Below are 230,686 nucleotides of genomic sequence, written 5' to 3'. Positions count from 1 at the left end.
TTCGTGCTGGTGGAGGGCACCCGGCGCATCCTGCCGGAGCTCACCGAGGAGCTGTCCGGCTACGGCCTCCAGCAGCTGCGCGAGCGTGACATCGACGTGCGCCTGTCCACCTTCCTGAACTCCTGCGTGGACGGGCACGTGGTCCTGTCCGACGGCAGCGAGTTCGACGCCGACACCATCGTGTGGACCGCCGGGGTCAAGGCCGCGCCGGTGCTGGCCGACTCCGACCTGCCGATTGATGCTCGCGGCCGCGTCACCGCCCGGCCCACGCTGCAGGTGGCTCGTGACGGCGTCGTCGTGGACGGCGCCTGGGCCGCCGGAGACTGCGCCGCCGTACCGGACCTGACCAGTGCCGACCCGGAGGCCACCTGCGCCCCCACCGCGCAGCACGCCGTTCGGCAGGCGAAGGTACTGGCCGGCAACCTGGTTGCGGCGCTGACGGCGGAGTCCGGCGAGAGCCCGCAGCTGTCCTCCTACCGGCACGAGAACCTCGGCACGGTCGCCTCCCTGGGAATCGGCAAGGGAGTGGCCCGCATTATGGGCCACAACCTGCGCGGATTCATGGCGTGGACCGCGCATCGCGGCTATCACGTCTACGCCATGCCGACCCTGAACCGGAAGGTGCGCATCATGATGGACTGGTTCGCCGCCGTCGTCTTCCGCCGCGACCTGGCCAGCTTCGGCTCGGTGGCCGCACCGGGAGCGGCATTCGCCGCCGCCGCGGAGCACGATGCCCGCCTCGCCCAGCGACGTCGCTGAGCCGTCCGCCGCACCGGAATGGGCGGCCGGGTGCCCGCCGTGCGCCCCAGGTCCACAGCCCGGACGTCGATCCGGGTGCCCGACGGGCCTACACTGCCCGCGATGACTACGACCGCCACGCCTACCAGCATCGCATCCCCGAACGAGCGGACACGGGGCGCGGGCCTGCCCCGCACCTACCACGTGCGCACCCTTGGCTGCCAGATGAACGTCCACGACTCCGAGCACATGGCCGGCCTGCTGGAGCAGGCAGGCTACCGCCGCGCCGAGGACGTTCCCGAGGTCGCGGCGCGCGCCACGGCCGCCGGCGACGGCGGTGCGGATGTCGTCATCATCAACACCTGCTCCGTGCGGGAGAACGCCGCTACGCGCCTGTTCGGCAACCTCGGCCAGCTCGCCGCCGTCAAGCGGGAGCGCCCGGGCATGCAGATCGCCGTGGCCGGCTGCCTGGCCCAGCAGATGGGGGAGGGGATCGTCGAGCGGGCCCCGTGGGTCGACGTCGTCTTCGGCACCCACAACATCGACGTGCTGCCCGCACTGCTGGACCGCTCCCGCCACAACCGGGAAGCTGCCGTGGAGATCGAGGAGTCCCTGAAGGTCTTCCCCTCCACGCTGCCCACTCGGCGCGAGTCCCCCTACGCCGCCTGGGTGTCCATCGCGGTGGGCTGCAACAACACCTGTACCTTCTGCATCGTGCCCTCCCTGCGCGGCAAGCAGCGCGACCGGCGCCCCGGTGACATCCTGGCCGAGATCCAGGCCGTGGCTGCCCAGGGTGCCATTGAGGTCACCCTGCTCGGGCAGAACGTCAACTCCTACGGTGTCGGCTTCGGCGAGCGCGGCGCCTTCGCCGGCCTGCTGCGCGCCGCCGGGAGGGTGGAGGGTATCGAGCGGGTGCGCTTCACCAGCCCCCACCCGGCGGCCTTCACCGACGACGTCATTGACGCCATGGCCGAGACGCCCGCAGTCATGCCCAGCCTGCACATGCCGCTGCAGTCCGGGGCGGACCGGGTCCTGCGGGCCATGCGGCGCTCCTACCGCACCAAGCGGTTCTTGAGCATTCTCGAGCGCGTGCGCGACCGGATGCCGCAGGCCGCGATCACCACCGACCTGATCGTCGGCTTCCCCGGGGAGACCGAGGCGGACTTCCAGGCCACCCTTGACGTAGTCGAGCAGGCCCGCTTCGCCTCCGCCTTCACCTTCGAGTTCTCCCCGCGCCCGGGCACCCCGGCTGCGGGCATGCCCGACCAGGTGCCCGCGGAGGTGGTCAAGGAGCGCTACGCCCGGCTGGATGAGCTCGTCCGCCGTATCACCCAGGAGGAGAACGAGCGCCAGGAGGGACGCGTCGTCGAGATCCTCGTGGCCGAGGGCGAGGGGCGCCGCGACCAGGCCACGGCGCGCATCTCCGGGCGCGCCGATGACAACCGCCTGGTGCATGCCGCCCTGCCCGTGGGACTGGCGGCGGATGACTACGCCGCCGGGGCTCCGCGGCCCGGGGACATGCTCACCGTACGCGTTACGCACGGCGCCCCCCACAACCTCATTGCCGACTCTGCCCGCTGCGGTGCCGGAGCTGGCGGGACGCTTGCGGATGGTGCGGGGCTAAGCGCCGGGGACCGCATCTGGCTGGACGACGGCCCCGCCCTGTTCGAGGTGCGGCGCACCCGGGCCGGGGACGCCTGGGAGCGGCGGCGCCGCGAGGCCCGCGCGGAGCTCGAGCCGGACGCGGCGCCCGTGGCCATCGGCATGCCGACGATCCGTCCCGGGGCGCACGGGACGCGCTAGGCCGCCTGCGCCGCTTCACGACCAGGAATGGTGATGCCTTGAGAGCGCGCACCGTGCGCGGCTTGAGTTGATGGGCGGGCCTGCGGGAGTTGACGCGCTCGCGGTGTACTGACACACTGAGTGTATTGATACACCGAGTAGGAGGTCGAGATGTCGGCATTCGTCATATGGGTGCTCGTCGCCGCCGTCGTATTCCAGCTGCCCGCCGCGAGCGCGCTCCGGGACGGCCCCGGCTCTGGCCGGGATCAACGCACCGAGGACTACCTAGCCGGACAGGGGCTCGCGCTGCCGCCCGACCTTCGGCAGCAGGTGCTCTCGCGCCTGCGTCTGCGGTCGCGTGCCGCCATCGCCTGGGGCTGGGGCGGCTGGGCGGCGGGCGTCGCGATGGCCGTGGCGGCGCAGGCGGTCGGTGCCGCCCACGTCGTGCCGCTGATCACGCTCCTGGCGACTGCGCTTGGACATGCGACCGGCGCGATCGTCGGCCTTATGCGGGAGGTGGCCGATCCCCTCCCCACCGCACCCCGGGTGGCGCGCGCCCGGGCCACGACCTGGAGGGAGTACTGCGATCGCTGGGACCGTCGTGCGGCGCTCCTGTCGGTCCTGGCCACCGCCATCGCCTGCATCGCCGCCCTGGGGGTGTGGGCGCTGACCCCGCTGCGCCCGGACGGCGGGTGGCTGGTGCCCGCGGCAGTCATCGCCGCAGGGGTGTGCGTGGGCGTGGCGGAGATCCTCTGCCTGCGGCTCGCAGTGGTCCTGGCCGATCGTCCCCAGCGAGCCCACAGCGACCTCGAGCTAGCCTGGGATGATGCACTGCGCTCGGGCGCCGTCAGGGGAGTGCTTGACGTGGTCGTCGGCACCGGTCTCCTGGCGACCCTGGTTGTCCTCGGGACCTCCGCCACCTGGCTGATCGCCCCGGAGGTGCGCGCCCGGGGGATGGAGCTGACCGCGCTCCTGGGGCTTGCCGCCCTGCTCGTGGGGCTCGTGTGCTGGGCGGTGATCCTCGTGCCGTGGCGGCGTGGGCGGCGAGTGCGCAACCCCTCCCTGGGGCTGTGGCGCGACCATGACCTCTCGGCGTCGGCGCAGGGGGGCCGGGCGTGCTGACCGTCGACGCCTCCGATCAGACGCCCCCCTTCGAGCAGATCCGGGACCAGTTGAGGGCGCAGATCGTTGCGGGGGACCTCGACGTCGGGGCGAGACTGCCCTCGGTACGTCGGCTCGCGGCGGACCTCGGGGTCGCTCCGGGGACCGTCGCCCGAGCCTACCGAGAGCTCGAGCAGGCCGGCCTGGTCCGCACCAACCGGCGCACCGGCACGATCGTCGCACCGCTCGCGCCCGCGGGCGGGCGCAGCGCCGCTGAGCTGGCGGCCTACTGCGTCACCGGTATGCGTGGACTCGGGCTCACTGACGAGCAGATCGTGGCAGCTGTGCAGGACTGCCTGCTGCACGATCCTCGGCCATCGGCGGACCTGGGGACGTAACTTCGACCGACGTCTCCTTCGCGGGCCACGCCTCGACCGGCACCTCCAAGGCCTCGGCCGTCTTCAACGACACCGTCGACGCCATTGCCGCGCAGGCCGCCGACGCCGCCACCGCTGCCTGACTGCTTGGGTGGGTGGGGAAGGACGGTGCTCAGCTCATCGTCAGCAAAGGCGCGTGGGAAACACTCGACTCGCCGGTTAGGCTGGAGGCATGCCGCAGCCCGGACCCGCAAGCGCCGCCGACGCTCCCGCCACCCCGGCGCCCGTCGACGTGGATCGCGTCATGGACTGCGTGCGCCGCCTGGGCCTGCGCTTCTTCCTCGACGACGAGGGCGATATCGGCATCCCCTGGCGTTACGTCACCGTTCACGCCATCTTCCAGGGCGACCGCGCCCTGCAGCTGCGCGGTGTTTGGCACCGCATTGCCGACACCGAGCACTTGGCCGAGTTGCGCCGGTTGGTGGAGGACTGGAACGCCACCCGCATCGGCCCCAAGGCCTACCTGACCATTGCCGACGGCGGAGTGGTGCGCCTGCACGGCGAGGTCACCTACCCGCTTGCCGCCGGCATGACCGATGCGCAGCTGGAGGACTTCATCTTCACCGGCTGCCGGCTGATCGTCGCCCTCATGCGGGAGGCGGAGAACGTGTTCCCCGACCCGATTCGCGGAAGGCTGGAACCGTGAGCCGCCGTCCGGGCCGGCGGTGGACGGACTTCATCGCCCGGCTGTTCGCCAAGTCCTGGGACCAGCGCGTCCCGGCCGGGCAAGACAGCTCAGCCGACGGCCGGCACGGCTCGCGGCAAGCCGGTCGTAGGCTGCGGCGGCCGCGGCCGGTGGAGCTGTCCGATTTCGACATCGACTATCCCGAGCGATCCATGACCGCCTCAACTGCGGCGGACTCGGGTGCACGGGACACCGCCCGCCGCGCCGCAACGGCCCGCCCCGACGGCGAGACAACGGCCCCACTGACGCTGGAGCGGATTGAGGCCATGCTGACCGGTCCCATGGGCTACGGGGTGCGCCGCCACCGCGAGGAGGAGCACGTCTGCCTGCTGGGCACCTGGGACGGCTTCCCCTTTGTCATCGAGATCCCCGAGGGGCACGCGGACTGGCTGCTCGTCTCCGGCGACTGGGACAAGCCGGCCGCGGTGGGGGATCGTGACGAGTTGGCCGCATCCGTCAACGACTGGAACCGTGACAAGTACTTCCCGACCGTAGCCCTGGTGGACACCCCGGCCGGCCCACTGGTGCGTGCCACTTACCTGGTGGGGATGCAGCCGGGCATCACCGATGCACAGCTGCGCCTGCACCTGGATACCGCCCTGTCGGCCTGTACCCAGGCGCTCAGCCAGGTCCGACCCCTGCTGCCCGACCTGTGAGCGCGCAGCATCGGGTCCCGGACCCCAGCCTCCGGGAAGACCTGCCGCGGGCGCAGACGGAGCCACTCGGGCCGCCCGCCGACGACCTCCCCCACCCGCCGGTACAAGTGGCCGTAGTGGGGCCCACCGCCACCGGCAAGTCCGCGCTCGCCCTGGACCTGGCCGACGCGCTGGGCGGCCGTGCCGAGATGGTCAACGCGGATGCCTTCCAGCTCTACCGCGGCATGGACATCGGCACCGCCAAACTGACCGCCGCCGAGCGGCGCGGCTACCCCCACCACCAGCTCGACGTGCTGGATGTGCGGCAAGAGGCCAACGTCGCCTCCTACCAGACCCACGCCCGCGCCGACCTGCGGTCCATCACCGCCCGTGGCAACCGGCCCGTCATCGTGGGCGGCTCCGGCCTGTACGTGCGTGCCGTAACCGACGCCCTCGACTTCCCCGGCACCGACCCCGACGTGCGGGCCGCCCTGGAGGACCGCGCCCGCCGTGAGGGTGCCGCAGCGCTGTGGCAGGAACTGCAGCGGGTAGACCCGGTCGCGGCCGAGCGCATCGAGCCTGCGAACACTCGCCGCATTGTGCGGGCACTGGAGGTGGTGCGGCTCACCGGTCGGCCCTTCTCCGCCTCCCTGCCCCGCTACGCGGACCTGGTCCCCACCGTCCACCTGGCGCTGCGCTGGGACCGTGCCGTCCTGGACGCCCGCATTGACGCCCGCGCGGAGGCCATGTTCGCCTCCGGGCTGCTGGAGGAGACCGAATCGCTGCTGGCGGCCGGACTGCGGGAGGGGCCTACCGCCCCGCGTGCCATCGGCTATGCCCAGGCCATCGCCGTCCTCGAGGGACGTATGTCCATGTCGGAGGCTGTTTCCGCCACCGCCGCCGCCACCCGCAAGCTCGCCTCCCGGCAGATCAAGTGGTTCCGCCGCGATCCGCGCGTCCACTGGCTGGACGTCACCGCCGCCGCTGGCACCTGGGCCCCCGGGGAGCGCGAGCGCGTGGTCGCCCAGGCGGCACGGCTCGTGCGAGCGGCCGATCAGGATGGCCCGGCCGGACGGCGACAGTCCCGGCAAAGCGATTAGGCGGTTCAGGCGATTTGGGCAATATGGTGTGCCCATGACCATTGCCCCCGGCCTGTCGGGCCGTGCGCTCATCAAGGGCTACGCGACCGGCAACGACCTGCTCCTGCTCGTCGACCCCGAGTGTGAGGTCGCCGTCTCCGCCCCCGACGTGGCCGCCGTCTGCGACCGGCACACCGGTCTGGGGGCCGACGGACTGGTGCGGGTGGTGCGCACCGCGGCCCTGCCCGGCACCGAGGCCTTCCGCGCCGCCGTCCCCGAGGCGGAATGGTTCCTGGATTACTACTCGGCCGCCGGCACCCCGGCCGCCGGCACTGCGGCGGCCTACGGCGACGCCTGCCGCCTGCTGGCGGCCGTCCTGGACGCCGAGGGGCTGATGCCCCTGGCCGACGGCGACTCGGTCACTGTCGGCACCCGCGGCGGCGCCCGCACCATCACCCGCCTCGGCCCGCTGTGGGCCGTGGATACCGGACCCGCCCGCCTGGCCGCCGTGAACGACCCGGCTGCAGACCCGGCAGCCGAGGGCTGGGACACTGCGGTGCGCATCCCCGGCCTGGAGGGGGAGCGGGCGGCGCTCAGCCTGGACCTGTCCGGTCGGCATGCCGTCGTCGCCCTGTCCGAGGAGGCTGAGCTGGACGCCGTTGACCAGTGCGCAGTGGATGCCGGCGAGGCAGTCGCCTACACGCCTGCACCGAACGTGGTCCCGACCCTGGAGCTGGTGGTGCCACTGGGGGAGGACGTCGACCCGGACACCGGTAGGCGTGTGGGCCTGGCCCGAGTGCGGGTGCTGGCCGCGGGAACAGGCACGCCCCACAACAGCGCTGAGGGCTGCGGCGCGGCAGCGGTCGCCCTGCGCGAGTGGACCGGGGACGGGGCACCCGCGGACTACCTGCTGACCCTGACTACCGGCCAGGTCGGTGTGCACGTGGGCGCCGAGCCCCTGGTGGAGGAGACGGCGCTGGTGCTGACCGGGCCGGTGGAACTGGTCGGGCGGACGACCCTTGCCTGAGTGCCCGCCCGCCTTTGCCGACAGGATTGGTGTCAACACACCGGCCCTATGACTATAGCCGTAACCGCCCGCTCCCCGTAGGCTGGGACGGTGTCCGCAGCTGGCGGACGCACCCGAAAACGGGAGGGAATCCAGGTGGCACGCAGCGCTGAGAGCGTCGACCTTCTCAAGTGCTCCTTCTGCGGCAAGAGTCAGAAGCAGGTCAAGAAGCTCATCGCCGGACCCGGCGTCTACATCTGCGACGAGTGCATTGAGCTGTGCAACGAGATCATCGACGAGGAACTGGGCGCATCCGGCTCCGGCGTCCCCCTCGAACTGCCCAAGCCGCAGGAGATCTTCGACTTCCTGAACCAGTACGTCATTGGCCAGGAGGAAGCCAAACGCGCCATGAGCGTGGCCGTGTACAACCACTACAAGCGCGTGCAGATGCGCGAGCGCGCCGTCGCCGAGGGCGATGACCTGGAACTGGGCAAGTCCAACATCCTGCTGCTGGGGCCCACCGGCACCGGCAAGACCCACCTGGCCCGTACCCTCGCCCGGCTGCTCGACGTCCCCTTCGCCATCGTCGACGCCACCGCCCTGACCGAGGCCGGCTACGTGGGCGAGGACGTGGAGAACATCCTGCTCAAGCTCATCCAGGCCGCCGACGGCGACGTCAAGCGCGCTGAGAAGGGCATCATCTACATCGACGAGATCGACAAGATCGGCCGCAAGGCTGAGAACCCGTCGATCACCCGTGACGTGTCCGGGGAGGGCGTGCAGCAGGCCCTGCTGAAGATCATCGAGGGCACCACCGCCTCCGTGCCGCCGGGGGGCGGCCGCAAGCACCCCCATCAGGAGTTCCTGGAGATCGACACCACGAACATCCTGTTCATCGCCGCCGGCGCCTTCTCCGGCATCGAGGAGATCGTCCGCCAGCGCCGCCGTCGTGAGGCCGGGGCGCAGGTCGTCGGCTTCGGCGCCACCCTCGCCAAGGATCAGGGCGAGGACGTGTTCGCCACCCCGGTGCGCCCGGAGGACCTGCACAAATTCGGCCTGATCCCAGAGTTCATCGGCCGGCTGCCGGTCATCGCCACGGTGCATGACCTGGGCGTGCCGGAGCTGGTGCGGGTGATGACCGAGCCGAAGAACGCCCTGGTCTCCCAGTACAAGTACCTGTTCAGCCTGGACGGGGTGGAACTGGAGCTGACCGACGAGGCCATCCGGGCAATCGCCACCCTCGCCCTGGAGCGCAAGACCGGCGCTCGCGGGCTGACCAGCATTGTGGAGGAGGTGCTCGGGCAGGCCATGTTCGAGGTCCCCTCCATGCCGGAGGTGGGGCGCGTCGTCGTCGACGCCGACGCCGTGCGCGGCACGGGCGCCCCCCGCTACGAGCGCGGCAGCGGCACCCTGTCGGCCACCTCCAAGGGCAGGACCCGCACCGCATGAGCGATCCCGCGCCCCAGGTCCCGCCGCAGCTGGCCGCCTACCGCGCCACCATCGACAACCTCGACGCCGCCCTCATCCACCTGCTCGCCGAGCGCTTCCGCTGCACCCGGCAGGTGGGCCGGCTCAAGGCGGACCTGCACCTGCCGCCCTCGGACCCGGCCCGCGAGGAGCAGCAGGTGGCCCGGCTGCGGGCGCTCGCGGAGGAGGCGGGCCTGGATCCGGTGTTCGCGGAGAAGTTCTTCACCTTCATCGTGGCCGAGGTCATCCGCCACCACGAGGCCATCCGCGACGAGTTGTCCGAATAGTCCTCGAGGGTGATGCCGCCCTTTGGCGGCTCACTCCGCGCCGGGTGCGAAGGCCGTCAGCTCCCCGCTGTTCGGGTCGTAGGCGACTATCAGTTCTGAGCCGAACAGATAGAACTGGTCCGCACCGAAGTCGTACCCGTCCAGGCTGATCAGCTTCCCGTCCGCGATGGTCCACATGCCACGTAGCGATACCGTCGACGCCGCCTGCATGGGGGAGGAGTCGGTGAGCATGACCAGTGAGTCGTCATCCGAGATCAGCAGGTACGGCGTGTAGTCGAAGCTGCAGCCCCAGTCCTCCTGCGTGGTGTCAAGCTCGGTCCCGTCTACGAGGAAGGCCACCGTGCAGGTCTCGGCGTCCTCATCGGTCCTGACCTGGGCGCGCGCCCAGCTGAGGTCACCGTCCCTCGCGAGCTTCGTGATCTGCTCGGCGGTGGCGTTCGGGGCGTCGAACAGGCGCGCGGCCCCCAGCGGGTTCTCATCAGCGGCGGCCTCGAAGCTGTCCCTCTCCTTTCCGGTTGGAGAAAGCAGCGTGTAGCGCCCAGTGTCGTGGTCAACCTTGACCCAGCCGTCGGCAAGAGCACCTAGGCCGTACGTGTCACCGAGGTCGAAGTCGATGACATCGCCGGTGGCGAGGTCCACCGCCTTGCTGGGGGAGACGCTCACGTAGGCGACCTGGTCGTCCTGATAGACGCGGGACGGGTCCGGGTATGCTGCGGGCTGGTCGGCGAAGATGTTTTCGGGCTCGTCTATTTGCTGTTCCCACAGGGCGGTGCTCGGGTCGTCGGCGGCCCAACTGGCGCAGGTGCCGTCGTATGTGCACAGCAAGGCGTAGTCGTCCAGAAACTCCGGGGCGTGACGGGAGTCCCACGGGGCGGTGTAGGCGCCGCCGTCGGACGTCTTCAGCAGGGTGCCGCCGACGACGAGGTAGTCGCCCCAATACTCGAAGCGAAACTCATCGGTGTCTACTTCCACCTCAACGTTCCACTGCTCCTGCGGGGCGCCGTCGGCGGTGTCGTAGGCGGCAACGCTCCACACCCCCGGCGAATCGGTGGGGGAGGCGACGGCGAGTTGGCTGCCGCTGCCCCGAACGTAGGAGCCCGTCTCCAAGTCCAGGGACCAGGTCTGGTGCGAGCCCTCCGCCCAATCGGCGGAAACGGCGGACGGGGCGGTGCCATCCGAATTACGGGAACGCAGCAGCGCACCGATGCCGACGCCGGCGGCCACCAGGACGATGACGCCCAGGACCGCCCCGATGATCAGCGGCATACGGTTCTTCTTGGCCGGCGGCCCTGCGGGCGCGGGCGGTTCCGGAGAGTAGCCGACCGCTCCCTGGCTCTGGGGCGTGGGCTGAGGCGCGGCGTAGGGATCGGTGCTGGACTCGGACTGGTGCGGGGGAGGGACGGGACTCACGGGGCGAAGCTTACAGCCGGCCCGTCGCATGTCGGTGGTGAGCGGGATCAGGGCGCATATGCAGGGGAGCCCGTCGCCAACCACCGGCACCTGGTTGATGAGAGGGGGCCGGCCCAGCCGGTCTTCCAGGATGGCGGGCGAGCCGTTCTTCCCGCCTGCTGTCACAATGAGCTCCTTCTTGTGGCCGGTGATGTGCAACAGTCCCTCGGAGTCGATCACGCCCAGGTCCCCGGAGCGGAAGCAGCGCTCCGGCGGCTGCCCGGGCCAGGCGGGCTCGTCGTCGGCGAAGGCGGCAGCGGTCCGTCTCCGGTGTTACTCGGTGGCGTGCCCACCCCGCGGCACCCGGTGTCAGGCCCACCTCCGGCATCGGGCACCGGGTCCAGCCCCGACGGTTCGCGTGTGCCTGCCGAACCGTCGCAAGAAGTGCCCAACCGTTGGTGCCGGCTGACGTCAAATCACGACCTTGGGGTACGTTCCACGACCACCCCGGGGTCGTGGAACGTACCCCAAGGTCGTAAACCGTCAATCGGCGCCCCGCCCGAACCCTGCCGACGGCAACCGGCTACACATATCCCAAGCGGGAGGGGCTGCAAGACGGCGCCCGGCCGTCGTCTCGACCGGTCTTGGTGCGTGAGCACCGGTCCCGGTGAGGCGGGGGCCGTTACACCCGCGTGTACAGCTCGTCGATCTCCTTGGCGAAGCGCTTGGTGGCCTCGGCGCGGCGCATCTTCAGCGAGGGGGTGAGCAGGCCGTTGGCCTCGGTGAAGTCGCCCGGCAGCACCGTGAAGGTGCGGATGGACTCCGCCCGGGAGACCGCCTCGTTGGCGCGGGCCACCGCCCGCTCCAGGGCGGCGCGCACGCGCGGGTCCCGGGCGGCGTCGATCGGGTCCATGTCCGGCAGGCCGTGGCTGGACAGCCACAGCGGCAGCATCTCCGCGTCCAGCGTGACCAGGGCCCCGATGCACGGCCGGTTCTCGCCGACCACGAGCACCTGGCTGACCAGCGGGTGTCCGCGCAGCCGGTCCTCCAGCACGGCGGGAGCCACGTTCTTGCCGCCCGCGGTGACGATCAGCTCCTTCTTGCGGCCGGTGATGTGCAGGAAGCCGTCGGCGTCCAGGGAGCCGATGTCGCCGCTGCGCAGCCACCTGGTGCCGGCCGCCTCCGGGGCGCTCGCGGCCGCTGAGCCCGGCTCCGCGGCGGCGTCGGGCAGCGTCACGAAGGCCTCCGCCGTCGCCTCGGGGTTGTTGTGATAGCCGCGGAATACGCCGATGCCGCTGATCAGCACCTCGCCGTCGTCGTCCAGGCGGACGGCGGTGCCCGGAAGCGGCAGGCCCACCGAGCCGATGCGGACGGCGTCGGGCAGATTGACCGTGCAGGGCGCGGAGGTCTCCGTGAGCCCGTACCCCTCCAGCACCGTCACCCCGGCGCCGCGGTAGAAGTGGCCCAGCCGCTCACCCAGGGGACCGCCGCCGGAGATGACATGGGTGACATGGCCACCCAGCAGACTGCGCAGGGTGGAGAACACCAGCCGGTCGAAGGCGGCTCGCTGGGCGCGCAGGCCGCGGCTCGGCCCGGCCGGGGTGTCCAGGGCCCGCGAGTAGGCGATGGCCGTCTTCGCGGCCAGGCGGAACACCTTCTGCTTGGCGCCGGTGGCCCGGGCATCGGCCGCGTTGTAGATCTTCTCGAACACGCGCGGCACCGCCGGCACGAAGGTGGGGCGGAAGGAGGCCAGGTCGGTGACCAGGTTCTTCACGTTGGGGGCGTGTCCCAGCACGCCGGCCGAGGAGCACACCACCGCCATCTGCACGAACCGGCCCAGCACGTGCGCCAGCGGCAGGAACAGCAGCGTGCGCGTCCCGGGCGCCTCCAGCACCTCTGGGACGTGGGCACAGGCGTTGACGCACAGATGGACGAGGTTGCCGTGGGTGAGCTCGGCGCCCTTGGGGCGGCCCGTGGTGCCGGACGTGTAGACGATGGTGGCCAGGTCCGTGCTGGTCATGCGGGCGGTGCGGGCGTCCAGTTCGGCGGGCCGTACCTCTTTGCCGACGGTGATGAGCTCGGTGACCGCCTCCCGGGCCAGACTCAGCACCCGCAGGTCGGCCAGGACCGGATCCTCAGCGGCGAGTGCGCTCAGCATGGTCTCCATGGGCTGGTCCTCGACAACCACCAGCCGCACGGCCGCGTCGGTGAGGATCCAGCGGGCCTGCTCCGCGGAGGAGGTCTCGTAGATGGGGACGACGACGAGGCCGGCCTCCCAGGCGGCGAAGTCCAGCAGCGTCCACTCGTAGCAGGTGTGGGCCATGATGCCGAGCGCGTCCCCCGGCTGCAGGCCGACGGCGATCAGGCCGGCCGCGACCTCGCGCACCTGGTCGCGGAAGGCCTGTGCGGACATGTCGCGCCAGCGGCCGCCCACGGAGGACTTGCGGGCGATCAGCGGACCGCGGGGGTTGGTGCGCACCCGCTCGGCCAGCGCCCACGGCGCCGTCATGGCGGCGTGCAGCGGCACCAGCAGCGGGGTGGAGCACTCCTTCGGGGCGGTGACGTCGGCGGGCGCGCCCGCCGCGGCGTATGCGGTTTCCTCACTCATTCCTGCGGCCCCTTCTTCGTGGTGGAGTAGATCTCGGCGATGACCTCCGCGTAGGTCTCCATCACCAGGTTGCGCTTGACCTTCAGGGAGGGGGTCAGCAGGCCGTTGGCCTCGGTGAAGTCGGAGGTGAGTACCCGGTAGGTGCGGATCGACTCGGCGCGGGAGACCGCCCGGTTGGTGCGTGCCACCGCCCGGTCGAGGGCGGCCAGCACCTGCGGGTGGGTGGAGGCCGCGATGACGTCCATCTCGGGCAGGTTGTGGTTGACCAGCCACTGCGGCAGCATCTCCTTGTCCAGGGTGACCAGGGCGGAGATGAAGGGCTCGCCGTCGCCGATCACCAGCACCTGGCTGACCAGCGGGTGCCCGCGCAGCCGGTCCTCCAGGATGTTGGGGGAGACGTTCTTGCCGCCGGCGGTGACGATCAGCTCCTTCTTGCGACCGGTGATCCGCACCCAGCCGTCGGCGTCGATCGAGCCGATGTCCCCGGTGCGGAACCAGCCGTCGTCGGTGAAGGCCGCGGCGGTCGCCTCGGGGTTGTTGTGGTAGCGGGAGAACACGCCCAGGCCGGTGACCTCGAGCTCGCCGTCCTCCCCGACGCGCACCCGGTTGCCGCACACGGGCGGGCCCACGGTGCCGATCTTGTTGTGGATGTCCAGGTTGACGGCGGTGGGGCCGATCGTCTCGGTGAGCCCGTATCCCTCCAGGATGATCAGGCCGATGCCCCGGTAGAAGTGGCCCAGCCGCTCGCCGAGCGGGCCGCCGCCGGAGATGGCGTAGCGGGCGTTGGGACCCAGCAGGGAGCGGATGGTGCGGTAGACGAGTCGGTCGGCCACCGCATGGGCCGCCCGCAGCTGTCGGGACGGGCCCGCGTCGGTGTCCAGGGCGCGGGAGTAGGCGATCGCCACCTTCGCCGCCCAGCGGAAGGTCCGCAGCTTGGCACCGGAGCCGGCCTTGGCGTCGGCGGCGTTGTAGATCTTCTCCATCACGCGCGGCACCGCCAGCACGTAGGAGGGGGCGAAGCCCTTAAGATCGGGCAGCAGCGTCTTGACGTCGGGGGTGTGGCCGAGCACGCCGTTGCCGGCGATGGCCAGCAGCTGCAGGAACCGGGCATAGGCGTGGGCCAGCGGCAGGAACAGCAGCAGCCGCGTGTCGGGGGAGTTGAGCAGCTCCGGGATCCACCGCACACCGTTCCAGCCCAGGCCGGCGGCCTGCCGGTGGGTGATCTCCACGCCCTTGGGGCGGCCGGTGGTGCCGGAGGTGTAGATGATCGAGTAGACGTCGTCACAGGTCAGGGCCTCCGAGCGGGCGTCCACCTGCTCCAGCGGCACGCCCTGCCCGGCCCCAATGATCGTGGCGATGGCGTCATGGTCCAGGGACAGCACCTTCACGGCCGCACCGGGGCGGACGGCGGCGTATGCGGCGGCGGCGCCACGCACCAGCTCCGCCAGCACCGCGCTCTCGGTAACCACCAGGCGGACGTCGGCGTCGGCAAGGATCCACTCCACCTGCTCGGCGGAGTCCGTCTCATAGATGGGCACCGAGACCAGGCCGGCGCGGGCGATGGCCATGTCCAGCAGCGTCCACTCATACGAGGTGCGGGCCATGATGGCCACCGACTGCCCGGCCTGAAGCCCCATGCCGATCAGCCCGGAGGCGACCCTGGCGACATCCTCGCCGAAGGCGTGCGCCGTGACCTTCACCCACGAGTTGCCCAGCTGCGCCTTGCGCTCGATCAGGGTGGCGTAGGGGGTACGCGCAATCCGGTCCGCCAGCAGCCACGGCACGGTCCAGGTCGGCTCCGGCTCCTTGATCAGGGGGCTGACGGCGATGCCGTCAACGGCGGCGGGGCTGCCCGCCTCGGAGGCGACGCCGGTGGACATGGGGGCTGAGGAATGTGGGGCCACTGCGTTATTCTTTCAGGTAGGGGGCCGGTTGTGCGCGGATCGGAGCGACGAAACCGGCAAGGGGCGTTGGAGGATTTCTCCAACCGGCATGTGGGGCCGTGATTGCTCACGGCATGGAGGCGTCCTCGGCCGAGTCAAGACCGTACGCCGGCCGGCCCGCCGTAGATGGCATCGACGTCGGCCGCGAAGCGCTGCAAGGCCACGCTGCGACGCACCTTCAACGACGGGGTGAGCAGACCGTTGGCCTCCGTGAAGTCGACCGTCAGCACCCGGATCTCGCGGATGGACTCGGCGCGAGACACGTGCCGGTTGGCGCGCTGCACCGCCCGGTTCAGGGCCGCCAGCACCTGCGGGTGGGCGGCGGCCTCGGCCACGGGCATCGGCTCCAGGCCGTGCATACGCAGCCATGACGGCAGCATCTCGGCGTCGAGTGTGATCAGCGCGGACACGAACGGGCGCTGCTCGCCGACCACCACCACCTGGCTGATCAGCGGGTGGCCGCGCAGCGCGTCCTCCAGCGGCGCCGGGGAGACGTTCTTGCCGCCGGCGGTGACGATGACGTCCTTGGCACGACCGGTTATGGTCACGTAGCCGTCCCGGTCCAGCGAGCCCAGATCCCCGGTGCGGAACCAGCCGTCCTCGGTGAATGCGGCCGCCGTCGCAGCCGGGTCGCGGTGGTAGCCCTGGAAGACGGACGGTCCCCTGAGCAGGATCTCCCCGTCGGCGGAGATGCGTACCGCCATCGGCGGCAGCGGCGGGCCGACGGTGCCGATCTTGGACAGCCGCGGCGTGTTGACCGCGATCGGGCCGACCGTCTCGGTCAGCCCGTACCCCTCCAGGACGGGGATGCCCAGGCCCCGGTAGAAGTGGGCCAGGCGCGGGGACAGCGGCGCGCCGCCGGAGATGATCCAGTCGGCATTGTCACCCACCAGGGCGCGGATGCGCCGGTACACCAGCCGGTCGGCGGCGGCCCGCTGCGCGCGCAGGCGGTGGGAGGGCCCGGCCGGGGTGTCCAGCGCCCGGGAGTAGTCGACGGCGACCTTCGCCGCCCAGCGGAAGATCCGCCGGGCGCCGCCGTTGCCGGCGCGGGCATCGGCCGAGTTGTATATCTTCTCCAGCACCCGGGGCACCACCAGCAGGTAGGAGGGGCGGAAGGAGGCCAGGTCCGACAGCAGATTCTTGGTGTCGGGCACGTGCCCCATGATGCCCTCCCCGGAGATCTGGAAGACCTCCAGGAAGCGGGCGAAGACGTGCGCCAGCGGCAGGAACAGCAGCAGCCGCGAGTCGCGGCCCATGCCGATCTCCGGCATCCACAGGTGCGCGTTGGAGCACAGGTCGGTGAAGTTCCCGTGAGACAGGACCGTTCCCTTGGGGGAGCCGGTGGTGCCCGAGGTGTACACGATGGTGGCGATGGACGCGGTCGTCAGGGAGTCGGCGCGTGCCTCCACCTGCTCGCGCGGCACGTCTCGGCCGGCCTCGCTGATCGTGTGCAGCGCGCCGGTGTCCAGGGACAGCACCTCCATGCCGGTCTGTTCCAGCGAGGCCGCGGCGGCGCGCACCAGCTCCGCGGTGGTGATCGACTCGGTGACCGCCAGGCGGGCCTCGGCATCGGCGAGCACGTAGGCGATCTGCTCGGCCGAGCTGGTCTCGTAGATGGGTACGGGCACCAGCGCCGCCGTCCAGCAGGCGAAGTCCAGCAGCGTCCACTCGTACCGGGTGCGCGACATGATGGCCACCCGCGCGCCCGGCTGCAGCCCCATGCCGATCAGGCCGGCGGCGATGGAACGGACGTCGTCGTAGAACTCCTGCGCGGTGATGGTATGCCAGGCCTCGCCGATCTCCTGCTTGCGGGCGAGCAGCGGCCGCGCGGCGGAGCGTCGCACCCGCGCCTGCAACAGCGAGGGGATGGTGGTGTGCTCATCGATGCGGATGAGGGTGGGGGCCTGCCATTCAAGGGCGCCCACCGGCCGCTCATCGGCCGAGGCGGCCTCCGGGCAGTTGGTTGCGGGCGGTGCCGCCTCGGGATGGGACGCCGCGGAGTCCGCGGAGTTGGAGGTCATGGTGCTCCTCTTCCTGGGTCGGCGCTGCGCGACGGTGCGGGACTCGTGCGCCCCGGCCCTGGTGATGCCGTGCTCACCATACCGCGTGACCGCTGGGACGGTCCGCATTGCCGCAGCTCAGGGCCGGTTCGCCCGGCCTTCGGGGGCGGCGGGAGCGGGCCCGTGCACGTCGGCCCGCCGGGCAGAGGGCCGCGGCCGTGCCCGGCGGGCCAGGGGCGCGTCAACCGCGCTTGGCGGGCTTGGCCGGGGGCTCGCCGAGCTCGACGGCGGTCACCTGCACCGCCGGGGCGTCGGCGGCGTCCGCGGCGGGGGCGAGCGTGAGCTCCCCGGTGACCTTGGCGGCCTCGGTCAGGTCGGCGCGCACCAGCTCAATGGCGGGCTGGGCCTGCTCGGACACCGCCAGCGTCACCGCCAGGATCGGCGTCTTCTGGCTGGTCTTGGCCTCGGACTTCACCTTGCGCAGGGCCGCCAGGGCGGCGCCGGCGCGGGCGACCAGCTCGGCGTCGGCGCCACCGGCCGCCTCGCGCAGCGGGGCGGCGGCGGGCCAGGCGGCCCGGTGCACGGAGCCGGTGCGGTACCAGCTCCACACCTCCTCGGTGGCGAAGGGCAGGAATGGGGCGAACAGGCGCACGAAGGTGTCCACGGCGATCGCCAGCGTGGTGCGGGCGCTGCGCACCGCGGCCGGGTCGTGGGAGGCGTCGAAGTCGTTGGCGCGATCCTTGACCAGTTCGATGTAGTCGTCGCAGAAGGTCCAGAACAGCGACTCGGTCGCCTCCAGGGCGCGGGAGTGCTCGAAGCCCTCGAAGGCAGTGGTGGCCTGATCGACCACGTCCGCCAGGGCCGCCAGCACGGCCCGGTCGATGGGCTCGGTGACCGCCGCCGCGTCCAGGTTCGGGGCGGGGGCGGCCGCCCTCGTGGCCGCGTCGGCGTCCCACGCGATCCCCATGGACAGGGCGAACTTGGAGGCGTTGAGCAGCTTGATGGCCAGGCGGCGGCCGATCTTGATCTGTGTCTCCTCGAAGGCGGCGTCCAGGCCCAGGCGGGCCGAGGCCGCCCAGTAGCGCACGGCGTCGGAGCCGTACTTCTCCAGCAGCCCCATGGGGGTGACCACATTGCCCTTGGACTTGGACATCTTCTTGTGGTCGGAGTCCAGGATCCAGCCCGACAGCCCCGCGTTGGCCCACGGCAGGGCGCCGAACTCCAGGTTCGCGCGCACCACGGAGGTGAACAGCCAGGTGCGGATGATGTCCTGGCCCTGGGGGCGCAGGTCCATGGGGTAGACGCGGTCGAACAGGTCCGCATCGGTCAGCCAGCCGGAGGCCAGCTGCGGCGACAGGGAGGAGGTGGCCCAGGTGTCCATGATGTCCAGCTCGCCGACGAACCCGCCGGGCTGGCCGCGCTGGGCCTCGGTGTAGCCGGCCGGCACGTCGGTGGAGGGGTCCACCGGCAGGGCGGACTCAGCGGGGGTGATGACGGCGTCGTAGTCGACCTCGCCGTCCGCGCCCACGCGGTACCACAGCGGGAAGGGAACGCCGAAGAAGCGCTGGCGGGAGATCAGCCAGTCATTGTTCAGGCCGCCCACCCAGTTCTCGTAGCGCACCCGCATGAAGTCCGGGTAGAAGTTCAACTCCCGGCCGCGTTCGAGCAGCTCGGCCGCCAGGTCCTTCCCGGAGGCCGGGTTGGTCCACGCCTTGCCGCCGTTGCGGATGTACCACTGGCGCGAGGTGACGATCTCCAGCGGCTTGTCGCCCTTCTCGAAGAAGTTCGTTTGGCGCACGGTCTTGGTGGGCTCGCCGCGCATCTCGCCGGAGGCGGACAGCGCCTCCACCATCACCTGACGGGCGGAGTAGGTGGTCTTGCCGGCCATCTCGGCGTAGGCCCTACGACCGGACTCGGTGGTGATCCACTGCGGTGTCTCGGTCTCGATGCGCCCGTCCTTGCGCAGGATCGCCCGCAGCGGCAGGTTCAGGTCACGCCACCAGTCGATGTCGGTGGTGTCGCCGAAGGTACAGCACATGGCGATGCCGGCGCCCTTGTCCATCTCCGCCGCCGGGTGCGGCAGCACCGGTACCTCAACGCCGAAGACGGGGGAGGCCACGGTGGTGCCGAACAGGGGCTGGTAGCGCACGTCGTCGGGGTGGGCGACCAGGGCCACGCAGGCTGCCAGCAGCTCCGGGCGGGTGGTCTCGATGCACACGTCATTGGTGCCGTCCGGGCCGGTCTCTATGGGGGCGCCGGCCGCGGCGGCGGTGGCGGCGGCCTCGGGGTCGACGACGTGGAAGGCCAGGCGATGGTAGAAGCCCGGGTACTCGCGGGACTCAATCTCCGCCTGGGCGACCGCGGTGCCGAAGGTGACGTCCCACAGGCCCGGCGCCTGGGCCTGGTAGGCCTCGCCGCGCGCCAGGTTGCGCAGGAACGCGGTCTGGGCGACCTTGCGGGCCCGCCTGCCGATGGTCTGATAGTTCTGCTTCCAGTCCACGCTCAGTCCCAGGTGACGCCACAGGGCCTCGAACTGCGCCTCATCCAGAGCGGTCAGGCGCTCGCACAGCTCCACGAAGTTGCGGCGCGAGATCGGCACCTGGTCGCGGGCCTTGATGGACTTGCCCTCACCGCCGGTGTGCGGGGGGACGAAGTCGGGGTCGTAGGGCAGCGAGGGGTCGCAGCGCACTCCGAAGTAGTTCTGCACCCGGCGCTCGGTGGGCAGGCCGTTGTCGTCCCAGCCCATGGGGTAGAAGACGGCCTTGCCGCGCATGCGGTGGAAGCGCGCCAGCGTGTCGGTGTGCGTGTAGGAGAACACGTGCCCCACGTGCAGGGAGCCGGACACGGTCGGTGGCGGGGTGTCGATGGAGAAGACCTCATGGCGCTCGGCGCTGCGGTCGAAGGCGTAAATGCCCTGCCGCTCCCAGCGCTCCTTCCAGGTCTCCTCCAGGCCGTCGGTGCTTACCCTTTCGGGCACGCGGGGGGAGTGGAGCTCGGAGGGCAGGAAGCGGCCCTGGGCCGGGGTGGCGGGCAAGGGCGCTGCGGATGCGGCGGCGGACTCAGACATGGCCCCGATTCTGTCACGGCCGGGCGGGCCTTCCCCCGTCGGCGCCGTTACCGCGCATGTGAGGTGGACAACCGCTGACGCGGCTGAATTGCGGGCGGGACTCGGCACTGACTCAACACCGACTCAGCACGGCGACGAAGTGGACCGGGGGCGATTCTGGGGCTCGGTGCGGTGGCAGCATGTGCGCCGCGGCCCGGGCCTGAGGGGATCGGGCCGCGGCCCCGGGGCGGTCGGACGAGCCCGACGGTGCCGGGGTGTGAGCACAGAGCCGAATTGCAGGGGAGCGGAGTCATGAGCGAGCCGGGACAGGACCGCCGCGCGGTTCACCGCGCGTCAGTTCAGACGACCGGCGCTCCCTCCACCTTCAACGTGCTGTGGGCGGGCGGTGAGCTCGCCTCGCGGCGTGACCGCGACATCGTCATGCAGGCGGCGTCCATGCTCCGCCGCCTCGGTACGGACGTGCGCATCCGGATGACGACCGTCCCGCCGAGCGACACGGACCACTGGGCACACACGGTGCTGGTCGTCGACGACGGCAGCCGCGCTCCAGCGGGACTGCTGGCCGAACTCAACGCCGCGGCCCGCGTAGGACCGCACGTAATGCTGTGCCTGACGGGAGCCCAAACGCCGAGTGAGGAGGCGCTTTCGGCGTCACGGGTGGAGTTGGTGGCTCTGAACTGTCCGGACGGAGCCCTGTTGGCCTCCGCGTGGCTGCGGCTGGCGGAGCGGGTCGGGGACGCCGGCGATGGTCAGGACGGTCAGGTCCGCGAGGCTTCCCCGGCTCACTCCTGAGACTGACCGGGCGGCGGCGGGGCGTCGTTGCGCACCCGGGATCCCGTGCCGGTGCGGACGTTCGCGGAACGGTGCGTTCGGGATGTGGCGAGCATGAAGGCCACGATGATGCCGATAATGACCCCGCCCACGACCCCGGCGGCCGCGTAGCGGACCAGGGAGGGCGCCTGGGTGACGGATCCGTCCTGCGCCGGGCTGAGCAGCGTCAGGCTGACCGGATAGTCCTCGCCGGCCAGTGACCCCAGGTCGTTGGAGGCGTGGGTGACCACGGCGTCGGCCACCGCGATCGCCACCTCCCGGGAGGGGGCCGACACCTGGATCTCAATGGCCGGGGAGCCGGTAACCCGGGTCGCCGAGATCCAGGAGGCCACTGCGGTCGGCGTCTGGGTGAGGCCGAGCTCGTCGATCACCTTCTGTGCCACGGCAGGGGAGGTGATGATCGGCAGAAAGCCGTCGGTGGCGGAGTCGGCCACGGTGGAGGCGTAGGAGTAGCCGCTGATGCCTTCCTCGGGGTCGACCTTCACCTGCACGTAGGCCATGGAGGTGGCGGTGTAGGTGGGGTCGGCGGTGGCCGCGAGTACGCCCCCGGCCACGCCGCCGACCACGCCCAGGGCGATGATCCAGACCAGGCCTCGGCGTACGAGGGTCAGGAGTTCCTGCATTGCTTTCAGATCCTTTGCGTAGGTCGATTAGTCGGCTGGGGTCGGGTGTCAGGCGGCGGAGACCGTGCCGCGCGTAGCGGACCGCCGCAGCGCGGTGGCGAGCGCGGTGCACACCTGCGCCACATCCGCATCGCTCAGTGCCAGGTGCAGGGGCAGCGTCAGCTCCGTGGAGTAGAAGGCGTGGGCGCCCGGGAAGTCGGCGATGTCAAAGCCCAGATCGCGGTAGGCGGTCAGCAGCGGCAGCGGCTTGTAGTGGACATTGGCGGACACCCCGGCCTCGTACAGGTCCTGGATGACCCGGTTGCGCTCGGCAACGTCGGCCACCGGCAGCGTGGCGATAGCCAAATGGGCGGCTGAGACCACGCCGTCGCCGCCGTGGTCCAGCAGCGTCACACCGGTGCCCGCCAGGCCCTCGGCGTATTGCGCGAGCAGCTCGCGGCGCCGCTCCAGGGTGCGGGCGTAGCGGTCCAACTGAGACAGGCCGAGCGCGGCCAGCGTGTCCGGGAGGTTGCACTTGTAGGCGGGGGCGATCACGTCGTACTCCCAGGAGGCGCCCCTGGACTTGGCCAGGGCGTCCTTGGTCTGCCCGTGCAGCGAATAGGTGCGCACCCAGCGTTCGAGCGCCTCCTGATCCGTGGGCAGGTCGGAGCGCCAGGTCAGCGCCCCGCCCTCCGCGGTCGTCAGGTTCTTGACGGCGTGGAAGGAGAAGGCGGTCAGGTCGGCGAGCGACCCGGTGGGGTACGAGTCCAGGCGCGCCCCCAGCGAGTGCGCCGAGTCGGAGATGATCACCGGTCGGCCCAGGGCGGCGCCCAGCCCGGCGTCGATCCGCCCCCGTCCGGCCAGCAGGGTGGCGAGCGGGCGGGAGTCGAAGGGGATGCCGGCCAGGTCGACCGTGATCACCGCGCGCGTGCGGCCGGTGACCGCGGCGGCGATGCGCTCCACGCTGGGGAACGGAGAACCTGGCTCGGAGTCGACCATGACGATCTTGGCACCCACGTGATCGATCACGGAGGCCGACGCCGTGTAGGTGTAGGCGGGCACTACCACCTCATCGCCCGGACCGGTGCCTGCGGCGCGCAGCGCCAGCTCCAGGGCGGCGGTGGCGGAGCTGAGCGCCACCGCGCCGGTGGTGCCGCTCACCTCGGCGATCCGCTCCTCGAAGCGGCGGCCCACGGGGCCGGAGGTGATCCAGCCGGAGCGCAGCACCTCCACCACCGCGTTGATGTCGTCCTCGGTCAGGGTCGGCGGGGAGAAGGGGATCATCGCAGTGCCTCCGCAGAGTCGGGGACCGGGAGACTGAGCCTCACGGCGGCGTCGTCGGGCGGGGTCTGTGCCTTTCCCTCCAGGGGGTCCTCACCCACCGCCCAGGCGTGCAGCTCCTCGACCGCCTGCAGCGCCTCCTCCTGCACGCGCACGTGGCTGACGAGCGGGTGGAAGGGGCGTTCGCCGTGCTCGGAGTGACCGACAAGGTCCTCGGAGAGCTTCTCGCCCGGGCGCAGTCCCGTGAACTCGATCGGGATGTCCTTGCCGGACTGGGCGACCAGCCGACGGGCGACGTCGACGATCTTGACCGGCTCACCCATGTCCAGCACCATCGTGTCCCCGGGACGCCCGAAGGAGCCCGCCTGGAGCACCAGCTGGCAGGCCTCCGGGATGGTCATGAAGAAGCGCTCCACATCCGGGTGAGTGACGGTGATCGGCCCGCCCTCCTCGATCTGGCGCTTGAAGGTCCACAGCATGGAGCCGCGCGAGCCCAGCACGTTGCCGAAGCGCACCGACACGAAGCGGCGGCCGCACTCCAGCGCCGTCGCCGTGGTCATGCGCTCGGCGAGCAGCTTGGTGCGGCCCAGCACGGAGGTGGGGTCGGCCGCCTTGTCGGTGGAGATGTTGACCAGTGTCTGCACGTCGTAGCGCAGCGCCAGGTCGATCACGTTGCGTGAGCCCAGCACATTGGTCTTCCAACCCTCCTCCGGGTACATCTCCAGCATCGGCAGGTGCTTGAGGGCGGCGGCGTGGAAGACCACCTCGGGACGGTGCTCGGCGAAGACCGCCTCGAGGGCGTCCCGGTCGCGGATGTCGCACAGGACCATGTCGCGGGTGTCGAGCAGGCCCTTGCCGTAGATGTCCAGCTGCACGGAGTGCAGGGCCGACTCGTCCCGGTCCAGCATCACCAGTTCCTTGGGGCCGAAGCCGTGAATCTGGCGGGCGAGCTCGGATCCGATGGAGCCGCCGGCTCCGGTGACCAGCACGGTGCGGCCCGACAGGTAGCCGGCGATCTGGGAGACGTCGGTGTGAATCTCGCGGCGGCCGAGCACTTCGGCCAGGTCGATCTCCCGGATGTCGGAGATCTGTAGGGCGCGGTTGGTCAGCTGGCGCACCGGCACGATCGTCATTACGCGAATGCCGTGCTCGGCGCAGCCGGTGGTCACCTGCTTGAGGCGCTCGGCGGGGAAGTCGGCGACGGCGATCACCACGGTGGCGGCGGACAGCTCGGTGCAAACGTCGATGAGGTCGTCCACGGTTCCGCTGACGGGTACGCCGAGGATTCGCAGGTTGCGCTTGGCCGGGTCGTCGTCCACCAGTCCCACCGGGGTGAAGGGGGAGGCGGCGTCGAACTTGGTCAGGTGGATGATCTGCTCACCCACGCGGCCCGCTCCGACGACGACGATCGGCGCCTGATCGCGGGCGACGCGCTGGTAGTACTGGGAGGCCTGGTAGGTGGTCACCAGGCGGGCGGCGAAGCGCACCGTCAGTGCCGCCAGCAGCGCCAGGGCGAAGGTGGCCGACAGCGTGAGCGTGCGCAGGGGAGTGCCGGTGGCGGCGGCCCAGCCGGCGGCCACCACCAGCATGACCAGGGCGGATACGCCGAACTGGGCGGCGACGGCGGTGGCCTCCTCGAAGGAACCGGCAGGATAACGACGTCGGTAGGTCAGCAGCCAAAGATACCCCAGGCACAGGCTGACAATTCCGGCGACGGCGGCGCAGGCCAGCAGGGTGAGCGCCGCCGGCGAGGTGAAGGCGTCGCCGTGCAGGCGGCAGGCCACGAAGGCGGCGAGCAGCCAGAAAAGGGTGTCGACGACGGGCATGAACAGCGGTTGACGTTCAGGGGATGAAGTATTCGGTCGCATGATTGGTCACATACCTCTCGGCGGGAGACCGACCCAGGGCTCAGGGCGGCACCCTCGTGACTACGGCAACGTCGAACCTGCGGAGACAAGGTGATTCCGGCACGGCCTCGACGTCAGGGAAGCGGAACGAGGGCCAATAACATTTAAGACTTAAATGCGGCGGGGGTCAAACGCCAATCGTTTGACGGACGCGGTGCGCGCAGGCCAGCATGGGGTAGGTCATCGCAGACTGGCGCCCTGAACCCGTCTGCGCCCTGCAGCGATGACACGTGAGGAGAATCTCTGTGTCCACCGCCTCTCCGACTGGCCGCAGCCTGACCCGGGGCCTGCCCTGGGTGCTGGTCGGCAACGTCCTGTACATGCTCTCGGCGGCACTGCTCACGCTGGTGCTGCCGCGAATCATCTCCGTGGCCGACTACGGGCTGTGGCAGCTCTACCAGCTGTACGTCATGTACTTCGGCTACGTGACCTTCGGCTACACCGACGGCGTCTACCTGCGCCTGGGAGGTAGACGCTGGGCGGACATGCCCGGCTCGCGTCTGTCGGCCGGCCTGATTCGGCTGTTCCTGCTGGATCTGGCGGCCTGTGTAGGCCTGGTGGCGTGGGTGTGGGCGGCTGCCCCACCGCAGCAGCGGGCGCTGATCCTGGTGTTGGCGGGAGCGGGCGCCCTGTTCTACGTGCCGCGCACGCTGGTCACGGTGATCCTGCAGATAGCCGGCCGGGCGCGGGCCTTCGCCCTGGGCACGGTGGTGGAGCGGCTGGTGACCTTCATCGGCGTCGGTGGCGCTCTGCTGGTGGGCGTGCGCGAAGTGATCGTGTTCATCGTCTTCGACGCCCTGGGCAAGGCTCTGGGGCTGGTCATCGCGGTGCTGATCGCCCGCGGCGTGTTCCTGACCCGGCCCGACCTGAGCTGGCAGGCCACCCGGGAGTTCTTCGTCGACTGCGGCGCGGGCATGTTCGTGCTGGTGTCTAACCTTGCGGCCGCGCTGATCACCTTCGTGGTGCGCTGGGCGGTGGAGGACCACTGGGGTATCGAGATGTTCGCGCAGGTATCCCTGGCGTTTCAGTTCACCACCATGTTCATGGTGCTGGTCAACTCGGTGTCGATCTCCGTTTATCCGCAGCTGAGCAACCTCGACCGGGCCCACTACGCCGATGCCTACGCGGCCCTGCGCTCGCGGTTCGTCACGCCGCTGGTGCTCATGCTCGGTCTGTACTTCCCGCTGGCCTGGGTGCTGCGGGCGTGGCTGCCCAACTACGCGCAGGCGATCTTCTTCCTGGCCCTGCTGTTCCCCTTGAGCGTGTACGAGACCAAGAGCCGAGGGCTGTCGGTGGTGTTCCTGAAGGTCATGCGCCGGGAGCGGCTGATGGCGCTGATCAACGTGGCCTGCTTGGGCCTGGCGGTGGTGGGCACTTGGTGGACGGTCTACTCGTGGGGCTCGGTCACGGCGGCCGTGTTCCTGATCGCGGTGGTCTCGGCGGCCCGCTCGATCGCCTCGGAGGCGTTGATCAACCGTCTGATCAGGGTGCCGATTCTCATCGACACGCTCACCGAGCTGCTGGTGTGTGCCGTGTTCCTGGCGGCGGTGGCGGCGGGCGGGCCACCGGTGGCGCTGGTGGCGGTCTACGCCACCCTGGGTCTGTACGGGTATGCCCATCGCGATGCCCTTCCGGGGATCGCGCGCCGTCGTCGGGGTCGGCACGTCGCCGAGTAAATGGTCATTGCTTCTGGCGGTGCGGTCCGACGGACGGGGCGTGACCTAGCAGGGCGGGGCCCGGCACAGCTGGTGGGGCGTGGCCCATGAGACAGGGATGAGCGATCGGGGCCGGCGTCCTTGCGGACGGCCTCCTCTGTGCCGAGTTCGGTAGTAGTTACGTGCCGAGATCGGTAGTAGTTACGTGCCCAGATCGGTTGATGTGGTGCCCGGCCCCTGTTGGACGGGCGGCGGGCGCCGGTGGGGCCGGGGGTGTGCGTGCCCGGGGCCGTCATGAACACGAGTTCACGCCACCAACACGACTTCCTGACGACCTGCACGGGCATAACCCATGCACACCTCCAAAACTCGTGTCTTCGAGCAGAACCCGTGTCTCCGAGGCGAACCAGTGCACCCGGTCCGCCGCGGGAGGGGCCCAGCCAGGGGCCAGGCGGATACCGGGTCCGACAGGGGCTGACGATTCATCACTTACGACGACGCCTCGTACCTTCCGGCGGACGCTTCCCGCCTTGACCCGACGGTTGTGCCGCCAGGTGCCGAACCGTCGGTGGAAGTGCCGAAGCATCGATGCCAACCGCCGAAGCGTCGAGGGAAGTGACGAACCGTCACCGAAGCCCACAAGCCGTCAAGCACACCAAGCGACGTGACCTGGGCACGACGGCGCAGGCTGCCAAAACCGATGACAAACGCCGGCATCCTGCCCCACGGCGTGCAGTGAAACGTTGCTATTGCAACGATATGCGGATGGTCTCATAGAATGGCCGAAGTGGGGCGCCGCCTGGCCGACGGCGACTCGGCAGCCGCCATATCTACCGATTTGGGCACGTAACTTCAACCGATTTGGGCACGTAACTTCAACCGATTTGGGCACGTAACTTCAACCGATCTCGGCGGTTGGTGATGCCGGCTTCGCGCAGGAGCGCGGCGGCCAGGGACAGCACCGTCACGGCCACCAGGGTCACCACCACGGAGGGTGTCAGCCAGGTGCTCAGGAAACCGGTTGCGCTGCCGCGCGGCGCCCACAACAGGGTCGGGACGATCATCAGGCGCAGGCCGTTGCGCAGCGGCTGCCCCTTGACCAGGGTGCAGGCCCAGATGCAGACGGCTCCGTAGACCATCCCGCCCACCAGGACGCCCGCGTAGCCGTAGTCGTAGAACAGCTCAGCGATGAAGGAGCTGCCGGTGCCGCGCCCGCTGAGGTACTGGGGCCCCAGCAGCGTGTAGGCGAAGGCGTGGGTGAAGGAGCCTCCGTGCAGGGCGTGCTCCACGGTGTTGCCGTGGAAGACCTGGTAGCCCAGTAGGCGCGCGGGGAGTCCGGAGTGCAGGAATTCGCCCGTGTACCAGTCCTTGGGGATGAAATCGGCGTAGGTGTAGGCGTTGCGCACGACTGTCGAGCTCACGCCCTGGCCGTACAGCAGCTGCAGGATCGGGTTGCGGCCGGCGGTGTCGGAGGCGACCGCGCCCACACCGCGTGCCGACTCCACGGCCGCCAGGGCGATGGCGACCAGCGGTACCGAGACGATGCCGATGAACCTACCCGCCCTGCCGATACGCCAAGTGCCTGGCGGGTCCTGGCGGGAGCGCACAATCCAGTAGGCGAGGACAATGACCAGGCCGCCCACGAAGGTGCCGCGCTGCCCGGTCAGCAGGCTGAGGAGCAGGTAGGCGGACCAGCCGGTGATGGCGGCCGTGACCTGACGCCTGGGAGGGAACAGCCCCAGGTGGATCGTCAGCATCAGCGGCAGCATGATCTCAATGCGGCGCAGCCCGTACATGGAGCCAGAGGCATCCTCCAGGTCGGAGAACTCCGTGTAGTAGGACAGATAGCCGTTGGCCAGCACGTAGCGGGCCCGCAGCGCCACCGAGACCAGGGACAGGGCGAGCGTCACCCAGAACAGGCAGCGCACGATCGACGGATCGGCCAGGACGGTGGCACCCCGCCGGGCGCCACCGCGATCACCGACGACGCCGCTTCGACCGCCCTGGCCGCCGGTGTCCTCGCCCGCGTAGCCGCCGTCGCCAACTACGAGCCATCGCCTCCATGCGCGCCAGGTCTCCATGCCGATGGCGCCCAGCACAATGCCGAGCAGGCTCGCCACCAGGCAGAGTTGCAGGTGCTCGGTCTGCCCCGGAGGCGCCTGGCTGGACTCATAGTGGAAGAAGTCGACCGTGATCTCGCGCCCCAGCAGGAGCAGGAAGAAGGACACCAGGAAGGCCGCCAGGATGGTGCGACTGGCCATGCGGGCGGCGGCGAACAGCAGCGCGTTCAGCCACAGCAACAGGATCAGGGCCCAGCCGGTCGAGGCCTGGGTGACCAGGGCCAGGGCCAGCAGAGCGAGGTTGCACAGGACGCTGACGACCACGATGCCGGGACGCCGACGGGAGGGATAGCCGGGGGCGGATCGACGACGGCGGCGGCGGCCGCTCGTCGTGGTGCCGCTGACTGTGGTCCTGTCCGCCGTGGCACCGTCTGCCGTGGTGCCGCTGTCCGCTCCGGTAGCGCTCATGCCCGCCCCTCTTCAACACCGAGCCGGTTTGCGCCGCCTTCCAACAAGCCCGCCAGCTCGGCGGCGAAGCCCGTGTACAGGGCGCGCGCATCGCAGCGCTCCTCCCAGGTGCGCCGGGCGCCGGTGCGCAGCGCGGCGTAGGCGCCGTCGTCCAGGGCCGCGATCTCCTCAATGGCGGCGCGCACCTGCTCCGGCGTCGGGTCGGCGGGCAGCAGGATCCCGTTCACACCGGTGTGCACCAACTCGCCGGTGCCGCCCACGTCGGTGGCCACCACCGGGATACCGGTCGACAGCGCCTCCATGATGGAAACCGGCACGCCCTCGGAACTGGAGACGTTGACCAGCAGGTGGCGGGGGGAGTGCACGTACTCCTCGACCAGGTCGGCGTTGCGCACAAAGCCCCGCCAGGTGAGCGTCACGTTGTCACCCAGTTGTCGCGCCGCCCGCGCCTCCAGCTGCTCGCGCAGCTCTCCCTCTCCGAAGTGGTCCCAGCGGATCGGCAGGCAGGTGCCGGCGAGCGCGTCGACGAGCAGGTCCAGCCGCTTGACGGGCACGATCGTCGAGCAGGACACGATTCGCAACCCCTCCCGGCGCGGCGGCACCGCGGCGGGGACGCCGTGGTCGGTGGTGCCCAGGCGGGAGACCGTGGCCTTGGTCGCCGCCTGCGGCTGCCCGGTCAGCAGGTAGCGCAGCCCGTGCTCGGCCACCAGGTAGATACGGTCCAGATCGGCCACGGTCTGCGCCCGCAGCGGCAGGTAGCCGCGCGGCGAGTGCTCCTCGTACAGGTCGGCACGGTGGGCGCGGGCGACGGAGACGGCGCGGCGGAAGCGGCGGCGCAGCCGGGCGGCCATGTAGGGCTGGTAGGCGAAGCGGTAGGAGTAGAAGACCACCTTGTCGTCGGGACCCGCCCCGGCCGCCTCCAGGATGCGTCCGACCTGAGCGGCCTCGTGGCGGGCGCGGCTGAGGAACACGAACAGGGTCACCAGTCGAGAGGGACTCAGCCGACGCCGTCGGGCGAGGTCGGCCAGCTCCCGGTACAGGTTGGCGTCGCCCAGCACCCGGAACGAGCCCAGCAGGTAGAACAGGCGCGAGCGGAAGGGGATCGGGTGGGCGCTCATGCCCTCCGGCAGCGGCCGCACGCTGGCGCGCTGGTCCTCCCGCACGGACAGCGACATGATGTCCACCCGGTCGAATCCCGTGAGGTACTCCAGCTCGGTGGCCAGGAATGGTTCCCAGTTTCCGTAGGGGAAGGCGTTGGCCAGGATGACAAGTCGTCTCATCACGCCTCCTGCAGGTTGAAGGACACCTGGGCGGCCAGGGCCGCGGCTCGCTGCCGGCACTGCGACAGGTCCTGGCCGCGCACCACCAACTGGCCCAGGCAGTCGTTGGAGGAGGTGAAGCCGTCGAGCCGGTCGCCCGGACCGCGGAACAGGGTCAGGTCCACCGCCCACTCGGGCAGGTCGGCGGGCACGGCCACGTCGACGACGGTGCCGTGGGCGTCGGGATCGGTGAGCATCATGGCCAGGGCCGCGCCAGGCCAGGGCTCGCGCCGCACCCAGGCGCCGGGCACGTCCAGGTCCAGGGCCTCCCGGGCCACCAGCTCGTAGTAGTCCAGGCCGTGTACGGCGCTCATCAGCTCCGGCAGGCCGTTGGCGCCCGCCCGGCCGGTCAGCTCGATCACGTAGACCTGCCCGTCGCAGGCCATCAGGTCGATGTTGACGGCGCAGTTGTCCAGGCCGAGCGCGACCACCGCCGCGTTGGTGACTTCGCGGGCCTGCGACGCCAGGAGGCCATCCGGTAGCGGCACGTGGTGGCCGATCGGGATCGGCGCATCGGCGGCCAGGTCGTCGCCGTGGACGGTCACGTGGAGGATCTCGCCGTCGTGGACGAGCGCCTGCGCGCCGAACTCGGTGCCGTTCAGGAAGCGCTCGACGATCACGGTGCCGTGGCGGCTCAGGGACTGTGCCCGGTCGAAGGCGGCCCGGGCCTGAGCCGGTGAGGTCACCTTGAACACGCCGGCCGAGCCCTGCAGGTCGGCGGCCTTGACCATGGCCGGCAGGCCGACGGCCTCCAGGGCGGCGTCGAGCTCCTCCGGGGATGAGACCTCCCGGAACGGGGCGGTGGGCACGCCGTGCTCGACCAGACGCCGCTTCATGGCCAGCTTGTCCATACAAAGGCGGGCGGCCGCGCGGGTCAGGCCGCGCAGGCCCAGCTCGTCCACCACCGCGCCCAGCGCCTCCAGGCCGGTGTCCAGGCAGCTGGTGGCGACGGCGTCGACGCCGGCCAGGCGGGCCTCCCGGGCCACCGCGTCGGGGTCGAGCAGGTCCACGTCGATGGCCTCGTCGGCCTCCTTCAGGCCCGGCGGCGGCCCGGCGGTCAGACTGGCGACGACGGCGGTTGCGCCCAGGCGCTTGATGGCGCGGATCAGCCCGAGCTGACCGCGCCCGGCGCCGATGACCAGGACGCGACGTCCTCGGGCGGGCAGGCTCCCCTCCGCCGGCGCCGGCTCGGCCGCGGCGGATGACGGCGCCCGGCCGACCTCAATGCGGATCAGGCTGCGGGCCCGCTCACAGGCGGCGACGGCGGCGGCGCGGTCGGGCCCGGAGGCGACCACCACACCGAGGCGGTCCGTGCTGGAATGCAGCGGAGTGATCGCCTCACCGGGCTCGGCGAGCGTGATGACGGCGTCGACGCCGGGCACGGCGCGGGCCGCCTCCTCCCCGTGGAAGGCGCGCAGCACGCCCTCGGGCGCGGTCAGGAAGCGGATGGCGGCGGCCCGTCCTGAGTGGGGCGGCACCTCGATCTGCTCCCCGCAGGCCTGCCGCAGCACCAGGCCGATGAAGTCGATACCGGTGGAGCCGGGCACCACGTGGGAGGAGACGAAGTCACCGGCCATGCGGGAGCCGAACTCGATGAGCACGGGGCCGTTCTCGGTGAGCATCATCTCCACGTGGGCGGGACCGAAGTGCATGTCCACGGCGGCCAGGCACTGGGCCACCAGGGCGTGCGCGGCGGCCAGCGTTTCCTCGTCCAGGTCGGCGGGTTGGGTGTGTCCGGTCTCGATGAAGTGGGGGCTGCCAGTGGTGTCCTTGTCCGTGGTGGCGATGACGTGATAGACGCCGTCCACACACAGCACCTCGCAGCTGATCTCGCGGCCCACCAGCAGTTCCTCCACGATGACGGTCGGTTCGTGGGAGGGCTCCAGGGCGTATTTCAGTGCCCGGGGCAGGTCCGCCTCGGTGTCGACCTGCACCACGCCGCGGGAGCCGGAGGAGTCCAGCGGCTTGACGATGCAGGGCAGCCCCACCTGGGCCACGGCCGCGCGCAGCTCGTCCAGGTCGGTGGCCAGGGCGAAGCGCGGGTGGGGCACGCCGGCGCGGGCGACGGCCTGCAGCATGAGGGCCTTGTCGGTACAGGCGGCGGCCGTCTCGGGCGAGACGGCGGGCAGGCCGTGCGCCTGGGCGACGGCGGCGATGGCCCGCACCGGCCGGTCCGTGCCCACCGAGGTGACCCCGGCCAGCTCACGGTCGCGGGTCAGGGCCAGCAGCCCCTCGACGTCGGTGGTGGAGACGGCGGCGAACTCGTCGGCCAGGGCGGCCCCGGGCACGTCCGGGTTGGCGTCCACCACGAGCGTGCGCATGCCCAGGCGGCGGGCCGCTTGGATCATCGGCACCTGGAGGGGGGAGCCGCCCAGGATCAGTACCGGGGGGCGGGACTCGCCGGGGGCGGACTGCTGATGGTACTGGGAGGCCGTGTCAGTGTGCGCGGCGGGGGCGGAGGGGGTCTCAGGGCAGGGCATGGATTCGAGTCTCCTGTTGGTGGCTGGTTGCAGGGCTTGGCGGCTTGTCCGCCGAGGCGCGGGGTCCGCGCGGGACTACGCGGGGGAGGGCTGCTCGGCGCTCCCCTTGGCGTCGGAGTAGACGGACTTGCCCGTGAGCACGGTCTGGATGGTCTTGAGCACGATGCGCACGTCCAGGCCGAGGGAGAGGTGATCGACGTAGTAGCAGTCGGCGGCGTAGCGCTCGGGCAGGGTGGTGGAGTTGCGGTAGAAGGCCTGGTTGTATCCGGTGATGCCCGGCCTGACGGTCAGGCGGCGCCGCTCGTCGGCCCCCATGCGGTCCAGCGGCTTGGTGGCCAGGTTGGGGCGTGGCCCGATCAGGCTCATGGTGCCGTTCAGGACGTTGAGGAACTGGGGGATCTCGTCGATCGAGGTGGCGCGCAGCACTCGACCCACGCGGGTGACGCGGGCGTCGCCGCGGGAGGCCACAGAGGAGGAGTCGGCGTTGCGGATGTCCGGGGCGCCCACCGACATGGAGCGGAACTTGAAGATCCGGAAGGGACGGCCCTGGCGGCCCCAGCGCTCCTGCCGGTAGAAGACGGGGCCGCCGTCGTCGAGCTTGATGGCGGCGCCGACGCCGACGGTAAGCACGCCCAGGAGCGGCATGACGGCGAGGGCGGCGCTCACGTCCAGGGCGCGCTTGCCGTAGCGGGCGTAAAAGGTCTGCGGATGCTTCCAGGTGCTCAGGGTCGCCTGGTTTGCCATGGTGTTCCCCTTTCAATGGCTTCACCGGGGGCAGTGATCAGGAATGGTCAGGTGTCAGGAGGTAGACGGACAGGAACAGGATGGTCAGGAACAGGTACAGCAGAAGGTAACGGTCAGGAACAGGTGCGTTGCAAGCCTAGCCGCTCCGCGGGGGTGCGCGCACGGCGCATGACTGAGAGATTAAGCGCCCAGCGCCTGGTCGCGGGCAATGGTCGCCGCCACGCCGTCGACGACGGCGGCGGAGAATCCGGCCCGTTCCAGCGCCACCAGCCCGGCCACCGTGGTGCCTCCGGGGGAGGAGACGGCGTCGATCAGGTCGGCGGGGGTGCGGCCGCGGCCGGCGGCGTCGGCCCGGGCGGTTTGCGCCGCCTCGGCCTGCACGGTCAGCGCCGAGCCGAGCACTGCCTGGGTGACGATCTGGACCGCCTGCGCCTTGGGGATTCCGGCGGCCACGCCGCCGCGGGCCAGTGCCTCGATGAACTGGAACACGAAGGCGGGGGAGGAGCCCGCCAGCGCGGTGAACGCGGAGAAGTCCCGCTCGGCCAGCACCAGGGTGCGGCCCACGGTTCCCATCAGGGAACGAGCCGCCTCCAGATCCGCCTGCGTGGCCGCGGCGCCCGCAGCCAGGGCGGTCATGGACTGGCCCACGGAGGCCGCCATATTCGGCATGGCCCGCACCACGCGGGCACCCGGCGGCAGCATTCCGGCCAGGCGCTCGGTGGTCAGCCCGGCCGCGAGCGAGAGCACCAGTGGACGGCGGGCGAGCAGGGCGTCTGCGAGCGGGGCGAGCGCCGTCGGCACCACGTGCGGCTTGACGGCGAGCACCACCACGTCGCTGGCCGCCACGAGCTCGGTGGCCGCGGCCACGTGCCGCGCCCCGGTGGCCTGTGCCAGGCGGGCGGCCGAGTCGTGGGCGCTGGTCAGCAGCACATCGGTGGGGCTCGTCCCCGCCGCGATGGTCCCGCGCACGATCGCGCCCGCCATGTTGCCCGCACCGATGAAGCCGTAGACCGTCATGCCCCCAGGGTAGATGCCTGCCCGGGCCGCTGTTCGCGGGGACAATGGAAGCATGATTCAAGTCACTGTCACCCCGTCCGCAACCTCCCCGCGTCGTGCCCTGGTCACCGGGGCCTCCACCGGCATCGGCGCGGCCACCGCCCGCCTGCTGCGCGCCCACGGCTGGGAGGTGGTCGCCACCGCCCGGCGCAGTGACCGCCTGATCGCGCTGAGTGAGGAGACCGGCTGCACCTGGGTTGCCGCCGACCTGCAGCAGCCCGCCGATGTTGACCGACTTGCTGCGCAGGTCAAGGCCGGGGGCCCGCTCGACGCCATCGTCAACAACGCCGGCGGCGCGCTGGGCGCGGACCCGGTGGCCGAGGGCAGCGTCGAGGAGTGGGCCACCATGTACGAGCGCAACGTCCTGGCGGCGCTGCGCGTCACCCAGGCGTTCCTGCCGGAAATGCGCGAGCGGGGCGGTGACCTGGTGTTCCTGACCTCCACCGCCGCGCACGACACCTACCCCGGGGGAGGGGGCTACGTGGCCGCCAAGCACGCCGAGCGGATCATCGCCAACACCCTGCGACTGGAGCTGGTGGGGGAGCCCGTGCGCGTCATTGAGATCGCCCCGGGAATGGTGGCCACCGCCGAGTTCTCCCTGAACCGGTACCACGGGGATCGGGAGCGGGCGGCCGCGGTCTACGCGGGCGTAGCCGAGCCACTGGTGGCTGAGGACATTGCCGAGTGCATCGTGTGGGCGCTGGAGCGGCCCGCGCACGTCAACATCGACTCGCTCATCGTGCGTCCCCGGGCGCAGGCCTCCAACACGGTGGTTGCCCGCGACTGAGGCAGCGGCCAATACACAGCCGCGCCACAGCGCCGGTACGTGGGTGATCCAGCCGCGGTGCGTAGCTTCGGCTACGCCTCGACACTACGAGGTCTCCTACGCGCCGAAAGGACTCAGATGACCGAGCCCAGGTCCAATAGCTTCGACGTCACCGCCAGCATCCCCGCCCCTGACGCCTCCACACGGCACCCGACGTCGGGAACCGGAACCGATGCGGGTTCGACCGACGCCGTCGCCCCCGCCCGGACCAAGCGGCAGCGTCCCTGGTACCGGCGCACCTGGGTCGCCGGCGTCGCCGGCGTCGCTGTCATAGCGGCAGCGTTCGGCGCCGGCTGGGGTGCTAACGAGCTGCTGTCGCCCGAGCAGACTCCGGCGGGTATTGAGCGCGGCGACTTCGACCCGCGCCAGGGCGGGCCGGGCGGCGGCCAAATGCCGGGTAACGGGCAGATGCCGGGCGGCCAGATGCCCGATGGTGAGACGGGTCAGGGCGGCGCCGGGCGCACCACGCCCAACGACGACGCCACCGGTGGCTCCGGAGATGGCGGCACCTCCGAGGGCGGCGACAGCGCCGGCGTGCTGCAGAACGAGGACACCTCGGCCTGAGAGGCCGCCTCGCACACGCCTTCCCGCCGAGGCCACGTGTTTTGGAGGTTTGCACGGGTTAAGCGCCCGCAAACCTCCAAAACACGTGTGTGCGGGGCGAACGCGTAGATGTGTGCCACGCCCAACCGCGGCGGGGTTGTCAGGAGCTCACCGGTGGTGTGTACTTGTGTATACAAGTTGCCGCGTGGGTGCGGCAGCGTGACCGACCCGGAGCACCCCCATGACTTTCCACGACGCCGTCGTCTACCAGATTTATCCGAAGTCCTTCCGGGACACTACCGGCGACGGCGTCGGTGACCTGCGCGGCATCCTCGAGAAGGTCCCCTATATCGCCTCGCTGGGCGTGGACTACGTCTGGCTCAACCCCTTCTACCCCTCGCCGGGCAAGGACAACGGCTACGACGTCGCCGACTACTGCGCGGTCGACCCCGCGATGGGCACGATGGAGGATTTCGACGAGCTGGTCGCCGCCCTGGCCGAGCACGGCATCAGCCCCATGCTGGACATGGTGCTCAACCACGTGTCCACCGAGCACGAGTGGTTCCAGCGGGCGCTGGCCGGTGAGCAGCGCTACCGGGACTACTTCTACCTCCGGCCCGCCCGCGGTGACGGACCGACGGGGGAGCCGATCCTGCCCACCAACTGGGTCTCCAAGTTCGGCGGTCCCGCCTGGGCGCCGTTCGGACCCGTGGACGACTCCGGCCGCCCGCTGGGCGGGGAGTACTACCTGCACCTGTTCGACCCCGGCCAGGCCGACCTGGACTGGCACAACCCCGAGGTGCGTGCCCGTGCCGCAGAGGTCATCAACTTCTGGCGCTCCCACGGCGTGAAGGCCTTCCGCTTCGACGTCATCAACCTGATCGGCAAGACCGAGCCCCTGGCGGACGCCCCCGCGGGCACCGACGACCGCCTCGTCTACACCGATGGTCCGCTGGTGCACGACTACCTGCACGAGCTGTGCCTGGCCAGCTTCGGGCGCGACGCCGACTCCGTCACCGTGGGGGAGATGTCCTCCACCTCGATTGCCGCCTGCGTCGACTACACCAGCCCCGCGCGGCGCGAGCTGTCCATGGTGTTCAACTTCCACCACCTCAAGGTCGACTACGCCGACGGCCAGAAATGGACCCTGGCCGATCCTGACATCCCCGCACTCAAGCGCATCCTCAACGACTGGGCCCTGGGACTCCAGGCCGGCGGCGGCTGGAACGCCCTGTTCTGGAACAACCACGATCAGCCCCGCGCCATCAACCGCTTCGGCGACCCGGACCGCTTCCGCTACGAGTCCGCCACCATGCTCGCCACCGCCATTCACCTGCTGCGCGGCACCCCCTACATCTACATGGGGGAGGAGATCGGCATGACCGATCCGGACTACACCCGAATCGAGGAGTACGTGGACATCGAGGCCCGCAACGCCTACGCGGAACTGAAGGCCGCCGGGCGCAGCGAGGCGGAGGCCTTCGCCGTCGTCCACGCCAAGGCGCGTGACAACGCCCGCACCCCCATGCAGTGGGACGCCACCGCGGGCGCCGGCTTCACCGCCGGCACCCCGTGGCTGCGCCCCACCAACGCTGCTTCGATCAACGTTGCCGCGGAGGAGGCGGGCGGGCGCATCCTGCCCTACTACCGGCGCCTGGTGGCACTGCGCAAGACGGAGCCGGTGATCGCCGACGGCGACTACGCCCCCTGGATGCTGGACAACCCCGACGTGTTCGCCTACATCCGCACGCTGCCCGCCTCCGGTGCCGACACCGCAGCCGATGCTGTCGGCCCGACTGATGACGAGGCCGGCGCCACCCGCCTGCTCGTCCTGACCAGCTTCCGTGGTCACCAGACCACGGTCGAGATTCCCGCCGAGTTCCTCGCCGGAGAAGTACTCATCGGGAACTACCCCACCCGGCCGCTCAGCCCCGTCATGGCTCTGTCCCCGTACGAGGCACTGGCCGTCATCGTTCGCACCGACACTCGGCTCTGAGAGGAGCTCTCTGCATGACCCCGGCATCCGTCCCGGAACAGGCGCTGGTAGCGCCCGTGTCCGGCAAGATAATCCCGCTCGCCGACGTCCCCGACCCGGTCTTCTCCTCCGGTGCGCTCGGGGAGGGCTTCGGCGTGGTTCCCTCCGCAGGTGACGTCGTCGCCCCGGCGGCGGGTACCGTCACCATGGTGGCCGAGACCGGCCACGCCGTCGGCATCGCCACCGCCGATGGGTTGGAGATCCTCCTGCACCTGGGCGTGGACACCGTCGAGCTGGAGGGTCGCCCCTTCCGCCTGACCGCCGCCGTCGGACAGACGGTACAGGCCGGCCAGCGCCTGGGCGCCATGGACCTGGCGGCGATCACCGCCGCCGGCAAGGACACAACCACCATCGTGGCCGTCACCAACTCCGCCCAGGCCTTGGCCGAGCTCCGGCTGACCCCGGGGGAGGCGCAGGCCGGTGCGGGAGTTGCCGCCGCCGTGCTCAAGGCGGCCTCCGGCGACTCCGCGGTCGCCGACGCCTCCGCGCCCGCCCCGGACGACGGCCTCACCGGATTCGACGCCACCGCCCGCGACATCATCGCCGGGGTGGGCGGGGCCGCCAATATCCGCTCCGTCATCCACTGCATCACCCGGGTGCGCTTCTACTTGAAGGACGAGGCCCAGGCCGACGACGCCGCGGTCACCGGCACCGAGGGCGTCATCGACGTCGCCCGGGCCGGCGGGCAGTACCAGGTGGTCATCGGCGCCACCGTCGACGACGTCTACGAGGCCATCATCAAGCAGCTGCCCCACCTGGCCGAGGGCGGCGGGGACGCGGAGCAGGCGGGCCCCGCTGCGCCGCGGCCGACCACCGCCATCGGCTGGGTCAAGTACGGCTTCTCCTCACTGATCGGCGTGATCACCGGCTCCATGATCCCCGTGATCGGCGTGCTGGCCGCCTCCGGGATTCTGAAGGGGATCCTGGCACTGCTCACCCAGTTCAACGTCGTGGACACCGGCACCTCCACCTACACCTTCATCGACGCGATGGCCTCGTCGATGTTCTACTTCCTGCCCATCATCATCGGCTTCACCTCCGCTCGCAGGCTGGGCGCGGACCCGATCATCGTGGCCATCATCGGCGGGGTACTCACCTTCCCGTCCGTGGTCTCCATGGCGGATTCCTCGGCCGAGGACTACCACGTGATCGCCCGGATCGGGCGGACGGTATTCAACTCCGACTTCTTCAGGATCCCCGTCTCCCTGCCGGAGGGTAACGCCTACGCCTACTCGATCTTCCCCATCATCGTGGCGGCGTGGCTGGCCAGCAAGCTCGAGCCATGGCTCAAGAAGTGGATTCCGGCGGTGGTGCGCTCCATCTTCGCCCCACTGCTGGAGATCTTCATCGTCTCCACCCTGGTGCTGGTGGTGTTCGGCCCGATCGTCATGACCATCTCCGGCGCCATCGCCCAGGGCGTCAGCTGGGTGCTGAGCCTGTCCTACCCGGTGGCCGGACTCCTGATCGGCGGCTTCTACCAGTGCCTGGTCATCTTCGGCCTGCACTGGGCCGTCATCCCGATCATCTCCCAGCAGATCGCCGATCCCGGATACTCTCCGCTCAACGCCATCGTCTCCGCCTCCATGATCGCCCAGGGCGGTGGTGCCCTCGCGCTGTGGGTCAAGGCCAAGAGCCCGCGCATCAAGCAGCTGGCCGGACCGGCCACGATCTCGGCCCTGTGTGGGGTGACCGAGCCCGCCATGTATGGCCTGAACCTCAAGTACGGCCGCGTGTTCATCACCGCCTCCATCGGCGGCGCCGTGGGCGGCCTGCTCACCGGCCTGTTCGACGTCAACATGTGGGGCTTCACCGGTGCCTTCGTCGGCTTCCCGTCATTCGTCAACCCCGAGGGCATCGACGGGTCCTTCACCGGATTCTGGATCGCCTCGGTGGTGACCCTGGCGGTGTCCTTCCTGGCCACCTACTTCTTCGGATTCAAGGAGTCCGACTTCGAGACCGAGCGCACGGTGGAGAAGGTACGCCTGGGCAACCGCGAGCCGGTCGCCCGCTAGGGGCCTGCCGTCGGTGATCCGGGGGCGGGCGGGACTGTTCGAGTCCCGCCCGCCCCTGCCTCGCACTCAGCCGCGGGCGGGCAGGCGCTGCGCCGTCGCCACGAATCCGAAGGTGGCCGGCACGTGGTGGGAACGGGTGTACTCGAACGGCACCCCGGAGTCGTCGAAGCCGAGCGACTCCACTACGCCGACGCAGTCCAGGCCGTCGAGGTCCAGGTAGCGGCGGTCCAGTTCGTCGGCCGGCTCAATGGTGACCATGCGCGAGGCGGTGGCGATGTGCACTCCCAGGTCATGCTCCAGAAAGGCGTAGATGGATGACTCCGCCGCCGCGGGCGGAATCTCTGGGACCACCGAGCGCAGGAAGCGGTTGTGATCGATGATGGCGGCCCTGCCGTCCAACAGCCGCAGCCGCCGCAGGTACAGCACCTCGGTGCCCGCGCTCAATCCGTAGGCCAGTGCGGCCTGCTCGGAGATGGTTTCGACGGTGGAGGAGAGCACCACGGTGCGCACGGTGGTGCCGATGCGCTCGCCGGCCTCCGCCAACGACTCAATGCCGGACAGGAAGAACCGCGAGGTTGAGCGCGGGCGGTAGATGACTTGAATCCCCTTGCCCTGAATGGCCTGCACATAACCCTGGGAGCCCAGGTACTGCAATGCCTTGCGCACCGTGGGACGGGTGGTGCCGAACTCGGCGCTCAACTGGTTCTCGCTGGGCAGGAAGGCGCGGAAGGGGAAGCGGCCGGCCTCGATTCCACCGCGCAGGAACTCATAGATCTCCTGATACTTCGGCACGCTCCGGCCATCGTGCCGGGGAGCATGAGTTGAGGCGGCCAAGGTGTGGTGTCCTCCGGTTGGGGCGATGCGCCTGGGGCGGCCAGGCACACCTAGCGTATCGGTGCCCGCCTTGAGCGCACGGCAGGCCGCCCACGACGCGGGTCCGCCGCCGAGGACGCGCTCCAGTCGCCGAGGACCCCTCCAGGCGAGCGTCGCCGCGGGTTGCCCGCCGTCCTGACCGGCTACCCCGCGTGCTCGACGATCCCGCCTGTCGTCAGCACCCCCTGAGGCTTGTCCCGAGTACCCGAGACGGCTGCGTTCACACCCCGCACAATCCGCTGTACGACCAGCGACCAACCGGAAGAGCTTCAAGACTAGTGTTGATGCGTACTCGTGCACATGGGGCGGACTCGGGCCCGGCGCGGCGGGGCCTGGGCCTGGGTAGCGGGAGGGCCGCCTCCCGGCCCCGAATGTGGCGAGTACGACGCCGTCCGGGCCTCGCAGACGATGGAGACGCGCCCCCGCCGCGGTTACACTCACCGCCACAGGCGCCGACCCGGCCATCACCGGCGAGCCTCCGGAAGAACCGGGCCTCTGCCCACGGCGGGCCCCCAGTAGAACCGGACGGGACAGCCCGTCACAGCTGCGAATCAAGCGGCCCGACCCGGCTACGCCGGAACGGGCAAGCGAGGTGGTACCGCGGTGCGGTCCCCGCCATGCCGGAGTGCCGGCGGGCGGGGCGGCGTCGTCCTCGTAAGGCCCCGGGCCGGGCCAGTCGTCCGGCCCACCGACAACGAGTAAGACGCGAGGCAAGACCACATGGCCGAAGAGCCCACCGCCGCCCAGCACACGGGTGCCGCCTTCTACCCCCTGCACCGCCCCGGCCAGAAGGTCGAGCCGTCCCCCGCATTCCCCGCCATCGAGGGGGACGTCCTGGCCTACTGGAAGCAGGACGGCACCTTCCAGGCGTCCGTCGACGCCCGCCCCGCCCTGGACGACAACGGTCACTCCAACGAGTTCGTCTTCTACGACGGCCCGCCCTTCGCCAACGGCCTGCCCCACTACGGTCACCTGCTGACCGGCTACGTCAAGGACGCGGTCGGCCGCTACCAGACCCAGCGGGGCCATCGCGTCGAGCGGCGCTTCGGCTGGGACACCCACGGCCTGCCCGCCGAGCTGGAGGCGCAGCGCGAGCTCGGCATCGATGACGTCACCGAGATCACCCGCCCCGGCGGACTGGGCATCGAGAAGTTCAACGAGGCCTGCCGCACCTCGGTGCTGCGCTACACCAAGGAGTGGGAGGATTACGTCACCCGCCAGGCGCGCTGGGTCGACTTCGACCATGACTACAAGACCCTCGACCCCTCCTACATGGAGTCGGTCATCTGGGCCTTCAAGACCCTGTACGACAAGGGCCTGGCCTACCAGGGCCACCGGGTGCTGCCCTACTGCTGGCACGACCGCACGCCGCTGAGCAACCACGAGCTCAAGATGGACGATGAGATCTACCAGGACCGGCAGGACAACACGGTCACCGTGGGGTTGCGCCTGGAGCAGCGGCTGGATGCCACCCGCCCCGACGCCGCCCCCGAGCTGGCCCTGATCTGGACCACCACGCCCTGGACCCTGCCGTCCAACTCCGCCGTCGCCGTCGGCCCGGACATCGACTACGTGACCGTGCACGTGGATGCCGAGCTCGACTCCCCGGTAGCCGGCCAGGACGTGCTGCTCGCCCGCGATCTGCTGGGCGCCTACGCCCGGGAGCTGGGGGAGGACCCGCAGGTGCTGGCCACCTACAAGGGAACCGACCTGGTCGGGGTCCGCTACACGCCCATCTACGACTTCTTCGACGACGACGCCCACCGCGCCGAGGGCGCCGCTCCCGGGGCGGCCGCCTGGCAGATTATCGCCGCCGACTACGTCACCACCACCGACGGCACCGGCCTGGTGCACCTGGCGCCCGCCTTCGGTGAGGACGACATGTACACCTGCCAGGCCTACGGCGTCGGCACGGTGATCCCCGTCGACGACGGCGGCGTGTTCACCGCCGAGGTGCCCGACTACGCCGGCATGCAGATCTTCGACGCGAACAAGCCGATCGTCACCGACCTGCGCGACGGCAGCGGACCGCTGGCCCGCCGCGAGCCGGCCGTGCGCGCGGTGCTGGTGCGCCAGGCCTCCTACGTGCACTCCTACCCGCACTGCTGGCGCTGCCGCAAGCCGCTGATGTACAAGGCCGTCTCCAGCTGGTTCGTCAAGGTCACCGCCATCCGCGACCGCATGGTGGAGCTCAACCAGGAGATCACCTGGGTGCCCGGCCACATCAAGGACGGCATCTTCGGCAACTGGCTGGCCGGCGCCCGCGACTGGTCCATCTCCCGCAACCGCTTCTGGGGCGCCCCCATCCCCGTGTGGGTGAGCGACGACCCGGCCCACCCGCGCACCGACGTGTACGGCTCCGTCGCGGACCTGGAGCGCGACTTCGGGGTGGAGGTCAAGGATCTGCACCGTCCCTTCATCGACACGCTGGTGCGCCCCAACCCCGACGACCCCACCGGCAAGTCCATGATGCGGCGCATCCCCGACGTGCTGGACTGCTGGTTCGAGTCCGGCTCCATGCCCTTCGCCCAGGTGCACTACCCGTTCGAGAACGTGGACTGGTTCGAGTCCCACAACCCCGGCGACTTCATCGTGGAGTACATCGGGCAGACCCGCGGCTGGTTCTACACCCTGCACGTGCTGGCCACGGCCCTGTTCGACCGGCCCGCCTTCACCACCTGTGTCTCCCACGGCATCCTGCTGGGCGACGACGGGCAGAAGATGAGCAAGTCCCTGCGCAACTACCCCGACGTCCAGCGGGTCTTCAACCGCGACGGCGCCGACGCCATGCGCTGGTTCCTGCTGTCCTCCCCGGTGGTGCGCGGCGGCAACCTGGCCGTCACCGACCGGGCCATCCGGGACACGGTGCGCCAGGTGATGCTGCCGCTGTGGAACGCCTGGTACTTCTTCAGCCTGTACGCCGCCCACGCGGGCGAGGACGGTGCCTGCTACCTCACCGACGGCGTGGACCCGGCCGATGCCGCGCTGTTCGGCCCCAAGGGGTCGCTGCACGTAATGGACCGCTACATCCTGGCGCGGGCCAAGGACCTGGCCGACACCGTCGGCGCCCAGCTGGACGCCTACGACGTCACCGGCGCCACCCACACCGTGCGCGAGTTCATCGACGTGCTCACCAACTGGTACCTGCGCACCTCGCGTGCGCGTTTCATGGACGGCTCCGCCGCGGTCTCCCACCCCGCCTTCGACACGCTCGCCACCGTGCTGCGCGTGCTGATGCAGGTGATGGCTCCGATGGCCCCCCTGCTGGCGGAGGAGATCTACCGCGGCCTGACCGGGCAGCGCTCCGTGCACCTCACCGACTGGCCGGTCCTGCCCGCGCACGTGGCCGACGGCGCCCTGGTGGCCGCCATGGACGAGGCGCGGGACGCCGTCTCCGCCGCGCTGAGCCTGCGCAAGGCGGACAAGCTGCGCGTGCGCCAGCCGCTGCGCACCCTCACCATCGCCACCGCCGACCCGGCCGGGCTGGCACCCTTCACGGCGCTGATCGCCGAGGAGGTCAACGTCAAGCAGGTGCGGGTGGTGGACGCCGCCGACGCCGGCTACGAGCTGACCGAGGAGCTGGCGCTGAACCCGCGCGCCTTCTCCCCGCAGGTCCGCAAGCTCACCTCCAAGCTGTTCGCCGCCGTCAAGGCGGGGGAGTGGGAGGTCACTGCGGACGGCGACGTCCGCTTCGACACGGTCCTGCTCGACGGCGCCCCGGTGGTGCTGGAGGCGGAGGACTCCGCCTTCACCCTGTCCACCCGCATCGAGGTAAGCGACGACGCCCTGTCGGCGACCGTGCTGCCTTCGGGTGCCTTCGTGGTGCTGGACACGGCGCTCGACGACGACCTGGAGGCCGAGGGCTGGGCCCGCGACCTGGTCCGCCTGATCATGGACGAGCGCAAGGCCACCGGGCTGAGCATCGGTGAGCCCGCCCGTGCGACGCTGACGGTTCCGGCGGACAAGCAGGCCTGGACCGGCGCCCACCTCGACCTGATCAGGCGCGAGGTCAGCTGTGTGGAGGTGCAGGTCATCAGCGCCGACGTGGACGCTCCCAGCGCCAAGGTGGCGCGGGCCTGATCCCGGGCCTGGCTGGCCATCGCAAGAGGAACCTGCATCGGCCCGGTGGCCGGTCGCCAAGCACGACCGGCCACCGCGACGGATCCTCTACCAGCGCCCGCGGTACGGCCGCCACTTAACTGGACCTCGCGGTGGCCGCCGCTCGCCTGACACACCACCAACCTCGACGCCATCTCCGGGGTGCCTAATCTCTGGCGCCACACCGGAGGACGCACGGCATCCGACGCCGCCATGCACGGACACCCCTCCAGCTGGCAAGGACAGTCTGGCGGATACAGGTGCCTTAGGTCCGTATCCGGCCTCGTTTTCGCTCTCCCCATGACAGCAGAGCGTCGTAGCGGCGCACAGGCTCAGCCGGGCGGTGGCCGAGCATCGCTGGGATGTCAACAGGCGACCATGACTCCTAGGGTCATCGAACTCAATAGAGCCAAGTGTTCCGACAACGCTCCGAAACGCCTCGTAGCCGGGACTCCGGAAGTAGAGTATCCCGGCAGGAGGGAGCGTCAGACGCTCGTTTCGTGCTCTAAAGGACGTACAAAAGAAACACCTGTAGCCGATGTCGATCTGAAGACGACAGTCCCAATATGGCAACGTTGCGCGGTGTGACTGGTAGTACGCAGCGCAAGAGCGGTAGCATTCGATCGCTAGCACGCGACATCCCCGCTAGCCTCGCCCTGAGCAGATGAGGAGGCCTCGCAAGCCCTGATGCGACCTTAATTGAGTCCACCAACAATCAAGCCCACCAGCAAGTTGACCGCTTCAGGCAGCCGACCAGTTGCTGTTCTCTGGCATGCCAGGTCTCTCACGAGGGGTGGCGGGGCTCTCGACGCGGTAGGCCCCGCTTGTAAATGGTTGATTGCCCGGTGGTGTATGCAATTCTGAACCCGCAGGCGGGTTGTCGGAAATTGAGTGCGACGCCGACAACCGGATTGCTTAAACACTAACTGCAGCCTACGTGCTAAAGCATGCGCGTCCCGTTCGGCGGGAAGTCCATGTTTGGGAGATACATGTCGAACCTACGTGCTGATCCGGCCAAGCGGATCATGGCGGTGATGCCTCCTTGGAAGGATCTGCCTGAGGAGATGCGGACCCACGCCGTGCGTCCGTACTACGACCGGCTGGTTGAACGGCAGCGCGAGCTGCGGCTCAAAAGACTGCTGGACATTGCGGGAGCGGCCGTGATGTTGGCTGCGTTCGGATGGCTGTTCGCCTTTCTTCCAATCATCATAAAGATCGAGTCTCCGGGGCCCGTATTCTTTCGGCAGAAGCGAGTGACGCAGTTCGGCCGCGAATTCGAGATACACAAATTCCGCACTATGAAGGCGGCTCCGCATCAGTCAGGCCTGCAGGTGACCTTGCACAACGATGCACGAGTCACCAGAGTAGGTGCCTTCCTGCGTCGGTACAGGATCGATGAGGTTAGTCAGCTGATTGACATTTTACAAGGGAACATGAGCTTCGTGGGAACTCGTCCTGAGGTTCCGGAATATGTCCGTAAGTACACTCCAGAGATGCTGGCGACGCTGTTGCTGCCTGCGGGCGTCACTTCAACCGCAAGTATTGAGTTCAAGGATGAGGCGCAACTGCTGACATCTATTACAGACGCCGAGCGGGCATACACGGAGTACATCCTTCCTAGAAAAATGGCTTTCAACTTGGATGATATTCGGAAGTTCAGTATCGCTCGGGACCTCAGGATCATGCTGTTGACCATTCGTGCGGTCTTGACTGACAGGTAAGTGGGAGAACAGGGGAACATGAACTTAGAACCCGGCCTCGTATCCGTGATCATGCCCGCATACAACAGCGAGGCGTTTATCGAGCAGGCGGTGCGATCCGTGCAGGCGCAGACTTATACCGCTTGGGAATTGATTATCGTGGACGACTGCTCGACGGACGGCACCGCAGAATTGGCGCACGAGCTCTCCCGCGAGGACTCGCGCATACGGTGCCTCAGGCTTTCATGCAACTCGGGCGCCGCTGTTGCGCGCAATTGTGCCATGAATGACGCTCGAGGCCAATACATGGCCTTTCTCGACTCCGACGACCTGTGGCACCCCGATAAGCTCGAGAAGCAGTTACAGTTCATGACAGCGGAGTCTTTATCCTTCACATGCACCGCCTACCAGCAGGTTACCGGACCAGGGATGCGCAAGGGCAGGGTAATACGTAGTCCGAAGCGGATCTCCTATCGCCGTCTGCTTCTGGACTGCCCGGTGGGGAACTCCACAGTAATGTACGACGTGTCACGGATGGGCAAGTTCGAAGTGCCCGATATCAGGAAGCGTAACGACGACGCGCTATGGCTGCGTATGCTGCGGACGGAGCCGTTCATATGGAGTATTCCCGACGTGCTTGCGTACTACCGCGTTCGGTCAGGATCGGTATCGAGCAACAAGCTCAGTCTTGTGAAGTATCACTGGACCCTGTATCGTCGAATAGAGCGCCTGGGTGTGGTGACGTCAGTATATCATCTGATAGCATGGGGAGTGATCAAGGTGTTTCGACTCAAATAGAGGGTGGAGGAGGACCTGCGCCTGACGGTGACGATGCGATACGATTGTGCTAAGGAGTGTGGAAATAATGCTGCCTAACGAGGCAGATGGTTCTCACGAGGCGCCCGCAAATGCCCTGCGGGTGTTACACATTCACTCTTCGCTGACGGTCCGCTCAGGTGTGATGGGCGTGTTGATGAATTACTTCCGGCACATCGATCGCACGAGAGTAGTGTTCGATTTCTACACTTACTATCACCCGTCAGACAGAACCTATCAGGCAGAGATCGAGTCTCTTGGGGGCAGGTGTCTTGAAGGACCAGACAGCAAGAACATCTTCACAATACGAAGGCACTTGGCTACGGTTTTAAAGGAACATGAGGGCGAGTATCGCGTGGTCCATATTCATGATCCTATGCTGGCCCGGTTCTTGTGGCCTGTGATTCACCGCAATGGGAATGCCAGCGTGATAGTTCACTCGCACTCTACGGGATACTCGGGCAGTCGAATCAGGGCGTTCCGTAATTGGTTGGCGTGCAGGAACATATCGCGGTACTCGGATGCACGTATGGCATGCTCGAACGATGCCGGAGTCCATCTGTTCGGTGACGATGGCTTTACCGTCATGCGAAACGCGATTGAGGTCGAGCGGTTCGCCTTCGATGAGGGCACCAGGAAATCAGTGCGGGCCGAGTTCGGTCTTGAAGGAGCGTGCGTGATCGGTCATGTGGGCAGGTTCAGCGAGGAAAAGAACCACACGCTTCTGCTGTCGGTCTTCAAGGAATTCGTCCAGCGTGAGCCCACTAGCCGTCTGCTGTTGGTTGGAGATGGGCAGCTGAGAGAGCGCTACGAGGCCATTGCCAGTGAGCAGGGCATTGGTGATCGGGTCATCTTCCTGGGACACAGTGGTCGGGTCTCGGAGCTGTACCAGGCGATGGACGTGTTTGTTCTCCCGTCGAGGTTCGAAGGACTCGGGCTGGTCGGGGTTGAAGCGCAGTGCGCCGGTGTCCCCGTGGTGTGCTCGGACAGGGTGCCTAGGGAGATTGAGACGTTGAACTGTTCGTTCGTCGCGCTTGACTCACCTCCGGATGTGTGGGCGAGGAAGATCGATTCGGTACGTCTCCAGACCGATCGGGGCAGAGAGCTCGGTGCTGAAGCGACACGTCTTAGCGGCTATGACGTAAGTGACGCGGTCGACGAGATTATGCGATGCTATGAGGAACTCGCACTGACGGGGGGACGGTGATGTGGCTTCATTTCGCCCTGTTCGCATGCCTGTTGCTCGCGGCCGGATTGTCCCTTGGAACGCAAACCGACGGCGTCGATAAGGGGACGTTGTCGCTTCTCGTCGCGACCGGCGCCTTTATAGCGATGAGCTCGATGCGGGCCGTGACGGTGGGTAGCGATACCCCTGAGTATCGGAGGGTGTTCGTCTCGATCGCCGGTGCTGATTCATTGAGCGAGGCGTACTCCGTCAGCCGCTTCGAGCACGGATACGTGCTCTTGAACTACATGATCAGCAGAGCCACGGACGACTTCAATGTGTTCCTGCTCGCCTTGTCAGTCCTGTCCTTTGGATCGATCGCAGTATTCATTCATCGGTATGCGTATTCGAACTCGGTTGCCGTACTGCTCGCATTCGGCATGTCGATCTATTACGACGTGATGCTCGCGCTGAGGCAGGGGCTCGCGGTTGCGCTGTTCTTGTTTTCCTTCCCTGCGCTGCTGGACCGCAGGCCGGTTCGCTACGTGCTGCTGATACTGCTGGCAACACAGTTCCACAGCTCCGCGCTGATCCTGCTGCCCGTCTATTTCATAACCTCGATCAATGCTCATACCTTTGCTGGCTGGCTCAAGGCGGGTGCTGTGGTTCTATTTGCGGCGGTTACGTTGGGCGTAGTGCTGACGCGTGTGTCCTACGTACTCACGTACTATGGGCATTACCTCAGTTCAGCGTACGCGGAAGGAGGAATCCGTTCGGCCACGGTCCTGGGCATTTGCGTGAGGATCGTTGTGGCTGTGATTGCCGCGGGTTGCGGCTGGACTGCAGCCGTTGCCGATGATGCCTCTGGGAGGATGCGGGTCCTGCTCGCGTTCGTGCTGCTGGATATCGGCGTAATGACAGTCTCGCTCGGGTTCAACATGCTGGACCGGATCGAGATGTACCTCACCCTCCCGTTCGTGGTTGGAGTCGCGAACGTGATGTCTCGGGGCGATACTCCGCGTCGGATTGGTGCGGAGGTGCTGACGGTCCCCTTGTGCTTTGTGCATAAAACGGTCTCCTTAGCCCTCCGCCCGGAGTGGTTCCACCTGTTTCCCTATGTCAGTTTTCTGCAGGAAAGGCGATGACCGTGGATCCGGTGTACCGTTGCTATTCAGTCGCGCGTTGGTTCTCCGAACGCCACATGCGCTTGTTCGCGTACGTCGTGAGGGCGTTGATGCGAGTCGTATTCGCGTGTGACGTGCCCTATGGTGCTCGAGTTGGGAGGGGGACCAAGTTTCCTCACCACGCGCTTGCAGTGGTGATACACCCGGACGCTGTCGTGGGCGAGAACTGCACGGTATCGCATCAGGTAACCATTGGTGGAAGAAGCGGTCTGAAGGAGGTTCCCATGATAGGGGACAGGGTACTTATTGGATGCGGGGCGACGCTACTGGGACCCATTGTTGTCGGGGATGATGCGGTGATCGGGGCGGGCGCTGTGGTTCTGGCTGATGTTCCGGCTGGTGCGACGGCTGTTGGTGTGCCAGCGCGTATCGTGGTTGGTGAGGGGAATGGTCCGAAGTTGTGAGTGTGCCATAGCGATGACCTGGTGGCACGTCAATTGGTACTATGCGTGATGGTGAGGGTATAACGTGGTATCAGGCGATAGAGGAAGGCTTCGAGAACTCATCGGCAATACGGTCTTGTTCGCGTTCGGGACGCTCGGCGTGAAGCTAGTCTCTTTTGTCCTGATGCCTCTGTACACCACGGTGATGACCGTGGAGGAGTACGGAGTCGCGGAACTCGCCAACAACAGTACCGAGGTATTACTGCCGGTGATGTCCCTGGGAGCTGTCGAGGCGCTATATAGGTTTTCGATCGATGAGGAGGTTCAGAAGCGCAGTCTTTTCACGAACTCTGTCATCCTGCTCGCAGGCGGCGCCGTTTGTGTCGGTGTAATGTGCGCGGTCGCCCGCGTTGCGTTGGGCTATACGTTTGCGCTGCCGGTCTTCGTGCTCTTCGCCTCCGTTTGCTCTTACAAGGCAACGGCACAGTTCGCGAGAGGATGTGGACATGTTAAGCGGTATGTCCTGTACGGGATGACGAATGCCATTGCCCTGCTCGCTACAACCTACTGGTTGGTGGTACACGCTGGTGGAGGCGTATCGGGTTACTTGTGGTCGTATTCGATAGCGCACTTTGCAGCTTCTGCGATCGCGTTCGTGGCGTCTCGGGAGTTTCGTTTCCTTTCATGGTCTAGTGTTGACCTCACGTTGTTGAAGAGGATGCTCGGCTACAGTCTGCCGCTGGTTCCGAACTTGATTGCCTGGTGGGTTGTCAGCATATCGGGACGATACATCGTGCTTTGGTGCTGCGGTGCGGGCGATGCGGGGATCTTCACCGCGGCGAGCAAGCTGCCGGCGGTCATCAATCTGGGTACCTCGGTGTTCCAATTGGCCTGGCAGTACTCCGCGTCGAAGGCGATAGGTTCTCCAGGCAGTGGAGTATTCTTCGTGCGCGTGCTGCGCGGTTACGCATGGGCGGTGCTGCTGCTCTCCGGCGCCGTAATCGCGCTGAGTCGGCAGATATCGAGCCTGTTGTTGCGTTCGGACTTCGGTGTTGCGTGGCGATACGTCCCACTGCTGATGCTCGCCGCCGCTTTCGGTGCGTTGTCGATCTTCTTCGAGAGCTTCTACCAGGCGCTTATGGACAATCGAATGCTGATGGTGTCGACATTGGTTGGTGCAGTAGTTAACGTCATCGTCGGTATGCTCCTTTCGATGGCTGCTGGACTTTGGGGCGCCGTGTTCGGCATGCTATCGGCGTACGTCGTCATGTTCGGCATCCGGGCCTACGACATCAGGAGAAGAATGTCGCTGCCCATGACAGGTCTGAGGATCTATCGTCAGCTGGCATTGGTTGGAGTGATCGCCGGTGTTTCATCATTCGAGGCATCGCCGCTATCAGTTAGTGTGACCGGTGCATCCGTGCTGTTGTTGCTGCTCTCGGACCTCGGTATTGTGAGTGCGTTGAGGAACGAGGCGCGCGTGTGGATCAACACCCGGGTCGGGAGAGGGGTGGCTTAGTTTCGTTTTAGCTGATGTGTGGCAGGGTGTGGTCGTGGCGGGCCGACTGATCCGGTCAACTTTTGTTGGTCCCGCCGTGGTATCTCGTATTAAAGGTATGGTTCTAGTCAGGAGGGTTTGGCGTGGAAGTCAGGCACGCGCTAAAGAAGTTTGTTCCGCATTGGGCGTTGTCTCGGGGGTTGCGCGTGTTGCATGGACGCAACTGTCGACTTAAGCCAGAGGAGTATCGCGCGGCACTCGTCCAGTGGTGCTGGTTGATTCGTCGGCCGTGCGACCTTGATAATCCCCGCACGCTGGCGGACAAAATTCATTGGCTCAAGCTGTATGATTCTACTCCGCTCAAGGGGAGACTTGCTGACAAGTTCTTGGTTCGGGAATGGGTCTCCCAGCGTATCGGCGCGGAGTACCTGGTACCGTTGCTAGGCGTCTGGGATGATCCGGATGATATCGACTTCGACGTCCTACCGGACTCATTCGTGCTTAAGGCGACGCACGGCTCTGGTTGGAACATTGTTGTCCACGACAAGAGCGAACTCGATGTGGCGCGTACGCGGCGGACTCTCGCGGACTGGCTGACGTGGAGACATGCCATGCGGGGAGGGTTTGAGCTGCATTATGAGTTCTGCGAGCCTCGTATCGTGTGCGAGGCCCTGCTCGAAGACGGCTCGGGTGGTTTGCGTGACTATAAGTTCATGACGTTTGACGGTGTTGTCCAGTTTATTTTCGTTGTCGATGGTAGGCACTCAAACATAGTGCGGGGAACCTATCTCCCTGGGTGGGTCAGGGCGCCGTTCGAGTATCGCGGGGCGGCGGGACTCGCCGGTGAGATGGACCCGCCTGTGCGGCTGGACGAGATGACCCGGCTTGCGGAGGAACTTGGTAAGGGGTTTGCGTGCGCAAGGGTGGACTTTTACGAGGTTGACGGACGCGTGTTTTTCGGAGAGATCACGTTCACCGACGCGAACGGCACCTCATATTTCGAGCCCGACGTTTATGATGCGCGGTTCGGTGATAAGTTGGTGCTCCCGGAGAAGAAGGCATTCAAGGGAGTCATGCTGTGATCGCTGTAGATTGGTGCGCCTGTCACGGCGAGTTCGAGATCGTATTCCGTTGGTGGTGCGTTGGGCGCCGCGCGTGCACGGCAAGGGCAAGAATCGAGCGATGCGAGGTGGTTGGTCGATGACTCTGAATGGACTGTTGATTCTCACTCGGCAGCGTATTGGCGGCTTAGTGCTGGTTACTGTGTTTTGCGTGATGGCGGCGCTTTCCGTCGTTGCGGCGCTTCCTGTGACCTACACGGCCCGAGCCGTCGGATACATGCGCGTGTCCGTCCCGGACGATGTTGAGCAGACGACTGACTCGTATTATATGGCGACTCAGCTGGCCTCGCGTAAGATCGATGCGGTTATCTCGGTGTTCACTTCTGATATTGTTGGCCAACGGGTTGTTGATTCCCTCGGCTTGGATGAGACTGCGTCGCAAATCGCTGGATCGTTGACCGCAACGCATGCCGAGAACACGGCAACGGTTGTGGTCACGGCGACAGCTTCCTCACCTGCCATGGCGCGGCGGGTCGCCGATGAGGCAATTCTGCAGTCGGCGCAGGAGGTGCGCGAGTTAGATGGTGAGCGTTACCCCGCTGAACTAGTGCTGATGTCCTCATCGGAGTTGTCAGGAGCGAGCCGGTCTCCCTCGGGCATCAGGATTGTCGGCCTCGGCGCCGTTGGCGGTGTGGTGCTGGGCTATATCTGGATCATTCTCCGGGAAGTGACGGACAAGACGTTGCGAGGGGTCGATGATGTGCGCGCTGTTGGTGATGCGGTTGCCCTGGGAGTAGTTCCGTATTCGAAGTCGATCGGCCGGTCGGGCCAGGTACGGGCGGCGATCCCCGCTGTCGAGGAGGCGATGCGGCGTCTGCGGACGAATGTGATTCAAGGGATTGGCAGCAGCGGCAGCCTCATCGTGACGTCACCGGGGGCGGCCGAGGGGCGCACCACGGTGGCGGCGCGCTTGGCCCGGGTCTTGGCGCTAGCGGGTGAGCGCGTGGTGCTGATAGAGGGGGACTTGCGTGCGCCGGAGCTCTCCGAGGCATACGGGCTCGATCCGGATGCGCGGGGGCTTTCGCAGTTGCTCGCCGGGGACGCGTCGTTGGAGGAGGTGATGACGGCGACGTCGATTACCGGTCTCGATTTCATTCCTGCAGGACGGGTAGTACCAAATCCGTCCGAGTTGGTCGCGTCGTCGAGGCTGGCCGCACTCATCAGCGATTTGGAAACTGACCGGATCGTAATCGTCGATTCTCCTCCGGTGCTGCCGTTTGCGGATGCGGTGGTGATGGCGGAACGTGTTGGTGGCGTACTGCTGGTGGCTCGTGCGGGGCGTACCACGGTTGACGATCTGCAAGAGGCGATGCTTGCCGTCGAGCAGGGCGGAGGCACGGTTGCAGGAGTGATTCTTAACCGGACGTCCTCCCGATGGAGACGGCGGCCGTTCGGAGCGGTGCTGAGCGACATGCGCGGCGACGATTAGTACTGCGGGAACAACGTAAGTGCTTGGGCTTCTACGCCAGTTCTAGGAGGTGTCCGGTCCCCTCATGAATGCTGTGAGGGGGAGGAGAGCGAACGTCTTGATTTGTTCCGGTGAGGGCGATCCTGACCGGATGAGACGTGTGCTACGCCCGGTCTCGACGGGCGCTTGAGTATTGGCGCCCACGTGGCCGCCGCCCTCCGGCACGCTCGCACCTCCATCGGCGCAGACGCAACAGCAGTGCATGAGTCCCCGGCTGACCGGTCATATGCGCTAGAGGTCTCTGTAATCGAGTGGGCTCGACAGCTCCCAGTTTCCGGGACCCTGACCCTGCCCTCCATCTCAGCCACGACCTGCCGAGACCACACCGTCACGCCCCTAAACCGGAAGCGCCGGTAAAGTGGCCAGTAGTCAAGACACGGAGGATCCATGACTGAACGGCTGCCACGCCGGCCAATCGGCTTCCTCGTCGTCGGCGGGCCCACGGTCGTCGTCGACGTCGCCGGGTTGCGCTTCGTCGTCGACCCCACCTTCGACCCGCCCACCGACTACGGCGCCCTGCGCAAGACCCGCGGGCCGGCCGTGCCCGCCGACGCGCTAGCGGACGTGGATGTCGTCCTGGTCAGCCACGCCGACCACGCCGACAACCTCGACGTCACCGGACGCGCCTTCGCCCTGGCCGCCCCGCGACTGCTGACCAACCCCGGCTCCGCCCGGCAGCTCGGCCAGCCCGCGGAGGGCCTGGCCCCGTGGCAGTCCGCGGTTGTCGGCGACGGCGTCACCGTCACCGCCGTGCCCGCGCAGCACGGGCCCGCCGACGGTGAGGTCGATGCCGCCGGATACGTCAACTGCGAGGTCACCGGCTTCGTCATCCAGGCGCCCGACACCACCATCTACCTGACCGGGGACAACGCCTCCCTGGAACTGATCGCTCAGGTCAAGGAGCGCTTCGGTGGCATCGACCACGCCGTGCTGAACGGTGGCCGGGCGACCGTGCCCGCCAAGTTCGCGGGTCGGCCACTGAGCCTGTCCGCCGAGCGGGCCAGTGCGGCCGCCCAGGTGCTCGGCGCGCCGCACGTCGTCGTCGCCCACCAGACCGGCTGGGAGCACTTCACCGACGGCCCCGGTGCCACCCTGCGGGCCTTCCGCGACGCCGGCATCCTGGACCGCCTGGACCGCACCCCCGAGGGGGAGTGGAGCGGCGGCCGAGCGTCTTGACGGCGGTCCGCCCCGCTTGTCGGCCCGCGATGGCAGGATTGCCCCATGACCTCATCAACGCTCCCCGTCGGCGACGCGACCGCCGCGCCGCTTCCGCTCGACGAGATGCCTCCGGTCACCGCCTGGCTGTCGGACATGGACGGCGTGCTGGTCAGGGAGAACCGCGCCCTGCCCGGCGCCCAGCAGTTCCTGGACGCCCTCGAGCGCAAGGGCATGCCGTTCCTGGTGCTGACCAACAACTCGATCTTCACCAACCGGGACCTGTCCGCCCGGCTGGCCCGCTCGGGGCTCACCGTCCCCGAGGAGCGGATCTGGACCTCCGCCAACGCCACGGCGGCGTTCCTGACTCAGCAGTCTCCCGCCTCCACCGCCTATGTGATCGGTGAGGCCGGCCTGACCACGGCGCTGCACGGTGCCGGCTATGTCATGACCGACCAGGACCCCGAGTACGTGATCCTGGGGGAGACGCGCACCTACGACTTCAACGCGATCACCCGCGCCATCCGCCTGATCGAGGGCGGGGCGAAGTTCATCGCCACCAATCCCGACGTCAACGGTCCTTCCGATGAGGGCACGTTGCCGGCCACCGGTGCCGTCGCGGCCATGATTCAGGCGGCCACGGGGCGTTCCCCCTATTTCGTCGGCAAGCCCAACCCGGTGATGATCCGGGCGGGTCTGAACAAGATCGGCGCCCACTCCGAGGCCGCCGCCATGGTCGGGGACCGCATGGACACCGACATCCAGGCGGGCGTCGAGGCCGGCCTGCGCACGCACCTGGTGCTGTCCGGCTCCACCTCCCTGGAGCAGGTCGAGGCCTTCCCCTTCCGGCCCTTCGGCATTCACGAGGGCATCGGGGAGCTCATCGAGCTGGTCGAGGCCGAGCGCTGACCGGCCCTCCGACCAACGCCGAGATCGGTAGAAGTTACGTGCCGAGATCGGTAGATATGGTCCCGGCCCCGGCCCCGGCCCCGGCCCCGGCCCCGGCCCGCCGGCCCCGGGAGCAATCATCTAGGCTTGCCCGGGTTCGCCCTCGAGCAGGAAGCAGGGACACACGTACATGAGCAGCAAGCAGCAGCATGACCGGGACGCTCACACCGGCGAGCAGCCGCAGATCCACCCCGGAGCCGCCTTCGGTATTCCCGCCGGCGCCAGCGGCGAGGAGGTCGTCGACGCCGTCTACGGTCCCGGCGGTACGCACTCCGGCATAGACCCCGAGCTGCTGCCCTACCTTGAGGCCTCCGACTCGCCCGACGGGAAGTCACTGGCCGAGGTCGCTGAGGCGGACGCCTCCGCAGCGCGCAACCGTGAGCAGGCCGAGGCGGAGGACCTGGCCGCCCTGCGTGAACTGGTCGCCGCCAACATGGTGCCCGGCGGCGACCTCGAGCGCCTGGACGCCCTCCTGGCCGAGGTCGATGCCGAAGAGTCCGACGACTGGGAAGAGTGGGAGCCGGTGCTGCCCGACGCAGCTGCCGACACCGACACCGACGCCGTCGGCTCAGACGCAGAACGTCACCGCGCCGACCTGACCGCCGCCGCCCACGCCGTCGAGGTGTCCGCGCGCATGCGGCAGGTTGAGGCGGAGATACTCTCCCGCGCCCCCGAGCACCAGGTGCAGCCCTCACTGGAGCGGGTCGCGGCCGTGCTGGACATCCTGGGCAACCCCGAAGGCAACTACCGGATCGTGCACGTGGCCGGCACCAACGGCAAGACCTCCACCGCCCGCATGACCGAGCGGCTGCTGGCTGCCACCGGCATGCGCACCGGACGCTTCACCAGCCCGCACCTGGCCACCATCCGCGAGCGCATCGCCCTCGACGGAGAGCCCATCAGCGAGGAGGGCTTTATCGCAGCCTGGGAGGACGTGGCCCCCTACATCGAGATGGTGGACGCCCGCTCTCAGGCCGACGGCGGCCCCCGGCTGAGCTTCTTCGAGGTGCTGACCGTCATGGCCCTGGCCGCCTTCGCCGACTACCCGGTCGACGTGGCGGTGATCGAGGTCGGCATGGGCGGCACCTGGGACTCCACCAATGTGGTGCCCGGCGATGTCGAGGTCATCACCCCGATCGGGCTCGACCACGCCGCCTGGCTCGGCACCACCCTGGCGGAGGTCGCCGCCAACAAGGCCGGTATCGTCAAGGACGGGGCCACGCTGATCACCGCCCTGCAGCCGGAGCCGGCGCAGTCAGTCATCGCTGAGGCGGCCCAGGCTCACCAGGTCCTGTGGCGTCGTGAGCTCGATCCGGAGGAGGATCCGGACGCCCCGGGGGCTGGTGAGCTGCGCGTGCTCGACCGCACCATGGCCGTCGGCGGACAGATGGTCACCTTCGCCACCGCCGCAGCCGTGTACGAGGACGTGTTCGTGCCCCTCCACGGCGGCTACCAGGCGCACAACGCCCTGCTGGCCCTGGCCGCCGCGGAGGCCGTCTTCGGCGGCAGGCCGCTGCCGGCCAAGATCGTGGAGGACGGCTTCGCCTCGGCGACCAGCCCCGGCCGCCTGGAGGTGCTGCGCTCCAGCCCGACGGTCATCGTCGATGCCGGCCACAACCCCCACGGCGTGGACGCCCTCACCGATGCCGTGGAGGAGGCCTTCGGCTTCCAGCACCTGGTTGCCGTGGTCGGCCTCATGAAGGACAAGGACGCCGGGGGCATTCTGTCCGTTCTGGAGCCGGCCTGCGACGCCGTCGTCTGCGTACCCGTCGAGTCTCCGCGCGCCATGGATGCCGACGATCTTGGTGCAGTGGCGCGTGAGGTATTCGGAGCCGAGCGGGTGGTGGTGGCCCCCACCCTGATGTCCGGGGTGGAGCAGGCGGTGAACCTGTCGGAGGGCTTCGACGCCCCGCTGACGGCCTCCGGCGTGCTGATCGTCGGGTCCGTGGTGCTCGCCGCTGAGGCACGCGCCCTTTTCGGCAGGCCCTGAGGCCCCAGACCGGCACCAGCAACCTGCCGAGATCGGTAGAACTTACGTGCCCAGATCGGTAGAACTTGCGTGCCCAGATCGGTCAATACGGTTCCGGCGAGGTTGGCCGGGCTGTCGTCTACACTCGGTTGGGCCGCAGCGGTGAACGCCGGCTGTCGCCCCTATGGAATCCGGCCCGACGGAAGGAACGTCATGACCGACGCCCCCGAACGCATCCTCGTCCTGCTCAAGCCCGACGCCGTCGAGCGGCATCTGGTCGGTGAGATCCTGCGGCGGATCGAGGCCAAGGGGTACGACATTGTTGCCTTGAAGCTGGTGCTTCCCACCGTAGAGGTGCTGGACGCTCATTACGCCGAGCACGTGGACAAGCCCTTCTATCCCGGGGTCGTGGAGTACATGACCCGCGGCCCCGTTGTCGCCGCCGTCGTGGAGGGACAGCGCGTCGTCGAGGGGGTGCGCTCGCTCATGGGCGCTACCGATCCGACGGCGGCCGCACCCGGTACCATCCGTGGTGACCTTGGTCGCGATTGGGGCACCAAGGCCATTCAGAACCTGGTGCATGGTTCGGACTCGCCCATCTCAGCCGAGCGGGAGATTGCCATCTGGTTCCCTGAGCTGGCCAACTGAACTGAGCTGTTAACGCAGCAGCCGAGCATGTGGGGGTCGACGCCGTGCTGGCGTTGACCCCCACATGCATCTGGACCGATTTCAGCACGTAAGTTCTACCGAACTCGGCACGTTACTTCTACCGAACTCGGCACGTTACTTCTACCGAACTCGGCGAAGGGAGCGGGGGAGGAAGAGGGAGGGGCGGGCGAACGCCGGCGGTCAGGCGGTGCGGCGGGCGAGGACCTCCTTGAGGGGCACCCGGGCGCCGGTGCGGGTCACGGCCCGCGTGTACACGGTCGCCGCCAGCCACACGAACACCGGGATGAACGCCAGCGCGATCCCAAGGGCCACCAGCTGCTCGCCCCAGGAGGAGACGCCCAGCACGAGCCGGACCGGCATCAGGAAGGGTGCGAAGGGCGGCAGGTAGGCCAGCACCCGGTAGACCAGTGCGGAGGGATCCTGCATGGCCATCACGAATGACAGTATGTAGGGGATCATCAGCGTCATGGTCAGCGGCATGACCACAGTGGACACATCCTCCTGGCGGCTGACCAGCGAACCCGCGGCGGCAAAGCCGACCGCGTAGATCGCATAACCCACGACCATCCATACGAGCATGGCGATCAACACGGTGTCGATGTCGACGGTGCCCTCGGGCAGCACGCCACTCAGCTTCGCCGTCATTCCGGCGGCGACGCCGATCACGCCGTAGGAGACCAGGATGGCGGTGCCGGTGCCCAGGACCTTGCCTGCAAGGAGCGAGGTGGGGCGCACACAGGCCAGCAGGATCTCCACGATGCGGCTGGACTTCTCCTCCACCACGCCCATGGCGATGGTCTGCCCGCCCCCCATGACCACTATGAACAGCAGGATGTCGATAATCATCAGCACGGTATAGCGAGCGCCGAAGTTCTCATCGTCGCGGTCGGGCGGGTCGAGGGCCTCCACCTGGGGCACGGCAGCGGTCAGCGAGGTCGCCACCTGGGTGGGGTCGCCGCCCAGGGCGGTGATCTGCTCGGACAGCGCCACCTGCTGGAGCACGTTGGTTACGGAAGCCACCACTGCCTGGTCGGCCTTGTCCAGCTCGGTGACCTTGAGCGCGGGGGAGGGCGCGGTCAGGTCCAGGACTATGTCGACCGTTGCCTCCTCAGCAAGGTCGCCGCTGATTCCCAGGACGGCCTCCGCCTCGGTGTCGGATACGTCGGTGACTTCGATGGGCAGGCCGTTGGAGCCGGCGACCTGCTCCAGCGCGGGCGTGAGCGCGGAGACTGCGCTCGCCTGGGAGGCGGACACGCCCAGCCGGTAGGGCTGGTCCTCACCGCCGGTGAGCCGGGCGACCACAAGGACCCCGCCGACGGCCAGCACCAGCATGATGAGCGTGGAGATCACCGCCGAGCGCTTGAACAACTGCGTGCGCAGCTCGCGGCCGGCGACCAGGCGGATTTCCTCCCAACGGGAGGTGTTGTAACTGGCGGACATGACTCAGGCCTCCTGTGCGGTTGCGGGGGCGGGGGATGCTGCGGGATCGGCGAGTGCGTCGCGGAAGATCTCGGTCAGCGGGCGGGTCACGGGGCCGAGCTCGCGCAGGCGGCCCAGGCGCTGAGCCGCCTCCAACAGCCGCTGCTCATCTGCCCCTCCGGCCACAACGGTCACCCGTGCGCCTGCCGGGGCGGGCTCGGCGGTGGCCCCCAGGCCGGGTACACCCGCGAGCATGGCGGTGGCGGCCCCGACGGCGGCCTCGGGCTCGCCCACCACGTCGACGACGGCGCGCCAGCGCGGCTCGGCACCCGCCTGCAACTCGGCGACGGTGCCGTCGGCCACCAGTCGGCCCTCTCGGATGATGACCACCCGGTCGCACAGCCGCTGCACGACGTCGAGCTGGTGTGAGGAGAACAGCGTGGGTACCCCGGCCGCAGCCCGCTCGCGCAGCACCTGGCTCATCACATCCACCGCCACCGGGTCCAGGCCGGAGAAGGGCTCGTCCAGGATCAGCAGGTCGGGGTCGGACACCAGGGCGGCGGCCAGCTGGACGCGCTGCTGGTTGCCCAGGGAGAGCTTCTGCACCTCATCGTCGCGCCGGGAGGCGATGTCCAGCCGCTCGGTCCACTGCTCACTCGCCTGCCGGGCGGCAGCGGCCGTCGCCCCGTGCAGGCGGGCCAGGTAGGTCAGCTGCTCGGCGACCTTCATCTTCGGGTACAGGCCGCGCTCCTCGGGCATGTAGCCGATGCGACGGCGGGATGCGGCGTCCACCGGGGTGCCGTCCCAGGTGACCGTGCCGGCGTCGGCGGTCAGCACTCCCATGACGATGCGCATGGTGGTGGACTTCCCGGCGCCGTTGGCGCCCACGAAGCCCACAATCTCGCCGTCGCCCAGGCGCAGGGACAGATCGTCGAGAGCCCGCAGGCTCCCGAAGCATTTGGACAGGTTGGCAATATCGAGCAAGAGGGCTCCAATCGGGATCGGGTGCGGTCAGTCCGCCTGCCGTGGAAAGCTTGCTTGACTGTAGGAGGTGGTGTCAAGCGCGCATCCGGCGCGCCGCGGTGCGCGGTCGCGCACCCGCCGTATGCCGGGCCGGCCGTCCGCCACGGCGGCGGCCGACGTAGCTTTCCGCCCGCTTCCCGCTATCGTTGACGCGTGCACCTCAAGACGTTGACGATGAAGGGATTCAAGTCCTTCGCCTCGTCAACCACCCTGCGCCTGGAGCCGGGCATCACCGCCGTGGTCGGTCCCAACGGCTCGGGTAAGTCCAACGTGGTGGATGCCCTGACCTGGGTGATGGGGGAGCAGGGGGCCAAGAACCTGCGCGGCGGCTCCATGGCCGACGTCATCTTCGCCGGCGCCGGCTCCCGCCCGGCGCTGGGCCGCGCCGAGGTCTCCCTGACGATCGACAACGCCGACGGCGCCCTCCCGATCGACTACACCGAGGTCACCATCACCCGCACCCTGTTCCGCGGCGGTGGCAGTGAGTACCAGATCAACGGCACCACCTGCCGGCTGCTGGACGTGCAGGAGCTGCTGTCCGACACGGGCATGGGGCGGCAGATGCACGTGGTGGTCGGGCAGGGGCAGCTCGACGCCGTACTCACGGCCACCCCGGAGGAGCGGCGCGGCTTCATCGAGGAGGCCGCCGGCGTCCTCAAGCACCGGCGCCGCAAGGAGCGGGCGCTGCGCAAACTCGACTCCATGGCGGCCGACCTGACCCGGCTCACCGACCTCACCGCCGAGTTGCACCGCCAGCTCGGCCCGCTGGCCCGGCAGGCCGCAGTCGCCCGCCGCGCCCACGCCATCCAGGCGGAGGTTCGCGACGCCACCGCCCGGCTGCTGGCCGACGACGTCGTGCAGGTGCAGTCGCTGCTCGAGGCCGGCCACGAGGACGAGGCCCGCCTGGCCCGGCGCCGGGCCGAGCTGGAGGAGTCCGAGCGCGTGGCGCGGGCCGGGCTGGAGGAGCTGACCGCCGTCGAGACCACCTCCGCGCAGCGGCTGGCCCGCGCCACCGCCACCTGGGAGGAGCTGACCACCGCGGCCCAGTCCCTGGCCGCCCTGGCGGAGGTGGCCGCCGAACGCGTCCGCGGCCTGGCGGATGCCCCCAGGCCGGCCGCCGGAACCGACCCCGAGGAGCTGGAGCGCCGCGCGCAGGAGGCCGCCGCCGAGGAGACCGAGCTGGCTGCCGCCGTCGAGGCGGCCCGTACCGACCTGGTGGACGCCACCCGGGGCCGGGTCGACGCCGAGGCCGCCGCAGCCGCCGCCGAGCAGGAGCTCGCGGCCCTGCAGACCCGCCGTGCCGAGCACCGCGAGCTGCTGGCCCGGGCCGGCGGCCGCCTGGCCTCGGCCCGCTCCCGCCACGAGGCGGCCAGGGCCGCGGTCGACCAGGCGCGCGCCGGCCTGGAGGCCGCACAGGCGCGCGCCGCCGAAGCGGCCCAGGCGCTGACCGAGGCCGCGGCCGTTTCCGCCGATGCCGCTGCAGACACCGGTACGTCCGAGGCCGTGAACGGCGAACAGAGGCGGGCCGCAGCCGCGCACGATGCCGCTACGGCTCGGCTCAACGCGGCCCGCGATGCGGTGTCCGTCGCCAACGACACCCGCCGCGAGGCCGCCGCGGAGCTGGCCACCTGGACCGCCCGCCGCGATGCCCTCGCCCTGTCCCTGACCGCTCAGGACATCACCGCCGAACTCGCCGACGCGGGCCTGCCCGGCATTCTCGGCCCGCTCGCCGGGGCGGTCACGGTGGCCCCGGGCTGGGAGAACGCCCTGGCGGCGCTGCTCGGCGAACTCGCGGGAGCCGCCGTGGTCGTAGACACCGACGCCGCCATCGCCGCGCTCACCCGCGCCCGCAGCCAGGACGGCGGTGGGCTGCGGCTAGTCATTCAAGGCGCCGACGACGGCGTCGCCGGGTCGGCTGCGGATGAGTCGGCCACTCCTGCGGCCGGGTCGGGGCCCTCCGCCTCGACGGACGCGGCGGCAGCGGGCGGCGAGCCTGCCGTCGGGCTCATCGCCGCCGACTCCCCGGCACTGGCCCGAACGCTGAATGGGCTGCTGGCCGACGCCTGGGTGGTGTCCGACCTGGCGGCGGCCCGAGCGCTGCGCGCGGCCGTACCCGACGCCGTCATCGCCACCCGCGACGGCGACGTGCTCGCCCCCACCTGGGCCACCGGCGCCGGCGAGGGCGCCTCCTCCGTGCTCGCCCTGGCGGCCGCCCATGAGGAGGCCGCCACCCGCGCCACCGCCGCCGCCGCCGCGGAGCAGACTGCTGACTCCGCCCTTGACGCCGCCCGCGAGGCCGAGGCCACCGCTCGCGCCGCGGTCGCCGAGGCACTGGAGAGACTCCGCGCCGCCGACGCCGAGGCCGCCCGCGTGGCGGAGAACCTCGCGCGCCTGAACTCCGCGGCGCGCGCCGCCGAGGAGGAGACCGGCAGGGCCCGCCGCGTCCTGGAGCGCGCCGAGGCGGAGGCCGCCCAGCGCGCCGCCGAGCTCGCCACCGCCCAGGCCGCCCTGGCCGAGGTGGAGAACCGTCCGCTGACTGTCAGCGTCACCAGGGGGAGCGGGGCCGGTGCCGCACCGGCTGCCGATGCCGGCCCCGCTGCGGAAGCCATCTCGGAAACCGACATCGACGCCGCCATTGACGTCGCCCGCGCTGCGCGTGAGACCGCCGCCGGGGCCGCCACCGCGGCCCGGGCCAACGAGACGGAGGCGCGCCTGGCCCTGCGCACCGCCGAGGAGCGGGAGCGCAGCGGCCGCGGCCGGGCCGACTCCCTGCGCGCCGCCGCTCGTCGCGAACGGCAGCAGCGCGCCGCCGCCGAGCGTGCCGAGCAGGTGCGCTCCGCCCGGATGCAGACGGCCGCACACGTGCGCGACCAGGCGCGCACCGCCGCCGACGCCGCCCGCACCTGGGTCGAGCAGGCCCAGGCCGAGCGCGCCCGCATCGAGGCCGAGCGCGCCGACGCCGCCGCCGCGGCCACCGACATCCGCAAACAGCTGGACTCCCTAGCAGGTGAGCTCGCCGCCCTGTCCGACGCCGCGCACCGCGAGGAGGTCGCCCGCGCCGAGCAGAACATGCGCCTGGAGAACCTGGCCGAGCGCGCCATGAACGAGCTCGGGCTTGAACTCGATCCGCTGGTTGAGGAGTTCGGCCCCCACATGCTGGTGCCGGATGTCGGGGCGCAGGGCGCCGGGAGCACTGAGAACACCGACTCCGAGACCGTGGAGCCCCCTGCCCCGGCTGACTCGGCCACCACCGGCGCCGGGGGAGGGACCGCGCCGGCCCCGGCGCGCCCGAGCGGCAGGCCCTACGTGCGCGCCGAGCAGGAGCAGCGCCTGAAGCGAGCCAACCGGGACCTGGCGCGGCTGGGCAAGGTCAATCCGCTGGCCCTGGAGGAACACGCGGCCCTGGAGGAGCGTCACCGCTTCCTGGCCGAGCAGCTGGCGGACCTCAAGCAGTCCCGGGCGGATCTGCTGCGCATCGTCGAGGACGTGGATCAGCGAGTGCAGGAGGTGTTCACCCAGGCCTTCGCGGACACCGCCCGGGAGTTCGCCGTCGTCTTCGACCGGCTCTTCCCCGGCGGCGAGGGCCGTCTGGTGCTCACCGACCCCGACGACATGCTCACCACCGGCATCGACATCGAGGCCCGGCCCGCGGGCAAGAAGGTCAAGCGCCTGTCCCTGCTGTCCGGCGGGGAGCGCTCGCTGGCAGCGGTGGCGCTGCTGGTGGCGATCTTCCGGGCCCGGCCCTCGCCCTTCTACGTCATGGACGAGGTGGAGGCGGCCCTGGATGACACCAACCTGGGGCGGCTGCTGGACATCTTCACCGAGCTGCGCGCCTCCAGCCAGCTGATCATCGTCACTCATCAGAAGCGCACCATGGAGATCGCCGACGCCCTGTACGGCATCACCATGCGCGACGGCGTCACCCAGGCGGTTTCCCAGCGGCTCTCATCGACCGCCCAGTAGGACGGGACAGCATGTTGGTCGGCAGTTGGCATGTGCGACTGCTAGCAACTGTGACCAACACGGCGCTGTCTGGTGGGCGACACAGCCCGCCCACCTGGGTGGCACGGTGACGAACGGAAGGCACAATAATGCCCATGGGTTACATGATCCTCCCCCTCGCCGTCGTCCTCGTCGCTGCTCTCATCGTGCTCGGCCTGGTCGTCGCCGAGCGCTACCCGGTGGCCACCTGGCGCGACCGGCTGCGCGAGCTGGCCGGGGTGGCCCGGGAGAAGGAGGAGCACGTCACCGTGGTGCCCCAGGAGGCCCGGCTGGAGGACCTGATGACTCGGGACGACTCGGCGGTGTACGTCGGCACCGAGTCCTTCTCCGGACTGGTGGACGTGGTCGAGAAGGCCATGGACACCGCCGAGTCGAAGGCGGCCGAGGTGCGTCGCAGCAAGGCCGCCGCGCAGGCCCGCCGCGCTCAGGCGGCCGCGGCGCAGCACTGACTCCCGCGGTGCTTGTCCAACCCGAATCCCGCAGCGGGGAGAGCGGTTGCGCTTAGCGCCGTGGCGAAGCTCCCGGGGCACGGGCGCCGACGATCGGGCATGATGGGGTCATGGATCCCTTGCTGATCGTCCTCATAGTCGTCGTCGTACTCGCCGTCGCCGGCGGCATCTGGTTCTACGCGGGACGCAACCGCGGTGGCGAGCTGCCGCCGGAGGTCAGCGCCCACAAGCCCATCAGCGCCGACGACGTCCTGCTCGCCCCGCCGCAGGAACCGGTCACCGAGCCGGAGTCCGCGCCCGGCGGACCGGCACCGGACGCAGCCGCGCCGACGACGGCTGAGCCGACCGCGCCCGCCACCCTGGAGCGCCCCGAGTCCATCCCCGGCCGCATGCAGCGCCTGCGCTCGCGCCTGGCCGGCGCCGGCGGCTTCGGCCGGGCCATCCTGTCCGTCCTGTCCCGCGGCGACCTCACCGAGGCCGACTGGGAGGAGATCGAGGACACGCTGCTGACCTCCGACCTCGGCATCGAGGTCACCACCTCGCTGATGGACGAGCTGCGCACCCAGGCCAAGGTCCTGGACACCTCCGATCCGGCCGCCATCAGGGCCGTGCTGCGCGCGGAGCTGCTGCAGCTGGTCGACCCGTCCATGGACCGCTCCCTGAACCTGGCCAAGCCCACCCCCGCCGCGGGCTGGAATGCCGCCGACGGCGAGCCGGCCGCCGCCGTCCTCATGGTCGGTGTCAACGGCACCGGCAAGACCACCACCTGCGGCAAGCTGGCCCGCGTGCTCGTCGCCGACGGCAAGACCGCCGTCATGGGGGCCGCCGACACCTTCCGCGCCGCCGCCGCCGACCAGCTGACCACCTGGGGCCAGCGGGTTGGCGTCGAGGTCATCCGCTCCGAGCGGGAGGGGGCCGACCCCGCCTCGGTCGCCTATGACGCTACCCGTGAGGCCGCCCGCGGGGGCGTGGACGTGGTCGTCGTCGACACCGCCGGCCGCCTGCAGAACAAGGCCGGGCTCATGGACGAGCTGGGCAAGATCAAGCGCGTCATGGAGAAGGTCGCCCCGGTCGGCGAGGTGCTGCTGGTGCTGGACGCCACCACCGGGCAGAACGGCATGCGTCAGGCACAGGTCTTCTCCGAGGCCGTCGGCATCACCGGCATCGTGCTGACCAAGCTGGACGGGACCGCCAAGGGCGGCATCGTCGTCACCGTGCAGAAGGAGCTGGGCGTGCCCGTCAAGCTCGTCGGGCTCGGCGAGGGCGCTGACGACCTGGCGCCCTTTGACCCCGAGGGCTTCGTAGACGCCCTGCTCGGCTGACTCCTGCTCGAGGTCCCATTTGAGTCCTCACTGTGCGTGAGGGCCCGCACGTCCCCCGGGGTGGGACGGTGCAGGCCCTCACCGCTATCCTGGGTCGTGCGGTGTGCTGCTCCGGGCTCCGGCGGGGCACACCGGTCAGCCCCTAAACCACCTGCGCCTCAGCGCCAAGGAAGGACCCCGCGTGTTCGGCAACCTCTCCGACCGGCTCACCGCCTCGTTCAAGTCGCTGCGCGGCAAGGGCCGCCTGAGCGAAGCGGACGTCGACGCCACCGTCTCCGAGATCCGCCGTGCCCTGCTGGAGGCCGATGTCGCCCTGCCGGTCGTGCGCTCCTTCACCGCCGCCGTGCGGGAGAAGGCCAAGGACGCCGCTCGCTCGCAGGCCCTGAACCCGGCTCAGCAGGTGGTCCGCATTGTCAACGACGAGCTCATCGAGGTGCTGGGCGGTCAGTCCCGAGAGCTCAACTGGGCCGACCGCGGCCCCACCGTCATCATGCTGGCCGGCCTGCAGGGCGCCGGCAAGACCACGCTGGCGGGCAAGCTCGGCCGCTGGCTCAAGCAGGAGCGCAAGCGCACCCTCCTGGTCGCCTCCGACCTACAGCGTCCCAATGCCGTCACCCAGCTGAGCGTGGTTGCCGAGCGCGCCGGGGTGGACGTGTGGGCGCCCGAGCCGGGCAACGGCGTGGGCGACCCGGTGGCGGTGGCCCGCAGCGGCGTCGAGCAGGCCCGCGCCAACGGCTACGACGTCGTCGTCATCGACACTGCCGGCCGTCTGGGCGTGGACGCCGAGATGATGGACCAGGCCATCCGCATCCGCGACGCCGTCGGCCCCCACGAGATCCTGTTCGTCCTGGACGCCATGGTCGGTCAGGACGCCGTCAACACCTCCGTCGCCTTCCGCGACGGCGTCGGCTTCACCGGAGTGGTGCTGTCCAAGCTCGACGGCGACGCCCGCGGCGGTGCCGCGCTTTCGGTGCGCGGCGTGACCGGCGCCCCCGTGCTGTTCTCCTCCACGGGTGAGGGGCTGGACGACTTCGAGCGCTTCCACGCCGACCGCATGGCCTCCCGCATCCTGGACATGGGTGACCTGCTGACCCTGATCGAGCAGGCCGAGCGGGCCTTCGACGAGAAGGAGGCCGAGGACGCCGCCGCCAAGCTCGCCTCCGGCACCTTCACCCTCGACGACTTCCTGTCCCAGCTGCGCCAGATCCGCAAGATGGGGTCGATGAAGAAGCTGCTGGGCATGATGCCCGGAATGGGGCAGATGCGCGAGGCCCTGGAGAACTTCGATGAGCGCGAGGTCGACCGCATCGAGGCGATCGTCTGCTCCATGACTCCGGCGGAGCGCCGGGACCTGTCCATCCTCAACGGCTCGCGACGCTCCCGCATCGCCAAGGGCTCGGGCACCACCGTGCAGGCCGTCAACGAGCTGGTGAATCGGTTCGAGGCCGCCAAGAAGATGATGGAGGCGATGGCGGCCGGTGGTCCGGGAGCCCTGGGCGGACCCGGCGGCATGCCCGGCATGGGCTCGCTGCCCTCGACGGGCAAGCGCGCCAAGGCCCGCCAGGCGCCCAAGGGCAAGAAGCGCAAGGGCGGCAAGAAGGGCCGCTCCGGCAACCCGGCCAAGGCCGCCCGGCAGGCGCGCGAGGCCGCCGCCGCCCGTGCGCAGAAGGCCGCGGGCGCGGTAGAGGCTCCCGCCCCCGCCCCGGCCGGCTCCGCCTTCGGGCTGGGGCAGCCCGCCGCCCCCACCCCGGCTGGCGCGAGCTACGGCATCATGCCGAACCAGGAGGCGGCCACCGCAGCGCAGCCGCAGGCCACCGGCGACGAGGTCGCCGACGCCATGGCCGCCCTGCCGGAAGACCTGCGCCGCCACCTGGGTCTGGGCTGAGGAGCATGAGGCCGGGGCAGGACTCGTATAGCCTATGGGCATGGTCGGCCACACTTTTCGGCTGCGTCGTCTTCGGTTGAAGAACTATCGCAGCATTCGTTCCTGCGATCTGGAACTCGGGAAGCTCGCCATCCTTGTGGGACCGAACGGCTCCGGAAAGTCGAATGTGCTCGACTCGCTGCGGTTCGTCCGGCAGGCGCTCGGTGAGAACCTCGACAACGCGCTCAGAGATCGCGGCGGAGTCGCGGAGGTGAGGAGGCGCTCCACCGGGCATCCCACGCATTTCACGATCGCGGTTGACTTCCTCGGGTCCGCGGGAAATGTGGCGGGTACCTACGAGTTTCAAGTGGGGGCGGTCTCCGGTGGCGGCTTCCGCGTGGCTAAGGAGGCCTGCGCGGTCAGGTCGACGGACTTCGGCAGCGAGGAGCACCACTACGAGATCCGCGACGGAGAGGTGGTTTCCACTTCGGAGGACCGCCTTCCGCGGCTCTCGACGGACAGGCTGGCACTGGTCTCGCTGTCCGGCATCGAAGCCTTTCGGCCTGTATATGACGGATTGTCAGCCATGGAGGTGTTTAGCCCCTCGCCAGATGCCATGCGTAGGCCCGTCGCGCCGGATCCGGGGGACCTGCTGCGCCGCGACGGCTCAAACATCGCCTCGGTAATTGAGCGGCTGGACCGCACCAATCCAGAGGTGAAGCGTCGGATCGAGGACTACTTGCGCTCAATCGTCCCGGGTGTCGAATCGGTGCGGCGGCTCGCGGTTGCGCGCTGGGAGACCCTGGTGTTTCAGCAGAAAGTACGGGGCGCTTCGAATCCCTGGTCCTTCCAGGCAACATCAATGAGCGACGGCACGTTGCGCGCCCTGGGCGTGCTGGTGGCCCTGTTCGCGGGAACCGACGCAACGTTGTCAACAGTGGGTGTGGAGGAACCGGAGACCGCGTTGCACCCGGCTGCCGCCGGCATACTCCTCGATGCGATTCGGGACGCCTCCGATAGGAGACAGGTGCTGCTTACTACCCACAGTCCGGACCTCCTCGATTCGGTATCGATTCGTCCCGATGAGCTGCTCGCGGTTCGATCTGTCGAGGGCACCACCGAAGTAAGCCGGCCCGATGAGGCCTCGCGCCTGGCCCTTAAGGAATCCTTGTTTACTGCGGGCGAGCTCCTGCGCGCCGATCAGCTCCACCCAGAGACGCAGGAGGCGGTTGCTTCATGAGTACATGCGTCGGATCTGTAGTTGAGGGACACGGCGAAGTCAAGGCACTCCCGGTACTCATACGACGTATCGCAGAGGAACGTGGATACTACGACGTGAAGGTCCTCTCGCCGCACCGGCTTCCACGCGCCGATATGACCGGCACCAAGGTCGCTGCAGCTGTCCAAATGCAACGGCTCAGAGCAGGTGAGGACGGCGTCGTCATCGTCCTGTACGACGCCGACGACGATGATCCCGAGCAGTCACAGCGCCTGACTTCGAAAGCTCTGGGAGACACTCAGGCGGTGGTCGCTCTGGCGGTGAAGGAGTATGAGGCATGGTTCCTTGCCGCCATCGAATCGCTGCGTTCTCATGCGTCCATCCGCGATGACGCAGGCTTCGACGGCGATCCCGAGCGACCCCGCAATGCCAAGCTGCGGCTGGAAGAACTCATGACGGAGTCCTACAAGGAGACCCTCCACCAGGCGCGCTTCACAGGGGTGATGAGCTTGGAGGCCGCCCGAACGCGCAGCCCGTCATTCGCAGCATTCGAACGGGCTTTGCTGACAGCACTGGAAGACAAGCGCTGAGATATCACCGTTCTGCGCGGATGCTGCGTTTGGACTGCTCTCGCCCCGTTGGGTCGTCCTTGACGGTGGCTTCGGCGGCGTCCACTCTTTGCACGTCGGCCATCCGTAGCCACCGCCTGCGGTAACCTCACACCCGCCCCGCATCCCCGACGGACGGAAACACCGTGTCCGCTGCACTCACCGACGCCCTGTCCAGCTTCGAGGGCTTCGTCTCCGGCAACATCCTGGTCTGGATCCTGCTGGGTACGGGCCTGTACCTGACCGTGCGCACCCGCGCCGTCCAGCTGCGGCTGTTCGTGCGCTCCCTCCGGCTGGTCGCCCACTCCCGCCACCAGCGCGGCTCCCTGTCCAGCTTTCAGGCCTTCGTGATCGGCCTGGGCGGGCGCGTGGGCACCGGCAACATCGCCGGCGTGGCCCTAGCCGTCACCATCGGAGGCCCCGGTGCCCTGCTGTGGATGTGGGTGGTGGCGATCCTCGGCATGGCCACCAGCTTCGCCGAGTCGACCCTCGCCCAGGTGTTCAAGGTCCGCAACGCCGACGGCATCTTCCGGGGCGGCCCGGCCTACTACATGCAGCGCGGCATCGGCCGCGGTGCCCTGGGGCGGGGCATGGGCGTGGTCTTCGCGGTCATGCTCGTGTTCTCCTACGGGCTGATCTTCCCGATGGTGCAGTCCAACACCATTGCCCAGACTTTGTCCGAGGCACACGGCGTGAGCACCCAGGTCACGGCGATCGTGCTCATGGTGCTGACCGCCCCGATCCTCCTGGCCGGCATGCGGATGGTGGCGAAGGTGACCGAGTGGCTGGTGCCGCTGATGGCCCTGGCCTACCTGGTGGTGGTGCTCGTGGTCATCATCGTGTCCATCGACCGGGTTCCCGGCGTCTTCGCCGACATCTTCGCCGGCGCCCTCAACCTGCGCTCCGGCCTGGCCGGCACCGGCGGTGGCATCTTCGTCACCTTCCTCAACGGCACCAAGCGCGGCCTGTTCTCCAACGAGGCCGGCCAGGGCTCCTCCCCGAACGGGGCCGCCACCGCGGACGTCGCCCACCCCGTCACCCAGGGGCTCATTCAGGCGCTGGGCGTGTGCGTGGACACCCTGCTGATCTGTACCGCGACGGGGCTGACCATTCTGCTGTCGTCGCCGGCCGTCTACACCCCCGGGGTCGAGCCGCAGTGGGCCAAGACCACCCTGGTGCAGCACGCGCTGGCCGACGCCGTGCCCGGCAACTGGGTCATCTGGTTCATGAGCTTCGTGGTGCTCACCTTCGCCTACTCCTCGGTGCTGGGGTACTCCACCTTCGCTGAGATCAACGTCAGCTACCTCGGCGGCGGCCGCCGGGCCGGCACCGCCCTGCGGCTGGCCATGACCGTGGCCACGGGGCTCGGCGCGCTCGCCGCCCTGGAGCTGGCCTGGGCGATGGCCGACGTGGCCCTGGCCCTGATGACGATCCTGAACCTGATAGCCGTGCTGTGGCTTTCCGGCTGGGTGCTGGCCACGCTCAAGGACTACGACGCCCAGCGGCGCTCCGGCGTCGCCGAGCCGGTGTTCGTCGCTCCCGGCAACCCTTGGCTTCCCGGGGAGCTCGACGGCGACGTGTGGACCGCGGACCGGGCCGCCCTGCGCCAGGAGAGCCTGCACGAGGAGATCTGAACCCGGGCGCGGAGTCGGACGCCGTCGTCGAGCCCCTCCGGCCGGGGGAGCGGCGCCTGTCGACGCGGCCTGTGGGCGATATCGCACGGAATCCGAGCGGCGCGGGCGCCGCTCGGCTGGCATGCGGCGGTGTCGCTCTGGCAGAATGCACGGCTGTACTCGACCGTTCCCGGTCCCTCTCCCGGTGCGATCGCGTCTCGGCCTTAACCGGCCCCCGTTGCTGTAACCCCACCGGGAACCGGCATGGGCCAAACCATCGAGAACCAGGAGTTTCAACCAAGTGGCAGTCAAGATTCGCCTCAAGCGCCTCGGCAAGAAGTTCGCCCCCTTCTACCGGGTGGTCGTCGTCGATTCCCGTAAGAAGCGCGATGGCCGTGTCATCGAGGAGATCGGCGTTTACGACCCGATGCAGGAGCCCTCGCTCATCCGCATCGACTCCGAGCGGGCCCAGTACTGGCTCGGCGTAGGCGCGCAGCCCTCCGATGCTGTTTTCAACCTGCTCAAGATCACCGGCGACTACCACACCTTCAAGGGCCTCAAGGGCGTCAAGCCCCGCCTGAAGGTCAAGGACGCCGAGGCCGAGACCGCCGCCAAGCAGGCCGCGGTCAAGGCCGTCGCGGACGACGCCGAGAAGCGCAAGGCCGCTGCGGCCGTCGCTCAGGCCGAGGCCCAGGCGGCCGCTGCGGCCGAGGAGTCTGCCGAGGCCCCCGCCGAGGAGGCCTGACGTGCTCGCCGACGCACTTGAGCACCTCGTGCGCGGCATCGTCGACAACCCCGACGACGTCACCGTCACCTCCCGGACGCTGCGCCGCGGAGACCTGCTCGAGGTCCGGGTCAACCCCGACGACCTCGGCCGCGTGATCGGCCGTTCCGGCCGCACCGCCCGCGCCCTGCGCACGGTCGTCGGCGCCCTGGCGGACTCGCCGGTGCGCGTGGACGTCGTTGACACCGACCGTCGCTGAGGTAGGCAGTCCCGATAACGTGTGAGCGCCGTCGCCCGATCTCCCAAGTGGATCGGGCGACGGTGTTTTTCTGCTCCCCTGCTATCGGTTCGAAGCCGGAATGCCGCAGCCGAGGCAGAAGACCCGCACCACTCGGCACGCACGGCGCTCTCCGTCCGTGCCGCGCACGGTAGGTTTGGGCACGTGCTGCTCACCGTCGCCGTAATCGGTCCCGCCCACGCGCTCAAGGGCGAGGTCCGCCTGGAAATCCGCACCGACGACCCCGAGGGCCGACTCGCCCCCGGCAGCGTGCTTCCCGTCGAACCCGCCATCGGGCCCGCAGCGGCGGGACACCTGACCGTCTCCCGGCTGCGCTTCGACGGCTCCCGTTGGTTCGCCGCCTTTGCCGAAGCCCCGGACCGCACCGCCGCCGAGGCCCTGCGCGGCGTCAAGCTGCTGGTGGAGGCCGACGCCGAGGAGCCCGAGGACGACGCCTGGTACGCCCACGAACTGGCCGGAATGGCGGCCGTGCGCATTCTGGACGACGGTACCCGCCAGGTACTGGGGGAGGTGACCGGCATCGAGCCCGGGGTGGCCCAGGACCGCCTGCTGGTGCGCACCCCGGACGGGCAGGAGATCGCCGTGCCCTTCGTGGAGGAGCTGGTCCCCGAGGTCGACCCCGAGACCGGCACTGTCATCATCGATCCGCCCGGCGGCCTGTTCCCCGGCGTGGGCGAAGTAGAGGAGGACCGGTGAGCCGTCCCACCGCGCCCTCACCGGTGCCGCGGGCCGCCGAGCCTCTGCGGCTGGACGTGGTGACGATCTTCCCCGACTACCTGCGCGTGCTGGACCTGTCCCTGATCGGCCGCGCCGCCACGGACGGTCTGCTCGACCTGCATGTTCACGACCTGCGCGACTGGACCCACGACCGCCACCGCACCGTGGATGACACTCCCATCGGCGGCGGTGCCGGCATGGTCATGAAGCCCGACGTGTGGGGTGCCGCTCTCGACGACGTCCTGTCCAGCGCTCTGCCCACCGGGCCTATGGACGCCGCCGCGGGCGCAGATGCCGCGTCCCCAGCCGCGGAGCCGATCGCCGCGAGGCCGAATGAGCCCCGTCGCGTGCTGGTGATCCCCACGCCGTCCGGGGACCTGTTCACCCAGCGCACCGCCGAGGACCTGGCCGGTGCCGATCAGCTCGTCTTCGCCTGCGGACGCTACGAGGGCATCGATGCCCGGGTGGCCGAGCACTACGCCGCGCGCGGCGTGGAGGTGCACGAGGCGTCCATCGGCGACTACGTGCTCAACGGCGGCGAGGCCGCCGCCCTGGTGATGATCGAGGCGATCGCCCGCCTGCGTCCCGGCGTGCTGGGCAACCCCGAGTCCATTGTGGAGGAGTCCCACACCGGCGTCGGCCTGCTGGAGTACCCGGTCTACACCCGCCCCGTGGCCTGGCGCGGACGCGACCTCGCCGCCACGCAGCCGGTGCTCCTGTCCGGCGACCACGCCCGCATCGCCCGCCACCGACGCGACCAGGCCATCGCCCGCACCGCCGAGCGCCGCCCCGACCTGATCGCCCGTGCGGACCCCGCCCTCCTGGACGTCGGCGACCGCGTCGCCCTGACCCGCAACGGCTGGGTGGCGCCTGCCGGGAACGACCGTCCGGTGCCGCTCGTGATTCGCCCGGCGCTTCAGGCCGACCTGGACGCGCTCGCCGAGCTGGCGGCGCGCACCTTCCCCGACGCCTGCCCGAGCTTCCTCACCGCCGAGCAGATCGCCTCCCACATCGCGGTCAACCTGTCCCCGGAGCGCCTGGCCACCTGGCTCGCCGACCCGCGCGTGGTCCTCACCGTCGCCGAGCTGCCGGACGGCCTGCCCGCGCCCTCCGGGAGTACCGGCGCTACGGCGCTGCCGGCCGGTGCCCTGGTCGGCTACAGCGCCGTGATCGCAGAGCTGCCCGACGCCGACGGCGCCCTTCCGGCCGGGCTCGATCCGCGCCCGCGCGCGGTCTCCGTTCCGCCCGCTGCCGGCGGGAGCGGACTGGCCGCGGAGCTGTCCAAGGTTTACGTCGACGCCCGCCTGCGCGCATCCGGCATCGCCTCCACCCTGCTCGCCGAGGCCATCTGCGACGCCGGTACCATGGGCGTCACCGCCTTGTGGCTGGGCACTCACGCCGATAACCGGCGTGCCCAGAAGGCGTACCGGCGGGCCGGCTTCCGCAAGGTCGGCACCCGTGTGTACGAGGTCGGCGGGAATCGGTGCCGCGACGTCGTCATGGCCGTGGACCCGCAGGCGACGCGGCAGGCGTGAAATCCAGCACGTAGCGCCGTTGTCCCGCCTGGCCACCGGGAGCCTGTGGCAGACTGGACCGGCCTCGGACCGCGAGTCGCCTCTGCCACTGGGGAGGCGGCCAGGAGCAGGATCCGCAGGCACCAGAACGCGGCATCTGCTGCCGACCGGCACCCCGGTCGGGCGGATCCGCCTGTTAAACGCCCGCTGACCAGTGGCACGGACGTGGAGAGATATCAATGACCAACCTGATCGACGAGATCAACGCCGCCTCCCTGCGCGACGACATCCCGAACTTCCGGCCCGGCGACACCCTCCGGGTGCACGTGAAGGTCGTTGAGGGTGCTCGCACCCGCGTCCAGGTCTTCCAGGGCGTAGTGATCGCCCGCAAGGGCAGCGGCGTGTCGGAGACCTTCACGATCCGCAAGGTCTCCTTCGGCGTCGGCGTGGAGCGCACCTTCCCGGTGCACACGCCCACCATTGAGAAGATCGAGGTCGTCACGCGCGGTGACGTGCGTCGCGCCAAGCTGTACTACCTGCGCAACCTGCACGGCAAGGCTGCGAAGATCAAGGAGTACCGCGCCAACTGACGGCCGGGCTTACTCCAAGCCCTGGTGCCCGGGGCCCACGGGTCCCGGGCACCACCGCATCCGCCCAACCCCGATCCTGAAACCTTCCAGCCACTATTCGAGAGGGAAACGGTGACCGCACCGCAGGAAGACGCCGACGACCTGCCTGAAGTCGGCACCCCTGCTTCGGCAGCTTTCGAGGAAGACGGCCAGACTGCGGACAGTGGCGAGTCAATGGACGCCGCCGACACCAGCGATCTGCCACCCTCCTTCAAGCCGGTGCGCCGCCCCACGCCCCTGGCCGCCCCCGAGCGGGCCGACGCCGAGGCCGCCAAGAGTACGCCGCGCCGCCGCGGCTCCAACCTGCTGATCGTGCTGGCGGTGCTGGTGGTCGTCGCCCTGGTCAAGACCTTCGTCGTCCAGACCTTCGGCATCCCCTCCGGCTCCATGGAGGACACCCTGCGGGAGGGCGACCGGGTGGCCGTGACCATGTACGACACTGACGACGTCGACCGTGGCGACGTCGTGGTCTTCACCGACCCGGACAACTGGCTCACCGTCACCGAGCCCACCGGCCTTAAGGGCTTCGTTCAGGACACCCTGATCTTCCTGCACCTGCTGCCCGAGGACTCCGGACACCATCTGATCAAACGGGTGATCGGCGTGGGCGGGGACCACATCGTCGCCGACGGCAAGGGGTCGCTGACCATCAACGGCGTCGAGGTCGACGAGCCCTACCTGAAGTCCGGGCGCTCCGCCTCCGACGTCGCCTTCGACGTCACCGTCCCCGCCGGCTACCTGTGGGTGATGGGGGACAACCGCTCCAACTCCGCCGACTCCCGGTTCCACCAGGACGACGCCAATGGCGGATTCGTCCCCCTGGACAATGTGGTCGGAGTCGCCAAGGCAATCGTCTTGCCCCCATCGCGCTGGTCCGCCCTTTCCGATGGCGGCGCCTTCGACGCCGTGCCCGACGCCACCGCCGACGCGACTGTCGGCGCCGACCCGTGACTCGCGCCCGCATCCTCCCCGACCGCGAGGTGGAGGAGCACCTGCTGGCCGAATACGCGCTGGTCGGCGGCATGGACGAGGTGGGGCGCGGCTCGCTGGCCGGGCCCGTCAGCGTCGGCCTCGCCGTCGTCTCCCGCACCACGCCCGCCGCCTTCCCGCCGGGGCTGGCAGACTCCAAGCAGCTCACGCCGCGCCGCCGGGAGGCACTCGTGGAGCCCTGCCGCGCCTGGGCGACCGACCACGCCGTCGGTCACGCCAGCCCTGCGGAGATCGACTCCGTCGGCATCATCGGTGCGCTCCGGCTGGCCGGGCAGCGGGCTCTGGCCGAGGTCGCCACTCGCGGCCACCTGCCCGGCGCCATCATCCTGGACGGCACCGTGAACTGGCTGCGGGAGCCGGCTCCACTGACCGCCGGGATGCTGACGGATGAGTATCCCCTGACCAGCGGGGAAGAGGCCGCAGCGGCACTGGCTGCGCCGCCGGTGTACACCCAGGTCAAGGCAGACGCCCACTGCGCCGTGGTCGCCGCCGCATCCGTCCTGGCCAAGGTGGAGCGCGACGCGCTCATGGCCGCCCTGCCCGATCCCGGCTACGACTGGGCGCGCAACAAGGGATATGCCTCGCCCGCCCATGTCGCGGGCCTGGCCCGGCTCGGTGCCGGCGATTTCCACCGCCGCTCCTGGCATCTGCCGGGGCTCGACCGTGCCACCGGGACCGTTGAGACGGTTGTGGCCGACGCGCCCGCAAGACCTGCTGCACGAGGACGCGCCCATTGGGCATGATGGACGAGTGAGTGCTGAAGATCTGGAGTCGTATGAGAACGACTTGGAGCTCGACCTGTACCGCGAGTACCGCGACGTCGTGTCCCTGTTCTCCTATGTCGTCGAGACGGAGCGCCGCTTCTACCTGGCCAACGCCGTGGACGTGCAGGTGCGCACCAACGGCGGGGAGGTGTTCTTCGAACTGACGCTGGAGGATGCGTGGGTGTGGGACATCTACCGCGCCAGTCGCTTCGTCAAGTCCGTGCACGTGGTCACCTTCAAGGACGTAAACGTCGAGGAGCTGACCAAGCCGGAGATGGACATCCCCTCCTGACCTGCGCCGGGGTGGGCCGGGAGGGTCTCACCAGAGTCCACAGGCAGCGTTCGTGCACCCCTAATCCACAGAGATCGAAACGCGCGCTGGCCCCCGTCCCGCCCCGCAGGCACGCTGGTGGCGGAGGTCAAGCCCATGCCAACCGCACCACCCGCCGCACAGCCCGCGCCCCTCGCTAAGGGCGCACCACCCACCGACCCGCGCCGACTGATCGGCCAGCGCGGAGAGGCCATTGCCGCCCGCTACCTGAGCGATCAGGGCTGGCACATTCTGGACCGCAACTGGCGGCCCGGCCCGGGGCTGCGAGGCGAGGTCGACATCGTCGCCCTGGAACTGCAGCCCGCCGGACCCGGAACGCTGGTGATCGTGGAGGTGAAGACCCGCACATCCACCGTCGCCGGTCCGCCCGCGGCCGCCGTCGGCCCCCTCAAGCTCCTGCGCCTGCGCTCGCTGGTCGGCGCCTGTGCTGCTGCCCACCCGGTGCCGCATGCGGGTCTGCGTCTGGACGTGGTCTCTGTTCAGCTGCGTGCGGGTCTCCCGGCCCTGCTGCGTCACCACCGGGGGGTGGGGGACTGATGGGGCTGGCACGCACCCTCGCCGTCACCCTTACCGGGCTAGCGGGGCATCTGGTGGAGGTCGAGGCCCACTCCGCCCACGGGCTGCCCGGCTTCACGCTCGTGGGCCTGCCGGACGCGGCCATACGCGAGTCGCGCGAACGCGTCCGCGCCGCCCTGTCCACCTGTGGAGTCACCTGGGGCGAACACCGCCTCACGGTCAACCTCTCCCCGGCCGACCTGCCCAAGACCGGCACCGGCTTCGACCTGGCCCTGGCGCTTGCGGTGCTGGGAGCTCGCGGTCAGCTGCCGGAGCGCGCCATCGCCCACCTGGCCCGCACCGTCTACATCGGGGAACTCGGCCTGGACGGCTCCGTACACCCGGTGCGCGGGATCCTGCCCGCCGTGCGCGCCGCCGCCGACGCTGGGGTCACTGAGGTGGTCGTCGCCGCCGGCGCCGGACGGGAGGCGGCCCTGGTGCCAGGTGTGGACGTCACCGCCGTCAGCCACATCGGCGAGCTGCTGGAGCGCTACGGCGGAAAGCTGCCCAGCCGCGCCCGTCAGCTCATGCGCCGCGCACGCCAGCAGGCTGCCCATGAGGCCCGCCCGGCAGACGCCCCCACACCGGGCCGTGAACCGGACCTGGCGGACGTGGTCGGGCAGGCGCAGGCCCGCCACGCCCTGGAGGTCGCGGCCGCCGGCGGACACCACCTACTGCTGGTCGGCCCACCCGGTGCCGGCAAGACCATGCTGGCTGAGCGCCTGCCCTCCATCCTGCCGCCCCTGAACCCCGACGACGCCGTCACCGTCACCTCCATCCACTCCCTGGCCGGTACCTTCAACGCTGACACCGGCCTGCTGACTCGCCCGCCCCTGCGCGCACCCCACCACACCGCCACCCGGGCTGCGGTCATCGGCGGCGGCTCCGGCTCGCCCCGCCCCGGCGACGTGTCACTAGCTCACCGCGGCGTGCTGTTCCTGGACGAGGCCCCCGAGTTCCCCGCCGGGGTACTCGACTGCCTGCGCCAGCCCCTGGAGTCCGGGGTGGTGACCATCGACCGGGTGGGCGGGCGTGCCACCTACCCGGCCGCATTCCAGCTGGTGCTGGCCGCCAACCCCTGCCCGTGCGGGCGCGCCACCGGCCGCGGCCTGGACTGTACCTGCACCTCCTTGCAGCGACGCCGCTACTTCTCCCGCCTGTCCGGCCCGCTGCTGGACCGGGTGGACATCCAGGTGGAGGTCGCCGCCGTCACCGCCGGGGACCTGGCCGCGGGAACCGCTGGTGAGTCCAGCGCCGTCGTCGCTGCCCGGGTCGCCGAGGCACGGGCACGAGCCGCCTGCCGCCTGGCCGACACGCCCTGGCGACTCATGGGGGAGGTGCCCGGGGGCTGGCTGCGCTCACCCGCATCCGGGACCGACCCCGAGCTGCTCGCCCCACTGATGACCGCACTGGATCGCGGTGACTTGACCCTGCGGGGCGTCGACCGCGTGCTGCGGCTGGCCTGGACCCTGGCCGACCTCGGCGCCCGCCCCGCACCCACCCCCACCGACATCGGCGCCGCCCTGGCACTGCGCACGAGAGGAGCCCGCCCATGATCACCCCCAGCAGCGCCTCCAGCCCCAGCCCCGGCCCCACCGCTGTCGGCATCCCCGATACCGCCTCCGCCGTCGGCGACGACGCCGAGGCCCTGGCCCGGGCAACCTGGTCCCGGCTGGCTGAGCCCGCCGACGCCCACGCCTGTGCCCTGGTGGGGCGGCTCGGCGCCACCGCCGCCCTGGACTGGCTCGTCCACGAGGCCCTTGACGCCGACGGCGCTCCCCGGCCGGCCCCGCGCCCGCCGTTGCGGCCCCGCGGGGACGCCGCCCGCGCCAGTTCCGACTGGGCCACCGCCGCCGGACGCTGGGCGCCGCGTCTGCAGGGCCTGGACATCCGCCGTGAGCTGGAGGTGCTGGAGCGACTGGGCGGCAGCCTGCTGATCCCCACCGACCCGTGGTGGCCGACTGGATTGAATGACCTGGAACGCCCGCCCCACTGCCTGTGGGTGCGGGGTGACCCCGCCCTGCTCGCAGCCCGGAGCAGTGCCGAGTCCGGCGGCAGTGAGACCGACCTGGCTGCGCCGCGCATGCGTGAGGATCTAGTACCGGCCGGACCCGGTGCCGGCTATGGGCTGGCCCTGGTCGGGGCGCGCGCTTCCACCGACTACGGCGAGCACGTCACCTTCGACTTGGCGAGCGGTCTGGCGGCAAAGGGCGTCGTCGTCATCTCCGGGGGCGCCTTCGGCATTGACGCCGCCGCCCACCGCGGCGCCCTGCGTGCCGGCGCCACCGTGTCGGTGTCCGCCGGGGGAGTGGACCGCCTCTACCCGGCGGGCAACACCGACGTGCTGGAGGAGGTGATCGCCAACGGTGCCCTGGTGGCCGAGGTTCCGCCCGGGTGCCAGCCCGGACGACACCGCTTCCTGACTCGCAACCGGTTGATCGCCGCCATGAGTGAGGCCACCGTGGTCGTCGAGGCCGCCTGGCGCTCCGGGGCCCTGTCGACCGCCCACCATGCCCTGGAGCTGGGCAGGGCGGTGGGGGCAGTGCCCGGTCCGGTCACCTCCATGGCCTCGGTCGGCTGCCACCGGCTGCTGCGCCAGGGTGCCGTCTGCGTCACCGACGCCGATGAGGCCCTGGAGCTGGTCACGCCCCTGGGCGCAACGGATCCCGACGGCGCCAAGGCCGCCGACCCCGCCAACGCCGTCTCCGGGCTGCTGGACGGCCTGGACGGGCCCACGGCCGCAGTCCTGGACGCGCTGCCGGCCCGCGCCGACGCCGGCGTTGAGTCGATCGCGCGGGCAGCGGGGCTGTCCGAGCGGGAGGCCATCGCCGCCCTGGGGGTGCTGGAACTCGCCGGGCGGGTGGAGCGGCGAGGCACTGCCTGGCGGCGTGCCCGCAAGCGCTCATGAACCGGACCGTGCCTGTGGTGCCCCTCGCGCCGGCTGTACTCGATGTGGGGCCATGAGGCATCATGATCGGCAGCCGTGAGGTCTGGTGCTGTTCAGGGGAGAAGGGCATGGAGTCCAGTTCTGTTCTTGATTGGGGCTCGGAGACACGTGTTCTCGAGTTCTCATACAGCGTTATGACGCTCGGGGTTGCTTTGGAAATCGCCGACGGATGGAAGTATCCGCCTCCCTATGACTTTTATGACCTGACGGCAGATCCGGATGACTATGATGAGTTCGTGACTCCTGAAAGATGGCCTGATGCTTTTGTGCAGGTCCGTTCAGGAGGTGAGCTTGTCGGTTTCTTGTCGGCTGAGCCGGTAGTGGGTGAAAGCGCTGTCGAGATCGGCCTGGGGATGCGTCCCGATCTCACCGGCGGCGGTCTGGGGGTGAGCTTCGTGAGGAGCAACTTGGCGTGGGTGGAACGGAATCTCCCTGGTCGCGAGATTCGGCTGAGTGTGGCTTGCTTCAATGAACGTGCTATCGCGGTGTATCGTCGGTGCGGATTCCGGTCGGTGCGCTTGTATAAGCAGGCCACCAACGGGGGTTTCTATGACTTTGTTGAAATGAAGTATGAGCCCTGATGGTGCCGGCTGCGGTCTTTCACTGGGTGGCCGCAGCGCCCGCTAGGGATCGGGCTCCACGGGATGCTCCCCGGCGGCGTGCCCGCGGGAGCCGATGATGTCGATGCCGGAGCACGACGGCGCTCCCGGCTGACGTCTTCGGCCTGGCGTCTGCCCGTCTCAGCGGCCGATGTCGCGGCGGGACAGGGCCACGCAAGCGACCGCGGCCAGGAGAGCGCTCAGCCCCCACAGCAGGGCCAGGCCGCCCCAGTCGAAGCCGTTGCTCAGAGGCCGGTTTCCGAAGGCCCAGTGATATGGGGACAGGTGACGCATCCAGTCCAGATCCGCGGCCATCGTGGTGACCGCGTTGAGCGCGTAGCCGAGCAGGGCCACCCCGGCGCCGGCCCCAAGCGCCCAGGGGCTCCGGCCCGTGAACGCGCCGACTGCGAGCGCCGCCATGCCGGACAGCAGAACCAACCCTGCCCAGGCGGCCGTCGCTGCCAGCACATTGCCGATCGCCAGCCCCAACTCGGCCACGGGGTTCAGCGCCGCCAGCATCACCACGGTGACCAGGCCGAGCACGCAGACTCGCGCCACCAGGGCAGCGGCGCTCTCGGCCGCGTACTGGGAGCGTCCCACCGCATGCGCGAGCGTGAGTTCCAGGCGGCCGCTCTCCTCCATGCCGGCGATGAAGCGGGCGCCCCATGCGGTAGCGGCGATGGCGCCGAGAGCGAAGCCGAGCAGTCCGAAGAACGCGGCCTGCGCATACCCCGCTCCTGAGGCGATCTGGTCGTATCCCATGACGGCGACCAGCTCCTCCGGCAGCGTCTCCACGATCCCCGCCAACTCCGGCGTCTGCAACGACGGGTATATCGGGAGATACAGGGCCAGCACCGCAACGACGGCCAGGCCCCAGCCCAACATCGCGCGGGCGCCGTCGGCCAGGTGCCGGCGCAGGATCGGCACGCCGCTACGGCGCGCGGCGACAGCCTGCGGGGTGGATGCGCTCATGCGGGCTCCTCCTGGGCGTACAGGTTGAGAATGGACTCCTCCAGATCGGGCTCCTCGATCGCCAGTTCTTCGACCGTGAAGCGCGACAGGGCCTTGACCACGCCGTCCGCTCGGCCGCGGAAGGAGCCCTGAACGCGCAACTGCTGCCCGGCCGCCGACTCGGTGTGCAGCTCTTTGAGCAATCCGGGACCCACGAGTGCGGCCCGTGCATCCCGCTCGGTGGTGTCGGCCAGCACCGCGCGCAGTCGGGACGCGGCCGCCGGACGCAGGGTGGAGACCTCGCCCGCGGCGACGATCTCGCCGTGAGCCAGCACGGCGGCGGCGTCCGCCGCGTGCTGGATCTCGCTGAGAATGTGGGAGCTGAGCAGCACCGTCTGCCCGGCGTCGCGCGCCTCGCGCACCAGGCCCAGGAACTCGCGCTGCATGAGCGGGTCCAGGCCGCTGGTGGGCTCGTCGAGGATCAACAGCTCGGGGGAATGCATGAACGCCTGGATCAGCCCGAGCTTCTGCCGATTGCCCTTGGACAGGGTTCGCACCGGACGGCTCAGGTCCAGCTCAAAACGCTCGGCCAGGGTCTCAATCCTGCCGGGGGCTACCGGACCACTGAGCTCGGCCAGGTGGCGCAGCAGGGCGGCGCCGCTGGTGCGCTCGCTGAGGCTGAGCTCGCCCGGCAGGAAGCCGATGCGACGGCGCAGCTCTGGGCGGTCGGTGTTGGGTGAGGCGCCCAGCACGCGGATGGCGCCGCTGGTGGGGCGCATAATGCCCAGCAGCATGCGCAGCACGGTGGTCTTGCCGGCGCCATTGGGGCCGATCAGCCCGTACACGCTGCCGCGCTCGATGGACAGATCGATGCCGCGCACCGCGTGCACCCGTCCGAAGCGCTTGTGCAGTGCAGCGGCGGTGATGACCGCGGTCATGGCATGTCCTTGAAGGTCCGCGGAGTCGTGGGACGAGGGTGATGCCGAACGGCCGGAGGAACTACCGAACAAGTCGCCTTCAGGAACGAGTGTGGCGTCTCGCACATGACGGAAATGCTACACGACTTCGGTGCGAAGACACGTCTTATGGAGGGTTTACACGCGTCTAACCCATGCAAACCGCCAGGACTCGTGCTCGTGGCGCAAACACGTGTTCAGGGCAGCCCGGCGAGCATCATCCCGGGCGCGCCGGCGACCACCAAAGGGCAACGGGCGTGCCGTCTCGGAGGCGCAGTCACTAAGCTGGCCGCGTGCACATGTCAGCCCAGGGCGGGCCGGTCGATTCCGCCCCTGCGGATAGGAGAGATCCGGGAGCGGCGGACACTACCGCATGCGCCACTCGGGCCGAGCTGTTGGACGCCTTCGCCCGCTACCTGGATCTGCAACGGGGGCTGTCCGCCCACACGGTGCGCGCCTACCTCGGTGATCTCGCGGACCTGCTGACCTTCCTCGGTGTCGGGGAGGCGGACGGCGAACCCGTCGGCCCCGCCCTGGACAGCCTGGACCTGTCCGACCTGCGCGCCTGGCTGGCCACCATGTCGGCCGACGGCGCCGCTCGCGCCACCCTGGCCCGCCGCTCCGCCGCCTGCCGCACCTTCTCCACCTGGGCCCACCGCAACGGGATGCTCGCCGCCGACGTCGCCGCCCGGCTGCGCTCGCCCCGCGCCGACGGACGTCTGCCCTCCGTGCTCACCCCCGCCCAGGCCACCGCGTTGCTGGACGCCGCGGCCGACGTCGCCGCCACGGCCGGGGCGGCGACGGACGACGACGCTGCCGCAACGACTCGCGCACTGGCGCTGCGAGACCGGGCGATCCTCGAGGCGCTATACGCCACCGGCGTGCGCGTATCCGAGCTGTGCGCCCTGGACCTCGGCGACGTGGACGCCACGCGCCGCACCATGCGCGTGCTGGGCAAGGGCAACAAGGAACGCACCGTCCCCTACGGGGGCCCCGCCGCCACGGCCCTGGAGGACTGGCTGGCTGTGCGCGGCGCCGTCGCCGCTTCCGACGCCGGGGCCGCCCTGTTCCTGGGTGCGCGCGGGCACCGCATCGGACCGCGGGCCGTGCGCGAGATCGTCCACCGCGCGGCCGCCCGCGCCGACGTGCCGGACCTGGGCCCCCACGGGCTGCGCCACTCCGCGGCCACCCACGTGCTCAGCGGGGGAGCGGACCTGCGCAGCGTGCAGGAGCTGCTGGGGCACTCCTCGCTGGCCACCACCCAGCGCTACACGCATGTCTCCGCCGAGCGCCTGCGCGCCGTCTACGCCCAGGCCTTCCCGCGGGCCTGACGGCTGCTTGACGTCGAGTTCGCCGGTCGCCTGCGGTGGGCCCGGGCGGCACCTGTGGGTTCGGTCAGTTGAGCGGCTTGAGACGGATCACCGCCGGCTCCAGCAGGCGCAGCGGATTGACATAGGTCTTCGGGCCGGTGCGGGCGCCCCAGTGCAGGGCGTCCGCACCGTCGGCGCGGTGACCGGACTGCAGCGTGCCGATCACCTGTCCACGCGCCACCACGTCGCCGGCCTTGACACACGGATCCACCGGCTCGTAGGTGGTGCGGATGCCGTCGGCGTGGTCAATGGACACCACCGGCCGTCCGGCCACCATCCCCGCGAAGGCGACCGTCCCGTCCGCGGCCGCCAACACCTGCGACCCCGCCGCCAGCGCCAGGTCCACGCCGCGGTGCCCCGCGCCCCAGACCACCGCCGGCGGATCGAAGTCGGCCAGCACCGTAGTCGCCATGCCTGTCGGCCAGGCGTAGCGCACCCGCGGGGCCAGCGCCCCGGGCAGCGCCGCTGCCCTCCCGGAGGCAGGCCCGGCCGCAAGCGCTTGCAGCGGGCTCGGGTCACCGCCCCGCCAGGCCGACACCGTTTGCCGTGACGCGATCTGCGCGGACGGGAGCGCCGCGGTCGCCCCCGCGAGCGCGGGAGCCGACGACAGCACGAGGGCGGCACCGGTGGCCAGTGCGGCACCGGCCGCCGTCAGGCGGCGGGCGGGGCGGCGCAGCCCCGGAGGCCGTCGGCGCGGTCTTGCGGGGCTGCGCACTCCCGGGAGGATCCCGCCGGGGGAGCGGTCGGACGGTGCAGGACCAGTGCTGCGCCGGCCCGGACCCGGGGCGGGGTGCCCCTCGGAGGGAGCTGAGTCGGAGGAAACCGCTGCTGCGGTGGTGCCGTCGGCGGTGTGAACTGCTGTGAGGTTGCTCATGGTCGCCAGCGTGCGCCGACTCGCAGGCAGACGCACCTGCGGGCCCGCCTGCCTGGGGATAACTGAGCCAAGTGCCTGTTTCTGGCCGTCCCTGTGGACGCCGGCGCGCCGATAAGCGAGGCGCCCGCTCCGGGGCGGGCCGCGGGGCGCCGGTAGATGCGTCCGCCCCGGGTGCCCGGTGCGGAATCTGCCCGCAAGGTCCGCGTCGGCGCTGTGATAGCCTCGCGCCCGCAGCCCCGCGCGGGTGCGGCGATCTTCGCCGTTCCGGTGCGCGGCTGACTTCGCGTGTCCGCGCCCGCTCCGCCGTAGGCGGGGCGGGAACGTCCTTTCGGGCGCTAGGGCCGAGGTCCCGCATCGCGCAAGCGCAGCGGGTGGCCCAGCGCCGCGGACACCAGGCCCCATGCCCGGTCTCCGGGCAGCCGCGCCCTGCCTACGGGGCCTCCGGTCAAAGGGGAGCAACCACCCATAACCGGGCGTCCCGGCCGACCGGCCGCGGGCGCCCCCTGACTGCGCGTCCGCCGGACGCGCCTGAAAGGACCCTCATGGCGATCGTCACCATGCGCCAGTTGCTTGAGAACGGTGTCCACTTCGGCCACCAGACCCGCCGTTGGAACCCCAAGATGAAGCGGTTCATCCTCACCGAGCGCAACGGCATCTACATCATCGACCTGCAGCAGTCGATCGATGGCATCAACACCGCCTACGACTTCATCAAGGAGACCGTTGCCCGCGGCGGCAACATCCTGTTCGTCGGCACCAAGACCCAGGCGCAGGCCGCCGTGGCCGAGCAGGCCCAGCGCGTCGGCATGCCCTACGTCAACCAGCGCTGGCTGGGCGGCATGCTCACCAACTTCACCACCGTGCGCGGCCGCCTGGACCGCATGAAGGAACTCGAGCAGATCGACTTCGATGACGTGGCCGGCTCCGGCCACACCAAGAAGGAGCTGCTCATGATGCGCCGTGAGAAGGACAAGCTCGTCAAGACCCTCGGCGGCATCCGCGACATGGCCAAGCCGCCGGCCGCCATCTGGGTGGTGGACACCAAGAAGGAGCACCTGGCCATCTCCGAGGCGCAGAAGCTGGGTATCCCCGTCGTCGCCGTTCTGGACACCAACTGCGACCCCGACGAGGTCACTTACGCCGTTCCCGGCAACGACGACGCCATTCGCTCCGTCACCCTGCTGACCCGCATCGTCGCCGACGCCGTCGCCGAGGGGCTGGTCTCTCGCTCCGCCGGCCGCGCCCGCACCGGCGAGGAGGCCGAGGTGCCCGCCGAGGCAGAGCCGCTGCCCGAGTGGGAGGCGCAGCTGCTGGCCGGCGATGAGAACGTCGAGGCCGCTGCCGAGCCGGCCGCCGAGGCCACCCAGAGCGAAGCCCCGGCGGCTCCCTCGGATAGCGAGCCTGCTCCCGTCGAGCAGGCCTGAGCCCGGTAGCCGCCCGTTCACCCCAATCTCAGCAATTCCAGGAGATATCCATGCCCAACTACACCACCGCTGACATCAAGGCGCTGCGCGAGAAGACCGGCGCCGGCATGCTCGACGTCAAGAAGGCGCTCGACGAGGCGAACGGTGACGCCGAGAAGGCCATCGAGATCATCCGCGTCAAGGGCCTCAAGGGCATCGCCAAGCGCGAGGGCCGCTCCGCCTCCGCCGGCCTGATCGCCGCCAAGGTGGTCGACGCCGACGGCGCCCAGGTCGGCGTGCTCGTCGAGATCAACGCCGAGACCGACTTCGTGGCCAAGAACGAGAAGTTCCTCGACTTCGCCGACAAGGTCCTCATCGCCGCCATCGACTCCGGTGCCGAGACCGCCGAGGCCCTGGCCGAGGTCGCCGTCGACGGCACCACCGTCAAGGAGCTCACCGACTCCATGCAGGCCGTCATCGGCGAGAAGATCGTCGTGCGCCGTGTCGGCCGCCTGGCCGCCGACCACGTCGAGCTGTACCTGCACCGCACCAACCCCGACCTGCCCGCGCAGGTGGGTGTGCTGGTCGGCACCGACGCCGCGGCCGCCGAGGTCGCCCACGACGTCGCCATGCACGTGGCCGCCTACTCCCCGCTGTACCTGGACCGCGACTCCGTCCCGGCCGAGACCGTGGACAAGGAGCGCGCCATCGCCGAGGAGACCACGCGCGCCGAGGGCAAGCCCGAGAAGGCCATCCCGAAGATCGTCGAGGGTCGCATGAACGGCTTCTACAAGGAGAACTGCCTGGTGGACCAGGCCTACGCCAAGGACCCCAAGACCACCGTCGGCAAGGTCATCGCGGCCACCGGAGGCAACCTGACCGGCTTCGTCCGCTTCCGCGTCGGCGCCTGAGCTAAAACCGGCACCACTACCCGGGGTCCTTCGCAAGTGCCCGCTTGCGGAGGACCCCGCGGCGTTTCCCGGTGGCGGTGGGTAGTGGCAGGGGGCGGCGGGTGGCCATCGGGGGCACCCGGTCGGGTGCTTCCCCGGAGGCGCCGATTGTTGCAGCGTAGGGCTGTCAGCGGTTCTGCGGCTCCGTTCGTGTGGGGGCTGGTGCGGCTGCGCGCGGTGCTGGGGCGGTCGGTGGGCGGCTTGGCCCGTGGGCGGCACTGCTCCACTGCGCCACCCCACCCGCGCACATGAACAGCCCGTTAGCCGTGGCCTGCCCCTTCTACTACGCCACTTCGGTGTTGGGTACGCCGGTTGGCGGTTGATTGAAGGCCTCCGATGCCTTCAACCGACCCCTAACCGGCGTAGTAGACGGCGAACCGGCGTAGTACACCGCCCCGCGCGCCTCGCCAAGACGTCCAAACCCGCCGACCGACTCGGCGGTCGTCACTGCGGCTGGCACGGACAGGGTAGACGCCCTACTGCGCGCGGGAGAGGAGGAGACAGCACGCCGCCTGGTGGACGAGGCACTCCTGCACGGTGTGCTCGGTATGCCACGGGCATCGATCGGGGAATTCGAGCACATCCTCTCCACGATGCAGAGCCTACGGATGACCCGGAGTAGGCGTCAGCTTGCGGCCTGACGGCGCGGTGTTGCTCTCCCGAACGGGCTCAGGACACCAGCATCTCGACGAGCCGGTTCCAACTGGTGCCGTGCGCCACGAGGTACTCATTCAGGCGGGCGTCGTCCTGCTCCAGCGCGGCCGCCGCCAGATGACGCGCGGAGACGTCGGAGTCGACCGCCAGCGCGACCGCCCGCATCGAGGCCGCCTTGGCGCGGTCGCCGAAGCCGACCGGCCGGGGCAGCAGCCGCCCCAGGCCGCGGCGGGGAACATCGGCGGTCGCCTCCTGCGTCAACTCCTCCCAACTCAGTCGGTGAGGCGTACCGACGAGCGCCTCCACCTCGGGGCTGGTGCGGAGCGCGGCGACGAACACATCCAGGGGCTCTGCGTTGCGTGCGCCGCGCTCACGCGCAACCGCGCGGGCGTCCTTGAGCACCGTCTTGGCGCTCTCATCCATTCCTGCCATGGTTATTCCTCCGTTTCGGCGGGACTGTTGATTGCGTTGACAAGATCTGTGTCGGTCGTCCGGCTCTCGATTCGCACCGTGTAGCGCGAGCCGGACCAGCTCGCAAGGGCGATGTGCAGCAGCGCCCACGAGACCAGTGCGGCGGCCCCGAACTGAGCGGCGAATGCCACATGCCCGGGTGCGAGGGACGATGTGCCCAGCCCGACGGCGAATGTGAGCGGTCCTCCCAGGGCGGAGAGCCCGCCGACGCCGCCGCTCAGTCGGTTCGACACGCCCCGTATGGATAGGAGCGCGGCGGACACGGAGCACGCCGCCGCTATCACGGGCCAGGTGAGCGCGCAACCGAGTGCGATGCCCACCGTCTGCTCTGAGACCCGGGCATGAGTGCCACCGAAGATGGTCAGCAGACAGATCGCCCACGCCTGCGACGCCGGTAGGAGGCAGCTCCACGCGCCCACTTCCAGGGCGCTGCGGCGGGTGCTGCTCGCCGCAGCAAACGGGGGATAACGAGCCTCGGCCAGGGCGCCGTCCAGCGTGCAGGAGGAGGCGGCTAATCCGCCCATGATCAGGAAGGCGAGCGGCCACCACTCCGGCAGCAGCCAACCGACCAGGCGGCCGGCCGCATAGGCCGCCAGCGCCTCGAAGACAAAGGCCCTCCAGGTGTGTCGGCGTTTCGTCTCCCACCATTGGCGGACGGCGAAGGCGGCCGCGCCCTGGACGAAGCCGGGCATGCGCCCGCTTCGCGCACGGGCCGGGCGCATGAGCGCCAATGCCGCGGAGGCGTCCCGGCTCTCGGCCAGGTCCAGGATTGCCGCGAGCTGGTATGCGGGCGCTGCCCATAAGGGGGTCAGCCGGGGCGCCAGGACCATCACCACCGCGTAGGTCACTGCGGTGGCGGCGGCGAGCAGCATGGCCGACAGCCAGTGGCCGGTCAGGAGTATGAAGACGCGGCCCAGCACGTGCAGGGCCCCCACCCCCTGCTCCGGCACGCGGGCGAGCACACTGCATGCCAGTACTGCCGCCGGACTCCACCACGCCAGGGTCAGGAGCGGGCGCGTGCGGGGAAACGCCCACGTAGCGCAGCCGCAGGCCAGGCGGGCGCTGGTCATCCAGGCGCCGAGTGCGGCGAGCACCGCCCACAGGCGCAGGCGCGAATCGAGGCTCGCCCATTGCGCGGGCGCCAGCCCGACGAGTACCGCGCTCAGGTACAGGCCACCGATTGCGGGAGCTGGCAGGCGGGCGAGGACGCCCGCGGTGAGCGATACGCGAATCAGGGAGCCTGAGTCCACGACGCCGATGTCACCGGTGTTGAGGATGACTGGAGCCCGGGTCAGTGAATGACAACCCCAGACCGTGAGGGCTCCGATCAGCAGCACACCAAGCACGTTTTGCAAAACCCCGTCGGGAATCGCCGGCGTGCGCGCTGACGGGGGTGCTGCCAGAATCCAAAGCAATCGGGCACTCACCAGCACCACGCCGACGCAGGCCAGCCGAATCGGCCAGTGGGTGAGCAGCCCTCCCACCTTGTGCCGGAGACTGCGCAAGCGGGCCGCCAGCAGCACTGCGACCAGTCGTGAGGCATGCTGCCGGCTGCCGGGGCGCGCGGCGGTCATGGACTCGTCCCGTCGAACTCGTCCAGCCGGGGCCGAGAACTACTGCGGCTGACGGCGGCGAAGGCGGCCTCGAACGCGGTCTTGGAACCGGAGGCCTCGCCAAGCCGCACGAACTGCACGGGCGTCCCGGAGAACACGAGTCGACCATGGTCCAGGACGATCAGCTCGTCCGCCACCCGTTCGGCGATGTCCAGCCGATGTGTCGATACCAGCACGCAGCGCCCCTGGTCCCGTAGCTGCTCCACCAGCGACATGAGCATCTCCTGGCCCGCGGGATCGAGTCCGTCGAAGGGCTCGTCGAGGACCAGGACCCGCGCACCCTGGCGCACCGCACAGGCGAGCATCAACCGCTTCTTCAAGCCCTTCGACAACTTGCTGGCCAGCACATCCGCGTGCTCATCCAGGCCCAGAGCCTCAAGGAACCTCTCCCCCCGCGCCCGGCTGAACCGGTCGAGGTCGTAAACCGCCTCCACCAGCCGTAGATGCTCGCGCACCGTCAATAGCGGGTAGACCAGTGAGGAGTCGGGAACGTAACCGACGGCGCGATCAGCGAGTGCGCCGTCACTCGGCAGAACGATGCGGGCGCCCCCACGGCTGATGGCCTCGTGCCCTACGAGGATGCGCATCAGCGTGGTCTTGCCGGCTCCATTGGGGCCAAGGAGGCAGGTGACGGCACCGTAGCGGACGTCCACGGTGATGTCTGTGAGGACGGCGGGTCCGTCGTAGCACTTCGTCAGCGCGCGTACCTCGATCGCGTTGGCATGATTGCCTTGGCGAGGCGATCTTTCGGTGAGTCGCCGACGCTCGTGTGGTGCTGACGCTCCGTTGAGACTGAACCCGGGCACGGCCATTCACCCCGTGGATATGCGTTCCGTCGCCCCTCACTCTATCGTTACCTCCGGCGCGCAGCCACCCTGTACGGGTAGGCTGTGCCGAGCGCCCGCACGCGAGCCGCCGAACCGTCCGCACCCCAGCCAGGAGGCAAAACGCATGAGCGAGACCCCGGACCGCGATGATCGTATAGCCCACGGAACGCACCCCCGCCGAGTACTGCTCAAGCTCTCCGGCGAGGTGTTCGGCGGAGGCTCGGTGGGCCTGGACGCCGATGTGGTGGCCGATGCCGCCCAGCAGATCGCCACCGCCATCAAGCAGGGCGTGCAGGTGGCGATCGTCGTGGGCGGCGGAAACTTCTTCCGCGGCGCCGAGCTGTCCGCCCGCGGCATGGACCGCGCCCGCGCCGACTACATGGGCATGCTCGGCACGGTCATGAACGCGCTGGCCCTGCAGGACTTCATCGAGAAGGCCGGGGTGCCCGCCCGGGTCCAGTCCGCCATCACCATGACCCAGGTGGCGGAGCCCTACATCCCGCTGCGCGCCATTAGGCACATGGAGAAGGGTCGCGCCGTCGTCTTCGGCGCCGGCGCCGGCATGCCGTACTTCTCCACCGACACCGTCGCCGCCCAGCGCGCCCTGGAGACCCACTGCGACGAGCTGCTGGTCGGCAAGAACGGGGTCGACGGCGTCTACACCGCCGACCCGCGCCGCGACCCCACCGCCGTCAAGCTCGACCGCCTCACCTACGAGCGTGCCCTCGCCGACGGGCTGCAGGTCGCCGACGCCTCGGCCTTCGCCCTCAGCCGAGACAACGAGCTGACCATGCGCGTGTTCGGCATGGGCGAGCCCGGCAACATCACCCGCGCCCTGCTGGGGGAGGACATCGGCACCCTCGTCACCCGCGACTGACCAGCCGTGCGCCCGCCCCGCGCCGACGCACCCACGCACTCCGCCGACCAACGCCGACCAACGCCGACCAACGCCGACCAACACTGCAAACAACCGAAGGAACCCACCATGATCGACGACGTCATGCTCGAGGCCGAGGACAAGATGGACAAGGCCCTAGACGCCGGCAAGCACGAGCTCGCCTCCATCCGCACCGGCCGCGCCAACCCGTCCATGTTCAACGGGATCATGGTCGACTACTACGGGGCGCCCACGCCCCTGCAGCAGCTGGCCTCCATCACGATCCCCGAGGCCCGCTCCGTCATAGTCAGCCCCTACGACCGCGGCGCCATGAAGGAGATCGTCACCGCGATCCGCGAGTCGGACCTGGGCGTCAACCCCACCGACGACGGCACCGTCATCCGCGTCACCCTGCCCGTGCTGACCGAGGAGCGCCGCCGCGACTACGTCAAGCTCGCCCGCTCCCGCGCCGAGGAGTCCCGCGTCCAGGTGCGCGGCGTGCGCGCCAAGGCCAAGAAGGAGCTGGAGGCCATCAAGCGCGACGGCGAGGCCGGCGAGGACGACGTCAAGCGCGCCGAGAGCGAGCTGGACGCCCTCACCAAGCGTTACGTCGAGCAGATCGACGCCGCCCTGGCCACCAAGGAGTCCGAGCTCCTCGAGGTCTGACCGCACCACACCGACCGCCTCCCGCCGCAAGCCGTGAGCCTGCTGTCCGCTCTGCTCACCCCGCCGCCGACGCGCAATCGCGCCCCCCTGCCCGCTACCGGCAGGGCGGGACGCAACCTGCCCGCCGCCGTCGGGGTCGCGGTCGTCCTGGTCGGGGCGATCCTGGCGTCGCTGGTGTTCAACAAGGCCGCCTTCGTCGGCGTAGTGGTCCTGGTCGTGTGCGGTGCCCTGTGGGAGCTGGCCGGCGCCTTCGCCCGCAAGGGCATCCGCCTGCCGCTGGCCCCGCTGTGGATAGGCACGCTCGGGGTGGCGGTATGCGCCTGGCGGGCGGGTGCGGAGGCCGCCCTGGGCGCCTACATCGCCACCGCCGGCGCCTGCGTGGTGTGGTGCTTCCTGGATCAGGCCGAGGCCGAGTCCGGCACCGTCCTGGAGGAGGCCGGGCATGACGTGCTGCGCACCGAGGCCCACGACGCCGTGCGCCGCTCCCGCTCCGTGAATGCCTCGGCGTCCGTGTTCGCCGCCACCTACCTGCCGTTCCTCGCCGGATTCGCGGTGCTGCTGGTATCCCAGCCTCACGGCGTGGGCAAGGTCCTGACCCTGATCGCCCTGCCGGTGGCAAACGACACCGGCGGCTGGCTCGCCGGCATCAACTTCGGCAAGCACCCGATGGCGCCACGCGTGTCTCCCAAGAAGTCCTGGGAGGGGCTGGCCGGCTCCCTGACGGCCGCCGTAGGTGCCGGCGTGGCCTGCCTGTGGACGCTGAACGGTCCGTTGTGGGCGGGGGCCGTGCTGGGGGCAACGGTCGTCGTCGTCTCCACGCTCGGCGACCTGGGGGAGTCCCTGCTCAAGCGCGACCTGGGACTGAAGGACATGGGCACCCTCCTGCCCGGCCACGGCGGCCTCATGGACCGGCTCGACTCCATCCTGGTGGCCGCGCCGGTGGTTTACGTCTTCAGCCTGCTGGTCGGGTGAGGCGGGTATGACCTTGACGCCGTCTCGCCGTCCGCCGCTGACTGTGACCGCCGCCGTGGCACCGGTGGCGGGGCGCGAGTACGCTTCCCGGGCAGCCGCCCCGGCGTGCGGCCGCAGCGACCGAGAGGATCATTGACCCAGTGAGCAACACGCACGACGCCACCCGCGCACGCGGCAGGCACTCCGGGCCCACCCGCCCGACGGCGCCGCGCCGCCTCGCCGACCGCGGCCGCGTCCAGGTGCTGCCCACGGACCAGCCGCCGGAGGGAGCCACCAGTCCCGATGCCCGGCCCCGCCTGTCCTTCGCCGTCCCGCCCGCGCGCGGCAAGGCCCCCCGGCACCTGGCCGACCTGGATATGGCCGGTCGCAAGCGGGCCCTGCGCGATGCCGGCCTGCCCGCATTCCGCGCCGATCAGCTCTCCCGCCACTACTTCAGCCACTTCACCCGCGACGCCGCCGACATGACGGACCTGCCCGCCGCCCAGCGCGAGCAGTTGTGCGGCGAGCTGCTTCCCGACCTCATCCACGAGGTGCGCGCCCTGCGCGCCGACGGCGGCCGCACCATCAAGCACCTGTGGGCCCTCCATGACGGCGTGCGGGTGGAGTCGGTACTCATGCGCTACCGGGACCGCACCACGCTGTGCGTCTCCTCCCAGGCCGGCTGCGGCATGGCCTGCCCCTTCTGCGCCACCGGCCAGATGGGCTTGACCCGCAACCTGTCCGCCGGCGAGATCGTCGAGCAGATCCGCCACGCCGCCGCCCTGTCCGAGGCGGGCGGCCTGACCGGCGGCCCCGCCCGCCTGTCCAACGTGGTCTTCATGGGCATGGGCGAGCCCATGGTCAACTACAAGAACGTCGTCGCCGCCCTGCACCGGATCATCGACCCGGCCCCGGAGGGCTTCGGCCTGTCCGCCCGCGGGGTCACCGTCTCCACCGTTGGGCTGGTCCCGCTGATCCGCAAGCTCGCCGGCGAGGGCCTGCCGGTCACCCTGGCGGTATCGCTGCACGCCCCCGACGACGAGCTGCGTGACGCCCTGATCCCCGTCAACTCCAAGTGGAAGGTCGGCGAGCTGCTCGACGCCGCCCACGACTACTTCGAGGCCACCGGGCGGCGCGTGTCCATCGAGTACGCCCTGATCAAGGACATGAACGACCACGCTTGGAGGGCCCGGTTGCTCGCCGACGAGCTCAACCGCCGCGGGCACGGCTGGGCGCACGTCAATCCGATCCCACTGAACCCCACCCCCGGCTCCATCTGGACCTGCTCCGAGCCGGGCGTGCAAGACCTCTTCGTCGACACGCTGCGTCGTGCCGGCATTACCACCACGGTGCGAGACACTCGTGGCAGCGACATCGACGGCGCCTGCGGCCAACTGGCCACCGAGGCGCTCAACCAGGAAAGGGCGGCGCACACCCGATGAGCGACATGTTCCCCAAGGTCGGCCTGTTCAAGCAGGGGTACCGCGTCGAGCAGGTGGATGGCTACTTCGAGACCGCCCACGAGATCTACGACGCCGGCGAGCTGGCCGAGATGGACTCCGAGGGGGTGCGCACGGTCGCCTTCGACATCGTCCACGGCGGCTACCGGCCCGACGCCGTCGACGCCGCCCTGGATCGGCTCGAGACCGCCTTCCTGCAGCGCCGCCGCGCCGAGTACGTGGCCGCCAACGGGCGCAAGGCCTGGATGGACCAGGTGGCGCAGCTGGCCACCACGCTGTACCCGCGGCTGCTGCGCCCGGCGGGCGAGCGCTTCGCCCCCGCCGACCGCCAGGGCTACGACAAGGACGCAGTCGACGCCCTCATGGATCGCATCGCCGCCTACTTCGACTCCGACGGCGCCCTGACCTCCACCGAGGTGCGCGCCGCCGTCTTCCCCGCCGCCCGCGGGAAGAAGGCCTACGACGAGGCCAGCGTCGACCGCTTCCTCGCCCGGGCCGTCGAGGTCCTGCTGTCGGTGGAGTGAGGGCACCCATGGCCGCAAGCGGAGGCGCCGCCGAGCGCGCCGTGATCCTGCTCGGCTCCACCGGCTCCATCGGCACCCAGGCCCTCGACGTCATCGACCACCTGACCGACCGCCTCGCCGCCCGCACGGCCGAGGCGGGCGGATCTGCCGGAGCGCCGCGCGTGGTCGGGCTGGCCGCCGGCGGCAGCCGCCTGGAACTGCTCGCCGAGCAGGCCGTCGCCCACGCCGTGCCCCGCCTGGCCGTGTCCGCAGGAGCCGACGCAGTTCCGGCGCTGCGGGCCGCCCTGGCAGAAGCCGCCGCCCGGGCGGGCCGCCCCGATCCCGTAACCCAGATCCTCACCGGCCCGGATGCCGCCGGCGACCTGATCGCCGCAGCCGACGTGGGGGAGGGGGACGTGGTCCTCAACGGCATCACCGGCTCGGTGGGCCTGACCCCCACCCTGGCCGCCCTCGCATCCGGCGCCACCCTCGCCCTGGCCAACAAGGAGTCCCTGGTAGTCGGCGGCGCCCTGGTCAAGCGGGCGCTGCGCCGTCCCGGACAGGTCGTGCCCGTCGACTCCGAGCACTCGGCCATCGCCCAGGCGCTGCGCGCCGGCGTGCACGAGAAGGGAATGACCAGCCCCACCGTCAGCGGCCGCAGCGAGGTGCGGCGCCTGATCCTGACCGCCTCCGGCGGCCCCTTCCGCGGCCGCAGCGGCGCCGACCTGGCCGGCGTCACCGCCGCCCAGGCCCTGAATCACCCCACCTGGGCGATGGGCCCGGTGGTCACCGTCAACTCCTCCACCCTGGTCAACAAGGGCCTGGAGCTGATTGAGGCGCACCTGCTGTTCGACGTCGACCCCGCAGACATCACCGTGGCCGTCCACCCCCAGTCCGTGGTGCACTCCATGGTCGAGTTCATTGACGGCTCCACCATCGCCCAGGCCTCCCCGCCGGACATGCGCCTGCCCATCGCCCTGGGCCTGACCTGGCCGCACCGCCCCGACCTGGACGGCCTGGTTGCCCCGCAGGCCTGGGATGCGCCCACCGCCTGGACCTTCGAGCCACTGGACGGCGGCACCTTCCCGGCCGTGGACCTCGCCCGCGCCGCCGTGGCCGCCTCCGCCACCCACCCGGCCGTGTTCAACGCCGCCAACGAGCAGGCCGTGGCCGCCTTCCTGGACGGGAGCCTGGACTGGCTGGACATCGTCGGCATCGACGCCGCCGTGCTGGAGGCCCACACCGGGCACGCCGACCCGGATCTCGAAGACGTGCTCGCGGCCGACGCCTGGGCGCGCGCCCGCGCCGACGAGCTGATCGCCGCCCGCACCCGCTGACCAGGAGGCCCCTTGAGCCACACCCTCGCCTACGTACTGGGCGTCATCGTCCTCATCATCGGGATCGGCCTGTCGGTCGCCCTGCACGAGCTGGGGCACATGCTGCCCGCCAAGCACTTCGGCGTGAAGGTGCCCGAGTACTTCATCGGCTTCGGCCCGAGACTCTGGTCCACGCGGCGCGGGGAGACCGAGTACGGCATCAAGGCCATCTGGCTGGGCGGCTACGTGCGGCTGCTGGGCATGCTGCCGCCGGCACGTGCCGACCACCCGGACAAGCCCGGTTCGATGATTGCCGAGGCGCGCGCGGAGTCCCTGTCCGAGCTCGGCCCCGGAGAGCAGGATCGTGCCTTCTACCGCCTGAGCACCCCTCGCAAGCTGCTGGTGATGGCCGGCGGCATCCTCACCAACCTGGCCCTGGGCATCATCTGCCTGACCGTCGCCCTGGGCGTGGTCGGCCAGCCCGCCTACACTGCCACCCTGTCCTCGGTGTCCGAGTGCGTCTCGAGCGATATTGACGCCGGCGCCGCCTGCACCGACGCCGATCCCACCTCCCCGGCCGCCGCAGCCGGGCTCCGGGCGGGCGACACGATCACCTCCTGGGACGGGACCCCCACCACCACCTGGGCGGACGTGCAGGCGGCCATCGCCGCCGCCGGAACCGAGCCGGCCGCCGTCGTCGTCGACCGGGACGGGCAGGAACTGAATCTGACAGTCACCGCCGTGGAGGTGCCCCGCACCGTCTACGACGCCGAGGGCAACCCGACTACAGACGACTCCGGCGAGGTGGTGACGCAGCTGCGCCCCTACGTGGGCATCGGCCCCTCCCTGGGTACCGTGCGCACGTCCCCGGGCGATATTCCGCAGGTGGTGGGCAGCGCCGTCGGCCAGACCCTGAAGGCGATCGTGACGCTGCCGGTCGGCCTCTACCACGCCGTCGCCGCCGGGCTGGGCCTGGAGGAGCGCAGCCCCGACGGCCTGGTCAGCCTGGTCGGGGTGGGCCGCATCGCCGGTGAGGTGAGCAGCGCCGGTGCCGGGACGGGCACGGGCCTGCCCCTGTCCGTGCGCCTGTTCTACATGCTGAACCTGCTCGGCTCTCTGAACCTGGCCCTGTTCGCCTTCAACCTGATCCCCCTGCTGCCGCTGGACGGCGGACACGTCGCCGGTGCCTGCTGGGAGGGGATCAGGCGCGTCTGGGCGCGCACGCACCGCCGCCCCGACCCCGGCTACGCCGACACCGCCCGGATGCTGCCGGTCGGGCAGGTGGTCTTCTACCTGCTGATCATCATGGCCGCGATCCTCATCTGGGTGGATATCGTCGCCCCCATCTGAGCCGCCCGGGCCCGCCGCGGTCGCGAGGCGCCCGCCCCTGGGAGCCAAATCGCACCCCTTGTGAGCCGGCCGCTCCGCGGCGGGGCCCGCCCGGTGCCATACTGGGAGGCGTGACAGAAGCGATCGCTCTAGGCATGCCGACCGTGCGCGAGGAGCCCCCGGTGCTGGCCCCGCGCAAACCCACCCGCAAGATCCGTGTTGGCGACGTGGCCGTAGGCGGTGACGCCCCCATCTCCGTGCAGTCGATGACCACCACCAAGACGCACGACATCGGCGCCACCCTGCAGCAGATCGCCGAACTCACCGCCGCCGGCTGCGACATCGTGCGCGTGGCCTGCCCCACGGACAAAGACGCCGCTGCGCTGCCGGTGATCGCCAAGCAGTCGCGCATCCCGGTCATCGCCGACATCCACTTCAACCCCAAGTACGTCTTCGCCGCCATCGAGGCCGGCTGCGGCGCCGTGCGCGTCAACCCCGGCAACATCCGCAAGTTCGACGACAAGGTCGCCGAGATCTGCAAGGCCGCCGCCGACCACGGCACCTCCCTGCGCATCGGCGTCAACGCCGGCTCCCTGGACCCGCGCCTGCTGAAGAAGTACGGCAAGGCCACCCCCGAGGCGCTGGTGGAGTCCGCCGTGTGGGAGGCGAGCCTGTTCGAGGAGTGCGGCTTCCACGACTTCAAGATCTCCGTCAAGCACCACGACGTGGTCACCATGGTGCAGGCCTATCAGCTGCTCAGCGAGCGGGGGGACTGGCCCCTGCACCTGGGCGTGACCGAGGCCGGCCCCGCCTTCCAGGGCACCATCAAGTCCTGTGCCGCCTTCGGCATCCTGCTGGCCCAGGGCATCGGCGACACCATCCGGGTGTCCCTGTCCGCCCCGCCCGTGGAGGAGGTCAAGGTCGGCACCAAGCTGCTGGAGTTCATGGGGCTGCGCGAGCGCAAGCTGGAGATCGTCTCCTGCCCGTCCTGCGGGCGCGCCCAGGTGGACGTGTGGTCACTGGCCGAGTCCGTGGAGGAGGGCCTTAAGGACGTGTCCGCCCCGCTGCGCGTGGCCGTGATGGGCTGCGTGGTCAACGGCCCCGGTGAGGCCCGCGAGGCCGACCTCGGCTGCGCCTCCGGCAACGGCAAGGGCCAGATCTTCGTGCGCGGCAAGGTCGTCAAGACCGTCCCCGAGGACCAGGTGGTCGAGACGCTGCTGGAGTACGCCCAGGACATGGCCGAGCAGATGCGCTCCGAGCTGGGTGAGGAGGCCCTGGCGGGTACCTCCCCGAGCGTGGTCGCCAGCGCCTGACCTCTTTTCGCCTCACCGCGCCCTTACGGACAACCGCCTGCGAGCACGTGAACCTGTTCGGCCGCCGCCCGCCATCGCCGCTTACCCCGCTCGACCCGACCCAGCTGGACGGGCTGCTCGAGCTGTGCTCCATCGACTCGGTCGCAGGCGTCTGCCTGGCGCACCAGGTGCTGCGCTGGCCCAGCTGGGCGCGAGGGGACGTCGTCGCTGACGATCGGTGGCGTCCCGCGGCCGGCGCCTGGGCCACCGGCTCGCTGATGCCCTTCGGACTGGCCGCGCGGCCGGAGCTCGGACACCCAGGTGCCGGAGACCATGTGGCCCATGCGCTCGCGGACCATGCCTACCGGCGCCTGAGCCACCACGGCTCGGTGGCCGGGCCGGCGGCGGACGTCGCGGCCGTATGGGAGCACCTGGCCGCGGCCGGCATGCGCTCGCGCGAGGAGCGCTGGGAGCAGCCCCTGCTGGTGGCGCCGCGGATCGCCGGAGGCACACTGGCCACCGCTGCCTTGAGACGGCGCCCGGGCCTGGCCTGGGCGGCGGCCGGGGTGCACCGGGCGACGCCCGCGGAGGAGGCGCTGGTGCTGCCGGCGAGCGTGGACATGTTCACCGGGGAGCTCGGCTACGACCCGACCACCGCGGGCTCCTCCTACGCCCGACACGTGAACTGGCTGATCACTTCCGGGCGCAGCTACGTGCTGCTCGACGACGGCGCCGGGGCCGCCGCGGGGATGGACGCCGCTGCGGGCGTGTATGGGGGAGCCGCCGTGGCCTTCAAGGCGGACGTGGGCGCGCTGTGGTCGCGGCCGGGCGGGGCGGTGGCACAGCTGACCGGCGTGTGGACCCGCCCGGATCTGCGCGGACGCGGCATCGGCTCGGTGGCGCTGGCCGCCGTGGTGGACGCGGTGCGCCGCGACCACATGGGTGGTGACGGCGTGGTGAGCCTGTACGTGAACTCCTTCAACACCGCCGGCCTGGGCCTATACCGCAGTCTTGGCTTCGAGCGCGTGGGCACCTTCGCCACCGTGCTGCTGTGAGGCCGGCCGAGCGCGGCGCTCACCTGTATACGGAGCTCTTCCGGTTTGTGGGTGTGCTGGTGAGGCGAGCGCAGCCCAGGATCCGCCTTGCCACCGATGCGCGCCGCCCCTATCCCCGGTGTCGTCTGCGGCCCAGATCGTGTGCGGTGCAGGCCAGAACCGCATGGCGGCAGCTGGCCTTGAGGACGTGGGGGAGCCCTTGAGGACGCTGAGCAACCCGTGAGGACGCCGTCGCGGGGTGCGTTCTGGGCGGCTCGCCCGCGTTCTCGACGCCGGACCCGCGTCCTCGACGGGAGCAGGGATGCGTTTCTGCGACTTCCGGAACCAGCTACCACACCCCCAAACCGGAAGAGCTTGTTCTTCGCTCCTCGGCGAGCCGTTTCACCCGGTTGTGTAAGGCGGGCCGCAGGTCGATGGTGGTGCGCATGACATGCATCATGCAGTAATGCGTCGTGGGTGCGGGGTCTGGTGCACCCACGACGGCGGGCGTAGTTGTCACTCGTCGTTCAGTAGCTCGTGTAGTGCACGGGTGTATTCGTTGAAGGCGGCGCGGCCGTCATCCGTGAGTGACACGTAGGTGGCGGGGGTGCGCCCGGAGAAGGTCTTGGACTGCTCCACGTATCCGGCCGCTTCCAGCTTGGACAGATGAGTGGACAAGTTGCCCGCCGTCATTCCCAGCAGCTGACGCAGACGGGGGAAGACCAGTGCGTCGCCCCGGGGGACCGCGGCCAGGGTGGCCATGATCCGTAACCGGGACTGGGCATGAATGACGGGGTCGAGCGGTACTGGGGGGTTATTCATTGATATCAGGCTCCCACACGCGCGCTTTGACGACGGCCGTGCAGCGCCGTGACCGCGCCGGCGACCAGCAGGCCGCCGCCGCCGGCCAGGGCCATGATCGCCCACAGCGCGTGTCCGCCGACAATGGTGGCGGCCATGGTCACTGCTAGCACCCAGCCGCCGGTGACGGCCAACGAGGTCTCCTCCCAGATCGCCGCTCCGGCAAGGAACATCACCCCGACCACCAGGCAGGGCAGGGCATTGGCCATGACTGACCCCAGGTCGGCCGCCTCCGGAGTCCCCAGTTCGTTCAGAAAGGCACCGATACGCCCGGACACCGTGAGTGCCAGGATCATGCCGCCCATCCAGGCCAGTCCGTACAGTGTGCCGATCCAGGAGCTACGCCCGCGCAGACCGCGCGAGCGGCGGGCGATGTAGACACAGGTGAAAACGGCCGCGGCTGCCAGACAGCCCAGAAAGACCAGCAACGACCCGACCGGGAGCAGATGGTCGCGGCCCACCGTGAGACCGCAGACGCCGTAGCCGATCAGCCAGGCAAACCCCCAGGCGAAGTAGAACGGTGCGGAGCGGATCTCGATGAGGCGCCGGTAGGCGGATTGCTGCTCGCCGATGGCGGCGAGCGCTGCGGCCGGCTCGAGCCCGGCCTCGTCATTGATGGTGGAGATGGGCGCGGGGTTCATAACAGCTCCTCGTTGCATTCAAAGTAGTTTGCTGCGCAAACCTTCGGGTCTAATGTATCGCCAACCAGTTTGCATTGCAAACTGGTTGGGTGCCCCCTCGCGGGCGCCCAAGGCTCTCCTCCCTCCGCGGCCATGCAGATGTGGTCCATGTCCTGCGGCGTCACCGCGTAAGATCGCCCCGTGCTTCAGACCATGTCCCAGGCCTTCATCCGAACCCTGCGCGAGGACCCCGCCGACGCCGAGGTCGCCAGCCACAAGCTGCTGGTGCGCGCCGGCTACATCCGCCGCGCCGCCCCCGGCGTCTACACCTGGCTGCCGCTCGGCCTGCGCACCCTGCGCAAGATCGAGGCGATCGTCCGCGAGGAGATGGACACCATCTCCCAGGAGGTGCTCTTCCCCGCACTGCTGCCGGCCGAGCCCTACCGGGCCACCGGCCGCTGGGACGACTACGGGCCCACCCTGTTCAAGCTGACCGACCGCAAGGACGCGGACTACCTGCTGGCACCCACCCACGAGGAGATGTTCACCCTACTGGTGAAGGACCTGTACTCCTCCTACAAGGACCTGCCGGTCTCCATCTACCAGATCCAGACCAAGTACCGCGACGAGGCCCGCCCGCGCGCCGGCGTCATCCGCGGTCGCGAGTTCGTCATGAAGGACTCCTACTCCTTCGACATCGACGACGCCGGGCTGGAGGCCTCCTACCAGGCGCACCGCGCCGTCTACCAGCGCATCTTCCAGCGCCTGGGCCTGGAGTACGTGATCGTCAACGCCATGAGTGGTGCCATGGGCGGCTCCCACTCCGAGGAGTTCCTGCACCCCTCGCCCATCGGTGAGGACACCTTCGTACGCACCGATGGCGGCTACGCGGCCAACGCGGAGGCCGTCACCACGCCCGTTCCCGCCGATGTCGACGCCTCCGGGACCGGCCCGGCCCGGGAGGTGGACACCCCCGACGCGTCCACCATCGAAACCCTGGTGGACTTCGTCAACGCCGCTTACCCGCGCGCCGACGGGCGCGCCTGGACCGCCGCGGACACGCTCAAGAACGTCGTGGTCGCCCTGACCCATCCCTCCGGCGAGCGCGAGCTGCTGGTCGTCGGTATTCCCGGCGATCGCGACGTCGACATGCGGCGCCTGGAGGCCGCCGTCGCCCCCGCCGAGGTGGAGATGGCCACCGACGCCGACTTCGCCGCTCACCCCGAGCTGGTGCGCGGTTACATCGGCCCGGCGGCGATCGGCCCCAACTCGCCGAAGCGCCGCGTGGAGCGGGACACTGACGGCAATGAGGTGCTCACCGGCTCGGTGCGCTACCTGCTCGACCCGCGGGTGGTGCCCGGCACCGCCTGGGTCACCGGCGCCAACGCCCACCAGCGGCACGTGCTCGACCTGGTGGCCGGCCGCGACTTCACCGCCGACGGCACCATCGAAGCCGCCGAGATCCGCGAGGGCGACCCCGCCCCCGACGGCTCGGGCCCCCTGCACCTGGCCCGAGGCATCGAGCTCGGGCACATCTTCGCCCTGGGACGCAAGTACGCGCGCGCCCTGGACCTGACCGTGCTGGACGAGAACGGCAAGTCCCGCGTGGTCACCATGGGCTCCTACGGCATCGGCGTCACCCGCGCCCTGGCCGCCCTGGCCGAGTCCAACCACGACGAGCAGGGACTGGCCTGGCCCATCCAGGTGGCGCCCTACCAGGTGCAGGTGCTGGCCACCGGCAAGGACGACGCCGTCTTCGAGGCTGCCGCCGATCTGGCCGGCGCGCTGGACGAGGCCGGAGTGGAGGTCCTGTACGACGACCGCCGCAAGGTCAGCGCCGGCGTTAAGTTCAAGGACGCCGAGCTGCTCGGCATGCCCTACACCGTGGTGGTCGGCCGCGACCTGGCCAAGGAGGGCACCGTGGAGATCCGCGACCGCCGCAGCGGCGAGCGCACCTCCGTGCCCGCAGAACAGGCCGCCGCCCATGTACGTGACCTGGTGCAGGCGGCACTATCCCGGGATGAAGCGCACGCCTAACGGCGAGCACCAGCCGCGACCGCTGCGGGAATGGAGCCTGGCCGTGCCGCTGCGCGGCTACCAGGCGGACCTGATGCGCGCCGTGGACCCTGCCGACGGCGCGCGTCTGCACCTGGTGGCGCCGCCGGGTTCCGGAAAGACCCTGATCGGTCTCGCCCTTGCGCGCGCCAACGGGCGTCGGGCACTTGTCCTGACCCCCACCACGGTCATTCGCGAGCAGTGGTGCGAACAGGCCCGCACTCACCTGCGTACACCGGATGGGCGGGCGCCGAGCATACGTGACACCTGCGAGAATCCAGCCGACGACGCCGCACCGGCCGGGCTCACGGTGCTCACCTACCAGTCGTTGTCCGTGGTCGACACCTCGGTGCGCTGGCGCGATGCCGCCCGCAAACGCTGGCTCGAAGAGCTCACCGCCTCGGGACAGGCCCCCGGACGCGCCGAAACCTGGCTTGAGGAGCTCTCCCGTACCAACTCCGCCGCCTATCGCTCCGGCATCTCCCGGCGCGCCTCGGCCATGCGTGCCGCACTGGCTTCGCTCGACATCGATCACCTTGCTTCCCTGCTTCGCCCGACGGCGCGCGCCCGACTCGACGCCCTCGTGGACGAGCGCGTCGCCACGATCGTCGTCGACGAGTGTCACCACCTGCGCGCTCACTGGGCGGCGGTCGTCCACTACCTGCTGGCCCGCCTGAAAGCCGTGGGGGCCCGCCCCACCCTGATCGGGCTGACCGCCACACTGCCCTCCGCGGAGGACGGCTCCCGCCGCCGCTACCAGACCCTGCTGGGCGATGTCGACTATGAGATCCCCATCCCCGCCGTCGTCCGCGCCGGCAGCCTCGCGCCGAGCCGCAACCTGGTGCGGTTCACACTGCCCGATGCTTCGGAACGGGCCTTCCTCACCAGCGCAGGGGCGGAGCTGAGCCACCGCGTCGACCAGCTGCTGCTGTCCCCCGACGGCGTACAGTTCCTCGCCGACGCCGTCGCCCCCGCCCCGGGCACCGCCTCCTCGCCCGGGGACGTGCACGAGGACGCACTCGCCGCCCGCATGGTGGCCGGCTTCGACTCCGACCCGCTGAGCGCCACCGCCGCCGCCGCACTACTGACCCAGCGTCTGGGTGCCTACGCCCCCACCGAACTGACGACCGCGCTGGTGCCCCTGCTGCCCACCACTGGGCTGCTGGGCGTCGACGAGGTGCTGGAACTGCTTGGTCGCTACGCCCTGGCCCGGCTCCTGCCCGACCCCGGCCGCCGCTCCCAGTGGCAGGACGTCAAGGAGCTGCTTGCCGGATACGGATACCACCTGACCGACTCCGGGCTGCGCGCCGGGCGCTCGCCGCAGGACGTCGTCTGTGCGGCCTCCCGGGCCAAGGACACCGCGGTCGTCGATATTCTGCGTGCGGAGCACGCCTGTCTGGGGCGGCGCCTGCGCGCCGTCGTGGTCACCGACGCCGCCGAGCACTCCGCCGCCCATCGGGCGCTGGACGTCTTGGCCGGCTCCGCCGCCGCCGGAACCCGTCGGCCCCCCGGCGGTGCTCTGCGCTGCTACGAGACGATCTTGAGCGATGCGGTTGTGCGTGGCCTGCATCCCGTGCTCCTGACCGGCCGGCACCTGCAACTGGCCTCCGGAGACGGCGATCTGCTCGACCACCTGCGTGCCGCCACCGGCCTGGCCCTGCCCGCCGCCGACGACGGCTGGATCGTGCGTGTGCGTGGCCCGGAGGCCGGTGCCGCGCGACTCGTTGGCGCGGTCGGCGAGCTGGTAGTCCAGGGCGCCGTGCGGCTGGTGGTCGGCACGCGGGGTCTGCTGGGGGAGGGGTGGGACTGCCCGTCCGTCAACACCCTGATTGACCTGACCACGGTCACCACGGCTACCTCGGTCCAGCAGCTGCGCGGCCGCACGCTGCGCCTGGACCCCGCCTGGCCGGGCAAGAGCGCCCACAACTGGTCGGTCACCTGCCTGCTGCCGCCACAGACCGGTGCCGGATCCGGCAGCGACCTGGAACGGCTCCGACGGCGGCATGATTACTTGTGGAGCGCGGTCCCGAGCGCCGACGGCACGGTGGAGACCGCATCCATACGCACGGGCTTGAGCGCTGCCCTCACGCCGGAGCAGCGGCACATCCTGGCCACCGTTCACGACGGCGCCGATGCCGAGGCGGTTCGGGCCTTGAATGCCGCAACCCCGTTGGGGCCCCGCGAGCGGGAGGGAAGCGCCTGGCTGGCCCCGCTTTCGGACGACGGCCACGCCTTCCGCCGCAGCCCGGCCCCGCTCGGCGCCGGGCAAGAGGCGCGGGCCGTGCTGCTGACCTGCGCGGCCGGGATGCTGCGCCGGGGCGACCCGGCCCGGTTCTGGTACGGGGCGGCGCGCAGCGTGATGGCCGGACTCCGAGCCGGCGGGCGGCCGCACACGACCCGCCTCGCTGCGCTTGTGCTGGAGGAGACCGAGACCGGCGTGCGCGTCGCCTTCAGTGGCGGCACGGAGAACGAGCGCAGACTGGCCGCTGACACGCTGGTGGCACTCGCCTCGCCGCCGCGGTCAAACCCACGGTTCGTTCTGGAGGTTCCGCGCTGGACCCTGCGTAAGGCCACCGCGCCGGGACGACTACGGCGGCTGCTGGGACGCGCACTGGACGCGGTGGAACGGGCGCGGGGCAGGGAGCGGCTCTACCTGGCGGTGCCGCGCATCTTGGGACGCTCCCGGGAGGTGGTGGCTGCTTTTGTCGAGGCCTGGCAGCGGGAGGTTGGCCCGTGCAGTCTGCACCTGGTGCGGGAAGAGGCTGATCTGGAAGCACTTATCGCGGCCCGGGGCAGGCTGGGGGCGGGCGAGCTGGTCGACGTCGCGTGCGAGCGTGTCTGGATCGACTGACCGCTAGACTAACGCCAGTCGGTTGTGTGGACTTGTTGATCGCAGGTGAAGGGGTGAGTGAACAATATGTTCACCAGTTTCATTACCCGGCTGATAATCCAGGTGTTCGCCTTCTTCTCCCTGGCGCTGTCCGTCGGCGCGCTGGTCGCGCTGGGGTATGAAGCCGATCTCAATCCCGGTGCAGACAATAATGACCTGCTGGTCTCTTGGCAGACCTGGTGGGCGCTGCTCAGCGCCGTACTCGCTATTGGGGCCACCATTGCGGTCTACAGGGCGTACGAGCGCGACCTGTCGGCGGGACGATAGCCCACCTGGCAGGAATCGAGCCGCTCAGGCGGCGTATCCGGGCAGGGGAGCGTCCACATCCGCGCCCCAGGCTCGGGCGCGCAGGGCCGCATCCAGGGCCGCGTCTATCGCCTGCTCGGTGGCGTCACCGCCGCTTGCGACCACGCCGGCCAGTTCGGTCTCCTCCACTCCCAGCCACACCCGCCGCGCCCAGGTGACATCGATGGACGTGGCCGAGTCCGCCGCCTCGGTCGGGGCGGAGTAGGCGGGCAGCCGGGTGTCCTCTCCGCCCAGCGCGACCGAGGCGCTCACGAGCGCCCGGGCGTAGGCCACGTCCGCCTCGGCGCGGGTGCGGGCCGCACCCGTCGAGCGCGCCGCCACCTCCTCCAGCGCATAGCGGGCCGCGTCGTAGGCGGACAGCAGCTCGCCGGGCAGCGCCTCGGTCAGGGCGGACGCATCCCTCCCGGAGACCTCCACCGCGTTCCCGTCCAGCCGCAGCGCCTGAAGCGACCAGGCCACCGCCAGGGAGGCGTACAGACGGGCGGTGTCGGCGTCATCGCAAGCCACGGCCGCCTCGCGCGCCATGGCGGCCCCGTCGGTCAGGGCGGCGGCCAGGTCGGCGGTGTCGGCATCCGCTGCGGCAGAGGGCGCCGGGGAGACCGTCTCATAGGTGGTGGGCACCGGCGTCGCCCACGGGTCCCATACCCCGCCCAGCGCCTCCAGCTGGGTGGCGGCACTGGCGGCAATCGCGTCGGCCAGGGCGGACTGCTCGGCGTCCTGGGAGCGGGCCACCACATCCGCCGTCGAACCGATCAACGTCGCCTGCCGGGCCAGGCCGTCACGCACCGCCTCCTGGGCGGACGCCGTCGGCAGGGAGGCGGGGGAGCCGCCGCCGACCCGCAGGCTGCAGGCGCCGGTGGCCGCCACTGCCGCCGTCAGGGCGAGGACGCCCGCACGGCGCAGCAGTACGCGACGGGTGGGAAGGGCACAGGAGGCAGCCGGGCCGGCGGTGAAAGTGGGTGTCACGTGGTCATCCTCGCACGGACGGGTAGCATGGACCTGATCAATCCGATCCGACTTGAAGCAACTCAAACACCACCGGCCCCCACAGGCCCATTACGGGAGGAACCTCCACATGACCGACGCGTCCGCCCGGAGCCAGGAGTCCAGCCTGCGGCAGCTGCTTGCCCCCGTCGTCGAGGAGGCCGGGCTCTTCCTGGAGGACGTGCGCCTGGCGCGGGCCGGCAAGTACACCACGCTGCGGGTGGTCGTCGATCTTCCCGACGGCCCCGGCGACCTCGACCTGGATGCCCTCGGCGAGGCCACCCGGGCGATCTCCGAGGCCGTCGACGACGCCGACCCGGTGGCCGGCCAGTACACGCTGGAGGTATCCACCCCCGGCGCCGAGCGGGAATTGCGCACACCCCGCCACTTCCGCCGCGCCGTCGGCCACCGCGCGGTGATCACCACCGCCTCAGACGCGCAGGAGCAGACCCTGGAGGGCGAGGTCGCCGGCGCCGACGAGGACACCGTCACCCTCACCGTGGACGACGCGCCCCGCACCATTGCGTTGGCGGACGTGACCGCCGCCCGTATGGTCGTGCGCATGTAGTCGGCCCACCACGCCCCGCCCCGGCGCTCACCCGGCCGGGGACAGATCCCACGGAGCCGACCGCCGAGGGACGAGACGAGACAGAGACAACAGGAATCTAGGAACCATGGACATCAACATGCCGGAGCTGCGAGGTGCAGCCGACGAGCTGGGCATCGACCTGGACAATCTTCTGCCCGCCATCGAGGACGCCATCCTGGGCGCATACAGCAAGGTCCCCGGAGCCATCCGCGGCGCCCACGTGGAGATCGACCGCAGGACCGGGCATATGACCGTGCTCGCCCCGGAGGTCGACGAGAACGACGAGCCCACCGGCGAGTACTTCGACGACACCCCCGAGGACTTCGGCCGCATCGCTCAGGCCACCGCCCGCTCGGTGATCGTGCAGCGCATCCAGGACCGCCGCGACTTCGAGGTCCTGGGCGCCTTCAAGGACAAGGCCGGCGAGCTCATCTCCGGCACCGTCGAGCAGGGCCGTGACCCGCGCCTGGTATACGTGCGCCTGGACGACGAGCACGAGGGCATCATGCCCCCGCACGAGCAGGTGCCCGGCGAGCGCTACAGGCACGGAGACCGCATCCGCGCCTATGTCACCGAGGTGTCCCGCGGTCCCAAGGGCGCGCAGATCATTCTGTCCCGCACCCACCCGGGCCTGGTGCGCAAGCTGTTCGAGCGCGAGGTCCCCGAGATCTCCTCCGGCGACGTCGAGATCGTCTCGGTGGCCCGGGAGGCCGGACACCGCACCAAGGTCGCGGTCAGCGCCCGCGTGCGCGGCGTGAACGCCAAGGGCGCCTGCATCGGCCCCATGGGGCAGCGGGTGCGCGCGGTCATGGCCGAGCTGGGAGGGGAGAAGATCGACATCGTCGACTACTCCGAGGACCCGGCCCGTTTCGTCGCCAACGCCCTGTCCCCGGCCCGCGTCTCCTCCGTCACGGTGCTCGATGCCGCGGAACGCTCCGCCCGCGCCATCGTCCCGGACTTCCAGCTCTCGCTCGCAATCGGCAAGGAGGGGCAGAACGCCCGCCTGGCGGCCCGGCTGACGGGCTGGAAGATCGACATCCACGCCGACACCGAGTCGGGTGAGGTCACGCCGGGTCGTGACTCCCATGCCGACGACGTGACTGGTCCCTCAACGCCCGGCGCCCAGGACTAGCGCCCGACCCCGCTACACTTATTCCCGGCCTGCCTGCGGGCATGCGCCGGGCTGCCGCCCGGCGTCCCGCGGCGGTATTCGACAGCGAGCGGAAGGACGCGGCCAGCCGGTGGTCAACACCCCCCACGTGCCCGAACGCACCTGCATCGGCTGCCGCGGCAAGGCCCCACGGGCGCAGTTGCTGCGCCTGGCCCTGACGGACAGTGGCGAGCTGACCGTCGACGCCCGGGCACTCATGCCGGGGCGCGGCGCATGGATCCACCCGGACCCGGCATGCGTCGATCTCGCCGAGCGCAGGCGCGCCTTCGGGCGCGCCCTGCGCCTGCGCGGGTCACCCGATGTGGCCCCCGTACGCGACTGGGTCGGCCTCCACGGGGCTGACTACAGCCGTACACACCGTCCCCGACCGGGGACGGCGGACCGATAGCAAAGGCGGGTAGGAAGCTGATGGGCACCCGATGAGTACCCGGCGATGAGCTGCCTCTACTAGCGCCCACCCTGTTCGGGGTGGGCAACCGGACAGGAGAAAAGTGGCAAAACCACGCGTTCATGAGCTCGCGAAGGAGCTCGACCCCACTGGCAAGAAGATCACCTCCAAGGTGATTCTGGCCTGGCTCAAGGATCAGGGGGAGTTCGTCAAGGCGGCGTCCTCCACCGTTGAGCCCCCCGTCGCTCGCCGGGTCCGCGAGCACTTCGCCGCCCAGGGCGAGGCCAAGGCCCCCAAGCCGGCGGCGCCCAAGCCCGCGGCCAAGTCCAAGGCGCCCACTCCCGGCGCCGCACCCAAGCCGGCTCCGACCGCACCCAAGCCGGGTGCACGCCCGGCGCCCCCCAAGCCTGCGGCGGCCGCCCCGAAGCCCGCGGGCACGCCCAAGCCCGGCGGCCCCAAGCCGTCTCCGGCTCCGGCCTCTCCGGCTCCGCAGTCCGCCCCGACTGCCGGAGCCGACGAGCAACCCCGGCCGACCGCCCCGACCCCGGGGCCCCGGCCGGCTGCGCCCACGCCCGGCCCGCGGCCCGGCGCACCCCGTCCGGGCAACAACCCGTACGCCACCTCCCAGGGCATGCCCCGTCCCGGCGGCTCCGGCGGTCGCGGGCGCGGCAAGGGTCCCCGTTCGGGCGGCCCGCGTCCGGGCAACAACCCGTACGCCACCTCCCAGGGCATGCCCCGTCCCGGCGGCTCCGGCGGTCGCGGGCGCGGCAAGGGTCCCCGTTCGGGCGGCCCGCGTCCGGGCAACAACCCGTACGCCACCTCCCAGGGCATGCCCCGTCCCGGCGGTAGCGGCGGTCCGCGCCCGCAGGGGTCCCGTCCCGGTCAGGGCGGCCCGCGCCCGGGCCCGCGTTCAGGTGGCCCGCGCCCCAACCCGGGCATGATGCCGGGCCGCTCGTCGGTCGGTCGCCCCGGTGCTCCGGCCCGCGGTGGTCAGGGCGGCCGTGGCGGCCGTCCCGGCTCCGGCGGCAGGGGAGGCTCGGGCGGCGGCGGTCCGCGGGGCGGCTTCGGCGGCCCCCGCGGGGGCCGTGGCGGCCGCGGCTCGACGCAGGGCGCCTTCGGGCGCGGCGGCGGCGCTCCGCGCGGGCGCAAGTCGCGTCGGGCCAAGCGCCAGGAGTTCGAGCAGCAGAGCGCGCCGACCATCGGCGGCGTCGTCGTTCCCCGCGGTGACGGCTCCACCCCGGTGCGTGTGCGCCAGGGCGCCACGCTGACCGACCTGGCCGAGAAGATCAACGCCAACCCGGCGGCACTGGTAACCGTGCTGTTCCACCTCGGTGAGATGGCTACGGCCACCCAGTCCCTGGACGAGGACACCTTCGCCCTGCTGGGCGCCGAACTGGGCTACGACGTCCAGATCGTGTCTCCCGAGGACGAGGACCGCGAGCTGCTGGAGTCCTTCGACATCGACCTCGAGGCCGAGGAGGCCGGCGAGGACGACGCCGAACTGCTGCCGCGCCCGCCGGTGGTCACCGTCATGGGTCACGTCGACCACGGTAAGACCAAGCTGCTGGACGCCATCCGCTCCACCGACGTGGTCGCCGGCGAGGCCGGTGGCATCACCCAGTCCATCGGCGCCTACCAGGTGCGGGTGCACCTGGGTGACGAGACCCGCCCGATCACCTTCATCGACACCCCCGGTCACGAGGCCTTCACGGCCATGCGTGCCCGCGGCGCCGAGGTGACGGACATCGCCATCCTGGTGGTCGCCGCCGACGACGGCGTCATGCCGCAGACCGTTGAGGCGCTCAACCACGCCCAGGCCGCCGGCGTGCCGATCGTGGTGGCCGTCAACAAGATCGACAAGGAGGGCGCCAACCCGGAGAAGATCCGCGGCCAGCTCACCGAGTACGGTCTGGTGCCCGAGGAGTACGGCGGCGACACCATGTTCGTCGACATCTCCGCCAAGCAGCGCACCAATATCGACGGCCTGCTGGAGGCGGTCCTGCTCACCGCCGACGCCGCCCTGGACCTGCGCGCCAACCCGAACACGGACGCCCGCGGTGTCACGGTGGAGGCGAAGCTGGACCGCGGCCGCGGCGCCGTCGCCACCGTCCTGGTGGAGCGCGGCACGCTGCGTGTCGGTGACCCGATCGTCGCCGGCAGCGCCTACGGGCGCGTGCGCGCCATGTTCGACGAGCACGGCAACACGCTGGAGGAGGCCGGCCCGGCCCGGCCCGCCCAGGTGCTCGGCCTGACCAGCGTCCCCAGCGCGGGCGACTCCTTCATCGTCGCCCCCGACGACCGCACCGCCCGGCAGATCGCCGACCGGCGCGAGGCCGCCGGGCGCGCCGCGGAGCTCGCCAAGCGCCGCAAGCGCGTCTCGCTGGAGAACCTCACCGATGTGCTCAAGGAGGGCAAGGTCGACACCCTCAACCTCATCCTCAAGGGCGACAGCTCGGGTGCGGTCGAGGCACTGGAGGACTCGCTGCTCAAGATCGACGTCGGCGACGAGGTCGCCCTGCGGGTCATCCACCGCGGCGTCGGCGCGGTCACGCAGAGCGATGTCGACCTGGCCACCGTGGACTCCGCCGTCATCATCGGCTTCAACGTGCGTCCCGCGGTGCGGGTCGCCGAGCTGGCCGACCGCGAGGGCGTCGACATGAAGTTCTACACGGTCATCTACAACGCCATCGAGGACGTCGAGGCAGCGATGAAGGGCATGCTCAAGCCGATCTACGAGGAGGTCGAGCTGGGCACGGCGGAAATCCGCCAGGTCTTCCGCTCCTCGAAGTTCGGCTCGATCGCCGGTTCGATCGTCCGCTCCGGCGTCATCAAGCGCGGGGCCAAGGCCCGCCTGGTGCGTGACGGCGTCGTGGTGAACGGGGACCTCACGGTGGAGACGCTGCGCCGCGAGAAGGACGACGTCACCGAGGTCCGCGAGGGCTACGAATGCGGTATCAACCTCAGCTTCCGCGACATCGCCGAGGGCGACGTCATCGAGACCTGGGAGATGCGCGAGAAGCCCCGCGAGTGATCGACACCTCCACGGTCGACGGGCCTGGGAGCATGCCGGGCCCAGCGACCATATGAGCGCCGGTGCCGCCGGCTCTTTCGAGAGCGGCGGCACCGGCGTCGTCTTCGCCCGGTCTCGGCATCACAGGTTCCGGTGCGCGCGGGTCACCGGTGCTTGCCGGGGCGTGGGCGGCGGGATAGCTGCCACAGCAGGTCGGTGATGAACACGAGCACCGCCACCCACACCAGCGCCGTCGAGACCCAGCGGGCCGGTGAGATCTCCTCGCGGAACACCGCCCAGGCCAGCAGGAACTGCATGACCGGAGTGATGTACTGGCTCAGCCCCACGATCGACAGCGGCACCCGGCGCGTGCCCGCGGCGAACAGCAGCAGTGGCACCGCAGTAACCGGACCGGCCAGCACCAGCCCCGCGGCCAGCGCCCCGGATGTCGTCGTCCCCTGCAGGGCGCCCTGCCCGCCCGCGTACAGCCAGGCGAAATAGGCCAGCGCCACCGGGGTCATGCAGCCGCTCTCCACCGTCAGGCCGGTGAGCGCGTCCACGCGCGCGCCAACCCGCTTCTTCACCAGCCCATAAAGGCCGAAGGACAGGGCCAGAGACAGGGAAATCCACGGCAGCGAGCCCTGCGCCGCCACCAGCACGGCGATGGCGACCGCCGCGATGCCAACCGCGACTCCCTGTGCCGGCCGCAGCCGCTCACCGAGGAAGAGCGCCGCCAGCACCACCGTGACCAGCGGGTTGATGAAGTACCCCAGGGCCGCATCCGCGGTGCGACCGGAGTTGACCGCGTAGACGTACACCAGCCAGTTCACCGACACCAGCAGGCCGCTGGCCGCGAGGACGCCGAGGATGCGTGGCGTTGTGACAGCGGTCCGGAGAGCCGGCCAGGAGCGGCGCAGGGCGGTGAGCCCCAGGCATGTCGCCAAGGTCCACACCAGGCGGTGCCCGATGATCTCCACGCTGCCGGCCGCCTGCAGCAGGTGGAAGTACAGGGGGAACATGCCCCACAGCAGGTAGCAGCCGAGCACCATCGCCACGCCCGAGGCGTCGCCGGCGGCGGCACCCGCCCCCACCGGGGCAGACGCCGGGGCGGTGGCGGGCGGCGATTCGGGAGCGGGGGAGGCGGCGTTCACGTGCGGCGCTCCTGTTCGGGCGGGGAAGGGGATGCGCACGAGGATAAACCCGGGGCGCGGCAGACCTCGTCGGGGTGCTCCCGCTGCCACCGTCTGGCGATCGGGCGGGTGGTGGGGCACAATATTCCGTCCGCCGGTTGCAGTCGTGGCCATCGACCGCGCGCCGCACTCGCAGCCGTCGCCACCATCGCAGCACTCGATTCTCAAGGAGTCCTCATGGCAGACGCCGCCCGCGTTCGCAAGGTCGCCGACCGCATTCACGAGACCGTCGCCCGCCTCCTGCAGGGCAGGATCAAGGACCCTCGACTCGGCTTCATCACCATCACCGACGTGCGCGTCACCGGCGACCTGCAGCAGGCGACCATCTTCTACACCGTCTACGGCAGCGACGAGGAGCGCGAGGACACCGCCGCCGCACTGCGCTCGGCCACCGGCCTGATCCGCTCCGAGGTCGGACGGGCGCTCGGAATTCGCCTGACCCCGTCGATTGCCTTCCAGCTGGACTCGCTGCCCACCCAGGCGCAGGCATTCGAGGACGCGCTCGCCCAGGCACGCGCCCGCGATGAGCAGATCGCCCGCACCTACGCCGGCGCCACCTATGCCGGCGACGCCGACCCCTACCGTCACGACGACGAAGACGACTACGACGCCGGCGACGAAGATGCGGCTGACTACGAGTCGGCGGATTCCGGGGATGCCACGGACTACGACGCAGTGGACCATGACGACTACGAGCCGGCCGGCACCGGGGCCGACGCGGAAGACGACGCGTGAGATACGCCGACGTCCCCCGCGGCACTGGAACCGCGGCCGACGGGCTGCTGGCGGTGGACAAGCCCGCCGGCGTCACCAGCCACGACGTGGTCGCCATGACCCGTCGCCTGGCCGCCACCCGCAAGGTCGGCCACGCCGGCACGCTGGACCCCCTGGCCACCGGACTGCTGCTGCTCGGCATCGGCCGCGCCACCCGCTTCCTGACCTACCTGGTCGGCGCCGACAAGACCTACCTGGCCACGGCCCGCCTGGGCCAGGCCACGCTCACCGAGGACGCCGAGGGCGAGGTAACCACCTCCCCCGGCTGCACGGCCGCTCCCGATCTGCCCGCCCGCATCGACGCGGCGCTGACCTCTCTGACAGGCGAGATCATGCAGGTGCCGTCGGCGGTCTCCGCCATCAAGGTCAACGGCGTGCGCGCCTATGCGCGCGTGCGCGGCGGCGAGGAGGTCGTCCTCCCGGCCCGCCCGGTCACCATCCACGCCCTCGAGCGCAGAGGCGACCCGCGGCCCGGGGCCGCTGCGGACGGCACGGCCGTGGTAGACGTCGACCTGGAGGTGCACTGCTCCTCGGGCACCTACGTGCGCGCCCTGGCCCGTGACCTCGGCACCGCCCTGGGCTGCGGGGCGCACCTGACTGCACTGCGGCGCACCGGGGTGGGCCCGTTCACGGTCGAAGAGGCCGACGGCATCGACTCCCTGATCGACGCCGTCGCCGCCGGGCAGGCACTGCCCGTGCTGCCCCTGGCGGTGGTGGCCCGCCGCTGCTTCCCCGCCGTCGCCCTGGAGGCGGAGCAGGCGCGAGCCCTGCGCTACGGGCAGGCCCTACCCGCCGAGGTGCTGGATCGGGCGGCGGCACCGGCGCATCCGGTTGTCTCCAAGACCTCCGCCGGGGACGCGCCGGGCGTGGCCGCCGGGTTCGACCCGGAGGGCAGGCTCGTGGCACTGTTGGCCCATAAGGGCGGGCGCACCCGCCCCGTGCTCGTACTGCCTAAGTCGCCCGAGTGACCTCGCAACCCGTCCGGGCGACGCCGTCGCCCGGACCGCCACCCACAGCACAGGAGACACAGTTGAACCAGATCACGAGCGGCCGCGTCCCGCGCGGCCTCGGGGACGCGGACTGAGGCGGGGCTCGCAGTGGAGATCTGGTACGGCGCCGAGCAGGTGCCCGCAGCCCTGAGGGACCCGGACGGGCCGGGGAGCATCGTCACCGTGGGCGTCTTCGACGGTGTGCACCGCGGGCACCAGGCGATCCTCGGCCGCGTCGTAGAGCGGGCCCGGCGGGAGGCCGGAACCGACGGGCGCCGTCCCCGGGCCATCGCCCTGACCTTCGACCCGCATCCGGCGGTGGTGCACCGCCCCGAGACCCGGCTGCCCATGATCACCTCGCTCGCCGACCGGCTGGAGTCCTTGGCGGCCACGGGCCTGGACGCGGTGCTCGTGGTCCACTACACGCTCGCCTTCGCCGAGCAGGGGCCGGAGGAATTCGTGCGCGACTGGCTCGAGGATCTGCTCGGGGCGCGCGCGATCGTGGTCGGCGACGACGTGCGCTTCGGTCGCGGCAACTGCGGCGACGCGAACACGCTGCGACAGATCGGCCAGGTCGACGGCATCGACGTGGAGATCGTCGCCGACGTGGTCGCCCCCTCCGGCCGCCGCTGGTCCTCCACCTGGGTGCGCGAGCTGTTGGAGGCCGGTGACATGCGCGGCGCCGCAGCAGTACTCGGTCACGTCCACCGGCTGCGCGGCACGGTCATTCGCGGGCACCGTCGCGGCCGCGAGTTCGGCTTCCCCACCGCCAACCTTGACGCCGCCACCGCCGGAGTGGTGCCGCCCGACGGCGTCTATGCGGGCTGGTTGGTGCGCTCACCGGAGGCCGGGGTGGTCGGCGGCGTGGCGACGGGCGAGGAGCGTCTGCCGGCCGCCATCTCCATCGGTACCAATCCGACCTTCGACGACGTGCCGGACCGCACCGTCGAGGCGCACGTGCTCGGGCGCGCGGACCTGAACCTGTACGGGGAGGTCGTGGTCATCGAACTGGTCGAGCGGCTGCGTCCCATGCTCGCCTTTGACGGCCTGGAACCGCTGCTGGTGCAGATGCGTCAGGACGTGCGCGACATCGCGGCCGTGCTGGGCGTACCCGAGCCCGAGCCCATACGGCCCGAGGACGTCACCGCGCTCTGACCGCTGCGCCGGGACGTCTGCGGCGGCGCCGACGCTGCGGACGGACGTGATCACTGCCCGGGGTGGGCGGCGAAGAAGTCCCACATGAGCTCGGAGGCGCTGATCTCCTGGGTGGTCGTGCCCAGTGCGCTGATGTCGACGCCGGTGCCCGGCCAGGTGTGGCCGCCGCCGTCGACCGTGTACAGCTCCACGGCGGCCTCGCCTTCGCAGGAGCCATAACGGGTGAGGGACACGTGGTCGGAGACCTTCTCGGTGGCCGCCTCATCGGTGCAGCCGTTCAGATCCGCCCAGGCGCTGACGGCAGCCTCGACGCTGTAGCCCCAGCGGGCATCGTCGTTGCCGGCGAAGGGGTTGACCTGGTCCTCGGTGCCGTGGAAGGTGAGCACGGAGACCGGCCGGTCCGGTGCGCAGGTCGTGGGGTCGAGCACGGTTACGTCGTCCTCGGTAGCACGACCGGCCCGTAGCCCCGCCACCGGCGCGATGGCGGCGATCAGGTCGGGGCGCTCGCAGGCGAGCGCGCTGGCCATGCGGCCGCCGCCCGAGTAGCCGGTCGCGTAGACGCGGTCGGCGTCCACACAGGCCTGCTCGGTCAGGGAGTCGATGACTGCGGCCAGGAAGGCGACGTCGTCTCGGGCGTCATCGTCGGGGTACTCGCCGGCCGTGGTGGGCACGCCGGGCACGTTCCACGCCCAGTTGCCGTCGGGCAGCGGATCATCGGTGTCCAGGGCGATCGCGGCGGTCGGTTCGGCCACGATGAAGCCGTCGGCATCGGCGTCGGCCACGGCGTCGAGCCCGCTGATCTCCGCCTGGGAGGTGCCGTTGGAGTTGGAGCCGTGCAGGTCCAGGACCAGGGGGAGCGGCGTGTTGGGATCGGCGTCGGTGGGCACATGCACCCGAACCGGGTAGGTCTCGCCGGTGAAGGCGACCTCGACGGTCTGCGTGCCGGACAGCGCGCGGGTGCAGGCTTGCACGGCTGACCCGGTGGAGTCGGCGGAGCCCGAAGAGGCGGAGTCGGAGCCGCACCCGGTCACCGTGACGGATGCGATCAGTGCGAGCACAGCGACGATGACGGAGGCGATGACGAGCATGCGGTGGCGTGGGGGAGTGCTTGAGAATGGCTGTTGGGGGGATGACACGGGGACTCCTCAGGGAAAACGACGGTGTTCACAGGGGCCAAGGTGACAAGAGTATAGGCGGCGCGGCGACTGTGCAGGGCGGCGGCGTGTGCCCGATGCCACCGGTCTGCGGGCCAGGCGGGCGGTTCTTGGCTGATATGGTTGCCCAGCCGTCGATCGGCCGCGGACGTGTCATGCCCGGGAGAACCAGCCCCGGCGCTCCGCGCAACGAGAAAGCAGGAGTCATCGTGTCGATTTCCCCCGAACGCAAGCAGGAGCTCATTGCCGAGTACGCCACCCACGAGGGCGACACCGGCTCCCCGGAGGTTCAGGTCGCCATCCTGTCCGAGCGGATCTCCAACCTGACCGAGCACTTCAAGTCCCACGCGCACGACCACCACTCACGCCGCGGCCTGTACCTGCTGATCGGTAAGCGCCGCCGCCTGCTGGACTACCTCGAGCGCGAGGACATCGAGCGCTACCGCAAGCTCATCTCCCGCCTCGGCATCCGCCGCTGAGCGGCCGCGATTCAAAGCCGACACCGGGCCCCGACCTCCACCGTGGAGGTCGGGGCCCGGTGCGTGATGACTGGGGTACTGGGTTTTTCGGACGGGTGGTTGTTGCGTGCGGCAGGCTGCTTTCGAGGGGACGAGCCTGGTGTCCCGTCCGCTTGGCGTATTCACGGGTTATCGGCAGGGCAGGCGGCGGACGGGACCCGGTGCTGACGGTTCGTACCTTTTGGACTCTCTGCCGCCATTTGGACCGCCTACTGCCATTTGGACCGTCCTAGCTTGCGCTCTCAGACGGTCCAAGTGGACACCCGCGGTCCAAATAGAGCAAGGCGGTCCAAGTGGTGCATGCAGAGGCGGATGGCGAGTCGGCACAAGTATCTGGGGGCGCGGCGGGGCAGGCGCACGAAGCCCGGCCGCTGCGCAGCAGCGGTCGACCGACAGGACCTTCCGTCAACGCATCTGCCGCCACCAGGGTCTCACTGCTTCCGGCACTCCCAGAACTCATGAGATCCGATCGTCCTAGAAGCAAGAGCACAACACCGTGGGGTAGACGCACGAACCGTCGCAGGAAGCGCCGAAGCGTCGGGGCGAAGTGCGAGACTCACGCCGACAACCCGCTGCCGCTAGGTGCGCCGACGCCTACTAAGCGGGATCGGCGCACCCCGCAGGGGCTCACAGCAGTGAGCGGTACAGCGCCTCAATGTCCTCGCGGGTGGCCGGACGCGGGTTGCCCGGGGTGCACACGTCGGCGAAGGCGTCCTCGGTCAGCGCGGCGATGCCGGACTCGTCCACGCCCACCTCGCTGATGCGGGTGGGGTTGCCCAGGTCCCGGGTCAGCTGGGCGACCGCCTCGACGGCGGCGGTGCGGGCGTCCTCCAGCGGCATGGTCTGGGCGTCGGCAACCCCGAAGGCCTCGGCGATGTCGCGGTACTTCTCCCCGGTGTACTCGGCGTTGAAGGCCATGATCGGGGCCAGCAGGATGCCGTTTGCCACCCCGTGCGGGGCGTTGTAGCGCCCGCCCAGCGGATGCGCCATGCCGTGCACCAGCCCGAGGCCCACGTTGGAGTAGGCCATGCCGTTGATGTATGCGGCCAGCCCCATCTGCTCCACGGCGTCGGCGTCGCCGTCGGCGGCCTGGCGCAGGTTCTTCGCGATCATCTGGATGGAGCGCAGGCACAGGGCGTCGGACAGCTCCCAGGCGCCGGGGGTGATGTACCCCTCGATGGCGTGGGTGAGGGCGTCCAGGCCGGTGGCGACCTTCAGGCCGCGGGGCATGCCGTCCATGAGGTCGGGGTCGACCACGGCGACCACCGGGATGTCGTGGGGGTCCACGCACACGAACTTGCGCTGGTTTGCTGTGTCGGTGATGACGTAGTTGATGGTGGTCTCCGAGGCGGTGCCCGCCGTGGTGGGCACCCCGATGATGGGTGTGCCCGGGTTCTTCGTGGGGGAGAGGCCCTCCAGGCTGAGTACGTCCTCGAACTCGGGGTTGGTGGCGATCACCGAGATGGCCTTACAGGTGTCCTGCGGGCTGCCGCCGCCCAGGCCGATGAGGATGTCGGCGCCCGAATCCCGGAAGGCGGCCAGGCCGGCCTGCACCTTCTCCACCGGCGGATTGGGGACCACATCGGAGAAGATCTCCCAGGAGATGCCGGCGCCGTCGAGCAGGTCGGTGATGCGGGCGGCGGTGCCGTTGTCGGCCAGGACCGGGTCGGTGACGATGAAGGCCTTGCTCAGGCCGCGGGCGGTGATCTCGGTGGGGATGTTGGCAATGGCGCCGCGTCCGAAGTAGCCGGTCTGGTTGAAGATCATGCGGTAGGTCATTGAGCGCTCCCTTGGTGTAGCTCGCCGGTGTCAGGTCTACGGGCGGGGTCCGCGTGCCGCCGCCCGCGTTTGAAACGATTTCATGAGGTTCTCCTCATGCGGTAGGCCCGAAGGTCCCGAGCCCGTCGGCGCGTCCTATTTCACGTCGGAGGCTCGGTTCGCCGCTCCCGCGCTCCCCGGCGGAACGGTAGGATCTAGCCGTCCGTCTCCGAAGCTAGCGGCAGCGGCAGTGCGTTTCCCGGGCGCCGGCAGGTGACTGCCCGGATGCGTCGGCCCGCAGCCAGCTCCGGGAGGAGCCCACGCCACCGTATGTGGGCGGCGCCGGCAGCGGCGTCGTCGGCCCATTGGAGAGCGCAGGGGGAGCGGACCTGGCGGCCGGGATGGACTCGGCGGCCGGACGGCATGGCCCGTCGGTTTTCGGTGGTGGCCTCCGGAACAGCGTGCGCGCAGCTCCGTGGGCCTCGATCGAAGGCCACGGCCGGCCGAACGATCGACATAGAAAGAGACACGTTACATATGTTCCTTGACGACCCCGAGGTCACGGCCGCCGAGGCCGTGATCGACAACGGTCCCTTCGGTAAGCGCGTGGTTCGCTTCGAGACCGGGCGGCTGGCCAAGCAGGCCGCCGGCAGCGCCATGGCCTACCTGGACGGCGAGACCACCGTCCTGTCTGCCACCACCGTGGGCAAGCACCCCAAGGACCAGTTCGACTTCTTCCCGCTCACCGTTGACGTGGAGGAGCGCCAGTACGCCGCCGGCCGCATTCCCGGCTCCTTCTTCCGCCGCGAGGGCCGCGCCGGCACCTCCGCCATCCTCGCCTGCCGCCTGATTGACCGCCCGCTGCGCCCCTCCTTCGTCAAGGGCCTGCGCAACGAGGTCCAGGTGGTTGAGACCGTGCTGTCCATCCACCCCGACGACGCCTACGACGTCCTGGCCATCAACGCGGCCTCCATGTCCACCCAGATCGCGGGCCTGCCCTTCTCCGGTCCCGTGGCCGGCACCCGTCTGGCGCTCATCGACGGACACTGGGTCGCCTTCCCCCGCTACTCCGAGCTCGAGCGCGCCACCTTCAACATGGTTGTGGCCGGGCGCGTTCTGGCCGACGGCGACGTCGCCATCATGATGGTTGAGGCCGGCGCCACCGAGAACGCCTGGGACCTCATCGCCGCCGGCGCCACCGCCCCCACCGAGGCCGTCGTCGCCGAGGCCCTGGAGGCCGCCAAGCCGCACATCAAGGTGCTGTGCGAGGCGCAGCTGGAGGTCGCCAAGCACGCCTCCAAGCCCACCGCCGACTTCCCCCTCTACCTGGACTACACCGACGAGCAGTACGACGCCGTCGAGAAGGCCGCGCAGGCCCACGACCTGGCCGCCGCCATCGCCACCGAGGGCAAGCAGGCCCGCGACGAGGCCACCGACGCTGTGCGCGACGCGGTGCTGGCCGACCTGGCCGAGGCCTTCCCGGCCGAGGAGGACGCCAAGGCCCTCAAGGCCGCCTTCCGCTCCGTGACCAAGAAGCTCGTGCGCCACCGCACCCTCACCGAGGGCGTGCGCATGGACGGCCGCGGCCTGAAGGACATCCGCACCCTGGCCGCCGAGGTCGAGGTGCTGCCCCGGGTGCACGGCTCGGCCATCTTCGAGCGCGGCGAGACCCAGATCATGGGCGTGACCACGCTGAACATGCTGCGCATGGAGCAGCAGATCGACGACCTTTCGCCGATCAAGCACAAGCGCTACATGCACCAGTACGTCTTCCCGCCCTTCTCCACCGGTGAGACCGGCCGCGTGGGCGCCCCCAAGCGCCGCGAGATCGGCCACGGCGCCCTGGCCGAGCGCGCCCTGGTGCCGGTGCTGCCCAGCCGGGACGACTTCCCCTACGCCATCCGCCAGGTCTCCGAGGCGCTCGGCTCCAACGGGTCGACCTCCATGGGCTCGGTGTGCGCCTCCACGCTGTCGCTGCTCAACGCCGGCGTGCCGCTGCGCGCCCCCGTGGCAGGCATCGCCATGGGCCTGATGCACGAGGAGATCGACGGCGAGACCAAGTGGGCCACGCTCACCGACATCCTCGGCAGCGAGGACGCCTTCGGCGACATGGACTTCAAGGTCGCCGGAACCCGCGACTTCATCACCGCCCTGCAGCTGGACACCAAGCTGGACGGACTGCCCTCCGACGTCCTGGCCGGCGCCCTGGCGCAGGCCCGCGATGCCCGCCTGTTCATCCTGGACGTGCTCGCCCAGGCGATCGATGCCCCCGACGAGATGGCTCCGACCGCTCCGCGCGTGCTGACCGTGCACATCCCCGTGGACAAGATCGGTGAGGTCATCGGCCCCAAGGGCAAGATGATCAACCAGATCCAGGAGGACACCGGCGCCGAGCTGACGGTCGAGGACGACGGCACCATCTACATCGGCGCCTCGGACGGCCCCTCGGCCGAGGCGGCCCGCGAGGCCGTCAACGCCATCGCCAACCCGCAGATGCCGGAGATCGGCGAGCGCTTCGTCGGCACTGTGGTCAAGACCACCACCTTCGGTGCCTTCGTGTCGCTCACCCCGGGCAAGGACGGCCTGCTGCACGTCTCCCAGATCCGCCGACTCGTCGGCGGCAAGCGCGTGGAGAACGTGGAGGATGTGCTGAACGTGGGCGACAAGGTCGAGGTCGAGCTGGCCGAGATCGACCAGCGCGGCAAGCTCAGCCTGCACGCCGTCCTCAACGAGGAGCAGCAGGCTGCCGAGGACGAGGCCAAGGCGCGCCGCGCCGAGCGCGGTGAGGGCGACGGTGAGCGTCGGCCGCGCCGCCGCCGCGAGCGCACCGAGGAGGACAGCGAGCGCCGTGAGCGCCGCCCGCGCCGCCGCCGCATGCGCACCGTGGAGTCCTCCGAGGAGGAGTGAGCCCGCCGGTAGGCCGCAACAGGCCACCGACTCGGTAATCCCATCAGGGCCGGGCCCCGGACGATCATCACGATTGCCCGGGGCCCGGCCCTCTCTCCCGCCGAGATCGGTAGAAGTTACGTGCCGAGTTCGGTAGAAGTAACGTGCCGAGATCGGTCGTAATGGTGACGCGTCGCTCGGCGGTGGGCAGGACATGTCTGAGATCGGCAGGAGGTCGGTCGTCTAGGCTCATGCGGTGACCACTCCCGCGCCCACCGGCCCCGAAACCAGCTTCGCCGAAGTCCTCCTTGAGCGTGCACCCGCCGGCGCTCCCGGCACCGAGCTCCGCCTCGTCGACGACGGCGCCGCCATCCGCCGCTCGATCCTGCCCGGCGGGGTGCGGGTGATCACCGAGCACGTGCCCGCGCTGCGCTCGGCCTCGCTGGGCATGTGGTTCGGCGTAGGCAGCCGCGACGAGCGCGCCGGCCAGGAGGGCTCCACCCACTTCCTGGAGCACCTGCTGTTCAAGGGCACGGCCACCCGCAGCGCCCACGACATCGCCGAGGCCTTCGACATGATCGGCGGCGAGTCCAACGCCGCCACCGCCAAGGAGCACACCTCCTACTACGCCCGCGTGCTCGGCCCCGACGACCTGACCGCCCTGGACGTGCTCGCCGACATGGTCACCTCCTCCCGCCTGGACCCGGGTGAGGTGGAGACCGAGCGCGGCGTGATCGTCTCCGAGCTGGCCGACGCCGCCGACGACCCCGCCGAGATCGCCCAGGAGGCCTTCGCCCGCGCCACCTTCGGCGACGGCACCCCACTGGGCCGCCCCATCGGCGGCACCTACGAGACCGTCTCGGCCGTGCCCCGCGACGCCGTCTGGGAGCACTACCAGCGCACCTACGCCTCCGACACCCTCGTGGTCGCGGCCGCCGGCGCCGTCGACCACGACGAGATCTGCGAGCGGGTCGCCGCGGACCTGGCCGCCGCCGGCTGGGACACCACCGGGGCCGTCGCCCCGCGGCCCCGCCGCTTCGAGACCGAGCCCGTGGCGGAACTGACCGTCCAAGACATCACCGTGGTGCGCGAGGCCGAGCAGTCCCACGTCTACCTCGCCTGCCAGGGCATCCCCGCCCTGGACGAGCGCCGCTGGACCATGAGCGTGCTCACCACGATCCTCGGCGGTGGCATGTCCTCGCGCCTGTTCCAGGAGATCCGTGAGAAGCGCGGCCTGGCCTATTCCACATACGCATTCGACACCCCCTACGCGGGGGCCGGCGCCTTCGGGCTGTACGCCGGCTGCGCCCCCGGCGACGTCGACGAGGTTCTGGCCGTCATGGCCGGCGAGTTCGAGTCGCTTGCCGCCGACGGCGTCACCGCGCGGGAGCTGGAGCGCGCCCGGGGCCAGATCCGCGGCTCCATGGTGCTTGGGGGAGAGGACTCGCTGGCGCGCATGGGGCGGCTGGGTCGCGCCGAGGTCGTCACCGGCCGCCTGCGCTCCATGGAGGAGAACCTGCGCCGCCTGGAGGCGGTGACCGCCGCCGACGTGCGCGCCCTGGCGGCCCAGCTCGCCGCCCAGGACCGCTGCCGCGTCGTGGTCGGGCCGGGTGTCTGAGAGAAGTAGTAGCGGACGGTGCGGTCGTAAACAGCGATCGCGGCGGTGGTGAGGATGCGGTGAAGTGCACGGGCTCAGCCTTGTGGCTGCCGTCCCCGAAGCCACTGCGGCTGGCATACGGCAAAAACGAAGAAGAGGACCGTGCCGATCACCCATGCTCCGGCCATGCCCGTGGGATGAGTGAGGGCAACCGCTATCATGACTCCCAGTGCCACGGCGGAAATCGCCTTCAGGGTCTGCAGGCCGGTGGCGACTGCGAATGCCGTGCTTGTGGCGGAGATTGCGACGGCGATTGTCACCGCTTGTTGCGGGGTATCCCAGTTCAGGTGGACGAGAACCCCGCTCAGGGCGGCGATGGCGACGACAGACAACGACGATATGACGCTCTGCCGAACCTCGCGCACTGGGTTTAAGCATGGGCTGCTTGACGAGCCATAGCCGAGCTGCGACATGGAGGCTTCCTTGAATGTGAAGTGTGATACGTGCACTAATCCGCCGACCGCACGGTAGTCAACGCCCCGACGAGACTTATCGCGGGTGCCCCGAGGCGCGGGGATTGAGGGTGCTTCGTGGTTGAGAGTGTGGTGTCGGAGGTGTGGGTCGGCGAGGCAACACGGTGTGGAGGTGCGGGGGCTGCTGGGCGTGTGCGGCCTAGGGAGATGGCGTTGGGTACGCCTATTCGACCTCTACTACGCCACTTCGACGTCTGTTGAAGGGGCCAGAGCCCTTCAGTAAAGGCCTAGGTGGCGTAGTAGAGCACGAACCGGCGTAGTAGACGACTCGGCTGCGGGCACGAACATGCCGCCGGCCTCGCCTTGCGGCCCAAGCACCCGCGCGAACAGGGTCGGGCCCCGCCCCCGAATGTGTCATTGCTGGCTAGGATGCCTGCATGAGCATCGCCGTTGCCGTCGTCGGCGCCGCAGGGCGCATGGGATCCACCGTCTGCCAGGCCGTCCAGGACGCCGACGGCCTCGAACTCGTCGCCCGCCTCGACGTCGGCGACGAACTCACCCTGGCCACCCTGAACGGCGCCGACGTCGCCGTTGACTTCACCCACCCGGCCGTCACCGAGGACAACGTCCACGCCCTGATCGACGCCGGCGTGGACGTGGTGGTCGGCACCACCGGCTGGACGGATGAGTCCTACGAGCGCGTGCGCGAGCACCTGGAGCGCCCCGAAGCGGCCGGCTGCAGCGTCATCATCGCGCCGAACTTCGCCCTGTCCGCGGTGCTGACCATGAGCTTCGCCGCCAAGGCCGCCCGCTACTTCGAGTCCGCCGAGGTCATCGAACTGCACCACCCGAACAAGGTGGACGCCCCCTCCGGCACCGCCATCGCGACCGCTCGCGGAATTGCCGCCGCCCGGGCCGAGGCGGGACTGGGACCGGTTCCCGACGCCACCGAGACCGACCCCGACGGCGCCCGCGGCGCCGTGGTCGACGGCGTGCACGTGCACGCCGTGCGCCTGCGCGGACTCACCGCCCACGAGGAGGTCGTGCTCGGCAACCCCGGCGAGCAGCTGACCATCCGCACCGACTCCTTCGACCGCGCCAGCTTCATGCCGGGCGTGGTGCTGGCCGTGCGCGAGGTGGGCGCCCGCGAGGGCCTGACCATCGGCCTGGACCAGCTGCTCGACCTCTGACGGCGCCGGCCTGGTTGGTCCGGTCGTCCGACGCGTTACAGCGCCGCCACCCAGCAGTCCTCGATGACGCCCTGTCCGACCGGCAGCCGACGGAACGAGTCGGTGCGCTCCAGGCCGGCGCCGCGCAGGAACCCGGCCAGGGACTCGTCCCCGCGCACCGCCCACACCAGCAGCACGTCGGCCCCCTGGGCGTGCGCATGCTCCGTGGCGGCGGCCAGCAGCCGGGAACCGTGCCCGCGGCGCTGCCACTCCGGGGCTACGCCCAGCGCAGTGATCTCCAGGCCCCGGCTGGCCACGGGGACCGCGCCCGCTCCGGCGTCGACGGTGTGCCCATCGGCCGCGCCCGCCGTCTTCTTCATATTAGCGCCGTCGTCGGGGGAGGGAGCGACGCCGACTAGCCCCACCACTTCTCCGCTCTCCCCGACGGCCACGAGTACGCGGTGCGCCGACGACGGCGGGCTGGACACCGCCTGCTCCCAGCCGGCGGCGATCACCGGCGGTGCCACCATCGCCTCCACTCCCGCAGGCAGCGGCGCATCGTGGGCGGAGGCGTGAGCCGCGCGCAGCGAGGACAGCATGGCGGCGGCATGCACCCGTCCGATCGCCTCCAGGTCCGCGTCCGTGGCCTCGCGCACAAAACCGGCTGTGCTGGGGGCGGATCCACTGTGATTGAGGGGTGTCTCGCGAGGGGAACCCGTGGACTTCGTCATGGGGTTGAGCGTAACGTCTGCCGCGGGACGACTCAGCAGCGTGAACGCGCTATGCAGGAATGTCGTTAACGCCCAGACGCGTACTTCTCAGCAGCCCCCAAGCCACGGAGCGCCATGTCGACACTAGCCGCGTGCGGCGCTGCCGCTGTGATCCTGCTGGGCGCCATGGTGCAGCGCGTGACCGGCATGGGCCTGGCGCTGGTGGCGGCGCCGTTCATCGTGCTGGTTCTGGGGCCGAATCTGGGCGTACAGACCCTCCAGGTCGTCGGGATCACGGTGTGTACCATCAACGCCTGGAGCCTGCGCGGCAACGTCGACTGGCGCCGCGCTGCCGTCCTGATCGCCTGCGCCGCCCTGGGCATCATTCCGGGTACCTGGGTGGCGCGCGTGCTGCCGACGGCGTGGCTGTCGGTGGTGATCGGTGTACTCGTGGCGGCCGCGCTGCTGCTGAGCCGGCTGGTACGGCGCAACCCGGTCTTCGAGGATCCGCACGGCAGGGTGGTGGCCGGAATGGTGTCGGGATTCATGAATGTCACGGCCGGGGTGGGCGGGCCACCGATGGTGATCTACGCGAGCACCAACCGGTGGGCCTACGCGGGCTACCTGGCCACAATCCAGGTGTATTTCCTCGGTATCTCCACGCTGTCGCTGCTGGGGCGGGGGCTGCCGGTACTGCCGTGGCCCGTGTGGGCGCTGCTCGCGGTGTCTGTAATCGTCGGACTCTCCCTCGGGAGACTGATCGCCTCCCGGATTGACGAACGCACCGCAGACCGCGCGATCTTTGCAGTAGCCCTTGTCGGCGCCGTCTCCACCGCGGTCCAGGGAGTCCTCGCGCTGTGACGGCTACGCACCGCCCCGGACGGTCGGCTCACCCTGTGAGCGCCCGCCCCATGCACGCGCGAACAACGTTAGTCTGCTCACTATGAGCACTCTCCCCAGCCGGTCCTTCGGCTCCGTCGGCGTAGCCATGGTCACCCCCTTCACCCCGGAGGGAGAGATCGACGTCGAGGCCGCCCAGCGCCTGGCGGTCTCCCTGGTCGACGACGGCGCCGACATGATCCTGCTGGCCGGCACCACGGGTGAGGCCCCCACCACCCACCTGCCGGAGAAGCAGACCCTCCTGCGCGAGGTGAAGGACGCCCTGGCCGGACGGGCCATGCTGGTGGCCGGCGCCGGCTCCAACGACACCGCCCACGCGGTGCGCATCGGCGTGGGCTCCCAGGAGGCCGGCGCACAGGGACTGCTCATCAACGCCCCCTACTACAACCGCCCCAGCCAAGAGGGCGTCTACCAGCACATCATGGCGGTGGTCGAGGCCACCGACCTGCCGGTCATGATCTACGACATCCCCGGCCGCACCGGCGTGAAGATCACCGACGACACCCTCGCCCGCCTGGCCGAGCACGAGCGGGTGCTGGCGGTCAAGGACGCCACCGGCGACGTCGAGCAGGGCTTCGAGCGCATGGAGGCCACCGGCCTGGAGTACTACTCCGGCGACGACGGGCTGAACTTCGCCTGGCTCACCCACGGCGCCAGCGGCGTCGTCTCCGTGGTCGCCCACGCCGACGCCCACTCCTGGCGGGAGATGATCCGCGAGGTCGACGCCGGCGACCTGCCCGGCGCCCGCGCCGTGGCCCAGCGCATGCGCCCGCTGGTGCGGGCCATCATGGGCGGCGGCCAGGGCGCGGTGATGGCCAAGGAGGCGCTGGCCCTGCAGGGGCGCATCCCCAGCGCCACCGTGCGCCTGCCGCTGGTGCGGGCCACCGATGCGGAGGTCGCCGCCCTGCGCATGGTGCTGGAGGCCTGTGGCCTGCTTTAAGGCCCGGGCCTGCGCACGGCCCAGGCAGGGCGGCCGGTATCCGTCTCGGTACACTGCCGGACATGGAGATCGCCGTGGTGCCCGCAACACGTTTTGAGGACGTTGCGACCCTGATCGGCCCGCGCAAACCGACTTCGAACGTGTGCTTCTGCCTCAGCCACCGGCTCGGTTCGGCGGAGAACAACGCGTTGCGCGGACCCGCCCGTGCCGAGAGGGTCCGTCAGTTGTGCGCCGAGGAGATCGCTCCGGGCGTCATCGCCTACCTCGAAGGCGAACCTATCGGCTGGGCGGCGGTCCACCCGCGCTCGCGCACCAGCTTCGCCCGCAGTCGGCGCATACCTAACCTGGATGAGCTGGCGGTGTGGTCCCTGTGGTGCCTGCGGGTGCGGCCGGGCTATCGCCGGCGGGGGGTAACCCACCACCTCATTGAGGGCGCCGCTGAGTACGCTCGCACCTGCGGCGCCCCCGCGGTGGAGGCCTACCCGGTCGACAACGGTAGCCAGAAGGTAGACCCGACCATGGCCTATGTGGGAACGCGCTCCATGTTCGAACGGGCCGGCTTCCACAAGGCGGGCGAGACCGCCTCCGTGCTCAACGGGTTCCCACGGGTACTCATGCGCAGGGACCTGGGCAGCCGGTGAGGGCCAGCATGGCCGACAGCAGGTCACAGCCCCCTCAGGCGGCGGCGTCGACCCGGCCGACGATCTGCTCGCGCACCACGCGGCGCAGGATCTTGCCGATCTGGGAGCGCGGCATCTCCGCGATGAGCTCCAGGTGCCGCGGCAGCGCGTAGTGGGGAATCGTCCGCTCCGCGTGCGCGCGCACCGCCTCCAGGGTGACCCGGCCCTCCGGCGTGCCCGGCTCCAGCACGATCGCGGCGCACACGAGCTCCCCGCCCGCCCCGCCGGGCAGCCCGACGACGGCGACGTCCGCCACGCCGTCCATGGTCAGAATCGCCGCCTCCACCTGGGAGGGGTAGACGTTGAAACCGCCGGTGAGGATCAGCTCACGCCGCCGGTCGGCCATCCACAGGAAGGAGTCCTCGCGGCGCACCATGTCACCGGTGCGCAGCCAGCCGCCCGGCAGCATCGCCGCCGCCGTCGCCTCCGGGTCGTCCCAGTAGCCGGCGAATACCTGCGGCCCACGCACCAGCAGCTCGCCCGGCTCCCCGTCGGGCACCTCCCGCTCGGGGTCCGGGGCGTCGGGGTCCACCACCCGCACGTCGGTGGAGGCGAAGGGCAGCCCCAGCGCCCCCAGGCGGCGGCTGGGACCCATGGGGGTGCCCGAGACGATCGGGCTGGTCTCGGTCATGCCGTAGCCCTCCACGAAGTAGCCGCCGGTGGCGGCCTCCCACTCCGCGCCCACGGCCGGCGGCATCGGGGCCGCCCCGCACACGCCGTAGCGCAGCGTCTTCAGCGACACGCCCTTCTTCTGGGCGCCCCGCAGGATCCGCTCGAACATCACCGGCACCCCCACGAAGAACGTGAAGGGACGCCGCTGGTGCGCCTCCAGCACCTGACTGACCGAGAACTTAGGCAGCATCACCTGCGTGGCCGCCTTCTGCACCGCGCAGAACACGTTGAAGGTCAGCCCGAAGGCGTGGAAGAAGGGCAGCAGTGCCAGGAAGGTCTCCCCGCCCTCGTGCAGCATCGGCACCCAGGCGATCGCCTGATTCGCATTGGCACGCAGGTTCTTGTGCGTGAGCATCGCCGCCTTGGGCATGCCGGTGGTGCCGCCCGTGTGCAGCAGCACGGCCACATCATCCCCGCCCGGCTGGGGCCAGGACGCCTCCAGCCGCTGCGCGCGGGACACCTCCCGGTCCCAGGAGCGCACCCCCGCAGGCAATGAGTCGGCCCGCATGGAGGCGCGGGTCTGGCGCGCCTTGGCAATAGGCAGGTGCAGGGCGGCGCGTAGCCGGGCGGGCATGGCCGCGGCCAGGTCCACACTGAACACCGTGCGCCCGGCCAGCGGGTCCGCCGCCGCATCCGCGCCGCCGCCGGCCGACGACGCCGGATCCAGCACCAGCTCCACGCCCTTCTCCCAGGCGATCACCACGCGCGCGCCGTGGTGGGCCAACTGGGCGCGGATCTCCTCGGCGGGGGCGAGCGGATTGTGCTCCGCCACGATCGCCCCCAGGCGCAGCGCCCCATAGATGGCCACCACGTGCTGCGGGCAGTTGGGCATGAGCAGGGCCACGCGATCACCGGCCTTGACACCCGCCCGGCGCAGCAGCCCGGCGGCGCGTTCGGAGGCCTCCAGCAACTCGCGGTAGGTCAGGGTCGCCCCCATGAAGTCCAGGGCCACCCGGTCCCCGTAGAACTCGGCGGCCGTGCGCAGCAGCTCACCCAGTGGAGTCTCGGGGACCTCAATGACGGCGGGAATGTTCGGCTGATAGTGCGGACGCCGGTAGCGCGCCGCGTCCTCGGACCCACTCATCGGGTCTCCTCCCTGGTGCCCCTATCGGGTATGCCGGTCTCGCCGCGGCCGACCTCGCCCAGGCGCTCCACCAGGGCGGTGGCGGCGGATTGGGAGGCGGCGGCGGCCGCAGTCGCCGCACTCGCGGCCGCCTCCCGGGCGGCCAGCAGCTCCTCGCGTACCACCCGGCGCAGCACCTTGCCGATCTGGGAGCGCGGCATCTCCGTCAGGATGGCCACCTGCCGGGGCAGCGCATAGTGGGACAGGGTCTTCTCGGCCCAGGCACGCACCTGGTCGAGCGTGACCGTCTGTCCGTCCTTGGGCAGGATGGCGGCGACCACGGACTCGTTGCCTGCCTCCGCCGGCAGCCCGACGACGGCTACCTCCTCCACCTGCGGCATGGAGCGCACCGCCGCCTCCACCTCGCTGGGGTAGATGTTGAAGCCGCCGGAGATGATCAGCTCCTTGCGGCGGTCGGCCATCACGTAGAAGCCGTCCTCCTCCTGGCGGACCAGGTCGCCGGTGCGCAGCCAGCCGCCCGGCAGCATGACGGCGGCCGTCTCCTCCGGGTTCTCCCAGTAGCCGGTGAACACCTGCGGGCCGCGCACCACCAGCTCGCCGATCTGTCCCGGCTCCACCTCAGTGTCCGGATGGTCGGGATCCACCAGGCGCACGTCGGTGGATGGGTAGGGCACGCCCAGCGCGCCGGGGCGCCGTTCGGGGGAGATCGGATTGCCCAGGATGATGGGGGCGGTCTCGGTCATGCCGTAGCCCTCGATAATGACGCCGCCGGTGGCCTCCTCCCAGGCGGTGGCGACGGCCTGGGGGGTGGGGGCCGCCCCGCAGACGGCGATCTTGCAGCTGGACAGGTCCGCCCCGGTGACCCGGGCGCGGGTGACGATGCGGTCGAACATGACCGGCACGCCCGGGAAGAAGGTGGCCGGATGCCGCTTCCATGCGGCCAGCACCATGTCCGCCCCGAACTTGGGCAGCACTACCTGGGTGGCGGCCAGGCCGACGGCGCACAGCAGCGACAGGCTCAGGCCGAAGGCGTGGAAGAACGGCAGGACGGCGTAGAAGGTCTCCTGGCCGGCCTCACAGGTCTGGGAGGCCCACGCCAGGCTCATCTCCGCATTGGCGCGCGCATTGCCGTGGGTCAGCTGGACGGCCTTGGGGGTGCCGGTGGTGCCGCCGGTGTACAGCAGCACGGCGATGTCAGAGACTCCCGGCAGCGGGTGGCCCGAGGGCAGCGGCGCGGTGGTGGCGACCAGAGCGTCCCAGGAGGCCACCCCCGCCGGAACCTTGCCGCGCAGCTCGCTGCGCTGGGAGCGGGCGGCCGCCACCGGCAGCTTCAGCGCCAGGCGGCTGGCCCACGGCAGCCCCCGGGACAGGTCCACCGAGAACACCTGCGCCGCGGCCATGCCGGCCGCATCCAGGGAGCCCACGGCCTGCGCGATCCGCGCCAGCGACTTCTCCCAGGCGATGATCACCCGGCCGTGGTGCATGTTGATCTGCTCACGGATCTGGGCGGCGGGTGCCAGGGGATTGTGCTCGGCGACGATTGCGCCGAGACGCCAGGCGGCATAGGCGATCACCACGTGCTGGGGGCAGTTGGGCAGGATCACGCCGACGACGTCGCCGCGGCCCACACCCAGACGGCGCAGCGCCTCCGCGGCCCGGGCCACCTGGCTGCTCAGCTGCTGGTAGGTGGTGGACTGCCCCATGAAGTCCAGGGCGATCCGCTCCGGGAAGCGCCGGGTGGCGTCGGCGAGCATGCACGGCAGCGGCTCGGTTATGGGGGCGATGACGCTGGGGACTCCCGGAGCGTAGTGGGGGCGCAGGTAGTCGGCGGAGGCTGCGCTCGGGCGGGCATGGCGGCAGGAGTCGCCTGCCTGATCGAAACTGGTCATCGTTCCCCTTCCCCTGATTCCCGCCCGTGCCCGGCGGGCCGACCTGGCCTACGTAACCGTAACCTACGGTTGCGTAGGTGCGCGGGTGCGTTATGAATACGCGTGCTGTGGCATAAGGCTCACTGCCGGCCCCGGCGGGGCGGCACCCTAGTGCCTCAGCCTGCGCGCTGCCCGTGCGTCGGCCGCAGCCCCGCCGGGAGCGGAACGCGCGAGACCACCCGCAGGCGGCGCGTCGGCCGGGTCATGGCCACATACAGGTCACCCGGGCTGACCGCCCCGATCATCGCGGGGTCGACCAGTACCACCACGTCGAACTCCAGCCCCTTGGACAGGTGCGGATTCATGACCGCCAGCCGGCTGCGCAGAATGTCACCGCCCGGTGCCTCCATGGCCGCGCTCAGCGCGGCGTCCTGCGCCAGCAGCGCCGCGGTCGGCTGCGGCTCGGGGGTGATCACCGCGATGCGTCCGGCATTGGTGCCGACCGCGGCGTCCAGCGCAGCCGACTCCTCCGCCACCGCCGCCCGCAGGGCCTGCCCCCAGGCCGCGTCCGCGAGCCGGGCGTTGCTCCCGATTGGGGCGGCTGCAGCGGGGGAGCGGGAGAGGTCGTCCACCGCCAGGCAGGCGGGCAGGTCGCGCACCGAGGTCACCGGATAGGCGACCGGCTGCCCCAGTCCCGCAGCCACCTGCTCGGCGGCGCGCATGATCGTCGTCGGCGTGCGATAGCAGACGGTCAGTGCCTCCTCGCGCAGCGGCGTCGAAGCCTGCTCGACCCGGGCTCCGCGGCCGCCACGGCGGGACTTGCGCGGACGCGTGCCCAAGGCGGAGAGCACGTGCCGCCATGAGCGCGGACGGCTCGGCCCCGAGTACTGGGCCAGGTCGCCGACGATCGTGAAGGAGCGCACCGGGCAGCGGCGGGCCAGGGCCCGCCATGCCATGGCGCCAAGCTCCTGGGCCTCATCGACCACGACGTGCCCGTAGGTCCAGCTGCGGTCCGCTCGGGCCCGCTCCGCCAGCGTCAGCGACGGCCCGGTCTCCTCCACCCGGTCGGCCAGCATCTCGGCACTGACCATGCCTCCGCCCAGCTCCTGCGCCTCGATCGCCTGCGCCGCGTAGGCGACCAGTGACTCACGCCGCCGCGCCTCCAGGCGGGCCCGGCGCGCCTCGGCGTCCTCACTCGGGCCCAACAGCTCGGCCAGCTCATCAATCAGCGGCACGTCCGCCTCAGTCAGCTCGCTGCCTGCCGGCCGGGCCAGCAGCCGACGCTCAGCCGGCCGCAGCTCGGGTGTGAGCCGGGCCAGCAGCTCCGGACGGGACCACAGCCGCTCCAACAGTCCCACCGGCGTCGTCGGCATCCAGCACAGGTTGATCTCTCGACGGGCATCGCGGGCGGTGCGAATATCCTCACGGATCCAGGCGCGGGTGTCTGCGTCAGTGGCGTCCTGATGCGTGGCGGTGGCGAACTGGTCGGTCAGGCGCTCCAACAGCCACAGCACGAAGGTCTCGCGCGCCAGGTTGTGGGGCTTGCCGCTGCGGCGGGCCCGGGCGGCCGCCTCGCGCACATCCGCGGGCAGCAGCTGCAGACGGGTGCCCTGCACCACGATGTCCCGCGGCTCGCCGGGTACTCGCTGCAGATCGCGTACGGCCCGGCGCAGAATGTCCGCCCAGACATGGCGGGACTTCAGCTCCGCCACCTGCGCCGGTTCGGTGCCGCGGGCGTGCACCCCGGGCACCAGGTCGGCCAGCGTCGTCGAGACCACTCCCGTCTCCCCCAGGGAGGGCAGCACCTGCTCCACATAGCGCAGGAAGGTGCGGGACGGTCCCACCAGCAGCACCCCGGAGCGCTCCAGCCGCTCACGCTCGGCGTAAAACAGGTAGGCGACGCGGTGCAGGGCCACCGCCGTCTTGCCAGTGCCGGGGCCGCCCTGCACCACCAGCACACCCTTGCCGTCGCCGGTGACCACCCGGTCCTGCTCGGCCTGAATGGTAGCGACGATGTCGCCCATGCGCCCGTCGCGCGCAGCGGACATGGCCGCAATCAGCGCGCCCTCGCCTTGGAGACCGTCAACGCTCATGCCCGCCGTCCCGGTCTCCTCAGAACTGGCCGCGGTCAGCGCCGCTGACTCCGCCGCATGCACGTCTATCAGCTCGTCCTCCAGCCCGATGACGCGGCGGGCGCGCGTATCGATGTGTCGGCGCCGCACCAGTCCCATCGGCTCGGAGGCGGTGGCCTGGTAGAAGGCGCGGGACAGTGGGGCGCGCCAGTCCAGGACCACCTCGCGGTGGTGGGAGTCGTGCAGGCCGATGCGTCCCACATAGTGGCGTCGCCCCGCGGCGGTCAGGTCGGTGTCGACCGCATTGGAGGCGGCAGCAGTGGCGTCGGTGCCATCAGCCGCCGGCTGTGCCATGTCCATGCGCCCGAAGACCAGCCGGTCCTCGACCCCCTCCAGGGAGGAGATCAGACCCGAGTAGTGAGCCGCGTAGGCATCGCGCTCGCCGCGCGACTGGTGTGTGCCGCTGGCGCCACGGGCCTGGGTGGCTGCCAGCGACCGGCGAGCCTGCGACAGCTGCCGGTCCAGCTCGGTGTAGGCCACATCGATGATCTCCTGCTCCGCAGCAATCTCCCGGTCGCGGGTGGCGAGCGGGGCCGCCTGCTCGGCGGGCGCATCCGCGTGCTGCCGGCGGGGGGACTGGGGGGACTCGGGGGCGTGGTGCTGGCTCACGTGACCTCGCTAGGAGTGCAGCCTTCAACGGCGGCTTGACAAGGGGCGGACAAAGACTGGCGGTAACTGGTGTGTGCGGAGCGGATGGAAGCGTGCAGATGGGCGTCGTGTACGGTGGATATTGGCCGGTGCGGGCCGCCCGCGCGGTGCGGGACCCGGATCGGCGGGATCGTCCATTATCTCCCCGCCGGCTCCCGCAGCCGCATGTGTCCCCGCTCGTTCGCGGGGAGGGAATACGTGCGGGTGAGCCGCGGGATTCGCGCTCCGCCGGGAACAGGCGTACCCGCCGCGGTGTTGCACCAGCCGACGCCCGGTCGCCCCGGTGACGCCGGCATCTTGAATACAAGCGCGAAATGCGCGAGAGGAGGAGCAATGCGACCGCTATACACCGTGGAGCACCCTGCGGGGGAGCCCGTCTCGCCGCGTGTGCTCCTGCATCACTTCGAGGGCGCCATGGACGCCGGCCACGCCGGCTCCCTCGCCGTCGAACAGCTCGTCATGACTCTGCCGCACACCCGCCTGGCCACCTTCGACGTCGACTCCCTGATCGATTACCGCGCGCGCCGGCCGGTCATGACCTTTGATCACAACACCTACAGCGAGGTGTCCATGCCCGAGCTGGTCCTGGACCTGCTGCAGGACGACGAGGGCGAGGACCTGCTGCTCCTGCACGGGGCGGAGCCCGACTACCGCTGGCAGGAGTTCACTGCGGCGGTCACCCATCTGGCGGTGTCCATGGGGGTGAGCCAGGCCGTGGGCATTGGCGGTATTCCCATGGCCATCCCCCACACCCGCCCCACCTACGTGCACGTCCACGGCTCGCAGCCGGACAGGCTCAACCCGCAGGCGGAGGTGTTCGGCCGGGTCGAACTGCCCGGATCCATGGGGGCCTTCCTGGAGCTGCGACTGGGTGAGGCCGGCATCGACTCCCGCGGCCTGTCCGCCTCCATCCCGCACTACATCGCCCGCGACGACTTCCCGCAGGGAGCCGCGGCGCTGCTGCGCGCCGTAGCCGACAACACCGGTCTGGCACTGCCCCTGGGAGACCTGGAGGCGGCCGCCAACATCAACCGGGCCGAGATCGACGCCGAGGCGGCGCAGCAGCCCGAGGTCAGTGCCGTGGTCTCCGCCCTGGAGGCCCAGTACGACGCCATGCTGCAGCAGACCGAGGGGCTGAGCTTCGAGGGGGCGCCGACGCTCGACCTGCCCAGCGCGGACGAGATCGGTGCCCGCCTGGAGGCATTCCTGGAGGCCAACGAGAACACCTCCGGCGACGGCCTGCAGAAGTAGCCCGGCGCCTCAGCACCCGGCGGGCGGCTGCGGCAGCTCCGGGTCGTCCGCCCGCCAGGTGCGCACGGGCAGCGGCAGTCGCCGCACGGCCCGTTCCATCTCGCCGAGCTCTTCCTCGGTCCACGGCTGCACGCGGGCCACGAACACCAGGTTGCCGGGACGCCGCCCGCGCACCACGGCCGCATCCGCCACCACCAGCACCGCGCCGAATACCTCGCGCAGCCGCGCCAGCTCTGCCGCCACCGCCTGCCGCGGCGGTGAGACGGTATTGGCCAGGTAGACCCCGTCCGGGGCCAGGACCCGCCGGCACTCGGTCAGGAACTCGCGCCCGGTGCAGGCGGGCGGGACCAGACCGGAGGCGAATACGTCGCGGACCACTACGTCCCATGAGTCGGCGTGCAGGGTCCTGACCACCCGGGCGGCGTCACCCACACGAATGCGCAGACGCGGTGCGCGCGGCAGCTCGAACCACTCGCGCACCTTGCGTGCCAGGATCGCGTCGATCTCCACCGCCAGCTGCTCCGAGCCCGGTCGGGCGGCGTCCCACGCCCGGGCCAGGGCGCAGCCGGCTCCGCCCAGGTGCACCGCATGGACCGGTGCCGCCGGTCCGCGCAGGGCGGAGACGACGGCGTCCATCTGCTGCAGGTATTCGAAGTCCAGATGGGTGGGATCGTGCAGGTCGATCCAGGACGACTCGGTGCCGTCCAGCAGCAGAAGCACCCCGGTATCGCGAATCTCAAGGTGGGCGGTCGCACAGGAGGTCTCCACCGGACCGGTGGGGAGGGACCGGGAGACGCAGGCGCGTTCGGAGCCGCTGTGCCGGGAGCGCCTACGGGAGGATGATTGACCGCGTGTCACAGGGGCACGTTATCGTGGCGGCGTAAGACGCCGTCGCGCAGCGCCCGGGCCGGACCCGGCCGGGGCTTGCGGGGGAGGGACGCGTATGAGCAGGGCACCGCGGGCGGACGCCGCGCGCCGCTCCTGGGGCGAGGACGACTCCGCCACCCCCATCCTGCACGTGGACATGGACGCCTTCTTCGCCTCGGTCGAGCTGCTGGAGCACCCCGAACTGGCCGGCCGCCCCGTCATCGTCGGCGGCCGCGACGGGCGCGGCGTCGTCTCCGCCGCCTCCTATGAGGCCCGCGCCTTCGGCGTCGCCTCGGCCATGCCCATGAATGAGGCCTTGCGCCGTTGCCCGCAGGCCGTGGTGCTCCCGGTGCGCCACGACCTGTACTCGGCGGTGTCCCGGCGCGTGATGAGCATCCTCGGCGAGGTCACCCCGATGCTCGAACGGGTCAGCGTCGATGAGGCCTTCCTCGACGTCTCCGGCGCCCGCCGCCGCATGGGCTCGCCGGTCGTCATCGGGCGCTGGATCCGCCGCGAGGTGCATGATCGGGTCGGCGTGCCGGCCTCCGTCGGGGTCGCCGCCACCAAGTTCGTGGCCAAGCTCGCCTCCGCACACGCCAAGCCCGACGGTCTGCTGCTCATTCCGGCGGACGCCACTCAGGACTTCCTCAATGTGCTCCCGGTCGGCGCCCTGTGGGGGGTGGGGGACAAGAGCGCCCAGGCACTGGCCCGTTGGGGCATCACCGATGTCCGACAGCTGGCCGCCACCGAGGTGCGTCGTCTGGAGCGCATCCTCGGCACCGCCGCCGCCCGGCAGCTGCACGACCTCTCGCACGGCATCGACCCGCGCCCGGTGGCCCCGCAGCGCGAGGAGAAGTCCGTGGGCACGGAGACCACCTTCTTCGACAACATCACCGACCGCGATCACGCCCGCCGGGTCCTGCTCGACCAGGCCCACCAGTGCGCCGCGCGCCTGCGCGCCGGAGGGATGCGTGGTCGCGTCGTCGTCCTGAAGGCCCGTGGCGCCGACTTCACCACCGTGACCCGCTCCCGCACCATCGCGGCGCCCACCGACCTGGCGCGCGACCTATTCGCCGTTGTCGAAGCGCTATTCGACGCACTGCCCACTCCGGGCGGCGGCTTCCGCCTGCTCGGGGTGCGCGTGGAGGGGCTGTCCCGGGGCGACGACGGCGTCCAGCTGCTGCTCGACGACGATCCGCGCCGCGGCGCTCCCGAGCGCGCGGCCGACGCCGTACGCCGGCGCTGGGGCAGCGGGGCACTGGCTCCCGCCACCCTGCTCTCCCGACCGGATCCCACCGCCCGCCCCGACGGCACCGATCGGCCCCGGGGCTGAGCCGCCGCGCCCCGTGGGGACGTACCGGGGCGACCGCCGGGAAGATCCCGGATCGGCGCATTGTTCTGTCCCATGTAGGGACGTTCCGGTTTTCCTCCTGTGACGACGACCGCCTATCCTGGGTGGTGTTCGGGCGGATCGGCCGAGACGACCCGCCAGGCCGTCCGCGTAGGCCCATAAGCGGAAGGGAGGCGTGCCATGGCATTGTCAGAACGTGAGCAGCAGGTGCTGCGCGACCTCGAGGAGCAGCTCAGCGATGAGGATCCCTCGCTGGCCGAGACCATGCAGCATGCCGAAAAGACGCTGCGCCGGCCCTCGCCGCGCCGTGTCGGCGCCGGAATCGCCCTGCTGCTGGTTGGCCTGACCGTGGTAATCGCCGGGGTGGCCGTTGGCAACGGCATCGTCGTCTCCATCCTCCTGGGCGTGCTCGGATTCGCCCTGGCGGTGTGGGGCGTCACGCTCATGCTCACCCGTGGAGGCGCCGTCAAGGATGAGGCGGCCTCACCCGGGACGAGCCGCTCATCCTTCATGGAGCGGCAGTCCGAGCGCTGGGAGCGGCGCCGCGACGGCCAGCACTAGGGCCGGTTGGGTGTCGGCGGTCGGTCGCGGGCCTGGGAGCGCGACCGCGGACACCGTAGTTGGACCCCTATTCCCCGACTGGACCCATGTAGTCCGCTTGGACCGCCGTAGCCGCCGGTTACGGCGGTCCAAGCGCGCGTGAGCGGTCCAACTGGCCTGAAGAGGCCGACTATGCCCGCCCCTTGGTGCCGGGCGCACGCGGCCCCTCCACTTTCCTCCACGGGCGGTGCTGACTCGGCGCCGCCACAGATCAATGCGCCCTGCCCGCGCCCGCACTGCTCTGGAGTCGCCCGCCGTCGGCGGAGGCCGCCACGCCCGCGGCGCCACCGGGCGCCCCTTCTCCTCCACCTTCCTCCACCCCGGCTGGGGTGCGTGATTGCAGGGAAAAGTCCTGTCTGTCGGCCGCGTCGACGCGATCGTGACCCGGGTTTGCGGCCGCATAGTGGAAGAAAGGGGAGGGAAGTGGAGTAATGTGGGGCACGTCGGATCGTCGAGGGGAAAGGAGTGTGAGGTCCGTTGTTCCTGGGCACCCACGCTCCCCGCCTGGACGAGAAGGGGCGGCTCATCCTCCCGGCGAAGTTCCGTGACGAGCTTGCCGGGGGCGTGATCCTCACCCGTGGCCAGGAGCACTGCATCTACGCCTTCACCTCCGCTGAGTTCGAGCGCATGTACGCCCAGCTCCGCGAGGCTCCCCTGGCGCAGAAGCAGGCGCGCGACTACGTCCGCGTCATGCTCTCCGGCGCCGACTCGCAGATCCCCGACAAGCAGGGCCGCATCACCATCCCCGCTCCACTGCGCGCCTACGCCGGGCTCGGCCGCGACCTGGCGGTCATCGGCGCCGGCGCGCGCGTGGAGATCTGGGATGCGGGGGCGTGGGAGACCTACCTCGCCGCCCAGGAGCAGGTGTTCGCCGACACCGCCGAGGAGATCATCCCCGGGTTCTTCTGACCCGGCGGCACAACTGCACACAGCCATCAGGCACTCGGGCCGGCATCCGCCGAGTCCCGGTGCCCCGGAGGACGACCGGAAACGGGCCCCGTTCCGTGAGGTCTCCGCCCGCCGCAGCGTCCGACGCCTCTTCCCCGGCGCCGGAACCCGCGGGAGGAGTCCTGGCCGAACGGCGCCCCCAGCCCAACAGCACCAAAAGCCCAGTAAGCGCCGAGCCCCACAGCAGGGGCACGGCCGATCCACACCCGCACGGAAGGAGGACACTCGTGAGCAACGCTCCTGCTGCGCAACCGGCAGCCGCCGGTGCGGCCGACCGTCACACGCCCGTCCTCCTGAACCGCTGCCTGGAGCTGCTCGCCCCGGCGCTCGCGGTTCCCGACCCGGTCATGATCGACTGCACACTCGGGATGGGCGGGCACGCCGAGGGCGCCCTGGAGCGCTTCCCCGAGCTCACGCTCATCGGCATCGATCGGGATCCGCAGGCCATCGCTCTGGCCTCCGCCCGGTTGGCCCGTTTCGGCGACCGCTTTCGTGCGGTGCGAGCCACCTATGACGCCGTCGACGCCGTCGCCCGCGAAGCCTCCAGGAGATCCGACCACACCGTGGACGCCATCCTCATGGACCTGGGGGTGTCCTCGCTGCAACTCGACGACGCCGACCGCGGCTTCTCCTACGCCCACCCGGCCCCGCTGGACATGCGCATGGATCAGACCGCCGGACGCACCGCCCAGGACCTGCTGGACACCGCGGACGAGCGCGAGCTGGCATACATCCTGCGCACCTACGGCGAGGAGCGCTTCGCCTCCCGCATCGCCGCGGCCATCGTGCGGCGCCGGAGCGCCGGGAGCCCCGTCACCACCACCGCCGAGCTGGCCGAACTGGTGCGGGAGAACATTCCCGCCGCCGCCCGCCGTCGGGGCGGCAACCCCGCCAAGCGCACCTTCCAGGCGCTGCGCATCGCCGTCAACGGTGAGCTCGACCTGCTCGAGCGAGCGCTGCCGCGGGCGCTGAACTCCCTGCGGGTCGGCGGACGCATCGTCGTCGAGTCCTACCAGAGCCTGGAGGACCGCATCGTCAAACAGGCTCTGGCAGCGGGCGCCTCAGCGGCAGCCCCCGCAGACCTGCCCTTCATCCCGGAGGGCCTGGAGCCCTACCTGGAACTGGTGGGCCACGGCGCGCAGAAGGCGGACGCGGCCGAAGTCGCCGCCAACCCCCGCAGTGCCTCCGTGCGCCTGCGGGCCGCTACCCGCATCCGGCCCGCCCGCCAGGCCCCGGCACCCACCATCCACAGCGCATCAGCCCCAGCAGAAAAGACACGAGGAAGGAACCGCCGATGACCACCGCAGCGAAGGTCCGCCGCAGCGCCACGGCCAGTCCGTCCTGGCGCTCACTGACCGACGGCGCCACTGCCCGGGCTGCCCGCAGGCCCGCGCCGCAGGCGCGTCCCGCAGGGGAGGCCTCCGGCCGGCCCGAGCTGCGCGTAGTGCGCGGCATCATCCCCTCTCCTCGCACCCTGCCCTTCCTGGCCCTGGTCATCGGTGTCCTCGCCTGCGCCCTGGTGTCCTCCATGCTGCTCAACGCCTGGATGGCGGACACGGCCTACAAGATGAAGACCGCGCAGGTCGAGCTCAACGTGCTGAATGACCACATCGAGACCGTGCGCGCCGAGGTTCAGGAGGCTTCCGCCGCAGACACGTTGGCGGCCCGGGCGGCCGAGCTGGGCATGGTCCCGGCGGCGGCTCCCGGAGTCATTGATCTGACGGACTCCACTCTGGCGGGCGGCGCCGCCGCCGAGGCGGACGACGCCCAGTGAACCCGGTCAACCCGAGCCGACGCCGCGTCCTGCAGCTGATGGGGCTGGCGGGATTCGGTGCGCTGGCGGGCAAAACCGCCTGGCTGCAAGTGGTTGACGGTCCGGCACTGGCTGCCAAGGCGCAGGCGGAACGCACCGTGACCTGGGTCAACCGGGCCCCCCGAGGCGACATTCTCGGCCGTGACGGCACGATCCTCGCCTCCTCCGCCGTGTCCTATGACATCGGCGTCAACCAGGTGAAGATCGCCCAGTATGAACGCACCGAGGAACTCACGGACCCCACCACCGGGCAGACCAGCAACGAGGTCGTCGGTCACGGCGCGGCGGCGGCAGCCGAGCAGATGGCTGAGATCCTGGGGGTGGATGCCCAGGAACTCGGCGCCAAGATGGTGGGGGAGTCCACCTACGCCGTCGTCGCCGAGGCGGTCGACCCGGACACCTGGCGCCGTATCAACGCCTTGGCCATCCCCGGCGTGGAACCGGACCAGCGCACCCGGCGCACCTACCCGGCCGGATCCGTCGCCGGCAACGTCCTGGGCTACACCTACGAGGGGGACGGGCGCGCGCTCATCGGCTCGGCCGGACTGGAACTGACTCAGAACGAAGTCCTGACCGGCGTCGACGGGCAGGGCAGCGTGGAGGTCGGCAAGTCAGGCGCCATCATCCCCACCGGCGAGCAGGAGGAGGTCGCGGCCACCGCGGGCACCAGTGTGCGCACCACCATCAACCCCGATCTGCAGGCGATCGCCCAGGAGGCCATTGACGAGGTGGTCGGCGCCCAGGGGGCCGACTGGGGCTGCGTAGTGGTCATGGAGCCGTCAACCGGCAAGCTGCTGGTGCTCGCCGACTCCGGGGCGGTGGACCCCTCCGATCCAGCCGCCACCCCGGAGGAGTCCCGCAACGCCCGCAGCGTTCAGGCCATCTTCGAACCGGGAAGTGTCGGCAAGGTCATAACCTTCGCGGCCGCCCTTGAGGAGGGCACCCTGGATCCGGAAGACACCTGGACGGTCCCGTACACCTGGACGGCCGCGAATGGGCAGAGCTTCCACGACTCCCACTACCACGATACGCAGACCCTCACCTCTGCCGGGGTCCTGGCCGAGTCCTCCAACGTCGGCACCGTCCAGATCGGTGAGCAGCTCGACGACGAGGTCCGCTACAACTACCTCAAGCAGTTCGGCTATGGGCAGACGACCGGCATCGAGATGCCCGCCGAGTCCGCCGGCATGGTCAGCGCCGTGGCCGACTGGGACGATCGCACCCGCTACACCACCATGTTCGGGCAGGGCATTGCCGGCACCGCCCTGCAGGCCGTTCAGGTGCTCGCCACCGTCGCCAACAAGGGCGTGCGCGTGTCCCCGCGGGTGGTGGACGCCTGGATCGACGCCGAAGGCAACGAGACTGCGCAGGAGACCCCCGCCGGGGTACGGGTGCTCAGCGAAGAGACTGCCCAGACGCTCACGGAGATGCTCATCGGCGTCACCCAGGACGGCGGTACCGCCGAGGCGGCCTCAATCGACGGCTACCTGGTGGCCGGAAAGACCGGTACCACCGAGATCCTCACCGAGGACGGCACGGTCGCCTCCTTCGTAGGCTTCACTCCTGCACGCGACCCGGCCATCGCCGTCGCCGTCATCGTCTACCGTCCGGAGGGCACCTACGGCGGCACGGTGTCCGCACCGGTGTTCCGCAAGGTCGCGCTGGCCGCCATGCACACCCTGGGCATTGCCCCGGACCCCAGCGTCATCGCCGCGCAGGCCGCGGCCGAGGCGGATGCCGCCGTCGAGGCGGCGCAGAACGAAAGCGCAGGTGAGGAAGGATGAGTACCCTCTTCCTGGCATGCGCCGCTCCGCGTTTGGCGGCCGTAACCGTCCTGTCACGATAGATTGGGGTTCTATGAGCAACCACGCCTACGAGTCGGCCGCCCGGCTGCGCCCGCAACGGTGCGCACCCACACCCTTGAGCGATCTCGCGCGGGCCTTCTCGCTGACCCCTGCCCGGCGCGAGGACGGAGGCACCGACTCGGTGGAGGCGCTGGAGGTGAGCGGCGTCAGCGTCGACTCCGGCGACGTGGCGTCCGGCGAGCTGTTCACCGCCCTTCCGGGTTTCAAGACCCACGGTGCCGCATACGCGGCCGAGGCCGTCGCCGCGGGAGCCGTGGCCGTGCTGACCGACCCCGCCGGCGCGGAACGGGTGCACGCCGACTGCCCCGGCACCCCCGTGCTCACCCACCCCGATCCACGCGCCGTTGCGGGGCCGCTGGCTGCGGCCGTCTACCACCGCCCGGCCGAGCACCTGCTCACCACCGCCGTTACCGGCACCAACGGCAAGACCACCACCTCCTACTTCCTTGACGCGATCCTGACCGCGCACCGGGGCGCCTGCATGATCGCGGGCACCGTCGAACTGCGCGTGGGCGACATCTCGGTCGAGTCCCCCCGCACCACCGTCGAGGCCCCGGTGCTGCAGCGCATGCTCGCCCTGGCTGCGGAGGAGGGTGTGGGCGCCGCCAGCCTGGAGGCCTCCAGCCACGCCATCGTGCTGCACCGCCTGGACGGGCTGGTGGTGGACGTCGCCGGCTTCACCAACCTCCAGCGCGACCACCTGGACTTCCACCAGACCATGCAGGAGTACCTGGACGCCAAGGCGCAGCTGTTCACCCCCGAGCACGCCCGCCGCGCCGTCATCTGCGTAGACGACGAGTGGGGCGCCCAGCTGGCCGAGCGCATCGCTGCCTCCGGGCAGATCCCGGTCGACCGGGTGCGGGCCTACACCGAGCACGCCGCCGGCCCGGACGGCACCGACTGGTGGGTCAGCGACGCCGCCGTATCCATGACCGACTCCGCCACCACCTTCACCCTGCACGGTCCCGCGGGCGAGACCATCGCCGCGGCCTGCCCGCTGCCCGGGCTCGTCAACGTCCAGAACGCCGCCCTCGCCCTGGTGATGGCCATTCGCGCCGGCGTGCCCGCCCAGACGGCGGTGGCCGCGCTGGCCACCGCCCACAACATCCCCGGCCGCATGCAGCGCATCAGCCAGCGCGACGGCGTGCGCGGAACCTGCATAGTCGACTTCGCCCATACCCCCGACGCCATGGAGCTGACCCTCAAGGCCGTGCGCCAGATCACCCCCGGGCGGCTCATCGTGGTCTTCGGCTCCGACGGCGACCGCGACCGCGGCAAACGGCCCCTGCTCGGCGAGGTCTGTGCCCGCCTGGCCGATGTACTCGTAGTCACCGATGAGAACCCCCGCAGCGAGGACCCGCAGTCGATCCGCGACGCCATCCTGCAGGGCGTGCGCGCCGCGCGTCCCGACCTGCGCGACGTGGAGGAGATCACCACCTGGCGGGGGGACGCGGTGCGCCGCGGCGTGGAGCTGTGCGGCCCGCAGGACACGGTCATCGTCACTGGCAAGGGGCACGAGCCCTTCCTGGAGATCGCCGATGAGTTCATCCGCTACAACGACGCCCCGGTCATGCGTGAGGCGGTCCTCGCCAAGTGGGGGGAGCCCGCATGATCGACCGCTGCCTGACTGAGATCGCCGCCTTCGCGTCCGGCACGCTGCTGCCGACCGACGCCGTCCCCGCACCGGGGCCGGAGATCGTGTCCACGGTGGTGACGGACTCCCGCCGGGTGGGTCCCGGGGCCCTGTTCGTCGCCCTGGCCGGCGAGCGCACCGACGGGCACGCCCACGTCGGCACGGCGGCAACCGCCGGGGCCATCGCCGCCCTGGTCAGCGATGTCGCCGCTGCGCGCGCCTCGCTCAGCGACGCCGGAGCCGTGCTGCCGCTGATCGAGGTGCCCGACACCGTGGCTGCGCTCGGGGCACTGGCTCGCCAGCACCTGGCAGACCTGCGCCGCCGGGCCGCTCGACACGGCGGGGCGCTGACCGTGGTGGCCGTCACCGGCTCGGTGGGCAAGACCACTACCAAGGACCTGACCCGCCAGCTGCTGGCGGCCCAGGCCCCGACCGTTGCGCCGATCGCCTCCTTCAACAACGAGATCGGCCTCCCCCTGACGGTGCTGGAGACCGACGCCGATACCCGCTTCCTCGTGCTGGAGATGGGCGCCTCCGCCCCCGGGCACATCGCCTACCTGACCGATATCGCCCCGCTGGACGCGGCCGCCGTGCTCATGGTCGGCCATGCCCACATGGAGGGCTTCGGCTCGGTGGACGGGGTCGCCCGGGCCAAGAGCGAGATCGTCCGCGGCCTGGTGCCCTCCGGGACCGCCGTGCTCAACCTTGACGACCCCCGCACCGCGGCCATGGCGGAGCTGGCCCCGAGGACGCTGACCTTCTCGGCCTCCGGAGCGCCGGAAGCGGACATCCGGGCCGACACCGTGGAACTCGACGCCGCCGCCCACGCCGTCTTCGACCTGCACCTGCCCGGCCTGGAGGCGCCCCGCAGGCTGCGGCTGGCCGTGCCGGGTGCGCACAACGTCGCCAACGCGCTCGCCGCCGCGGGCATGGCGCTCGCCGCCGGTGCCGCACCCGAACGCATCGCCGAGCACCTCGCCCACGTCCACCTGGAGAGCCCCCACCGGATGGATGTCACCCTCCTGGGCCGGGACCTGCTGCTGATCGACGACGCCTACAACGCCAACATCGACTCCATGACCGCCGCCTTCGACTCCCTGCACTCGCTCGCCGGCAGCCGGCGCCGGGTCGCCATCATCTCCGAGATGCTGGAACTGGGGGCCTCCTCCGCGGCGGACCACGCTCGCACCGGCGAACTCGCCGCCCAGAGCGGTGTTGCGCTGCTGGTGACCGTTGGCGCCGGCGCCGCCCCCGCCGCGGCGGCCGCCCGCGCCGCCGGCGTCGACACCCTGGAGCTGCCCGACGCCGACGCGGCCCTGACGGCTCTGGACGCACCGGACGGCCCACTGCACGACGGCGACGTCGTCCTGGTCAAGGGATCAAACGGGTCGGGCGCCTGGCGCCTGGCCGACCACCTCCGGGACAGCCTCAAGGAGATGCAAGCCCAATGACAGCAATCCTCGTGTCCGCGGCGGTCGGCCTGCTGGTGTCACTACTCGGCACCCCCCTGCTCATCCGTTTTCTGCAAAAGCGCGAGTACGGGCAGTTCATCCGGCAAGACGGCCCACAGGGCCACTTCACCAAACGCGGCACCCCCACCATGGGTGGGCTGGTCATCATTATCGCCACGGTGCTCGGCTACGCGGTGGCCAACCTCACCGAGCTGAGGACCCCGCACGCCAGCGGTGTCCTGCTGCTCTTCCTCGTAGGCGGTCTGGGGCTCATCGGCTTCATGGACGACTTCGAGAAGATCTCCAAGCAGCGCTCACTGGGGCTGAGCCCCTGGCAGAAGATCCTCGGCCAGGCCTTCATCGGCATCACCTTCTCGGTGGCCGCCCTGAACTACGCCAACAGCAACGGGCTGACCCCCGCCTCCACTCGCATCTCCTTCGCCCGTGACTCGGGTCTGGACCTCGCCTTCGCCGGGGTCATCGGCGGCATCATCCTGTTCACCATCTGGTCCAACTTCCTGATCACCGCCTGGTCCAACGCGGTCAACCTCACCGACGGGCTCGACGGCCTGGCCGCCGGCTGCTCCGCCATGGTGTTCGCCGCCTACACGCTCATCGGCGTGTGGCAGACCAACCAGTCATGCACCTACGGTCACGCCGACGTCGTCGCCACCCTGTGCTACCAGACCCGCGACCCGCGCGACATGGCCATGATCGCCGCTGCTCTCATGGGCGCCTGCTTCGGCTTCCTGTGGTGGAACGCCTCGCCGGCGAAGATCTTCATGGGGGACACCGGCTCGCTGGCCCTGGGCGGCGCCCTGGCTGGGCTGTCCATCCTCACCCGCACCGAGTTCCTGGCGGTGCTCATCGGCGGCTTGTTCGTCGCCGAGGTCATGAGTGACATCATCCAGGTGGTGTCCTTCAAGTCCACGGGCAGGCGCGTGTTCCGCATGGCTCCGCTGCATCACCACTTCGAGCTGGGCGGCTGGACGGAGGTCAACGTCGTCATCCGCTTCTGGATCATCACCGGCGTGTGTGTGGTACTGGGCCTGGGCCTGTTCTATGCCGAGTACCTGGTCTCCTGACTCGCCTTGATGAGGCTCCTCGGGCATGACGCCGTCGGTGCCGGCGCCCCACAGCACCTGCAACCAGTCAATCGCGAAACAGAGGTCATAGGCAGCGATGAGCAGCAGCACACCGGTTGAGGCACTTTCCGGGGCGCGTGTGGGCGTGGTCGGACTCGGTCGCACCGGCGTGGCCGTCGTCGACGTCCTGATCGCGCTGGGCGCCCGGGTGTCCGTCTTCGACACCCGCCGCTGCGCCATCGACGCCCTGGCGGGCACAGTCGGCGCGGAGACGGCCGCCCGCCTGACCGGCGCCACCTCCGGAGACGACGCGCGGCTGGCGGCCGCCATCACCGACAGCGACTTGCGCCTGCTCATCGTCTCGCCCGGAGTGCCCGCCACCGGGCCGGTGCTCGCCGCCGCTCGTGCCAAGGGCCTGGAGACTTGGAGCGAGATCGAGCTGGCCTGGCGCCTCCAGCGCGCCTCCGCTCGCCGGGATGTGCCCTGGCTGGCGGTCACCGGCACGGACGGCAAGACCACCACCGTAGGCATGCTCGCGGCGATCCTCGCCGCCGCCGGGCTGAACGCCCCCGCCGTCGGCAACATCGGCGCCCCCGCCATCACCACCGTCGCCGAGGGACGCGCCGACGCCCTGGCCGTCGAGCTGTCCAGCTTCCAACTGCACTCCACGCACACCCTCAGCCCCCTGGCGGCCACCTGCCTCAACCTCGCCCCCGACCACCTGGACTGGCACGGCGGCATGGCCGCTTACAGGGCCGACAAGGCCCGCGTCTACGCCCGCACCCAACGCGCCGCCGTCTACAACGTCGCCGATGTCGCCACCCTGACGATGGTCGAGGAGGCCGACGTCGTCGAGGGCTGCCGCGCTATCGGCTTCACCACGGCGGCGCCGACGCTGGGACAGGTCGGTCGGGTAGAGGACGTGCTCGTCGACCGCGCCTACCACGCCGACCGGCGCAGCAGCGGAATCGAGTTGGCCACCTTCGCAGATCTGGCGCACTTGGCCCCGGGAGGCGACGCCGCGCAGCTGCCCGCCCACGTCGTCGCCGACGCCCTGGCCGCCGCGGCCCTGGCCCTGGCCACCCCCGCCGTCGCCGCCGAGCCCGCGGCCATCGCCCGCGGACTGCGCAGCTACCGCCCGGGCGCCCATCGCATCGTCACCGTCGCCCAGGGCGGGGGAGTGACCTGGATCGACGACTCCAAGGCCACCAACCCCCACTCCGCTCAGGCCGCGCTGACCGCGCTGGGCGCGGGCACCGGCGTGTGGATCGTGGGCGGCGACACCAAGGGCGCCGCCTTCGACGAACTGGTGCGCGCCGTGCGCGGGCACCTGCGCGGCGCCGTCGTCATCGGCAAGGACCAGACCATCGTGTTGGAGGCGCTGGCCAGCCAGGCCCCGGGACTGCCCGTGACCGCGATTGCGGACGGGACCCCCGAAGCCGTGACCGATGCGGCCGTCGCCGCGGCCGCCGCTCTGGCCCGCCCCGGCGACACCGTCATGCTCGCTCCCGCCTGCGCTTCCTGGGATCAGTTCGACTCCTACGCCCAGCGGGGTGATCTGTTCGCCCGGGCCGCTGCCAGAGTCGCCCAGGCGGCCGCCGCCCCCGACGCCGACGAGGACGGGCGCTGAGATGGGGGAGGCACGGGGGAACGTCGACCGACGCCAGGGACCAGCTTGGTGGAGGCGCCTGCGGGGGGCGGATGGCCCGGTCAAGGGTGAGAGCAGCACCCTGAGCTATTACGCGCTGCTGATCGCAACGCTGGCTCTGCTCGCCTTCGGGCTGATCATGGTCTTCTCGGTGCAGTCGGTGACCACTGCCGCGCAGGGCGGCAACGCCTTCACCGCCTTCTCCAAGTACCTGGTATTCGCCGCCGTGGGGCTGGTGGGGATGGTCGTGCTGTCGCGGCTGCCACTGCGGGCGCTCAAGCGGCTGGCGTGGCCGGCGCTGCTGCTGGCCTTCGCCCTGCAGCTGCTGGTCTTCGTCCCCGGTATCGGCATTGACGTGTACGGCAACCGGAACTGGATTCAGCTGCCCGCCGGCCTGGGCACCGCCCAGCCCTCAGAGTTCATCAAGCTGGGGCTGTGCCTGTACCTGGGCGTCATGGTCTCCACCCGCCGGGACGCCTTCCTCGGCGGCGTGGGCACCGGGCGTGAGCTCGCCCGCTTCGCCGGTTGGATCCTGCTGCCGGCAGGCGTCGGCATCGGCATGGTCATGGCGGGCGGCGACCTCGGCACCGTACTGGTGCTCACTGCGCTGGTATCCGGGGCGCTTTGGCTGGGGGGTCTCGGCTGGCGCTGGTTCGCCACCCTGGGAATCGTGGGGCTGGTCGGCTTCGCGGGCGCCTCCATGCTGTCCGCCAACCGCCGTGGCCGGATCCTCGCCTGGCTGCACCCGGATCGCTACGACCCCCTCGACGTCGGCTATCAGCCCCTGCATGGGCGCTACGCCCTGGGCACCGGCGGCTGGTGGGGGGTTGGGCCCGGTTCGTCACGGCAGAAGTGGGGTTACCTCACCCAAGCCGACTCCGACTACATCTTCGCCGTGCTCGGCGAGGAGTTCGGGCTGGTGGGCGCCTTGTGCGTGATCGTTCTGTTCGCCGTGGTCGGCTGGTGCTGCCTGCGCATCATCCGTCGCAGCGAGTCCCTGTACGTCGCCGTGGCCACCGGTGGCATCATGACCTGGATCGTCGGGCAGGCCCTGATCAACATGAGCGTGGTGGTCGGGCTGTTGCCCGTGTTGGGCGTGCCGCTGCCGCTGATCAGTGCGGGAGGCTCCGCCCTGGTGTCGGTGCTGCTCGCCATCGGGGTGCTGCTCGCCTTCGCCCGCAACGAGCCCGGCGCGTCCGAGGCGCTGCGCTCCCGCACCGGCGCCGTACGCCGTACGCTGGCAGTCATCTCACCGCGCAGGAGGAAACGTGTCTGACACCCCCACCCAGGATTCCACTGCGGACGGCCACGCGGGCCGACCGCTGCGGGTGCTGCTCGCCGGCGGCGGCACCGCCGGCCACGTCAACCCCCTCCTGGCCACGGCCGCCGCCCTGCGCGATGCGGCTTCCGGCGGCGATCCCGACACCCGCATCCTGGTCCTGGGCACCAGGGAGGGGCTGGAGGAGCGACTCGTGCCCGAGGCCGGCTACCCGTTGGCCCACGTGCCCCGCGTACCCATGCCCCGCCGTCCCACCGGCGACCTGCTGCTGCTGCCGCGCCGTCTGCGCGGCGCCGTAACGGCCGCCGGGCAGGCCATTGAACAGATCGGGGCGGACGTCGTGGTCGGTTTCGGCGGGTTCGTATCCACCCCCGCCTATCTGGCCGCCCGCAGCGCCGGCGTGCCCGTGGTCATCCACGAGCAGAACGCCCGGCCCGGGCTGGCCAACCGCCTGGGCGCCCGTTGGGCCGCGGTCGTCGCCCTCACCTTCGCCTCCACGCCGCTCGCGGCCGCCCACGGCCGCACGGAGGTCACCGGGCTGCCGCTGCGCCCCGCGATCGGCGGCCTGGTCTCCCGCCTGCAGGCCGACGCCGACGCCGCCCGTCGGGAGGGGGCCGCGGCCCTGGGCCTGGACCCCGAGGCCCCCACCCTGCTGGTGACCGGAGGCTCGCTGGGAGCACAGCACCTAAATGAAGTCATGTGCGATTGCGCCGGCAGTCTGCCTGCCGAGCTGCAGGTGCTGCACCTGACCGGACGTGGCAAGGACGCGCCGGTGCGCACCGCTCTGGAGCAGGCGGCAGAGGGCGCCCCCGGGCTGCTTGAGCGCTACCACGTCCTGGACTACCTGACGGCGATGGAGCAGGCCTACGCCTGTGCCGACGGCGTCATCTGCCGCTCCGGCGCGGGCACTGTCGCCGAGCTCACCGCCCTGGGCCTGCCCGCCCTGTACGTCCCCCTGCCCATCGGCAACGGGGAGCAGCGGCTCAATGCCGCCGACTGCGTCGCGGCCGGCGGCGGGCGGCTCGTGGGCGACGCCGAACTGGACGTTGACGCCGTCCTGGACTTCACCGCTTTGCTCACGGACTCCTCCCGCCGTGCCGCCGCGGCGGCGGCAGCCGCTTCGACCGGGGTGCGTGACGGGGCGCAGCGACTGGCGGCGCTGATCCGTGACGTCGCCGGTGCACACCGCGGCGACACCGCCGCCCATGGAGATGACCCCGACAGCCAGGAGCAGAGCCAGTGACCGTGGAACACGCCTCCGACCACAGCCCGGTGCGGGAAAGCACGCCCGCGGCGCGAGACCTGACCGGCCACGCCTTCCACCTGATCGGTGTCGGTGGCGCCGGCATGAGTGTCGTCGCCCAGATCCTGACCGAGCGCGGCGCCGAGGTCACCGGTTCGGACGCCAACGGCGGCGAAGCCTTCGAGCAGCTGCGTGAACGGGGCCTGCAGGTGTTCCTCGGCCATGCTGCCGCCAACGTCCCGGAGCACGCCACCGTGGTGGTCTCCACTGCCATCAAGGGCTCCAACCCCGAGCTGCGCCAGGCACAGGACCGCGGACAGGCCGTGATCCACCGTTCGCAGGCCCTCGCCCTGGCCGCACGCGGCCGCGACTTCGTTGCCGTCGCCGGCGCCCACGGCAAGACCACTACGTCCGGCATGCTCGCCCAGGCGCTGACCGCCGCCGGTCAGGACCCCTCCTTCGCCATCGGGGGAGTGGTCCGCGCCCTGCACACCGGTGCCCACCTGGGTGCAGGCCGCGCCTTCGTCGCCGAGGCAGACGAGTCGGACCGCTCCTTCCTCAACTACGCGCCCAGTATTGAGATCGTCACCAACATCGAGCCCGACCACCTCGACAACTACGGCACCCCGGAGGCATTCGCTGCCGCCTTCGTCGCCTTCGCCGAGCGTCTGGTGCCCGGCGGCCTGCTCATTGCCTGCGCCGACGACCCCGGAGCCCTGCGACTGGCCCGCCAGGCGGCAGCGGGCGGTGCCCGGGTGACCACCTACGGCACCACGGCTCCCGCTGCGATCCCCGGCGGGCCGGTTCCCGGTGCCGCCCACGTGCGGGTCGAGATCACTTCTCGCAGCGCCACCGGGACGCGCGCAGCACTCAGCCGCTGGGGAGGCGCCGGTTCCCCAGCAACCTGCGCGCAGCCCGACCTGGGACCGGTGCCGTTGGAACTGAGCATGCCGGGCGACCATGTGGCTCTCGACGCCGCGGCCGCCTGGGAGGCCGGACGGGAGCTCGGCGTCGCCCCGATCACCATGGCCCAAGCCCTGGGTGGCTTTGACGGCACCGGCCGCCGGTTCGAGGAGCGCGGTGAGGCGGCCGGCGTGCGCGTCATTGACGACTACGCCCACCACCCCACCGAGATCGAGGCATTGCTGACGGCCGCCCGGGAGGTTGCCGAGGCTCGTGGCGGGCGGGTCATCGCCCTGTTCCAGCCCCATCTGTTCTCCCGCACCCGCAACTTCGCCGACCGTTTCGGCGCCGCCTTGGCGGGCGCCGACTACACGATCGTCACCGCGATCTACCCCGCTCGCGAGGTTCAGGCAGACTTCCCCGAGGTCACTGGCCGGTGCGTGGTTGATCGCCTCCCGGGCAACGGCAGCTACATCGCCGACGCCGAGGCCGCGGCGCGCGCCGCGGCAGAGCTGGCCCGCCCCGGCGACCTGATCCTGACCATCGGTGCCGGCGATGTCACCCGCCTGGGACAGGTGATCCTGAGCGCTCTCGCCGAAGGCACAGACCCGGCATGATGCGCAAGCCGAGCCGGCCCCGCCCGCGCGGCGCCGCAGACTCCGCCGAGGTCCCGCAGGCCGATCCCGTCCCCGCTGCTGCCGCCGACTCGGTCCCCGAACGCGTCGGCGACGAGCTGACCCCGGCCGGTTACGGCGGGACGGCGCGAGTGCTTGCCACACGGGGGGAGAACCGCGACCGGGTGGTGTCCACCGGGCTGGCCGATCGGCTCGAGGAGCGCCGCCGTGCGCACCGTCGCCTGCGCCACGGCAGGCTGCTGCGGGCAGCGGGTGCCCTGACGGTCGCCGCCCTGCTGGTGTGGGCGGCCCTGTTCTCGCCCCTGCTGGCGCTGCGCCCGGCGGAGATCACGGTTACGGGAGCGGATGCCACCGTGGATGCCGGCGCGGTGCAGGAGGCGCTATCGGCTCACACCGGCCAGTCCCTGCTGCGCCTGGACGTCACCGCCCTGGGCGAGGAGGTCGCCGACTCGCTGGTCCGGGTGAAGTCAGCGACGGTGACGCGCTCCTGGCCGCATGGCCTGTCGGTGCGGCTCAACCTGCGCGTGCCGGTAGCCGTCCGGCAGACCGATGACGGCTACGAGGTGCTCGACGGCGAGGCGGTGGTGCTCGAGACGCCGACGCGGGCGCCAGATGGCCTGGCCGTAATCGCGGCGGAGCCCGGGCGGGACCTGTCTGAGTCCCAGGTGGCGGCAGTGACCGAGGCCATCGGCAGCCTCAACGCCGACGTGCGCGCCCAGGTGGCCGAGGGGAAGGTTTCCGACACCGGACAGGTGACCCTCACCCTCACCAGCGGTGCCAAGGTGGTGTGGGGAGACAACACCGAAAACGCCCTCAAGGCACAGGTGCTGGCGGTGCTGCTCGGGCAGGAGGCACAGACCTACGACGTGTCCAGTCCGCACAGCCCGACCACCTCCTGACACGCCGAACCAAATCCCCCGGAGGCGGCTGGGAGCCCCATAGCGTTGGGCACGTCATTGGAAGAATGACATAAGTATAGACCTCGACTTCAGGTTGAAGGTTGAGGGGAGTCCCCGGGGCTCGGCACTACACGCGGAGGCAGACAGTGGCGGAATCGCAGCACTATCAAGCAGTCATCAAGGTGGTGGGCGTTGGCGGCGGCGGCGTCAACGCCGTCAACCGCATGATCGAGGCCGGTCTGCGCGGCGTCGAGTTCATCGCCGTCAACACCGACGCGCAGGCGCTGCTCATGTCCGACGCCGATACCAAGCTGGACGTCGGTCGCAACCTGACCCGTGGTCTCGGTGCCGGCGCGGACCCGAGCATCGGCCGCAAGGCCGCCGAGGACCACCAGGACGACATCCAGGAGGCCCTCGAGGGGGCCGACATGGTCTTCGTGACCGCCGGCGAGGGCGGCGGCACCGGCACCGGCGCCGCTCCCATCGTCGCCAAGGTGGCCCGCTCCCTGGGCGCCCTCACCATCGGTGTGGTCACGCGGCCCTTCGCCTTCGAGGGACGGCGCCGGGCCACCCAGGCGGAGGACGGCGTTACCAACCTGCGCGCCGAGGTCGACACCCTCATCGTCATCCCCAACGACCGGCTGCTGCAGATCGCCGACCGCAACATCAGCGTCGTCGACGCCTTCAAGCAGGCCGATCAGGTGCTGCTGCAGGGTGTTCAGGGCATCACCGAGCTGATCACCACGCCCGGCTTGATCAACGTGGACTTCAACGACGTCAAGTCCGTCATGCAGGACGCCGGCAGCGCCCTGATGGGCATCGGCTCCGCCACCGGGGAGGACCGCGCCCTGACCGCCACCGAGCAGGCGATCGCCTCCCCGCTGCTGGAGTCCTCCATCGACGGCGCTCACGGGGTGCTGCTCTTCTTCCAGGGCGGAAGCGACCTGGGGCTGTTCGAGATCTCCGAGGCCGCCAACCTCGTCCGCGAGGCCGTTCACCCCGAGGCGAACATCATCTTCGGCAACGTGGTTGACGGCGCCCTCGGCGACGAGGTGCGCGTCACCGTGATCGCCGCCGGCTTCGACGAGGAGACCCCCGCCGACGCCGGTGTCGAGGCGGGCAACGTGAGCCTGTCGCGTGCTGCCGCAACTGCCCCGGCCCGCACCGCGAGCCCCGCCACCCCGGCGCGCGGCGCTCACGCCGCCGAGAACCCGATTACGCGGCCGGTGCCGACGGTCTCGGAGCCCGCCACGTCCGAGGTGCCGACCTACGTAGACGACTCGCTGCCCGAGGCCGAGCCGGAACTGGCCGTCCCCCGGATCATCGGCGTCGACGCCGAGAAGGACGACATCGACCTGCCCGACTTCCTGCGCTGACCGGTGCTGGACGACGCGCGCACGCGCGGGCTGATCACGGTCGACCTGGGCGCCGGTGCCGCCGGGTACTTCACCACCCGCACGGCGCCGGACGCGCCCGCCGCGGAGGGCGGCCCATATGCGGGCTTCAACCTCGCCCTCCACGTCGGCGACGACGCCGCACGAGTCGTCGGCCACCGGAATCGGCTCGCGCGTGCACTCGGCGTCGGCTCGGGCCCAGCCGCGGCTGCGGGCGGAGACGACCTCAGCCGGGCCGGCATCGCCTGGATGAACCAGGTCCACTCCACCAGCGTTGCCGCCGCACGGGCCGACGCGGCGCCGACCGCCGACGCCCTGCTCCTCGACACCCGCGCCGCGGATCCGGGCCATGCCGACTCCCGACCGCGAGCCTCCGCGCGGCCGGGGCCGGCGGCCGCTGCCGTGCTCGTCGCCGACTGCGTGCCGCTGCTGCTGGCCGGCGCCGATGGTGCGGTCGTGGCCGCTGTCCATGTCGGCCGTCGGGGCCTGCTGGCAGGCATTGTTCCGGCGGTCTTGGATGCTCTGCGCGTCGCCGGGGTGGATCCTGCCGGTGTTTGCGCCGCGATTGGTCCTGCGATCTGCGGCGCCTGCTATGAGGTCCCCGAACAGCTGCACGACGACGCAGCTGCGATTGAGCCGGTCTGCGCGGTCACCACCCGCTGGGGCACTCCCGGCATCGACCTGGCCGCCGGCGTGACCGCTCAGTTGAGGCGTGCCGGGGTGCGGCACGTCACCGACGTTCAGCGGTGCACCTACGAGGATGACGGCCTGTACTCGTATCGTCGTGACGGCGTCACCGGGAGGCAGGCCGGCGTCGTGGTGCCGGCGCCGCGCCGATAGGGCGGCCGGACCGCGATTAGTGGCGCCGCGGCCGCCTCGCAATGCCGTCATCCGATGACACGCCGCGGTGAATCAGCTGTCTGACCGTCCCTGCCCGATACCGTCAACCACGTCCGGATCGCAGGGACCGGACGGACAAGGAGCAACTCATGAGCGCACTGCGCAAGATGACCAACTTCCTCGGCTATTCCGAGCCTGTCGACGGAGACTACGCAGACGTCCCCGAGGACTCTCGCGCCGACTTCACCCAGGACCTCGCGGACGACTACGCCGACCGCGAGGTCGGCGACAACGTCTATGAGGCGCCCTTCGAGGAGGTGCCCGCGCCCGCCGAGACCCCGGACCTGCGCCGCATCGTGACCGTGCACCCCTCCACCTACAACGAGGCGCGTGTGATCGGTGAGTCCTTCCGGGACGGCGTTCCCGTGATCGTCAACCTCACCAACATGAGCGAGTCGGACGCCCGCCGTATGGTGGACTTCGCCGCCGGGCTCGTGTTCGGCCTGCACGGCGCCATTGAGCGGGTCACCCCCCGCGTCTTCCTGCTGACTCCGACCTCGGTCGAGATTGACGACGGCGAGGGCGCCGAGGACGCCCACGGCCGCTTCTTCAACCAGAGCTGAGCAGGCTGGCCTCGGTGCACATGGCCCCACTGGTATCGATTCTGTCGAGCCTGCTCAACCTGTACGTCCTTATCCTGCTGATAAGGGTCGTGCTGGACTGGATTCAGCTGTTCGCCCGGAGCTGGCGTCCCACCGGCGTCGTGCTCGTGCTGGCCAACGTCGTGTATGGGCTGACAGATCCTCCGCTGCGCCAGATCCGCCGCTTCATGCCCCTGGTACGCCTGGGCGCGGTCGGAATCGACCTCAGCTTCCTGGTGCTGTGGTTCGGCATCGCCATCATCCAGCGGCTGCTCCTGCTGCTGGTGTGACGGCCGTGCCGGGACTCCGGGAAACCACAAAAGATCACAGCGACAACACAACACGCCCTGCAATGTGATGGTAGCGTGACTCCAGGGGCATCCGCGTAACGTTGGTGTGACGCCACGGGCGTGACATGCCCCTCTGAATATGGCCTGAACCTCGAGTTCAGGTATCCTGCCCGCATGAGTCGCCGGTTCTCCGGTGCTCGTGGCATCTTCCGTAACGACACCGAGGTGACGACTATGACGCTGCTGACTGCAGACGACGTCCTCAATAAGAAGTTCCAGGCAACCAAGTTCCGCGAGGGATACGAGCAGGACGAGGTCGACGAGTTCCTTGACGAGGTCGTCGAGGCCATGCGCCAGCTCGAGGCTGAGAATGCCGACCTGAAGGCCAAGCTCGAGGCCGCCAACGCCCGTGTGGCGGAGCTGGGTGAGGGCGCGCAGGCTGCTCCCGTCGCCGCGCAGGAGACCACCGTGGTGGAGCCCGTCGTTGAGCAGGCCCCCGCTGCGGTCCCGGACGAGTCCCAGGGGCCTGCGGCCGCCTCCGGCATGCTCGAGCTGGCCCAGCGCCTGCACGACGAGCACGTTGCCAACGGCAAGGCCGAGGGCGAGCGCATCATCGCCGAGGCCCGCGCAACCGGTGAGCAGGTTGTCCGCGAGGCCGAGGACCAGCGCAACCGCACCCTGGCTCAGCTCGAGAAGGAGCGCTCCGGCCTGGAGCACAAGATCGACGAGCTGCGTCGCTTCGAGTCCGACTACCGCACCCGCCTCAAGAGCTACCTGCAGAACCTGCTCAGCACGGTCGAGGACGGCAACGAGGCGGCGACCCCGAGCCTGTAACGGTCAACCGGCGCAGCCCGGCGCGATTCTTGGCGCCGCCGCTGACGCCATCGGACATCCGCCGGTCGGGGGCGGCGCACCTGCCTGGGCGCCGCCCCCGACCCGTGTGTCTTGGCCTCCCGTGCCCGGAATCCGTGTACATCCGCACCAACCCGTGAAGGACCATGAGCGACCCCACCGAATCCGTAACGCCGATCCGGCCTGACCTGGCCGGAGAGCACGCCGTCGCTGCGACGGGCGAGTCCGGTCGACGTCCCCGGCGCTACCTCGCGGTGCTGTGGATGCTGGCCCTGGCGGTGGTGGGGCTCGACCAACTGACCAAGGCTTGGGCGGTTGCGGTCCTGTCCGACGGGCACCGCGTACGGCTGCTGGGCGACTGGCTGACCCTGGTGCTGGTGCGCAACCCCGGCGCCGCCTTCTCCTTCGCCACCGGTCAGACATGGATATTCGCCCTCATCGCCGGCATCGTGACCGCGGTGGTGATCCGGGCGTCGCGGCGGCTTGGCTCGCTGTGGTGGGCGGTTGCTCTCGGCCTGGTGCTGGGCGGTGCGGTGGGCAATCTCATCGACAGGCTCGCGCGGGCCCCCGGTGTGCTGCGCGGGCACGTCGTCGACTTCATCGACTACGGGGGCTGGTTCGTGGGGAACATAGCCGATATCGCGATTGTGGGGGCCGCCGCCGTCATCATGGTGCTGTCCCTGCGCGGCCGGGAGCTCGACGGTACGCGTGCGGGTGACGGCCGTGGCCGCCACGCGGAGACCGAGGCATGAGCCTGCGCCTGCTGCCGGTTCCGGACGGGCTGGTGGGCCAGCGCGTCGATGCCGCCCTGGCCCGCATGACCGGTCTGTCCCGCTCGAAGGTGGAGGCCCTGTGCGCCGCGGGCAGGATCCGGATCGACGGCGCCCCGGCGGACAAGTCCTACCGCCTGGAGACGGGCGCGATGATCGAGGCCGACTTGCCCGACCCCCGCCCCGAGCAGCCGGAGCCCACGCCGGTCCACGGCCTGGGGATCCTGTACGAAGACGCTGACATCGTCGTCGTCGACAAGCCGGCCGGCGTTGCGGCCCACCCCTCCGTCGGCTGGGAGGGGCCGGACGTGCTCGGGGCCCTGCGGGCCATGCAGGTGCGCGTGGCCACCTCCGGAGCCGCCGAGCGCCAGGGCATCGTCTCGCGGCTGGACGTGGGCACCTCCGGCGTCATGATCGTCGCCAAGGGGGAGCAGGCATACTCCGTTCTCAAGCGTGCCTTCCGGGAGCACGCCGTGGACAAGGTCTACCACGCCCTGGTGCAGGGCCACCTGGATCCGTCCTCGGGCACAATCGACGCCCCGATCGGTCGGCACCCCGGGCGGGAGTGGAAGATGGCGATCGTGGACGGCGGACGCGAGTCCATCACCCACTATGACGTCATCGAGGCCATGCCCCGCGCCAGCCTGGTAGAGATCCACCTGGAGACCGGGCGCACCCACCAGATCCGCGTGCACATGGCGGCCGTCGGCCACCCCTGTGTGGGAGACTCCACTTACGGCGCCGACCCCGCCCTGACCGCACAGACCGGGTTGAAGCGCCAGTGGCTGCACGCCACCGAGCTGACCATCGCCCACCCCATCACCGGTCGGCGGCTGACCTTCCACAGCGACTACCCGGACGACCTGGCCCACGCCCTGGAGGTCCTGCGCCTGCCCTGAATTCGCCGAGATCGGTAGAAGTTACGTGCCGAGATCGGTAGAAGCGGTCGTCCGGGAGGGGAGCTACGCTGGCCGTACTCGTACCGCGCGCCCCGGAGGTGAATCGTGCCCGACGTGCCCAGCCCGACCGTCCGCCCGCCGCTGTGCATCGAGCCGTTGCGCGCCGTCGTCGAGCCGGTTCACTTCGCGACCGCCCGGGGCGACGATGCCGATCCCGCCCTGGACGCGCTGCGGCGCGGACTGGTAGACGTGCGCCTGGAGGTATTCGTCGCCGAGCAGGACGTCCCCCTCGCGCTGGAGGTCGATGCCCGTGACTTCGAGGCGACCACCATCCACGTGCTCGCCTCCGGAGCCGACGGCGTCCCGCTCGCCGCCGCTCGGCTACTCCTCGACCCCGACCATCCCGACCGGGTGCATCTGGGACGCCTGGCCGTCAGGCGAGCGGCCCGCGGCACCGGGCTTGGGGCGCGGATGGTGACCGCCGTCGAACGGGCCGCGCTGGAACACGCCGCCGCGGTCGGATCGGCGGCGGCCCACGGCGAGTCCCAAACCAGTACCGCGGCGGCATCCGTCGAGCCCCCTGCCACTATCACCGTGGTGCTCTCGGCGCAGGAACAGGCCATGGGCTTCTACCGGCGCTGCGGCTACCGGGCGCTCACCGGGGAGCGCTACCTGGACGCCGGCATCTGGCACCAGGACATGGCCCGCACCCTGTGCGTGCCCCTAGGATGAGGCACATGGCAGAGGCGAACGCGGTGCAGGCGGCAGGCGAGCAGACCGACGGCAAGGAGCCCTACGACGACTTCGTCCACCTGCACGTGCACACCGACTACTCCATGCTCGATGGCGCCGGCAAGATCAAGGACTACGTGGCCGAGGCCAAGCGGCTGGGGCAGCGCGCCCTGGCCATCACCGACCACGGCTACATGTTCGGCGCCTACGAGTTCTACGCGGCCGCCAAGAAGGCCGGCATCAAGCCCATCATCGGGGTGGAGGCCTATCTGACCCCGGGCACCTCCCGCTTCGACAAGACCCGCGTGTTCTGGGGGGACGAGTCGCAGCGCTCCGACGACGTCTCCGCCCGCGGCTCCTACACGCACATGACCCTGCTGTCCCACAACGACGAGGGCCTGCACAACCTCATGCGCCTGGACTCCTTCGCCTCCCTGGAGGGGCAGTGGGGCAAGGCGCCCCGCATGGACCGAGAGCTCATCTCCCGCTACTCCAAGGGCCTGATCTCCTCCACCGGGTGCCCCTCCAGCGAGGTACAGACCCGCCTGCGCCTGGGCCAGTGGGACGAGGCCCTGCGCGCCGCCGGCGAGCTGCAGGACATCTTCGGCAAGGACTACTTCTACGTCGAGCTCATGGACCATGGGCTGGAGATCGAGCGCCGCGTCACCAAGGACCTGCTGCGCCTGGCCAAGACCATCAACGCCCCCCTGCTGGCCACCAACGACTCCCACTACGTGCGTCCGGAGGACCGCACCATCCAGGACGCGATGCTGTGCATCAACTCCGGTTCCGTGCTCTCCGACCCCGACCGCTTCAAGTTCGACGGCGACACCTACTACCTGCGCCCCGGCCGGGAGATGCGCGCCCTGTTCAAGGAGATGCCGGAGGCCTGCGACAACACACTGCTGGTGGCCGAGCAGTGCAATGTCAGTTTCCAGACCGTCGACGACGGCGCCTCCTTCATGCCGGTCTTCCCCGTGCCCGAGGGGGAGACCATGGAGTCCTGGTTCATAAGCGAGTGCTGGAAGGGAATGGACCGCCGCTTCCACGGCGACATCCCGGAGGAGTGCCGCAAGCAGGCCGAGTACGAGATCGGCGTCATCGTCCAGATGGGCTTCCCCGGCTACTTCCTGGTAGTGGCCGACTACATCAACTGGGCCAAGCGGCAGGGCATCCGCGTCGGCCCCGGCCGCGGTTCCGGCGCCGGCTCCATGGTGGCCTACGCCATGGGCATCACCGAGCTCAACCCGCTCAACCACGGCCTGATCTTCGAGCGCTTCCTCAATCCCGAGCGCATCTCCATGCCGGATATAGACGTCGACTTCGACGAGCGTCGGCGCGACGAGGTCATCGAGTACGTCAAGCAGAAGTACGGGTCCGACCGCGTAAGCCAGGTGGTGACTTACGGCGTCATCAAGGCCAAGCAGTCGCTCAAGGACTCCTCCCGGGTGATGGGCTACCCCTACGCGGTCGGCGACCGCCTGACCAAGGCCATGCCCCCGGCCATCATGGGCAAGGACATCACCATCAAGGGCATGTTCAATCCCGAGGACCCGCGCTACGGGGAGGCGCAGCAGTTCCGCGACCTGCACGCCGAGGACCCGGACGCGCAGAAGATCGTCGAGCTGGCCAGCGGCCTGGAGGGCATGACCCGCCAGTGGGGCGTGCACGCCTGCGCCGTCATCATGTCCAGCCACACCCTGACCGACATCATCCCCATGATGCAGCGGCTGCAGGACGGCGCCTTCATCACCCAGTTCGACTACCCGACCTGCGAACACCTGGGCCTGCTCAAGATGGACTTCCTGGGCCTGCGCAACCTCACGGTGATCTCCGACGCCCTGGACAACATCGTCGCCAACGGCAAGGAGCCGCTCGACATCGACCACATCGAACTGGACGATCGGGCCACCTACGAGCTGCTGGCCCGTGGCGAGACCCTGGGCGTCTTCCAGCTGGATGGCGGCGGCATGCGCACCCTGCTGCGCCTGATGAAGCCGGACAACTTCGAGGACATCTCCGCCGTCGGCGCCCTGTACCGGCCCGGCCCCATGGGGGCCGAGTCGCACACCAACTACGCCCTGCGCAAGAACGGCCTCCAGGAGATCATCCCCATTCACCCCGAGCTCAAGGAGGCCCTGGAGCCGATCCTGGGGACGACCTACGGTCTGATCGTCTACCAGGAGCAGGTCATGAAGATCGCCACCGACCTGGCGGGCTTCACCATGGGCAAGGCCGACGCGCTGCGCAAGGCGATGGGCAAGAAGAAGATGGACATCCTGGAGAAGATGTTCGTCGAGTTCGAGGCGGGCATGGTCGAGCGGGGCTTCTCCAAGGAGTCCGTCAAGGCCCTGTGGGACGTGGTGGTGCCCTTCGCCAAGTACGCCTTCAACAAGGCGCACTCCGCCGCCTACGGCGTGGTCTCCTACTGGACCGCCTACCTGAAGGCCCACTATCCCACCGAGTACATGGCGGCCCTGCTGACCTCGCAGAAGGACAACAAGGACAAGCTGGGCGTGTACTTGGGCGAGTGCCGCCATATGGGCATCAAGGTGCTGCCGCCGGACGTCAACGCCTCCCGGGCCCAGTTCTCCGCCGTCGGCGACGACGTCCGCTTCGGCCTGGGCGCCATCCGCAACGTCGGCGCCAACGTCGTGGACGCCATCGTGAAGGCCCGCGAGCAGAAGGGCGACTTCACCAGTTTCGAGGACTTCCTCGACAAGGTCCCCGCGGTCGTGTGCAACAAGCGCACCATCGACTCCCTGATCAAGGCCGGCGCCTTCGACACGCTCGGCAAGTCGCGGCGGGCGCTGCAGGCCTGCCACGAGGACTTCGTGGACGAGATCATCGGTGTCAAGCGCAACGAGGCCGCCGGCCAGTTCGACCTGTTCGCCTCCATCATGGGGGACGCCGCCGGCGAGGCCGATGCCGGCTTCGGCTCCGGCCCGGTCTTCTCCTCGGAGGTCCCCGACCTGCCCGAGTGGGACAAGAAGGAGAAGCTCGCCTACGAGCGCGACATGCTCGGCCTGTACGTCTCCGACCACCCGCTGCTGGGCCTGGAGAGTGCCCTGGCCAAGCTGGCGGACACCGAGATCTCCGACCTCATTGAGGACGACGACCGGCCCGACGGCGCCATGGTCACCATCGCCGGCCTGATCACCTCGTTGACCCGCAAGACCACCAAGCAGGGCAACCTGTGGGCGATAGCCCAGATCGAGGACCTGGGCGGAAGCATTGAGGCGCTGTTCTTCCCCTCCACCTACCAGACGGTATCCACCATGCTGGCCCCGGACACGGTCGTGACCCTGCGCGGGCGCCTGAACCGCCGCGACGGCCAGGTCGCCCTGTACGTGCAGGAGATGACGGTGCCGGACGTCTCCAGCGCCACGCATGAGGCGGTCACCATCACCCTGCCCACGAACCGCTGCACCGGCCCGCTGGTGGAGCAGTTCAAGACCGTGCTGGAGAAGCATCCGGGCATGTCCACCGTGCGGCTGACGCTGACGAGCCCGGGGCGCGAGGTGCGCACCCAGCTTGACAACTCCCTGCGCGTTGAGGCATCTGCGGCCTTCTACTCCGACATCAAGGCCCTGCTGGGCCCCGGCTGTCTCAAGCGCTGACGCCTGCTGCGACCCTTTGTGCCCCACTGCGAGCTTTTGTGCCCTGGTGTACGGCGAATACCCGTACACCAGGGCACAAAAGCTCGTACCAGACGGGTTTCGCGTGTGTCAGCGATGAGGTGTCTCGGTGCACTCGGCGGCTTACAGCCACAGGTCCTTTCGGCGTCGTGTCAGCCGTGCCACGCAGGGCGGGAACAAGTCGACCAGCCGTCGCCCCAGGGCCTCACGATCGCGCAGATCGCCCCACTCGACGCGGTGCACCCGCCAGCCGCCGGTGTTGCGCAGCCGCATCTCACGATGCTTCTCATTGCGAAGATCTTCGGCACTGCGGTACTTGCCGTAGCCGTCGAACTCAAGCGCGAGGCGATACTCGGGCCAGGCCAGGTCTAGGAAGTACTCGGTCATTTCGCCGTCGTCGGCCCAGCGCTCCTGAACCTCCGGGGCGGGCAGGCCGACGGCGTGGACCACCCCGCGCAGCACGCTCTCACCGGGAGACTCCGCCCGGGGATCGGCGATGGCTGCGACGGCGCGTGCTCTTTGCTTCCCCGCGCGCGGTCCCTGCCTCTCAATCATTGTTTTCAGCGTGTCGATTGCGGTGTCAGCCGAAAGACCGCCGCCGTAATGACCGGTGAATCGGTCGGGCCGACAGACGGCGCGCAGGGCGGAGTCGACCACCACGATCGCATCCAGGGCCGGCAGGTCGAAGGCGCAGTCCATGGCGGTGCGCAACGGCGTGGTCACCCGTAGGCCGCCGACCACATGGACGTCGCTCGGGGCCGGCGCGGTTGTGGAGCGTACGGCAGCCACGCGCCGACCCGAGTGCCTGCGCGTGCCCTGAGCATATGTCTGCTGGGGCAGGAGCCTGCGTGAGCGCGAGTGATTGTGTGTCACCGCGACGCGGATATCGGGCTCGGCGCTGGGGACGGCGAGGCCCTGGACGGCCGCGGCGGCCTCGTGGGTGAGGCTGATGGCCGAGCGGTGGGCGTGCAGCACGGCTTCGCACCGGGCCAGCGTCACGTACTGCTGCTGCGACCACAGTGGGGCGGCCGAGTCCGGCGGCTGCACGTATGCGCCCCGATCGACTGCGATCAGGTCGTCCCTGCCGCGTAGGGAGCGGCGCGTGCGCTCCGAGGTGAACGTCATGGGCGGCAGTGGCGGGGGCATCGGGTAGTACTGCATGGGACAAGCGTGCGGCGGCAGCGGGGTATGGATGCCGGGCGCTGTTGATGGGATGCGCGGGAGGGTGTCGCGAGTACTCCCTGTGGACGCGGGTGACGTGGGCGGCCGTGTCAGCGCCCGCCTCGGGCACCGCCCACTGCGAGCTTTTGTGCCCTGGTGTACGGCGAATACCCGTACACCAGGGCACAAAAGCTCGCACCACAGGGACTCGGCGCTGTCGGGTGAGGCACGCGGCTTGTTCGAGTCGCCGAGTCCAGGTGCTCAGGATGCGGTCACCACGGCGCCGGCCGCGCCCGTCGGCAGGTCCACCACGACGACGTCCCCGTCGGCCAGGCGGTGCCCCCGCCTGGTCTCAACCTCACCGTTGACCGTGACATCGCCGGACTGAATGGCTATACGGGCCTCGGCACCGTCCTCGACGAGGCCGGCGAGCTTGAGGAACTGCCCGAGCTTGATCTCGCCGGAGACTGTGACGGAGGGGAACGTGGAGGTGGCCATGTCCCTATCTTTGCAGGCGTCGGTGGTGCTGCGCGGACTTGTGCGTGCCGCCGCCTGCCTGAGCCTGAGTCTGGCAGGATGGACGGGTGTCGGCAGCCATGAGCGGAGCATCGCCAGAACCCGGACCGTCCCGGGACGGAGAACTCGCGCTGACCGTGGGGCAGCGGTATCCGGTGGGGGAGCGCATGCACACGCTGACACCGCGCCTGGCCGAGGCGGTGGCGCGCTCGCGCGCGGTGCTCATCGATGTCGCCGCGCACGGCGAGGTCATCACCTACGGCGAGCTCAGCGAGGCGATTCGCGGGGCCGTCCTGCCGCGGCACATGGGTCCGCTGCTGCATCTGCTCGGGCACGACTGCACCGAGCGCGGGGAGCCGATGCTGCCGGCTCTGGTGATCAACCAGGCCAAGGGCGAGGTCGGTACCGACGACGACGCCTGGGCCGGCCCTGAGCGCAGTGCCTGCTGGGAGTACTGGGCCCAGACAAGACGGGCGTGAGGACTACTCCGACTGCGGCTTCGCGCAGTGAGTCTCAGAAAGCCTCGGCGGCGGCCCTCTCCACCGGCAGCGCGGCAATGAAACGGTCCAGGTAGCGGGCGTACTCGGCGACCTCCGCGGGGGTGGGGGCGATGGTAGTGACTGCCAGGTCGGCGAAGATGCGCTCGTCCAGGTAGTCCTCCAGGGGCAGGCCCTCGCTCCACAGGAGGTAGCCGGACAGCAGGGCCATGCCCCAGGCACCGCCCTCGGTGGCCGCCTGCCCCACGGACACCGGGGTATCGAAGGCCGCCGCCAGTACGCGCTGGGGGATCTCGGGAGTCTTGAAGATGCCGCCGTGGGCGAACATCGAGTCGATCGGAACATCCTCGCTCTGCTTGAGGATCTTCACCCCGTATGCCATCGAGGCGAAAGCGGCGAACAGGTGCGCACGCATCAGCCCCGCCAGCGACAGCACTCCCTCTGGACGGCGGACAACCAGCGGCCGCCCCTCGGCCAGCCCCACCAGGTGTTCGCCAGAAAGGTAGTTGTAGGACAGCACCCCCGAGTCGTCCAAATCGCCCTCGGCGGCGGCGCCCAGGAGGACGTCGAACAGCGGGCCACGCTGGACGGGATGACCGATTGCTTCGGCGAATTGGGAGAAGACCTCCACCCAGGCGTTCAAGTCCGAGGTGCAATTGTTGGAGTGCGCCATGGCCACCGGAGCGCCGGACGGGGTGGCCACCAGGTCGATCTGCTCCACCAGGCTGCGCAGGGGATGGTCCAGCACGATCATGGCGAAGGCGCTGGTGCCCGCTGACACGTTGCCCGTGCGGGGACGCACGGAGTTGGTAGCCACCATGCCGGTGCCGGCGTCGCCCTCCGGCGGGCACAGCCGCGCCCCGGGCCGGAGCGTGCCGGTGGGGTCCAGCAGGTACGCGCCCTCGGGGGTCAACTGGCCGGCCTCCTGCCCGGCCACCGCCACCTCCGGCAGGATGTCGGACAGTCGCCACGGCATCTCCACCAGGCGGTCGAAGGCGGCTAGCATGTCGGCGTCGAAGGAGCGCCCGTCCGGGCCGATGGGGAACACGCCGGAGGCCTCGCCCACACCCAGCACGTGCCTTCCGGTGAGCCGGTAGTGGACGTAGCCGGCCAGCGTGGTGAGGCGGGCGATGCGGGTCACGTGCCCCTCGCCGTGGGTGATGGCGTGGTGCAGGTGCGAGATCGACCACCGCTGCGGGATGTTCAGCCCGAACAACTCCGACAGGGTGTGGGAGGAGTCCTGGGTGAAGGTGTTGCGCCAGGTCCGGAAGGGCACCAGCAGCTCCCCTTTTGCGTCCAGGGGGAGGTATCCGTGCATCATCCCGGAGATCCCGATTGCCCCGACTTCGGTGAGCGGGGCGCCATAGCGCTCCCGATAACGGTGTGCCAGGTCGGCATAGGCGGCCCGCAGTCCGGTGACGACGGCGTCCATCGAGTAGGTCCACACCCCGTCGACCAGCTCGTTGTCCCAGGTGTGACCGCCGTCAGCCAGTACGGTCCCGGTCGCGTCGATCAGCACCGCCTTGATGCGAGTGGAGCCGAACTCGACGCCGAGGGCGGCACGGGTCGGGTCGATGTCTGCGGTGGCTGGGGTCATGTGCTGCTCCGTTGCTCGTCCGCTTCGCGCGGTGGTTTCTGGCTTCGCCGCCGGGTGCGTCCTCGCACCGAGCGGTTGGCTTTGACAGTCATGATAGAGCCCGCGACCACCGAATGTGAACGTTCACTGCATAGCTGGCGGCCGGGCGCTCGGCTCGAGCCGGGCGCAGTCGCGCGGCCGTGGTGCGGGCCCAGTCCCAACCATGCGGGACCGCCGCTCTCGGTGCCGGCGCGTAAGCGCATCCGATTCATGTCCGACCTCGCGCATACGGTCCGCACATGAATGACTCCCGCTCGCCCGGCGCATCTGCGGCCGACCGCCGTGCCGGGGCATCCCCCGGCGGTCGGCAGCCACCCCGGTCGACGGCGGCGGTGCCCTGGCTGATCGACGCCGGGCTGGTGCTCCCCACCGTGCTGGTCACGCGCGCCGGCCCGCATACGGCTTTCGTGCGCGTGTTCCCGCTTGTGGCGACGCCGCAGGTGCAGAGCGCGGGGAGGCGGCTCGGATATCCCCTCGAGCGCCTCCTGCCCGAGGCCGACTGGCTGCTCTGGAACGATTCCGGCGGTCTGACCGACCCGCGTATCGGGGCCCTTGCGGACGCATTCAATCGGGGTGGAGTGCGCGCCTTCGCCTACGCGGGCGCGGGGCCGCCCGCCCGCATGGGCGCCGAGGGCTGCGGCCGGCTGCATAGGCTCGGGGAGATTCATCCCGCAGCGGAGGACGGCACGGTGTTCGTGGAGCTGGTGCTGCACGATCCGCTGTTCAGTGACACCCCCGAGTCGCCTCCGTCCGCGCAGACGGTCGTCTATGGTCCCGCGCAGGACTTGGAGCTGCTGCAGGAGGTGGCGGGGGAGCGCTTCGTCATAGAACCGGTGCCGGAGATCGGGGGAGTCGCTGCGCTGCAGATCGAGCACACGGAGGTGGCGGCCGGCCTGACCAGCCTGGAGGCCCTGGTGGCCGAGCTCGACGCCGCCCTGCGGGACAGCGGCCTACAAGGTCCTATACACGTTATCGACCGGCGGGGCGTGTCGGGCGGCGGCTGAGTGGACCGAGGATCGGTGGCCTTGGCCTCGGAAGGCGCTATGTCTTTGCCGCCAGAGTGGTATCACCCCCTCGTGGCAATGACTTTGCGGCTGAATAAGAGCCGGGACCGTCTTCTCACCGAGCTGGCCGCGTCCCAGAATGCTTCCAAGCAGGAGGCGGCAGCGCGCGCCATTGTGGAGACGGCCGAGCGTCATTTGCACCAGGACCGGGTCGCCGAGCTGTCTGAACAGGCTCGCGCCCGTTACGCCGGCCTGCTCCGGAGGCTCGGAGATTGATCGCACGTTTCCTTGACTTGGAGGATCTGCTCGCACTCGCCTCAGACCTCGGTGTGCCGAACGTGCGGGATCTGGGGATGCTGGCCGCCGCGGCCCAGCGGCCGACAACAGCCCCTTTACGGGCACGACGCGTACTCGAGCCTGGCGGCTAAAGCAGCCGTGCTTCTAGAGTCAGTGGTGCGCAACCACGCCCTCGTGGATGGGAATAAACGTCTTGGATGGCTTTGTCTGGTCGTCTTCCTCGGTCTCAACGGATTTGCGCTGGATGGTGAGGATGACGAAGCCTACGACCTCGTGGTCTCAGTCGCGATGGGGCGAATTGAGCGGCGGCGGGTGGCGGACTGGCTCGGTGAGCAGGGAGTTCCCTGAATCAGTGCCCAATTCGACGGTTCACCAGGTCTCATGCCGCAGCGATAATGCCTGTCGAGCTCCGCAACGGCTCCAGCCCGGTGCGGTGCAACAGTTCCTTGAGGCGGCGCATGAGAATGCGGTGGTCAGTTACCAGGCGCCTGGTCATCTGCCCCTCGCGCCACTGGGCGGCGGCCTGAGGCAGCGCAGCGCTGCGCCGTGACCGGTTGCCCAGTGCCGTCGCCCCCAGGCCGGCGGCCACGAACAGTGGCGAGTAGAAGCAGAAGGTGCTGGACTGCCAGCAGGTGACCCCCTGCCCATAGAGCCTGGAGTGGTGCGCCGGACCGTGCGATGCTTGGTGGTGGCCGCTGCGTCGTCTTGCGAAGGAGCCCTCGTGTCCACCGACCCCGAATCCCGCCCTGCCCCGCTCACCGCTCCCGATGACGCGGAACCCGCCGTCACGCTCCACCCCCAGCCCGACGGCCCCACCCTGGGGGTCACCTCGGCGCCGGTGATCGAGGTCGACGGCCACCTGTTCAAGGACCTGGCCCGCACCGGGAAGCTGCTGCCGTACGAGGACTGGCGGCTGCCCGCCGCGCAGCGTGCCGCCGACCTCGCCTCGCGCCTGAGCCTGGAGGCCATCGCCGGACTCATGCTCTACTCGCCGCACCAGCCCGTCCCCAATCCCGGAGCCGGTCCCTTCGCCGGCACCTACGGGGGCCGCTCCTACCTGGAGGCGGCCGTGCCCGCCTGGGCGCTGACCGACCAGCAGCGCACCATGCTCACCGCCGACCACGTCCGCCACATCCTCGCCTTCACCCTCCAGGACGCGGGCACGGCCGCCCGCTGGAACAACGGCATGCAGGCGCTGGCGGAGTCGCAGCCGCTGGGCGTGCCCGTGGGCATCTCCACCGACCCGCGCAACGGCGCCGCCGAGGCCTCCGGGGCCGAGTTCGCCACCTCCGCCGCCGACGTCTCCCGCTGGCCGGAGGGCCTGGGCATGGCGGCCCTGTTCGACCCCGAGCGCGTGCGGCAGTACGCCGCGATCATCTCCCGCGAGTACCGCGCCCTGGGTATCACCACGGCGCTCGGTCCCCAGATCGACATCGCCACCGACCCGCGCTGGATGCGGCTGCAGGACACCTGGGGCCCGCACTCCGGCCTGGTCACCGACTACACGCGCGCCTACTGCGACGGCATGCAGACCACCCCCGGTGGCGGCGAGGGGGCGGCCTTCGGCCTGACCGCCACCCGGGCCGACGCCGACCTGCCCCCGGCCGCCGCCTGCATCGCCGACCCCGGCTGGGGCAGCGCCTCGGTGGCCACCATGGTCAAGCACTGGCCCGGCGGCGGCACCGGCGAGGGCGGCCGCGACGCCCACTACGGCTTCGGCAAGTTCGCCGTCTACCCCGGCGGCAACGAGGCCGAGCACCTGCGCGCCTTCACCGAGGCCGCCTTCCACCTCGATGGTCCAACCGGAACCGCCGGCGCCGTCATGCCCTACTACACGATCTCCTGGCACTACCGCACCCCCGACGGGCAGGTCGTCAACGGCGGAGCGCAGACGCCGCGCGCCAACGCCTACCAGCGCACCATCGTCCAGGGCATGCTGCGCGAGCGCTACGGCTTCGACGGCGTGGTGTGCACCGACTGGGGCATCACCGCCGACCCCGACCCGGAGATCGACCACTTCGGCCAGCGCTGCTACGGCGTGGAGGACCTGGACGTCGCCGACCGCCACCGGCTGGCCATCGACAACGGCATTGACCAGTTCGGCGGCAACAGCCAGGCCGCCCCCATCATTGAGGCATATCGCCGCCTCGTCGAACGGGACGGCGAGACCGCGGCCCGCGCCCGCTTCGAGGCCTCCGCCGCGCGCCTGCTACGGGTCTTCTTCCGCGCCGGACTGTTCGAGAACCCCTATCTCGATCCGGCCGCCTCCACCGCCGTCGTCGGCTGTGACGCCTTCACGGCCGCCGCCCGTGCCGCCCAGCGCGACAGCCTGGTCCTGCTCAAGAACCAGCGCGCCGCAGTCGGCTCCGACGAGACTCTCGACGATGCCTCCGTGCTGCCGCTCGGCCCCGGCGTGCGCCGTGTGTGGGTGCCCACCCGGCATGTGGACGCCCAGCCGGGCTTCATGCGCGGGGGAGAGCCCGCCCGCGACATCGACCCCTTCGACGCCGCCGCCTGCCCCTGGGCGCGCGCCGACAACCCGCAGGAGGCCGATGCCGCCGTCGTCTTCATCGAGAGCCCGCTGTCCGACCCCTACTCGACGGCGGACCGCGAGGCCGGAGGCAACGGCTACCTGCCGCTCACCCTCCAGTACCGGCCCTACACGGCCACCTCTGCCCGCGCCCGCTCGCTGGCCGCCGGAGACTTCCGCGAGACCGGCGACCGTGCCTACCGCGGCAAGACCAACCGGGCCGCCAACGAGACCGACCTGGACGCGGTCCTCGCCGCCCGGGAACTGCTGGGGACCCGGCCCGTCATCGTGGTGGTGCGCATGCACAACCCGGCGGTGCTGGCCGAGCTGGAGCCCTACGCCGACGCGATCGTCGTCGACTTCGGCGTGCAGCAGCAGGCCGTGTGGGAGCTGCTGGCTGGAGTATTCGAGCCCAGCGGCCTGCTGCCGATCACCCTGCCGGCCTCCATGGACGCCGTAGAGACGCACTGCGAGGACCTGCCCTTCGACTACCCGGCCTACACCGACGCCGTCGGCCACGCCTATGCCTTCGGCTACGGCCTGAGCTGGTCGGGGGTCATCGAGGACGAGCGCACTCGCCGCTACCGGAACCGGTAGGCTCCCCCCCATGCTCCTCAACCGCATCGACCTGCGCGACTCCAACCTGACGCCCCGGGAACTGGCCGCGGCCCTGCCGCGCGCCGACCAGGACGTCGCCGCCGCCCTGGAGGCCGTCTCCGGCACCATCGCCGACGTGCGCGAACGCGGAGCCGCCGCCCTGCGCGATGCCGCCGAGCGCTTCGACCACGTGCGCCCTACCCACCTGCGCGTGCCCGCGGCGGCCCTGCAGGAGGCCCTGGAGGGCCTGGACCCGGCGGTCCGCGAGGCGCTGGAGCTGTCCATCGCCCACAACCGCGCCGGGCACGCCGCTCAGCTGCCCACCGAGCGCGACACCGAGATCATCCCCGGCGGCCACGTGCTTCAGCGCTGGATTCCCGTGCGCCGCGTGGGCCTGTACGCTCCCGGAGGCCTGGCCGTCTACCCCAGCTCGGTGGTGATGAACGCCGTCGCCGCCCAGGTGGCGGGCGTGGAGCAGATCGCCCTGGCCTCCCCGCCGCAGCCCGACTTCGACGGCCTGCCGCACCCCACCGTGCTGGCCGCCTGCGCACTGCTGGGCATCACCGAGGTCTACGCGGCCGGAGGCGCCCAGGCCATCGCCCTGTTCGCCTACGGAGCCGACGCCGCCGACGACGTCGACCGCGCCGACTCCCTGGCCGCGGGCGGCGACGGGCGCACCCTGTGCGAGCCGGTGGACGTCGTCGCCGGGCCCGGTAACGTGTACGTGGCCGCCGCCAAGCGGGCCGTGCGCGGAACCGTCGGCATCGATGCCGAGGCCGGCCCCACCGAGATCGCCGTCGTCGCGGACTCGGGCGCCGACCCCGAGTACGTCGCCGCCGACCTGCTCTCGCAGGCCGAGCACGACCCCAACGCCGGCTCCGTCCTGATCACCGACTCCCCCCGGCTGGCGGACGCCGTTGATGCCGCGCTGGCCCGCCGTCTGGACGCGACCCGCCACCGCGAGCGCGCCCGCACCGCCCTGACCGGTGCTCAGTCCGCGATCGTGCTGGTGCGGGATCTGGACCAGGCCGTGGAGGTCGCCGATGCCTATGCCGCTGAGCACCTGGAGATCCAGACCAGCGACGCGGCCGCCGTCGCCCGCCGCATCCACAATGCCGGCGCCATCTTTGTGGGCCCGTACTCCCCGGTGCCGCTGGGCGACTACCTGGCCGGCTCCAACCACGTGCTGCCCACCGGCGGCACCGCGCGCTTCGCCGCCGGGCTGAACGTCATGGCCTACCTGAAGCCGGTCCAGGTGATCGACTACGACGCCGGTGCGCTGGGGGCCATGACCGCTCCGCTGACGGCGCTGGCCGAGTCCGAGAACCTGCCCGCCCACGGCGAGGCGGCCCGAGCCCGGCGGTGCTGAAATAGCGATGCGGAATTGAGGGCGCTGAATTGGCGGGCGCTAATTCAGACATCGCTTGCATGAATCCAGGTTGTCTCATTCAACGGGGAGACTGGCGAATAGGAGATGCCGCACATCTGCGGTATTGGCAGGCGTTCACGACGGTATTCCCGGCTGATCCGTGCTAGCCTGAAATGGCAGGCGCACAAGGTCGCCCCTGACATTCCTTGTGTGCTGCCCCCTGATCCCCTGTCCCTGATGAGTTGGCATGCCCTGTTTACTGTTTGCGCCCGGTGTCGGCTACCCGGATTCCGGCGGGTTCCCTGGAGGATTGCAGATCCTCGCCCGCGTGCTGCTCGACTTGGCGGGCTTCGGATTCCTTCTGATCGCCCTGGTCTTCGTCGTGCTCAACGTCTATGGCGCCTGGAGTGTGCGCCGCAGACGTCGCGCCGACTGTGAGGAGGCGGGGGCGACGTCGCCGCGCAGGACCGTGGCGCTGCTGCCCACCGACCAGCCGTCGTCGGAAGCGGGAGCGGCATGATCGCGACGCAGTACGTTTGGAGCTTCGGCGGCGCAGACCTCCTGGCGGGCCTGGATACGGTTGGCATGCTCGGGGCCGTCGCCATGGTGGCCGTGGCACTGACCTACATGCTGGTGCTGGCCTGTGCTGCCCACATCCTGACCGGCAGGCGCAAGCGCGCCGGGCAAGGGGATCGATCACCACGGCCGTTACAGCATCCCGTGGGGAAGCCACTGCAGATCGTGGTGCTGATGCCCTGCCTCAACGAGGCCGCGGTGATCGGGCCGTCGGTGGCCCGTCTGCTGGAGGACCCCAATCCGGCGCTGCACGTCCTGGTGATTGACGACGGGTCGGATGACACGACGAGCGAGATCGTGAGCGCCATCGCCGACCCGCGCGTGGCGCTGTTGCGACGCGATCCGCCCAACGCCCGGCAGGGAAAGGGCGAGGCGCTGAACCACGCCGTGGAGATCATTCGTGAGCGTTACCGGGATATCGATCCCGAGTACGTCATCGTCGGCGTCGTCGACGCCGACGGACACCTCGACCCGACCGCCTGGGAGGTGGTGCGCGGCGCCTTCCGCGACCAGACCGTGGGCGCCGTCCAGCTCGGCGTGCGCATCTCCAACCGCCGCGCCTCGCTGCTGGCCCGGATGCAGGACATCGAGTTTGTCACCTTCACCTCGATCTTCCAGCAGGGGCGCCGCCGCATGCGGAGCGTCGGCATGGGCGGAAACGCCCAGTTCGTGCGGCTGGCTGCGCTGAACGCGCTGGGGAGGAGCCCCTGGACACGATCCCTGACGGAGGACTTCGACCTGGGAATCCGGCTCAACGGCACCGGATGGGTCAACGAGTTCAGGGGCGACGCCGCAGTGCATCAGGAGGGCGTGACCTCCCTGCGGCGGCTGATTCGCCAGCGCACCCGCTGGTTCCAGGGCAATCTGCAGGCCCGGAGCCTGCTGGGCTTCATCGCCCGGCGCCTAAGGGGCCGCGCCCGTGCCGACACCCTGTGGCAGGTTCTGAGCCCCTACCTGCTGCTGGCCGGCTCCCTACTGGTCATCTCGTTCCTGCTGATGCTGGCGCTGTGCGTCATCAATGTGATTCGCGGTGTGCCGCAGCAGTGGTCGTGGGTGCCCGGCACGTATCTGCTGGCCTTCGGGCCGTCATACCTGTATGCCCTGGTGTATTGGCTGTATGAGCCTGACGAGGGCGCGGGGCCCGTGCGCTGCGCGGCGTGGTGCCACCTCTTCGTGCTCTATGGACTGCTCGCAGGAGTCTTCGGCTGGCGAGCGCTGGCGCGTGAGTTCCTGGGCAGGTCCGGCTGGGCCAAGACAGCCCGCGAGGCGGAACACGGTTCCGTTCCCGAAGTGATCGCTCAGGAGGCGCAACCATGACCGGAACCGCTGGAAGGCCCCGTCGACGGCGCCCGAGCAAGCTGTCCGCCGCGGTATTGGTAATTGTTCTGGCAGCGACCTTGATGGCCGCCGGGCTCGTCAGAGGTGAGGACATGAACTGCACGGCCTGGGGGCTGGTATTCGACGGGTACGGCTCGGCGTCGTGCCGCGGCAAGACGGTGAGCCTCAGTCCGGCTCCCGCGACCGCGGCGGACGAGACCCACGCGGGGCTGGCCGCCTCACGCGAGGTCAGCGTCGCCCCGGGACGGGTCACGGCCTTCGACGCGACCATGCTCACCCGCAGGCAGCTTCGGCGGGGCGGTGCCCCCAATCCGTGGGAGGTCGCCTGGCTGATATGGAGCTATCAGGACAACGACCATTTCTATGCGCTCGTACTCAAGCCCAACGGCTGGGAGGTGTCCAAACAGAATCCCGCCTATCCCGGCAAGCAGCAGTTCCTGGCCTCCGGCAACACTCCACGCTTCCCCGTCGGCCAGGAGCATCACGTGGCCATCAGCATCGACACCACCGCGAAGGGCAGAATGACTGCCACCATCACGGTGGAGGGCGAGCATCTGGTTTCCGTGACCGACACCGATTCCCCCTACCGATCCGGTGCCGCAGCCGCCTACACCGAGGACGCCGAAGTCGACGTGACGATAACGCCGTCCGAGCCCTGAGCAGATATCTCATTCACAAGGCCAGTCTCGTCCATAACCCTGAAACCCCTGAGGAGACACATGCAAAACACCTTGGCCACCACCGCGGCGGGCGCCCGCCCACGCGTGATGCTGGTGTACGGAACCAGGCCCGAGGCCATCAAGATGGCCCCACTGGTGCGCGCCCTGCAGCACGACGAGCGTTTCGAGCCGGTAGTCGTCGTCACCGGCCAGCATCGCGAAATGCTCGACCAGGTCAATGACTTCTTCGGCATCACCCCGGACATGGATCTCGACATCCACAGCCCCGGCCAGAGCCTGACGCAGGTAACCGTGGGGACACTGGAGGGGGTGGAGCGCGCCATTGAGCAGCTCGGCCCCGACCTGCTGGCGGTCCAGGGTGACACCACCTCCGCATTCGCCGCCGGCCTGGCGGGCTTCTACCACCAGGTGCCGGTGGCGCACGTGGAGGCCGGGCTGCGCACCGGCTCCATCGCCTCCCCGTACCCCGAGGAGGCCAACCGGCGGCTGCTGACGCAGGTCGCCTCCCTGCACCTGTGCCCTACCGCGCTGGCCCGCGACAACCTGCTGCGGGAGAACACTGATGCCGCAGACGTCGTAGTCACCGGCAACACCGTCATCGACGCATTGCTGGAGGCCGTGGCCAGGCCGGTGCCCTTCACCGATCCCGCCCTGGCCGAGGCCACGGCCGATAGCCGTCGACGAGTGGTGCTGGTGACCGCGCACCGCCGTGAGTCGTGGGGGCGGCCGATGCAGGCGATTGGTCGTGCAGTCGCCCGCGTGGCGCGCGCGCACCCCGACGACCTCGTGGTGCTGCCCGCCCACCGCAACCCCAAGGTGCGGGCGGCGATCCTGCCGCATATCGAGGGCTTGGACAACGTGGTCATCACCGAGCCGCTGGAGTACGGGCAGTTCTGCACACTCATGAACCGCGCCCACCTGGTGCTCACCGATTCCGGTGGGGTGCAGGAGGAGGCGCCGGCCCTGTCCAAGCCGGTCCTGGTGATGCGGGAGAACACCGAGCGTCCGGAGGCCGTCGGCTTCGGGGTGGCCCGACTCGTCGGCACCGATGAGGAGACGATTGTCCAGGCCGTCGGCACCCTGCTGGACGACGCCGATGCCCACGCCCGCATGGCGAATGCGGCCAACCCGTACGGTGATGGGCGGGCGTGCTCCCGCATCACCGCCGCCATGGCAGCGTTGACCGGTGTTGGCGAGCGGGTGCCGGACTTCACCCCTGAAAGAGCCACTTCCATCACCGAGGAGAACTGAATGCTTCCCCGATCCCTGAATCGGCGCCGCGGCGCCGCCTTCGGCCTGATGCTGGCGGCCGCTCTCCTGGTGCCCGCCACCACCGGACCCGCCGTGACCGCCGTCGCGGTGGAGACCGAACCGGCCGTGACCCCGGTCGACATCACTGAGGAAGCGGCGGTCGAGGCGCCGCCGGAGCCCGCGGCCGCCGCCGAGCAGCAGCTGCCGCTGGTTGCCGCAGGCGTGGTCGACGAGGCGGAGTTGGCCCAACCGGTCGAGGCCGCCGACGCGGACGCCGAGGTGCGCGACCTGCCGGCCAATGCCGCCCTGCCGGCCTCGGCCCGCACCTTCTCCACTGAGCAGGCCGGCCCGGCCCGTACCCTCGTCCTGTTCGACTCGACCGGCCCCTACGCCCATCTCGGCGAGTACTACGCTTTGGGCATGGGCATGCTGGCCTCTCACTCGGGCACGGTGACGGCCATGCCGGTGGCCGACTATGTCGCGGGCCTGGCCGGCTCCTTCACCGCAGTCATCTACTCCGGATCCACCTATGACGAGCCGTTGCCCCGGGCCTTCATCGAGGACGTCCTCACCGGCGACGTGCCGGTGCTGTGGTCCGGCTTCAACATCTGGCAGCTGGCGGCCGACACCCAGGACCGCGCCACCTTCACCACCCGGTATGGCTGGGACGCGGCCGGTTCGTACATCGACTCCACCGACACGGTCACCAGCGTCACCTACAACGGGCAGGACCTGACCCGCAACGCCCTCAACACCGGCGGTATCCTCGCCCCCCGGATCACCAGCCCGGAGCAGGTCACGGTGCTGGGGACCGCCAACTGCTCCGACGCGGCGGGCACGGCCACCGACTGCGCGTCCATTGCGCAGTCGACCGGCAGCTCCTTCCCCTGGGCCGTGAAGTCCGGAAACCTCACCTACATCGGCGAGATCCCCCTGTCCTACCTCTCGGAGCGGGACCGCTACCTGGCCGCCGCAGACATCGTGCTCGACATCCTCCAGCCCGAGGCCGCCACCATCCGGCAGGCGGCCGTGCGGATCGAGGACGTCAGCCCCGCTACCACGGGCACGGAACTGCGCACCATCGTCGACTACCTGGTCGGGGCGGGGGTCCCGTTCCAGATCGCCGTCGTGCCCGTGTACACCGACCCGGGCGGGGTCTACAACGACTCGGTCCCCGAAACCCTCACCCTGGTGGACAATCCGGAACTGGTTGAAGTGCTCGCCTACGCCGTCGCCAATGGCGGCACCCTGATCCAGCACGGCACCCGCCACCAGTTCTCCGACTTGAGCAATCCCTACAACGCGGTGAGCACGGACGACTTCGAGTTCATCCGCTCCTGGTGCACAGACTTGAACGACAACACCGCGCCGGCGGTTACCTGTGCCAACGACTCCTGGGTGCAGATCGGCGGCGACCTGTCCGGCACCGGCACCGCCTGGGCCGCCCAGCGGGTGCTGGAGGGCCGAGCCGTCTTCACCCAGGTCGGTCTACCCGAGCCGACGGTATTCGAAACGCCCCACTACGCGGCCACGGCCGCCGCCTACAACGGCATTAACCAGGTCTATCAGGTGCGCTACGAGCGCGAGCTCCTGCACGCGGGCCTGCTGACCGGCGGAACCGGCGGAAGCTTCGACTACTTCGGTCAGTTCTTCCCCTACGCCGTCAATGACCCCTACGGCAGCCATGTGCTGCCGGAGAACCTGGGCAATGTGGAACTGGAGTCCTACAACCAGCACCCGCCGCGCCTGCCCGCGGACATCGTGGCCGCGGCGCACGCGAACCTGGTGAACACCCACGCCACAGCCAGCTTCTTCTTCCACCCCTACTACGACGTCTCGCTCTTGCAGGAGATCGTCGAGGGCGTCCGCGCGGAGGGCTATACCTTCGTACCCGCCACCGAGCTGAGATGACACGGACCGCAGATGACTGCCGGAGATGATGGCGCCCGCGCCGGCCCCGGGAACCGAGACACCGACGGTTCCCGGGAGCCGGCGCGGCGGCCACCGCTGAGCCGGCGCCGCGTCATCGGCCTGTTCATAGGAGTCGCAGCCGCCCTTGTTGCGGCGGTCCTGGCGCTCGTGCGGCGACTGGCCGTGCCCCGAGACCCCGCGGCGCCAACCGCCTCCACAGGAGGCGCGGGCGGCCTGGTGCTGCTTGACGTCGCCGGGACCGACGGTGAGCTGCTGGACCTGGACGGCGTGCTGGAGGTGCAGACCAACGGGATCGGCGAGGACGCTCGCGACGACGCCCTGCTCGACGCCGAAACGCTTGAACTCATCGAGCTGGCGCCCCTGCAAAGGCACGTCGAGGCCAGCGCCGCTGTCCAGCTGCCCGCAGGGCGCATCGCTTGCCTGAACCTGTCCTGGCCGACCAGTCACGGCTACTCCGCGCTGTTGGTGGATCTGCCCGGCCCCGGCCGCTACGCCCTGGCCGAGCTGGCCGCTGAAGGCCTGCACGAGGCCCAGGCGGGCGCCCCGGTTCTCGCCGACGACGGGGACCAGACGGCGGCGCTGGAGGCGTTGCGAACCCGGACCGCGCAGGCCCTGGCCGCCTGCGCTGCGGCGACGACGCCCACCGAGCGAGCCACCCTCGCCGAGGCCGCTCTCGAGGCGGCGACGACGGCGCAGCTCGCCCTGGATCAGGCCGCCGCCCGGCTCGGCCCCGCCGACGCCATGCTCGGAGTCACCTTCACCGCCGCCCCCCCAAAGGGGCGCGCCGCGCAGGTCATCGCGCCCCTGGACGAGGCGGGACGGTCGGTGCTGGTGCGGATCGTCGTCGAGGACACCGACGACGCCGATGAGATGAACGGGTGGCGGCGGTGCGTCACCGAGCTGCACGAGGCGGGCGCCCGGGTCATGGTGCAGGTCTGCGACTCCCAGGCCCTGGCCGACTTGGATGAGGAGAGCTGGGACCGGCGGCTGAGGGCGCTGCTCCACGCCTTCCCCGAGGCCGACGCCTGGGAGGTCGGCAACGAGCTGGCGGGGGAGTGGACCGGCCCCGGCGCCGTCGCGCGGACACTCGCGGCCGCCCGCGCCCTGGCGGCGGACCCGGCCACCGCGGCGGCCACCCGGGTGCTCACCCTGTACTACCAGCTCGGACAGGGCACGGCCGCGGAGTCCGTCATCTCCTGGGCCGCCACCAACCTGGGGGAGGAATTGCTGGACCTGGTCGACGTCGTCGGGCTGTCCGTCTACCCGCAGTGGCACCCGCTGGGCTCCGGCGCCCGGCGCGTCCTGGACGCTCTGGGACGGGTGGCGGGCGACAAGCGCACGGCGCTGACCGAGCTCGGATACGGGGCGGACGACCTGGACGACGGGCCGTGGTGGTTCGGCTCGCCCGACGACGTCGAGGCCGGCCGGGCGGCGGTCGCCCGGCACCTGACCGCCGCCGCGCTAGGGCAACCGCGCGCCTGGGCGGCGCCGCTGTGGTGGTACTACCTCCAGGACGAGGGGGTGATTGCCCCCGACACGCAGGACCAGCCGGGCCCGTCGGGGCCGGAGGACGGCTCCGGCGCGGTGGCGCAGGACCTGGTTGACGCGGCGCGTATCGAGGGCTCCGACTGACTGCGGATGCTGATGCCGGATCGGGGCAACCGCCCCGCACCGCCGCGGAGGCGACGGCCCGACTCAGCGCTGCGCCAGGACCAGGGGGTGTACCGAGGCCGCTCCCGCCCGGCGCAGCAGCCGAGCCGCGACGGCGAGCGTCCAGCCGGAGTCGGCCCAGTCATCCACCAGCACGACCCGGGCGCCGCGGAGCCGCGCCCGCCTTCGCGGCGACCATCCCCTCAGCGTCAGCGAACGGGCGACCTCGGCCAGCCGGAAGGCGGATCCGACATCGTGCCGACCCGGCGCGCCGAGCACCTCAATGACACCCAGGGGGATGGCCCCCAGGTGACGGGTCAGTGCCCGCCCGAGATGGCGCACGAGCCGCGGGCGCGTACGCGAGTCGACAATGACCACGGCCACCTCCCCGGTTGCCGCCCGCCCGCCGTCGTCCTGCCCGCCTGGGAGACTCATGTCTGCGACGAGCCTGTCGACGACCTCCAGCACGGGAGCGCGTAGGCCGGGCGGCACCTCGCCGTCCGCACCGGAGTCGAGCAGGTCGCGCAGGGACGCCGAAACACCCAGACCGTCCAGACGCCCGACCGCCAGACCCGGCTCCGGCCGGTCGGCCTCGGCAATAGTGCCGGTGAGCTCGGGCAGCCCCAGGCGGTCCATGCCGGTGGGCCACCGCTTGCGGGGCTCGAGCGCGATGCCCACCCGGGACAGGGCCCGCCGAGCCGCGGCGATCTCCCGCTCGCCCGGCGCCGGAGGCAATTGCAGCCCGCCGCACAGGTCGCAGGCGCCGCACCGCCAGCCCCGGGTCAGCTCGGGATCGTCAAGCACATCGCGCAGGAAGGACATGCGGCACGCGGGCGCCGCGAGCGCCTCATAACGCTCCATCAACTCCTGCTCCGCGGCACGGGCGGCCTCCACGCGCGCATAACGCTGCGCGTCATACGCCCAGGAGCGGCCGGTCGACACCCAACCGCCGCGCACCCGCCTAACCGCGCCGTCGACGTCGAGCACCTTCAGCATTGACTCCAGCCGCGGGCGCCGCAGCGGCACCACGGTCTCCAGCGCGTTCGTACTCAGTGGCTCCGCACCGGCTCGGTCGCGGGCGTCCAGTGCGGCCAGCACCTCGCGAACCGCGTCCTCGGGCGGGAAGCCCTGGGAGCCGAACCAATTCCAAATGGCCCGGTCCTCGGCCCCCGGCAGCAGTACCACCTCCGCGCGCTCGACTCCGCGCCCCGCTCGGCCCACCTGCTGGTAGTAGGTCACCGGAGAACTCGGCGCCCCCAGGTGTACGACGAAGGCCAGGTCCGGCTTGTCGAAGCCCATGCCCAGGGCACTGGTCGCCACCAGCGCCTTGACCCGGTTGCCCTGGAGCTCGCCCTCCAGGCGCTCCCGCTCCGCGGCGTCCGTGCGGCCCGTATAGGCGGCAACCTCCAGGCCCGCATCGCGCAGTTGCGCGGCGACCTCGCCGGCGGCCGACACCGTCAGGCAGTACACGATGCCGGATCCGGGCGTGGCGCGCAGGTAGTCGGTCAGCCAGGCCAGGCGCGTGGCGGAGTCCGGCAGGCGGCGCACACCCAGGTGCAGGGACTCGCGCGCGAGCGTCCCCCGCAGCACCAGCGTCTCGGCGTCCTCTCCCGCTCCGGGGACTCCGGCGGCGGGGGAGCCGAGCTGCTCGGCGACGTCGGCCGTGACCCGGGCATTCGCCGTCGCCGTGGTGGCGAGCACCGGCGTGCCCGGGGGCAGGCCCGCCAGCAGCGTGCGGATGCGCCGGTAGTCGGGGCGGAAGTCGTGCCCCCAGTCGGAGATGCAGTGCGCCTCGTCTATCACCACCAGGGCGGCGTCGGCCGCCAGCCCCGGCAGCACCTCATCCCGAAAGACGGGATTGTTGAGCCGCTCGGGGGACACCAGCAGCACGTCCACCTCGCCGCGGTGTATCTGGGCCTGGATCTCGGGCCACTGCGGGGCGTTGACCGAGTTCATGGTCAGGGCGTTGATGCCGGCGCGCCGGGCGGAGGCCACCTGGTCACGCATCAGCGCCAGCAGCGGAGAGATGATCACGGTGGCGCCCGCACCGGTGCGGGCGCCGGGGGAGGGGACGGGGGCGCCGGGCCGCCACCCCGCCCAGCCCTCCCGCAGCAGTACGGTGGCCACGAAGTAGACGGCGGATTTGCCCCAGCCGGTGCGCTGCACCACCAGCGTCCGCCGCCGCTGCACCACCAGCGCCTCGATGGCGCGCCACTGATCCGCGCGCAGCCGGGCCTCCGCCCGCCCGACCAGGGCGCGCAGCACCGCCTCGGCGCGCTCCCGGATGGGAGCGGCCCCGCCGCCGGGCGGGGCCGCGGGATCGACGGGCGTGATGGTCGAGGCGGGCGAGTTCATGGCAGCCACGCTAACCCGCTGCACCGACTGGTAACCATGACGCCGGCCCACTGCAGGACATCCGCTGATCGGAGCCATCACGTCGGGCCCCGCCGACCTCGTACCCGTATCGTCGACCCTCAATGCATGGTTGCGCGAGCTTGACTACACCTGAGCCATTAGATAACGTTTCGATAGATCTCGGGTGGGATTCCAAGCGCGTCGGCGCACGAAGCTGACAGCCGGTTAGGGCGCGGGTGGATGGTCCCCGCTGATGACCCCGATCCCCTTCAAGGAGAAGCTGCATGCTCATGTCTTCGTTCAAGCGGGTTTCCGCCACCGCATCCGCGTCATCTCAAGGTTGCGGTCGGCGTCATTTCCTGGCGCTGGGAGGATCTGTAGCGCTGGTCGGGGCGCTGGCGGCATGCGGCTTGACCAGGCGTGGCGGCGACGACGGCGAGGGCGCCGGCGCGGCCGCAGACGTGGCCAGCGCGGCCGCGCAGGCCTCCGCCGCCGGCACGGCGCTGCCCTTCACCGGCGAGCTGCCGGTACTCGGCTCCCAGGAGACCGAGCTGAACAACGGCTCGGCCGCTGAGGAACCGGCGCGGGTGGACCTCAATGCCGTCACCGTGACCGGGGGCTTCACGATTGTCACCTTCTCGGTGACCAGCCTTTCACCCGACGACGATGACCACGAGGGGCTCTACCCGACCACCTCGTTCGGTTCGGGCACGACTGCCGACGTGACCATAATCGACGGCCTCAACCAGAAGACCTATGAGACCGCCCGCAACACCGACGGCGACCCGCTCTGCTCGCGCCCCGACAGAATCCGCCCGGGCGATACGGCGATCTACTACAACATGTACGCGCCGCTGCCGGAGAACGTGGAGACGGTCACCATCTCCATCCCGGGCTTGCAGCTGTTCACCGACGTGGCGGTGACCCGATGACCCGCCGGAGGGCGTGCTCGGTGCCGGTGGCGGCTGCGGTGGTTGTCGGGGCCGCGCTGGTGCTGTCGGTGGGGCCGGACGCAGTCACCTCCGCGCCGAGGGCGCTGGCGGTCTCGGCGACGTCGGCGGCCAGCGCATCCGCTTCGGCCTCCACCACTACCCGATGCGTCGCCCCGGGCGTGATGCCCGAAGCCGCTGAGGACGTTGACACGCCCGTGTACTCCCTCGAGCTGCGGTCCTACGACATTGAGGCGCCGATCGGTACGCTGGACGGCGCAGCCTCGGTGGTCGAGTCGGAAGACCGCACCACCACGACCTTGTCGAGCGATGTCAACTTCGAGACTGACTCCGCCGAGCTCACCGAGCGCGCACATGAGGTTCTGGACGAGCTGATCGAGGACTGGCGGAGCGACCCACCTACCAAGGTGACGATCACCGGGCACACGGACTCGGTGGATGACGATGCCTACAACCAGGACCTGTCGGAGCGCCGCGCCGAGGCGGTACGGGTATACGTAGTCGCCCAGCTGCCAGAGCTAACCATCTCCGCACAGGGCAAGGGGGAGTCCGAGCCGATCGCCGCTGAGGAGAACGAGGACGGCTCCGTGTCGGAAGAGGGACGAGCGGCCAACCGCCGCGTGGAGATCGTCGCCGAGCGTTAGACGGCTCAACTCCGGCAGGGGAGCCGGAGTCGTCAGGACGGATATGCAGGGTTCTCGGATTCGTTGATTCCGTGCCGATATGGCGGTTCGGCGCAGAAGTGGCCCGGACCGTGCCGTCCACACTTTGGGACTCGCCCCTCATGACTCCCGGTGGGCCTTGTTATGCTGCCCCCGCACCATCCAGAGCGGCCGAGAGACCTGGCTCGTCGACGCCGCAGCAACCACGCCGTCGGCAGGCAGCCGCCGGTGCGGTGCTCCCGCCAGGACCGATGGAAGGACCCGTTATGGCCACACAAATCCGCACCACCCATGTCGGCTCCCTGCCCCGCACCGATGCCCTCCTCGAGGCGAACGCCGCCCACGCCGCCGGCACGCTCGACGATGCCGCCCTGGCCGCGATCATCGCCGAACAGACCGACGCCGTCGTCGCCCGTCAGGCCGAGATCGGCCTGACGATCGTCAACGACGGCGAATACGGCCACGCCATGACCGAGAAGGTCGACTACGGTGCCTGGTGGTCCTACTCCTTCAGCCGCTTCAGCGGCCTGGAGCTGTTGGACCAACTGCCCGAGCGCAAGCCCACTCCGGCCGGCAAGCTCGAGTTGGACGCCATGACCGACCGGCGTGACTGGGTCGCCTACGCCGACGCCTACTCCGACCCCACCTCCGGCATTCACCTGGCTACTCGCAGACCGTGGGTATTCCCCGGCGTCACCGGCGAGATCCGCTACACCGGGCAGGCCACGGTAGCCCGTGACGTCGCGGCCCTGAAGCACGGCCTCGAGCAGGCCGGCAAGCCGCTGAGCGAGGGCTTCGTCGCCTCCATCAGCCCCGCCGCGGCGGCCCGCGTGGGCAACTACTACTACGAAGACGACGAGGCCTGCGTGTGGGCGTGGGCGGAGGCGCTGCGCGAGGAGTACAAGGCCATCACCGACGCCGGACTCACCGTCCAGATCGACGCCCCCGACCTGGCCGAGTCCTGGGACCAGTTCGTCACCGAGCCGCCGCTGGAGGACTACCGCCGCTTCTCCGCGGTGCGCATCGAGGCCCTCAACCACGCCCTGGAGGGCATCGACCCCGCCCAGGTCCGCTACCACGTGTGCTGGGGCTCCTGGCACGGCCCCCACTCCACCGACCTCGGCTTCGACAAGATCGTCGACCTGGCCCTGTCCGTGAATGCCAACGGCCTGAGCTTCGAGGCCGCCAACGTCCGCCACGAGCACGAGTGGAAGATCTGGCGGGACACCCCGCTGCCCGACGGCAAGTACCTGATTCCGGGAGTCGTCTCCCACGCCACCAACGTGCTGGAGCACCCCGAACTCGTGGCCGACCGCATCGAGCGCTTCGCGCGCCTGGTCGGCCCCGAACGCGTGGTCGCCTCCACCGACTGCGGCCTGGGCGGGCGCGTCCACGCGCACATCGCCTGGTCAAAGCTCGCCTCCCTGACCGAGGGCGCCCGGCTGGCCTCTGCGCGTTTCTGAGCCTTCTCCCGGCGCTTCCCAGCGGCCGCACCCCAGGGCGCGGCCGCTGGGTCGTTGATCCTCGCGGTGGCGGGCCCACTCGTCATCACCGCCGGCAACCGGCTCGTCCTCAAGGTGGGGCTAGATGCGCTGCTGCCGGGTTATACGCGGTGCCGATGCGTGTGACGTCTTCCGCGGCGAACTGCATCTCGTCACCGCCCTCGCGATCGGCCTGGACGCGGGAATGACCGGCAGGCGATTCCGCGTAGACTCGCGGCGTGACCGTTCTCCCGCTACGGCCCGATCTGCAGGGCTGCGAACCCTACGGCGCGCCTGAACTGGACGTGCCCGTACGCCTCAACGTCAACGAGAACCCCTACCCTCCCAGCCCCGCCGTGGCGGCTGACATCGCGGCCGCCGTCGGCCGGGCCGCTGCGGGGCTGAACCGCTATCCGGATCGGGACTTCCCCGCCCTGCGCTCCGCCCTGGCCGACTACCTGGATGCCGAGGCCGGGGTGCGGCTGGACTGGCGGCAGATCTGGGCCGCCAACGGATCCAACGAGGTCATGCTGCAGGTGCTGCAGGCCTTCGGCGGCCCGGGGCGCAGCTGCCTGTCCTTCACTCCCACCTACTCCATGTACCCCGAGTACGCCCGCGACACCTTCACCCGCTACGTCACCGTGGCCAGGCGGGAGGACTTCACCCTCGATACAGACGCCGTCGCCGCGGCCATCGAGCGCGAGCGCCCCGCCGTGGTCATCCTTGCCAGCCCCAACAATCCCACCGGCACCGCCCTGCCGCTCGACGACGTCGCCGCCATCCTGGAGGCCGCTCGCGGTCACGGCCCCGACGACGCGGCCGCGGGCCCGGATCCCGCCGACTGTGTAGTAGTGGTCGACGAGGCCTACGGTGAGTTCCGCCGGCCCGGCGTGCCCAGCGCGCTGGAGCTGCTGGCGCGCACCGACGCCGCCGGAGCCCACCGGTACCCGCACCTGGCCGTGACGCGCACCATGAGCAAGGCCTTCGGCATGGCCGGACTGAGACTGGGCTACCTGGCCGGATCCCGCGAGCTGGTGGACATGCTGCGCATCGTGCGCCTGCCCTACCACCTGTCCGCCGTCTCCCAGGCGGCGGCCCTGGCTGCCCTGGCGCACCGCGAGGAGCTCATGAGCCAGGTCGCCTCGCTGCGCGAGGAACGCGACGCCCTGGTGACCTGGCTGCGCGCGCAGGGCTGGACCGCCTACGAGTCCGATGCGAACTTCGTGCTGTTCGGCCCCTTCGCAGACCGCGAGGCGGTGTGGCAGGGGCTGCTGGATCGGGGCGTCCTCATTCGCGTGGTCGGGCCGGACGGGTATCTTCGGGTATGCGTCGGCACCCCGCAGGAGATGGAACGCTTCCGTGATGCGCTCGTGCACGTGACCACGGGGGCGGATACCGCGGATACAAAGGAGAACAACGCATGAACCGCACCGCCCGCATTGAACGCGCCACCAGCGAGTCCTCAGTCATCGTCGAGCTGAACCTGGACGGCACCGGCAGCACCGACATCTCCACCACGGTCCCCTTCTACGACCACATGCTCACCGCCCTGGGCAAGCACTCGCTGATCGACCTGACCGTGCGCGCCTCCGGGGACACCGACATCGACGTCCACCACACCGTGGAGGACACCGCCATCTGCATCGGTGAGGCCCTGAAGACCGCCCTGGGGGACAAGCGCGGCATCAAGCGCTTCGGCGACGCCCTGGTGCCCCTGGACGAGGCCCTGGCGCAGGCCGTCGTCGACCTCTCCGGCCGCCCCTACCTCGTGCACGACGGCGAGTCCGAGGCCTTCGTGCACCACCTGATCGGCGGGCACTTCACCGGATCCATGGTCCGCCACTGCCTGGAGGCGATCGCCTACCACGCCGGCATCTGCCTGCACGTGCGCGTGATCTCCGGCCGCGACCCCCACCACATTGCCGAGGCCGAGTTCAAGGCCCTCGCCCGCGCCCTGCGCTCCGCAGTGGAGCCCGACCCCCGCGTGGACGGCATCCCCTCAACCAAAGGCGCCCTGTGATGCATGACGACCACTCCGCCGGCCCGGCCGGCCGCCGCGACGACGAGCCGGACATCGACGCCGAGTTCGCCGCCATGATGGAGGGCCTGCAGCTGCCCTCCGAGCCCTCCGACCTGCCGGAGGCCACCGGCCCCGTCTCAACCGACGACGTTCCCCACAACGTCTACGGCCTCCCCGGCAGTGCCGCCTCCGCGGGCTCGGTCGGCTCCGGCGACGACGCCGAGCTGACCCCCGAGCAGCTTGCCGAGGTCGAGGCCCTGGCCGCCGCCTTGGACGCCGACGCGAACGCCGAGGACGGCGGCGCCAAGGCCGTGAAGATCGCCGTCGTGCTCACTCCGCTGGCCAGCGCGGATGCCCTGGCCGCCTTGTGCGCCGCCGGCGGCCTTGACTGCTGGGTGGTGCCCTCCCGCTCCGGTGCCATCGCGGTCAAGGAGTTCGTCTCCGCACACGCCGAGTGGGACATCGCCGAGCTTCTGGGCGGAACCGACACCGAGCCCGCCGAGGCGGCCGAGCTCGCCGGTGCCCTGTCCCGCCTCAGCCGCCTGGGCGTGGTGCTCATGACCGCGGACCTGGCCACGGACGTCGGCATTGAGAGCGGCTTGTCGGGCACCATCACCGCCCGCCGTTATCAGAACGGCGAGGCGGGGGAGGAGACGAGCGCCGGGCTGCTGCTGGCGTCCGCCGACCAGACTATCGAGGACATCCTGCTGGGCGTCACTCGGGCCGAGAGGGTTCCGGGCGCCGTCAGGACCAGCGAGGTCAAGCCCGGGCGAATGATGCGCTGGCTGGGCCGGGGCATGCGTCAGCGTGGCGGGGGCCGCGATCAGGGTGACCAGTCCGGTAACTGACATGGTGGCGGCCATACGCACGCGCCTAGGTAGGGTGTCCTCGTGAGGCAACCACACGTCGTCGTCCTGTCCTACGGAAGCGGAAACGTGCGCTCGGCGATGCGCGCCCTGGAACGCGTGGGCGCCGCCGCCGAGCTGACCGCGGACCCCGACGCCGTGGCCAGCGCCGACGGGCTCGTCGTTCCGGGCGTCGGCGCCTTCGCCGCCGTCATGGAACAGCTGCGCGCCGTCGACGCCCCCCGGCTCATCGACCGACGGCTGGCGGGTGGCAGGCCCGTGCTGGGGATCTGTGTGGGCATGCAGGTGATGTTTGAGACGTCCACCGAGCACACCGAGCAGTCCGGCACAGAGGCGGCGCGTGGGCTGGCCCAGTGGCCCGGCACCGTCTCCCGCCTCGAGGCGGACGTCGTGCCCCACATGGGTTGGAGCCAGGTGCGCCCACCCGCGGATACGGTCCTGTTCAAAGGCCTGTTCGACTCCTCCGGCTCCGAGCGCTTCTACTTCGTGCACTCCTACGCCGCCAAGACCGACCCGGCCGTCCTGCTGGGTCCCGGCCGAACGCGCCCGCCCCGCGCCACCTGGTCCACCCACGGCGAGGACTTCATCGCCGCCGTCGAGAACGGAGCGCTCAGCGCCACCCAGTTCCACCCGGAGAAATCAGGGGACGCCGGGGCACAGCTGCTGCGCAACTGGCTCACCACGCTCTGATATCGGCGTAATTCAGCCAACCAACCGCTCTATCACTTCAAGGAGGCGCCCATGCTCACCCTCTTCCCGGCCGTTGATGTTGCCTACGGCAAGGCCGTTCGTCTGCTGCGCGGCGAGGCCGGCAGCGAGACTGACTACGGCAGCCCCATAGAGGCGGCACGAGACTGGGCGGATGCCGGCGCGCAGTGGATCCACCTGGTGGACCTGGACGCGGCCTTCGGGCGCGGCACCAACGCCCCGCTGCTGGCCCGCATCGTCGGGGAGGTGGACGTGAAGGTCGAGCTCTCGGGCGGCATCCGTGACGACGAATCCCTGCACCGGGCGCTGGCCGCCGGAGCCGCCCGCGTCAACCTCGGCACCGCCGCCCTGGAGGACCCGGAGTGGACCGAGCGGGTCATCGCCGAGCACGGGGACAAGATCGCCGTCGGCCTGGACGTGCGCGGCACCACCTTGGCCGCTCGCGGGTGGACCAAGGAGGGCGGGGACCTGTGGGAGACCCTGGACCGCCTGAACGCCGCCGGCTGCGCCCGGTACGTCGTCACCGACGTCACCAAGGACGGCACCCTGATGGGGCCGAACATCAAGCTGCTGCGGGAGGTATGTGAGCGCACCGCTGCTCCCGTGGTCGCCTCCGGCGGCATCGCCCACCTGGACGACCTGCGCGCCCTCGCCCGCCTGGAGCGCTACGGGCTCGAGGGCGCGATCGTCGGCAAGGCCCTGTACAACGGCAACTTCACCCTCCAGGAGGCACTGGCCGTCTGCCGTGGCGAGGACTCCGCGCAGGGGACGCGATAAGCATGGTCAACACCCCGGACAATACCGGCACCTACTCGGCGCCCGTCGACGATGCCGGCGGGAGACTGCCCGAGGACCCGCAGCTGGCGGCCGCCATGGCCGCCCGAGACCGGTTGGAGCAGTTGCTGTCCGCCCCCACCCCCTTCGCGTCCGACGACGGCGCCGCTGACCCCGCCGTGACCGCCGCCCTGGCGGCCCAGGAGCTGCCGCGCCACGAGTACCTCGACCGGCTCCTGGCCGCGCTGGCGGCGAGTCGTCTGATCGTGCCCGTGGCGGCGCACGCCGTCGGCGGACCCAAGCCGGTCAGGCTGGGGGAGTCCGCACCGGGGATTCCCGCGCACGAGCCGCACACGGCCGACGCCGCCGAGGACGCCGCGGAGCTGGCCGTCCGGCTCGATGACGGGCACCTGGCCCTGCCGGTGTTCACCTCGGCCGCCGCGGTCGCGGTCTGGCGAGAAGACGTGCGTCCCGTCCCCGTCACGCCCCAGCGCGCCGCCCAGGTGGCCTGCCTGAGCACCGACCAGCTGTGGGTGCTGGACCCGGGCACCCGCGACCTGCGGCTGCCGCGTCCCGCCGTGGTCGCCCTGGCCGGGGGAGAGGACTGGATCCCCTCCTGGCGCAATGAGCCGGTGCAGGCGGAGGTGGCCGCGCAGCTGGGCGCCGTGGACGGAGTGACCGGGGTCGCCTTCGCCCCGGGCGAGGGCGCCGAGCTGCGCGTGTTCATACGTGTGGATGCCTCCGCCGGCAACCGTGCCGTGGCCGCCGCCCTGGAGCAGTGCCAGTACGTCATGGTCAACCCGGCCTGGGGCGAGTTCATCGACACCGTGGAGCTGTGCCCGGTGCCGGCTTGAAACGTCCGGCGGGTCTATGGGCAGACTCACATCTCCTCCGACGCCCGGCGCGGCCGCGGTCCGGCAGGCGACTGCTAAACTCGGGCACCGACCGGCCGGGGGCGTATCTCCGGCACGCAAGCGGAGAAATCCCACCTGGGTCCCTCAAGAGGGGCCGGGTCATGCGAGGAGCGATCCTCGCGGTCGCGGCCCTTTCGGGTGCCTGCGGCCGTGCTCTTGCGAGCACATGAAAGGCCTTCGTGCGCGTATGCGGCGAAGGCCTTCTTCGTTGCGACGGTTACCACTGACAAGAGTGAGGAACAGTCATCAGCGAGCCCCGTATCAACGAACGGATCCGCGTCCCCGAGGTGCGGCTGGTCGGCCCCAGCGGTGAGCAGGTCGGCATCGTCCGGGTAGAGGACGCCCTCCGCCTGGCCGAAGAGGCCGGCCTCGACCTCGTAGAGGTCGCCCCCGACGCACGCCCCCCGGTGTGCCGACTCATGGACTACGGCAAGTTCAAGTACGAGTCGGCCATGAAGGCGCGCGACGCCCGGCGCAACCAGGCCAACACCCAGCTCAAGGAGATCCAGTTCCGTCCCAAGATCGACGAGCACGACTACGCCACCAAGATGGGGCACGTCGAGCGCTTCCTCAAGGGCGGGGACAAGGTCAAGTGCATCGTCCGCTTCCGCGGGCGCGAGCAGTCCCGCCCGGAGCTGGGCATCCGCCTGCTGCAGCGCGTGGCCGAAGAGGTCGCCGAGCTGGGCAACATCGAGTCTCACCCCCGCCAGGACGGCCGCAACATGGTCATGGTGCTGGCCCCCACCCGCAAGAAGGCGGAGGTCAAGTCCGACCAGCGTCGGCGCCGTGAGGCCGCCCGCGCCAGCCGCCGCGCCGAGAAGCAGGCCGCCCGGGCCGCACGCGAGGCCAAGGCGGAGGCAAAGGCCGCCGAGGAGGCCGCCGCGGGCGAATGAGCCCGCACCGGCAGCAGGTCCGCCCCCGCGGGCACGCGCACATACTGCACACATACCCAGCCCCGTCACACGACGAGGTCCGCAGCCCCCGACCCACCCGGCGTCGGGGACCGAGAATGAGGAAATAAACATGCCGAAGAACAAGACGCACTCCGGTGCCAAGAAGCGCTTCCGGGTCACCGGAAGCGGCAAGCTCATGCGCGAGCAGGCCGGCAAGCGCCACCTGCTGGAGGTCAAGTCCTCCCGCCGCAAGCGCAAGCTGTCCCAGGACCAGCCCGTGGCCCCGGCCGACGTCCGCCAGGTCAAGCGTCTGCTCGGTCGCTGATCAGCCCACAACACAACAAGGAGTCATCACATGGCACGTGTGAAGCGGGCTGTAAACGCCCAGAAGAAGCGTCGTACCGTACTCGACCGCGCCTCCGGCTACCGCGGGCAGCGCTCCCGCCTGTACCGCAAGGCGAAGGAGCAGGTCACCCACTCCGGCGTCTACGCCTTCCGCGACCGCCGCGCCCGCAAGGGCGACTTCCGTCGCCTGTGGATCCAGCGCATCAACGCCGCCGCCCGCGCCGAGGGCATGACCTACAACCGGTTCATGCAGGGCCTGGGCCTGGCCGGCGTGGAGGTCGACCGCCGCATGCTGGCCGAGCTGGCCGTTAACGAGCCCGCCGCCTTCAAGGCGCTGGTGGAGACCGCCCGTAAGGCGCTGCCCGCGGACGTCAACGCCCCCAATGCCTGATCCCGCGCCGCTTCTAGGCGCATCAGCGGTCGCCGCGCGCGTCCGTGACCACTGACCCGACCCCCGCACTCGATCCCCGCCGCTTTCGACGGGATTGGGATGCGGGGGTCGGCTTCGTATGGCCGGTAACCTGCGCGTATGAGTGCAACCGCGATCCTGGACAACCCCGCGGCCACCCGCATCACCCGGGTGGCCGGGCTGGCCCGCCGCTCCGCCCGCGACAAGCACCGCCGCTTCGCGGTGGAGGGGCCGCAGGGCGTGCGCGAGGCGGTCCGTCACGCGGCCGACTACGTGCTCGACGTCTACCTGACGCAGGAGGCGGCCCGAGCTCACGCCGACATCGCCGAGGCCGCCGCAGCCGCGGGCCTGTACACCCACCTGGTCACCCCCGAGGTCATGGCGGCCATGAGCGCGGACGCCCAGGGGGTGCTCGCCGTGGTGAGTACCGACGCCGTGGTGGCTCCGCCGGAGTCGGGAGACGGCGGGGGAGGGGCGGAGGCCGCCGCACCCGTGACGGAGAGCGACGCTGCGCGCGAGGCCGACGCCCTCGCAGGGGCTGCCCTGGAGGCGGCGCTGTCAGGTGCACGCCTGGTGGCCGTGCTCACCGAGACCCAGGACCCCGGCAACGCCGGCACCATCATCCGCGCCGCCGACGCCGCCGGCGCCGACGCCGTCGTGCTGCTTAAGGGCAGTGTGGACCCGACGAACCCGAAGGTCGTGCGCGCCACGGCCGGCTCCCTGTTCCACCTGCCGGTGCTCACCGGTGTCACGTTGGAGAAGGCGACTGCAGCCCTGCGAGCGGCGGGGCTGAGGCTGCTCGCTGCCGACGGGCACGGAACCATCAGCCTGTTCGACGCCGAGGCGGAGCTGGCGGCGCCGTCGGCCTGGCTGCTGGGCAACGAGGCCCGGGGGCTGGCGCCCGAGGCCCTGGAGGCGGCGGATACGGTGGTCTCGATCCCCATCTACGGGCGGGCCGAGTCCCTGAACGTCGCCTCCGCCGCCGCCATCTGCCTGTATGCCAGCGCCCGAGTGCAGGACCTCGGATGATGACTGACGCTTTTATGGGTCCAACGGCCCGATATGCCTTTTCAGCCAGTCGAGCATAGCCACCCTGCGCCGATAACGGCCTTCACCTATCCACTCAAAAGCATCCCTGACTTGACGGTTTGTTTCTGCCGCCTGCGTCACTCTGTTCCATTCGTCTTCCGATAGAGTGCCAGCCAGAATCAGCAGTTCGGCGCACTCACGGGTGGCTCTGTAACTGTCAGACGTCTCCAACGCGGACAGCAAGCTGTCAACTAGCGCCTCACGCGTGTTCTTCTGCTTTGCAAGCCACTGTACGACGTCCCTCGCGATCGACATCGGCCGGTCGGGGTCATCCGCGACCAACGCCTGAGTGCGCGCAAGAAAGCCCGCCGGGGACTCGCCGTCGGCGTACTGAATCCATAGGATAGGCACATGCCTTCCGAGCGCCCAGCCGATCTCCTGCTGGCACCACGGACGAGCTGAGTAACCTTTGGTACCCACGCTTACGAGGGCGGCGCTGGACTCCAACTCGGCGCGGATCGCCTGTTCCCAGTCGGTTCCTGGAAGTATTGCGTGCCGCGCCATGACGGCGTCAACATGCGCCTTCGACAGCTCATCGTGCAGTTCCTGCGCCGCCTTCCCGCCAGCAGCGCCCTCGTTATAGCTCAGGAACACCTTCACCTTAGGCATCGGTGCCTCCAGCATCCGTGGCGCAGGCACTGAGGCCACGCGCAATCAGGCCCGCCAGTTCCGAAGCGCGCTGCGTGGCGGCCAGACGCTCTAGATCTGAAGCATTCAGCCCCGTCAAGGTCGGATCGAACCCACTTGCGATCTCCTCGACGGCATCGCGGCAGGTCGGCAGCGCGCGGACGGCGGCGAGCGAAGCCTCTGACACCGGAATGCCCGCGCCAATCCCCAGCTCGTGTGCCAGGACGGCGGCGGCACCGCCGAAGCCGCCCGCGATGAATAGGGGCTGGCCGGCACGAACCGTGTACAGGGCCTCCTCAATGATTCCCGGAATGGCTCCCGCGTAGCCCTTGGAATCCGACTGGGAGGCGGGAGCCGTCTTCCCGCCGATCAGCAGCCTGGCGTCGCAGAATTGCGGCAGCACACCGCGCACACTGCTATAAGCCCGTGCGAGAAGCTCGGGGTCGGAATCGGTCCACAGCTGTGCCTGGTCAAGGTCGATCAGGCGCCCGTGCTCATCGACCACGTCGACTCGCCCAAAAGCAGCGAGAGCTTCCGTAACACGTGCGAGGCGATCCAGCGACTCACGCTTCGACAGGACCATGCGGGGCACGGTCAGGCTGAACATGTCGCCGGGATGGAGCCTTTGCCCGGCAGCGCGCGTGCCGGGGTGCCGGTGTTGCTCCTGCTTCGCAGCGTTGACATAGCGCACGACGGTATCGATTACCGCCGCCGTGAGATCCGGTGCATGGGTTCCGATGGCGCCCGCGTAGGTCACTCCGCCGCCGGCCAGCAGCATCATCTGTGCGACCTCCGCCACCGCCAACTCCAGATGGCGGTCGGACAGGCCGCGTGCCTCCAAGTCCGGACTCTTCGCCATGGAGATCCCAAGCATGCGCGTGGCGAGTGGGCGCTCCAGCGCCAGATTCGAGTTGTTCAGCGATGGCTCGCCATCGCCCCATACGCCTCCCGCAGCGAAGAAGGTGCGGGGCGTGAGCAGATGCACCTGGTCACGCTCATACCCGGACAGCGCGCAGAGATCGACCATGATCTCGTGCTCCGGTGGCAGCAGTGGCGGGTCCGGGTGCAGGAGCCAGAGGTGGTGATCCTGAGGGAAAGCCTGCTTGTGCGCGGTCAGAAAACTCGTGAGCATCAACGGCTCCGGCGGATGTACGGGGGCCGCATCGAAGCCGTCATTGTTGGAGCCACTCTCCGCAGCTGCATCCTGGGAAGACGCGCCCAGCCGCGCCTCGACATCGCGAGGAATCTCCTGGCGCCGCCACAGGGCCCGCTTGAGCGCCTCGTCAACCAGACGGTTCAGCGCCGTTATCACCGCCCGCTCCTGCGTGGCGGTCAGCGAGTCCCGGGACTCCAAGCCGCCTGCATCCCCGCCACGCTCCGTCGTCGAGTCCACCGGGTAGGCCACAGTGGGCACGTGGTCCATCAGGAATGATCCCCGCTGCTCGCCGCTGGTAAGCGAACTCAGGCACACAACGGGCATGTCCGCCTGCTTCGCCTCCAACACCTCCCGCTGTGTCCACTCCCGCGAGGCGTACTTGTCAGTGCGGACCATCAGCAAGGCACTGTGACTGGCACGATCGCGTATAGCGGCGTCCCACTCCTCCCCACCCTGGAGATCATGAAGATCAATGAATGTAGCAAGCCGGGTCCGGTTGGCTAGAGCCTGAACCTTGGCAACCGGACCATGCGGAGTGACACTCACATGGTCCGCCCGGGGTATGTCATCGCGGGCGTGAGACACGAAGACGGTGATTCTTACAGGATCCCCGGGCTCTCGCAGCAGTTCCTGGACGATCGTCTGACCGAGATCGCGTGCCAGTGCTCCGTGGGCGGCAGCGGGATCGCCGTTGATGATCTGCTGCAGGCCGCGGCTGCCGGAAACCCCTTGGCGCTCCAGCAGCCGGGCAACAGGAGTGCCCTGCGACTCGATGCGATTCTCGGGCATCACCGGCAGGACGAGGATCTTGCCGGGAGCTGCGTCGTCGTCCCGCAGGCGCAGCAGATCCTCCAGGTACTCGCGCCAGGGCCCTTCCTTCATACTGGCCTGGACCAGGTGCCGACCAACCACCACGAGTATTACGGAGAACATCGCCGGGGAGTGCGTAGCCGCGGGCCCACTACCGGCACTGCCGACCCGGGTTGTGATCGCGGGCGGGGTGTCGGATCCCGGGGCGGGCTCCGACCGCCCGTAAACCTCCACCGCACCGCCCGCCAGCCCGGAGAACACGTCGGAGTGGTAGTGGTCGAACAGGGCGTTGCGGATGTCCCTTCCGATCCTGTCTCCGGGATGCCAGACCACGAACACATCCAGGACGGTGGGGGAGGGAGCTGGTCGGCGGGGAGCGACTGCGGTGTCGATGACATCAGGGGTCATGGCTGGATGTTAGTTCGCAACGCGGCTGTACGGCCTCTTCCTCAACTACTGAACCTCGCCGCGTCTCAAACACCGAGACGGCGCTGTGAGGCCGCTCCCAGGTGGCGCGGCCGGAGGCGACTCGCGCACGTTCCTACCTGCGTCGGGTGCTACTGTGCACGCAGCGCGCGCAGCACGATCCGCCCGGATCGGAGCCGGGGCGCCGCAACGGTGGCCGGGAGGGCCGGTCGCCGCGGACCCGAACCGAAGGGAACGCAAGTGGTCATGCGAATGTGTTGCTGTTGCTGTCGTTGAGACAGTCCCAGTCCCATTCGCCCTAATATCGAGAAGAGGCTCCTAATGCCTGCTCCCGCCACCCCTTCCAGCCCTGAGTACCCGCTCGTGCGCATCAGCCACGTCAGCAAGTACTACGGCGACTTCAAAGCGCTCGACGACGTCTCCCTGGATATTCACCGCGGCGAGGTGGTCGCCGTCATCGGCGCCTCCGGCTCCGGCAAGTCGACCCTGTGTCGCACCATCAACCGGCTCGAGACGATCCAGTCCGGCACCATCGAGATCGACGGTGAGCTCCTGCCCGAGGAGGGGCGCGAACTGGCCCGCCTGCGCGCCGAGGTGGGCATGGTCTTCCAGTCCTTCAACCTCTTTCCGCACCGCACCGTGCTGGACAACATCACCCTCGCGCCCACCCGCGTGCGCAAGGTGCCCAAGGCCGACGCCGAGGCGCGCGCCCTCCAGCTGCTCGAGCGCGTCGGCCTGGCCGACCAGGCCGCCAAGCGCCCGCCGCAGCTCTCAGGAGGCCAGCAACAGCGGGTTGCCATCGCTCGCGCCCTGGCGATGGACCCCAAGATCATGCTCTTCGACGAGCCCACCTCCGCGCTCGACCCGGAGATGATCAACGAGGTCCTCGACGTCATCAAGGACCTGGCCGCGGAGGGCATGACCATGCTCGTGGTCACCCACGAGATGGGCTTCGCCCGCTCCGTCGCCGATCGGGTGGCCTTCATGGACGGCGGCCAGATCGTGGAGCTCGGCGCCCCCGCGGAGTTCTTCGCCGCTCCGCGCACCGAGCGGGCCCGCGACTTCCTGTCCAAGGTGCTCAGCCACTGAGCCCAGCCCTCCGTCTCACCATCAACCTGTGGCCGCCTGCCGGCCTCTAAATGCCAATCCATGCCCTGCCCGCTTCGAAAGGAAACACCATGTCCGTCTCTGTCAACTTCTCCCGCCGCGGCCTGCTGACCGCCGCCGGTGCCGCCTCGGTTGCCGCGGTGCTGGCGGCCTGCGCCGACACCGGCGCCGACGGCCAGGCGATCGACTCCTCTGCTGACGCCGTCGACTACGACACCGTCATCAACTCCGGCCCGGTAGCCGCCGACGACGTGGTGGCCGCCTCCACCTGGGCCTCGGCCATCAAGAATGCGGGTGTGCTGAGCACCGGCGGCACCAAGACCTCCGAGGTGTTCTCCCTGGAGGACCCCGCCACCGGGAAGGTCTCCGGCTTTGACGCCGCCCTCGCCCAGGCCCTGGCCCGCTACATCATCGGAGGGGACGACGCCCGCTCCCTGCTGGAGGTAACCCAGGTCACCTCCGACACCCGGGAGACCATGCTCGAGAACGGTCAGGTGGACGCCGTCTTCGCCACCTACACGATCACCCCCGAGCGCGCCGAGAAGATCGCCTTCGCCGGCCCCTACTACTCCTCCGGCCAGTCCGTGCTGGTCCGCGCCGACGAGACCGGCATCAACGGCGTAGACGACCTGGCCGGCGTGAAGGTCGCCGTCCAGTCCAACTCCTCCTCCGGCCCCGCCCTGGACGAGGCCGCCCCCGAGGCCGAGCAGGCGCAGTTCCAGGACCACTCCAGTTGCGTCGCGGCCCTGGAGGCCGGTCAGGTGGATGCCTACGTCGTCGACCAGTCCCTCGAGCTCAGCGAGGTGCAGTCCAACGACGCCGTCAAGATCGTCGGCGAGCCCTTCACCGAGGACCCCTACGGCATCGGCCTGCCCAAGGACTCCGACGCCCAGGAGTTCGTCAACACCTTCCTGCAGACCATCTACGACGACGGCACCTGGAATGCCATCTGGACGGCCACCATCGGCGCGATCATCGGCGGCGAGGCCCCCGAGCCGCCCGTAATCGGCTCCGTGCCCGGCTCCGAGACGGCAGCCGCTACGGCGTCGGCAACCGACTGAGCCGGACCAACACCAGTCCGCTCGCACTGCAACACGTGTAGGGGCGGCCCGCCCTCCGGGGCGGCCGCCCCGACATTCCGGAGGAGGTGCCCATGAATGTCATCACCGACAACCTCGGCATGATCGGCCAGGGGCTCGCTACGACCCTGACGATAGCCGTCATCGGCTACGCATGCGCGCTCGTCGTCGGCACGGTGATCGCGGTCTTCCGCGTCAGCCCGATCCCGCCGCTGCGTGTCCTGGGCGCCGCCTGGGTGACGGTGGCCTGCAACATCCCCACTCTGTGTCTGATGATCCTGGCGGCCTTCGCCGCGCCGCGGGCGGGCGTGCCGCTGTCGCTGTTCGCCGCGGCCGTCACCGCCATCGTCTTCTCCGCCTCCGGCTTCGTGTGCGAGACGGTGCGCTCAGGCATCAACTCCGTGTCCAAGGGACAGATCGAGGCGGCCCGCGCCCTGGGCATGCCCTTCGGGCTGATCATCGGCGCCGTGGTGTTGCCGCAGGCGCTCGCCCGCACCATCCAGCCGCTGGTCAACATCTTCATCTCCTGCCTGATCGGATCGTCTCTGGCCGCAGCGATCGGCGTGCCCGAGCTGACCAATGTCACCCAGCAGCTCAATCTGCGTTATGCCCAGGCGGTGATCACCTTCCTCACCTCGGGACTGACCTACCTGGCGATCGCCTTCCTGGCCACCCAGCTCGGCGGTCTGCTGGAGCGCCGCATCGCTGGAAGAGAGGCCCGCGCATGAGCGCCCTGACCGCACGCACTCCCACCCGCTCGGCCGGCGCCAGCGACGCCGACCTGCTCTTCGACGCCCCCGGCCCCAAGGGGCGGCGCCGCATTCTCATCGGCTCGGTGCTCGTCACCCTGATCATCCTGGCGCTTGCAGCAGCGGCCCTGATGCAACTCGATCAGGCCGGCCAGCTCGCCTACCCCAAGTGGCGCTACTTCCTGGGACAGTCCGTGGTCGGCTACCTCGGGAGGGCCCTGGCGGACACCCTGCTGGTCACCGCCGTCGGCGCCGCCCTGTCCTTCCCCCTGGGAGTCGGCCTGGGCTGGGTACGCACCAGCCGCAATGCGTTGGTACGCATGGTGGTCGGCGCCTGGATCGACACCATGCGCGCCATCCCCATGCTGCTGCTGATCTACTTCTTCCTGCTGGCGGTGCCGCGCTGGGGGCTGACGCTGCCGCCGTTCTGGATGCTCACCGTGCCCATCGTCATGTGCTCCTCGGCGACTACGGCGGAGGTCTTCCGCGCCGGCGTGCTCGCCCTGGACCGCGGCCAGACCGAGGCCTCCCAGGTGCTCGGGCTGAGCGCGGGGCAGACCATGCGCCTGATCCTGGCGCCCCAGGCGCTGCGGCTGATGCTCCCGACGCTGATCACCCAGCTGGTGACGATCCTGAAGGACTCCTCGCTCGGATACGTGGTCGCCTACCTGGAGCTGATGTACGCCGGGCGCCTGCTCACCTCGTCGGCGCGGGTGACCGCCCATCTCGATGTCTATCTGCCTGCCTACGTAATCATCGCGGTGATCTACGTAGTCATCAACTGGGCCCTGGGGGCACTCGCGCGGCGCGTGGAGGCGCGTACCCGCTGAGACGGCGTGTTCGAGAGCCGTCGGTGTCACTGGATGCACCACTTTTTGCGGTCGAGTAGTTAGGGCAGGTGCGTTTACCCCTGGATGTCGGGGGAGGAGCCTGATGCTTATGTGGAGCCGACCAGGAAAGTGGTGCATCTGGTGACAGGAGAGCGGCGTGGTCCCGTGGCGTTACGCCTATGGACTATGCGCGTCGCCTCCAGTAGCCCACCAGCGCGACGGGCCAGATGAGCATGGGCGCCTAGGCGGTAATCTGTGACTGATGCGGTGATGGCCGGGAGAGGGGCTAGCCGACGAATGACGCGATGGCGGTTGCAGTGGCCAGGGTTAGCATGCCCAGGCAGTTGATCCACAGCTCGCGGCCCATGAACCCTGCCCTGACGTGGGCGACGACGGCGCACAGGAAGTAGCAGATCACGCCTGTGTTGGCGGCGAGCGCGACTCCCGGCACGCGCAAACCGATAAGCAGGCCGACGGCCGCCAAGACCTTGATGACAATAAGAGTCCACCACCACTGCCGCGGAAATCCGACTCCGGTGAGGCAGTTACGGATGAAGGCAGGAGGTCGCAGCGACAAGGTGGCGTCACCCAGCAGTACAACTGCGAGGAGGACCACCAGCCACGGAAAGTGAGGGAGCAGTGTCATTGGTTGTGCTCCTCGGTGGAGGCTGTCAGGAGCGGGTGGACCGCGTCGCGCACCCGGCTGCAGAGTGCGTCCGTCCCGGCTCCCGGGATGGATACCCATTCGAGAAGTGCGCCCAGATAGGCAAGGTATGCAGTTGTGGCACGCTGTTTGGCGGCCGTTGTCGAGCAGTCGGTGGCCGCAGCAAAGATGTCCTGGAGTTCGTTGATCAACTCCTCCCGCAGTTCGCTGAAGACTCTCGAACTGTGAGCGCCGGAGATGAGCACCGCTCCGTAGGACCGGGCGAGGTCGGGGCTACTGGCGAACAAGTCGATGAAGGGAGAGAGGATGTCAAGGATCGCCTGTGCGCCATCGCCGCCACCTTCAGACCGCACTTGTGTGCGGCTGGTCGGAGGGTGACCGGTGTGTAGCGCCTCTATGCGTTCGTCAAAGCATGCAACCAACAGGCCGCTCTTATCTCCGACGTACATGACGCTTCCTACGCTGACGCCGGCGTCCGCCGCGATGTCCTTAATGGTCGTCGCGTTGAAACCTCTTTCCTCGAACAGCCTTCGCGAGCTTGCTAAGACTCGGGCCCTGGTGGCATCGCGTGATTCGGCGCGTGTGGGCATCGACCCTCCTTGGACTCGGCCCTACTTAGAACGCGTTCACTGAACGCGTTCGCTGAGCGTGTTCAGCTAGCGTACCGATTCTTCCGCGCGACTGCAAGGCCCACACCGGCAACGAGCCGCTGACTCTGGTGCGCCGACCGGGCGCCGAGGTGCGTATTCGCTGAATGCCGCTATTCACGGGCGTGACATGCCTTGACCAGGGCGGATGGCTAAAATCGCGCGCGTCAGATCCTCGAACGGCCCAATGGGCCGATTAGGAGAACAGATGAGCAAGATACGTGTCGCCATCGTCGGTGTGGGCAACTGCGCGTCGTCGCTGGTGCAAGGCGTCACCCACTACGCCGACGCCAAACCGACCGACACGGTGGGCGGCCTGATGCACGTCCAGTTCGGCGACTACCACGTCTCGGATATCGAGTTCGTGGCCGCCTTCGACGTCGACGCAGCCAAGGTCGGGCTCGACCTGGCCGACGCCATCAACGCCTCGCAGAACAACACCATCAAGATCGCCGACGTCGCCCCCACCGGCGTGAGCGTCCAGCGCGGCGTCACCCTCGACGGCTTCGGCAAGTACTACCGCGAGACCGTTCAGGAATCCAGCGAACCCCCGGTCGACGTCGTCCAGGCGCTCAAGGACGCCCAGGTCGACGTCGTGGTCTCCTACCTGCCAGTGGGCTCGGAGGAGGCGGACCGCTACTACGCCCAGTGCGCCATCGACGCCGGCTGTGCCTTCGTCAACTGCCTGCCGGTATTCATCGCCTCCGACTCGGCCTGGGCGCAGAAGTTCACCGACGCGGGCCTGCCGATCATCGGCGATGACATCAAGTCCCAGATCGGCGCCACCATCACTCACCGAGTGCTGGCCAGACTCTTCGAGGAGCGCGGCATCACCATCGACCGCACCTACCAGCTCAACGTGGGAGGCAACATGGACTTCAAGAACATGTTGGAGCGTGAGCGGCTGATGTCGAAGAAGATCTCCAAGACTCAGGCGGTCACCTCCAACGTCTCCAAGCAGTTCGCCGAGAAGGACATCCACGTCGGACCCTCCGACTATGTCGGCTGGTTGGACGACCGCAAGTTCGCCTTCGTGCGCCTGGAGGGCCGCAACTTCGGCGGCGCTCCGGTCAGCCTGGAGTACAAGCTCGAGGTCTGGGACTCCCCGAACTCCGCCGGCGTGGTCATCGACGCCATCCGGGCCGCGAAGATCGGCCTGGACCGGGGCATCGGCGGGCCGCTGCTGTCCCCGGCGTCCTTCTTCATGAAGTCCCCGCCGCAGCAGCGCCCCGACGAGGAGGCCATGGACTCCACCGAGGCCTTCATCCGGGGCGACATCGAGCGCTGATCAGCAAGGTCGTTGCGCCCATATAAACGGGGTCGCGGCAGTGAAGACTGCCGCGACCCCCGCGGTATCGCTCCGCGTAAGGGATCACTTCGGGGCGGCCAACGCCAGCCCTCGCTGCACCGCGGCTTGCCGCATCGCCTGGTCGTAAGTGAGGAGCAGGTCGGAGCGTACGTCCAGAGCAACTGCGAGGTGGATCGCGTCTGCCGCGCGCAGCCCCGCAGAATCCCGCGATGCGTTGAGTAGTTGCTCCCGGGTTATGTCGATGAGTTCAACCCCAGACAACAAGAGCGCGGCGGCCTGCTCATCGAGTTGTCGGTGTCGCTTCGCGGCGCAGTGCAGTTCGGTGTGTAGCAAGAAGGAGGAGCACAGGAACATGCCGTTCGCGGTCCCCTCGGTCAGCCAGGTGGCTAAAGGACCTGACTCGACTTCCTCGATGAGAAGCTTGAGCGCTGCGGAGGTGTCCAGGTAGCAAATGGTCATTGCTCACCGCGCAAGTCGTCCAATACATCTTTTGAGCTGAGGCCTCGCGCGCGTTTGAGGGCGTTGAAGTCTGTGGGGACTGCGGGGCGCGTGGCCCCTTGCCGCCGCAGTAGCGCTAGGCGGTCCTGGGTGATAGGCACAAGCTCGGCTACGGGACGTCCGTTGTTCGTAATCTCGAAACTCTCGCCGGCCTCCACTCGGCGGAGGATTGCGGCGCTGTCGTTACGGAGCTCGCGGTGCGGAATCGTAGTCATAATCATCACTCCGTAGCAAGCGGAGCATGTATCGCGTGCTCGAGTATCCGATGCGGGTTGTGGTCCCCAGCGGCGATCAAATCCTGTGACTGTGCTACGGATTCCGGTCTTGGTGTGTGTTGAGCTCCGTCAACAGTGTGCTTAAGGCAGCCCGGCCTGCGGGGGAGAGGGTGCTGCGGATATCGGTGTCCAACGCTTCGGCCGCCGCAACGGCGCTGGCGAGCAGCCGCCGCCCCTCGGGGGTGATCTCGATCTTGTGAGCCCTGCGATCGCTGCGACTGCGGGTCTTGCTTACGGCCCCGAGGTCCACGAGCTGGTCCACTAGCGTCACTACCAGGCTTGGCGCCACACGCAGCCGCGTCGCGATGTCGCGCTGCGAGGTCGCCGGCCCGGCGTCAACGACGGCCAGCAGGCCCACCTGCTTGTGAGTCAGTCCGGTCGGAGCGATCTGCTCGGCGAAGCTCCTGGTGATCTGTGCGCCGACCATGCCCAACTGGAAACAGGCGGCGGACAGGATCGCCTCGCCGCCCCGATCCTCTTTTGGCTCCACAAGGACGATGATACTGTACTGAATCATTCACTACTGAACGATTCAGGTAGGTGGTTTGCATGCCATGGTGGTTGGCGCTTCTGAACTCCGTCATGGGCGTCGTGTCGGCGATTGCCGCTGCGGCGGCATTGCTCCGCCCGGGGCTGCTGGCTCCGGGCAGCACAGGCGCCGACGGTGATCGCTTCTATCCGGCGATGTACGCGGCAAGGGCGGTACCGCTAGGTGTGTTGGTTGCGGTGACCGTCTGGCTGACGCCCGTGTATCCGCTGACCCAGGCCGTCTTGACCGTTGCCGCGCTCGCTCAGCTCGGTGACATAGTGACCGGCATAGCGCGTAGGCAGCCCGGCATGGCGGGCGGTGCCGTCGTTGCGGCCGCATGTCACGTAGCTGGACTTGCCGCGCTTCAGTAAATGTCGGCGTGACAGAGCCGATCAGTGACCATCTGTGGGGCGCGTGTCGGTCAAAACGCAGGCAACCTATCGGTCAAAACGCCGATCAGGTCCCGACCAGGTCGCGACGCCGGTAGGCCATCAGCCCGACGGCGGTGCCGACCGCCCCGACGGCCGTCTGCACCGCCAGCGGTACCCAGTCGGGGTCGCCGACGACATCAAGGTAGTGTCCCAGTACGCTGAGGTCCTGCGCCCACTGCGGCAGGTCCATCATGCCGGCGAGCAGCCGGGCGAAGGCGCTCCAGGCGATGACCGCCCACACGATCCCGAAGCGTCGCGGTGCCACGCCGACCACCGCCAGAGCGATGCCGATGGCCGCCAGCAGGCCCGGCAACTGGCTGACGGTGAACACGAAGGCCCGCTCCACGGCATGATCCTCGGTCACCTGCGTGGCCGTGACTGCGGCCAGCACCGCTCCGCACAGCACCAGCAGAATCGTCCCCACCACTACCGCCGAGGCGGCCTGCATCAGGAACAGACGCCAGCGCGGCACTCCGACGGCCGCCTCGGCCTCCACCAGGCCGACGCCCTCATCGGCGGCAAGCCGGCCCGCCTGCCCCGTTGCGGCCACCGCGATCAGCAGTACCAGCATGACCGTCATCAGTGACATGAACTGTTCCATCATGTCGGCGCCGGCCTGTACCAGCATGTTCACGTATTCGGCGATGCGCTCATCCCGCATCATGTCCAGGATGCCCTCGGTCGTGGATCCGAACAGCGCCGAGAAGCAGGCCACCGCCGCCATCCACGCCAGTGTCGTGCGCACGGACAGGCGCCCGAGCAGGTCGGCGTAGCCGCGCACGTGCCATCGGCGTGCGCTGGTCGAGCGGTCGGGCAGGTAGCCGTCGGCATACTCCCGGTGGGCGTACAGTGTTCCGGCTGTTGCCACTAGTGCCCCGCATATTGCGGTGCACACGGCCAGTGGCACGGGGTCGTCGTCGGTGTAGGGGGCGACCAGGTCGCGCCAGCCCAGCGGCGTGAGCCACCGCAGCCAGGTGACCTCCCATTGGTCGGCCGCCACCCGCAGCATGAAGACAACCCCAACACATGCCAGTGCCAGCGGGCGGGCACCGGCGGCGCTGCGCGCCAACTGGCAGACCACTGCAGCCAACCCCGCGAACCCCCAGCCGACGATCGCGGTCACACCGGCCAGCGCCCATCCGCCCGAGACGGTCAGCGCCTCATATTCCTGGGCCTCAACCGCCAGGGTGGCGCCTACCAGGACGGTCAGGACCGCCACCGCCGTCCAGATCACCAGTACCGGGGCGAGGAAGGGGACCCAGCGGCCGGTGCCAGTGTCCCGCAGCAGCTCCGTGAGGCCCTCGTCCTCATCGCCGCGCAGCAGGCGGCAGGTCAGCAGCACCGCCATAAGCGCGGTGCACACCAGCAGGTAGGTGGCGCCCTCCCACTGCACCAGCTGGCCGATTGTCCCCGGGTAGGGGAGCTCGCCGTACAGCAGGCGCGTGCCCGGGGAGGCGCGCAGCGCCTCGACGACGGGATTATTCGCCGCAACAACGCCCGCATCGGCGAAGTAGGCGTCCTGATAGGCCGGCGCGAAGGAGGCCATGCCCAGCCACAGCGGCAGGATCCAGGCGAGCGCCTGCAGGCGCAGCCTCCTGGCGGTCAGCCGCAACGCGCGGGACATGCCGCGCAGCTCGTCGTGGGTGCTCATCCGCGCACCTCCTCGTAGTGACGCAGGAACAGGTCCTCCAGGCTCGCCGGCCGGCAGATCACGTCGGTCGCACCCTGCGCGGCCACGGCCGCGAGCACCTGGGGTACCCGGGCGGCGCCCACCTGCACGCTCAGGCGGCCGTCCTCAATGGATAGGGCGTCTGCCAGCTGCGGCAGTGACGCGGCGATGCCGCGCAGCAGGTCGGCCTCGCCGCCCACCTCGATCTGGGTGCGGGCCAGCTGCTGCAACCGGGCCAGGTCGCCCTGCTCCACCACCCGCCCGTCCTTGATAATCGTCACCGCGCTGCACAGGCGCTGCACCTCGGCGAAGATATGGCTGGACAGCAGCACGGTGCGCCCCTGCGCCGCGGCGCGGGTCACCTCCTGCATGAAGACCTGCTCCATCAGCGGATCCAGACCACTGGTCGGCTCATCGAGGATCAACAGGCGGGTGGGCGCGGCCAGTGCCGCCACCAGCGCCACCTTCTGCCGGTTGCCCTTGGAGTAGGTGCGCACCTTCTTGGTCGGGTCCAGGGCGAAGCGCTCGATCAGCTCGTCCTCCCGGGCGCGATCCCGCCTGCCGCGCAGCCCCGCCAGGGCGTCGAGCGCCTGCCCACCGGTCAGGTTCGGCCACAGTGCCACGTCCCCGGCCACATAGGACACCTCCCGGTTGATCTGGGGCGCCTCCCGCCGCGGGCTGCGGCCCAGTACCCGTACCCGCCCGCCGTCGGGGTGGTACAGCCCCAGCAGGGTGCGGATGGTGGTGGACTTTCCGGCCCCGTTCGGGCCGAGGAAGCCGTGCACCTGCCCGGCGGCGACCTCCAGGTCGAGCCCGTCCAGAGCAGTGAAGCGACCGAAGCGCTTGACCAGGCCCTCCACGCGGATCGGGGTGTCGGCGTCGGGCGGGTTCGTCGGGTGCACTACGGCCGTGCGGCCGCTTTTGTGGCGTGGGGTCATTGGCGGTGTCCTTTCATATCGATGCGGAGCAGGGGAATTCGGGATGGTTGTTATAGAGCAGCGGGGCGGCTCAAAGCGTGGGATCATCGCCCGCCAGGCGGTGAATCACGACGGCGAACTCCTGGTCGGCCAGGAGCAGCTCCAGAAAGCGATCGAGATACAGGTGCTGCGCCGGTCCGGTGTAGGTGTCGGTGATCATCTGGGTCAGCCGCCAGGTGGTACGACCCGGCGACCCGGTCGGAAAGTCGGAGAATGCCGCCAGCGCCGTACGACGATGCCGGAGGGTGTAGTCCCAGGTCTCCTCGGCCAACTGGATGGCCGCGGTGCGCGCAGTGTCGCCGTGCAGCTGCTCCAGGCGGGCGATCTCGGCATAGATGCGTACGCCCGCCTCCCACTCGGCGTCATCCAGCTCGGCCAGGAAGGTGCCGATGCTGTCGGGCACCAGCCCCAGGGCGGACAGCGCCGTCACCACCTGCCGCTCGGCCCGCAGCCCGCGGATGTTCAGCCCCTCCTCCTCCAGGCGTGCCTGTACGGCGTCGTAGAAGCGCACCAGCAGCTGGGGGATGGGCTCGAGTCCCTCCCCGTCCTCGACCCGGGCGATCAGTTCGTCGATGCGCGCCTCCTGCGCCTGCAGCTCGCGGCGACGCGCAATGACCGTCTCACGAGTGGCCCGCAGATTGTGCAGCACCGACTCGCGGTCGGCGCCGCCCGGATCGCCGGCGAGTACCTCGGCGATCTGCGCTAGGGAGAGCCCGCCGTCGGCCAGCCAGCGGATCCGCATGAGCCGGGCGAGGTGCGCCACCCCGTACTCCCGCCGCCCGCGCACGGTCGGTGGCACCGGCAGTAGCCCGAGCCGGTGGTAGTGACGCACCGCCCGCGCGGTGGTGCCGGCCAGATCGGCGATCTCCTTCACGCGCATGCGCCCATCTCAACAGGTGACGTAACGTCACCGTCAAGCACCCTGCGCAGGTGCGCCGAGGCGACGGCTCGGTTGGGCTGACCGGACGCCCACCGTCCGACGCCGGCCTGCCGCGCATGCGGCTGCTCCTGAGACGATTTCGGGCACTCGCACGGCCCGGACTAATCTGACCCCGGATCTCCGACTCAACTGGTGGAAGGCAACCCATATGACTGACGCCCCCGGCGCCCTCTCGCCGACGGACGAGGCCGGCGTCAACGCCCTCGTCGACGAGGCCATCGCCGCCATCGCCGCCGCCGGCAACCTGGCCGAGCTGAAGGAGACGCGCCTGGCCTACACCGGCGACGCCTCCGCCCTGGCCCTGGCCAACCGGGAGATCGGCCGACTTCCGGACCGCGCCGCGAAGGCCGCCGCCGGCAAACTGCTCGGCGGCGCTCGCGGCCGCATCGGCGCCGCCCTGGCCGCACGCCAGGAGGTGCTCGAGGCCGAGGCCGAGGCCGAGATGCTGGCCACCGAGGCCGTCGACGTCACCGTGCCCACCGACCGCGCCGCAGCGGGCGCCCGCCATCCCCTGGACGTCCTGGTCGATGAGGTCTCCGACTTCTTCACCGCCATGGGCTGGTCCATCGCCGAGGGCCCGGAGGTGGAGCACGAATGGTTCGACTTCGACGCCCTGAACTTCGACGCCGACCACCCCGCCCGCCAGATGCAGGACACCTTCTACATCGACGGTGACTCCGTGGGCGGTCAGCCGGGGGCGACGGCGAACCTGGTCCTGCGCACCCATACCTCGCCCGTGCAGGCCCGCGTCATGCTGGAGCAGGCTCCGCCGATCTACGTGGCCTGCCCCGGCAAGGTATTCCGCTCCGACGAGCTCGACGCCACCCACACCCCGGTCTTCCACCAGGTCGAGGGCCTGGCCGTGGACAAGGGACTGACCATGGCCCACCTCAAGGGCACCCTGGACCACTTCGCCCGCGCCATGTTCGGCCCCGAGGCCCGCACCCGGCTGCGCCCCTCCTTCTTCCCCTTCACCGAGCCCAGCGCCGAGATGGACCTGTGGTTCCCCCAGAAGAAGGGCGGGCCCGGCTGGATCGAGTGGGGCGGCTGCGGCATGGTCAACCCCAATGTGCTGATCGCCTGCGGCATCGACCCCGAGGTATACACCGGCTTCGCCTTCGGCATGGGCCTGGAGCGTACGCTCATGCTGCGCCACGGCATCGCCGACATGCACGACATCGTCGAGGGCGACATCCGCTTCTCCCAGCAGTTCGGAACCACCGGAAGGGGAAACTGACATGCCGTACGTCCCGATCGAGTGGCTCCGCGAGCACGCCGACGTCCCCGGCGGGACGAGCGCCGCCGACCTGGCCGCCGACCTGGTCAGGGTCGGCCTGGAGGAGGAGCGCATCGTTCCCCCCGCCGTCACCGGCCCCCTCGTCGTCGGCCGGGTGCTGACCCGCGAGGCCAAGGAGCAGAAGAACGGCAAGACCATCAACTACTGCCGGGTTGACGTGGGCGCGCACAATGACGCCCCCGGCACCGGCAAGGAGCCCTCGGAGCTGCCCAGCCGCGGCATCGTGTGCGGCGCCCACAACTTTGAGGCAGGCGACCACGTGGTGGTATCCCTGCCCGGCGCGGTCCTGCCCGGCGACTTCACCATCGCCGCCCGCAAGACCTACGGGCACATCTCCGACGGCATGATCTGCTCCGAGCGCGAGCTCGGCATCGGCAACGACCACTCCGGCATCATCGTGCTGGAGCGCTGGCTGTCCGCCCAGGGCCGCGACGGCGAGGAGATCCCCGCCCCGGGAACAGATGCCATCGGCCTGCTCGGCCTGGGGGAGGAGGTCCTGGAGATCAACATCACCCCCGACCGCGGCTACTGCTTCTCCATGCGCGGGGTGGCCCGCGAGTACTCGCACGCCACGGGTGCCCGCTTCACCGACCCGGCCGACGGCGCCAATCCCGACCTGTTCCCGCACGGCGTCGCCGCCGGAGGCGAGGACGGCTTCCCCGTCCGCTTCGCCGAGGACACCTCCCCGATTCACGGCCGGCCCGGCGTGGACCGCTACGTGGCCCGGGTGGTGCGCGGCATCGACCCCGGCGCCACCTCCCCGAAGTGGATGCAGGACCGCCTGATCGCCGCCGGGATGCGCCCGATCAGCCTGGCCGTCGACGTCACCAACTACGTGATGCTCGACCTGGGCCAGCCGCTGCACGCCTTCGACCTGAACAAGCTGGCCGCTCCCATCGTGGTACGTCGCGCCCGGGCGGAGGAGACCCTCGCCTTCCTCGACGAGGTCACCCGTTCCCTGGACGCCGAGGACCTGCTGATCTGCGACTCCCCGTCAGGGGAGGGATCCCGGCCGCTGGTGCTGGCCGGCGTGTTCGGCGGCGCCGAGACGGAGATCGACGCCGAGACCACCGACGTGCTGATCGAGGCCGCCCACTTCGACGCCGTGTCCATCGCCCGCTCCGCCCGCCGCCACAAGCTGGCCACCGAGTCCTCCAAGCGCAATGAGCGCGGCGTGGACACCGAGCTGGCCCCGGTGGCCGCGCAGCGCGCCGTAGACCTGCTGGTCCGCTACGGCGGCGGCACCGCCGATGACGCCGCCACCGACGTCAACCGCACCGCCGCCCCCGCCCCGCTCGTCATTCGCGCCGACGCCGCCGAGCGCCTGACCGGCGTCGCCTACGGCACTGCTCGCGTCACCGAGCTGCTGCGTGCCATCGGCTGCACGGTCGAGGGTGCGGGCGCCGACGCCGACGGTGCTGAGCTCCTCGCGGTCACGCCGCCCACCTGGCGTCCGGACCTGGTCGGCGCCGCGCACTTCGCCGAGGAGATCGCCCGCCTGGACGGCTACGACAACATCGCATCGATCGTGCCGGTGGCCCCCGCGGGCACGGGCCTGACCGTGCGGCAGCGCGCCCGGCGTGACATCGTGCGCGCCCTGGCCGACGCAGGGCTCACCCAGGTGCTGTCCTACCCGTTCATCGGTGACATACACGACCGGCTCGAGCTCCCGGCCGACGACCCGCGCCGGGCGGCGGTGCGCCTGGCCAACCCGCTGGCCGACGACGCCCCGCTGCTGCGCACCAGTGTGCTCGACTCCCTGCTGGAGGTCGCCCGCCGCAACGTCTCCCGCGGCCTGGAGGACGTGGCCGTCTTCGAGCTCGGCTCCGTCACCCACCCGGCCGGGACCGTGCCGGCCCCCATCCCCGGGGTGGAACGCCGTCCCACGGAGGAGGAGGTCGCGGCGCTCAGGGCCGGCATCCCCAACCAGCCCACGCACGTGGGCATCGTCCTGGCCGGGGACAGGGAGCGCGCCGGAGTGCTGGGAGCGGCCCGCCCCTGGGACTGGGCCGATGCCATTCAGCTCGTGCGCACGGTGGCGGCGGCTCTCGGCGTTGCCGTAGAGGTCACGGCCCCGCAGACGCCTTATGCGCCCTGGCACCCCGGCCGCACCGCCGAGGTGCGCCTGGAGTCGGTGCGCCGGGGACGTGAGCTGGTGCCCGGCGCGCTGGCGGCCCATGCCGGCGAACTGCACCCGCGCGTCGCCCGTGAGCTCGGCCTGCCGGCTCGCACCTGTGCCGTCGAACTCGACCTGGAGCCGTTGCTGGCGGCTGTCGCGGAGGCGGGCGTGGCGCAGGTGCGGCCCGTGTCCACCTTCCCGGCCGCCAAGGAGGACGTCGCACTCGTCGTCGACGAATCGGTTACCGCCGCCGCAGTTGAGCAGGTGGTGCGGGAGGCCGCTGGAGAGCTGGTGGAGGAGGTGCGCCTGTTCGACGTCTTCCGCGGCCCTCAGCTGGGGGAGGGGCGGAAGTCTCTGGCCTTCTCCCTGCGCCTGCGGGCCCCCGATCGCACGCTGACCGCCGAGGAGACCGCCGCGGTGCGCAAGCGCGTGGTCAAGCGCGCCGCCAAGCGCCTGGATGCCGAGCTGCGCGCCTGACTGACTGTGGAGGTGGTCACGGTTGCCCGGTTGGACGCGACACGGCCTGCTAAACCCGGGGTCGGCCGGTGATACTGACGCCATGAAGATCCTGCTCACCTCCTCCTCCCGACACGGCTCCACCGATGAGGTAGGCGCTGTCATCGCGCGGGAGCTGCGCCTCGCCGGTCACGACGTCGAACAGGCACGCCCGGAGGACGTCGACGACGTCACCGACTACGACGCCTTCGTGCTCGGCAGCGCCGTGTACATGACCCGCTGGACTCCGGAGGCCATCGACTTCACCCAGCGGTTCAGCCAGGAACTGCACTCGCACCCGGTGTGGGCCTTCTCGGTGGGGCTGTCGGGCCTGCCCAAGGGCAAGATCTCCGACCCGCACCGCATCGGCCCGGTGCTGCTGTCCATCGAGCCCGAGGACCACGCCACCTTCGCCGGCCGCTTCGCGCCGGCCGAGCTGTCGCTGCGCGAGCGCTCGATCGCCCGCATGGGGGGTGCCTCCGAAGGGGACTTTCGCGACTTCGACGCGGTGCGCGCCTGGGCCGGGTCGATCACCGCCGCGCTGGCCGACGGCTGATCCCGATCAGGACGGTTCCGCGGCGCCCGATGTGAGTAAGCCGACCCGGCGCAGGCGCCTTCCGGCTGTGTATATGTATCCACTCGGATGTATGGTTTCTGCGTGACATGGACAGCAGCGGTCGCCGGAGCGACCGGGTACGCCGGCGGAGAGGTACTCCGCCTCCTCGCCGCCCACCCCGACATAGAGATCGGCGCCGTGACCGCCAACTCCTCGGTCGGTACACGGCTGGGGCAGCACCACCCGCACCTGATCAGCCTGGCCGACCGGGTCGTCGCCTCGACCGACGCCGAGCACCTGTCCGGGCACGACGTCGTCGTGCTGGCGCTGCCGCACGGCGTCTCGGGCGCAGTCGCCGCCGCGCTGGAGCAGGCTCCCGGGCCTACGCCGATCCTTGTGGACTGCGGCGCCGACCACCGCCTGACCAGCCGGGCCGCTTGGGAGCAGTTCTACGGCACCGACTATGCCGGCGCCTGGACCTACGGCATGCCCGAACTGCTCCACGCCGGCGAGACGGCCGCCGCCGCGCAGCGCGGCGAACTGGCCGCCGCGCGCCGTATCGCCGTCCCCGGCTGCAACGTCACCGCCGTCACCCTCGCCGCCCAGCCCGGCATTGCCGCCGGACTCATCGATCCCGGCCGGTTGAACGCGGTGCTGGCCGTGGGCTACTCGGGAGCCGGCAAGGCGCTGAAGCCCCATTTGACCGCATCCGAGGCGCTCGGGTCCGCCCAGCCCTATGCCGTGGGCGGTACCCACCGCCACATTCCCGAGATCATTCAGAACCTTCAGGTGGCCGGGGCCGCCCCCGACGCCGTCCGCCTGTCCTTCACCCCAGTGCTGGTCCCCATGAGTCGCGGCATCCTCGCCACCGTGACCGCGCCGGTCACCGCGGCCGCGGGTGCCGACGCCGATCCCGGCGCCCTCCTGCGCGAGGCCTGGCAGCGCGTCTACGGCGCCACCGGGACCGGTGAGCCGCTGATCCACCTGCTGCCGGAGGGCACCTGGCCCGTGACCGGCGCCGTGGCCGGCTCCGGCCTGGCCACCGTGCAGGTCGCCTACGACGCCGCCGCCCGTGCCGCCGTCATCATCTGCGCGATCGACAACCTCGGCAAGGGCACCGCCTCAGCCGCTCTCCAGTCCCTCAACCTGGCCCTGGGCCTGCCCGAGACCACCGGGATCATCACGGAAGGAGTCGCGCCGTGAGCGTCACCGCCGCCGCCGGCTTCCGCGCCGCCGGCATCAACGCCGGGCTGAAGGAGTCCGGCAGGCCCGACCTGGCCCTGGTGGTCAACGACGGCCCCCTGGACGTGGCCGCCGGCGTGTTCACCACCAACCGAGTCGCCGCCGCCCCCGTGCACTGGTGCCGCTCCGTGCTGGCGGGTGAGCACGGCTCGCCGGGAGCCGCCCGCGCCGTCATCCTCAACTCGGGCTCCGCCAACGCCTGCACCGGCCCCCAGGGCGCCGCGGACACCGCCGCCACCGCCGCACGCGTCGCCGAGCTGCTCGCTCACGACCGCCCCGGCCCGCAGCCCGGCTCCGTCCTGGTGTGCTCCACCGGCGTCATCGGGGTGCCGCTGGACATGCCGAATCTGTTGACAGGCGCGGCGGCCGCAGTCCGAGCCCTGGCCGACACGCCGGACGCCGGCCACGCCGCCGCCACGGCCATCATGACCACCGACACCGTTTCCAAGGAGGACACCCTCCACCTGGACGGCTGGACCATCGGCGGCATGATCAAGGGCGTGGGCATGCTCGCCCCCGGCATGGCCACCATGCTGTGCGTGATCACCACTGACGCCGTCGTCGACGCCGGCACCGCTCATTCGGCCCTGTCCCGTGCCGCCGCCCGCACCGTGGGCCGCATCAACTCCGACGGCTGCATGTCCACAAATGACACCGTCCTGCTGCTCGCCTCCGGAGCCTCCGGCAAGACCCCCGCACCGGAGGACTTCGGCGCCGCCGTTCAGGAGCTGCTGGGCCGGCTGGGACGTCGACTGGTGGCGGACGCGGAGGGCGCCACGCACGACATCGCCATCACCGTCACCGGCGCGATCACCGAGGCGGCCGCCGAGGCCGCCGCCCGCACCGTCTCGGCCTCGAACCTGCTCAAATGCGCCGTCGCCGGTGAGGACCCCAACTGGGGGCGCGTCATCTCGCAGCTCGGCACCGTCCCCGAGGCGGTCTGTCCCTTCGACCCCGATGCGGTAGACGTCGCCATCAACGGGGTGACCGTATACCGCCACGGCGCCCTCGGCGAGGACCGCTCCACGGTGGACATGACCCCGCGCGAGACCCGTATAGACATCGCCCTGAACGCGGGCGATGCCGCCGCCACGGTCTGGACCAACGACCTCACCCACGGATACGTGACCATCAACGCGGACTACACGACATGAGCACCACTCTTCCCACCTCGCTGACTCCCACCCAGAAGGCCTCCGTCCTGCTGGAGGCCATGCCCTGGCTGCGCGCCTACAAGGGCGCCACGATCGTCATCAAGTACGGCGGCAACGCCATGGTCGACGACGCGCTCAAACGCGCCTTCGCCGCCGACGTCCTCTTCCTTCACCAGGTGGGCCTGCGCCCCGTGGTGGTCCATGGCGGCGGCCCCCAGATCAGCGCCATGCTGGCTCGGCTCGGCATCGAGTCCGAGTTCAGGGGCGGCCTGCGCGTGACCACGCCCGAAGTCATGGACGTGGTGCGCATGGTGCTCACCGGCGGCGTGCAGCGGGAGCTGGTCAGTCTGCTCAATGAGTACAGTTCCGCGGCCGTTGGCATCTCGGGAGAGGACGGTGGCCTGCTGCGCGCCCGCCAGCGCCTGGCCACCGTCGACGGTGAGAGCGTCGACGTCGGCCTGGTCGGCGACGTCGTCGAGGTCGACCCCCGTTCGGTGATCGAGCTGCTCGACCAGGGGCGCATCCCGGTGGTCTCCTCGGTGGCCCCGCTCGTGGCCGACGCCACCACGGTGCTCAACGTCAACGCCGACACCGCGGCCGCAGCGCTCGCCGTCGCCCTGAAGGCTCAGAAGCTCATCGTGCTCACCGATGTGGAGGGGCTGTATTCCAACTGGCCGGAGAAGGACTCACTGGTCTCCCGCATCGGCGCCGATGCGCTTGAGGCGCTGCTGCCGGAGCTGTCCAGCGGCATGGTTCCCAAGATGGAGGCCTGCCTGCGGGCCGTGCGCGGCGGCGTCGGCCAGGCCCACGTCGTCGACGGCCGCCAGCCCCACTCCATGCTGCTGGAGATCGTCACCGACGACGGCGTCGGCACCGTGGTCCACCCCGACGTCATCCCCCAGTCACGCACGAAAGGAGGCGCAACGCTGTGACCGTCCCCGAGCCCGTTCCCACCGCCGCCGCGGCGGTCGGCACCAATGAGAGCTGGCGGCAGCGCTACGCCGGCGCCGTCATGAACACCTTCGGCACGCCCGGCCGGGTACTGGTGCGTGGCGAGGGCACCCACGTCTGGGATGCCGACGGCACCGAGTACATCGACCTGCTGGCAGGCATCGCCGTCAACTGCCTGGGCCACGCCCACCCGGCCATCGTCACCGCCGTCACCGAGCAGCTGAACACCCTGGGACACATCTCCAACCTGTTCACCTCCCCGGCCCAGATCGCCCTGGCCGAGGCCCTGGACGCCCTCGTGTTTCCAGAGGCCCGGCAGGCATCCCGCGTCTTCCTGGCCAACTCCGGCACGGAGGCCAACGAGGCCGCCTTCAAGATCGCCCGCCGCCACGGCGGCGCCGACCGTCCGCGCGTGCTCGCCCTCGAGGACGCCTTCCACGGGCGCACCATGGGGGCACTGGCGCTGACCCACAAGGCCGCCTACCGCGAGCCCTTCGAACCTCTGCCCGGCGGAGTGGAGTTCATCCCCGCCGGCGACGTCGACGCCCTGCGCAGGGCCATGGGGCAGGACGTGGCCGCCCTCATCGTCGAGCCCATTCAGGGGGAGGCCGGCGTACGCCCACTGCCCGCCGGCTACCTGGAGGCGGCCCGCGAGCTCACCGCCGCCGCCGGCGCGCTGCTGATCCTCGACGAGGTGCAGACCGGCATGGGACGTACGGGTGCGTGGATGGCCCACCACCGGCTCGCCCCCGGCGTACAGCCGGACGTGGTCACCCTCGCCAAGGGCCTGGGCGGGGGGATGCCGGTCGGCGCCACCGTCGCCACCGGCGCGGCGGCCGGGCTGCTCGGCCCGGGCCAGCACGGCACCACTTTCGGTGGCAACCCGGTGGCCGCGGCGGCCGCCCTGGCCGTTATCGACACGATTCAGACGGAGGGACTGCTGCAACGGGTCGTCGAACTCGGCGACCGCTGGGCGGCGGAGCTCGCCGCTGTCCCCGGCGTGGCCGAGGTGCGCGGGGCCGGACTGCTGCGCGGCGTCGGCCTGCACGAAGCCGTCGGCCCGGCCGCGGAGGTGGCCGCCGACCTGGAGCGGCGCGGCTTCATCGTCAACCCGCCCCGTCCGGACACGCTGCGGCTCGCGCCCCCCTTCATCCTGTCCGACGCCGACGCCGACGCCTTCACGGCAACGCTCACCGACGTCCTCGCCCGGCGGGCAGCGGCATGAACACGGCCCCCGACGCGCCCGTGGTCGACGGCGTCGGCACGCCCCCGACCAAGGCGGCCCGCCACGCCCTGATCGCCAGGATCCTCGGCCATGAGCGCATCCACTCCCAGGGGGAGCTGCGCGAGGCGCTGGCGCGGCACGGCGTGAGCACCACGCAGGCGACGCTGTCGCGCGACCTGGTAGAGCTGCGCGCCACCAAGATCCGCTCGGTGGGCGGCACGCAGGTATACGCCATCCCCGAGGCCGGCGCCCCCGGCCAGGTGCCGCCCATCGGGGGCGGCGAGGAGCCCCTGACCGAGCACACCACCGCGCGACTGGCCCGGTGGTGCGCCGACCTGGTGGTCACCGCCGAATGGGCCGGCAACCAGCTGGTCCTACGCACCCCTGCGGGGGCGGCCCAGCTGCTGGCCAGCGCCGTCGACGACGCCATGCTGCCGGGCGTGCTCGGCTGCATCGCCGGGGACGACACCGTCCTGGTCATCACCCGTTCGGAGTCGGTGGCGGCCGAGGTGGCCGCGCACCTGCTGTCCCTGGCCGGCCCGGGCCCGCACAGCTGACCGCGGTCCGCCGCCAACAGTCCCACCCGAAACATCCGCCCAAGAACCGTCTTTTGCGGACCCCACAGAGAAAGAAACAGAACGCATATGAGCAAGCACCAGGACCGCGTCGTCCTCGCCTACTCCGGGGGCCTGGACACCTCCGTCGCCATCGGCTGGATCGGTGAGCAGACCGGCCGTGAGGTCGTCACCGTCGCCGTCGACGTCGGCCAGGGCGGGGAGGACCTGGAGGTTATTCGCCAGCGGGCCCTCGACTGCGGCGCGGTGGAGGCCTACGTGGCGGACGCGCGCGACGAGTTCGCCGAGGAGTACTGCATGCCCGCCCTAAAGGCCAACGCGCTCTACGAGGGCAAGTACCCGCTGGTCTCGGCCCTGTCCCGCCCGGTGATCGCCAAGCATCTGGTGCGGGCCGCCCGCGAGTTCGGCGCCAGCACCGTCGCGCACGGCTGCACCGGCAAGGGCAATGACCAGGTCCGCTTCGAGGTGGCCATCACCTCCATGGCCCCGGACATGAACTGCATCTCCCCGGTGCGAGACCTCGCCCTGACCCGGGACGTGGCCATCGAGTACGCCGAGAAGCACGACCTGCCGATCGAGACCACCAAGCACAACCCCTTCTCCATCGACCAGAACGTGTGGGGCCGGGCCATCGAGACCGGGTTCCTCGAGGACCTGTGGAACGCACCCACCAAGGACGTCTACGTCTACACCGACGACCCCACCTACCCGCCGCTGCCCGATGAGGTCGTCATCCACTTCGAGCAGGGCGTGCCCACCGCGATCGACGGCAAGGCAGTAACCCCGCTGGAGGCCATCCAGGAGCTCAACCGCCGTGCCGGCGCCCAGGGCGTGGGCCGCATCGACATGGTCGAGGACCGGCTGGTGGGCATCAAGTCCCGCGAGATCTACGAGGCCCCCGGCGCCGTCGCGCTCATCGAGGCGCACCAGGCCCTGGAGTCCGTCACCCTGGAGCGCCTGCAGCGTCGCTACAAGCGGCAGCTGGAGCAGACCTGGTCGGACCTGGTCTACGAGGCCCAGTGGTACTCGCCGCTCAAGCGCTCCCTGGACGCCTTCATCGAGGACACCCAGTACTACGTGACCGGCGACATCCGCATGGTGCTGCACGGCGGCCGCGCCACCGTCAACGGCCGCCGCACCGACACCGGCCTGTACGACTTCAACCTGGCCACTTACGAGACCGGGGACACCTTCGATCAGTCCTCCTCCCGCGGGTTCATCGAGATCTACGGCATGCAGTCCAAGCTCGCCGCCGCCCGCGACGTGCGCCTGGGACGCGGCGTGGCCTTCTGACGCCGAGACCCGCACCACTGAAGCGCCACATCGCGCAGGTGGCCGGCGGCCCCGTCTGAGGGCTTCCGGCCACCTGCATATGGCGAGCGCGCTGCCGCTCGGGGCGCGAGACGCGGCCGATTCCGCCTCACAAACGGACGGATGCGGTTACGCTACGGCAACAGCAGGCCGGTGCCACACAGCCGGTACCCGCCACCCTGCCGATGCCCCATGAGCCGGACCCACCTCAACCCGGATGCGGGGGGACGAATACAAGGAGGAGAGCGTGCCAGCGAATGCCCACGCCCCCACGGCGGCCGCGGTGCGCGGCTCGCGCCGTCCGCTGCTGCCCGCCCTGGGAACCTGGGCCTTCTTCCTGACCTTCTCCGGTCAGGGAGTGCGCAATCTCGTCGGCTGGTGGGCATTCGGCCTGATCGCCGCCGTGAGCGGCATCGTGCTCCTGCTCGTCTTCCTCCACGAGGGACACCGCGTGCCGTGGCGCGCCCTGCCGCCGGTCACGACCGCCTACGTAGGTCTCTGCGCGCTGAGTGTCATCTGGTCCCAGTACCCCGGTGACACCGCCCTGGCGGCGCTACTCATGCTGGCTACCAGCGCGGCCGGCGTGCTGCTCGCCTGCGGGTTGTCCCTGCGGCAGCTGACGGACGCCCTCAGCCGCGCACTTGAGGCCACGCTCGTGCTGAGCCTCCTGCTGGAGGCCTGGGTGGCACTGGTGCTGCGCCACCCCCTCATACCGCTGTACATGCGGGACTGGGAGGAGGTGCCGATCTCCTACTACTGGGTCAACGGGGACCTGTTCAACGGCGGCCCGATCCAGGGCATCGTCGGCAACCGCAACCCGCTGGCCTTCATCGCCCTGCTCACCCTGCTGTGCGTGGCGGTGCGCTGGGCCGACCGGCGGGTGAGTCCGCTGGGACTGGTTACCTGGACGGCCGTGTCACTGCTGGTACTGGTGCTGACCGGTTCAGCGACCGTCTCCGTTGCATTCGTGATATGCGGCGCGGTGTGCCTGGTGCTGTGGCTGGTTCGTCGGGTTCCGCCCCGGTTCCGTCCTGCGGTGCTGATTACGGCCGTGTCCGCAGGGGTGGCCCTGATCGCCGCGGCCATCGGCTTGCACTCCCAGGTGACCGCGGTGCTCGGGCGCAGTTCGGACATGTCGGGCCGCTGGGAGATCTGGCAGCGGGTGCTGGAGCTCTGGGAGGATCACACCATCCTGGGCTGGGGGTGGATCATGTACTGGGTGCCGTGGCTGCCGGTGTTCGCCACCCTGGTGGTCCGCCCGGACGGCACCCCCACCATGAGCGCCCACAACGCCTACATCGAGGCGCTCTTCCAGACCGGGGTGGTGGGGGCGACGCTCGTCGTCGTGCTCGTACTGCTGCTCCTGGTCCGCTCGTTCCGACTGGCACTGCGCAATATCGACTCCGACGCCTCGGTGCTGCTGCCGGCCCTGCTCATGACCGCGCTCACGGTGCAGTCCTTCACCGAGTCCCGCCTGCTCAGCGAGGGCAACTGGGTGGTCGTTTGCGCCCTGGGCACCTGGCTGGGCCTGCACCGCCTGTACGAGCACAGCCGCGATGACGACCGCGCCGGTTCCCCCGACGGCGGCCCCGCCGCCGAGCACCCGGCACCGGTCCACGCCCCGGCCTTGCTCACGCTCACCCACTCGGATGCGCCATGATGGGCACCATGACGAGTCAGCCGAGCCAGACGCCCTCCGCCCCCGCAGCCCCCGGTTCCGCACCTGCCGGCATCAGCCTGTGGGGTGGACGCTTCACCGGTGGCCCCGCCGACGCGCTGGCGGCGCTGTCGGTGTCCACCCACTTCGACTGGCGCCTGGCCCGCTACGACATCGCCGGCTCACGTGCGCACGCCCACGCCCTGCACGCCGCCGACCTGCTCGATGACGCTCAACTGGACGGCATGCTGGATGCCCTGCGCCGGCTCGAGGACGACGTAGTCTCCGGCGCCTTCGCCCCGACGCCCGCCGACGAGGACGTGCACACCGCGCTCGAACGCGGCCTGATGGAGCGTGCCGGAGCGGAGCTGGGCGGCAGGCTCCGGGCGGGCCGCTCCCGCAATGACCAGATCGCCACCCTGATCCGCATGTATCTGCGCGACCAGGCCCGGCATCTGGCCGGGCTCGTGCTCGACGTCGTCGACGCCCTGATCGATCAGGCCGCCGCCGCGGGCGAGGCGATCATGCCGGGACGTACCCACATGCAGCACGCCCAGCCGGTGCTGGTCGCGCACCAGCTGCTCGCCCACGCCTGGCCCTTGATGCGCGACGTTCAGCGTCTGCAGGACTGGGACGCGCGCGCGGCCGTCAGCCCCTACGGGTCCGGGGCGCTGGCCGGCAACACGCTCGGGCTCGACCCCGACGCCGTCGCCGCCGAACTGGGCTTCGACGCCGCCTGTGAGAACTCCATAGATGGCACCTCCGCCCGCGACACGGTTGCCGAGATCTCCTTCATCCTCGCCATGACGGCGGTGGACATCTCCCGGCTGGCGGAGGAGATCATCATTTGGAACACCAAGGAGTTCGACTTCGTCACCCTCGCTGACTCCTTCTCCACCGGCTCCTCCATCATGCCGCAGAAGAAGAATCCCGACGTCGCCGAGCTCGCCCGCGGCAAGGCCGGCCGCCTCATCGGCGATCTGGCGGGGCTGCTGGCCACGCTCAAGGCCCTGCCGCTCGCCTACGATCGTGATCTGCAGGAGGACAAGGAGCCGGTGTTCGACGCCGTCGATACGCTCGCGGTGCTGCTGCCCGCCGTGTCCGGCATGATCGCCACCATGCGCCTGAACTACGAGCGCATGGCCGCGCTGGCACCACAGGGATTCTCCCTGGCCACCGACATCGCCGAGTGGCTGGTCAAGCAGGGCGTCCCCTTCCGCCAGGCCCATGAGCTCTCCGGCGCCTGCGTGCGTGAGTGCGAACGGCGGGGCGTTGAGCTGTGGGAGCTGACGGATGCGGATTTCGCCGCCATCGATCCGCAGTTGACGCCGCAGGTGCGCACGGTGCTGTCGGTCCAGGGATCCGTTGCCGCTCGTGCGGGACACGGTGGAACCGCTCCGGTGCGCGTGGTCGAGCAGCTGGCCCGCGCCATAGAGTGTTCCGCCGAACTGCGCGTGTTCTCCTGGGAGGGGTCGCTGCTGGACGGCCCCGCCGATCCGGTCGCCGGCACCGGAGAGGGATGCGCCCAAGAGGCGTGAGGACCATATGGCGAAGCCGGCTGCTGAGGAGGGCCTGCGCATCGACGTCCCCGTAGTACCCGGGGAGGTGGCCTCCCTGCTCGCCGGAGACCCGGTCGAGGTGGCGCCGCGACTGCTCGGCGCCACGCTGACCGCCCATTCGCCGCAGGGAGATGTGGCCGTGCGTTCGACGGAGGTTGAGGCCTATCGGGGCGAGGCCGATCCGGGCTCGCACGCCTATCACGGTCGCACCGCGCGCAACGCCTCCATGTTCGAGGCCGCGGGCGCCATCTACGTCTACTTCACCTACGGCATGCACTACTGCGCCAATATCGTCTGCGGCCCCGCCGGGAGCTCTCGCGCCGTGCTGCTGCGCGGCGGCGAGGTGACGGCTGGGCTCGAGCTGGCCCGTCGGCGCCGTCCGGCCGCCCGCAGCGATCGTGACCTCGCCCGCGGACCGGCACGCCTGTGTCAGGCGCTCGGTCTCACCCTGGACGACGACGGGCTTCGGCTCGGCCCGCCGGGCTCCCGCATCGCCCTGGAGCTGCCGGGAGCGGGCCGGGCTCCCGATCCCGCCTCCATCCGCACCGGCCCGCGTACCGGCGTATCCGGTCCCGGCGGCGACGGCACGGTCTACCCGTGGCGCTTCTGGCTCGACGGCGAGCCCACCGTCTCCCCCTACAAGCCCGCCCGACCCCGACGCCGGGGGAGGACCGGATCATGAGCACCCGCCTCTCCGGGCACGACCACTACTGGAACCACAATGCGGCCTTCCATGATGAGATCGTGGCCGACGCCGCCCGCAGGGGCGGACGCGCCCTGGATGTGGGCTGCGGCGAGGGACTGCTCCTGGAACGGCTCGCGGGCGTGTGCGACCAGGTCGTCGGGATCGAGGCGGACCCGGATACCGCCCGACGGGCCCGTGACCGCCTGACCGGAGTCGACGGAGCCGACGTGCGGCAGGCAGACGTGCTGGAGCCGGGAGCGGCCGACGGGCTCGGAGAGTTCGACACCGTCACCTGCGTGGCGGTCCTGCACCACCTGCCCCTGGAAGCAGGGCTGGACCGTCTGGCCGCGCTGGTCGCTCCCGGTGGCAGGCTTCTGGTCATCGGGCTGGCTGCGAACGCCTCCGCTGCGGACTGGGTGCTGAGCGCATTGAGCGTGGTACCCATCCGGATTGCGAGCCTGCTGCACCGGGAGCGGCGAGACATCGGCGTGCCCACGGCTCCGGCGCGCCAGTCACTGCGGGAGATTCGCGGTGCGGCCGGGCGGACGCTGCCCGGTGCCCGGGTGCGCAGGCGGTTCTACTGGCGCTACTCACTGGTTTGGGACCGGCCAACGGGGCGGCCGGTATGACTTCGGTCGCCAGGGCAGCGACCGCCCGCCTAGGCCGCCGATGAGGGTGCCGTCGGAGCTGCTGAACCCGCGGACTCCCTTTGAGCAGGCGTGCGGGGGAGTGCCGGCGCGGTGTCCGGTCCGTTGACGGCGTGCCGGGCGCGTCGGGAGGCCGTGGCAGACTAGCCCGCGCCGGGCAACCGCTCCGGCCCCGGACCGCGTGTGCCGGGAGAAGACATAGGAAGGCACAGGACCGTGACCGACATCCTGGACGAGCTGCAGTGGCGGGGCCTCATTGCTCAGCACACCGACATCGACGCGCTGCGCGCAGCGCTGGCCAGCGGACCGGTCACCTTCTATTGCGGCTTCGACCCGACCGCGCCCTCCCTGCATCACGGTCATCTGGTGGCGGTGAAGGTCATGCGTCATCTGCAACTGGCCGGACACCACCCGCTGGCCCTGGTGGGTGGCGCCACCGGGCTCATCGGCGACCCGCGCGCCAAGGGCGAGCGCACGCTCAACACCAAGGAGGTGGTCGCCGAGTGGGCGCAAGGACTGCGGGCCCAGCTGGAACACCTGCTCGACTTCGACGGCGATAACCCCGCCCGGATCGTCAACAACCTGGACTGGACTGCGCAGCTGAGTGCGATCGACTTCCTGCGGGACCTCGGCAAGCACTTCCGCATGGGCACCATGCTGTCCAAGGACATCGTGGCCCGCCGTCTGGCGAGCGAGGAGGGCATCTCATTCACCGAGTTCAGCTACCAGATCCTCCAGGCCAACGACTACCTCGAGCTCTACCGCCGGTACGGCTGCAGCTTGGAGGTAGGCGGAAACGACCAGTGGGGAAACCTGGTGGGCGGCATGGACCTCATCCACAAGGTTGAAGGCGCCTCGGTGCACGTCATGACCAACCCGCTGATCACCAAGGCCGACGGCACCAAGTTCGGCAAGACCGAGGGCGGAGCGATCTGGCTCAACCCCGAAATGCTCAGCCCGTACGCCTTCTACCAGTTCTGGCTCCAGGTCGAGGACGCCGACGTGGTTCGTTTCCTCAAGGTCTTCACCTTCCTGCCGCGCGAGGAGATCGAACGGCTGGAGGACTCTGTGGCCACCAACCCGAAGGCGCGTGAGGCTCAGCGCGTTCTGGCTCACGAGGTGACCACATGGGTTCACGGAGCGGAGGCGACCGCTCAGGCGAAGGCGGCCACGGCGGCGCTCTGGGGGAAGGGGGAACTGAGTGCGTTGGACGAGGCGACTCTGGCCGCCGCCACCGCGGATCTGCCGGCCGCGCCGCTCGAGGTGGGCAGGTCGACGATCGTCGACCTGTTGGTCGGGGCAGGCCTGGAGAAGGGTCGTAACGCCGCTCGCAAGACGGTGGCGGCCGGCGGCGCCTACCTCAATAACGTCAAGGTGCTGGACGAGGACGCACCGGTGGCTCAGGAACAGTTGCTGGCCGGCGACGTGGTACTCATTCGCAAAGGCCGACGCAATCTCGCCGTCGGCCGACGCGCCTGACGCCTGGAGGGGAACGGGGCGCCAAGGGCTGCCGCGGCGTGGTCCGCTTGCTATCCCCGACATGGAGCGGCGGTGGCAACGGCTTGTGGCTGTTGTCACCGCCGCGCCGTTTGACCGGGGCGGGACGGCTGCGTAGAGTCTCTCCCTGCCGCCGGCAACGGGGATGACCCGAGAAGGCGGAACGGAGTAACTCAACAGAGCCGCTGAGCGAGACGGGGATCACGGATTTCCGATTTGACCCCGATCGCGCGGTTCGCTAAAGTTCCTCCGGCGCTTCCGAGAAGAAGCAATTGCCGATGAGGCGATGTGGAGACTCGGTGGGTGTGTTGTTTGGGATCTCGATAGTGTGTCGTGTTTGTTTGTTTTGGTTGGTGTTTTTTGTTGGTTTCTTTGTTTGGTTTTTGTTTTGTTTGGAGAGTTTGATCCTGGCTCAGGACGAACGCTGGCGGCGTGCTTAACACATGCAAGTCGAACGGGCTTTCCTGCTGGTTTTTGCTGGTGGGTTGGTTAGTGGCGAACGGGTGAGTAACACGTGAGTAACCTGCCCTCTTCTCCTGGATAACTGCTTGAAAGGGCGGCTAATACGGGGTGGTCTGGCCTGCCTGCATGGGTGGGTTGGTATAGGTTCAGCATTTTGTT

Annotated in this window: 197 protein-coding genes and 1 rRNA gene (1 of these 198 cut by a window edge); 148 read left to right on the top strand and 50 right to left on the bottom strand. The window is 70.2% G+C overall.

Going from position 1 to position 230,686, the window contains the following annotated elements; translation table 11 throughout:
* The 10 genes from BLR49_RS00980 to BLR49_RS00935 form a co-directional block, all read left to right on the top strand.
* A protein-coding gene (locus BLR49_RS00980) for an NAD(P)/FAD-dependent oxidoreductase (RefSeq protein WP_092532066.1) crosses the window boundary here: on the top strand, window positions 1-759 show its 3' portion. The gene continues 744 nt to the left of window position 1, outside the view; only the last 759 of its 1,503 coding nucleotides appear in the window; the start codon falls outside the window, past its left edge; it ends in the stop codon at window positions 757-759.
* Window positions 760-861: 102 nt separating this feature from the next.
* Window positions 862-2,541, top strand: a complete 1,680-nt coding sequence (gene miaB, locus BLR49_RS00975; protein ID WP_092532063.1) for a tRNA (N6-isopentenyl adenosine(37)-C2)-methylthiotransferase MiaB — start codon at window positions 862-864, stop codon at window positions 2,539-2,541.
* Between the two features lie 150 nt (window positions 2,542-2,691).
* Window positions 2,692-3,642, top strand: a complete 951-nt coding sequence (locus BLR49_RS00970; RefSeq protein WP_092532060.1) for a hypothetical protein — start codon at window positions 2,692-2,694, stop codon at window positions 3,640-3,642.
* Window positions 3,636-4,019, top strand: coding sequence for a GntR family transcriptional regulator (locus tag BLR49_RS00965; RefSeq protein WP_092532057.1), 384 nt, complete (start codon window positions 3,636-3,638; stop codon window positions 4,017-4,019). The genes BLR49_RS00970 and BLR49_RS00965 overlap by 7 nt, the downstream gene beginning before the upstream one ends.
* 211 nt (window positions 4,020-4,230) lie before the next feature.
* The gene (locus tag BLR49_RS00960) at window positions 4,231-4,704 is read left to right on the top strand and encodes a type III secretion system chaperone family protein (protein WP_092532054.1); all 474 of its coding nucleotides are present in this window, start codon (window positions 4,231-4,233) and stop codon (window positions 4,702-4,704) included.
* Window positions 4,701-5,399 carry a type III secretion system chaperone family protein gene (locus BLR49_RS00955; protein ID WP_245690273.1) on the top strand — a complete coding sequence of 233 codons (699 nt, stop codon included), beginning with the start codon at window positions 4,701-4,703 and terminating at the stop codon, window positions 5,397-5,399. Before BLR49_RS00960 ends, BLR49_RS00955 begins: the two co-directional genes overlap by 4 nt.
* A 116-nt stretch (window positions 5,400-5,515) precedes the next feature.
* A complete protein-coding gene (gene miaA / locus BLR49_RS00950) occupies window positions 5,516-6,478 on the top strand; it encodes a tRNA (adenosine(37)-N6)-dimethylallyltransferase MiaA (protein ID WP_245690271.1) in 963 nt (320 codons plus the stop codon).
* 34 nt (window positions 6,479-6,512) lie between these two features.
* The gene (locus BLR49_RS00945) at window positions 6,513-7,484 is read left to right on the top strand and encodes a diaminopimelate epimerase (RefSeq protein ID WP_092532051.1); all 972 of its coding nucleotides are present in this window, start codon (window positions 6,513-6,515) and stop codon (window positions 7,482-7,484) included.
* Window positions 7,485-7,619: 135 nt separating this feature from the next.
* Window positions 7,620-8,912 (top strand): ATP-dependent Clp protease ATP-binding subunit ClpX, encoded by a 1,293-nt coding sequence (gene clpX, locus BLR49_RS00940; RefSeq protein ID WP_092532048.1) that lies wholly within the window; start codon window positions 7,620-7,622, stop codon window positions 8,910-8,912.
* Complete coding sequence (locus BLR49_RS00935; RefSeq protein WP_092532045.1) at window positions 8,909-9,217, top strand: chorismate mutase; 309 nt, start codon at window positions 8,909-8,911, stop codon at window positions 9,215-9,217. The genes clpX and BLR49_RS00935 overlap by 4 nt, the downstream gene beginning before the upstream one ends.
* A 30-nt stretch (window positions 9,218-9,247) precedes the next feature.
* Here BLR49_RS00935 and BLR49_RS13955 read toward each other — a convergent pair whose 3' ends face one another.
* The 5 genes from BLR49_RS13955 to valS form a co-directional block, all read right to left on the bottom strand.
* A complete protein-coding gene (locus BLR49_RS13955) occupies window positions 9,248-10,846 on the bottom strand; it encodes a hypothetical protein (protein ID WP_092532042.1) in 1,599 nt (532 codons plus the stop codon).
* 442 nt (window positions 10,847-11,288) lie between these two features.
* The gene (locus BLR49_RS00925) at window positions 11,289-13,214 is read right to left on the bottom strand and encodes an AMP-dependent synthetase/ligase (RefSeq protein WP_092532039.1); all 1,926 of its coding nucleotides are present in this window, start codon (window positions 13,212-13,214) and stop codon (window positions 11,289-11,291) included.
* Window positions 13,211-15,094 carry an AMP-dependent synthetase/ligase gene (locus tag BLR49_RS00920; RefSeq protein WP_092532036.1) on the bottom strand — a complete coding sequence of 628 codons (1,884 nt, stop codon included), beginning with the start codon at window positions 15,092-15,094 and terminating at the stop codon, window positions 13,211-13,213. Before BLR49_RS00920 ends, BLR49_RS00925 begins: the two co-directional genes overlap by 4 nt.
* A 158-nt stretch (window positions 15,095-15,252) precedes the next feature.
* Window positions 15,253-17,178: an AMP-dependent synthetase/ligase gene (locus tag BLR49_RS00915; protein WP_092532033.1), complete on the bottom strand. Its 1,926-nt coding sequence runs from the start codon at window positions 17,176-17,178 to the stop codon at window positions 15,253-15,255.
* Window positions 17,179-17,398: 220 nt separating this feature from the next.
* Window positions 17,399-20,224 (bottom strand): valine--tRNA ligase, encoded by a 2,826-nt coding sequence (gene valS / locus BLR49_RS00910; protein ID WP_092532030.1) that lies wholly within the window; start codon window positions 20,222-20,224, stop codon window positions 17,399-17,401.
* A gap of 291 nt (window positions 20,225-20,515) precedes the next feature.
* Here valS and BLR49_RS00905 point away from each other — a divergent pair, with 291 nt between their 5' ends.
* Window positions 20,516-21,016, top strand: coding sequence for a hypothetical protein (locus tag BLR49_RS00905; RefSeq protein WP_092532027.1), 501 nt, complete (start codon window positions 20,516-20,518; stop codon window positions 21,014-21,016).
* Here BLR49_RS00905 and BLR49_RS00900 read toward each other — a convergent pair.
* Genes BLR49_RS00900 through BLR49_RS00890 form a run of 3 tightly spaced genes read right to left on the bottom strand, consistent with a single transcriptional unit; the run spans window position 21,007 to window position 24,764 of the window.
* Window positions 21,007-21,678, bottom strand: a complete 672-nt coding sequence (locus tag BLR49_RS00900) for a Wzz/FepE/Etk N-terminal domain-containing protein (protein WP_092532024.1) — start codon at window positions 21,676-21,678, stop codon at window positions 21,007-21,009. The two genes, BLR49_RS00905 and BLR49_RS00900, sit on opposite strands and share 10 nt — an antisense overlap.
* A 48-nt stretch (window positions 21,679-21,726) precedes the next feature.
* Entirely contained in the window at window positions 21,727-22,941 is a 1,215-nt protein-coding gene (locus BLR49_RS00895; RefSeq protein ID WP_092532021.1) for a DegT/DnrJ/EryC1/StrS family aminotransferase, read from the bottom strand.
* On the bottom strand, window positions 22,938-24,764 hold the full coding sequence (locus BLR49_RS00890; protein WP_176765719.1) for a polysaccharide biosynthesis protein: 1,827 nt from the start codon (window positions 24,762-24,764) through the stop codon (window positions 22,938-22,940). Before BLR49_RS00890 ends, BLR49_RS00895 begins: the two co-directional genes overlap by 4 nt.
* A gap of 326 nt (window positions 24,765-25,090) precedes the next feature.
* On the opposite strand from BLR49_RS00890, the gene BLR49_RS00885 reads away from it, so the two are divergent.
* Window positions 25,091-26,521, top strand: a complete 1,431-nt coding sequence (locus BLR49_RS00885; RefSeq protein ID WP_092532015.1) for a lipopolysaccharide biosynthesis protein — start codon at window positions 25,091-25,093, stop codon at window positions 26,519-26,521.
* Window positions 26,522-27,375: 854 nt separating this feature from the next.
* Here the strand turns inward: BLR49_RS00885 and BLR49_RS00880 are convergent.
* The 5 genes from BLR49_RS00880 to proC all read right to left on the bottom strand — a co-directional run bounded on the left by BLR49_RS00880 (window position 27,376) and on the right by proC (window position 34,588).
* Entirely contained in the window at window positions 27,376-29,028 is a 1,653-nt protein-coding gene (locus BLR49_RS00880) for an O-antigen polysaccharide polymerase Wzy family protein (RefSeq protein WP_092532012.1), read from the bottom strand.
* A complete protein-coding gene (locus tag BLR49_RS00875; protein WP_092532009.1) occupies window positions 29,025-30,308 on the bottom strand; it encodes a glycosyltransferase in 1,284 nt (427 codons plus the stop codon). The genes BLR49_RS00880 and BLR49_RS00875 overlap by 4 nt, the downstream gene beginning before the upstream one ends.
* The gene (locus tag BLR49_RS00870) at window positions 30,308-32,827 is read right to left on the bottom strand and encodes an ATP-grasp domain-containing protein (protein ID WP_092532006.1); all 2,520 of its coding nucleotides are present in this window, start codon (window positions 32,825-32,827) and stop codon (window positions 30,308-30,310) included. The genes BLR49_RS00875 and BLR49_RS00870 overlap by 1 nt, the downstream gene beginning before the upstream one ends.
* Window positions 32,828-32,902: 75 nt before the next feature.
* Window positions 32,903-33,571 carry a sugar transferase gene (locus BLR49_RS00865; RefSeq protein ID WP_092532003.1) on the bottom strand — a complete coding sequence of 223 codons (669 nt, stop codon included), beginning with the start codon at window positions 33,569-33,571 and terminating at the stop codon, window positions 32,903-32,905.
* A 180-nt stretch (window positions 33,572-33,751) separates the two neighbouring features.
* Window positions 33,752-34,588 carry a pyrroline-5-carboxylate reductase gene (proC, locus tag BLR49_RS00860; protein WP_092531999.1) on the bottom strand — a complete coding sequence of 279 codons (837 nt, stop codon included), beginning with the start codon at window positions 34,586-34,588 and terminating at the stop codon, window positions 33,752-33,754.
* A gap of 52 nt (window positions 34,589-34,640) precedes the next feature.
* On the opposite strand from proC, the gene BLR49_RS00855 reads away from it, so the two are divergent.
* The 4 genes from BLR49_RS00855 (at window position 34,641) to BLR49_RS00840 (ending at window position 40,043) form a co-directional block, all read left to right on the top strand.
* Window positions 34,641-35,414, top strand: coding sequence for an SDR family NAD(P)-dependent oxidoreductase (locus BLR49_RS00855; protein WP_092531996.1), 774 nt, complete (start codon window positions 34,641-34,643; stop codon window positions 35,412-35,414).
* A gap of 117 nt (window positions 35,415-35,531) precedes the next feature.
* Window positions 35,532-36,017: a hypothetical protein gene (locus BLR49_RS00850; RefSeq protein ID WP_092531993.1), complete on the top strand. Its 486-nt coding sequence runs from the start codon at window positions 35,532-35,534 to the stop codon at window positions 36,015-36,017.
* 220 nt (window positions 36,018-36,237) lie between these two features.
* Window positions 36,238-37,992: an alpha,alpha-phosphotrehalase gene (locus tag BLR49_RS00845; protein WP_092531990.1), complete on the top strand. Its 1,755-nt coding sequence runs from the start codon at window positions 36,238-36,240 to the stop codon at window positions 37,990-37,992.
* Window positions 37,993-38,006: 14 nt separating this feature from the next.
* On the top strand, window positions 38,007-40,043 hold the full coding sequence (locus BLR49_RS00840; protein ID WP_092531987.1) for a PTS sugar transporter subunit IIABC: 2,037 nt from the start codon (window positions 38,007-38,009) through the stop codon (window positions 40,041-40,043).
* A 66-nt stretch (window positions 40,044-40,109) separates the two neighbouring features.
* Here BLR49_RS00840 and BLR49_RS00835 read toward each other — a convergent pair whose 3' ends face one another.
* Complete coding sequence (locus tag BLR49_RS00835) at window positions 40,110-40,835, bottom strand: UTRA domain-containing protein (RefSeq protein WP_092531984.1); 726 nt, start codon at window positions 40,833-40,835, stop codon at window positions 40,110-40,112.
* Between the two features lie 801 nt (window positions 40,836-41,636).
* Here BLR49_RS00835 and ileS point away from each other — a divergent pair.
* The 13 genes from ileS to ndk all read left to right on the top strand — a co-directional run bounded on the left by ileS (window position 41,637) and on the right by ndk (window position 59,069).
* Entirely contained in the window at window positions 41,637-44,996 is a 3,360-nt protein-coding gene (gene ileS, locus BLR49_RS00830; RefSeq protein WP_092531981.1) for an isoleucine--tRNA ligase, read from the top strand.
* 1,007 nt (window positions 44,997-46,003) lie between these two features.
* Window positions 46,004-46,735, top strand: a complete 732-nt coding sequence (locus tag BLR49_RS00825; RefSeq protein WP_245690270.1) for a sugar transferase — start codon at window positions 46,004-46,006, stop codon at window positions 46,733-46,735.
* 18 nt (window positions 46,736-46,753) lie between these two features.
* Window positions 46,754-47,512 (top strand): glycosyltransferase family 2 protein, encoded by a 759-nt coding sequence (locus BLR49_RS00820; protein WP_092531978.1) that lies wholly within the window; start codon window positions 46,754-46,756, stop codon window positions 47,510-47,512.
* 67 nt (window positions 47,513-47,579) lie between these two features.
* The gene (locus BLR49_RS00815) at window positions 47,580-48,737 is read left to right on the top strand and encodes a glycosyltransferase (RefSeq protein WP_092531975.1); all 1,158 of its coding nucleotides are present in this window, start codon (window positions 47,580-47,582) and stop codon (window positions 48,735-48,737) included.
* Window positions 48,737-49,840, top strand: coding sequence for an EpsG family protein (locus tag BLR49_RS00810; protein WP_092531972.1), 1,104 nt, complete (start codon window positions 48,737-48,739; stop codon window positions 49,838-49,840). The genes BLR49_RS00815 and BLR49_RS00810 overlap by 1 nt, the downstream gene beginning before the upstream one ends.
* On the top strand, window positions 49,837-50,283 hold the full coding sequence (locus BLR49_RS13915) for a serine O-acetyltransferase (protein ID WP_342706613.1): 447 nt from the start codon (window positions 49,837-49,839) through the stop codon (window positions 50,281-50,283). Before BLR49_RS00810 ends, BLR49_RS13915 begins: the two co-directional genes overlap by 4 nt.
* A gap of 64 nt (window positions 50,284-50,347) precedes the next feature.
* On the top strand, window positions 50,348-51,781 hold the full coding sequence (locus tag BLR49_RS00800) for a lipopolysaccharide biosynthesis protein (protein ID WP_092531969.1): 1,434 nt from the start codon (window positions 50,348-50,350) through the stop codon (window positions 51,779-51,781).
* A 122-nt stretch (window positions 51,782-51,903) separates the two neighbouring features.
* Window positions 51,904-52,842, top strand: coding sequence for an ATP-grasp fold amidoligase family protein (locus BLR49_RS00795; RefSeq protein WP_092531966.1), 939 nt, complete (start codon window positions 51,904-51,906; stop codon window positions 52,840-52,842).
* 118 nt (window positions 52,843-52,960) lie between these two features.
* Window positions 52,961-54,310 (top strand): tyrosine-protein kinase domain-containing protein, encoded by a 1,350-nt coding sequence (locus tag BLR49_RS00790; protein WP_176765718.1) that lies wholly within the window; start codon window positions 52,961-52,963, stop codon window positions 54,308-54,310.
* Between the two features lie 426 nt (window positions 54,311-54,736).
* Entirely contained in the window at window positions 54,737-55,525 is a 789-nt protein-coding gene (locus tag BLR49_RS00785) for an MBL fold metallo-hydrolase (protein WP_092531960.1), read from the top strand.
* 45 nt (window positions 55,526-55,570) lie between these two features.
* Entirely contained in the window at window positions 55,571-56,413 is an 843-nt protein-coding gene (locus BLR49_RS00780) for an HAD-IIA family hydrolase (protein ID WP_092531957.1), read from the top strand.
* Window positions 56,414-56,582: 169 nt separating this feature from the next.
* Window positions 56,583-58,442, top strand: coding sequence for a bifunctional folylpolyglutamate synthase/dihydrofolate synthase (locus BLR49_RS00775; RefSeq protein WP_092531954.1), 1,860 nt, complete (start codon window positions 56,583-56,585; stop codon window positions 58,440-58,442).
* Window positions 58,443-58,634: 192 nt separating this feature from the next.
* Window positions 58,635-59,069: a nucleoside-diphosphate kinase gene (gene ndk / locus BLR49_RS00770; RefSeq protein ID WP_092531951.1), complete on the top strand. Its 435-nt coding sequence runs from the start codon at window positions 58,635-58,637 to the stop codon at window positions 59,067-59,069.
* A gap of 201 nt (window positions 59,070-59,270) precedes the next feature.
* Here the strand turns inward: ndk and BLR49_RS00765 are convergent, their stop codons facing one another.
* Window positions 59,271-60,530: an ABC transporter permease gene (locus BLR49_RS00765; protein ID WP_092531947.1), complete on the bottom strand. Its 1,260-nt coding sequence runs from the start codon at window positions 60,528-60,530 to the stop codon at window positions 59,271-59,273.
* Between the two features lie 3 nt (window positions 60,531-60,533).
* A complete protein-coding gene (locus BLR49_RS00760) occupies window positions 60,534-61,493 on the bottom strand; it encodes an ABC transporter ATP-binding protein (protein WP_092531943.1) in 960 nt (319 codons plus the stop codon).
* A 192-nt stretch (window positions 61,494-61,685) separates the two neighbouring features.
* Here BLR49_RS00760 and smc point away from each other — a divergent pair, with 192 nt between their 5' ends.
* The 19 genes from smc to BLR49_RS00665 all read left to right on the top strand — a co-directional run bounded on the left by smc (window position 61,686) and on the right by BLR49_RS00665 (window position 82,659).
* Complete coding sequence (smc, locus tag BLR49_RS00755) at window positions 61,686-65,495, top strand: chromosome segregation protein SMC (protein ID WP_092531939.1); 3,810 nt, start codon at window positions 61,686-61,688, stop codon at window positions 65,493-65,495.
* Window positions 65,496-65,629: 134 nt separating this feature from the next.
* On the top strand, window positions 65,630-65,983 hold the full coding sequence (locus BLR49_RS00750; RefSeq protein ID WP_092533288.1) for a hypothetical protein: 354 nt from the start codon (window positions 65,630-65,632) through the stop codon (window positions 65,981-65,983).
* A 110-nt stretch (window positions 65,984-66,093) separates the two neighbouring features.
* Window positions 66,094-67,305, top strand: coding sequence for a signal recognition particle-docking protein FtsY (gene ftsY / locus BLR49_RS00745; protein WP_092531936.1), 1,212 nt, complete (start codon window positions 66,094-66,096; stop codon window positions 67,303-67,305).
* A 181-nt stretch (window positions 67,306-67,486) separates the two neighbouring features.
* Complete coding sequence (ffh, locus tag BLR49_RS00740) at window positions 67,487-69,190, top strand: signal recognition particle protein (protein ID WP_092531933.1); 1,704 nt, start codon at window positions 67,487-67,489, stop codon at window positions 69,188-69,190.
* A gap of 40 nt (window positions 69,191-69,230) precedes the next feature.
* On the top strand, window positions 69,231-70,409 hold the full coding sequence (locus tag BLR49_RS00735; RefSeq protein ID WP_092533285.1) for an AAA family ATPase: 1,179 nt from the start codon (window positions 69,231-69,233) through the stop codon (window positions 70,407-70,409).
* The gene (locus BLR49_RS00730; protein WP_092531930.1) at window positions 70,406-70,978 is read left to right on the top strand and encodes a DUF4276 family protein; all 573 of its coding nucleotides are present in this window, start codon (window positions 70,406-70,408) and stop codon (window positions 70,976-70,978) included. Before BLR49_RS00735 ends, BLR49_RS00730 begins: the two co-directional genes overlap by 4 nt.
* A gap of 164 nt (window positions 70,979-71,142) precedes the next feature.
* Window positions 71,143-72,630, top strand: a complete 1,488-nt coding sequence (locus tag BLR49_RS00725) for an alanine/glycine:cation symporter family protein (RefSeq protein WP_092531927.1) — start codon at window positions 71,143-71,145, stop codon at window positions 72,628-72,630.
* Between the two features lie 280 nt (window positions 72,631-72,910).
* Window positions 72,911-73,354 (top strand): 30S ribosomal protein S16, encoded by a 444-nt coding sequence (gene rpsP / locus BLR49_RS00720; protein ID WP_092531924.1) that lies wholly within the window; start codon window positions 72,911-72,913, stop codon window positions 73,352-73,354.
* A 1-nt stretch (window position 73,355) separates the two neighbouring features.
* Window positions 73,356-73,592, top strand: a complete 237-nt coding sequence (locus BLR49_RS00715) for an RNA-binding protein (RefSeq protein ID WP_092531921.1) — start codon at window positions 73,356-73,358, stop codon at window positions 73,590-73,592.
* Window positions 73,593-73,775: 183 nt separating this feature from the next.
* A complete protein-coding gene (gene rimM, locus BLR49_RS00710) occupies window positions 73,776-74,327 on the top strand; it encodes a ribosome maturation factor RimM (protein WP_092531918.1) in 552 nt (183 codons plus the stop codon).
* Between the two features lie 44 nt (window positions 74,328-74,371).
* Window positions 74,372-75,883: a tRNA (guanosine(37)-N1)-methyltransferase TrmD gene (trmD, locus tag BLR49_RS00705; protein ID WP_092533283.1), complete on the top strand. Its 1,512-nt coding sequence runs from the start codon at window positions 74,372-74,374 to the stop codon at window positions 75,881-75,883.
* A 218-nt stretch (window positions 75,884-76,101) separates the two neighbouring features.
* Window positions 76,102-76,452 carry a 50S ribosomal protein L19 gene (gene rplS / locus BLR49_RS00700; protein WP_092531915.1) on the top strand — a complete coding sequence of 117 codons (351 nt, stop codon included), beginning with the start codon at window positions 76,102-76,104 and terminating at the stop codon, window positions 76,450-76,452.
* 111 nt (window positions 76,453-76,563) lie between these two features.
* Window positions 76,564-77,442, top strand: a complete 879-nt coding sequence (gene lepB / locus BLR49_RS00695) for a signal peptidase I (RefSeq protein WP_245690269.1) — start codon at window positions 76,564-76,566, stop codon at window positions 77,440-77,442.
* Window positions 77,439-78,224 (top strand): ribonuclease HII, encoded by a 786-nt coding sequence (locus BLR49_RS00690; RefSeq protein ID WP_245690267.1) that lies wholly within the window; start codon window positions 77,439-77,441, stop codon window positions 78,222-78,224. Before lepB ends, BLR49_RS00690 begins: the two co-directional genes overlap by 4 nt.
* Before the next feature lie 7 nt (window positions 78,225-78,231).
* A complete protein-coding gene (locus BLR49_RS00685) occupies window positions 78,232-78,537 on the top strand; it encodes a DUF2469 domain-containing protein (protein ID WP_067942558.1) in 306 nt (101 codons plus the stop codon).
* 135 nt (window positions 78,538-78,672) lie between these two features.
* Window positions 78,673-79,113 (top strand): YraN family protein, encoded by a 441-nt coding sequence (locus tag BLR49_RS00680; protein ID WP_092533277.1) that lies wholly within the window; start codon window positions 78,673-78,675, stop codon window positions 79,111-79,113.
* Window positions 79,113-80,687: a YifB family Mg chelatase-like AAA ATPase gene (locus BLR49_RS00675; RefSeq protein ID WP_092531909.1), complete on the top strand. Its 1,575-nt coding sequence runs from the start codon at window positions 79,113-79,115 to the stop codon at window positions 80,685-80,687. The genes BLR49_RS00680 and BLR49_RS00675 overlap by 1 nt, the downstream gene beginning before the upstream one ends.
* Window positions 80,684-82,039, top strand: a complete 1,356-nt coding sequence (locus tag BLR49_RS00670) for a DNA-processing protein DprA (protein WP_092531906.1) — start codon at window positions 80,684-80,686, stop codon at window positions 82,037-82,039. Before BLR49_RS00675 ends, BLR49_RS00670 begins: the two co-directional genes overlap by 4 nt.
* A gap of 62 nt (window positions 82,040-82,101) precedes the next feature.
* Entirely contained in the window at window positions 82,102-82,659 is a 558-nt protein-coding gene (locus BLR49_RS00665; protein ID WP_218121275.1) for a GNAT family N-acetyltransferase, read from the top strand.
* A 159-nt stretch (window positions 82,660-82,818) separates the two neighbouring features.
* Here BLR49_RS00665 and BLR49_RS00660 read toward each other — a convergent pair whose 3' ends face one another.
* Window positions 82,819-83,649, bottom strand: coding sequence for an ABC transporter permease subunit (locus tag BLR49_RS00660; RefSeq protein ID WP_092531903.1), 831 nt, complete (start codon window positions 83,647-83,649; stop codon window positions 82,819-82,821).
* Window positions 83,646-84,566, bottom strand: a complete 921-nt coding sequence (locus BLR49_RS00655) for an ABC transporter ATP-binding protein (RefSeq protein ID WP_092531900.1) — start codon at window positions 84,564-84,566, stop codon at window positions 83,646-83,648. Before BLR49_RS00655 ends, BLR49_RS00660 begins: the two co-directional genes overlap by 4 nt.
* 317 nt (window positions 84,567-84,883) lie before the next feature.
* On the opposite strand from BLR49_RS00655, the gene BLR49_RS00650 reads away from it, so the two are divergent.
* Window positions 84,884-85,915: a tyrosine recombinase XerC gene (locus BLR49_RS00650; protein WP_092531897.1), complete on the top strand. Its 1,032-nt coding sequence runs from the start codon at window positions 84,884-84,886 to the stop codon at window positions 85,913-85,915.
* Window positions 85,916-85,979: 64 nt separating this feature from the next.
* On the opposite strand, the gene BLR49_RS13480 is transcribed toward BLR49_RS00650, so the two are convergent.
* Entirely contained in the window at window positions 85,980-86,828 is an 849-nt protein-coding gene (locus BLR49_RS13480; protein WP_245690265.1) for a M23 family metallopeptidase, read from the bottom strand.
* Window positions 86,829-87,370: 542 nt separating this feature from the next.
* Here BLR49_RS13480 and rpsB point away from each other — a divergent pair.
* The gene (rpsB, locus tag BLR49_RS00640) at window positions 87,371-88,252 is read left to right on the top strand and encodes a 30S ribosomal protein S2 (RefSeq protein WP_092531894.1); all 882 of its coding nucleotides are present in this window, start codon (window positions 87,371-87,373) and stop codon (window positions 88,250-88,252) included.
* A 50-nt stretch (window positions 88,253-88,302) separates the two neighbouring features.
* On the top strand, window positions 88,303-89,142 hold the full coding sequence (tsf, locus tag BLR49_RS00635) for a translation elongation factor Ts (protein ID WP_092531891.1): 840 nt from the start codon (window positions 88,303-88,305) through the stop codon (window positions 89,140-89,142).
* Between the two features lie 708 nt (window positions 89,143-89,850).
* Here tsf and BLR49_RS00630 read toward each other — a convergent pair.
* Genes BLR49_RS00630 through BLR49_RS00620 form a run of 3 tightly spaced genes read right to left on the bottom strand, consistent with a single transcriptional unit; the run spans window position 89,851 to window position 92,731 of the window.
* Window positions 89,851-90,267 carry a hypothetical protein gene (locus BLR49_RS00630; RefSeq protein ID WP_092531888.1) on the bottom strand — a complete coding sequence of 139 codons (417 nt, stop codon included), beginning with the start codon at window positions 90,265-90,267 and terminating at the stop codon, window positions 89,851-89,853.
* A 2-nt stretch (window positions 90,268-90,269) separates the two neighbouring features.
* Entirely contained in the window at window positions 90,270-91,880 is a 1,611-nt protein-coding gene (locus BLR49_RS00625) for a hypothetical protein (protein WP_143013661.1), read from the bottom strand.
* The gene (locus BLR49_RS00620) at window positions 91,877-92,731 is read right to left on the bottom strand and encodes an ABC transporter ATP-binding protein (protein ID WP_092531882.1); all 855 of its coding nucleotides are present in this window, start codon (window positions 92,729-92,731) and stop codon (window positions 91,877-91,879) included. The genes BLR49_RS00625 and BLR49_RS00620 overlap by 4 nt, the downstream gene beginning before the upstream one ends.
* A gap of 139 nt (window positions 92,732-92,870) precedes the next feature.
* Between BLR49_RS00620 and pyrH the strand changes: the two genes are divergently transcribed.
* The 9 genes from pyrH to BLR49_RS00575 all read left to right on the top strand — a co-directional run bounded on the left by pyrH (window position 92,871) and on the right by BLR49_RS00575 (window position 102,195).
* Window positions 92,871-93,623, top strand: a complete 753-nt coding sequence (gene pyrH, locus BLR49_RS00615) for a UMP kinase (RefSeq protein WP_092531879.1) — start codon at window positions 92,871-92,873, stop codon at window positions 93,621-93,623.
* 108 nt (window positions 93,624-93,731) lie between these two features.
* Complete coding sequence (gene frr, locus BLR49_RS00610) at window positions 93,732-94,289, top strand: ribosome recycling factor (RefSeq protein WP_092531876.1); 558 nt, start codon at window positions 93,732-93,734, stop codon at window positions 94,287-94,289.
* Window positions 94,290-94,331: 42 nt separating this feature from the next.
* Window positions 94,332-95,261 (top strand): phosphatidate cytidylyltransferase, encoded by a 930-nt coding sequence (locus BLR49_RS00605; protein WP_092533268.1) that lies wholly within the window; start codon window positions 94,332-94,334, stop codon window positions 95,259-95,261.
* Between the two features lie 140 nt (window positions 95,262-95,401).
* Complete coding sequence (gene rlmN / locus BLR49_RS00600) at window positions 95,402-96,682, top strand: dual-specificity RNA methyltransferase RlmN (protein ID WP_245690263.1); 1,281 nt, start codon at window positions 95,402-95,404, stop codon at window positions 96,680-96,682.
* The gene (locus BLR49_RS00595; protein WP_092531874.1) at window positions 96,679-97,224 is read left to right on the top strand and encodes a DivIVA domain-containing protein; all 546 of its coding nucleotides are present in this window, start codon (window positions 96,679-96,681) and stop codon (window positions 97,222-97,224) included. The genes rlmN and BLR49_RS00595 overlap by 4 nt, the downstream gene beginning before the upstream one ends.
* A gap of 8 nt (window positions 97,225-97,232) precedes the next feature.
* Complete coding sequence (gene dxr, locus BLR49_RS00590) at window positions 97,233-98,540, top strand: 1-deoxy-D-xylulose-5-phosphate reductoisomerase (protein WP_092531871.1); 1,308 nt, start codon at window positions 97,233-97,235, stop codon at window positions 98,538-98,540.
* Between the two features lie 12 nt (window positions 98,541-98,552).
* Entirely contained in the window at window positions 98,553-99,869 is a 1,317-nt protein-coding gene (locus tag BLR49_RS00585; RefSeq protein WP_092531868.1) for a M50 family metallopeptidase, read from the top strand.
* 110 nt (window positions 99,870-99,979) lie between these two features.
* Window positions 99,980-101,161, top strand: a complete 1,182-nt coding sequence (gene ispG / locus BLR49_RS00580; protein ID WP_092531865.1) for a flavodoxin-dependent (E)-4-hydroxy-3-methylbut-2-enyl-diphosphate synthase — start codon at window positions 99,980-99,982, stop codon at window positions 101,159-101,161.
* A 47-nt stretch (window positions 101,162-101,208) separates the two neighbouring features.
* Window positions 101,209-102,195: a GNAT family N-acetyltransferase gene (locus tag BLR49_RS00575; protein ID WP_092531861.1), complete on the top strand. Its 987-nt coding sequence runs from the start codon at window positions 101,209-101,211 to the stop codon at window positions 102,193-102,195.
* A 495-nt stretch (window positions 102,196-102,690) separates the two neighbouring features.
* Here the strand turns inward: BLR49_RS00575 and BLR49_RS00570 are convergent, their stop codons facing one another.
* Window positions 102,691-102,996, bottom strand: a complete 306-nt coding sequence (locus BLR49_RS00570; protein WP_092531858.1) for a winged helix-turn-helix domain-containing protein — start codon at window positions 102,994-102,996, stop codon at window positions 102,691-102,693.
* Window positions 102,997-103,001: 5 nt separating this feature from the next.
* Window positions 103,002-103,676: a hypothetical protein gene (locus BLR49_RS00565; protein ID WP_176765716.1), complete on the bottom strand. Its 675-nt coding sequence runs from the start codon at window positions 103,674-103,676 to the stop codon at window positions 103,002-103,004.
* 192 nt (window positions 103,677-103,868) lie between these two features.
* Between BLR49_RS00565 and BLR49_RS00560 the strand changes: the two genes are divergently transcribed.
* The 3 genes from BLR49_RS00560 (at window position 103,869) to BLR49_RS00550 (ending at window position 108,867) form a co-directional block, all read left to right on the top strand.
* Window positions 103,869-105,692 carry a proline--tRNA ligase gene (locus BLR49_RS00560; RefSeq protein ID WP_425425744.1) on the top strand — a complete coding sequence of 608 codons (1,824 nt, stop codon included), beginning with the start codon at window positions 103,869-103,871 and terminating at the stop codon, window positions 105,690-105,692.
* Window positions 105,676-108,561 carry a DEAD/DEAH box helicase family protein gene (locus tag BLR49_RS00555; RefSeq protein ID WP_092531852.1) on the top strand — a complete coding sequence of 962 codons (2,886 nt, stop codon included), beginning with the start codon at window positions 105,676-105,678 and terminating at the stop codon, window positions 108,559-108,561. The genes BLR49_RS00560 and BLR49_RS00555 overlap by 17 nt, the downstream gene beginning before the upstream one ends.
* Before the next feature lie 66 nt (window positions 108,562-108,627).
* Complete coding sequence (locus BLR49_RS00550; RefSeq protein ID WP_092531848.1) at window positions 108,628-108,867, top strand: hypothetical protein; 240 nt, start codon at window positions 108,628-108,630, stop codon at window positions 108,865-108,867.
* Between the two features lie 24 nt (window positions 108,868-108,891).
* Here BLR49_RS00550 and BLR49_RS00545 read toward each other — a convergent pair whose 3' ends face one another.
* Entirely contained in the window at window positions 108,892-109,872 is a 981-nt protein-coding gene (locus BLR49_RS00545; protein ID WP_092531845.1) for a hypothetical protein, read from the bottom strand.
* Between the two features lie 109 nt (window positions 109,873-109,981).
* Between BLR49_RS00545 and BLR49_RS00540 the strand changes: the two genes are divergently transcribed.
* The 4 genes from BLR49_RS00540 to infB all read left to right on the top strand — a co-directional run bounded on the left by BLR49_RS00540 (window position 109,982) and on the right by infB (window position 115,069).
* On the top strand, window positions 109,982-110,458 hold the full coding sequence (locus tag BLR49_RS00540) for a ribosome maturation factor RimP (protein WP_092531842.1): 477 nt from the start codon (window positions 109,982-109,984) through the stop codon (window positions 110,456-110,458).
* A gap of 106 nt (window positions 110,459-110,564) precedes the next feature.
* Window positions 110,565-111,611 carry a transcription termination factor NusA gene (gene nusA / locus BLR49_RS00535; protein WP_092531840.1) on the top strand — a complete coding sequence of 349 codons (1,047 nt, stop codon included), beginning with the start codon at window positions 110,565-110,567 and terminating at the stop codon, window positions 111,609-111,611.
* A gap of 109 nt (window positions 111,612-111,720) precedes the next feature.
* Window positions 111,721-112,038 carry a YlxR family protein gene (locus BLR49_RS00530; protein ID WP_092531837.1) on the top strand — a complete coding sequence of 106 codons (318 nt, stop codon included), beginning with the start codon at window positions 111,721-111,723 and terminating at the stop codon, window positions 112,036-112,038.
* A 103-nt stretch (window positions 112,039-112,141) separates the two neighbouring features.
* The gene (gene infB, locus BLR49_RS00525) at window positions 112,142-115,069 is read left to right on the top strand and encodes a translation initiation factor IF-2 (protein WP_092531834.1); all 2,928 of its coding nucleotides are present in this window, start codon (window positions 112,142-112,144) and stop codon (window positions 115,067-115,069) included.
* 143 nt (window positions 115,070-115,212) lie between these two features.
* Here the strand turns inward: infB and rarD are convergent, their stop codons facing one another.
* Window positions 115,213-116,199, bottom strand: a complete 987-nt coding sequence (gene rarD / locus BLR49_RS00520) for an EamA family transporter RarD (protein WP_245690261.1) — start codon at window positions 116,197-116,199, stop codon at window positions 115,213-115,215.
* A gap of 216 nt (window positions 116,200-116,415) precedes the next feature.
* Here rarD and rbfA point away from each other — a divergent pair, with 216 nt between their 5' ends.
* The 3 genes from rbfA to BLR49_RS00505 all read left to right on the top strand — a co-directional run bounded on the left by rbfA (window position 116,416) and on the right by BLR49_RS00505 (window position 119,156).
* The gene (rbfA, locus tag BLR49_RS00515) at window positions 116,416-116,973 is read left to right on the top strand and encodes a 30S ribosome-binding factor RbfA (RefSeq protein ID WP_092531831.1); all 558 of its coding nucleotides are present in this window, start codon (window positions 116,416-116,418) and stop codon (window positions 116,971-116,973) included.
* On the top strand, window positions 116,970-117,980 hold the full coding sequence (truB, locus tag BLR49_RS00510; RefSeq protein WP_092531828.1) for a tRNA pseudouridine(55) synthase TruB: 1,011 nt from the start codon (window positions 116,970-116,972) through the stop codon (window positions 117,978-117,980). The genes rbfA and truB overlap by 4 nt, the downstream gene beginning before the upstream one ends.
* Window positions 117,981-118,109: 129 nt before the next feature.
* Window positions 118,110-119,156: a bifunctional riboflavin kinase/FAD synthetase gene (locus tag BLR49_RS00505; RefSeq protein WP_092531824.1), complete on the top strand. Its 1,047-nt coding sequence runs from the start codon at window positions 118,110-118,112 to the stop codon at window positions 119,154-119,156.
* 50 nt (window positions 119,157-119,206) lie between these two features.
* Here BLR49_RS00505 and BLR49_RS00500 read toward each other — a convergent pair whose 3' ends face one another.
* Window positions 119,207-120,292 carry an extracellular catalytic domain type 1 short-chain-length polyhydroxyalkanoate depolymerase gene (locus tag BLR49_RS00500; protein ID WP_245690259.1) on the bottom strand — a complete coding sequence of 362 codons (1,086 nt, stop codon included), beginning with the start codon at window positions 120,290-120,292 and terminating at the stop codon, window positions 119,207-119,209.
* A gap of 227 nt (window positions 120,293-120,519) precedes the next feature.
* Between BLR49_RS00500 and rpsO the strand changes: the two genes are divergently transcribed.
* Window positions 120,520-120,789 carry a 30S ribosomal protein S15 gene (rpsO, locus tag BLR49_RS00495; RefSeq protein ID WP_092531818.1) on the top strand — a complete coding sequence of 90 codons (270 nt, stop codon included), beginning with the start codon at window positions 120,520-120,522 and terminating at the stop codon, window positions 120,787-120,789.
* A 666-nt stretch (window positions 120,790-121,455) separates the two neighbouring features.
* On the opposite strand, the gene fucO is transcribed toward rpsO, so the two are convergent.
* Window positions 121,456-122,607 (bottom strand): lactaldehyde reductase, encoded by a 1,152-nt coding sequence (fucO, locus tag BLR49_RS00490; RefSeq protein ID WP_092531815.1) that lies wholly within the window; start codon window positions 122,605-122,607, stop codon window positions 121,456-121,458.
* Window positions 122,608-123,123: 516 nt separating this feature from the next.
* Between fucO and BLR49_RS00485 the strand changes: the two genes are divergently transcribed.
* Window positions 123,124-125,493 carry a polyribonucleotide nucleotidyltransferase gene (locus tag BLR49_RS00485; RefSeq protein WP_092531813.1) on the top strand — a complete coding sequence of 790 codons (2,370 nt, stop codon included), beginning with the start codon at window positions 123,124-123,126 and terminating at the stop codon, window positions 125,491-125,493.
* A gap of 235 nt (window positions 125,494-125,728) precedes the next feature.
* Window positions 125,729-127,090, top strand: coding sequence for a M16 family metallopeptidase (locus tag BLR49_RS00480; protein ID WP_092531810.1), 1,362 nt, complete (start codon window positions 125,729-125,731; stop codon window positions 127,088-127,090).
* Window positions 127,091-127,164: 74 nt separating this feature from the next.
* Here the strand turns inward: BLR49_RS00480 and BLR49_RS00475 are convergent, their stop codons facing one another.
* On the bottom strand, window positions 127,165-127,542 hold the full coding sequence (locus BLR49_RS00475) for a hypothetical protein (RefSeq protein ID WP_092531807.1): 378 nt from the start codon (window positions 127,540-127,542) through the stop codon (window positions 127,165-127,167).
* Between the two features lie 437 nt (window positions 127,543-127,979).
* On the opposite strand from BLR49_RS00475, the gene dapB reads away from it, so the two are divergent.
* A complete protein-coding gene (gene dapB / locus BLR49_RS00470) occupies window positions 127,980-128,732 on the top strand; it encodes a 4-hydroxy-tetrahydrodipicolinate reductase (protein WP_092531804.1) in 753 nt (250 codons plus the stop codon).
* Window positions 128,733-128,767: 35 nt separating this feature from the next.
* Here dapB and BLR49_RS00465 read toward each other — a convergent pair whose 3' ends face one another.
* Window positions 128,768-129,442 carry a GNAT family N-acetyltransferase gene (locus BLR49_RS00465; RefSeq protein ID WP_092531801.1) on the bottom strand — a complete coding sequence of 225 codons (675 nt, stop codon included), beginning with the start codon at window positions 129,440-129,442 and terminating at the stop codon, window positions 128,768-128,770.
* 114 nt (window positions 129,443-129,556) lie between these two features.
* Between BLR49_RS00465 and BLR49_RS00460 the strand changes: the two genes are divergently transcribed.
* The 3 genes from BLR49_RS00460 (at window position 129,557) to BLR49_RS00450 (ending at window position 131,902) form a co-directional block, all read left to right on the top strand.
* A complete protein-coding gene (locus BLR49_RS00460) occupies window positions 129,557-130,282 on the top strand; it encodes a sulfite exporter TauE/SafE family protein (RefSeq protein ID WP_092531798.1) in 726 nt (241 codons plus the stop codon).
* An 82-nt stretch (window positions 130,283-130,364) separates the two neighbouring features.
* Window positions 130,365-131,261 carry a 4-hydroxy-tetrahydrodipicolinate synthase gene (gene dapA / locus BLR49_RS00455; protein ID WP_092531795.1) on the top strand — a complete coding sequence of 299 codons (897 nt, stop codon included), beginning with the start codon at window positions 130,365-130,367 and terminating at the stop codon, window positions 131,259-131,261.
* Window positions 131,262-131,323: 62 nt separating this feature from the next.
* The gene (locus BLR49_RS00450; RefSeq protein ID WP_092531793.1) at window positions 131,324-131,902 is read left to right on the top strand and encodes a GNAT family N-acetyltransferase; all 579 of its coding nucleotides are present in this window, start codon (window positions 131,324-131,326) and stop codon (window positions 131,900-131,902) included.
* Between the two features lie 34 nt (window positions 131,903-131,936).
* On the opposite strand, the gene BLR49_RS00445 is transcribed toward BLR49_RS00450, so the two are convergent.
* From BLR49_RS00445 to BLR49_RS00435, 3 genes are all read right to left on the bottom strand, one after another.
* A complete protein-coding gene (locus BLR49_RS00445; RefSeq protein ID WP_092531790.1) occupies window positions 131,937-133,697 on the bottom strand; it encodes an AMP-binding protein in 1,761 nt (586 codons plus the stop codon).
* Window positions 133,694-135,586, bottom strand: a complete 1,893-nt coding sequence (locus BLR49_RS00440) for an AMP-binding protein (RefSeq protein WP_092531787.1) — start codon at window positions 135,584-135,586, stop codon at window positions 133,694-133,696. Before BLR49_RS00440 ends, BLR49_RS00445 begins: the two co-directional genes overlap by 4 nt.
* Before the next feature lie 155 nt (window positions 135,587-135,741).
* Window positions 135,742-138,306, bottom strand: coding sequence for a HelD family protein (locus BLR49_RS00435; protein WP_245690257.1), 2,565 nt, complete (start codon window positions 138,304-138,306; stop codon window positions 135,742-135,744).
* Window positions 138,307-138,678: 372 nt separating this feature from the next.
* On the opposite strand from BLR49_RS00435, the gene BLR49_RS00430 reads away from it, so the two are divergent.
* Window positions 138,679-139,596, top strand: coding sequence for a PAC2 family protein (locus BLR49_RS00430; RefSeq protein ID WP_092531786.1), 918 nt, complete (start codon window positions 138,679-138,681; stop codon window positions 139,594-139,596).
* 9 nt (window positions 139,597-139,605) lie between these two features.
* On the opposite strand, the gene BLR49_RS00425 is transcribed toward BLR49_RS00430, so the two are convergent.
* Entirely contained in the window at window positions 139,606-140,364 is a 759-nt protein-coding gene (locus BLR49_RS00425) for a spermidine synthase (RefSeq protein ID WP_092531784.1), read from the bottom strand.
* 175 nt (window positions 140,365-140,539) lie between these two features.
* Between BLR49_RS00425 and dinB the strand changes: the two genes are divergently transcribed.
* The 24 genes from dinB to dnaE all read left to right on the top strand — a co-directional run bounded on the left by dinB (window position 140,540) and on the right by dnaE (window position 167,854).
* The gene (dinB, locus tag BLR49_RS00420; protein WP_092531781.1) at window positions 140,540-141,796 is read left to right on the top strand and encodes a DNA polymerase IV; all 1,257 of its coding nucleotides are present in this window, start codon (window positions 140,540-140,542) and stop codon (window positions 141,794-141,796) included.
* Window positions 141,797-141,994: 198 nt separating this feature from the next.
* Window positions 141,995-142,375: a DUF3040 domain-containing protein gene (locus BLR49_RS00415; protein WP_092531778.1), complete on the top strand. Its 381-nt coding sequence runs from the start codon at window positions 141,995-141,997 to the stop codon at window positions 142,373-142,375.
* A 253-nt stretch (window positions 142,376-142,628) separates the two neighbouring features.
* Window positions 142,629-142,751 (top strand): hypothetical protein, encoded by a 123-nt coding sequence (locus tag BLR49_RS13815; protein WP_281241788.1) that lies wholly within the window; start codon window positions 142,629-142,631, stop codon window positions 142,749-142,751.
* A 140-nt stretch (window positions 142,752-142,891) separates the two neighbouring features.
* Window positions 142,892-143,323, top strand: coding sequence for a division/cell wall cluster transcriptional repressor MraZ (gene mraZ / locus BLR49_RS00410; protein ID WP_092531775.1), 432 nt, complete (start codon window positions 142,892-142,894; stop codon window positions 143,321-143,323).
* A gap of 266 nt (window positions 143,324-143,589) precedes the next feature.
* A complete protein-coding gene (gene rsmH, locus BLR49_RS00405) occupies window positions 143,590-144,660 on the top strand; it encodes a 16S rRNA (cytosine(1402)-N(4))-methyltransferase RsmH (RefSeq protein ID WP_092531772.1) in 1,071 nt (356 codons plus the stop codon).
* Window positions 144,657-145,136, top strand: a complete 480-nt coding sequence (ftsL, locus tag BLR49_RS13475) for a cell division protein FtsL (protein ID WP_245690255.1) — start codon at window positions 144,657-144,659, stop codon at window positions 145,134-145,136. The genes rsmH and ftsL overlap by 4 nt, the downstream gene beginning before the upstream one ends.
* Window positions 145,137-145,174: 38 nt before the next feature.
* Window positions 145,175-146,959 (top strand): peptidoglycan D,D-transpeptidase FtsI family protein, encoded by a 1,785-nt coding sequence (locus BLR49_RS00395; RefSeq protein WP_092533250.1) that lies wholly within the window; start codon window positions 145,175-145,177, stop codon window positions 146,957-146,959.
* Window positions 146,960-147,032: 73 nt separating this feature from the next.
* Window positions 147,033-148,652 carry a UDP-N-acetylmuramoyl-L-alanyl-D-glutamate--2,6-diaminopimelate ligase gene (locus BLR49_RS00390; RefSeq protein WP_092531769.1) on the top strand — a complete coding sequence of 540 codons (1,620 nt, stop codon included), beginning with the start codon at window positions 147,033-147,035 and terminating at the stop codon, window positions 148,650-148,652.
* A complete protein-coding gene (locus BLR49_RS00385; protein WP_092533247.1) occupies window positions 148,649-150,124 on the top strand; it encodes a UDP-N-acetylmuramoyl-tripeptide--D-alanyl-D-alanine ligase in 1,476 nt (491 codons plus the stop codon). The genes BLR49_RS00390 and BLR49_RS00385 overlap by 4 nt, the downstream gene beginning before the upstream one ends.
* On the top strand, window positions 150,121-151,209 hold the full coding sequence (mraY, locus tag BLR49_RS00380) for a phospho-N-acetylmuramoyl-pentapeptide-transferase (protein WP_092531766.1): 1,089 nt from the start codon (window positions 150,121-150,123) through the stop codon (window positions 151,207-151,209). Before BLR49_RS00385 ends, mraY begins: the two co-directional genes overlap by 4 nt.
* Window positions 151,210-151,306: 97 nt before the next feature.
* The gene (gene murD, locus BLR49_RS00375; RefSeq protein WP_092531763.1) at window positions 151,307-152,839 is read left to right on the top strand and encodes a UDP-N-acetylmuramoyl-L-alanine--D-glutamate ligase; all 1,533 of its coding nucleotides are present in this window, start codon (window positions 151,307-151,309) and stop codon (window positions 152,837-152,839) included.
* 1 nt (window position 152,840) lies between these two features.
* The gene (locus tag BLR49_RS00370) at window positions 152,841-154,133 is read left to right on the top strand and encodes a peptidoglycan glycosyltransferase FtsW (RefSeq protein WP_092531760.1); all 1,293 of its coding nucleotides are present in this window, start codon (window positions 152,841-152,843) and stop codon (window positions 154,131-154,133) included.
* The gene (locus tag BLR49_RS00365) at window positions 154,126-155,379 is read left to right on the top strand and encodes a UDP-N-acetylglucosamine--N-acetylmuramyl-(pentapeptide) pyrophosphoryl-undecaprenol N-acetylglucosamine transferase (protein ID WP_092531757.1); all 1,254 of its coding nucleotides are present in this window, start codon (window positions 154,126-154,128) and stop codon (window positions 155,377-155,379) included. The genes BLR49_RS00370 and BLR49_RS00365 overlap by 8 nt, the downstream gene beginning before the upstream one ends.
* Window positions 155,380-155,381: 2 nt before the next feature.
* Entirely contained in the window at window positions 155,382-156,899 is a 1,518-nt protein-coding gene (gene murC / locus BLR49_RS00360) for a UDP-N-acetylmuramate--L-alanine ligase (protein WP_425425743.1), read from the top strand.
* Window positions 156,896-157,816, top strand: coding sequence for a cell division protein FtsQ/DivIB (locus BLR49_RS00355; RefSeq protein ID WP_092531754.1), 921 nt, complete (start codon window positions 156,896-156,898; stop codon window positions 157,814-157,816). Before murC ends, BLR49_RS00355 begins: the two co-directional genes overlap by 4 nt.
* A 146-nt stretch (window positions 157,817-157,962) precedes the next feature.
* Window positions 157,963-159,192 carry a cell division protein FtsZ gene (ftsZ, locus tag BLR49_RS00350; RefSeq protein WP_092531751.1) on the top strand — a complete coding sequence of 410 codons (1,230 nt, stop codon included), beginning with the start codon at window positions 157,963-157,965 and terminating at the stop codon, window positions 159,190-159,192.
* A 6-nt stretch (window positions 159,193-159,198) separates the two neighbouring features.
* Window positions 159,199-160,050, top strand: coding sequence for a purine nucleoside phosphorylase YfiH/LACC1 family protein (locus tag BLR49_RS00345; protein ID WP_176765754.1), 852 nt, complete (start codon window positions 159,199-159,201; stop codon window positions 160,048-160,050).
* Between the two features lie 149 nt (window positions 160,051-160,199).
* On the top strand, window positions 160,200-160,673 hold the full coding sequence (locus BLR49_RS00340; protein ID WP_092531748.1) for a cell division protein SepF: 474 nt from the start codon (window positions 160,200-160,202) through the stop codon (window positions 160,671-160,673).
* 20 nt (window positions 160,674-160,693) lie between these two features.
* Window positions 160,694-160,981, top strand: a complete 288-nt coding sequence (locus BLR49_RS00335; RefSeq protein ID WP_092533238.1) for a YggT family protein — start codon at window positions 160,694-160,696, stop codon at window positions 160,979-160,981.
* Window positions 160,982-161,215: 234 nt separating this feature from the next.
* The gene (locus BLR49_RS00330; RefSeq protein ID WP_176765753.1) at window positions 161,216-161,815 is read left to right on the top strand and encodes a DivIVA domain-containing protein; all 600 of its coding nucleotides are present in this window, start codon (window positions 161,216-161,218) and stop codon (window positions 161,813-161,815) included.
* Window positions 161,816-161,979: 164 nt separating this feature from the next.
* Complete coding sequence (lspA, locus tag BLR49_RS00325) at window positions 161,980-162,585, top strand: signal peptidase II (RefSeq protein ID WP_092531745.1); 606 nt, start codon at window positions 161,980-161,982, stop codon at window positions 162,583-162,585.
* The gene (locus tag BLR49_RS00320; RefSeq protein ID WP_092531742.1) at window positions 162,582-163,502 is read left to right on the top strand and encodes an RluA family pseudouridine synthase; all 921 of its coding nucleotides are present in this window, start codon (window positions 162,582-162,584) and stop codon (window positions 163,500-163,502) included. Before lspA ends, BLR49_RS00320 begins: the two co-directional genes overlap by 4 nt.
* A gap of 114 nt (window positions 163,503-163,616) precedes the next feature.
* Window positions 163,617-164,234 (top strand): GNAT family N-acetyltransferase, encoded by a 618-nt coding sequence (locus BLR49_RS00315; protein ID WP_245690253.1) that lies wholly within the window; start codon window positions 163,617-163,619, stop codon window positions 164,232-164,234.
* Between the two features lie 5 nt (window positions 164,235-164,239).
* Window positions 164,240-167,854 carry a DNA polymerase III subunit alpha gene (dnaE, locus tag BLR49_RS00310; RefSeq protein WP_092531736.1) on the top strand — a complete coding sequence of 1,205 codons (3,615 nt, stop codon included), beginning with the start codon at window positions 164,240-164,242 and terminating at the stop codon, window positions 167,852-167,854.
* 141 nt (window positions 167,855-167,995) lie between these two features.
* Here the strand turns inward: dnaE and BLR49_RS00305 are convergent, their stop codons facing one another.
* Both BLR49_RS00305 and BLR49_RS00300 read right to left on the bottom strand, forming a co-directional pair.
* On the bottom strand, window positions 167,996-169,033 hold the full coding sequence (locus BLR49_RS00305) for a hypothetical protein (RefSeq protein WP_092531733.1): 1,038 nt from the start codon (window positions 169,031-169,033) through the stop codon (window positions 167,996-167,998).
* Window positions 169,034-169,294: 261 nt separating this feature from the next.
* Window positions 169,295-169,531, bottom strand: a complete 237-nt coding sequence (locus BLR49_RS00300) for an RNA-binding S4 domain-containing protein (RefSeq protein WP_092531730.1) — start codon at window positions 169,529-169,531, stop codon at window positions 169,295-169,297.
* A 98-nt stretch (window positions 169,532-169,629) separates the two neighbouring features.
* On the opposite strand from BLR49_RS00300, the gene BLR49_RS00295 reads away from it, so the two are divergent.
* Window positions 169,630-170,028 carry a hypothetical protein gene (locus tag BLR49_RS00295; protein ID WP_092533231.1) on the top strand — a complete coding sequence of 133 codons (399 nt, stop codon included), beginning with the start codon at window positions 169,630-169,632 and terminating at the stop codon, window positions 170,026-170,028.
* Window positions 170,029-170,062: 34 nt separating this feature from the next.
* Here the strand turns inward: BLR49_RS00295 and BLR49_RS00290 are convergent, their stop codons facing one another.
* Window positions 170,063-171,643 (bottom strand): xylulokinase, encoded by a 1,581-nt coding sequence (locus tag BLR49_RS00290; protein WP_092531727.1) that lies wholly within the window; start codon window positions 171,641-171,643, stop codon window positions 170,063-170,065.
* 278 nt (window positions 171,644-171,921) lie between these two features.
* On the opposite strand from BLR49_RS00290, the gene BLR49_RS00285 reads away from it, so the two are divergent.
* From BLR49_RS00285 to BLR49_RS13910, 3 genes are all read left to right on the top strand, one after another.
* Entirely contained in the window at window positions 171,922-172,686 is a 765-nt protein-coding gene (locus tag BLR49_RS00285) for a hypothetical protein (RefSeq protein ID WP_143013660.1), read from the top strand.
* 72 nt (window positions 172,687-172,758) lie between these two features.
* The gene (locus tag BLR49_RS00280) at window positions 172,759-172,962 is read left to right on the top strand and encodes a CopG family transcriptional regulator (RefSeq protein WP_092533228.1); all 204 of its coding nucleotides are present in this window, start codon (window positions 172,759-172,761) and stop codon (window positions 172,960-172,962) included.
* Between the two features lie 51 nt (window positions 172,963-173,013).
* Window positions 173,014-173,331, top strand: a complete 318-nt coding sequence (locus tag BLR49_RS13910; protein WP_342706621.1) for a type II toxin-antitoxin system death-on-curing family toxin — start codon at window positions 173,014-173,016, stop codon at window positions 173,329-173,331.
* Between the two features lie 31 nt (window positions 173,332-173,362).
* On the opposite strand, the gene BLR49_RS12925 is transcribed toward BLR49_RS13910, so the two are convergent.
* Window positions 173,363-173,572 carry a hypothetical protein gene (locus BLR49_RS12925; RefSeq protein ID WP_143013659.1) on the bottom strand — a complete coding sequence of 70 codons (210 nt, stop codon included), beginning with the start codon at window positions 173,570-173,572 and terminating at the stop codon, window positions 173,363-173,365.
* A 132-nt stretch (window positions 173,573-173,704) separates the two neighbouring features.
* Between BLR49_RS12925 and BLR49_RS00265 the strand changes: the two genes are divergently transcribed.
* The 8 genes from BLR49_RS00265 to BLR49_RS00230 all read left to right on the top strand — a co-directional run bounded on the left by BLR49_RS00265 (window position 173,705) and on the right by BLR49_RS00230 (window position 184,888).
* Window positions 173,705-176,110 carry a glycoside hydrolase family 3 N-terminal domain-containing protein gene (locus BLR49_RS00265; protein ID WP_245690249.1) on the top strand — a complete coding sequence of 802 codons (2,406 nt, stop codon included), beginning with the start codon at window positions 173,705-173,707 and terminating at the stop codon, window positions 176,108-176,110.
* A 10-nt stretch (window positions 176,111-176,120) separates the two neighbouring features.
* Window positions 176,121-177,479: a histidinol dehydrogenase gene (hisD, locus tag BLR49_RS00260; protein ID WP_092531718.1), complete on the top strand. Its 1,359-nt coding sequence runs from the start codon at window positions 176,121-176,123 to the stop codon at window positions 177,477-177,479.
* A gap of 247 nt (window positions 177,480-177,726) precedes the next feature.
* Window positions 177,727-177,999, top strand: coding sequence for a hypothetical protein (locus BLR49_RS00255; RefSeq protein ID WP_092531715.1), 273 nt, complete (start codon window positions 177,727-177,729; stop codon window positions 177,997-177,999).
* A complete protein-coding gene (locus BLR49_RS00250) occupies window positions 177,996-179,372 on the top strand; it encodes a glycosyltransferase family 2 protein (RefSeq protein ID WP_176765714.1) in 1,377 nt (458 codons plus the stop codon). Before BLR49_RS00255 ends, BLR49_RS00250 begins: the two co-directional genes overlap by 4 nt.
* A gap of 113 nt (window positions 179,373-179,485) precedes the next feature.
* Window positions 179,486-180,052, top strand: a complete 567-nt coding sequence (locus BLR49_RS00245) for a hypothetical protein (RefSeq protein WP_245690248.1) — start codon at window positions 179,486-179,488, stop codon at window positions 180,050-180,052.
* 60 nt (window positions 180,053-180,112) lie between these two features.
* Window positions 180,113-181,324: a non-hydrolyzing UDP-N-acetylglucosamine 2-epimerase gene (gene wecB / locus BLR49_RS00240; RefSeq protein WP_245690247.1), complete on the top strand. Its 1,212-nt coding sequence runs from the start codon at window positions 180,113-180,115 to the stop codon at window positions 181,322-181,324.
* A complete protein-coding gene (locus tag BLR49_RS00235; RefSeq protein WP_092531709.1) occupies window positions 181,325-183,235 on the top strand; it encodes a DUF2334 domain-containing protein in 1,911 nt (636 codons plus the stop codon).
* A 12-nt stretch (window positions 183,236-183,247) separates the two neighbouring features.
* Window positions 183,248-184,888 carry a hypothetical protein gene (locus BLR49_RS00230; protein WP_092531706.1) on the top strand — a complete coding sequence of 547 codons (1,641 nt, stop codon included), beginning with the start codon at window positions 183,248-183,250 and terminating at the stop codon, window positions 184,886-184,888.
* A 63-nt stretch (window positions 184,889-184,951) separates the two neighbouring features.
* Here BLR49_RS00230 and BLR49_RS00225 read toward each other — a convergent pair whose 3' ends face one another.
* Window positions 184,952-187,261 (bottom strand): RecQ family ATP-dependent DNA helicase, encoded by a 2,310-nt coding sequence (locus BLR49_RS00225; protein WP_092531703.1) that lies wholly within the window; start codon window positions 187,259-187,261, stop codon window positions 184,952-184,954.
* 284 nt (window positions 187,262-187,545) lie between these two features.
* On the opposite strand from BLR49_RS00225, the gene BLR49_RS00220 reads away from it, so the two are divergent.
* Window positions 187,546-188,193, top strand: coding sequence for a hypothetical protein (locus BLR49_RS00220; RefSeq protein WP_143013658.1), 648 nt, complete (start codon window positions 187,546-187,548; stop codon window positions 188,191-188,193).
* Here the strand turns inward: BLR49_RS00220 and BLR49_RS12920 are convergent.
* Window positions 188,168-188,404 (bottom strand): hypothetical protein, encoded by a 237-nt coding sequence (locus BLR49_RS12920; protein ID WP_176765713.1) that lies wholly within the window; start codon window positions 188,402-188,404, stop codon window positions 188,168-188,170. The genes BLR49_RS00220 and BLR49_RS12920 overlap by 26 nt on opposite strands.
* Window positions 188,405-188,408: 4 nt before the next feature.
* Between BLR49_RS12920 and BLR49_RS00215 the strand changes: the two genes are divergently transcribed.
* The 12 genes from BLR49_RS00215 to BLR49_RS00160 all read left to right on the top strand — a co-directional run bounded on the left by BLR49_RS00215 (window position 188,409) and on the right by BLR49_RS00160 (window position 198,312).
* On the top strand, window positions 188,409-188,855 hold the full coding sequence (locus BLR49_RS00215; RefSeq protein ID WP_176765712.1) for an OmpA family protein: 447 nt from the start codon (window positions 188,409-188,411) through the stop codon (window positions 188,853-188,855).
* A gap of 284 nt (window positions 188,856-189,139) precedes the next feature.
* A complete protein-coding gene (locus tag BLR49_RS00210; RefSeq protein ID WP_092531694.1) occupies window positions 189,140-190,336 on the top strand; it encodes a cobalamin-independent methionine synthase II family protein in 1,197 nt (398 codons plus the stop codon).
* Window positions 190,337-190,593: 257 nt separating this feature from the next.
* Window positions 190,594-191,778 (top strand): histidinol-phosphate transaminase, encoded by a 1,185-nt coding sequence (locus BLR49_RS00205; protein ID WP_092531691.1) that lies wholly within the window; start codon window positions 190,594-190,596, stop codon window positions 191,776-191,778.
* The gene (gene hisB, locus BLR49_RS00200) at window positions 191,775-192,374 is read left to right on the top strand and encodes an imidazoleglycerol-phosphate dehydratase HisB (RefSeq protein WP_092531688.1); all 600 of its coding nucleotides are present in this window, start codon (window positions 191,775-191,777) and stop codon (window positions 192,372-192,374) included. The genes BLR49_RS00205 and hisB overlap by 4 nt, the downstream gene beginning before the upstream one ends.
* Window positions 192,374-193,222, top strand: a complete 849-nt coding sequence (locus BLR49_RS00195; protein ID WP_092531685.1) for a hypothetical protein — start codon at window positions 192,374-192,376, stop codon at window positions 193,220-193,222. The genes hisB and BLR49_RS00195 overlap by 1 nt, the downstream gene beginning before the upstream one ends.
* A 42-nt stretch (window positions 193,223-193,264) precedes the next feature.
* Entirely contained in the window at window positions 193,265-193,930 is a 666-nt protein-coding gene (hisH, locus tag BLR49_RS00190; protein ID WP_092531682.1) for an imidazole glycerol phosphate synthase subunit HisH, read from the top strand.
* A 51-nt stretch (window positions 193,931-193,981) separates the two neighbouring features.
* Entirely contained in the window at window positions 193,982-194,725 is a 744-nt protein-coding gene (gene priA / locus BLR49_RS00185) for a bifunctional 1-(5-phosphoribosyl)-5-((5-phosphoribosylamino)methylideneamino)imidazole-4-carboxamide isomerase/phosphoribosylanthranilate isomerase PriA (RefSeq protein ID WP_092531679.1), read from the top strand.
* 95 nt (window positions 194,726-194,820) lie between these two features.
* Window positions 194,821-195,576 carry an SseB family protein gene (locus BLR49_RS00180; protein ID WP_176765752.1) on the top strand — a complete coding sequence of 252 codons (756 nt, stop codon included), beginning with the start codon at window positions 194,821-194,823 and terminating at the stop codon, window positions 195,574-195,576.
* 305 nt (window positions 195,577-195,881) lie between these two features.
* Window positions 195,882-196,529 carry a translation initiation factor IF-3 gene (gene infC / locus BLR49_RS00175; protein ID WP_092531676.1) on the top strand — a complete coding sequence of 216 codons (648 nt, stop codon included), beginning with the start codon at window positions 195,882-195,884 and terminating at the stop codon, window positions 196,527-196,529.
* A 130-nt stretch (window positions 196,530-196,659) separates the two neighbouring features.
* Window positions 196,660-196,854 carry a 50S ribosomal protein L35 gene (gene rpmI / locus BLR49_RS00170; RefSeq protein WP_092531673.1) on the top strand — a complete coding sequence of 65 codons (195 nt, stop codon included), beginning with the start codon at window positions 196,660-196,662 and terminating at the stop codon, window positions 196,852-196,854.
* 30 nt (window positions 196,855-196,884) lie between these two features.
* A complete protein-coding gene (rplT, locus tag BLR49_RS00165; protein ID WP_092531670.1) occupies window positions 196,885-197,265 on the top strand; it encodes a 50S ribosomal protein L20 in 381 nt (126 codons plus the stop codon).
* Between the two features lie 138 nt (window positions 197,266-197,403).
* Window positions 197,404-198,312: a TrmH family RNA methyltransferase gene (locus BLR49_RS00160; RefSeq protein WP_092531667.1), complete on the top strand. Its 909-nt coding sequence runs from the start codon at window positions 197,404-197,406 to the stop codon at window positions 198,310-198,312.
* 12 nt (window positions 198,313-198,324) lie between these two features.
* On the opposite strand, the gene BLR49_RS00155 is transcribed toward BLR49_RS00160, so the two are convergent.
* Entirely contained in the window at window positions 198,325-198,981 is a 657-nt protein-coding gene (locus BLR49_RS00155) for a toll/interleukin-1 receptor domain-containing protein (protein WP_176765711.1), read from the bottom strand.
* Entirely contained in the window at window positions 198,974-201,373 is a 2,400-nt protein-coding gene (locus tag BLR49_RS00150) for a TIR domain-containing protein (RefSeq protein WP_092531661.1), read from the bottom strand. Before BLR49_RS00150 ends, BLR49_RS00155 begins: the two co-directional genes overlap by 8 nt.
* A gap of 339 nt (window positions 201,374-201,712) precedes the next feature.
* Between BLR49_RS00150 and BLR49_RS00145 the strand changes: the two genes are divergently transcribed.
* The 4 genes from BLR49_RS00145 to BLR49_RS00130 all read left to right on the top strand — a co-directional run bounded on the left by BLR49_RS00145 (window position 201,713) and on the right by BLR49_RS00130 (window position 205,156).
* Window positions 201,713-202,480, top strand: coding sequence for an amino acid ABC transporter ATP-binding protein (locus BLR49_RS00145; RefSeq protein ID WP_092531658.1), 768 nt, complete (start codon window positions 201,713-201,715; stop codon window positions 202,478-202,480).
* Between the two features lie 89 nt (window positions 202,481-202,569).
* Entirely contained in the window at window positions 202,570-203,559 is a 990-nt protein-coding gene (locus tag BLR49_RS00140) for a glutamate ABC transporter substrate-binding protein (protein WP_092531656.1), read from the top strand.
* A gap of 92 nt (window positions 203,560-203,651) precedes the next feature.
* Window positions 203,652-204,305: an amino acid ABC transporter permease gene (locus BLR49_RS00135; RefSeq protein ID WP_092531653.1), complete on the top strand. Its 654-nt coding sequence runs from the start codon at window positions 203,652-203,654 to the stop codon at window positions 204,303-204,305.
* On the top strand, window positions 204,302-205,156 hold the full coding sequence (locus BLR49_RS00130; RefSeq protein ID WP_092531650.1) for an amino acid ABC transporter permease: 855 nt from the start codon (window positions 204,302-204,304) through the stop codon (window positions 205,154-205,156). The genes BLR49_RS00135 and BLR49_RS00130 overlap by 4 nt, the downstream gene beginning before the upstream one ends.
* Window positions 205,157-205,442: 286 nt before the next feature.
* Here BLR49_RS00130 and BLR49_RS00125 read toward each other — a convergent pair whose 3' ends face one another.
* Together BLR49_RS00125 and BLR49_RS00120 are read right to left on the bottom strand one after the other, a co-directional pair.
* On the bottom strand, window positions 205,443-205,802 hold the full coding sequence (locus BLR49_RS00125) for a DoxX family protein (protein WP_086615108.1): 360 nt from the start codon (window positions 205,800-205,802) through the stop codon (window positions 205,443-205,445).
* A complete protein-coding gene (locus BLR49_RS00120; protein ID WP_092531647.1) occupies window positions 205,799-206,410 on the bottom strand; it encodes a TetR/AcrR family transcriptional regulator in 612 nt (203 codons plus the stop codon). The genes BLR49_RS00125 and BLR49_RS00120 overlap by 4 nt, the downstream gene beginning before the upstream one ends.
* 265 nt (window positions 206,411-206,675) lie before the next feature.
* On the opposite strand from BLR49_RS00120, the gene BLR49_RS00115 reads away from it, so the two are divergent.
* A complete protein-coding gene (locus tag BLR49_RS00115; RefSeq protein ID WP_092531644.1) occupies window positions 206,676-207,755 on the top strand; it encodes an inositol-3-phosphate synthase in 1,080 nt (359 codons plus the stop codon).
* 84 nt (window positions 207,756-207,839) lie between these two features.
* On the opposite strand, the gene BLR49_RS00110 is transcribed toward BLR49_RS00115, so the two are convergent.
* From BLR49_RS00110 to BLR49_RS00100, 3 genes are all read right to left on the bottom strand, one after another.
* Window positions 207,840-208,235, bottom strand: a complete 396-nt coding sequence (locus BLR49_RS00110; RefSeq protein ID WP_092531641.1) for a type II toxin-antitoxin system VapC family toxin — start codon at window positions 208,233-208,235, stop codon at window positions 207,840-207,842.
* Entirely contained in the window at window positions 208,232-208,489 is a 258-nt protein-coding gene (locus tag BLR49_RS13905; RefSeq protein WP_218121273.1) for a type II toxin-antitoxin system Phd/YefM family antitoxin, read from the bottom strand. Before BLR49_RS13905 ends, BLR49_RS00110 begins: the two co-directional genes overlap by 4 nt.
* A 94-nt stretch (window positions 208,490-208,583) precedes the next feature.
* Complete coding sequence (locus BLR49_RS00100) at window positions 208,584-209,066, bottom strand: MarR family winged helix-turn-helix transcriptional regulator (protein ID WP_092531636.1); 483 nt, start codon at window positions 209,064-209,066, stop codon at window positions 208,584-208,586.
* A gap of 32 nt (window positions 209,067-209,098) precedes the next feature.
* Between BLR49_RS00100 and BLR49_RS00095 the strand changes: the two genes are divergently transcribed.
* Window positions 209,099-209,449 (top strand): hypothetical protein, encoded by a 351-nt coding sequence (locus tag BLR49_RS00095; protein WP_092531633.1) that lies wholly within the window; start codon window positions 209,099-209,101, stop codon window positions 209,447-209,449.
* Window positions 209,450-209,534: 85 nt separating this feature from the next.
* On the opposite strand, the gene BLR49_RS00090 is transcribed toward BLR49_RS00095, so the two are convergent.
* The 3 genes from BLR49_RS00090 to BLR49_RS00080 all read right to left on the bottom strand — a co-directional run bounded on the left by BLR49_RS00090 (window position 209,535) and on the right by BLR49_RS00080 (window position 213,035).
* Entirely contained in the window at window positions 209,535-211,160 is a 1,626-nt protein-coding gene (locus BLR49_RS00090; RefSeq protein WP_092531630.1) for an ABC transporter permease, read from the bottom strand.
* Window positions 211,157-212,116, bottom strand: coding sequence for an ABC transporter ATP-binding protein (locus BLR49_RS00085; RefSeq protein WP_092531627.1), 960 nt, complete (start codon window positions 212,114-212,116; stop codon window positions 211,157-211,159). The genes BLR49_RS00090 and BLR49_RS00085 overlap by 4 nt, the downstream gene beginning before the upstream one ends.
* A gap of 70 nt (window positions 212,117-212,186) precedes the next feature.
* Entirely contained in the window at window positions 212,187-213,035 is an 849-nt protein-coding gene (locus tag BLR49_RS00080; protein ID WP_092531624.1) for a MerR family transcriptional regulator, read from the bottom strand.
* Between the two features lie 208 nt (window positions 213,036-213,243).
* On the opposite strand from BLR49_RS00080, the gene pheS reads away from it, so the two are divergent.
* The 15 genes from pheS to BLR49_RS00005 form a co-directional block, all read left to right on the top strand.
* Complete coding sequence (gene pheS / locus BLR49_RS00075) at window positions 213,244-214,332, top strand: phenylalanine--tRNA ligase subunit alpha (RefSeq protein WP_092531621.1); 1,089 nt, start codon at window positions 213,244-213,246, stop codon at window positions 214,330-214,332.
* Between the two features lies 1 nt (window position 214,333).
* Complete coding sequence (gene pheT / locus BLR49_RS00070; RefSeq protein ID WP_092531618.1) at window positions 214,334-216,988, top strand: phenylalanine--tRNA ligase subunit beta; 2,655 nt, start codon at window positions 214,334-214,336, stop codon at window positions 216,986-216,988.
* 82 nt (window positions 216,989-217,070) lie between these two features.
* The gene (locus BLR49_RS00065; protein WP_092531615.1) at window positions 217,071-217,562 is read left to right on the top strand and encodes a flavodoxin domain-containing protein; all 492 of its coding nucleotides are present in this window, start codon (window positions 217,071-217,073) and stop codon (window positions 217,560-217,562) included.
* A 102-nt stretch (window positions 217,563-217,664) separates the two neighbouring features.
* Complete coding sequence (gene argC, locus BLR49_RS00060; RefSeq protein ID WP_176765709.1) at window positions 217,665-218,765, top strand: N-acetyl-gamma-glutamyl-phosphate reductase; 1,101 nt, start codon at window positions 217,665-217,667, stop codon at window positions 218,763-218,765.
* The gene (argJ, locus tag BLR49_RS00055; protein WP_092531610.1) at window positions 218,762-219,958 is read left to right on the top strand and encodes a bifunctional glutamate N-acetyltransferase/amino-acid acetyltransferase ArgJ; all 1,197 of its coding nucleotides are present in this window, start codon (window positions 218,762-218,764) and stop codon (window positions 219,956-219,958) included. Before argC ends, argJ begins: the two co-directional genes overlap by 4 nt.
* Window positions 219,955-220,890 carry an acetylglutamate kinase gene (gene argB / locus BLR49_RS00050; RefSeq protein WP_092531607.1) on the top strand — a complete coding sequence of 312 codons (936 nt, stop codon included), beginning with the start codon at window positions 219,955-219,957 and terminating at the stop codon, window positions 220,888-220,890. Before argJ ends, argB begins: the two co-directional genes overlap by 4 nt.
* Window positions 220,887-222,134, top strand: a complete 1,248-nt coding sequence (locus BLR49_RS00045; protein ID WP_092531604.1) for an acetylornithine transaminase — start codon at window positions 220,887-220,889, stop codon at window positions 222,132-222,134. Before argB ends, BLR49_RS00045 begins: the two co-directional genes overlap by 4 nt.
* Window positions 222,131-222,691 carry an arginine repressor gene (locus BLR49_RS00040; RefSeq protein ID WP_092531601.1) on the top strand — a complete coding sequence of 187 codons (561 nt, stop codon included), beginning with the start codon at window positions 222,131-222,133 and terminating at the stop codon, window positions 222,689-222,691. Before BLR49_RS00045 ends, BLR49_RS00040 begins: the two co-directional genes overlap by 4 nt.
* Window positions 222,692-222,778: 87 nt before the next feature.
* Complete coding sequence (locus BLR49_RS00035) at window positions 222,779-224,002, top strand: argininosuccinate synthase (RefSeq protein WP_092531598.1); 1,224 nt, start codon at window positions 222,779-222,781, stop codon at window positions 224,000-224,002.
* A gap of 265 nt (window positions 224,003-224,267) precedes the next feature.
* A complete protein-coding gene (locus tag BLR49_RS00030) occupies window positions 224,268-225,680 on the top strand; it encodes an O-antigen ligase family protein (RefSeq protein ID WP_245690241.1) in 1,413 nt (470 codons plus the stop codon).
* A gap of 8 nt (window positions 225,681-225,688) precedes the next feature.
* On the top strand, window positions 225,689-227,215 hold the full coding sequence (gene argH, locus BLR49_RS00025) for an argininosuccinate lyase (RefSeq protein WP_092533213.1): 1,527 nt from the start codon (window positions 225,689-225,691) through the stop codon (window positions 227,213-227,215).
* Window positions 227,216-227,222: 7 nt separating this feature from the next.
* Window positions 227,223-227,918 carry a DNA-3-methyladenine glycosylase gene (locus tag BLR49_RS00020; RefSeq protein ID WP_092531590.1) on the top strand — a complete coding sequence of 232 codons (696 nt, stop codon included), beginning with the start codon at window positions 227,223-227,225 and terminating at the stop codon, window positions 227,916-227,918.
* Complete coding sequence (locus tag BLR49_RS00015; protein WP_092531587.1) at window positions 227,915-228,550, top strand: class I SAM-dependent methyltransferase; 636 nt, start codon at window positions 227,915-227,917, stop codon at window positions 228,548-228,550. Before BLR49_RS00020 ends, BLR49_RS00015 begins: the two co-directional genes overlap by 4 nt.
* Window positions 228,551-228,784: 234 nt before the next feature.
* A complete protein-coding gene (gene tyrS / locus BLR49_RS00010; RefSeq protein ID WP_092531583.1) occupies window positions 228,785-230,047 on the top strand; it encodes a tyrosine--tRNA ligase in 1,263 nt (420 codons plus the stop codon).
* A 407-nt stretch (window positions 230,048-230,454) separates the two neighbouring features.
* A 16S ribosomal RNA gene (locus BLR49_RS00005) occupies window positions 230,455-230,686 on the top strand; the annotation flags it as partial.

Source organism: Actinomyces ruminicola (assembly GCF_900103885.1).
Lineage (GTDB): Bacteria > Actinomycetota > Actinomycetes > Actinomycetales > Actinomycetaceae > Actinomyces > Actinomyces ruminicola.
This window is presented reverse-complemented; position numbering and strand designations above follow the sequence as displayed.

What these genes read in the sequence shown, in the direction of transcription:
- BLR49_RS00935 (WP_092532045.1), top strand. Translation starts at nt 8,909, where the DNA reads ATGAGCGATCCCGCGCCCCAGGTCCCGCCGCAGCTGGCCGCCTACCGC.
- BLR49_RS00445 (WP_092531790.1), bottom strand. Translation starts at nt 133,697, where the DNA reads ATGAGTGGGTCCGAGGACGCGGCGCGCTACCGGCGTCCGCACTATCAG.
- BLR49_RS00250 (WP_176765714.1), top strand. Translation starts at nt 177,996, where the DNA reads ATGATCGCGACGCAGTACGTTTGGAGCTTCGGCGGCGCAGACCTCCTG.
- BLR49_RS00370 (WP_092531760.1), top strand. Translation starts at nt 152,841, where the DNA reads ATGGGGGAGGCACGGGGGAACGTCGACCGACGCCAGGGACCAGCTTGG.
- BLR49_RS00320 (WP_092531742.1), top strand. Translation starts at nt 162,582, where the DNA reads ATGAGCCTGCGCCTGCTGCCGGTTCCGGACGGGCTGGTGGGCCAGCGC.
- BLR49_RS00595 (WP_092531874.1), top strand. Translation starts at nt 96,679, where the DNA reads ATGAGCGACATGTTCCCCAAGGTCGGCCTGTTCAAGCAGGGGTACCGC.
- BLR49_RS00230 (WP_092531706.1), top strand. Translation starts at nt 183,248, where the DNA reads ATGACTGCCGGAGATGATGGCGCCCGCGCCGGCCCCGGGAACCGAGAC.
- BLR49_RS00130 (WP_092531650.1), top strand. Translation starts at nt 204,302, where the DNA reads ATGAGCGCCCTGACCGCACGCACTCCCACCCGCTCGGCCGGCGCCAGC.
- BLR49_RS13480 (WP_245690265.1), bottom strand. Translation starts at nt 86,828, where the DNA reads ATGAGCAACCTCACAGCAGTTCACACCGCCGACGGCACCACCGCAGCA.
- BLR49_RS00145 (WP_092531658.1), top strand. Translation starts at nt 201,713, where the DNA reads ATGCCTGCTCCCGCCACCCCTTCCAGCCCTGAGTACCCGCTCGTGCGC.
- BLR49_RS00125 (WP_086615108.1), bottom strand. Translation starts at nt 205,802, where the DNA reads ATGACACTGCTCCCTCACTTTCCGTGGCTGGTGGTCCTCCTCGCAGTT.
- BLR49_RS00140 (WP_092531656.1), top strand. Translation starts at nt 202,570, where the DNA reads ATGTCCGTCTCTGTCAACTTCTCCCGCCGCGGCCTGCTGACCGCCGCC.
- pheT (WP_092531618.1), top strand. Translation starts at nt 214,334, where the DNA reads ATGCCGTACGTCCCGATCGAGTGGCTCCGCGAGCACGCCGACGTCCCC.
- BLR49_RS00890 (WP_176765719.1), bottom strand. Translation starts at nt 24,764, where the DNA reads ATGCCCGTCGTCGACACCCTTTTCTGGCTGCTCGCCGCCTTCGTGGCC.
- BLR49_RS00340 (WP_092531748.1), top strand. Translation starts at nt 160,200, where the DNA reads ATGAGCGCACTGCGCAAGATGACCAACTTCCTCGGCTATTCCGAGCCT.
- BLR49_RS00155 (WP_176765711.1), bottom strand. Translation starts at nt 198,981, where the DNA reads ATGCCTAAGGTGAAGGTGTTCCTGAGCTATAACGAGGGCGCTGCTGGC.
- BLR49_RS00245 (WP_245690248.1), top strand. Translation starts at nt 179,486, where the DNA reads ATGAACTGCACGGCCTGGGGGCTGGTATTCGACGGGTACGGCTCGGCG.
- rpsB (WP_092531894.1), top strand. Translation starts at nt 87,371, where the DNA reads ATGGCGATCGTCACCATGCGCCAGTTGCTTGAGAACGGTGTCCACTTC.
- BLR49_RS00620 (WP_092531882.1), bottom strand. Translation starts at nt 92,731, where the DNA reads ATGGCCGTGCCCGGGTTCAGTCTCAACGGAGCGTCAGCACCACACGAG.
- rpmI (WP_092531673.1), top strand. Translation starts at nt 196,660, where the DNA reads ATGCCGAAGAACAAGACGCACTCCGGTGCCAAGAAGCGCTTCCGGGTC.
- ileS (WP_092531981.1), top strand. Translation starts at nt 41,637, where the DNA reads ATGGCCGAAGAGCCCACCGCCGCCCAGCACACGGGTGCCGCCTTCTAC.
- dapB (WP_092531804.1), top strand. Translation starts at nt 127,980, where the DNA reads ATGAGCATCGCCGTTGCCGTCGTCGGCGCCGCAGGGCGCATGGGATCC.
- argH (WP_092533213.1), top strand. Translation starts at nt 225,689, where the DNA reads ATGACGAGTCAGCCGAGCCAGACGCCCTCCGCCCCCGCAGCCCCCGGT.
- mraY (WP_092531766.1), top strand. Translation starts at nt 150,121, where the DNA reads ATGACAGCAATCCTCGTGTCCGCGGCGGTCGGCCTGCTGGTGTCACTA.
- BLR49_RS00870 (WP_092532006.1), bottom strand. Translation starts at nt 32,827, where the DNA reads ATGCCCTGCCCTGAGACCCCCTCCGCCCCCGCCGCGCACACTGACACG.
- BLR49_RS00945 (WP_092532051.1), top strand. Translation starts at nt 6,513, where the DNA reads ATGACCATTGCCCCCGGCCTGTCGGGCCGTGCGCTCATCAAGGGCTAC.
- BLR49_RS00670 (WP_092531906.1), top strand. Translation starts at nt 80,684, where the DNA reads ATGATCACCCCCAGCAGCGCCTCCAGCCCCAGCCCCGGCCCCACCGCT.
- BLR49_RS00195 (WP_092531685.1), top strand. Translation starts at nt 192,374, where the DNA reads ATGCATGACGACCACTCCGCCGGCCCGGCCGGCCGCCGCGACGACGAG.
- hisD (WP_092531718.1), top strand. Translation starts at nt 176,121, where the DNA reads ATGCTCCTCAACCGCATCGACCTGCGCGACTCCAACCTGACGCCCCGG.
- BLR49_RS00100 (WP_092531636.1), bottom strand. Translation starts at nt 209,066, where the DNA reads ATGATTCAGTACAGTATCATCGTCCTTGTGGAGCCAAAAGAGGATCGG.
- BLR49_RS00630 (WP_092531888.1), bottom strand. Translation starts at nt 90,267, where the DNA reads ATGGCAGGAATGGATGAGAGCGCCAAGACGGTGCTCAAGGACGCCCGC.
- ndk (WP_092531951.1), top strand. Translation starts at nt 58,635, where the DNA reads ATGACCGACGCCCCCGAACGCATCCTCGTCCTGCTCAAGCCCGACGCC.
- BLR49_RS00540 (WP_092531842.1), top strand. Translation starts at nt 109,982, where the DNA reads ATGACCGACGCGTCCGCCCGGAGCCAGGAGTCCAGCCTGCGGCAGCTG.
- BLR49_RS00305 (WP_092531733.1), bottom strand. Translation starts at nt 169,033, where the DNA reads ATGCAGTACTACCCGATGCCCCCGCCACTGCCGCCCATGACGTTCACC.
- BLR49_RS00900 (WP_092532024.1), bottom strand. Translation starts at nt 21,678, where the DNA reads ATGCAGGAACTCCTGACCCTCGTACGCCGAGGCCTGGTCTGGATCATC.
- BLR49_RS00855 (WP_092531996.1), top strand. Translation starts at nt 34,641, where the DNA reads ATGATTCAAGTCACTGTCACCCCGTCCGCAACCTCCCCGCGTCGTGCC.
- BLR49_RS00090 (WP_092531630.1), bottom strand. Translation starts at nt 211,160, where the DNA reads ATGAGCACCCACGACGAGCTGCGCGGCATGTCCCGCGCGTTGCGGCTG.
- rplS (WP_092531915.1), top strand. Translation starts at nt 76,102, where the DNA reads ATGACCAACCTGATCGACGAGATCAACGCCGCCTCCCTGCGCGACGAC.
- BLR49_RS00960 (WP_092532054.1), top strand. Translation starts at nt 4,231, where the DNA reads ATGCCGCAGCCCGGACCCGCAAGCGCCGCCGACGCTCCCGCCACCCCG.
- BLR49_RS00290 (WP_092531727.1), bottom strand. Translation starts at nt 171,643, where the DNA reads ATGACCCCAGCCACCGCAGACATCGACCCGACCCGTGCCGCCCTCGGC.
- BLR49_RS00095 (WP_092531633.1), top strand. Translation starts at nt 209,099, where the DNA reads ATGCCATGGTGGTTGGCGCTTCTGAACTCCGTCATGGGCGTCGTGTCG.
- BLR49_RS00150 (WP_092531661.1), bottom strand. Translation starts at nt 201,373, where the DNA reads ATGACCCCTGATGTCATCGACACCGCAGTCGCTCCCCGCCGACCAGCT.
- BLR49_RS00815 (WP_092531975.1), top strand. Translation starts at nt 47,580, where the DNA reads ATGCTGCCTAACGAGGCAGATGGTTCTCACGAGGCGCCCGCAAATGCC.
- BLR49_RS00120 (WP_092531647.1), bottom strand. Translation starts at nt 206,410, where the DNA reads ATGCCCACACGCGCCGAATCACGCGATGCCACCAGGGCCCGAGTCTTA.
- BLR49_RS00440 (WP_092531787.1), bottom strand. Translation starts at nt 135,586, where the DNA reads ATGACCAGTTTCGATCAGGCAGGCGACTCCTGCCGCCATGCCCGCCCG.
- priA (WP_092531679.1), top strand. Translation starts at nt 193,982, where the DNA reads ATGCTCACCCTCTTCCCGGCCGTTGATGTTGCCTACGGCAAGGCCGTT.
- BLR49_RS00905 (WP_092532027.1), top strand. Translation starts at nt 20,516, where the DNA reads ATGAGCGAGCCGGGACAGGACCGCCGCGCGGTTCACCGCGCGTCAGTT.
- BLR49_RS00065 (WP_092531615.1), top strand. Translation starts at nt 217,071, where the DNA reads ATGAAGATCCTGCTCACCTCCTCCTCCCGACACGGCTCCACCGATGAG.
- dinB (WP_092531781.1), top strand. Translation starts at nt 140,540, where the DNA reads ATGAGCAGGGCACCGCGGGCGGACGCCGCGCGCCGCTCCTGGGGCGAG.
- BLR49_RS00895 (WP_092532021.1), bottom strand. Translation starts at nt 22,941, where the DNA reads ATGATCCCCTTCTCCCCGCCGACCCTGACCGAGGACGACATCAACGCG.
- BLR49_RS00625 (WP_143013661.1), bottom strand. Translation starts at nt 91,880, where the DNA reads ATGACCGCCGCGCGCCCCGGCAGCCGGCAGCATGCCTCACGACTGGTC.
- dapA (WP_092531795.1), top strand. Translation starts at nt 130,365, where the DNA reads ATGAGCACTCTCCCCAGCCGGTCCTTCGGCTCCGTCGGCGTAGCCATG.
- proC (WP_092531999.1), bottom strand. Translation starts at nt 34,588, where the DNA reads ATGACGGTCTACGGCTTCATCGGTGCGGGCAACATGGCGGGCGCGATC.
- BLR49_RS00550 (WP_092531848.1), top strand. Translation starts at nt 108,628, where the DNA reads ATGTTCACCAGTTTCATTACCCGGCTGATAATCCAGGTGTTCGCCTTC.
- BLR49_RS00110 (WP_092531641.1), bottom strand. Translation starts at nt 208,235, where the DNA reads ATGACCATTTGCTACCTGGACACCTCCGCAGCGCTCAAGCTTCTCATC.
- BLR49_RS00395 (WP_092533250.1), top strand. Translation starts at nt 145,175, where the DNA reads ATGGGGCTGGCGGGATTCGGTGCGCTGGCGGGCAAAACCGCCTGGCTG.
- BLR49_RS00845 (WP_092531990.1), top strand. Translation starts at nt 36,238, where the DNA reads ATGACTTTCCACGACGCCGTCGTCTACCAGATTTATCCGAAGTCCTTC.
- BLR49_RS00295 (WP_092533231.1), top strand. Translation starts at nt 169,630, where the DNA reads ATGAGCGGAGCATCGCCAGAACCCGGACCGTCCCGGGACGGAGAACTC.
- BLR49_RS00785 (WP_092531960.1), top strand. Translation starts at nt 54,737, where the DNA reads ATGACTGAACGGCTGCCACGCCGGCCAATCGGCTTCCTCGTCGTCGGC.
- BLR49_RS00255 (WP_092531715.1), top strand. Translation starts at nt 177,727, where the DNA reads ATGCCCTGTTTACTGTTTGCGCCCGGTGTCGGCTACCCGGATTCCGGC.
- rplT (WP_092531670.1), top strand. Translation starts at nt 196,885, where the DNA reads ATGGCACGTGTGAAGCGGGCTGTAAACGCCCAGAAGAAGCGTCGTACC.
- BLR49_RS00450 (WP_092531793.1), top strand. Translation starts at nt 131,324, where the DNA reads ATGGAGATCGCCGTGGTGCCCGCAACACGTTTTGAGGACGTTGCGACC.
- BLR49_RS00015 (WP_092531587.1), top strand. Translation starts at nt 227,915, where the DNA reads ATGAGCACCCGCCTCTCCGGGCACGACCACTACTGGAACCACAATGCG.
- frr (WP_092531876.1), top strand. Translation starts at nt 93,732, where the DNA reads ATGATCGACGACGTCATGCTCGAGGCCGAGGACAAGATGGACAAGGCC.
- BLR49_RS00925 (WP_092532039.1), bottom strand. Translation starts at nt 13,214, where the DNA reads ATGAGTGAGGAAACCGCATACGCCGCGGCGGGCGCGCCCGCCGACGTC.
- fucO (WP_092531815.1), bottom strand. Translation starts at nt 122,607, where the DNA reads ATGACCTACCGCATGATCTTCAACCAGACCGGCTACTTCGGACGCGGC.
- BLR49_RS00915 (WP_092532033.1), bottom strand. Translation starts at nt 17,178, where the DNA reads ATGACCTCCAACTCCGCGGACTCCGCGGCGTCCCATCCCGAGGCGGCA.
- BLR49_RS00735 (WP_092533285.1), top strand. Translation starts at nt 69,231, where the DNA reads ATGGTCGGCCACACTTTTCGGCTGCGTCGTCTTCGGTTGAAGAACTAT.
- BLR49_RS00220 (WP_143013658.1), top strand. Translation starts at nt 187,546, where the DNA reads ATGCTCATGTCTTCGTTCAAGCGGGTTTCCGCCACCGCATCCGCGTCA.
- BLR49_RS00820 (WP_092531978.1), top strand. Translation starts at nt 46,754, where the DNA reads ATGAACTTAGAACCCGGCCTCGTATCCGTGATCATGCCCGCATACAAC.
- BLR49_RS13915 (WP_342706613.1), top strand. Translation starts at nt 49,837, where the DNA reads ATGACCGTGGATCCGGTGTACCGTTGCTATTCAGTCGCGCGTTGGTTC.
- BLR49_RS00285 (WP_143013660.1), top strand. Translation starts at nt 171,922, where the DNA reads ATGAATGACTCCCGCTCGCCCGGCGCATCTGCGGCCGACCGCCGTGCC.
- BLR49_RS00675 (WP_092531909.1), top strand. Translation starts at nt 79,113, where the DNA reads ATGGGGCTGGCACGCACCCTCGCCGTCACCCTTACCGGGCTAGCGGGG.
- BLR49_RS00115 (WP_092531644.1), top strand. Translation starts at nt 206,676, where the DNA reads ATGAGCAAGATACGTGTCGCCATCGTCGGTGTGGGCAACTGCGCGTCG.
- rbfA (WP_092531831.1), top strand. Translation starts at nt 116,416, where the DNA reads ATGGCAGACGCCGCCCGCGTTCGCAAGGTCGCCGACCGCATTCACGAG.
- lspA (WP_092531745.1), top strand. Translation starts at nt 161,980, where the DNA reads ATGAGCGACCCCACCGAATCCGTAACGCCGATCCGGCCTGACCTGGCC.
- tsf (WP_092531891.1), top strand. Translation starts at nt 88,303, where the DNA reads ATGCCCAACTACACCACCGCTGACATCAAGGCGCTGCGCGAGAAGACC.
- ftsY (WP_092531936.1), top strand. Translation starts at nt 66,094, where the DNA reads ATGGATCCCTTGCTGATCGTCCTCATAGTCGTCGTCGTACTCGCCGTC.
- BLR49_RS00570 (WP_092531858.1), bottom strand. Translation starts at nt 102,996, where the DNA reads ATGAATAACCCCCCAGTACCGCTCGACCCCGTCATTCATGCCCAGTCC.
- BLR49_RS00775 (WP_092531954.1), top strand. Translation starts at nt 56,583, where the DNA reads ATGAGCAGCAAGCAGCAGCATGACCGGGACGCTCACACCGGCGAGCAG.
- BLR49_RS00040 (WP_092531601.1), top strand. Translation starts at nt 222,131, where the DNA reads ATGAACACGGCCCCCGACGCGCCCGTGGTCGACGGCGTCGGCACGCCC.
- BLR49_RS00475 (WP_092531807.1), bottom strand. Translation starts at nt 127,542, where the DNA reads ATGTCGCAGCTCGGCTATGGCTCGTCAAGCAGCCCATGCTTAAACCCA.
- BLR49_RS00555 (WP_092531852.1), top strand. Translation starts at nt 105,676, where the DNA reads ATGAAGCGCACGCCTAACGGCGAGCACCAGCCGCGACCGCTGCGGGAA.
- BLR49_RS00875 (WP_092532009.1), bottom strand. Translation starts at nt 30,308, where the DNA reads ATGAGACGACTTGTCATCCTGGCCAACGCCTTCCCCTACGGAAACTGG.
- BLR49_RS00680 (WP_092533277.1), top strand. Translation starts at nt 78,673, where the DNA reads ATGCCAACCGCACCACCCGCCGCACAGCCCGCGCCCCTCGCTAAGGGC.
- pheS (WP_092531621.1), top strand. Translation starts at nt 213,244, where the DNA reads ATGACTGACGCCCCCGGCGCCCTCTCGCCGACGGACGAGGCCGGCGTC.
- BLR49_RS00750 (WP_092533288.1), top strand. Translation starts at nt 65,630, where the DNA reads ATGGGTTACATGATCCTCCCCCTCGCCGTCGTCCTCGTCGCTGCTCTC.
- BLR49_RS00020 (WP_092531590.1), top strand. Translation starts at nt 227,223, where the DNA reads ATGGCGAAGCCGGCTGCTGAGGAGGGCCTGCGCATCGACGTCCCCGTA.
- BLR49_RS00080 (WP_092531624.1), bottom strand. Translation starts at nt 213,035, where the DNA reads ATGCGCGTGAAGGAGATCGCCGATCTGGCCGGCACCACCGCGCGGGCG.
- argB (WP_092531607.1), top strand. Translation starts at nt 219,955, where the DNA reads ATGAGCACCACTCTTCCCACCTCGCTGACTCCCACCCAGAAGGCCTCC.
- BLR49_RS00335 (WP_092533238.1), top strand. Translation starts at nt 160,694, where the DNA reads ATGGCCCCACTGGTATCGATTCTGTCGAGCCTGCTCAACCTGTACGTC.
- dnaE (WP_092531736.1), top strand. Translation starts at nt 164,240, where the DNA reads ATGGCAGAGGCGAACGCGGTGCAGGCGGCAGGCGAGCAGACCGACGGC.
- BLR49_RS00850 (WP_092531993.1), top strand. Translation starts at nt 35,532, where the DNA reads ATGACCGAGCCCAGGTCCAATAGCTTCGACGTCACCGCCAGCATCCCC.
- BLR49_RS00390 (WP_092531769.1), top strand. Translation starts at nt 147,033, where the DNA reads ATGAGCAACCACGCCTACGAGTCGGCCGCCCGGCTGCGCCCGCAACGG.
- BLR49_RS00780 (WP_092531957.1), top strand. Translation starts at nt 55,571, where the DNA reads ATGACCTCATCAACGCTCCCCGTCGGCGACGCGACCGCCGCGCCGCTT.
- BLR49_RS00865 (WP_092532003.1), bottom strand. Translation starts at nt 33,571, where the DNA reads ATGGCAAACCAGGCGACCCTGAGCACCTGGAAGCATCCGCAGACCTTT.
- BLR49_RS00840 (WP_092531987.1), top strand. Translation starts at nt 38,007, where the DNA reads ATGACCCCGGCATCCGTCCCGGAACAGGCGCTGGTAGCGCCCGTGTCC.
- BLR49_RS00655 (WP_092531900.1), bottom strand. Translation starts at nt 84,566, where the DNA reads ATGACCGCGGTCATCACCGCCGCTGCACTGCACAAGCGCTTCGGACGG.
- BLR49_RS00460 (WP_092531798.1), top strand. Translation starts at nt 129,557, where the DNA reads ATGTCGACACTAGCCGCGTGCGGCGCTGCCGCTGTGATCCTGCTGGGC.
- BLR49_RS00300 (WP_092531730.1), bottom strand. Translation starts at nt 169,531, where the DNA reads ATGGCCACCTCCACGTTCCCCTCCGTCACAGTCTCCGGCGAGATCAAG.
- valS (WP_092532030.1), bottom strand. Translation starts at nt 20,224, where the DNA reads ATGTCTGAGTCCGCCGCCGCATCCGCAGCGCCCTTGCCCGCCACCCCG.
- BLR49_RS00765 (WP_092531947.1), bottom strand. Translation starts at nt 60,530, where the DNA reads ATGTCCGCCAGTTACAACACCTCCCGTTGGGAGGAAATCCGCCTGGTC.
- BLR49_RS00560 (WP_425425744.1), top strand. Translation starts at nt 103,869, where the DNA reads ATGTCCCAGGCCTTCATCCGAACCCTGCGCGAGGACCCCGCCGACGCC.
- BLR49_RS00415 (WP_092531778.1), top strand. Translation starts at nt 141,995, where the DNA reads ATGGCATTGTCAGAACGTGAGCAGCAGGTGCTGCGCGACCTCGAGGAG.
- BLR49_RS00650 (WP_092531897.1), top strand. Translation starts at nt 84,884, where the DNA reads ATGTCAGCCCAGGGCGGGCCGGTCGATTCCGCCCCTGCGGATAGGAGA.
- BLR49_RS00465 (WP_092531801.1), bottom strand. Translation starts at nt 129,442, where the DNA reads ATGACGAAGTCCACGGGTTCCCCTCGCGAGACACCCCTCAATCACAGT.
- BLR49_RS00665 (WP_218121275.1), top strand. Translation starts at nt 82,102, where the DNA reads ATGATCGGCAGCCGTGAGGTCTGGTGCTGTTCAGGGGAGAAGGGCATG.
- BLR49_RS00810 (WP_092531972.1), top strand. Translation starts at nt 48,737, where the DNA reads ATGTGGCTTCATTTCGCCCTGTTCGCATGCCTGTTGCTCGCGGCCGGA.
- hisB (WP_092531688.1), top strand. Translation starts at nt 191,775, where the DNA reads ATGAACCGCACCGCCCGCATTGAACGCGCCACCAGCGAGTCCTCAGTC.
- BLR49_RS00920 (WP_092532036.1), bottom strand. Translation starts at nt 15,094, where the DNA reads ATGTCCACCGGCGTCGCCTCCGAGGCGGGCAGCCCCGCCGCCGTTGAC.
- dxr (WP_092531871.1), top strand. Translation starts at nt 97,233, where the DNA reads ATGGCCGCAAGCGGAGGCGCCGCCGAGCGCGCCGTGATCCTGCTCGGC.
- miaB (WP_092532063.1), top strand. Translation starts at nt 862, where the DNA reads ATGACTACGACCGCCACGCCTACCAGCATCGCATCCCCGAACGAGCGG.
- BLR49_RS00135 (WP_092531653.1), top strand. Translation starts at nt 203,652, where the DNA reads ATGAATGTCATCACCGACAACCTCGGCATGATCGGCCAGGGGCTCGCT.
- wecB (WP_245690247.1), top strand. Translation starts at nt 180,113, where the DNA reads ATGCAAAACACCTTGGCCACCACCGCGGCGGGCGCCCGCCCACGCGTG.
- BLR49_RS00085 (WP_092531627.1), bottom strand. Translation starts at nt 212,116, where the DNA reads ATGACCCCACGCCACAAAAGCGGCCGCACGGCCGTAGTGCACCCGACG.
- murD (WP_092531763.1), top strand. Translation starts at nt 151,307, where the DNA reads ATGAGCAGCAGCACACCGGTTGAGGCACTTTCCGGGGCGCGTGTGGGC.
- BLR49_RS13905 (WP_218121273.1), bottom strand. Translation starts at nt 208,489, where the DNA reads ATGACTACGATTCCGCACCGCGAGCTCCGTAACGACAGCGCCGCAATC.
- BLR49_RS00485 (WP_092531813.1), top strand. Translation starts at nt 123,124, where the DNA reads ATGTTCCTTGACGACCCCGAGGTCACGGCCGCCGAGGCCGTGATCGAC.
- BLR49_RS00330 (WP_176765753.1), top strand. Translation starts at nt 161,216, where the DNA reads ATGACGCTGCTGACTGCAGACGACGTCCTCAATAAGAAGTTCCAGGCA.
- ftsL (WP_245690255.1), top strand. Translation starts at nt 144,657, where the DNA reads ATGACCACCGCAGCGAAGGTCCGCCGCAGCGCCACGGCCAGTCCGTCC.
- BLR49_RS00430 (WP_092531786.1), top strand. Translation starts at nt 138,679, where the DNA reads ATGCGACCGCTATACACCGTGGAGCACCCTGCGGGGGAGCCCGTCTCG.
- BLR49_RS00790 (WP_176765718.1), top strand. Translation starts at nt 52,961, where the DNA reads ATGACTCTGAATGGACTGTTGATTCTCACTCGGCAGCGTATTGGCGGC.
- pyrH (WP_092531879.1), top strand. Translation starts at nt 92,871, where the DNA reads ATGAGCGAGACCCCGGACCGCGATGATCGTATAGCCCACGGAACGCAC.
- BLR49_RS13815 (WP_281241788.1), top strand. Translation starts at nt 142,629, where the DNA reads ATGCGCCCTGCCCGCGCCCGCACTGCTCTGGAGTCGCCCGCCGTCGGC.
- BLR49_RS00880 (WP_092532012.1), bottom strand. Translation starts at nt 29,028, where the DNA reads ATGAGCGCTACCGGAGCGGACAGCGGCACCACGGCAGACGGTGCCACG.
- BLR49_RS00225 (WP_092531703.1), bottom strand. Translation starts at nt 187,261, where the DNA reads ATGAACTCGCCCGCCTCGACCATCACGCCCGTCGATCCCGCGGCCCCG.
- BLR49_RS00035 (WP_092531598.1), top strand. Translation starts at nt 222,779, where the DNA reads ATGAGCAAGCACCAGGACCGCGTCGTCCTCGCCTACTCCGGGGGCCTG.
- BLR49_RS00210 (WP_092531694.1), top strand. Translation starts at nt 189,140, where the DNA reads ATGGCCACACAAATCCGCACCACCCATGTCGGCTCCCTGCCCCGCACC.
- BLR49_RS00355 (WP_092531754.1), top strand. Translation starts at nt 156,896, where the DNA reads ATGATGCGCAAGCCGAGCCGGCCCCGCCCGCGCGGCGCCGCAGACTCC.
- BLR49_RS00970 (WP_092532060.1), top strand. Translation starts at nt 2,692, where the DNA reads ATGTCGGCATTCGTCATATGGGTGCTCGTCGCCGCCGTCGTATTCCAG.
- BLR49_RS00160 (WP_092531667.1), top strand. Translation starts at nt 197,404, where the DNA reads ATGAGTGCAACCGCGATCCTGGACAACCCCGCGGCCACCCGCATCACC.
- BLR49_RS00825 (WP_245690270.1), top strand. Translation starts at nt 46,004, where the DNA reads ATGTCGAACCTACGTGCTGATCCGGCCAAGCGGATCATGGCGGTGATG.
- BLR49_RS00730 (WP_092531930.1), top strand. Translation starts at nt 70,406, where the DNA reads ATGAGTACATGCGTCGGATCTGTAGTTGAGGGACACGGCGAAGTCAAG.
- BLR49_RS00180 (WP_176765752.1), top strand. Translation starts at nt 194,821, where the DNA reads ATGGCCGCCCGAGACCGGTTGGAGCAGTTGCTGTCCGCCCCCACCCCC.
- BLR49_RS00235 (WP_092531709.1), top strand. Translation starts at nt 181,325, where the DNA reads ATGCTTCCCCGATCCCTGAATCGGCGCCGCGGCGCCGCCTTCGGCCTG.
- BLR49_RS00385 (WP_092533247.1), top strand. Translation starts at nt 148,649, where the DNA reads ATGATCGACCGCTGCCTGACTGAGATCGCCGCCTTCGCGTCCGGCACG.
- BLR49_RS00565 (WP_176765716.1), bottom strand. Translation starts at nt 103,676, where the DNA reads ATGAACCCCGCGCCCATCTCCACCATCAATGACGAGGCCGGGCTCGAG.
- BLR49_RS00660 (WP_092531903.1), bottom strand. Translation starts at nt 83,649, where the DNA reads ATGAGCGCATCCACCCCGCAGGCTGTCGCCGCGCGCCGTAGCGGCGTG.
- nusA (WP_092531840.1), top strand. Translation starts at nt 110,565, where the DNA reads ATGGACATCAACATGCCGGAGCTGCGAGGTGCAGCCGACGAGCTGGGC.